The 223,116-nt window shown below is 70.7% G+C and carries 231 protein-coding genes, 2 tRNA genes and 3 pseudogenes (1 of these 236 only partly in view); 148 read left to right on the top strand and 88 right to left on the bottom strand.

Annotated features, from left to right (window positions below):
- Together moaC and AC07EG_RS03920 are read left to right on the top strand one after the other, a co-directional pair.
- Positions 1-224, top strand: partial view of a cyclic pyranopterin monophosphate synthase MoaC gene (gene moaC / locus AC07EG_RS03925; RefSeq protein WP_478251486.1) — the 3' portion only. It extends 262 nt beyond the left edge of the window; 224 of the gene's 486 nt are visible here — the last part of the coding sequence; its start codon lies off the left edge, out of view; the stop codon is at positions 222-224.
- A complete protein-coding gene (locus AC07EG_RS03920) occupies positions 221-1,138 on the top strand; it encodes a molybdenum cofactor biosynthesis protein MoaE (RefSeq protein ID WP_478251485.1) in 918 nt (305 codons plus the stop codon). The genes moaC and AC07EG_RS03920 overlap by 4 nt, the downstream gene beginning before the upstream one ends.
- 207 nt (positions 1,139-1,345) lie before the next feature.
- Here the strand turns inward: AC07EG_RS03920 and AC07EG_RS03915 are convergent, their stop codons facing one another.
- The 4 genes from AC07EG_RS03915 to moaA form a co-directional block, all read right to left on the bottom strand.
- Complete coding sequence (locus tag AC07EG_RS03915; protein ID WP_478251484.1) at positions 1,346-2,002, bottom strand: transglycosylase family protein; 657 nt, start codon at positions 2,000-2,002, stop codon at positions 1,346-1,348.
- Between the two features lie 374 nt (positions 2,003-2,376).
- On the bottom strand, positions 2,377-3,216 hold the full coding sequence (locus AC07EG_RS03910) for a phosphatidylinositol-specific phospholipase C/glycerophosphodiester phosphodiesterase family protein (RefSeq protein WP_478251483.1): 840 nt from the start codon (positions 3,214-3,216) through the stop codon (positions 2,377-2,379).
- A 46-nt stretch (positions 3,217-3,262) separates the two neighbouring features.
- Complete coding sequence (locus AC07EG_RS03905) at positions 3,263-3,523, bottom strand: MoaD/ThiS family protein (RefSeq protein ID WP_478251482.1); 261 nt, start codon at positions 3,521-3,523, stop codon at positions 3,263-3,265.
- Positions 3,523-4,587, bottom strand: coding sequence for a GTP 3',8-cyclase MoaA (gene moaA / locus AC07EG_RS03900; protein WP_478251481.1), 1,065 nt, complete (start codon positions 4,585-4,587; stop codon positions 3,523-3,525). The genes AC07EG_RS03905 and moaA overlap by 1 nt, the downstream gene beginning before the upstream one ends.
- Before the next feature lie 93 nt (positions 4,588-4,680).
- Here moaA and AC07EG_RS03895 point away from each other — a divergent pair, with 93 nt between their 5' ends.
- From AC07EG_RS03895 to AC07EG_RS03875, 5 genes are all read left to right on the top strand, one after another.
- A complete protein-coding gene (locus tag AC07EG_RS03895) occupies positions 4,681-5,079 on the top strand; it encodes a TOBE domain-containing protein (protein WP_478251480.1) in 399 nt (132 codons plus the stop codon).
- 13 nt (positions 5,080-5,092) lie between these two features.
- The gene (locus AC07EG_RS03890; RefSeq protein WP_478251479.1) at positions 5,093-5,890 is read left to right on the top strand and encodes an HAD-IIA family hydrolase; all 798 of its coding nucleotides are present in this window, start codon (positions 5,093-5,095) and stop codon (positions 5,888-5,890) included.
- A 36-nt stretch (positions 5,891-5,926) separates the two neighbouring features.
- Complete coding sequence (locus AC07EG_RS03885; protein WP_478251477.1) at positions 5,927-6,745, top strand: metallophosphoesterase family protein; 819 nt, start codon at positions 5,927-5,929, stop codon at positions 6,743-6,745.
- 239 nt (positions 6,746-6,984) lie between these two features.
- Positions 6,985-7,905, top strand: coding sequence for a TauD/TfdA dioxygenase family protein (locus AC07EG_RS03880; protein WP_478251476.1), 921 nt, complete (start codon positions 6,985-6,987; stop codon positions 7,903-7,905).
- A gap of 94 nt (positions 7,906-7,999) precedes the next feature.
- Positions 8,000-8,560, top strand: a complete 561-nt coding sequence (locus AC07EG_RS03875; protein ID WP_478251475.1) for a snapalysin family zinc-dependent metalloprotease — start codon at positions 8,000-8,002, stop codon at positions 8,558-8,560.
- 26 nt (positions 8,561-8,586) lie between these two features.
- On the opposite strand, the gene AC07EG_RS03870 is transcribed toward AC07EG_RS03875, so the two are convergent.
- Both AC07EG_RS03870 and AC07EG_RS03865 read right to left on the bottom strand, forming a co-directional pair.
- Complete coding sequence (locus AC07EG_RS03870; RefSeq protein ID WP_478251474.1) at positions 8,587-8,961, bottom strand: YccF domain-containing protein; 375 nt, start codon at positions 8,959-8,961, stop codon at positions 8,587-8,589.
- An 18-nt stretch (positions 8,962-8,979) separates the two neighbouring features.
- Entirely contained in the window at positions 8,980-9,741 is a 762-nt protein-coding gene (locus AC07EG_RS03865) for a PhzF family phenazine biosynthesis protein (RefSeq protein ID WP_478251473.1), read from the bottom strand.
- Positions 9,742-9,791: 50 nt separating this feature from the next.
- Here AC07EG_RS03865 and AC07EG_RS03860 point away from each other — a divergent pair, with 50 nt between their 5' ends.
- Positions 9,792-11,435 carry an AMP-binding protein gene (locus AC07EG_RS03860; RefSeq protein WP_478251472.1) on the top strand — a complete coding sequence of 548 codons (1,644 nt, stop codon included), beginning with the start codon at positions 9,792-9,794 and terminating at the stop codon, positions 11,433-11,435.
- A 169-nt stretch (positions 11,436-11,604) separates the two neighbouring features.
- On the opposite strand, the gene AC07EG_RS03855 is transcribed toward AC07EG_RS03860, so the two are convergent.
- Positions 11,605-12,564, bottom strand: a complete 960-nt coding sequence (locus AC07EG_RS03855; protein ID WP_478251471.1) for a R2-like ligand-binding oxidase — start codon at positions 12,562-12,564, stop codon at positions 11,605-11,607.
- A gap of 12 nt (positions 12,565-12,576) precedes the next feature.
- The gene (locus AC07EG_RS03850) at positions 12,577-13,182 is read right to left on the bottom strand and encodes a TetR/AcrR family transcriptional regulator (RefSeq protein WP_478251470.1); all 606 of its coding nucleotides are present in this window, start codon (positions 13,180-13,182) and stop codon (positions 12,577-12,579) included.
- Between the two features lie 82 nt (positions 13,183-13,264).
- Here AC07EG_RS03850 and AC07EG_RS03845 point away from each other — a divergent pair, with 82 nt between their 5' ends.
- A complete protein-coding gene (locus tag AC07EG_RS03845) occupies positions 13,265-13,867 on the top strand; it encodes an HAD family hydrolase (RefSeq protein ID WP_478251469.1) in 603 nt (200 codons plus the stop codon).
- On the opposite strand, the gene AC07EG_RS03840 is transcribed toward AC07EG_RS03845, so the two are convergent.
- Positions 13,864-14,085 (bottom strand): hypothetical protein, encoded by a 222-nt coding sequence (locus AC07EG_RS03840; protein ID WP_478251468.1) that lies wholly within the window; start codon positions 14,083-14,085, stop codon positions 13,864-13,866. The genes AC07EG_RS03845 and AC07EG_RS03840 overlap by 4 nt on opposite strands.
- A gap of 165 nt (positions 14,086-14,250) precedes the next feature.
- On the opposite strand from AC07EG_RS03840, the gene AC07EG_RS03835 reads away from it, so the two are divergent.
- Complete coding sequence (locus tag AC07EG_RS03835; RefSeq protein ID WP_153036764.1) at positions 14,251-14,637, top strand: cold-shock protein; 387 nt, start codon at positions 14,251-14,253, stop codon at positions 14,635-14,637.
- Here AC07EG_RS03835 and AC07EG_RS03830 read toward each other — a convergent pair.
- The 3 genes from AC07EG_RS03830 to AC07EG_RS03820 are packed head-to-tail and all read right to left on the bottom strand — an operon-like array spanning position 14,634 to position 18,087.
- Positions 14,634-15,134, bottom strand: coding sequence for a DUF2771 family protein (locus AC07EG_RS03830; protein WP_478251467.1), 501 nt, complete (start codon positions 15,132-15,134; stop codon positions 14,634-14,636). The two genes, AC07EG_RS03835 and AC07EG_RS03830, sit on opposite strands and share 4 nt — an antisense overlap.
- Before the next feature lie 10 nt (positions 15,135-15,144).
- On the bottom strand, positions 15,145-17,283 hold the full coding sequence (locus AC07EG_RS03825; RefSeq protein ID WP_478251757.1) for an MFS transporter: 2,139 nt from the start codon (positions 17,281-17,283) through the stop codon (positions 15,145-15,147).
- A gap of 42 nt (positions 17,284-17,325) precedes the next feature.
- The gene (locus AC07EG_RS03820; RefSeq protein ID WP_478251466.1) at positions 17,326-18,087 is read right to left on the bottom strand and encodes a glutaminyl-peptide cyclotransferase; all 762 of its coding nucleotides are present in this window, start codon (positions 18,085-18,087) and stop codon (positions 17,326-17,328) included.
- Positions 18,088-18,128: 41 nt separating this feature from the next.
- Here AC07EG_RS03820 and AC07EG_RS03815 point away from each other — a divergent pair, with 41 nt between their 5' ends.
- Both AC07EG_RS03815 and AC07EG_RS03810 read left to right on the top strand, forming a co-directional pair.
- Positions 18,129-18,920, top strand: coding sequence for a DUF3027 domain-containing protein (locus tag AC07EG_RS03815; RefSeq protein ID WP_478251465.1), 792 nt, complete (start codon positions 18,129-18,131; stop codon positions 18,918-18,920).
- Positions 18,904-21,666: a sacsin N-terminal ATP-binding-like domain-containing protein gene (locus AC07EG_RS03810; protein WP_478251464.1), complete on the top strand. Its 2,763-nt coding sequence runs from the start codon at positions 18,904-18,906 to the stop codon at positions 21,664-21,666. Before AC07EG_RS03815 ends, AC07EG_RS03810 begins: the two co-directional genes overlap by 17 nt.
- A 4-nt stretch (positions 21,667-21,670) precedes the next feature.
- Here AC07EG_RS03810 and AC07EG_RS03805 read toward each other — a convergent pair whose 3' ends face one another.
- A complete protein-coding gene (locus tag AC07EG_RS03805) occupies positions 21,671-21,967 on the bottom strand; it encodes an FAD-dependent oxidoreductase (protein WP_478251463.1) in 297 nt (98 codons plus the stop codon).
- An 802-nt stretch (positions 21,968-22,769) separates the two neighbouring features.
- Positions 22,770-22,847: pseudogene (locus tag AC07EG_RS03800) on the bottom strand (hypothetical protein); the annotation flags it as partial.
- 18 nt (positions 22,848-22,865) lie between these two features.
- On the opposite strand from AC07EG_RS03800, the gene AC07EG_RS03795 reads away from it, so the two are divergent.
- Positions 22,866-23,897 (top strand): helix-turn-helix transcriptional regulator, encoded by a 1,032-nt coding sequence (locus AC07EG_RS03795; RefSeq protein WP_478251756.1) that lies wholly within the window; start codon positions 22,866-22,868, stop codon positions 23,895-23,897.
- A 107-nt stretch (positions 23,898-24,004) separates the two neighbouring features.
- On the opposite strand, the gene AC07EG_RS03790 is transcribed toward AC07EG_RS03795, so the two are convergent.
- Positions 24,005-24,292, bottom strand: a complete 288-nt coding sequence (locus AC07EG_RS03790; protein ID WP_478251462.1) for a DUF2530 domain-containing protein — start codon at positions 24,290-24,292, stop codon at positions 24,005-24,007.
- A 50-nt stretch (positions 24,293-24,342) separates the two neighbouring features.
- Between AC07EG_RS03790 and AC07EG_RS03785 the strand changes: the two genes are divergently transcribed.
- The 4 genes from AC07EG_RS03785 to AC07EG_RS03770 are packed head-to-tail and all read left to right on the top strand — an operon-like array spanning position 24,343 to position 28,241.
- A complete protein-coding gene (locus AC07EG_RS03785) occupies positions 24,343-25,836 on the top strand; it encodes an NCS2 family permease (protein ID WP_478251461.1) in 1,494 nt (497 codons plus the stop codon).
- A gap of 37 nt (positions 25,837-25,873) precedes the next feature.
- Positions 25,874-26,305, top strand: coding sequence for a MarR family winged helix-turn-helix transcriptional regulator (locus AC07EG_RS03780; protein ID WP_478251460.1), 432 nt, complete (start codon positions 25,874-25,876; stop codon positions 26,303-26,305).
- Between the two features lie 5 nt (positions 26,306-26,310).
- Positions 26,311-27,663, top strand: coding sequence for an MFS transporter (locus AC07EG_RS03775; protein WP_478251459.1), 1,353 nt, complete (start codon positions 26,311-26,313; stop codon positions 27,661-27,663).
- Between the two features lie 56 nt (positions 27,664-27,719).
- Positions 27,720-28,241, top strand: coding sequence for a hypothetical protein (locus AC07EG_RS03770; protein WP_478251458.1), 522 nt, complete (start codon positions 27,720-27,722; stop codon positions 28,239-28,241).
- Between the two features lie 209 nt (positions 28,242-28,450).
- Here the strand turns inward: AC07EG_RS03770 and AC07EG_RS03765 are convergent, their stop codons facing one another.
- The 5 genes from AC07EG_RS03765 to AC07EG_RS03745 all read right to left on the bottom strand — a co-directional run bounded on the left by AC07EG_RS03765 (position 28,451) and on the right by AC07EG_RS03745 (position 32,962).
- The gene (locus AC07EG_RS03765; protein WP_478251457.1) at positions 28,451-29,200 is read right to left on the bottom strand and encodes an arylamine N-acetyltransferase family protein; all 750 of its coding nucleotides are present in this window, start codon (positions 29,198-29,200) and stop codon (positions 28,451-28,453) included.
- Positions 29,201-29,286: 86 nt separating this feature from the next.
- Entirely contained in the window at positions 29,287-29,910 is a 624-nt protein-coding gene (locus tag AC07EG_RS03760; protein ID WP_478251456.1) for a superoxide dismutase, read from the bottom strand.
- Positions 29,911-30,078: 168 nt separating this feature from the next.
- Positions 30,079-30,750, bottom strand: a complete 672-nt coding sequence (locus AC07EG_RS03755) for a biliverdin-producing heme oxygenase (RefSeq protein ID WP_478251455.1) — start codon at positions 30,748-30,750, stop codon at positions 30,079-30,081.
- A 72-nt stretch (positions 30,751-30,822) separates the two neighbouring features.
- A complete protein-coding gene (locus AC07EG_RS03750; protein WP_478251454.1) occupies positions 30,823-31,425 on the bottom strand; it encodes a TetR/AcrR family transcriptional regulator in 603 nt (200 codons plus the stop codon).
- 40 nt (positions 31,426-31,465) lie between these two features.
- Positions 31,466-32,962 carry a glutamate-cysteine ligase family protein gene (locus tag AC07EG_RS03745; protein WP_478251453.1) on the bottom strand — a complete coding sequence of 499 codons (1,497 nt, stop codon included), beginning with the start codon at positions 32,960-32,962 and terminating at the stop codon, positions 31,466-31,468.
- A 192-nt stretch (positions 32,963-33,154) separates the two neighbouring features.
- On the opposite strand from AC07EG_RS03745, the gene AC07EG_RS03740 reads away from it, so the two are divergent.
- Positions 33,155-33,988, top strand: coding sequence for a TrmH family RNA methyltransferase (locus AC07EG_RS03740; RefSeq protein ID WP_478251452.1), 834 nt, complete (start codon positions 33,155-33,157; stop codon positions 33,986-33,988).
- A 40-nt stretch (positions 33,989-34,028) separates the two neighbouring features.
- Entirely contained in the window at positions 34,029-34,592 is a 564-nt protein-coding gene (locus tag AC07EG_RS03735) for a DUF2537 domain-containing protein (protein ID WP_478251451.1), read from the top strand.
- 50 nt (positions 34,593-34,642) lie between these two features.
- Here AC07EG_RS03735 and AC07EG_RS03730 read toward each other — a convergent pair whose 3' ends face one another.
- Positions 34,643-34,804, bottom strand: coding sequence for a hypothetical protein (locus AC07EG_RS03730; RefSeq protein ID WP_478251450.1), 162 nt, complete (start codon positions 34,802-34,804; stop codon positions 34,643-34,645).
- Positions 34,805-34,806: 2 nt separating this feature from the next.
- Complete coding sequence (gene sepH / locus AC07EG_RS03725; RefSeq protein WP_478251449.1) at positions 34,807-35,694, bottom strand: septation protein SepH; 888 nt, start codon at positions 35,692-35,694, stop codon at positions 34,807-34,809.
- Positions 35,695-35,987: 293 nt separating this feature from the next.
- On the opposite strand from sepH, the gene AC07EG_RS03720 reads away from it, so the two are divergent.
- Genes AC07EG_RS03720 through serC form a run of 3 tightly spaced genes read left to right on the top strand, consistent with a single transcriptional unit; the run spans position 35,988 to position 39,651 of the window.
- Complete coding sequence (locus tag AC07EG_RS03720; RefSeq protein WP_478251448.1) at positions 35,988-37,154, top strand: glycosyltransferase 87 family protein; 1,167 nt, start codon at positions 35,988-35,990, stop codon at positions 37,152-37,154.
- Between the two features lie 4 nt (positions 37,155-37,158).
- Complete coding sequence (locus tag AC07EG_RS03715; protein WP_478251447.1) at positions 37,159-38,511, top strand: serine hydrolase domain-containing protein; 1,353 nt, start codon at positions 37,159-37,161, stop codon at positions 38,509-38,511.
- A 12-nt stretch (positions 38,512-38,523) separates the two neighbouring features.
- Entirely contained in the window at positions 38,524-39,651 is a 1,128-nt protein-coding gene (gene serC / locus AC07EG_RS03710) for a phosphoserine transaminase (protein WP_478251446.1), read from the top strand.
- Between the two features lie 225 nt (positions 39,652-39,876).
- Here the strand turns inward: serC and AC07EG_RS03705 are convergent, their stop codons facing one another.
- From AC07EG_RS03705 to AC07EG_RS03685, 5 genes are all read right to left on the bottom strand, one after another.
- The gene (locus tag AC07EG_RS03705; protein WP_478251445.1) at positions 39,877-40,494 is read right to left on the bottom strand and encodes a response regulator transcription factor; all 618 of its coding nucleotides are present in this window, start codon (positions 40,492-40,494) and stop codon (positions 39,877-39,879) included.
- The gene (locus tag AC07EG_RS03700; RefSeq protein WP_478251444.1) at positions 40,491-41,681 is read right to left on the bottom strand and encodes a sensor histidine kinase; all 1,191 of its coding nucleotides are present in this window, start codon (positions 41,679-41,681) and stop codon (positions 40,491-40,493) included. Before AC07EG_RS03700 ends, AC07EG_RS03705 begins: the two co-directional genes overlap by 4 nt.
- The gene (locus tag AC07EG_RS03695; protein ID WP_478251443.1) at positions 41,642-42,451 is read right to left on the bottom strand and encodes an ABC transporter permease; all 810 of its coding nucleotides are present in this window, start codon (positions 42,449-42,451) and stop codon (positions 41,642-41,644) included. Before AC07EG_RS03695 ends, AC07EG_RS03700 begins: the two co-directional genes overlap by 40 nt.
- Positions 42,448-43,287 carry an ABC transporter ATP-binding protein gene (locus tag AC07EG_RS03690; protein ID WP_478251442.1) on the bottom strand — a complete coding sequence of 280 codons (840 nt, stop codon included), beginning with the start codon at positions 43,285-43,287 and terminating at the stop codon, positions 42,448-42,450. The genes AC07EG_RS03695 and AC07EG_RS03690 overlap by 4 nt, the downstream gene beginning before the upstream one ends.
- 80 nt (positions 43,288-43,367) lie before the next feature.
- On the bottom strand, positions 43,368-43,967 hold the full coding sequence (locus AC07EG_RS03685; protein ID WP_478251441.1) for a TetR/AcrR family transcriptional regulator: 600 nt from the start codon (positions 43,965-43,967) through the stop codon (positions 43,368-43,370).
- A gap of 64 nt (positions 43,968-44,031) precedes the next feature.
- Between AC07EG_RS03685 and AC07EG_RS03680 the strand changes: the two genes are divergently transcribed.
- Genes AC07EG_RS03680 through AC07EG_RS03670 form a run of 3 tightly spaced genes read left to right on the top strand, consistent with a single transcriptional unit; the run spans position 44,032 to position 47,902 of the window.
- The gene (locus AC07EG_RS03680; RefSeq protein ID WP_478251440.1) at positions 44,032-45,516 is read left to right on the top strand and encodes an MFS transporter; all 1,485 of its coding nucleotides are present in this window, start codon (positions 44,032-44,034) and stop codon (positions 45,514-45,516) included.
- A gap of 29 nt (positions 45,517-45,545) precedes the next feature.
- On the top strand, positions 45,546-47,258 hold the full coding sequence (locus tag AC07EG_RS03675) for an SDR family oxidoreductase (RefSeq protein WP_478251439.1): 1,713 nt from the start codon (positions 45,546-45,548) through the stop codon (positions 47,256-47,258).
- Positions 47,259-47,275: 17 nt separating this feature from the next.
- A complete protein-coding gene (locus AC07EG_RS03670) occupies positions 47,276-47,902 on the top strand; it encodes a TetR/AcrR family transcriptional regulator (protein WP_478251438.1) in 627 nt (208 codons plus the stop codon).
- On the opposite strand, the gene AC07EG_RS03665 is transcribed toward AC07EG_RS03670, so the two are convergent.
- Complete coding sequence (locus AC07EG_RS03665; protein WP_478251437.1) at positions 47,863-49,005, bottom strand: citrate synthase 2; 1,143 nt, start codon at positions 49,003-49,005, stop codon at positions 47,863-47,865. The two genes, AC07EG_RS03670 and AC07EG_RS03665, sit on opposite strands and share 40 nt — an antisense overlap.
- Positions 49,006-49,249: 244 nt before the next feature.
- Here AC07EG_RS03665 and AC07EG_RS03660 point away from each other — a divergent pair, with 244 nt between their 5' ends.
- Genes AC07EG_RS03660 through AC07EG_RS03635 form a run of 6 tightly spaced genes read left to right on the top strand, consistent with a single transcriptional unit; the run spans position 49,250 to position 53,631 of the window.
- Positions 49,250-49,552: an urease subunit gamma gene (locus tag AC07EG_RS03660; RefSeq protein ID WP_478251436.1), complete on the top strand. Its 303-nt coding sequence runs from the start codon at positions 49,250-49,252 to the stop codon at positions 49,550-49,552.
- 10 nt (positions 49,553-49,562) lie between these two features.
- Positions 49,563-49,853 (top strand): urease subunit beta, encoded by a 291-nt coding sequence (locus AC07EG_RS03655; RefSeq protein ID WP_478251435.1) that lies wholly within the window; start codon positions 49,563-49,565, stop codon positions 49,851-49,853.
- 2 nt (positions 49,854-49,855) lie between these two features.
- Positions 49,856-51,568, top strand: a complete 1,713-nt coding sequence (locus tag AC07EG_RS03650; protein ID WP_478251434.1) for an urease subunit alpha — start codon at positions 49,856-49,858, stop codon at positions 51,566-51,568.
- Positions 51,568-52,233 carry an urease accessory protein UreF gene (locus AC07EG_RS03645; RefSeq protein ID WP_478251433.1) on the top strand — a complete coding sequence of 222 codons (666 nt, stop codon included), beginning with the start codon at positions 51,568-51,570 and terminating at the stop codon, positions 52,231-52,233. The genes AC07EG_RS03650 and AC07EG_RS03645 overlap by 1 nt, the downstream gene beginning before the upstream one ends.
- Positions 52,223-52,927, top strand: coding sequence for an urease accessory protein UreG (gene ureG / locus AC07EG_RS03640; protein WP_478251432.1), 705 nt, complete (start codon positions 52,223-52,225; stop codon positions 52,925-52,927). Before AC07EG_RS03645 ends, ureG begins: the two co-directional genes overlap by 11 nt.
- Positions 52,924-53,631, top strand: a complete 708-nt coding sequence (locus tag AC07EG_RS03635; protein ID WP_478251431.1) for an urease accessory protein UreD — start codon at positions 52,924-52,926, stop codon at positions 53,629-53,631. Before ureG ends, AC07EG_RS03635 begins: the two co-directional genes overlap by 4 nt.
- Here AC07EG_RS03635 and AC07EG_RS03630 read toward each other — a convergent pair.
- Positions 53,618-54,235 carry a TetR/AcrR family transcriptional regulator gene (locus AC07EG_RS03630; protein ID WP_478251430.1) on the bottom strand — a complete coding sequence of 206 codons (618 nt, stop codon included), beginning with the start codon at positions 54,233-54,235 and terminating at the stop codon, positions 53,618-53,620. The genes AC07EG_RS03635 and AC07EG_RS03630 overlap by 14 nt on opposite strands.
- A 99-nt stretch (positions 54,236-54,334) precedes the next feature.
- Between AC07EG_RS03630 and AC07EG_RS03625 the strand changes: the two genes are divergently transcribed.
- The 4 genes from AC07EG_RS03625 (at position 54,335) to AC07EG_RS03610 (ending at position 59,234) form a co-directional block, all read left to right on the top strand.
- A complete protein-coding gene (locus tag AC07EG_RS03625) occupies positions 54,335-55,522 on the top strand; it encodes a lipase family protein (protein WP_478251429.1) in 1,188 nt (395 codons plus the stop codon).
- A gap of 244 nt (positions 55,523-55,766) precedes the next feature.
- Positions 55,767-56,447 (top strand): pyridoxamine 5'-phosphate oxidase, encoded by a 681-nt coding sequence (gene pdxH, locus AC07EG_RS03620; protein WP_478251428.1) that lies wholly within the window; start codon positions 55,767-55,769, stop codon positions 56,445-56,447.
- Between the two features lie 109 nt (positions 56,448-56,556).
- Complete coding sequence (locus tag AC07EG_RS03615) at positions 56,557-57,783, top strand: MFS transporter (RefSeq protein ID WP_478251755.1); 1,227 nt, start codon at positions 56,557-56,559, stop codon at positions 57,781-57,783.
- A 59-nt stretch (positions 57,784-57,842) separates the two neighbouring features.
- On the top strand, positions 57,843-59,234 hold the full coding sequence (locus tag AC07EG_RS03610) for an APC family permease (protein WP_478251427.1): 1,392 nt from the start codon (positions 57,843-57,845) through the stop codon (positions 59,232-59,234).
- A 16-nt stretch (positions 59,235-59,250) separates the two neighbouring features.
- Here the strand turns inward: AC07EG_RS03610 and AC07EG_RS03605 are convergent, their stop codons facing one another.
- On the bottom strand, positions 59,251-60,075 hold the full coding sequence (locus AC07EG_RS03605) for an MBL fold metallo-hydrolase (RefSeq protein ID WP_478251425.1): 825 nt from the start codon (positions 60,073-60,075) through the stop codon (positions 59,251-59,253).
- 58 nt (positions 60,076-60,133) lie between these two features.
- On the opposite strand from AC07EG_RS03605, the gene AC07EG_RS03600 reads away from it, so the two are divergent.
- Together AC07EG_RS03600 and AC07EG_RS03595 are read left to right on the top strand one after the other, a co-directional pair.
- On the top strand, positions 60,134-61,036 hold the full coding sequence (locus AC07EG_RS03600) for an aldose 1-epimerase family protein (protein ID WP_478251424.1): 903 nt from the start codon (positions 60,134-60,136) through the stop codon (positions 61,034-61,036).
- Positions 61,037-61,046: 10 nt separating this feature from the next.
- Positions 61,047-62,261, top strand: a complete 1,215-nt coding sequence (locus AC07EG_RS03595) for an amidohydrolase (protein WP_478251423.1) — start codon at positions 61,047-61,049, stop codon at positions 62,259-62,261.
- 142 nt (positions 62,262-62,403) lie between these two features.
- Here AC07EG_RS03595 and AC07EG_RS03590 read toward each other — a convergent pair.
- Both AC07EG_RS03590 and AC07EG_RS03585 read right to left on the bottom strand, forming a co-directional pair.
- Positions 62,404-62,646, bottom strand: a pseudogene (locus AC07EG_RS03590) (Uma2 family endonuclease); the annotation flags it as partial.
- 452 nt (positions 62,647-63,098) lie between these two features.
- A complete protein-coding gene (locus AC07EG_RS03585) occupies positions 63,099-64,247 on the bottom strand; it encodes an acyl-CoA dehydrogenase family protein (RefSeq protein ID WP_478251422.1) in 1,149 nt (382 codons plus the stop codon).
- Between the two features lie 75 nt (positions 64,248-64,322).
- Between AC07EG_RS03585 and AC07EG_RS03580 the strand changes: the two genes are divergently transcribed.
- The 3 genes from AC07EG_RS03580 (at position 64,323) to AC07EG_RS03570 (ending at position 67,399) form a co-directional block, all read left to right on the top strand.
- The gene (locus tag AC07EG_RS03580; RefSeq protein ID WP_478251421.1) at positions 64,323-64,925 is read left to right on the top strand and encodes a TetR/AcrR family transcriptional regulator; all 603 of its coding nucleotides are present in this window, start codon (positions 64,323-64,325) and stop codon (positions 64,923-64,925) included.
- Positions 64,926-64,935: 10 nt separating this feature from the next.
- A complete protein-coding gene (locus tag AC07EG_RS03575) occupies positions 64,936-65,892 on the top strand; it encodes a carbohydrate kinase family protein (protein ID WP_478251419.1) in 957 nt (318 codons plus the stop codon).
- Positions 65,893-66,085: 193 nt separating this feature from the next.
- Positions 66,086-67,399, top strand: a complete 1,314-nt coding sequence (locus AC07EG_RS03570) for a citrate synthase (RefSeq protein ID WP_478251418.1) — start codon at positions 66,086-66,088, stop codon at positions 67,397-67,399.
- Positions 67,400-67,462: 63 nt separating this feature from the next.
- Here the strand turns inward: AC07EG_RS03570 and AC07EG_RS03565 are convergent, their stop codons facing one another.
- From AC07EG_RS03565 to AC07EG_RS03540, 6 genes are all read right to left on the bottom strand, one after another.
- A complete protein-coding gene (locus AC07EG_RS03565) occupies positions 67,463-68,662 on the bottom strand; it encodes an ABC transporter permease (protein ID WP_478251417.1) in 1,200 nt (399 codons plus the stop codon).
- Positions 68,659-69,564 (bottom strand): ABC transporter ATP-binding protein, encoded by a 906-nt coding sequence (locus AC07EG_RS03560; protein WP_478251416.1) that lies wholly within the window; start codon positions 69,562-69,564, stop codon positions 68,659-68,661. Before AC07EG_RS03560 ends, AC07EG_RS03565 begins: the two co-directional genes overlap by 4 nt.
- Positions 69,557-70,105 carry a hypothetical protein gene (locus tag AC07EG_RS03555; RefSeq protein ID WP_478251415.1) on the bottom strand — a complete coding sequence of 183 codons (549 nt, stop codon included), beginning with the start codon at positions 70,103-70,105 and terminating at the stop codon, positions 69,557-69,559. Before AC07EG_RS03555 ends, AC07EG_RS03560 begins: the two co-directional genes overlap by 8 nt.
- Positions 70,102-70,371 (bottom strand): helix-turn-helix transcriptional regulator, encoded by a 270-nt coding sequence (locus AC07EG_RS03550; RefSeq protein WP_478251414.1) that lies wholly within the window; start codon positions 70,369-70,371, stop codon positions 70,102-70,104. The genes AC07EG_RS03555 and AC07EG_RS03550 overlap by 4 nt, the downstream gene beginning before the upstream one ends.
- A 77-nt stretch (positions 70,372-70,448) precedes the next feature.
- A complete protein-coding gene (locus AC07EG_RS03545; protein ID WP_478251413.1) occupies positions 70,449-71,978 on the bottom strand; it encodes a glycerol-3-phosphate dehydrogenase/oxidase in 1,530 nt (509 codons plus the stop codon).
- A complete protein-coding gene (locus AC07EG_RS03540; RefSeq protein WP_478251412.1) occupies positions 71,975-72,619 on the bottom strand; it encodes a TetR/AcrR family transcriptional regulator in 645 nt (214 codons plus the stop codon). The genes AC07EG_RS03545 and AC07EG_RS03540 overlap by 4 nt, the downstream gene beginning before the upstream one ends.
- Before the next feature lie 16 nt (positions 72,620-72,635).
- Between AC07EG_RS03540 and AC07EG_RS03535 the strand changes: the two genes are divergently transcribed.
- A complete protein-coding gene (locus AC07EG_RS03535) occupies positions 72,636-74,258 on the top strand; it encodes an FAD-binding oxidoreductase (protein ID WP_478251411.1) in 1,623 nt (540 codons plus the stop codon).
- Positions 74,259-74,316: 58 nt separating this feature from the next.
- Here the strand turns inward: AC07EG_RS03535 and AC07EG_RS03530 are convergent, their stop codons facing one another.
- The 5 genes from AC07EG_RS03530 to AC07EG_RS03510 form a co-directional block, all read right to left on the bottom strand.
- Positions 74,317-75,174, bottom strand: coding sequence for a DUF2382 domain-containing protein (locus AC07EG_RS03530; RefSeq protein WP_478251410.1), 858 nt, complete (start codon positions 75,172-75,174; stop codon positions 74,317-74,319).
- A 216-nt stretch (positions 75,175-75,390) separates the two neighbouring features.
- The gene (locus AC07EG_RS03525) at positions 75,391-76,485 is read right to left on the bottom strand and encodes an S-(hydroxymethyl)mycothiol dehydrogenase (RefSeq protein WP_478251409.1); all 1,095 of its coding nucleotides are present in this window, start codon (positions 76,483-76,485) and stop codon (positions 75,391-75,393) included.
- A gap of 77 nt (positions 76,486-76,562) precedes the next feature.
- Complete coding sequence (locus AC07EG_RS03520) at positions 76,563-77,816, bottom strand: C39 family peptidase (RefSeq protein ID WP_478251408.1); 1,254 nt, start codon at positions 77,814-77,816, stop codon at positions 76,563-76,565.
- Between the two features lie 105 nt (positions 77,817-77,921).
- Positions 77,922-79,646, bottom strand: coding sequence for a TIGR03767 family metallophosphoesterase (locus tag AC07EG_RS03515; protein ID WP_478251406.1), 1,725 nt, complete (start codon positions 79,644-79,646; stop codon positions 77,922-77,924).
- Between the two features lie 118 nt (positions 79,647-79,764).
- The gene (locus AC07EG_RS03510) at positions 79,765-81,393 is read right to left on the bottom strand and encodes a long-chain fatty acid--CoA ligase (RefSeq protein ID WP_478251405.1); all 1,629 of its coding nucleotides are present in this window, start codon (positions 81,391-81,393) and stop codon (positions 79,765-79,767) included.
- Positions 81,394-81,903: 510 nt separating this feature from the next.
- Here AC07EG_RS03510 and mihF point away from each other — a divergent pair.
- Both mihF and AC07EG_RS03500 read left to right on the top strand, forming a co-directional pair.
- On the top strand, positions 81,904-82,215 hold the full coding sequence (gene mihF / locus AC07EG_RS03505; protein WP_113694660.1) for an integration host factor, actinobacterial type: 312 nt from the start codon (positions 81,904-81,906) through the stop codon (positions 82,213-82,215).
- A 160-nt stretch (positions 82,216-82,375) separates the two neighbouring features.
- Positions 82,376-83,536 (top strand): isochorismate synthase, encoded by a 1,161-nt coding sequence (locus tag AC07EG_RS03500; protein ID WP_478251404.1) that lies wholly within the window; start codon positions 82,376-82,378, stop codon positions 83,534-83,536.
- Between the two features lie 62 nt (positions 83,537-83,598).
- Here AC07EG_RS03500 and AC07EG_RS03495 read toward each other — a convergent pair whose 3' ends face one another.
- Genes AC07EG_RS03495 through AC07EG_RS03485 form a run of 3 tightly spaced genes read right to left on the bottom strand, consistent with a single transcriptional unit; the run spans position 83,599 to position 86,116 of the window.
- A complete protein-coding gene (locus AC07EG_RS03495; protein ID WP_478251403.1) occupies positions 83,599-84,027 on the bottom strand; it encodes a peptidoglycan-binding domain-containing protein in 429 nt (142 codons plus the stop codon).
- Positions 84,028-84,080: 53 nt separating this feature from the next.
- The gene (locus tag AC07EG_RS03490) at positions 84,081-84,767 is read right to left on the bottom strand and encodes a 4'-phosphopantetheinyl transferase family protein (protein WP_478251402.1); all 687 of its coding nucleotides are present in this window, start codon (positions 84,765-84,767) and stop codon (positions 84,081-84,083) included.
- Positions 84,764-86,116, bottom strand: coding sequence for a cation:dicarboxylate symporter family transporter (locus tag AC07EG_RS03485; RefSeq protein ID WP_478251401.1), 1,353 nt, complete (start codon positions 86,114-86,116; stop codon positions 84,764-84,766). Before AC07EG_RS03485 ends, AC07EG_RS03490 begins: the two co-directional genes overlap by 4 nt.
- Positions 86,117-86,241: 125 nt before the next feature.
- Between AC07EG_RS03485 and AC07EG_RS03480 the strand changes: the two genes are divergently transcribed.
- Together AC07EG_RS03480 and AC07EG_RS03475 are read left to right on the top strand one after the other, a co-directional pair.
- Entirely contained in the window at positions 86,242-87,411 is a 1,170-nt protein-coding gene (locus AC07EG_RS03480; RefSeq protein WP_478251400.1) for an acyl-CoA dehydrogenase family protein, read from the top strand.
- Positions 87,408-88,496, top strand: coding sequence for a zinc-binding dehydrogenase (locus AC07EG_RS03475; RefSeq protein WP_478251399.1), 1,089 nt, complete (start codon positions 87,408-87,410; stop codon positions 88,494-88,496). The genes AC07EG_RS03480 and AC07EG_RS03475 overlap by 4 nt, the downstream gene beginning before the upstream one ends.
- Before the next feature lie 7 nt (positions 88,497-88,503).
- Here AC07EG_RS03475 and AC07EG_RS03470 read toward each other — a convergent pair whose 3' ends face one another.
- From AC07EG_RS03470 to AC07EG_RS03455, 4 genes are read right to left on the bottom strand one after another with little or no spacing between them, the layout of a single operon-like run.
- Entirely contained in the window at positions 88,504-88,827 is a 324-nt protein-coding gene (locus AC07EG_RS03470; RefSeq protein ID WP_478251398.1) for a hypothetical protein, read from the bottom strand.
- Positions 88,820-89,509, bottom strand: a complete 690-nt coding sequence (locus AC07EG_RS03465; RefSeq protein WP_478251754.1) for a TetR/AcrR family transcriptional regulator — start codon at positions 89,507-89,509, stop codon at positions 88,820-88,822. Before AC07EG_RS03465 ends, AC07EG_RS03470 begins: the two co-directional genes overlap by 8 nt.
- On the bottom strand, positions 89,506-91,035 hold the full coding sequence (locus AC07EG_RS03460; RefSeq protein WP_478251397.1) for an ATP-dependent acyl-CoA ligase: 1,530 nt from the start codon (positions 91,033-91,035) through the stop codon (positions 89,506-89,508). The genes AC07EG_RS03465 and AC07EG_RS03460 overlap by 4 nt, the downstream gene beginning before the upstream one ends.
- Entirely contained in the window at positions 91,032-91,775 is a 744-nt protein-coding gene (locus tag AC07EG_RS03455; protein ID WP_478251396.1) for an enoyl-CoA hydratase/isomerase family protein, read from the bottom strand. The genes AC07EG_RS03460 and AC07EG_RS03455 overlap by 4 nt, the downstream gene beginning before the upstream one ends.
- Before the next feature lie 46 nt (positions 91,776-91,821).
- Here AC07EG_RS03455 and AC07EG_RS03450 point away from each other — a divergent pair, with 46 nt between their 5' ends.
- The 6 genes from AC07EG_RS03450 to AC07EG_RS03425 all read left to right on the top strand — a co-directional run bounded on the left by AC07EG_RS03450 (position 91,822) and on the right by AC07EG_RS03425 (position 98,180).
- Positions 91,822-93,465 (top strand): amidohydrolase, encoded by a 1,644-nt coding sequence (locus AC07EG_RS03450; protein ID WP_478251395.1) that lies wholly within the window; start codon positions 91,822-91,824, stop codon positions 93,463-93,465.
- Positions 93,465-93,914 (top strand): N-acetyltransferase family protein, encoded by a 450-nt coding sequence (locus AC07EG_RS03445; RefSeq protein WP_478251394.1) that lies wholly within the window; start codon positions 93,465-93,467, stop codon positions 93,912-93,914. The genes AC07EG_RS03450 and AC07EG_RS03445 overlap by 1 nt, the downstream gene beginning before the upstream one ends.
- Before the next feature lie 10 nt (positions 93,915-93,924).
- Positions 93,925-94,614, top strand: coding sequence for a metal-dependent transcriptional regulator (locus AC07EG_RS03440; RefSeq protein WP_478251393.1), 690 nt, complete (start codon positions 93,925-93,927; stop codon positions 94,612-94,614).
- Between the two features lie 110 nt (positions 94,615-94,724).
- Positions 94,725-95,060: a transcriptional regulator gene (locus AC07EG_RS03435; protein ID WP_478251392.1), complete on the top strand. Its 336-nt coding sequence runs from the start codon at positions 94,725-94,727 to the stop codon at positions 95,058-95,060.
- A gap of 169 nt (positions 95,061-95,229) precedes the next feature.
- Positions 95,230-96,285, top strand: a complete 1,056-nt coding sequence (locus AC07EG_RS03430; RefSeq protein ID WP_478251391.1) for a zinc-binding dehydrogenase — start codon at positions 95,230-95,232, stop codon at positions 96,283-96,285.
- A gap of 8 nt (positions 96,286-96,293) precedes the next feature.
- A complete protein-coding gene (locus tag AC07EG_RS03425) occupies positions 96,294-98,180 on the top strand; it encodes an ABC transporter ATP-binding protein (RefSeq protein WP_478251390.1) in 1,887 nt (628 codons plus the stop codon).
- 1,467 nt (positions 98,181-99,647) lie between these two features.
- Here the strand turns inward: AC07EG_RS03425 and AC07EG_RS03420 are convergent.
- Positions 99,648-100,169: a CGNR zinc finger domain-containing protein gene (locus tag AC07EG_RS03420; protein ID WP_478251389.1), complete on the bottom strand. Its 522-nt coding sequence runs from the start codon at positions 100,167-100,169 to the stop codon at positions 99,648-99,650.
- Between the two features lie 83 nt (positions 100,170-100,252).
- Between AC07EG_RS03420 and AC07EG_RS03415 the strand changes: the two genes are divergently transcribed.
- Together AC07EG_RS03415 and AC07EG_RS03410 are read left to right on the top strand one after the other, a co-directional pair.
- Positions 100,253-101,446 (top strand): MFS transporter, encoded by a 1,194-nt coding sequence (locus tag AC07EG_RS03415; protein WP_478251388.1) that lies wholly within the window; start codon positions 100,253-100,255, stop codon positions 101,444-101,446.
- A gap of 70 nt (positions 101,447-101,516) precedes the next feature.
- The gene (locus tag AC07EG_RS03410) at positions 101,517-103,559 is read left to right on the top strand and encodes an MMPL family transporter (protein ID WP_478251387.1); all 2,043 of its coding nucleotides are present in this window, start codon (positions 101,517-101,519) and stop codon (positions 103,557-103,559) included.
- Here the strand turns inward: AC07EG_RS03410 and AC07EG_RS03405 are convergent.
- Together AC07EG_RS03405 and AC07EG_RS03400 are read right to left on the bottom strand one after the other, a co-directional pair.
- Positions 103,534-104,502, bottom strand: a complete 969-nt coding sequence (locus tag AC07EG_RS03405) for a HAMP domain-containing sensor histidine kinase (protein WP_478251386.1) — start codon at positions 104,500-104,502, stop codon at positions 103,534-103,536. The two genes, AC07EG_RS03410 and AC07EG_RS03405, sit on opposite strands and share 26 nt — an antisense overlap.
- On the bottom strand, positions 104,499-105,152 hold the full coding sequence (locus AC07EG_RS03400; protein WP_478251753.1) for a response regulator transcription factor: 654 nt from the start codon (positions 105,150-105,152) through the stop codon (positions 104,499-104,501). The genes AC07EG_RS03405 and AC07EG_RS03400 overlap by 4 nt, the downstream gene beginning before the upstream one ends.
- Before the next feature lie 105 nt (positions 105,153-105,257).
- Here AC07EG_RS03400 and AC07EG_RS03395 point away from each other — a divergent pair, with 105 nt between their 5' ends.
- Complete coding sequence (locus AC07EG_RS03395; RefSeq protein WP_478251385.1) at positions 105,258-105,983, top strand: DUF2786 domain-containing protein; 726 nt, start codon at positions 105,258-105,260, stop codon at positions 105,981-105,983.
- A gap of 9 nt (positions 105,984-105,992) precedes the next feature.
- Here AC07EG_RS03395 and AC07EG_RS03390 read toward each other — a convergent pair whose 3' ends face one another.
- On the bottom strand, positions 105,993-106,754 hold the full coding sequence (locus tag AC07EG_RS03390; RefSeq protein ID WP_478251384.1) for an SDR family NAD(P)-dependent oxidoreductase: 762 nt from the start codon (positions 106,752-106,754) through the stop codon (positions 105,993-105,995).
- The gene (locus AC07EG_RS03385) at positions 106,751-107,563 is read right to left on the bottom strand and encodes an alpha/beta fold hydrolase (protein ID WP_478251383.1); all 813 of its coding nucleotides are present in this window, start codon (positions 107,561-107,563) and stop codon (positions 106,751-106,753) included. Before AC07EG_RS03385 ends, AC07EG_RS03390 begins: the two co-directional genes overlap by 4 nt.
- A gap of 100 nt (positions 107,564-107,663) precedes the next feature.
- Between AC07EG_RS03385 and AC07EG_RS03380 the strand changes: the two genes are divergently transcribed.
- Positions 107,664-109,001: an aminotransferase-like domain-containing protein gene (locus AC07EG_RS03380; protein ID WP_478251382.1), complete on the top strand. Its 1,338-nt coding sequence runs from the start codon at positions 107,664-107,666 to the stop codon at positions 108,999-109,001.
- Positions 109,002-109,038: 37 nt separating this feature from the next.
- On the top strand, positions 109,039-110,016 hold the full coding sequence (locus AC07EG_RS03375; RefSeq protein ID WP_478251381.1) for an ABC transporter substrate-binding protein: 978 nt from the start codon (positions 109,039-109,041) through the stop codon (positions 110,014-110,016).
- On the opposite strand, the gene AC07EG_RS03370 is transcribed toward AC07EG_RS03375, so the two are convergent.
- Positions 109,981-110,508, bottom strand: coding sequence for a DUF4865 family protein (locus AC07EG_RS03370; protein WP_478251380.1), 528 nt, complete (start codon positions 110,506-110,508; stop codon positions 109,981-109,983). The genes AC07EG_RS03375 and AC07EG_RS03370 overlap by 36 nt on opposite strands.
- 8 nt (positions 110,509-110,516) lie before the next feature.
- A complete protein-coding gene (locus tag AC07EG_RS03365; protein WP_478251378.1) occupies positions 110,517-111,074 on the bottom strand; it encodes a TetR/AcrR family transcriptional regulator in 558 nt (185 codons plus the stop codon).
- 112 nt (positions 111,075-111,186) lie between these two features.
- Here AC07EG_RS03365 and AC07EG_RS03360 point away from each other — a divergent pair, with 112 nt between their 5' ends.
- The 4 genes from AC07EG_RS03360 to AC07EG_RS03345 all read left to right on the top strand — a co-directional run bounded on the left by AC07EG_RS03360 (position 111,187) and on the right by AC07EG_RS03345 (position 113,869).
- Positions 111,187-111,783: an isochorismatase family protein gene (locus AC07EG_RS03360; protein WP_478251376.1), complete on the top strand. Its 597-nt coding sequence runs from the start codon at positions 111,187-111,189 to the stop codon at positions 111,781-111,783.
- Positions 111,780-112,685, top strand: a complete 906-nt coding sequence (locus tag AC07EG_RS03355; RefSeq protein ID WP_478251374.1) for a GlxA family transcriptional regulator — start codon at positions 111,780-111,782, stop codon at positions 112,683-112,685. Before AC07EG_RS03360 ends, AC07EG_RS03355 begins: the two co-directional genes overlap by 4 nt.
- A gap of 77 nt (positions 112,686-112,762) precedes the next feature.
- A complete protein-coding gene (locus AC07EG_RS03350) occupies positions 112,763-113,488 on the top strand; it encodes a bleomycin resistance protein (RefSeq protein WP_478251372.1) in 726 nt (241 codons plus the stop codon).
- A 102-nt stretch (positions 113,489-113,590) separates the two neighbouring features.
- Positions 113,591-113,869, top strand: coding sequence for an HPr family phosphocarrier protein (locus AC07EG_RS03345; RefSeq protein ID WP_478251370.1), 279 nt, complete (start codon positions 113,591-113,593; stop codon positions 113,867-113,869).
- Positions 113,870-114,066: 197 nt separating this feature from the next.
- Here AC07EG_RS03345 and AC07EG_RS03340 read toward each other — a convergent pair whose 3' ends face one another.
- Positions 114,067-116,766 carry an AfsR/SARP family transcriptional regulator gene (locus AC07EG_RS03340; protein ID WP_478251368.1) on the bottom strand — a complete coding sequence of 900 codons (2,700 nt, stop codon included), beginning with the start codon at positions 116,764-116,766 and terminating at the stop codon, positions 114,067-114,069.
- A 44-nt stretch (positions 116,767-116,810) separates the two neighbouring features.
- Between AC07EG_RS03340 and AC07EG_RS03335 the strand changes: the two genes are divergently transcribed.
- Entirely contained in the window at positions 116,811-117,692 is an 882-nt protein-coding gene (locus tag AC07EG_RS03335; protein WP_478251366.1) for an NAD(P)-dependent oxidoreductase, read from the top strand.
- Here AC07EG_RS03335 and AC07EG_RS03330 read toward each other — a convergent pair.
- The gene (locus tag AC07EG_RS03330) at positions 117,641-118,543 is read right to left on the bottom strand and encodes an alpha/beta fold hydrolase (RefSeq protein ID WP_478251365.1); all 903 of its coding nucleotides are present in this window, start codon (positions 118,541-118,543) and stop codon (positions 117,641-117,643) included. The genes AC07EG_RS03335 and AC07EG_RS03330 overlap by 52 nt on opposite strands.
- Before the next feature lie 115 nt (positions 118,544-118,658).
- On the opposite strand from AC07EG_RS03330, the gene AC07EG_RS03325 reads away from it, so the two are divergent.
- A complete protein-coding gene (locus AC07EG_RS03325) occupies positions 118,659-119,078 on the top strand; it encodes a YciI family protein (RefSeq protein WP_478251364.1) in 420 nt (139 codons plus the stop codon).
- On the opposite strand, the gene AC07EG_RS03320 is transcribed toward AC07EG_RS03325, so the two are convergent.
- The 3 genes from AC07EG_RS03320 to AC07EG_RS03310 are packed head-to-tail and all read right to left on the bottom strand — an operon-like array spanning position 119,075 to position 122,073.
- Positions 119,075-119,995 carry an NADP-dependent oxidoreductase gene (locus tag AC07EG_RS03320; RefSeq protein ID WP_478251363.1) on the bottom strand — a complete coding sequence of 307 codons (921 nt, stop codon included), beginning with the start codon at positions 119,993-119,995 and terminating at the stop codon, positions 119,075-119,077. The genes AC07EG_RS03325 and AC07EG_RS03320 overlap by 4 nt on opposite strands.
- A gap of 11 nt (positions 119,996-120,006) precedes the next feature.
- Entirely contained in the window at positions 120,007-120,942 is a 936-nt protein-coding gene (locus AC07EG_RS03315; RefSeq protein ID WP_478251752.1) for a zinc-binding dehydrogenase, read from the bottom strand.
- A gap of 42 nt (positions 120,943-120,984) precedes the next feature.
- A complete protein-coding gene (locus AC07EG_RS03310; RefSeq protein ID WP_478251362.1) occupies positions 120,985-122,073 on the bottom strand; it encodes an epoxide hydrolase family protein in 1,089 nt (362 codons plus the stop codon).
- A gap of 91 nt (positions 122,074-122,164) precedes the next feature.
- Here AC07EG_RS03310 and AC07EG_RS03305 point away from each other — a divergent pair, with 91 nt between their 5' ends.
- Positions 122,165-122,794: a TetR/AcrR family transcriptional regulator gene (locus tag AC07EG_RS03305; RefSeq protein WP_478251360.1), complete on the top strand. Its 630-nt coding sequence runs from the start codon at positions 122,165-122,167 to the stop codon at positions 122,792-122,794.
- A 90-nt stretch (positions 122,795-122,884) separates the two neighbouring features.
- A complete protein-coding gene (locus tag AC07EG_RS03300; protein ID WP_478251358.1) occupies positions 122,885-123,484 on the top strand; it encodes an NAD(P)-dependent oxidoreductase in 600 nt (199 codons plus the stop codon).
- Here AC07EG_RS03300 and AC07EG_RS03295 read toward each other — a convergent pair.
- Both AC07EG_RS03295 and AC07EG_RS03290 read right to left on the bottom strand, forming a co-directional pair.
- Complete coding sequence (locus AC07EG_RS03295; RefSeq protein WP_478251356.1) at positions 123,478-124,686, bottom strand: sensor histidine kinase; 1,209 nt, start codon at positions 124,684-124,686, stop codon at positions 123,478-123,480. The two genes, AC07EG_RS03300 and AC07EG_RS03295, sit on opposite strands and share 7 nt — an antisense overlap.
- Positions 124,683-125,339, bottom strand: coding sequence for a response regulator transcription factor (locus AC07EG_RS03290; RefSeq protein ID WP_478251355.1), 657 nt, complete (start codon positions 125,337-125,339; stop codon positions 124,683-124,685). The genes AC07EG_RS03295 and AC07EG_RS03290 overlap by 4 nt, the downstream gene beginning before the upstream one ends.
- Positions 125,340-125,452: 113 nt before the next feature.
- On the opposite strand from AC07EG_RS03290, the gene AC07EG_RS03285 reads away from it, so the two are divergent.
- From AC07EG_RS03285 to AC07EG_RS03270, 4 genes are read left to right on the top strand one after another with little or no spacing between them, the layout of a single operon-like run.
- Positions 125,453-125,953 (top strand): hypothetical protein, encoded by a 501-nt coding sequence (locus AC07EG_RS03285; protein WP_478251354.1) that lies wholly within the window; start codon positions 125,453-125,455, stop codon positions 125,951-125,953.
- On the top strand, positions 125,950-127,011 hold the full coding sequence (locus AC07EG_RS03280; protein ID WP_478251352.1) for an efflux RND transporter periplasmic adaptor subunit: 1,062 nt from the start codon (positions 125,950-125,952) through the stop codon (positions 127,009-127,011). The genes AC07EG_RS03285 and AC07EG_RS03280 overlap by 4 nt, the downstream gene beginning before the upstream one ends.
- A complete protein-coding gene (locus AC07EG_RS03275) occupies positions 127,008-127,667 on the top strand; it encodes an ABC transporter ATP-binding protein (protein WP_478251351.1) in 660 nt (219 codons plus the stop codon). The genes AC07EG_RS03280 and AC07EG_RS03275 overlap by 4 nt, the downstream gene beginning before the upstream one ends.
- Positions 127,667-128,863 (top strand): ABC transporter permease, encoded by a 1,197-nt coding sequence (locus AC07EG_RS03270; protein ID WP_478251350.1) that lies wholly within the window; start codon positions 127,667-127,669, stop codon positions 128,861-128,863. Before AC07EG_RS03275 ends, AC07EG_RS03270 begins: the two co-directional genes overlap by 1 nt.
- A gap of 33 nt (positions 128,864-128,896) precedes the next feature.
- Here AC07EG_RS03270 and AC07EG_RS03265 read toward each other — a convergent pair whose 3' ends face one another.
- Positions 128,897-130,792 (bottom strand): DNA/RNA helicase domain-containing protein, encoded by a 1,896-nt coding sequence (locus AC07EG_RS03265; RefSeq protein WP_478251349.1) that lies wholly within the window; start codon positions 130,790-130,792, stop codon positions 128,897-128,899.
- A 159-nt stretch (positions 130,793-130,951) separates the two neighbouring features.
- On the opposite strand from AC07EG_RS03265, the gene AC07EG_RS03260 reads away from it, so the two are divergent.
- The gene (locus AC07EG_RS03260; protein WP_478251348.1) at positions 130,952-132,838 is read left to right on the top strand and encodes a DNA/RNA helicase domain-containing protein; all 1,887 of its coding nucleotides are present in this window, start codon (positions 130,952-130,954) and stop codon (positions 132,836-132,838) included.
- A gap of 174 nt (positions 132,839-133,012) precedes the next feature.
- On the opposite strand, the gene AC07EG_RS03255 is transcribed toward AC07EG_RS03260, so the two are convergent.
- Complete coding sequence (locus AC07EG_RS03255) at positions 133,013-133,717, bottom strand: hypothetical protein (protein ID WP_478251347.1); 705 nt, start codon at positions 133,715-133,717, stop codon at positions 133,013-133,015.
- Positions 133,718-133,876: 159 nt separating this feature from the next.
- Between AC07EG_RS03255 and AC07EG_RS03250 the strand changes: the two genes are divergently transcribed.
- Positions 133,877-134,683, top strand: coding sequence for a hypothetical protein (locus AC07EG_RS03250; protein WP_478251346.1), 807 nt, complete (start codon positions 133,877-133,879; stop codon positions 134,681-134,683).
- Complete coding sequence (locus AC07EG_RS03245) at positions 134,668-135,321, top strand: DNA-binding response regulator (RefSeq protein ID WP_478251345.1); 654 nt, start codon at positions 134,668-134,670, stop codon at positions 135,319-135,321. Before AC07EG_RS03250 ends, AC07EG_RS03245 begins: the two co-directional genes overlap by 16 nt.
- Before the next feature lie 273 nt (positions 135,322-135,594).
- On the opposite strand, the gene AC07EG_RS03240 is transcribed toward AC07EG_RS03245, so the two are convergent.
- Positions 135,595-136,734: an epoxide hydrolase family protein gene (locus AC07EG_RS03240; protein ID WP_478251344.1), complete on the bottom strand. Its 1,140-nt coding sequence runs from the start codon at positions 136,732-136,734 to the stop codon at positions 135,595-135,597.
- A gap of 68 nt (positions 136,735-136,802) precedes the next feature.
- Here AC07EG_RS03240 and AC07EG_RS03235 point away from each other — a divergent pair, with 68 nt between their 5' ends.
- From AC07EG_RS03235 to AC07EG_RS03210, 6 genes are all read left to right on the top strand, one after another.
- Positions 136,803-137,969: an alpha/beta fold hydrolase gene (locus AC07EG_RS03235; RefSeq protein ID WP_478251751.1), complete on the top strand. Its 1,167-nt coding sequence runs from the start codon at positions 136,803-136,805 to the stop codon at positions 137,967-137,969.
- Positions 137,966-138,709: a DUF6597 domain-containing transcriptional factor gene (locus AC07EG_RS03230; RefSeq protein ID WP_478251343.1), complete on the top strand. Its 744-nt coding sequence runs from the start codon at positions 137,966-137,968 to the stop codon at positions 138,707-138,709. The genes AC07EG_RS03235 and AC07EG_RS03230 overlap by 4 nt, the downstream gene beginning before the upstream one ends.
- 110 nt (positions 138,710-138,819) lie before the next feature.
- A complete protein-coding gene (locus AC07EG_RS03225) occupies positions 138,820-139,410 on the top strand; it encodes a TIR domain-containing protein (protein ID WP_478251342.1) in 591 nt (196 codons plus the stop codon).
- On the top strand, positions 139,407-141,047 hold the full coding sequence (locus AC07EG_RS03220; RefSeq protein ID WP_478251341.1) for a tyrosine-protein kinase family protein: 1,641 nt from the start codon (positions 139,407-139,409) through the stop codon (positions 141,045-141,047). Before AC07EG_RS03225 ends, AC07EG_RS03220 begins: the two co-directional genes overlap by 4 nt.
- Positions 141,048-141,058: 11 nt before the next feature.
- On the top strand, positions 141,059-141,664 hold the full coding sequence (locus tag AC07EG_RS03215; protein ID WP_478251340.1) for a hypothetical protein: 606 nt from the start codon (positions 141,059-141,061) through the stop codon (positions 141,662-141,664).
- On the top strand, positions 141,661-144,732 hold the full coding sequence (locus AC07EG_RS03210; protein WP_478251339.1) for a helicase HerA domain-containing protein: 3,072 nt from the start codon (positions 141,661-141,663) through the stop codon (positions 144,730-144,732). The genes AC07EG_RS03215 and AC07EG_RS03210 overlap by 4 nt, the downstream gene beginning before the upstream one ends.
- A gap of 42 nt (positions 144,733-144,774) precedes the next feature.
- On the opposite strand, the gene AC07EG_RS03205 is transcribed toward AC07EG_RS03210, so the two are convergent.
- Entirely contained in the window at positions 144,775-145,659 is an 885-nt protein-coding gene (locus AC07EG_RS03205) for a hypothetical protein (protein WP_478251338.1), read from the bottom strand.
- Between the two features lie 230 nt (positions 145,660-145,889).
- On the opposite strand from AC07EG_RS03205, the gene AC07EG_RS03200 reads away from it, so the two are divergent.
- Positions 145,890-146,063 (top strand): hypothetical protein, encoded by a 174-nt coding sequence (locus AC07EG_RS03200; RefSeq protein WP_478251337.1) that lies wholly within the window; start codon positions 145,890-145,892, stop codon positions 146,061-146,063.
- 99 nt (positions 146,064-146,162) lie between these two features.
- A complete protein-coding gene (locus AC07EG_RS03195; RefSeq protein WP_478251336.1) occupies positions 146,163-147,359 on the top strand; it encodes a helix-turn-helix domain-containing protein in 1,197 nt (398 codons plus the stop codon).
- Positions 147,360-147,366: 7 nt separating this feature from the next.
- On the opposite strand, the gene AC07EG_RS03190 is transcribed toward AC07EG_RS03195, so the two are convergent.
- Complete coding sequence (locus AC07EG_RS03190) at positions 147,367-150,300, bottom strand: AfsR/SARP family transcriptional regulator (RefSeq protein WP_478251335.1); 2,934 nt, start codon at positions 150,298-150,300, stop codon at positions 147,367-147,369.
- 132 nt (positions 150,301-150,432) lie between these two features.
- Between AC07EG_RS03190 and AC07EG_RS03185 the strand changes: the two genes are divergently transcribed.
- From AC07EG_RS03185 to AC07EG_RS03175, 3 genes are read left to right on the top strand one after another with little or no spacing between them, the layout of a single operon-like run.
- Complete coding sequence (locus AC07EG_RS03185) at positions 150,433-151,032, top strand: vWA domain-containing protein (protein ID WP_478251334.1); 600 nt, start codon at positions 150,433-150,435, stop codon at positions 151,030-151,032.
- Positions 151,033-151,959, top strand: coding sequence for a hypothetical protein (locus AC07EG_RS03180; RefSeq protein WP_478251333.1), 927 nt, complete (start codon positions 151,033-151,035; stop codon positions 151,957-151,959).
- A gap of 46 nt (positions 151,960-152,005) precedes the next feature.
- Positions 152,006-155,485, top strand: coding sequence for a hypothetical protein (locus AC07EG_RS03175; protein ID WP_478251332.1), 3,480 nt, complete (start codon positions 152,006-152,008; stop codon positions 155,483-155,485).
- 20 nt (positions 155,486-155,505) lie between these two features.
- On the opposite strand, the gene AC07EG_RS03170 is transcribed toward AC07EG_RS03175, so the two are convergent.
- Together AC07EG_RS03170 and AC07EG_RS03165 are read right to left on the bottom strand one after the other, a co-directional pair.
- Entirely contained in the window at positions 155,506-155,661 is a 156-nt protein-coding gene (locus tag AC07EG_RS03170; RefSeq protein ID WP_478251331.1) for a hypothetical protein, read from the bottom strand.
- Positions 155,662-156,140: 479 nt separating this feature from the next.
- Positions 156,141-156,602 (bottom strand): DUF6221 family protein, encoded by a 462-nt coding sequence (locus AC07EG_RS03165; protein WP_478251330.1) that lies wholly within the window; start codon positions 156,600-156,602, stop codon positions 156,141-156,143.
- A gap of 127 nt (positions 156,603-156,729) precedes the next feature.
- Here AC07EG_RS03165 and AC07EG_RS03160 point away from each other — a divergent pair, with 127 nt between their 5' ends.
- From AC07EG_RS03160 to AC07EG_RS03150, 3 genes are all read left to right on the top strand, one after another.
- Positions 156,730-157,623 (top strand): hypothetical protein, encoded by an 894-nt coding sequence (locus AC07EG_RS03160; RefSeq protein ID WP_478251329.1) that lies wholly within the window; start codon positions 156,730-156,732, stop codon positions 157,621-157,623.
- A 148-nt stretch (positions 157,624-157,771) separates the two neighbouring features.
- Positions 157,772-158,059, top strand: a complete 288-nt coding sequence (locus AC07EG_RS03155; protein WP_478251328.1) for a hypothetical protein — start codon at positions 157,772-157,774, stop codon at positions 158,057-158,059.
- Between the two features lie 351 nt (positions 158,060-158,410).
- A complete protein-coding gene (locus AC07EG_RS03150; RefSeq protein ID WP_478251327.1) occupies positions 158,411-159,310 on the top strand; it encodes a phosphotransferase enzyme family protein in 900 nt (299 codons plus the stop codon).
- Here AC07EG_RS03150 and AC07EG_RS03145 read toward each other — a convergent pair.
- Complete coding sequence (locus tag AC07EG_RS03145) at positions 159,269-160,690, bottom strand: hypothetical protein (protein ID WP_478251326.1); 1,422 nt, start codon at positions 160,688-160,690, stop codon at positions 159,269-159,271. The genes AC07EG_RS03150 and AC07EG_RS03145 overlap by 42 nt on opposite strands.
- A gap of 176 nt (positions 160,691-160,866) precedes the next feature.
- Between AC07EG_RS03145 and AC07EG_RS03140 the strand changes: the two genes are divergently transcribed.
- A complete protein-coding gene (locus tag AC07EG_RS03140; protein WP_478251324.1) occupies positions 160,867-161,067 on the top strand; it encodes a hypothetical protein in 201 nt (66 codons plus the stop codon).
- Here AC07EG_RS03140 and AC07EG_RS03135 read toward each other — a convergent pair.
- Positions 161,061-161,384, bottom strand: coding sequence for a winged helix-turn-helix domain-containing protein (locus AC07EG_RS03135; protein WP_478251323.1), 324 nt, complete (start codon positions 161,382-161,384; stop codon positions 161,061-161,063). The genes AC07EG_RS03140 and AC07EG_RS03135 overlap by 7 nt on opposite strands.
- 117 nt (positions 161,385-161,501) lie before the next feature.
- On the opposite strand from AC07EG_RS03135, the gene AC07EG_RS03130 reads away from it, so the two are divergent.
- The 36 genes from AC07EG_RS03130 (at position 161,502) to AC07EG_RS02955 (ending at position 185,855) form a co-directional block, all read left to right on the top strand.
- Positions 161,502-161,831: a hypothetical protein gene (locus AC07EG_RS03130; RefSeq protein ID WP_478251322.1), complete on the top strand. Its 330-nt coding sequence runs from the start codon at positions 161,502-161,504 to the stop codon at positions 161,829-161,831.
- A complete protein-coding gene (locus AC07EG_RS03125) occupies positions 161,831-162,031 on the top strand; it encodes a hypothetical protein (protein WP_478251321.1) in 201 nt (66 codons plus the stop codon). Before AC07EG_RS03130 ends, AC07EG_RS03125 begins: the two co-directional genes overlap by 1 nt.
- 98 nt (positions 162,032-162,129) lie before the next feature.
- Positions 162,130-162,837, top strand: a complete 708-nt coding sequence (locus AC07EG_RS03120; RefSeq protein ID WP_478251320.1) for a hypothetical protein — start codon at positions 162,130-162,132, stop codon at positions 162,835-162,837.
- Positions 162,838-162,960: 123 nt separating this feature from the next.
- Entirely contained in the window at positions 162,961-163,761 is an 801-nt protein-coding gene (locus tag AC07EG_RS03115; protein ID WP_478251319.1) for a DUF4097 family beta strand repeat-containing protein, read from the top strand.
- Between the two features lie 17 nt (positions 163,762-163,778).
- The gene (locus AC07EG_RS03110) at positions 163,779-164,711 is read left to right on the top strand and encodes a hypothetical protein (RefSeq protein ID WP_478251318.1); all 933 of its coding nucleotides are present in this window, start codon (positions 163,779-163,781) and stop codon (positions 164,709-164,711) included.
- Positions 164,708-164,908: a hypothetical protein gene (locus AC07EG_RS03105; protein WP_478251317.1), complete on the top strand. Its 201-nt coding sequence runs from the start codon at positions 164,708-164,710 to the stop codon at positions 164,906-164,908. Before AC07EG_RS03110 ends, AC07EG_RS03105 begins: the two co-directional genes overlap by 4 nt.
- 50 nt (positions 164,909-164,958) lie before the next feature.
- Entirely contained in the window at positions 164,959-165,819 is an 861-nt protein-coding gene (locus AC07EG_RS03100) for a hypothetical protein (RefSeq protein WP_478251316.1), read from the top strand.
- A gap of 105 nt (positions 165,820-165,924) precedes the next feature.
- On the top strand, positions 165,925-166,137 hold the full coding sequence (locus AC07EG_RS03095; RefSeq protein ID WP_478251315.1) for a hypothetical protein: 213 nt from the start codon (positions 165,925-165,927) through the stop codon (positions 166,135-166,137).
- 98 nt (positions 166,138-166,235) lie between these two features.
- Positions 166,236-166,730 (top strand): NUDIX domain-containing protein, encoded by a 495-nt coding sequence (locus AC07EG_RS03090; RefSeq protein ID WP_478251314.1) that lies wholly within the window; start codon positions 166,236-166,238, stop codon positions 166,728-166,730.
- Between the two features lie 68 nt (positions 166,731-166,798).
- Positions 166,799-166,990 carry a hypothetical protein gene (locus tag AC07EG_RS03085; protein ID WP_478251313.1) on the top strand — a complete coding sequence of 64 codons (192 nt, stop codon included), beginning with the start codon at positions 166,799-166,801 and terminating at the stop codon, positions 166,988-166,990.
- Positions 166,991-167,012: 22 nt separating this feature from the next.
- The gene (locus AC07EG_RS03080; protein WP_478251312.1) at positions 167,013-167,183 is read left to right on the top strand and encodes a hypothetical protein; all 171 of its coding nucleotides are present in this window, start codon (positions 167,013-167,015) and stop codon (positions 167,181-167,183) included.
- Between the two features lie 34 nt (positions 167,184-167,217).
- Positions 167,218-167,421, top strand: coding sequence for a hypothetical protein (locus AC07EG_RS03075; RefSeq protein ID WP_478251311.1), 204 nt, complete (start codon positions 167,218-167,220; stop codon positions 167,419-167,421).
- Between the two features lie 116 nt (positions 167,422-167,537).
- Positions 167,538-167,951: an SsgA family sporulation/cell division regulator gene (locus AC07EG_RS03070; protein ID WP_478251310.1), complete on the top strand. Its 414-nt coding sequence runs from the start codon at positions 167,538-167,540 to the stop codon at positions 167,949-167,951.
- Positions 167,948-168,157, top strand: coding sequence for a hypothetical protein (locus AC07EG_RS03065; protein WP_478251309.1), 210 nt, complete (start codon positions 167,948-167,950; stop codon positions 168,155-168,157). Before AC07EG_RS03070 ends, AC07EG_RS03065 begins: the two co-directional genes overlap by 4 nt.
- Before the next feature lie 171 nt (positions 168,158-168,328).
- The gene (locus AC07EG_RS03060; protein ID WP_478251308.1) at positions 168,329-168,541 is read left to right on the top strand and encodes a hypothetical protein; all 213 of its coding nucleotides are present in this window, start codon (positions 168,329-168,331) and stop codon (positions 168,539-168,541) included.
- Between the two features lie 51 nt (positions 168,542-168,592).
- The gene (locus AC07EG_RS03055) at positions 168,593-169,021 is read left to right on the top strand and encodes a hypothetical protein (RefSeq protein ID WP_478251307.1); all 429 of its coding nucleotides are present in this window, start codon (positions 168,593-168,595) and stop codon (positions 169,019-169,021) included.
- Positions 169,021-169,260 carry a hypothetical protein gene (locus AC07EG_RS03050; RefSeq protein WP_478251306.1) on the top strand — a complete coding sequence of 80 codons (240 nt, stop codon included), beginning with the start codon at positions 169,021-169,023 and terminating at the stop codon, positions 169,258-169,260. Before AC07EG_RS03055 ends, AC07EG_RS03050 begins: the two co-directional genes overlap by 1 nt.
- Entirely contained in the window at positions 169,247-169,702 is a 456-nt protein-coding gene (locus AC07EG_RS03045; protein WP_478251305.1) for a hypothetical protein, read from the top strand. The genes AC07EG_RS03050 and AC07EG_RS03045 overlap by 14 nt, the downstream gene beginning before the upstream one ends.
- Entirely contained in the window at positions 169,699-169,905 is a 207-nt protein-coding gene (locus tag AC07EG_RS03040) for a hypothetical protein (RefSeq protein ID WP_478251304.1), read from the top strand. Before AC07EG_RS03045 ends, AC07EG_RS03040 begins: the two co-directional genes overlap by 4 nt.
- Positions 169,898-171,223, top strand: a complete 1,326-nt coding sequence (locus AC07EG_RS03035; RefSeq protein WP_478251303.1) for a hypothetical protein — start codon at positions 169,898-169,900, stop codon at positions 171,221-171,223. Before AC07EG_RS03040 ends, AC07EG_RS03035 begins: the two co-directional genes overlap by 8 nt.
- A gap of 6 nt (positions 171,224-171,229) precedes the next feature.
- Positions 171,230-173,548, top strand: coding sequence for a zonular occludens toxin domain-containing protein (locus AC07EG_RS03030; RefSeq protein ID WP_478251302.1), 2,319 nt, complete (start codon positions 171,230-171,232; stop codon positions 173,546-173,548).
- A gap of 301 nt (positions 173,549-173,849) precedes the next feature.
- Positions 173,850-174,086: a hypothetical protein gene (locus tag AC07EG_RS03025; RefSeq protein WP_478251301.1), complete on the top strand. Its 237-nt coding sequence runs from the start codon at positions 173,850-173,852 to the stop codon at positions 174,084-174,086.
- A gap of 88 nt (positions 174,087-174,174) precedes the next feature.
- Positions 174,175-174,690: a hypothetical protein gene (locus AC07EG_RS03020; RefSeq protein ID WP_478251300.1), complete on the top strand. Its 516-nt coding sequence runs from the start codon at positions 174,175-174,177 to the stop codon at positions 174,688-174,690.
- A 403-nt stretch (positions 174,691-175,093) separates the two neighbouring features.
- Entirely contained in the window at positions 175,094-175,846 is a 753-nt protein-coding gene (locus AC07EG_RS03015) for a hypothetical protein (protein ID WP_478251299.1), read from the top strand.
- 87 nt (positions 175,847-175,933) lie between these two features.
- Complete coding sequence (locus tag AC07EG_RS03010; RefSeq protein WP_478251298.1) at positions 175,934-176,116, top strand: hypothetical protein; 183 nt, start codon at positions 175,934-175,936, stop codon at positions 176,114-176,116.
- A gap of 556 nt (positions 176,117-176,672) precedes the next feature.
- Positions 176,673-177,566 carry a bifunctional DNA primase/polymerase gene (locus AC07EG_RS03005; protein ID WP_478251297.1) on the top strand — a complete coding sequence of 298 codons (894 nt, stop codon included), beginning with the start codon at positions 176,673-176,675 and terminating at the stop codon, positions 177,564-177,566.
- Positions 177,563-177,739, top strand: a complete 177-nt coding sequence (locus AC07EG_RS03000; RefSeq protein ID WP_478251296.1) for a hypothetical protein — start codon at positions 177,563-177,565, stop codon at positions 177,737-177,739. Before AC07EG_RS03005 ends, AC07EG_RS03000 begins: the two co-directional genes overlap by 4 nt.
- 39 nt (positions 177,740-177,778) lie before the next feature.
- Entirely contained in the window at positions 177,779-178,135 is a 357-nt protein-coding gene (locus AC07EG_RS02995; RefSeq protein ID WP_478251750.1) for a DUF5319 family protein, read from the top strand.
- Between the two features lie 95 nt (positions 178,136-178,230).
- A complete protein-coding gene (locus AC07EG_RS02990; RefSeq protein ID WP_478251295.1) occupies positions 178,231-179,223 on the top strand; it encodes a DUF5131 family protein in 993 nt (330 codons plus the stop codon).
- Positions 179,224-179,327: 104 nt separating this feature from the next.
- Complete coding sequence (locus AC07EG_RS02985; RefSeq protein WP_478251294.1) at positions 179,328-179,861, top strand: AAA family ATPase; 534 nt, start codon at positions 179,328-179,330, stop codon at positions 179,859-179,861.
- 29 nt (positions 179,862-179,890) lie between these two features.
- Positions 179,891-180,187, top strand: a complete 297-nt coding sequence (locus AC07EG_RS02980) for a hypothetical protein (protein ID WP_478251293.1) — start codon at positions 179,891-179,893, stop codon at positions 180,185-180,187.
- Complete coding sequence (locus AC07EG_RS02975) at positions 180,187-181,782, top strand: DNA cytosine methyltransferase (RefSeq protein ID WP_478251292.1); 1,596 nt, start codon at positions 180,187-180,189, stop codon at positions 181,780-181,782. The genes AC07EG_RS02980 and AC07EG_RS02975 overlap by 1 nt, the downstream gene beginning before the upstream one ends.
- 21 nt (positions 181,783-181,803) lie before the next feature.
- Positions 181,804-182,100 (top strand): WhiB family transcriptional regulator, encoded by a 297-nt coding sequence (locus AC07EG_RS02970; RefSeq protein WP_478251291.1) that lies wholly within the window; start codon positions 181,804-181,806, stop codon positions 182,098-182,100.
- A gap of 79 nt (positions 182,101-182,179) precedes the next feature.
- A complete protein-coding gene (locus tag AC07EG_RS02965) occupies positions 182,180-183,820 on the top strand; it encodes a hypothetical protein (protein ID WP_478251290.1) in 1,641 nt (546 codons plus the stop codon).
- A 416-nt stretch (positions 183,821-184,236) separates the two neighbouring features.
- Entirely contained in the window at positions 184,237-184,434 is a 198-nt protein-coding gene (locus AC07EG_RS02960; RefSeq protein WP_478251289.1) for a helix-turn-helix transcriptional regulator, read from the top strand.
- The gene (locus tag AC07EG_RS02955; RefSeq protein ID WP_478251288.1) at positions 184,434-185,855 is read left to right on the top strand and encodes a tyrosine-type recombinase/integrase; all 1,422 of its coding nucleotides are present in this window, start codon (positions 184,434-184,436) and stop codon (positions 185,853-185,855) included. Before AC07EG_RS02960 ends, AC07EG_RS02955 begins: the two co-directional genes overlap by 1 nt.
- 133 nt (positions 185,856-185,988) lie before the next feature.
- On the opposite strand, the gene AC07EG_RS02950 is transcribed toward AC07EG_RS02955, so the two are convergent.
- A tRNA-Arg gene (locus AC07EG_RS02950) sits at positions 185,989-186,061 on the bottom strand.
- 217 nt (positions 186,062-186,278) lie between these two features.
- Between AC07EG_RS02950 and AC07EG_RS02945 the strand changes: the two genes are divergently transcribed.
- From AC07EG_RS02945 to AC07EG_RS02895, 11 genes are all read left to right on the top strand, one after another.
- The gene (locus tag AC07EG_RS02945; RefSeq protein WP_113694589.1) at positions 186,279-186,929 is read left to right on the top strand and encodes a response regulator; all 651 of its coding nucleotides are present in this window, start codon (positions 186,279-186,281) and stop codon (positions 186,927-186,929) included.
- Positions 186,930-186,952: 23 nt separating this feature from the next.
- On the top strand, positions 186,953-187,555 hold the full coding sequence (locus AC07EG_RS02940) for a trimeric intracellular cation channel family protein (RefSeq protein ID WP_478251749.1): 603 nt from the start codon (positions 186,953-186,955) through the stop codon (positions 187,553-187,555).
- 51 nt (positions 187,556-187,606) lie between these two features.
- A complete protein-coding gene (locus AC07EG_RS02935) occupies positions 187,607-188,299 on the top strand; it encodes a response regulator transcription factor (RefSeq protein WP_478251287.1) in 693 nt (230 codons plus the stop codon).
- A 59-nt stretch (positions 188,300-188,358) separates the two neighbouring features.
- A complete protein-coding gene (locus AC07EG_RS02930; protein WP_478251748.1) occupies positions 188,359-189,723 on the top strand; it encodes a sensor histidine kinase in 1,365 nt (454 codons plus the stop codon).
- An 80-nt stretch (positions 189,724-189,803) separates the two neighbouring features.
- Positions 189,804-190,592, top strand: coding sequence for a DeoR/GlpR family DNA-binding transcription regulator (locus tag AC07EG_RS02925; RefSeq protein ID WP_478251286.1), 789 nt, complete (start codon positions 189,804-189,806; stop codon positions 190,590-190,592).
- On the top strand, positions 190,589-191,674 hold the full coding sequence (gene galT / locus AC07EG_RS02920) for a galactose-1-phosphate uridylyltransferase (RefSeq protein ID WP_478251285.1): 1,086 nt from the start codon (positions 190,589-190,591) through the stop codon (positions 191,672-191,674). The genes AC07EG_RS02925 and galT overlap by 4 nt, the downstream gene beginning before the upstream one ends.
- Before the next feature lie 66 nt (positions 191,675-191,740).
- Positions 191,741-193,036: a S1C family serine protease gene (locus AC07EG_RS02915; RefSeq protein WP_478251284.1), complete on the top strand. Its 1,296-nt coding sequence runs from the start codon at positions 191,741-191,743 to the stop codon at positions 193,034-193,036.
- A 293-nt stretch (positions 193,037-193,329) separates the two neighbouring features.
- Positions 193,330-194,037 carry a response regulator transcription factor gene (locus tag AC07EG_RS02910; protein ID WP_478251283.1) on the top strand — a complete coding sequence of 236 codons (708 nt, stop codon included), beginning with the start codon at positions 193,330-193,332 and terminating at the stop codon, positions 194,035-194,037.
- Positions 194,034-195,074 carry a sensor histidine kinase gene (locus tag AC07EG_RS02905; RefSeq protein WP_478251282.1) on the top strand — a complete coding sequence of 347 codons (1,041 nt, stop codon included), beginning with the start codon at positions 194,034-194,036 and terminating at the stop codon, positions 195,072-195,074. The genes AC07EG_RS02910 and AC07EG_RS02905 overlap by 4 nt, the downstream gene beginning before the upstream one ends.
- 292 nt (positions 195,075-195,366) lie before the next feature.
- Positions 195,367-195,867, top strand: a complete 501-nt coding sequence (locus tag AC07EG_RS02900; RefSeq protein WP_478251281.1) for a MogA/MoaB family molybdenum cofactor biosynthesis protein — start codon at positions 195,367-195,369, stop codon at positions 195,865-195,867.
- Positions 195,867-196,031 (top strand): hypothetical protein, encoded by a 165-nt coding sequence (locus AC07EG_RS02895; protein WP_478251280.1) that lies wholly within the window; start codon positions 195,867-195,869, stop codon positions 196,029-196,031. Before AC07EG_RS02900 ends, AC07EG_RS02895 begins: the two co-directional genes overlap by 1 nt.
- Positions 196,032-196,090: 59 nt before the next feature.
- On the opposite strand, the gene mscL is transcribed toward AC07EG_RS02895, so the two are convergent.
- A complete protein-coding gene (gene mscL, locus AC07EG_RS02890; protein WP_478251279.1) occupies positions 196,091-196,519 on the bottom strand; it encodes a large-conductance mechanosensitive channel protein MscL in 429 nt (142 codons plus the stop codon).
- Positions 196,513-196,848, bottom strand: a complete 336-nt coding sequence (locus AC07EG_RS02885; protein WP_478251747.1) for a helix-turn-helix domain-containing protein — start codon at positions 196,846-196,848, stop codon at positions 196,513-196,515. The genes mscL and AC07EG_RS02885 overlap by 7 nt, the downstream gene beginning before the upstream one ends.
- 250 nt (positions 196,849-197,098) lie before the next feature.
- On the opposite strand from AC07EG_RS02885, the pseudogene AC07EG_RS02880 reads away from it, so the two are divergent.
- Positions 197,099-198,054: pseudogene (locus AC07EG_RS02880) on the top strand (IS481 family transposase).
- A 221-nt stretch (positions 198,055-198,275) separates the two neighbouring features.
- Here the strand turns inward: AC07EG_RS02880 and AC07EG_RS02875 are convergent.
- Positions 198,276-198,896, bottom strand: coding sequence for an SAF domain-containing protein (locus tag AC07EG_RS02875; RefSeq protein ID WP_478251278.1), 621 nt, complete (start codon positions 198,894-198,896; stop codon positions 198,276-198,278).
- 138 nt (positions 198,897-199,034) lie between these two features.
- A complete protein-coding gene (locus tag AC07EG_RS02870; protein ID WP_478251277.1) occupies positions 199,035-199,382 on the bottom strand; it encodes an FmdB family zinc ribbon protein in 348 nt (115 codons plus the stop codon).
- 126 nt (positions 199,383-199,508) lie between these two features.
- On the opposite strand from AC07EG_RS02870, the gene AC07EG_RS02865 reads away from it, so the two are divergent.
- Positions 199,509-199,889 carry a VOC family protein gene (locus AC07EG_RS02865; protein ID WP_478251276.1) on the top strand — a complete coding sequence of 127 codons (381 nt, stop codon included), beginning with the start codon at positions 199,509-199,511 and terminating at the stop codon, positions 199,887-199,889.
- Here AC07EG_RS02865 and AC07EG_RS02860 read toward each other — a convergent pair.
- Entirely contained in the window at positions 199,864-200,475 is a 612-nt protein-coding gene (locus AC07EG_RS02860; protein ID WP_478251275.1) for a 5-formyltetrahydrofolate cyclo-ligase, read from the bottom strand. The genes AC07EG_RS02865 and AC07EG_RS02860 overlap by 26 nt on opposite strands.
- Before the next feature lie 24 nt (positions 200,476-200,499).
- Between AC07EG_RS02860 and AC07EG_RS02855 the strand changes: the two genes are divergently transcribed.
- The 5 genes from AC07EG_RS02855 to AC07EG_RS02835 all read left to right on the top strand — a co-directional run bounded on the left by AC07EG_RS02855 (position 200,500) and on the right by AC07EG_RS02835 (position 204,461).
- Positions 200,500-201,405, top strand: coding sequence for a UTP--glucose-1-phosphate uridylyltransferase (locus AC07EG_RS02855; RefSeq protein ID WP_478251274.1), 906 nt, complete (start codon positions 200,500-200,502; stop codon positions 201,403-201,405).
- The gene (gene glp, locus AC07EG_RS02850; RefSeq protein ID WP_478251273.1) at positions 201,402-202,709 is read left to right on the top strand and encodes a molybdotransferase-like divisome protein Glp; all 1,308 of its coding nucleotides are present in this window, start codon (positions 201,402-201,404) and stop codon (positions 202,707-202,709) included. The genes AC07EG_RS02855 and glp overlap by 4 nt, the downstream gene beginning before the upstream one ends.
- Positions 202,710-202,713: 4 nt before the next feature.
- Positions 202,714-203,370: a GNAT family N-acetyltransferase gene (locus AC07EG_RS02845; RefSeq protein WP_478251272.1), complete on the top strand. Its 657-nt coding sequence runs from the start codon at positions 202,714-202,716 to the stop codon at positions 203,368-203,370.
- A gap of 150 nt (positions 203,371-203,520) precedes the next feature.
- Entirely contained in the window at positions 203,521-204,336 is an 816-nt protein-coding gene (sepX, locus tag AC07EG_RS02840) for a divisome protein SepX/GlpR (protein WP_478251271.1), read from the top strand.
- 52 nt (positions 204,337-204,388) lie between these two features.
- Positions 204,389-204,461 (top strand) — tRNA-Ala (locus tag AC07EG_RS02835).
- Between the two features lie 117 nt (positions 204,462-204,578).
- Here AC07EG_RS02835 and AC07EG_RS02830 read toward each other — a convergent pair.
- The 5 genes from AC07EG_RS02830 to AC07EG_RS02810 form a co-directional block, all read right to left on the bottom strand.
- The gene (locus AC07EG_RS02830) at positions 204,579-205,949 is read right to left on the bottom strand and encodes a restriction system modified-DNA reader domain-containing protein (protein ID WP_478251270.1); all 1,371 of its coding nucleotides are present in this window, start codon (positions 205,947-205,949) and stop codon (positions 204,579-204,581) included.
- Between the two features lie 6 nt (positions 205,950-205,955).
- A complete protein-coding gene (locus AC07EG_RS02825) occupies positions 205,956-206,615 on the bottom strand; it encodes a hypothetical protein (RefSeq protein WP_478251269.1) in 660 nt (219 codons plus the stop codon).
- On the bottom strand, positions 206,612-207,553 hold the full coding sequence (locus AC07EG_RS02820) for a ParA family protein (RefSeq protein WP_478251268.1): 942 nt from the start codon (positions 207,551-207,553) through the stop codon (positions 206,612-206,614). Before AC07EG_RS02820 ends, AC07EG_RS02825 begins: the two co-directional genes overlap by 4 nt.
- A 253-nt stretch (positions 207,554-207,806) precedes the next feature.
- A complete protein-coding gene (locus AC07EG_RS02815; RefSeq protein ID WP_478251267.1) occupies positions 207,807-208,598 on the bottom strand; it encodes a nuclear transport factor 2 family protein in 792 nt (263 codons plus the stop codon).
- A 29-nt stretch (positions 208,599-208,627) separates the two neighbouring features.
- The gene (locus AC07EG_RS02810; protein WP_478251266.1) at positions 208,628-209,245 is read right to left on the bottom strand and encodes an NAD(P)-dependent oxidoreductase; all 618 of its coding nucleotides are present in this window, start codon (positions 209,243-209,245) and stop codon (positions 208,628-208,630) included.
- Between the two features lie 87 nt (positions 209,246-209,332).
- Here AC07EG_RS02810 and AC07EG_RS02805 point away from each other — a divergent pair, with 87 nt between their 5' ends.
- The 5 genes from AC07EG_RS02805 to AC07EG_RS02785 all read left to right on the top strand — a co-directional run bounded on the left by AC07EG_RS02805 (position 209,333) and on the right by AC07EG_RS02785 (position 214,386).
- Entirely contained in the window at positions 209,333-209,938 is a 606-nt protein-coding gene (locus AC07EG_RS02805; RefSeq protein WP_478251265.1) for a TetR/AcrR family transcriptional regulator, read from the top strand.
- 24 nt (positions 209,939-209,962) lie between these two features.
- Positions 209,963-210,502 (top strand): dihydrofolate reductase family protein, encoded by a 540-nt coding sequence (locus AC07EG_RS02800; RefSeq protein ID WP_478251264.1) that lies wholly within the window; start codon positions 209,963-209,965, stop codon positions 210,500-210,502.
- A gap of 4 nt (positions 210,503-210,506) precedes the next feature.
- Positions 210,507-211,568 (top strand): sensor histidine kinase, encoded by a 1,062-nt coding sequence (locus AC07EG_RS02795; protein ID WP_478251262.1) that lies wholly within the window; start codon positions 210,507-210,509, stop codon positions 211,566-211,568.
- A complete protein-coding gene (locus AC07EG_RS02790; RefSeq protein WP_478251261.1) occupies positions 211,565-212,233 on the top strand; it encodes a response regulator in 669 nt (222 codons plus the stop codon). Before AC07EG_RS02795 ends, AC07EG_RS02790 begins: the two co-directional genes overlap by 4 nt.
- 95 nt (positions 212,234-212,328) lie before the next feature.
- Positions 212,329-214,386 (top strand): MMPL family transporter, encoded by a 2,058-nt coding sequence (locus tag AC07EG_RS02785; protein WP_478251260.1) that lies wholly within the window; start codon positions 212,329-212,331, stop codon positions 214,384-214,386.
- On the opposite strand, the gene AC07EG_RS02780 is transcribed toward AC07EG_RS02785, so the two are convergent.
- On the bottom strand, positions 214,359-214,931 hold the full coding sequence (locus AC07EG_RS02780; RefSeq protein WP_478251259.1) for a TetR/AcrR family transcriptional regulator: 573 nt from the start codon (positions 214,929-214,931) through the stop codon (positions 214,359-214,361). The two genes, AC07EG_RS02785 and AC07EG_RS02780, sit on opposite strands and share 28 nt — an antisense overlap.
- Positions 214,898-215,710, bottom strand: coding sequence for an SGNH/GDSL hydrolase family protein (locus tag AC07EG_RS02775; protein WP_478251257.1), 813 nt, complete (start codon positions 215,708-215,710; stop codon positions 214,898-214,900). Before AC07EG_RS02775 ends, AC07EG_RS02780 begins: the two co-directional genes overlap by 34 nt.
- Before the next feature lie 115 nt (positions 215,711-215,825).
- Here AC07EG_RS02775 and AC07EG_RS02770 point away from each other — a divergent pair, with 115 nt between their 5' ends.
- Together AC07EG_RS02770 and AC07EG_RS02765 are read left to right on the top strand one after the other, a co-directional pair.
- Positions 215,826-216,521: an MOSC domain-containing protein gene (locus AC07EG_RS02770; protein ID WP_478251256.1), complete on the top strand. Its 696-nt coding sequence runs from the start codon at positions 215,826-215,828 to the stop codon at positions 216,519-216,521.
- Positions 216,511-217,101 carry a TetR/AcrR family transcriptional regulator gene (locus AC07EG_RS02765; protein ID WP_478251255.1) on the top strand — a complete coding sequence of 197 codons (591 nt, stop codon included), beginning with the start codon at positions 216,511-216,513 and terminating at the stop codon, positions 217,099-217,101. The genes AC07EG_RS02770 and AC07EG_RS02765 overlap by 11 nt, the downstream gene beginning before the upstream one ends.
- Position 217,102: 1 nt before the next feature.
- Here the strand turns inward: AC07EG_RS02765 and AC07EG_RS02760 are convergent, their stop codons facing one another.
- Both AC07EG_RS02760 and AC07EG_RS02755 read right to left on the bottom strand, forming a co-directional pair.
- Complete coding sequence (locus AC07EG_RS02760; RefSeq protein ID WP_478251254.1) at positions 217,103-218,719, bottom strand: beta-N-acetylhexosaminidase; 1,617 nt, start codon at positions 218,717-218,719, stop codon at positions 217,103-217,105.
- Between the two features lie 131 nt (positions 218,720-218,850).
- Positions 218,851-220,725 carry a propionyl-CoA synthetase gene (locus tag AC07EG_RS02755; RefSeq protein WP_478251253.1) on the bottom strand — a complete coding sequence of 625 codons (1,875 nt, stop codon included), beginning with the start codon at positions 220,723-220,725 and terminating at the stop codon, positions 218,851-218,853.
- Between the two features lie 232 nt (positions 220,726-220,957).
- On the opposite strand from AC07EG_RS02755, the gene AC07EG_RS02750 reads away from it, so the two are divergent.
- The gene (locus tag AC07EG_RS02750) at positions 220,958-222,709 is read left to right on the top strand and encodes a serine/threonine-protein kinase (RefSeq protein ID WP_478251252.1); all 1,752 of its coding nucleotides are present in this window, start codon (positions 220,958-220,960) and stop codon (positions 222,707-222,709) included.
- The last annotated feature ends 407 nt before the right edge of the window (positions 222,710-223,116 follow it).

The raw sequence follows: 223,116 nt of genomic DNA, 5'->3' as shown, positions 1-223,116 counted from the left end.
TCACCCTCGGCGAGGCGGAGATCCGGATCCTGGCCACGGTGCGGACCAAGGACCGCACCGGCGTGGAGATGGAGGCGCTGACCGCGGTGGCGGTGGCCGGGCTGACCCTGCACGACATGATCAAGGCGGTGGACCCGGCCGCGTCGCTGGACGAGGTGCGGCTGGACCGCAAGGAGGGCGGCAAGACCGGCCGCTGGGAGCGACCGGCGGGAGGCACGGCGTGAAGCGCTCGGCGAGGGTGATCGTGGCGTCCAACCGGGCGGCCACCGGCGTGTACCCGGACCGGACCGGCCCGGTGATCGCCGACTGGCTGGCCCAGCGCGAGTACGAGGTGCCGGACCCGATCGTGGTCGAAGACGGCGAGCCGGTGGCGCGGGCGCTGCGGGCCTGCCTGGCCGAGGGCGTGCACGTGGTGATCACCACCGGCGGCACCGGCATCTCGCCGACCGACCGCACCCCGGAGGCGACCGCGCCCCTGCTGGACTACCAGCTGCCGGGCGTGGCGGACGCGGTGCGGGCCGCCGGGCTGCCCGAGGTGCCGACGGCGGTGTTGTCGCGGGGTCTCGCCGGAGTCGCCGGGCGGACGCTGGTGGTGAACCTGCCGGGGTCGCGTGGCGGGGTCCAGGACGGGCTGGGCGTGCTGGACGGCGTGCTGGACCACGCCGTGGAGCAGCTGCACGGCGGTGACCACGGGGCGGCGGCCGGGGGCACCGGGGCGCGGATCGCGCTGGCCGCCGTGACGGACGCGCCCATCTCGGTCGAGGAGCACGCCGCACTGGTCGCCGACGAGGCCGCTGGGGCCGTGGTGACCTTCTCCGGGGTGGTCCGGGACCACGACGGCGGGAAGGGCGTCCAGGGCCTGGTGTACGAGGGGCACCCGAGCGCCGGGGACGTGCTGGCGCGGGTCGTCTCGGAGCTGGCGGCCCGGTTCGAGGGGGTGCGGGCGGTGGCGGTGAGCCACCGGATCGGCGCGCTGGCCATCGGTGACGTCGCACTGGCCTGCGCGGTGGCCGCGGACCACCGGCGGGAAGCGTTCCTGGCCTGTTCGGACCTGGTGGACGAGGTGAAGGCGCGATTGCCGGTGTGGAAGCACCAGACCTTCACCGACGGCACCGACGAATGGGTCAACTCACCGTGATTCCCCCAACTTCGCCGGATGGGTGCATACCGCCGGGGTGATAACCCGCGCGGTGAATGATCCGGCGTGGTAAGGGGCGCTTTCACACTGTTGTTGCCTTGTTGCGGTACGTGTTGAACGAGAAAAGGGTCCCACCGCCCAGGGGATTGGCGGTGGGACCCTTTTCGCTCGTCACAGCGTTATTCGGCCGTGATCGCGCACGCGGTCCTACTTGGTGGCGATCTTCTGGCCGACCACGATGAAGTCGGCGTCCGGCACGAACTCCTTGTTCAGCTCCTGCAGCTTCGCGTAGCCACCCTCGACGCCGTGCGCCTTGGCGATCTTCGACAGGGTGTCGCCCGCCACCACGGTGTAGTCACCGTTCGGGTTGGACTTCGCCACGCCGGTGGTCACCGGGGCCGACTTCGGGGCCGACTGCGAGGCCGGGGCGGACTTCGGGGCGGCCTTCTTCGCCGGGGCGCTCTTCTTGGCCGCGCCACCGGTGTTGGTGCCCTTGTAGCTGGCGGACGAGCCGCCCTTCTTGCCGCAGGTCGGCCAGGCGTTGATGCCCTGACCAGCCTTGACGCGCTCGGCGACGGCGATCTGCTCCTCGCGGGAGGCGTTGTGGGCGCTGCCCTTGCCGCCGTAGGCCTTCCAGGTGCTCGGCGAGAACTGCAGGCCGCCGGAGTAGCCGTTGCCGGTGTTGATGGACCAGTTGCCGCCGCTCTCGCACTGGGCGATCGCGTCCCAGTTGGTGCCGCCTTCGGCCTGCGCGGGGGTCGCGGCGATGGCGAGGGGAGCGCCGACCGCCATGCCGGCGATCGCGACGCGGGCGATGTGCTTGGTGGCGGCGGACATCTTGCGGTGTTTGCCTCGGTAAGCCATTGGTTACTACTCACTTCCCGCGCCTGCTGAACTCGGGGGGTTCTCGTCGTCCCTGTCCGGAAGTTTTCTTTCGCTCGGGGTATGGGCCGGGATTCCGCCGGACAGGGTTCGGCGCGTCGGAATCCCGGTGTTGCTCTGGTCGGTCGGGGCCAACCGAAAAGCGACGGTACGTAACCTTTGGCGTGATCGGAAATTATTCGGGGTGTGACCTACGTCACTGTAACGGTGGGCAACCTCGAACGATTCCGGTGTTTTCCCAGCTCAACTGGCCGTTATCGGGCCGTTTCCTTCTCGAGATCATTCACTGATCGTGAGGCTTGGGTCACGTGAAATCGCCGGAGTAGGCCGTTGGTGAAAGAACCGCTAAGGGTGGTTTAGCGCCCGGATTCGCGGAGGAAGGCCGCCAGGCCGGTCAGGTCGTCGGTGTTGATGTGGTCCACCCCCGCGGCCACCAGTTCGGCCCACAGGGCTTCGCGGGCCGCGCCCGGTGCATCGGGTGTGGCCCAGAACCGTACCCGTTGCCCGGCAGCGTGTGCGATCGACACCACCTCACGCAGGCGGGCGCGCTCGGCGGCGGGGAACTCGCCGACGCCGGTCCAGCTGAACAGCTTGGTCCAGTTGTCCGAGACCAACGGCGTCAGGCGGGCGTCGGAACCGGGCCCCAGATCGTCCGTGGCGGCGATGCGGCCGTCGTAGAAGGCCAGGCGGTGCTCCTGCGCCGAGAGGACCGCTCGCGGCCGATTGCCGGACAGCACGACCTCGACGGCCTTGTCGCGCACCCAGCCGTCCCGGTAGTCGGTGAAGAGGAAGGCGTAGCGCGGGGAGGCCAGCACCCCGGACAGCGCCGCGTAGGTGTCCTCGGCACCGCTCTTGATGTCCACCAGCAGCTGGAACGGCGTCCGCCGGGGGTAGACGTGCCCGGCATTGCGCAGCACCCGCTCACGCAGCGGCTCCAGGTAGAGCGCCTCCAGCGTGCGCTCCGGCGTGACGTCCTCCGGGTCGTGCGCCACCAGCAGCTGCCCGCCGACCAGGTGGATGTCCGCCTCGACGCTGGTGAACCCCTGGTCCAGGGCGTCGTGCAGCGGCCGCGCGTGCTCGTAGTCGTTGTGCGCGTGCGCCCGGGGCAGCGGCCGCACCCACGACGAGGCGGACGCGGGCGTGGTGAGCCCGGCCACGGCGAAGGCGGACAGCACGAGCAGCAGGAGGCGGCGCATGCGCGTCAGCCTCGGTGAACCCGGCGTCCGGCGGGTGACACCGGGGTTAACCGCCGGCGAAAGGCGGCAGGACGTCCAGCTCGGCGCCGTCCGGCAGGCGGTGCGAGGTGTCCCGCACCGCGACGCCGTCCAGCAGGAAGCTGGCCACGTCGAGCACCTTGGGCAGCCGCTCGGGGTGCCGCAGGCGCAACTGCTCGACCGCCTCGGCCACCGAAGCACCGGACGGCAGCGTGAGCACCTCGCTGTCCACCCCGGTGGCGGCGCGCGCGGAGGCGAAGAACCGCACTTGGACCGTGGTCACCCGCATCAACCGCCGATCGCGCTCATCGGCCGGATCGGCTGCGCGAACCCGGCCTCGTTGATCTCGTGCCCGGCCAGCTTGCCCCACATGGTGTCCCGCCAGGCACCCGCGATCTCCTCGTCGGGGGCACCCGCGCGCAGCAGGGCCCGCAGGTCGGTTTCGTCGTTGCTGAACAGGCAGGAGCGGACGGCACCGTCGGCGGTCAGCCGGGTGCGCTCGCAGGCCGAGCAGAACGGCCGGGTCACCGAGGCGATCACGCCGACGTCACCGGGGCCGCCGTCGACCAGCCAGCGCTCGGCCGGTGCCCCGCCGCGGGGCGCCTCGCTCGGGGTCAGGGTGAACTCGGCGCCGAGCAGGCCGAGGATGTCCGCGGCGGTGATCATGCCGCCGCGGTCCCAGCCGTGCTGCGCGTCCAGCGGCATCTGCTCGATGAACCGCAGGTGGTAGCCGTTGTCCAGGCAGTACCGCAGCAGCGGCACGGCCTCGTGGTCGTTGACCCCGCGCATCAGCACCGCGTTGACCTTGACCGGCGACAGCCCGGCGTCGCGGGCGGCGGCCAGGCCGTCGAGCACGTGGCGCAGCCGGTCGCGGCGGGTCAGCCGGGCGAAGGTCTCGCGATCGATGGTGTCCAGTGACACGTTGATCCGGTCCAGCCCGGCCTCGACCAGGCCCGCGGCCCGTTTCGCCAGGCCGATGCCGTTGGTGGTCATCGACAGCCGCGGTGCCGGCCGCAGCGCCGAGACCGCCGCGATGATCCGTTCGAGCCCCTGGCGCAGCAGCGGTTCACCGCCGGTGAGCCGGATGTCGGTGACCCCCAGCCGCTCGACCGCGATCCGCAGCAGCCGCAGCAGCTCGTCGTCGGTGAGCACCTGGTCGCCGGGGAGCCAGTCCAGGCCCTCCGCCGGCATGCAGTAGGTGCAGCGCAGGTTGCACCGGTCGGTCAGGGAGACCCGCAGGTCGGTGGCCACCCGGCCGAAGCTGTCGAGCAGGCCGGGGTGGTCCGGCCGGGGCTCGGCGGGGTGCTGCCGCTTCCCGGACACCCGGGGAATGCCAAGATCTACCGCCGTCACCCTGCCCAGCGTAGTGGCGATCCGGACGAACAGCGGTCGAGCGCGGCACGAGGATCATGGCGTTCCCGCACCTGCGGAGCTAGCCTGCGAGCCATGCCGCAGTTTCGGTTGGCCGAGGTAGCGCGACTGCTCGGCGTCAGCGACGACACCGTGCGCCGCTGGGTCCGGGCGGGCCAGTTGACCGCCGTCGACGACAGCAGCGGGCGCAAGGTGGTCGACGGCGCCGAACTGGCCGCGTTCGCCAAGGCGCAGGCGGACCAGCCGCCGGACCCGTCGCGGGTGGGCCGGTCCGCGCGCAACCGGTTCGTCGGGCTGGTCACCGAGGTGGTCCAGGACCGGGTGATGGCCCAGGTGGAGATCCAGTGCGGCCCGCACCGGGTGGTCTCGCTGATGAGCAGCGAAGCCGTCACCGAAATGGGGCTGAAACCGGGCTCGCTCGCGGTCGCGGTGGTGAAGGCCACGCAGGTGATCGTGGAGACCCCCGGCGGCTAATAGGGTGACGGCCATGAGCGAAGAACCGCGCTGGAGCTATCTCAGCGACATGGACGGGGTGCTGGTCCGCGAGGAGCACCTGGTGCCAGGGGCCGACGAGTTCCTCGCCGAGTTGCGCGCCGGCGGCATCGGCTTCCTGGTGCTGACGAACAACTCCATCTACACCCCGCGCGACCTGCGGGCCCGGCTCGCCCGCACCGGGCTGGACGTGCCGGAGGAGTCGATCTGGACCTCCGCGCTGGCCACCGCCGAGTTCCTCAACCGCCAGCGCCCGAACGGCTCCGCCTTCGTGATCGGCGAGGCCGGGCTGACCACCGCGCTGCACGAGGTCGGCTACGTGCTCACCGACCGCGACCCCGACTACGTGGTGCTCGGCGAGACCCGCACCTACAGCTTCACCGCGATCACCAAGGCGATCCGGCTGATCGAGGCCGGGGCCAAGTTCATCGCCACCAACCCGGACGCCACCGGCCCCAGCCTGGAGGGCTCGATGCCGGCCACCGGCTCGGTGGCCGCGCTGATCGAGAAGGCCACCGGCCGCCAGCCGTACTTCGTCGGCAAGCCGAACCCGCTGATGATGCGCTCGGCGCTGCGGGCGATCGGCGCGCACTCCGAGCACACGCTGATGATCGGCGACCGGATGGACACCGACGTGCACGCCGGCATCGAAGCCGGGCTGGAGACCATCCTGGTGCTCACCGGCATCTCCACCAGGGAGACCGCCGAGCTGTACCCGTACCGGCCGACCAGGGTGCTGGACTCGGTGGCGGACCTGGTCGGGCGGACGAAGGATCCGTTCGCGCAGGGGTGACGAAGGTCTCCGATCAGCAGGCCTTATCTTCGTGGGATGAACGATGCCGGTGCGGCGGGCTTGCCGACCTATGTGGTGGGCGACGTACACGGGCATCGGGACGGGCTGGCCGAGGCCCTGGTCGCGAAGGACCTGCTCGACTCCGGTGGCGACTGGGCGGGCGGCAAGAGCCGCGTGTGGTTCCTCGGTGACTTCGTCGACCGCGGGCCGGACGGCGTCGGCGTGATCGAGCTGGTCATGCGGTTGCAGGAGCAGGCAGCCGAGGCCGGTGGCGAGGTGTGCAGCCTGCTCGGCAACCACGAGATCCTGCTGCTGGGCAGGCACCGCTTCGGCGACACCGAGGTGCCGTCCGACTTCGGCCCCCGCAGCTTCGGCCGCAGCTGGGAGATCAACGGCGGGCAGCAGGCCGACCAGGAGAAGCTGACCGACGAGCACATCGACTGGCTGGTCCGGCGGCCGCTGCTGGCGCACGCGGAGAACTACCTGCTGATGCACTCGGACACGCTCGAGTACCTCGAATGGGGCGCCGACGTGGAGGAGATCAACCGGAACGTCGGCGAGGTGCTGGCCGGCGACGACATCTCCGAGTGGTGGGAGGTGTGGCGCCGGATGACCACGCGCTACGCCTTCCGCGGGCCGAACGGGCCGGAGATCGCGCAGCTGCTGCTGGAGCGGCTCGGCGGTGAGCGGATCGTGCACGGCCACAGCGTGATCGCCGACCAGCTCGGCATCCACCCGGCGCAGATCGAAGCGCCCTACCTCTACGCGGGCGGCAAGGTGCTCGGCGTCGACGGCGGGCTGTTCGTCGGCGGGCCGTGCCTGATCGTCCAGCTGCCCTGGGAACCCGAGGACTGAGCCGGGGTCCAGCGCCTGGGACATCTTGACCTTCGTCTCGTCCCGGCGCCATAGTTCCGGGTATGTCCGATGCCCTGGGTCACCGTCGTGTTGTCCCGCGGCCTAGGCGGTCTCCTCACCGCCTGGTCGGTACCGGCGCCTGCGCACTGCTCGTGCGCCGCGGCCGCTACGGCTCTCCGCCGCAGTAACGCGCTCTTCCCGCGTTGGTACCGATCCCTTTCGAACAGTGAGGAAACGAAGTGTCCGTAGAACTGCCGATTCGTGCTGCCCTGCGCCCGGCCCGCGTTCCCGCCGACGGCATCCTCGAAGGCCCGCGGGTGCTGAACCGGGTGGAATCCCGGCCGTACGAGAAGTTCTCGCTCACCCCGCTCGGCCCGGTGATCGGGGCCGAGATCGACGGCGTCGACCTCGGCGCGCCGCTGACCGCCGAGCTGTACGCGGAGCTCAACCGCGCGCTGCTGGAGTGGAAGGTGCTGTTCTTCCGCGACCAGGACATCACCTCCGAGCAGCAGCGGGCGTTCGCGCGCAACTGGGGTCCACTCGAGACGAACCCGTTCATCCCGACCGGCGACAGCGAGCAGGTGACCCGGTTCGCCCGCAGCGCGGCCACGCCCGGGTTCGAGAACATCTGGCACACCGACGTGACCTTCCGCCCGGAACCGGCGCTCGGCTCGGTGCTGCGGCTGATCGAGGTGCCGCCGTCCGGCGGGGACACCATGTGGGCCGACATGGCCGCGGCCTACGACAACCTGCCCGAAGCGGTGCGGACGCGGATCGACGGGCTGACCGCGGTGCACGACTTCATCCCCGGCTTCGAGCGGTTCTCCGACCGGGAGTTCCTCGCGTCGAAGCAGGAGGAGTTCCCGCCGGTGGAGCACCCGGTGGTGCGCACGCACCCGGAGTCCGGGCGCCGCATGCTGTTCGTGAACCAGGCGTTCACCACGCACATCGTCGGGCTGGAGCGCGAGGAGAGCGACCGGCTGCTGCGGTTGCTGTTCCAGCAGGCGCACGTGCCGGAGTTCCAGGTGCGGTTCCGCTGGCGGCCGAACTCGGTGGCGTTCTGGGACAACCGCGCCACCCAGCACTACGCGGTGAACGACTACTTCCCGCACGCCAGGGTCGCCGAGCGGGTGGCCATCGCCGGTGACCGCCCGTTCTGAGTCCAATACTGTTAAAACCTCACCCTTGAGGGTTTCCGGCCGGAGCGGTTCGCTGCAAGGACGGAAGAACCCGTATCCAGGTGAGGAGTTCCAGGTGTCGACGAGGAAAACCTTCAGATCGGTACTGGCCGCACTCGCGCTGCTGTTCCCGCTGGTGCTCTCGCAGCTCGCGACGAGCGTGCCCGCCGCGGCGGCCGAAGCCCAGGTGCACGTCGTGTACTACAACGCCAGCGGAGCGGCGGAGTTCCAGGGCGCGGTGGACGCGGGCGCCGCGGTGTGGAACAACAGCGTGCGGAACGTGCGGCTGCAGAAGGGATCGCCTGCCGCGCTGGTCATCGTCGCCGACAACGGGTGGCCGCGCGCGCAGACGACCTCGCTCGGCCGCGGCAAGATCTGGTTCGGGCGCCAGGCGGTGAACCAGGGTTACGACGTGACCCGGATCGCCGCGCACGAGATCGGCCACATCCTCGGCCTGCCGGACCGGCGGACCGGGCTGTGCCAGGACCTGATGTCGGGTTCGAGCGCGCCGGTGTCGTGCACCAACCCGAACCCGAACGCGAGGGAACGGGCCGAGGTGGAGGCCAACTTCGGTGGCCTGCGTGCACCCGCGTCCTTCCGGGGCACCTACGACGAAACCCCGGTCGCCGCGTTCTGAGCCCGATCGGCCGGTGCCGTGGCAGCTCACGGCACCGGCACGATCTCCTTGCCCAGCGGCACCAGTGAGACCGGGATGAGCTTGAAGTTCGCCACGCCCAGCGGGATGCCGACGATCGTCACGCACAGCGCCAGCCCGGTGAGCAGGTGCCCGATGGCCAGCCACCACCCGGCCACCACGATCCAGATGATGTTGCCCAGCAGCGAGGGCGCCCCGGCACCGCGGCGGTCGGCCAGCGTCCGGCCGAACGGCCACAGCGCGTAGTTCGCCATCCGGAACGAGGCCAGGCCGAACGGGATGGTGATCACCAGCACGCAGCAGATCACCCCGGCGACGGCGTAGCCAACCGCCATCCAGAACCCGCAGAGCACCAGCCAGACCACGTTCAGGATCATCCGCATACCGCCATTGTGCGCAGATCAGGCGTGGAGTTCACCCGAGAAGATCGTCACCGCCTGACCGGCCAGGGTGACGCGGTCGCCGTCCAGCGCCACCCGCACGACCCCGCCGCGGGGTGAAGCCTGCTCGCCGACCAGCTTCGCCCGGCCGAGGCGGTCCGCCCAGTACGGCGCCAGCGTGCAGTGCGCGGAACCGGTCACCGGGTCCTCCGGCACGCCCTTCGCCGGCGCGAAGAACCGGCTGACGAAGTCGACGCCGTCCCGGTCACCGGGTGCGGTGACGGTCAGCCCGCGCACGTCCATCGCCGCGATCGCCGCGAGGTCCGGTTCCAGCTCGCGCACCTGCGCGGCGTTCTCGGCGACCACCAGCAGGTCGAACGCGCCCCTGGCCACGTGCTCGACGGTCACGCCCGGCAGGGCGGGCCGCGGATCGGTGTCCACCGGTTCAGCGGGGTCGGCGGGGAAGTCCATCCGCACCCAGCCGTCGGCCGCGGTGCAGCGCAGTTCGCCGCTCTTGGTGCGGAACACCTGGTCGCCGCCGAGCACGTGGGCGGTGGCGAGGGTGGCGTGCCCGCAGAGCGCCACCTCGGCCACCGGGGTGAACCAGCGCAACGGCTTGGCGCCTTCGCCGGTGGTGACCACGAAGGCCGTTTCGGAGTGCTTGAGTTCCGCGGCCACCGACTGCATCCAGGTTTCGTCGGCGGGGGAGTCCAGCAGGACCACGCCCGCCGGGTTGCCGGCGAAGGCCCGGTCGGTGAACGAGTCCACGAGGTACATGCGCATGCTCCGATTTAAGCTGGGCTCGGCGTCACCGTCGACCAGCAGGAGGCACCATGCCCGCCGTCCCGAGTTACTCCTCCGGAACCTCCGCCGTCCCCCTGCTCGGTGACACCATCGGCGACAACCTGGCCCGCACGGTGGCCGCCTTCGGCGAGCGCGACGCGCTGGTCGAGCGGCTGACCGGCAGGCGGTGGACCTACGCCGAACTGGCCGCCGACGTCGACGCGCTGGCCACCGGCCTGGACGCGCTGGGCATCGCCAAGGGCGACCGGGTCGGCATCTGGTCGCCGAACCGGGCCGAGTGGACGCTGCTGCAGTACGCCACCGCGAAGCTCGGCGCGATCCTGGTCAACATCAACCCGGCCTACCGCTCCCACGAGCTGGAGTTCGTGCTGAACCAGGCCGGGGTGCGGTTGCTGGTGGCCGCCGAGTCGTTCAAGACGTCGGACTACGCGAGCATGATCGAGCAGGTCCGGCCGCGGTGCGCCGGGCTGGAGCACGTGGTGCTGCTCGGTACCGGCGCCTGGGATTCCTTGCTGGGCAACGAAGTGGACCGGGGCAGGCTGGAGCGGCTCGGCGCGGCGCTGAGCGCGGACGACCCGATCAACATCCAGTACACCTCGGGCACCACCGGTTTCCCCAAGGGCGCGACGCTCAGCCACCACAACATCCTGAACAACGGCTTCTTCGTCGGCGAGCTGTGCGGGTACACCGAGGCCGACCGCATCTGCATCCCGGTGCCGTTCTACCACTGCTTCGGCATGGTCATGGGCAACCTCGCGGCGACGACGCACGGTGCGTGCATGGTGATCCCGTCGCCGTCCTTCGAGCCGAAGGCCGCGCTGGAGGCGGTGCAGGCCGAGGCGTGCACCTCGCTGTACGGGGTGCCGACGATGTTCATCGCGGAACTGTCCGAACCGGACTTCGAGTCCTACGACCTGAGCAGCCTGCGCACCGGCATCATGGCCGGTTCGCCGTGCCCGGTCGAGGTGATGAAACAGGTGATCGAGCGGATGGGCATGGCGGAGGTGTCGATCTGCTACGGCATGACCGAGACGTCGCCGGTGTCCACGCAGACGCGGGCGGACGATTCGGTGGAGCGCCGGGTGTCCACCGTCGGCCGGGTGGGGCCGCACCTGGAGGTGAAGGTGGTCGACCCGGAGACCGGGCTGACGGTGCCGCGCGGGGAGCCGGGCGAGCTGTGCACGCGCGGGTACTCGGTGATGCTCGGCTACTGGGACCAGCCGGACAAGACCGCCGAGGTGATCGACGCCGCGCGGTGGATGCACACCGGCGACCTCGCCGTGATGGACGACGACGGTTACGTCAACATCACCGGGCGGATCAAGGACATGGTGATCCGGGGCGGGGAGAACGTTTACCCGCGGGAGATCGAAGAGTTCCTGTACACGCACCCGGACATCCTCGACGCACAGGTCATCGGCGTCCCGGACGAACGGTACGGCGAGGAACTGATGGCCTGGGTGCGCCTGCGGGAGGGCGCCGCCACGCTGACCGCCGAGTCGCTGCGGGAATTCTGCACCGGCAAGCTGGCGCACTACAAGATCCCGCGATACGTCCACGTGGTCGACGATTTCCCGATGACGGTGACCGGAAAGGTGAGGAAGGTCGAAATGCGGGAACAGGCGGTCACCCTGCTGGGCCTGGAGGCGGCTGCTTCGTCACGGCACGCCTGAGCCTTCGAAGCCAACAGGAAGCCGGGAGCCCGACGCAGCCCACCAACCACCCAGCCCCACCCCATCCCGGTCGCCAATTGTGACTGCGGTGGGGAAGGGGGAGTGTGGCTGGTGGCCGGCTTTGGTTCCCCGGCTTCCCCGTTGGCTGCCCACCTCGCCCGGCGGGGCATTACGTGGCCATCACCTCTGCGAAAGCCTTCGCGTCCTCCTCGCCGAAGGTCTCTTCCAGTACCTCCGGCGTGTAATCGAGGTCGATCTGCTCGACCGGCGTGCCCCGCGCCGATTCGATCGCGCCCAGTCGGCGTTGTGCCCGGTCGGCGGCATAGGAAATGAATTCCTGCGGATCGTTGTCGAACGGGCGCGGTTCCTCGAACTGTTCGTTCACCCACTGGATCATGCCCAGCGCGTGCGGCAGCAGCTCACCCATCCGCTGCTGCACCACCTCCCAGAGCGAATCGTCCGCCGCGACGTGCCGTCGGCAGGTGAAGGTGCCCCAGGCCATGTGGCGGCGTTCGTCGTCGCCGATGCGGCGGACGAGTTCCTGCATGCCGGGCAGGATGTTGCGCGTGGTGCACACCTTCTGCCACGCGTAGTACCCGGTCAGCGCCAGGCTGCCCTCGACCACGTGGTTGTAGGTGACGCTCGCGCGCACCTGGTTCACCGGGCTGGGGTCCTCGGCGAGCACCCCGAGCGACTGCGGCAGCTCCTCGTAGAACAACTTCCGGTAGTGCGGGTTCTCGGCCACGTACGGGTGCAGGTCCTCGGTCAGCCCGACCGCGTCCATCCACCGGCGGAACACCTCGGTGTGCTTGGCCTCCTCGAAGCAGAACTGGCTCAGGTACATCTCGTCGCCGAAGCGGCCGGTGGCGGCCATCGCCTTCATGAACGGCTGGATGTCCTCGGTCACCGCCTCCTCACCGGCGATGAACTGGGCGCACAGGTAGGTCGCCGAGCGGCGCTCGTCGTCGGTCAGCGTCTGCCAGTCGGCACCGTCCTGGCTGAAGTCGATCTCCGCCGGGTTCCAGAACCTGGCGTTGCCCTTGACGAACAGGCGCAGCGGGAACGAGTCCCAGTTGAGCCCGCCCCGGCGCAGGGAGCTGAAACCGCTGCGCATCTCGGTGGTGGTCATGATCCCAACCTCTCACTCCGTTGTGGACGAGGAGTACTTCGCGATCGCCGGGGCGATCACCGCGCACACCTGGTCCGCCGCCTCGGCGGGGGAGTGCGTCGGCAGCACGAGGTGGCTCAGGTTGAGCCGGACCACGGTCTCGGCGAGCAGTTCGGCGTGGTCCTCGCCGAGGCCGGGGGCGCGCAGCCGGTACTGCTCGACCGCGGCGTCGGCGGCGGCGCGCAGCACGGGTTCGGCGCGGGTGGTCAGCAGCGGCAGCAGGTCCTCCGCCGGCCCGGTGCCGAGCGCGGCGGCGACCAGCGGGTTCTCCCGCGCGTGCTCGATGGTGAACACCGTCGCCGCGTGCACCCCGGCGAGCAGGTCCGGGGCGGCCTCGAACCGCTGCTGGATGCCGTCGAGGAACTCCGCGGTGGTGCGCAGGGCGACCGCCTCGGCGAGCGCGGCCTTGCTGCCGAACTCGTTGTACAGCGTCTGCCTGCTCACCCCGACGCGCGTGGCCACGTCGACCATGCGCAACGCGGTGTAGCCCTTCTCGCCCAGCAGCTCGGTCGCCGCCACGAGCAGTTCCTCCCGCAGGGAAGCCTTGGCGCGCTGGGTGTAGGACGTGACCTCGGACACACCGCCAGCTTGACACAGCGAGCCGATATGTCAAGACGCTTGACGTCGTCTCATCGGTTGTCAATTCCGCTACCGTGCAGGCGTGGGGATCACCGTGGGGTTCGACCTCGACATGACCTTGATCGACCCGCGGCCCGGCATGGTCGCGGCGCTCGACGCGCTGGCCGAAGAATCCGGCCTGCCGCTGGACGGCGAGCAGTTCGCCGCCAACCTCGGCCCGCCGCTGGACGCCGTGCTGCGCGGGTTCGAAGCCCCCGAGGAACGCATCCCCGGCCTGGTCGACCGCTTCCGCGAGATCTACCCGGAGCTCGTCGTGCCGAGCACCGTGGCGCTGCCCGGCGCGCACGCCGCGCTCGAAGCCGTGCACCGCGCGGGCGGGCGCACGGTGGTGGTCACCGGCAAGTTCGGGCCGAACGCGGCCCGCCACATCAAGGCGCTCGGCTTCCCCGTCGACGTGCTGGTCGGCGAGCTGTGGTCGACCGGGAAGGCCGCCGCGCTCATCGAGCACGGCGCCGGGATCTACGTCGGCGACCACCTCGGGGACGTCAACGGCGCGCTGGCCGCCGGAGCCGTGCCGGTCGGCGTGGCCACCGGGCCGTGCAGCCGGGCCGAGCTGCTCGACGCGGGTGCGGAAGTGGTGTTCGACAGCCTGGCCGAGTTCCCGGCCTGGTTCGCGGCGCGCTAGCCCTTGGCCGCCTTGCGGTGCTCGCGGATCAGCGCCCACAGCCCGAGCCCCAGCCCCAGCGGGGTGAGCACCCCGGCGACGACGCTCAGCCAGACCGGCAGGTCCTGCAGGCCGGCCGCGAACAGCACGAACACGGCGAGCACCGCGAGCATGCCGACGGCGAACAGGCCGATCCCGGCACGCATCAGCAACGGCTTGTTCCTGGGCACGGTCTCCATGCGCTCCAGATTAGAGCGCGACCGAGCGTGTCCGGTATGTGCTTCGCTTCACCGAGCGGTGGGGGATACGCTTGTAGGCACGCGCGTCTGGGTACGCCCCTGGCGCGCGTTCGTCGTGCATGGCTGTGCGACGGGTACACGTGAGTGAAGGATCGGGTGAGGGCAGTGCCGACCGGCAAGGTCAAGTGGTACGACGCGGAGAAGGGTTTCGGTTTCGTCACCCAGGATGGCGGCGCGGACGTCTACATCCGGAAAGCCGCGCTACCGCAGGGCGTAGCGGCGCTCAAGGCCGGCCAGCGACTGGAGTTCGGGGTGGCCGACGGCCGCCGGGGCCCGCAGGCGCTGTCCGTCCGGCTGCTCGACCCGCCGCCCTCGGTGGCCGAGGCCCGGCGCCGTCCCGCGGAGGAGCTGCACGGCCTGATCGAGGACATGATCAAGCTGCTCGAGCTCAAGGTGCAGCCCGACCTGCGGCGCAACCGGTACCCGGACCGCAAGCACACCAAGCAGATCGCCGAGATCATGCGTGCGGTGGCGCGGGACCTGGACCCCTAGACCGCGGGCTCGATCTGCAGCGTCCAGATGCCGCGGATGACGAGCTGGGGATTGCCCTGCTCGTCCTCGATGGCGGCTCCGGTGTCGTCGATCGCGGTGGCCGCGCTGATCTGCTGGATCTCCACCACCACCAGCTGGTCGGCGGGGCCCGCCGCGGCGGTGTAGGCGTGCTGCTTGCCGGGGGAGAAGAACTCCTGCTTCACCGGCTGCAGCGCGCCCGACGCGTCCTGGTACTGGACGTTGACCAGCCACGGGGTGTCCACGATCTCCCGCGGCAGCGAGATCTGCACCGGCTTGCCGGGGCGCACCTTCAGCCGCGCCTCGGCGCCGTCGTTCTGCTCGCAGGCGGAGACCCGCTCGTCGCAGTGGATGAACGGGCCGGTCCGCACGGTGTTCCCGTCGGCGAAGAAGGTGACCTCGGGCGGGGACACCGGGGAGCAGCCGGACAGCGCGAACGCACCACCGGCGAGAACGGCCAGGACACCGAGACGACGCATACCCGGGACTCTACGAGCCCGCCGCGTCCCCGCTGCGGACCCCCCGCGGCGGGGTGCTGGTGGCGTCCGGCCGGAGTGGACGGTCGCCGCCGAGGCCGGGGATGAGCGAGCTGCCGCGGTGCACGAGCATCGTCTGCACCACGCCGACGGCCAGCAGCACGGAGATCACCAGGAAGCCGATCCAGTAGCTCGGCGGCAGCAGCAGGCCGACCGCGCCGCCGAAGCACCAGGCCAGCTGGAGCACGGTTTCCGAGCGCCCGAACGCCGACGCCCGCGACTCCTCGGGCAGGTCGGCCTGGATCACCGCGTCGAGGCTGATCTTCGCCAGCGCGCTGGCCGTGGCGCCGACCAGGCCGACGATCGCCGCGGTGGCCAGCCCGGCCAGGATCGCGGCGAGCACGGTCGAGGCCAGCGTCGCGGCGGCGCAGCCGAGCACCACCTGGTCCGGTTTGCCGAAGGTCATCCGCGAGCCCAGCGCGTTGCCGATGAACCCGCCGACCCCGGCGGCCCCGCCGATCACGCCGAGCAGCAGCAGCTGCATGAACGGGCTCTGCCCGCTGCCCTCGGTCTGCGCCTTCACCGCGAACGCGGCGAACAGGAACAGGAAGCCGGTGACCAGCCGGATCGAGCCGTTGGCCCACAGCGAGACCACGATCTGGCGGCCCATCGGCTGGCGTTTCTTCTTCTGCGGGTGCACCGCCAGCGAGGCAGGCACCTCACCCTCGGTGACCTCGACCCAGGACGGGATGCGCATCGCCTGCACCGCGCCCACCACGCAGATCACCGCGGTGAACCACAACGCGCCCGAGGAGTCGAAGATGCCGTTGATCCCGGCCGCGACCGCACCGAAGACACCACCGGCCACCAGGCCGAACACGGTCAGCCGGGCGTTGGTCTTGGACAGCGTGATCTCCGGCGGCAGCACCCGTGGTGTCACCGACGACTTCAGCACCATGAACGACTTCGAGAGCACCATCTTGCCCAGCGCCGCCGGGTAGAGGCCCCAGTCGTCGAAGTGCAGCGCCATGAACACGCACATCAGCGCCTGACCGGCCGAGGTGGCGCACATGGCCAGCCTGCGCCCGCGCTGGATGCGGTCCAGCGCCGGCCCGATCACCGGGGCGACCAGCGCGAACGGCGCGATGGTGATGAGCAGGTACAGCGCCACCTTGCCCTTGCTCTCCCCGCTGCTGGCGGCGAAGAACAGGGTGTTCGCCAGCGCGATGGCCATCGCCGCGTCGCTGGCGTAGTTGAGCATGGTGGCGTAGGTCAGCGAGGTCAGCCCGGACTTGTCGGCGCCGTCGGCCTTGGCCGCGCGCTGGAAGGCGTCCACCGCCTGCCCGGTCAGCTGGCGGCTGCGCAACGCGGCGACGCGGGTGACGGTCAGCTTCTTCGGCAGCCGGGGCAGGCTGCGGCCCTTCGGGGTTTCGGCGGGGGCTTCGAAGCCGTGTGCGGCCTCGGTGTGCTCGGACTCCTCGAAGGACCGGCGCTGCTGCTCGTTCGCGTAGCCGCCGGTGTCGTAGCGCTCGTGCTCGCCGGAGTGGCCGCGCGGGCGGTTGACCGGCGGGAGGTTCGGCCGGGTGCCGGGCCGCGGTGGTGTCGGTGGTGGTGGTGCCTGGCGTTCGCGCTCGCGCTCGCGGCGGACCGGCTGGGTGAGGAAGTGGTCCGGGTTGGGCGCGTAGGACTGGTTGGGCTGGTGGGACCCGATCGGGATCGCGCCGGTGGGCGCGTCGCCGGCCGTCGGCCCCCGGCGCGACGGGTGGTCGGCGGGCGGCACCCGGTGCTGGGGGTAGCTCTGCTCGGCAGGCGGCACCCGGTCACCCGGATGTCCGCGCTCCGCGGGCCTCCGGTCGGCTGGGTAGCCGCGCTCGGCCGGGGGTACGCGGTGCGCGGGGTAGCTCTGCTCGGCCGGGGGTACGCGGTTCGCCGGGTAGCTCTGCTCGGCGGGTGGCACCCGGCGTGGCGGGGGCTCGTGCCGGGCGGGGTGCTCCGGCTCGGCGGCGGGCATGACGCGTGTCGCCGGCCGCTCCCGGCGGGGCGGCGGCGGTGGCGGGTCGTGCCGGGTGCTACCGGGTTCCGGGGTCCACTTGCGCTTGCCCTTCTTCCCGGCGCGACCCTTTCCCGACCGCGACGACGAACCGAAACGCATCACACCTGCAATCTTGCCTGACCACCTGAGCTGTTCGCCGGGTCAAGGCGTGGTGGGGACGAACTTCACCCGGAACATCTTCGGCCACAGCTTGCCGGTGAGCAGGAACTCGTCCGTGCCCGGCACGGCGGCGATGCCGTTGAGCACGTCGGCGGACCCCTCCTCCTGCTCGCTGAGCAGCCCGGAGGCGTCGACGTGCCCGGTGATCGCCCCGTCCCGGCCGATCCGGAGGATCTCGTCGGTGTGCCACACGTTCGCGTACACCGAGTCGCCCGCGCACTCCAGTTCGTTGAGCTTATCCCGCTGGACGCGCACGGAACCCGTTTCCGCGAAGGTCGCCGGATCGCGGAAGGTCAGCTCGTCGCTGCCGTCGCTGGTCACCAGCCGCCCGGAGTCCTGCTGGCAGATGCCCCAGCCCTCACCCTCGTACGGCACGCGCCGCCGTTCGGTCAGCGTCGCCTTGTCGTATTCGATGGCGATGCCGTTCTGCCAGGTGAGCTGCCAGACGGAGTCCGCGGTGACGGTGACGCCCTCGCCGAACAGCGGCGACGGCAGCGGGATCTCGGTGGTCGGCGCCTGCCCGAGCGGCCCGACGCGCAACGCGGACTTGCCGACCAGGCCGGTGCCCTCGTACAGCGTGCCGCCGTCGAGTTCGAGGCCCTGGGTGAAGGCGCCGGGATCGTGCGCCAGCGTCTCGAGCACCTGCACCCGGAGCTGCTCGACGGCCGGCTCCCCGGTGCTGTTCGCGGCACAACCGGTCAGCCCGACGACGAGGGCGAGCGCCAATGCGGTGGGAGTACGCACCTGCCCAGCTTCCCACGAAGGCGTGCGGCATCATGGACACCATGACGCTCTTGCTGACCTTCGACGACGGATCCGTGCGGGAGTCCCTGGTCGGAGCCGTCGAGCTGGCTCGCGCGGCCGCCGAGCGGGATGGTGGGGCCGAGCAGGTGGGGGCGCACGCCGGCGTCGAACGTGAGGACGCCGTGTCCGTCACCCACCTGTTCGAGGCCGAGGTGCCCGGTTACCGCGGCTGGCGCTGGTCGGTCACGGTGGCCACCGCGGGTGCGGGCGAGCCGGTGACGGTGAGCGAGGTCGTGCTGCGCCCGGGTCCGGAGGCGCTGACCGCGCCGTCGTGGATCCCGTGGGAGCGCCGCGTCCGCGCCGGCGACCTCGGCGTCGGGGACCTCTTCCCGGCCGACGAGAACGATCCCCGGCTGGCACCGGGTTACCTGGCTTCCGACGACCCGGCGGTGGAGGAGGTGGCCACCGAGGTCGGCCTCGGCCGCGTGCACGTGCTCTCGCGCTACGGCCGCGAGGACGCCGCCACCCGCTGGCACGGCGGTGAGTTCGGCCCCCGCTCGGACATGGCGCGCAGCGCGCCCGCCTCCTGCGGCACCTGCGGTTTCTTCCTGCCGCTGGCCGGTTCGCTGCGAGCCGGGTTCGGTGCCTGCGCCAACGACATCTCCCCGGCCGACGGCCACGTGGTCGACGTGGAGTACGGCTGCGGGGCGCACTCGGAGGTCCGGGTGGAGGTGACCTCGTCGGTGCCGGTGGCCGAGCTGGTCTACGACGATTCCGTGCTGGACACGGCTCCGGCGGAAGAAGAGAATCCTCCGAGTGACAAGTCCGAGTGACCCCTTCGGCACCGAGAGCATTCGCACCCCCGTACTGACCGCCTGGCGAGATTCGCCGACGAGGTTCACCGAGGACACCAACACCGAGCGCGACCTGCGCGTCGGCGGTTACCGCGACCGGTTGTTCGTCGAGCTGGCGCAGAACGCCGCCGACGCGGCCAAGCTGGGCGGGCGGCCCGGCACGCTGCGGGTGTCCATTGTGGATGGCGAACTGCGGGTGGCCAACACCGGTGCGCCGCTGGACGCGCCCGGTGTGGCTTCGCTGGCCTCGCTGCGGGCGTCGGCGAAGGGCGAGGGGCTGATCGGGCGGTTCGGCGTCGGTTTCGCCGCCGTGCTGACCGTGACCGACGAACCGCGGGTGGTGTCGGCCACCGGCGGGGTGCGGTTCTCCGCGGCCAGGACGCGGGCCGAGGCCGGGCGGGACGGTGAGGTGCCGGTGCTGCGGCTGCCGTGGCCGACCGAAGCCACCGAACCGCCGCTGCCGCCGGGGTTCGACACCGAGGTGCGGCTACCGCTTCGGTCCGATGTGGACGGCCCGGCGCTGCTGGCGGAACTGGACTCCGCCGCCGAGGACCTGCTGCTGGCCATGCCGTGGCTGAACCGGGTGGAGCTCGACGGCCGGGTGTGGCTGCGGTCCGAGGTGGCCGGGGCGCTGGTGATCACCGCGCCCGACGGCAAGACCCGGCGCTGGCTGACCCACGGTTCGCTGGACATCGACTGCGTCTGGGCGGTGCAGGTGCTCGCCTCGGGCGAGCCGATCCCGCTGGAGTCGAGCGTGCTGCACGCGCCGACGCCCACCGACGAGCGGCTGTCGCTGCCCGCGCGGCTGATCGCGGCGATCCCGATCGAACCGTCGCGGCGCCGGGTGCTGCCCGGTCCCGGCGTGCGGCCCGCGCTGGAGGCCGCGGCCGCCGCGTACCCGGGGCTGGTGCGGAAGCTGCACGCGGAGTACCGGCCCGCGCTGGTGCCCGCCGCCACCTTCCCGCTGTCCGAAGTGGACACCACGCTGCGGGAGCTGATCACCGCGCGGCTGCGCGAGGACGCCTGGCTCCCGGCGGCCGACGGCGACGACCTGACCGGCGGCCGGGCCAGGGTGCTCTCCGCCGAATCGCCGAAGCTGGTGGAGCTGCTGGCCGAAGCCGTGCCGGGGCTGATCACCCTGTCCGGGCCGCGGGTGCAGCGCGCGCTCGCGCCGGTCGGCGTGGAGCCGATCAGCATCGCGCAGGTCATCGAGCAGATCACCGGCATCTCGCGGGAGCCGTCGTGGTGGCGTTCGGTGTACGACCAGCTGCTGCCGCTGCTGGAGGCGCATTCGGTGGCCGCAGGCGAACTCGGTGGCCTGCCGGTGCCGCTGGTCGACGGCCGCACGCTGCCCGGCCCGCGTGGCTCGCTGCTCTTCGGCGCCGCCGACGACCTGCTGGAACTGCTCGCCGAAGCCGGGATCGGCGGCCTGCGGCTGGTGCACCCCGACGCCGCGCACCCGCTGCTGGAACGGCTGGGCGCCAAGCAGGCCGAGGCGCGTGACCTGCTGGAGTCGCCCGCGCTGCGGGAAGCCGTCGAGCGGGGTGCCGAGGGCACGGACGTGGTGCCGCTGGCCGGGGCCGTGCTGCGGCTGGCCTACGAGGCGCCGGTCGACTGGCTGGGTTCGCTGGTGCTGCCCGCCGAGCACGGCTGGCGCCGCGCCGACGAACTGGTGCTGCCGAGTTCGCCGTTGCTGAAGATCTTCGACCCCGAAGCGATCGGCGAGGACGGCGCGCTCGACGTGCTCGACGCCGACTTCGCCGAGGACTGGCCCGCCGACGTGCTCGCCGGTGCGGGTGTGCTGGACACCTTCGTCCTGCAGGACGATGAGGACGAACCGGAGGTCCGCGACCTCGACCTGGTCGCCGACGACCGCTGGCCCGACGCGCTGCGCCTGCTCGCCGCCCGGCCGAACACCTGGCGCGTGCTGTCGGACCCGCGGAGCCGGACCGCGCGCTGGCTCGCCGTGCACGCCGAACTCGCCGGGCGCGCGCCAGCCGAGTGGCGCATGCCGGACGCGGGCACGCTGGCCGGGCTGTACGACCCGGTGCCGGACGTGGGCCTGCCCGACGAGGTGCTGATCGCCGCCGGGGTGCGCACCACGCTGTCGATCACCGACGCCGACGACGCCGCCGAACTGATGGACCGGCTCGCGGACGACGCGCGCGAAGTTTCGCCGGGCCTGGCGGCGCGGGCGCACACCGTGCTCGCGGACGCCGAGTTCACCGACGATTACGTGCCTTCGCGCGTGCGGGCCCTGGACGGTTCGGTGTGCGACGCCGAAGACGCCGTGGTGCTGGACGTGCCGTGGCCGCTGGGCGTGCTGCCCGCGTCGCGGGTGGTCGCCGCGCTCCCGGGCCCGGACCGGGCGGCCCGGCTGGCCGACCTGCTCGACCTGCCGCTCGCCGGGGATCGGGTCGCCTCCGTGCGCGTGGACAGCGAGGGCGAGCTGATCCCGTGGCGCGAGCTGGCCGCCGTGGTGGTGGTCGCCGATCTGCTCGGGCTGGAGCTGCCCGACGGTGGGGTGCACATGCACGAGGAACTGACCGTCGACTTCGACGGTGAGCCGGTCGCGGTGCCCTGGTGGTCCGACGGCGCCCTGCACGCCGCCGACACCTCGGAGGGCTTGGCGCGAGCCCTCGCCTGGGCGATGAACCGCTGGGACGACCGGCACACCATCACCGCCTTCCTGGACGAACCGACGGCGGAGAGCCTGCACGCCTGAGCGGTCAGGCGGCCAGGATCCGGCCGACGGTTCGCATGCCCAGCGTCAGCGCTTCGCTGCCGCGTTGCCGCATACCCGCCTCGAACCGGGCCACCGCCTCGGTGAGCGTGCTCGTCCCGCCGGCGACGGCGCCGAGCCGGTCGAGCAGGTCGGCGGCGTCGCGGATGGCCACCCCGGCTCCCTGCCCCGCGGTCGGCGGGGTGGCGTGCACGGCGTCGCCGAGTGCGGTGAGGGGACCGGCGGGCCACGGCGCGAGGTCGGCGGCGCTGGTCGAGGCGGCGTGGAAGCGGAACGCGGCCACGGTCTCCGGTGCGGCCCGGCCGACGACCTCCAGCGTGCTCGGCCCAGTCCCGCTCGCGGAAGCGGTCGAGCAGCGCGCCGAGCAACCGTTCCCCGCGCAGCTCCCGCAGCGCCCGGGTTTCCGCTGACTCGGCCAGCATGGCACCCCAGATGTAGGTGGGCCCGGTGGTCACCGACAGCCGCAGTTCGGGGGCGTCCAGCGCGGCGTTGCCGACGGGGTCGAGGAATCCCACGTAGAGCGCACTGGACCGCGGGCCGATGGTGAAGCTCGAACGCGGCCCCAGCCGCTCCCGCTCCCCGGGGCTGAGCTCGGACCGGCGGGTGCGGCCGGAGAACCCGATCAGGCCCGCCGGGTGGTTGGTCGGGCCGCCCGCCAGCCGCGGGGCGATCACCGAATGGGTGCCGTCCGCGCCGACCACGAGCTCGGCCGTGGTGGACGTGCCGTCGGCGAACTCCACCCGGGCCGCGCCGTCGTGGTGACCGGCGCCGGTCACGGTCCGTCCCAGGTGCAGGTCGTCGCCGACGGCTTCGGCCAGCAGCGTGCGCAGGGTGATGCGGTCGACGTCGATGCTGGCGCTGCCGCGCAGGTCCGGCCCGTGCCCGAGCAGCAGGCCGCGGTGGTCCCAGAACGCGTCACGCCGGCGCAGCCGCAGCGCCGACCCCGACGCCAGCAGGCGGCGCACGGTCTCCGGTGGCACCAGGGTGCGCAGCGCCGCCTGAGCCCGTTCGTCCAGCGTGATGTGGTACCCGCCGGTGGCGGTCACCTCGGTGTCGCGGTCGTACACCGCGACCTCGTACCCCCGGTGACGCAGCCCCGCGCCCAGCGCGAGCCCGCCGATCCCGCCGCCGACCACCACGACCCGTCCGTTCTCTTCTCGCATGGGCCGACCCTGGCACCGGTGGTGGCCATCGAACGGCCACCACTCGTCGATGATGGGGGAGTGGCGAGCACCTCACACCGGGCACTGCGGTTGTTGTCCCTGCTGGAGTCGCGACGGCAGTGGCCGCTGCGCGAACTCGCCGACCGGCTCGGCGTCAGCGCGCGCACCGCCCGCCGCGACGTCGAGACCCTGCGCGACCTCGGTTACCGGATCACCACCGTGCACGGGCCCGACGGTGGTTACCGCCTCGGTGCGGGGCACACCCTGCCCCCGCTGCTGTTCGACCACGACCAGGCCCTCGCGGTCGCCGTGGCGTTGCAGACCGCGCCCAGCACCACGTTCGGCCTCGACCACGACGCCGCCCGTGCGCTGTCCACCCTGCACCAGGTCATGCCCGCCGAACTGCGTGCCGCGATGGAAGCCCTGCGCCTGACGCGGTTGCGCAACTACTGGGAATTCCCCGCGCCGCCCATCGACCCGGCCGCGCTCACCGCCGTCGGCACCGCGGCCCGGCACCGGCGGGTCCTCCTCGCCGAGACGCTGCGCCCCGACGGCACCCGCCCCCACCCCGGCGACGAGGACTTCCGGCCCGCCCGCCGGCTCGAGCCCCACCACCTGGTCGTGTGGGCGGGCCGGTGGTACCTGGCCGCCCACCACCCCGACGACGGGGAATGGCGGGTGCACCGCGTCGACCGGCTGCACCCGCGCCCGACCACCCAGCGCTTCCCACTCCGGGAACTCCCCGGCGGGGATCTGGCGCAGTTCGTGATGAGCAGCCACGACCGCGGCGACACCCCGGCACCCTGGCCGTGCACCGGGAGCGCCCGGCTCGGCCTGCCCGCCGGGGTCGTGGCCCGCTGGGCACCGGGCGGCTCGGTCGTCGAACACCTCGACGCCGAGCACAGCAGGCTCACGCTCGGTGCCTGGTCCTGGGCGGGGGTCGCGGGCATCCTCGCCACCTTCGACGCCGCCCTCAGCGACCTGGAACCACCCGAACTCGTCGAGGCTTGCGCACGCCTCGCGCAGCGGTTGACCGGTCCGGGCGGTTGACCGCCTCACTCACCGAGCACGGGCGCCGGCCGCTGGATCACCCACGCCGCGACTCGCTGTCCGTCGCGGTCACGCCGGGCAGCAGGACTTGCCAGGCACGCAGCGGCTCAACCGGCGCGCTGGGCGGCTTTCGAGCCCCGCCGGTAGGCGGAGCGTTGCCAGGTCATGATGCCGAGGCCGACGAAACCGAGGCCGACGCCGGCCACGCAGGTCCACAGCCACACGTCCGAGCCGCTGCCGTTCACCAGTTTGAACACCAGCAGCACGAGGAAGGCCAGCGCCCACAGGCCCGTCCCGGCGACCACCACCGGCCAGAGCGCGGTCCAGCGCTCCGGTAGCTCCGGAGTGTGCTGAAACCCGCTCTTCACCACTCCGGAATTGATCGCGTCGGCCACGTCAGGCAGGGTACCCGGCGTCAGCACCACGGCGGAGGCAGGGAAACCGGATGAAAGACAGCACTGGCGCGGAGCGCTCCGTTGAGGGAGGCGGCGGGCGACGGGCGGGCAGGCTCGACAGCTTCTTCAAGATCAGTGAACGCGGGTCCACGACCGGGCGGGAGATCCGCGGTGGTGTGGTCACCTTCGTCACGATGGCCTACATCGTGGTGCTCAACCCGCTGATCCTCGGCAGCTTCTCCGCCGACGACGCGGGCGCGCACAAGGACGCCTTCGGCAACATCCTGCCGGTCGGCCAGGTCGCCGCGGTCACCGCACTGGTGGCCGGGGTGATGACCATCCTCTTCGGACTGGTGGCGAACTACCCGTTCGCCATCGCCACCGGGCTCGGGGTGAACTCGCTGGTCGCGGTCACCATCGCACCGCAGATGAGCTGGCAGGCGGCGATGGGCCTGGTGGTGGTCAACGGCCTGGTGGTGCTGCTGCTGGTGGTCACCGGTGTGCGCACGATGGTGTTCAACGCCGTGCCGGCCCCGCTCAAGGCCGCCATCGCGGTCGGCATCGGCCTGTTCATCTGCCTGATCGGCCTGGTCGACGCCGGGTTCGTGCGCCGGGTGCCGGACGAGGCGAAGACCACGGTGCCGGTCGGCCTCGGCATCGACGGCTCGATCGCCTCCTGGCCGACCGCGGTCTTCGTCTTCGGCCTGGTGTTCACCGGCATCCTGGTGGCCAGGAACGTGCGTGGCGCCATCCTGATCGGGGTGCTGACCGCCACCGTCGTCTCCATCGCGCTGGAGGCGATCGTCGACGCCGGGCCGTCGGCGGGCACCAATCCGCGTGGCTGGAACCTCGGTTACCCGGGCCTGCCGGACAACGTGCTCGGCGTGCCGGACCTCTCCCTGGTCGGCGAGTTCGACTTCGGCGCCTGGGTGCAGATCCCGGCGATCTCCGCCGCGCTGCTGGTGTTCACCCTGGTGCTGACCGACTTCTTCGACACCATCGGCACGATGACCGGCCTGGGCAAGGAAGCCGGGCTGATCGACAAGGACGGGCAGCTGCCGAACGTCGGCAAGGCGCTGTTCGTCGACAGCGCCGCGGCCATCGCCGGTGGCGCGGCCTCGTCCAGTTCCAACACCGTCTTCGTGGAGTCGGCCTCCGGCATCGCCGAGGGCGCGCGGACCGGGCTGGCGAACGTGGTCACCGGCCTGCTGTTCCTGGTCGCCATGTTCCTCACCCCGCTGTACGAGGTGGTGCCGGTGGAGGCCGCCGCGCCCGCGCTGGTGATCGTCGGCGCGCTGATGATCCGGCAGGTCACCGAGATCGACTTCGGCGACTTCTCCATCGCGCTGCCCGCGTTCCTGACCATCGTGGTGATGCCGTTCACCTACTCGATCGCCAACGGCATCGGCGCCGGTTTCGTCAGCTACGTGCTCATCCAGGCCGCCACCGGCCGGGCCCGCCGGGTGCACCCGCTGATGTGGGTGGTCGCGGTGGCCTTCGTGGTCTACTTCGCGCTCGGGCCGATCCGGGCCGCCCTGGGCTGACCACGGTCGGCTTGCGATCGTGAGGTATGCTAACTATATGCCCGACAGTGCGCAGGACCGCTCGCTCGCGAGCAGGCTGCGGCTGTCCGTCGTCCGGTTGAACCGGCGGCTGCGGGCACAGAGCGCGTCCGAGACGATCTCGCTCACCCAGATCTCGGCGCTGTCCACGCTGCACAAGTGCGGGGCGCTGACCCCCGGGCAGTTGGCGGCCAAGGAGGGCGTGCAGCCCCCGTCGATGACCAGGGTGATCGCGGCGCTGGAGGAGCTGGGGTACGTCGAACGGCGGCCGCACCCCACCGATGGCAGGCAGGCCATCGTGGAGTTGTCGGAGACCGGGCTGGCCTACATCCGGCAGACCATCTCCGCGCGGGAAGCCTGGCTGGACGCGCAGTTGGCCGAACTGAGCGGCGAGGAGCGCGCGGTGCTCTCCGAAGCCGCCGAGATCATCGACAGGATGGCGGGGAACTAACAGCGGTGCCGAGGAACCTGGGTAGCGAAGCCGAGTCCACTCCCACGACGACAGCTACCCGGGAAGCGGTTCCCCTTCCCGCGCCCCCGCCGAAGCGGGCGGGCACGTTCAGCTCGCTGAAGGTCCGCAACTACCGGCTGTTCTTCACCGGCCAGGTGATCTCCAACATCGGCACCTGGATGCAGCGCATCGCCCAGGACTGGCTGGTGTTCACCCTCAGCGGCAACAACCCGGTCGCCCTCGGCATCGCGGTCGGCCTGCAGTTCGTGCCGATCCTGTTCCTCTCGCTGTGGGCCGGGGTGCTCGCCGACCGCGCCGACAAGCGCAAGCTGCTGATCGGCGTGCAGGCCGTGGCCGGCACGCAGGCGCTGGTGCTCGGCATCCTGGACGTCACCGGTGTGGTCGAGATGTGGCACGTGTTCGTGCTGTGCTTCGTGCTCGGCTGCGTGGCCGCGATCGAGGTGCCGACCAGGCAGTCGTTCGTGGCCGAGATGGTCGGGCGCGAGCAGGTGGCCAACGCGGTCGCGCTGAACTCCACGATCTTCAACATGGCGCGCATCGTCGGGCCCGCCATCGCCGGTTTTGTCATCGTCTGGGTCGGCACCGGCTGGCTGTTCCTGGCGAACGCGGTGAGCACGCTGGCCGTGCTCGCCGGCCTGCTGCTGATGAACCCGGACAAGCTGTTCCGCGGCCCCCGCGTGGAGCGCGCCAAGGGGCAGTTGCGCGAGGGCCTGCGTTACGTGCGGCGGCGGTCCGACCTGATGACGGTGATGGTGCTGGTCTTCTTCGTCAGCACCTTCGGCATCACCTTCTTCACCTCGCTGGCGATCGTGGCCGCGAACGTGTTCGGCACCGAGGCCGACGGGTACGGCCTGCTGTCCACGCTGCTGGCCGTCGGCACCTTCACCGGGGCGCTGATGTCGGCGCGCCGGGGATCACGCGGGCGCCCGCGTGTGCGGGTGCTGCTGCTCTCCGCGCTGGCGCTCGGCCTGCTGGAGGTCGCCACCGGGTACATGCCCACCTACCTCGCCTTCGGCATCGCGCTGATCCCGCTCGGGTACGCCACCATCACCTTCCTGAACACGGCGAACGCGCTGGTGCAGACCGCGGTCAGCCCGCAGATGCGGGGCCGGGTGATGGGGTTGTACGTGCTGGTGCTGGTCGGCGGCAACCCGATCGGCGCGCCGATGACCGGCTGGCTGGCCGAGGCGTTCGGCGGGCGGTCGCCGTTCGTCATCGGGGGCGCGGTGTCGGCGCTGGCCGCGGTGGTCTGCGCGGTGATCCTGATCCGCCGGGGCGGGGTCAGCCTGCCCCGGCGCCGGTTCCCCGGACTGCGGGTGCTGGACCGGCGCGCTTAGCGAACGCGTAGCGCCGGGCTGTTTGCTCCTCCCGACCCCCAGGACCAGGAGGAAACATGCAGCTCAGCAAGTTCGGCCGGGCGGTGGTCTTCGCCGCCGCGCTGGCCTTCGCGACCACCGGCACGGTGACGGCTTCGGCCGAGCAGGTGCCCGCCGACCTGTACAGCGAGATCACCGCGGCCGACATCGCCGACCCGACCGCCCTGCTCGGCCCGGAAGCCGACGGCGGCTTCGAGGCGGCCCAGACCGCCAACGGCGCGATCAACTGGTTCAAGAACCGCGAGGGCAGCACCGCCTACCAGGGCTACTGCGAGCGCGCGGTGCGCCTGGCCTGGAACCGCAGCACGCACCACGCGAGCGCGATCGCGCACTGGCGCTCCTCCGACGGCGTCCGGCGCACCACCGGCACCCCGCCGCGCGGCGCCTTCGTCTTCTGGAACATCTCGCAGTACGGACACGTGGGCTTGGCCGACGGCAGCGGTGGAGTCTGGGCCACCAGCGTCAACGGCAAGATCGGCCACGCCCGCCAGGGCTACTTCGCCAACTACCTCGGCTGGAAGCCGGGCAACTCGAACTAGGGGGTGCTCGGGAGGTGTCCTGCGTGGCGGTGCGGGTAGCGGTGCGGGCTGGCGGCCCACGGCAAGCGGCTCCGCCACTTGGAACCGACCCTTGCGCCGACGAATCAGGTTAGGCTAACCTCATGCACGTCCGCTTCGTGGTGGGAGCGGCAGTCAGTTCGGGAACGAGCGAGGCCCTGTGACCGGGAACCCCGGGAGCAGGGCCTCGTTCACGCCCGGGGTACCCGGTCCAGCTCGACGCCGAACCGGGTCCGGTACTCGGCCAGGATCGCGGTGTCGTCCTCCAGTGTCTCCTCGGTGCGCACCCCGTCGAGGGTGCGGATCAGCCGATCACCGGAAAGGGTGAACCGGCCGGCGTCCGTGCGCAGGGAGCAGTTCGGCTGCCGGGTGAACGCCGACTCCGGCGAAGTGGTGGTCCAGTAGCAGCTCGGCCCCAGGTCGGCGAGCCGCAGCGGCAGCGGGTCGGCGCGGTAGACGGGGGTGCCGTCGTGCCGGACGTCGAACTGCCCGGTCGGCAACGCGGTCACCGAGAACACCCCGTCGTCGTCGTGCTGCTCGCCGGGTTCGCACAGGCGCAGCGGCTCTCTGGCGAACCGCCCGAAACCGACGTCCACCAGCCACGGCTCGGCCAGGTCCACCCGCAGCGCCAGATGCGCCAGCTTCGGGTACAGGTCGCCGTCCGCGGTGAAGGTGGCCGCGCCGAGCAGGGTCACCTCGAAGCCGAGGTCCCGCAGGAGCAGGGCGAAGGCGCCGTTCAGCTCGTAGCAGATGCCGCCGCGGTGGCGGTGCACGATCTTGTCCACAACGGACTCTTCGGTCAGCGTGATCGGCACGCCGAGGTGGATGTCGAGGTTCTCGAACGGCACGGTGGCCAGGTGCGCGCGCTGCAGCAGGCGCAGGCCGGCCAGGTCGGCGGCGGGGCGCTCGGTCAGGCCGATCCGTCTCAGGTAGGCGTCCATGCGCCCAGCCTGCCCGCTCCGGCCCGGGGCGGGTCAACAAGAACGGGGCCCTCCGGTGGAGAGCCCCGTTGTCGTCGAGCGGTCGCTCAGGAGAGCAGCAGGCCGTTGCCGCCGGCCACGGCGTTGTCGAACCGCTTGCTGATCTCGGCCCAGTTGAACACGTTCCACAGCGCCTTGACGTAGTCCGGCTTCACGTTCTTGTAGTCCAGGTAGAACGCGTGCTCCCAGACGTCGACCAGCAGGATCGGCGTGGTCGGCAGGATCAGGTTGTTGTGGTGGTCCCGCAGCTGCTGGGTGATCAGCGTCTTGCCGATCGGGTCCCAGGAGAGCGCGCCCCAGCCGTTGCCCTGGATGGTGGTGGACACGGCGGTGAACTGCGCCTTGAACTTGTCGAACGAGCCGAACGCCTCGTCGATCGCGGCGGCCAGCTCGCCGGTCGGCTTGTCGCCGCCTTCCGGCGACAGGATCTTCCACCAGACCACGTGGTTGGCGTGGCCCGCCAGGTTGAAGGCCAGCGTGGTCTCGAGCCCGACGATGGAGCCGAAGTCGTCGGCTTCACGGGCGGCCGCGAGCTTGTCCAGCGTGTCGTTCGCGCCCTTGACGTAGGTCGCGTGGTGCTTGCTGTGGTGCAGCTCGTTGATCTCGCCGGAGATGTGCGGGGCGAGGGCGCCGTAGTCGTAGTCGAGGTCGGGAAGTTCGTAGCGGGCCATCGGCCCTCCTTCTGTGTTCGACGCAGGTGTCTTGCGCTGTCAAACCTAGTGCCATTCACCAGGTCGGGGCGAGCTGGGGCCGTCCGCTGGGACAACGCCGCTCCGGTGGCAGCGCCTTTCGCCGACCACCGTCCTACCTCCAGCTAGGTGGAGGTCAACGCACTGTGATCAGGCTGACTCCAGACCGGTCGATTCGGCCAGGTCGGCGAGCACGGCGATGTTGAGTTCGAAGGCCAGCAGCGTCTCGTCGATGATCCGCCGCCGCTCGTCGACGCCCCACGGCGCCGCGTCGAGCAGGGCGCGGTAGCGCTTGCGGAAGGCGCTCGGGCTGCCCGCGCGCTCGAAGTCGTAGAACAGCGCGCCGGGGCCGGTGACGTCGTAGGTCTTCTTCAGCAGCGCGCGCACCACCTGGCCACCGGCGAGGTCGCCGAGGTAACGCGTGTAGTGGTGGGCCACGTACCCGCCGGGCCAGTCGGTCATCCGGCCGAGCCGGGTGACGTAGGTCTCGGTGGCCGGGACCGGTTCGATCCGGTTGGCCCAGTCGTCGCCGATCAGGAAGGCCAGGTCGGCTTCGAGCGCGGGCAGCCGCCGCAGCTCGTCGATGACGAAGTCGCCGCCCACCGGGTCGCCCACCATGGCGTCGGTGACCCGCTCCAGCGCGCGGTAGATGAAGTAGTACTGGGCCGCGAGCAGGCCGTAGCCCGCCAGGCTCAGCGACCCGCTGAGCAGCGCGTCCATGTAGCTGGAGTGGTGCGCGCGCTCGTGCACGGCCTTGGTCGAGTGGCGGAGGGATTCGGAGAACGGGCGCAGGGCCAGCTCCTCGGTCACCGGTGCAGCCATCGGACACGCCCTCCTGACGATCTGACAACCTGTCAGAAAGAGCCTAGACGATGTTGGTCGGTAAGGCGACCCTTACTTGCTGGTTTTGACCCCCACCGCGCGCAGGATGAACCGCACCGCCCCGGCGATCGCGGCGTCCAGCTGCTCGGGCGGCACGTCGATGACCTGGCGGCTGGCCAGCGCGGAGGTGATCATCGGGATGAGCAGGTCCGGGTCCTCCTCCGGCAGCCTGCCCGCCGCCATGCCGTCGGTGAGGATGGTGCGCAGCCGGTCGGTGATCGGGTCGGCGTGCGCGGCGATGCGGCGGTAGGAGGCCGGGCCGAGCGTGGTGGCCAGCGCGCTGCCGGGCGGCAGGTGGTACTCGGCCAGCGCACGCAGCTGCAGCCGGACGAACACGGCCAGCTGGTCCACCGGGTCACCGGCCGCGTCCACCGCGGCCGCCAGGCGCCGCACGTACTGCGCCGCCTCCTCCTCGACGAAGGCGACCAGCAGGCTTTCCTTGTCCGGGAAGTGGTTGTACATCGCGGTGCGGCCCAGTTCGGCCTCGGCGGCCACCCCGGCCAGCGTGATGGCGTCGAAGCCGCGCTCGTAGAGCTGGTTGCGCAGGGCGGTGAACACCCGCGCGCGCACCTGCTCGCGGTGGGCGGTCAGCGAGCCACCGATGATCTTGGGCATCCGCACCTCCCTGGTGCGGATCAGTTTATCGCGACGGCGGCTAGTCCACGGGCCACGTGTGCACCGGTTCCTCGGTCTGCGCCAGGTCGAGGTAGCGGGCCAGCATGCCGGCCAGCGCGGTCTCCCGGTCGGCGCCGCGCGCCTGGGCCCGCTGCACCTGCTCGCGCTGCCAGGTGGCGCCGGTCCGGCGGGTCAGGCAGCGCTGCTCGATGATGCCGAGGTAGCGCTCTCTGGCCACATCGGACACTTCGGACTGCCGCAGCCCGTCGTGCGCGAGCGGGAGCAGCACGCGCAGCACCAGTTCGTCCGGCGGGATCCAGCCGATGCCCGGCCAGTACAGCTGCGCGTCGAAGCCGCTGCGGGCGCCCGCGTACAGGTTCTCCTCGGCGGCCTGGAAGGACATCTGCGTCCAGATCGGGCGTTCGGCCTCGGCCAGTGCGCGCTGGGCGCCGTAGAAGAACGCCGCGTTGGCCATCGTGTCGAGCACCGTCGGCCCGGCGGGCAGCACCCGGTTCTCCACCCGCAGGTGGGGTTTTCCGTCGACCACGTCGTAGACCGGCCGGTTCCAGCGCCACACCGTGCCGTTGTGCAGCCGCAACTCGGTCAGCTTCGGCGCCTGTCCGGACTCCAGCGCCTCCATCGGGTCCTCGGCGTCGGTTTCCGGCAGCAGCCCGGGGAAGTAGCGGACGTTCTCCTCGAACAGGTCGAAGATCGAGTTGATCCAGCGCTCGCCGAACCAGACCCGCGGCCGCACGCCCTGGTTCTTCAGCTCCTCCGGCCGCGTGTCGGTGGCCTGCAGGAACAACGGGATGCGGGTCTCGTGCCAGAGCGCCTTGCCCAGCAGGAACGGCGAGTTCGCGCCGAGCGCCACCTGCACCCCGGCCAGGCACTGCGCGGCGTTCCAGTGCGGGGCGAACTCCTCCGGCGCCACCTGCAGGTGCAGCTGGACCGAGGTGCACGCGGCCTCGGGCAGGATCGATTCGGCGTAGCTGCGCAGGCGTTCGGCCTGCTGTCCGGGCAACGCCGAACCCTCCATCGCCAGCACGATCTGCTCCCCGCGGGCGGCGAAGATCTGATCGTTCAGCAGGGAGTACCTGGCGCTCGGGGTGAGCCACTTCTCGTCGAAGTGGTCGTGCGTCAGCGTCGGCAGGATGCCGATCGGCGCCAGGTGCGACTCCTTCTCGCGGGCCTTCGCCGCGGCCCGGCCGAGGTAGGAGCGCAGCTCGTCTTCCAGTTCCAGCGCGGAATCCCCGGCCAGCAGGCGCGGCGGCACGTTCAGCTCGATGTTGTGCTGCCCGAGTTCGGTGGTGAACGACGGGTCGTCCAGCGCCTCCAGCACCGCGGCGTTCGTCATCGCCGGCCGCATCTTCCCGTCCACCAGGTTCAGCTCGACCTCGAGGCCGATGTGCTTGCGGGGAAAGGAAAAGCTCCCGTCCGAGAGCATTCGCGCGAGCGTGTCCAAGCAACGCTGGACCTTGCGCCGGTAGCGCCCGCGATCACGCGGATTGAACGGGTCCGCTGACACGTCCTTGCCCATGCCCATCCCTGTTCTTTCCGGCCGAGGCCGCCCGAGTGCGTGTGAATGCCAGGCCCGGCGGCAACCGTTGCACAGCTCCTACAGATGAGCTAGGCCCAAACTGGTGCTGTGAGTTACCTTTCCTTAACTATCCGCGATAATCATCCGTTTGCACTAGACCACGAGCTGTCGTTCGGCCCACCGGGTCGTCCGATGACCGGATGGCAGACTCGGCGGGTGGCCCACACCATTCACCTTCATGACCCGGCAGATCCCCGATTGGACGATTTCCGAAACCTCTCCACCGCGGATCGGCGCCCGGATCGGCCCGGCGGCAGGGGTTTTGTGATCGCCGAAGGCACCGTCGTGGTGCGCCGGCTGCTGGCTTCGGCGTACCCGGTGCGGGCGTTGCTCGGTGTTCAGCGCCGAATCGAGGAGTTGACCGCGGATCTGGCGCCGGTGGACGCGCCGGTGTACATCACACCCGCGCAGACGATGGCCGACGTGGTGGGTTTCCACCTCAACCGCGGGGTGCTCGCGGTCGCCGACCGGGCACCGCAGCCGGACGCGCGGGAACTCGTCGCGGCGGCGCGGACCCTGGCCGTGCTCGAAGGCGTCGGCGACCACGAGAACCTGGGCTCGCTGTTCCGCAACGCCGCCGCGCTCGGCATCGACGGGGTGCTGCTCGGGCCGGGCTGCGCGGATCCGCTGTACCGCCGCAGCGTCCGGGTGTCGATGGGCAACGTGCTGCGGGTGCCGTTCGCGCGGCTGGAACCGTGGCCGGACGGGCTCGGCCTGCTGCGCGCGCACGGGTTCCGCGTCGCCGCGCTGACCCCGCGGCCGGATGCGGTGGACCTGCGTGAGCTGCGGGCTTCGGCGGGTGAGCGGGTGGCGGTGCTGGTCGGCTCCGAGGGGCCGGGGCTGACCGCGGCCGCGCTGGCCGCGGCGGACCTGGCGGTGCGGATCCCGATGGCGGGCGGCGTCGACTCGCTCAACGTGGCCACCGCCGCCGCCGTCGCGTTCTACGAACTCGGTGGCGCTCGGTAGGTTTGGGCCAGGGGCTGGACGGAGATCGGGAGGCTGGCGGGTGGAGTTGCGGGTCCTTGGCGAACGCGCGGTGCTGGGCGAGGAGGTCGATCCGCACCACGTGGCGATCGGCGCCGACCTCGCCGACGCGCTGCACGAGTGGGCCAGGGTCGCCGCCGCCGTCCGCCGCTCGACCGCCGACCGGGAGGCCGCGGCGGTGGTCTCGCAGCGCGGGCGGCAACTGGCCGGGCGGGTGGCGGAGGTGATGGGCACCCCGGTCTACTACATCGACCCGGTGACCGACGCCGGTTCGGTGATAACTCCTCCGGAAGCGCCGGTCCGGAAACCGCCCCGGCCACCGGAGCCGACACCCTGGGCGACGGGGTTGACGGTGGCGGCTTTTGTGGCGGTCGTGGTTTTTGTCGCGATGCTCGCGCTGGCGCGGACACTGGCGGCGGAAACCAGTGGGTTGCTGGCTTTTGCCGCGGCGGTGCTGGTCACCGCGGGGTTGGCGCCGTCGTTGTGGTTGGGGCGGAAGCTGCCGATCCTGCGGTGGGTCGTGCTGGGGGCGGCTGGGGGGCTGGCGTTTTCGTGGATCGGGGTGGTGGCGGTGGTTCTTGGGTGAAGTGCTTGGGGAGCACCACCCCGAAGTTTCGTTGTGACGGCGGCTGGGAATCAGCGGTCGTTTTCGCCCTGGTCGTTGGTGGCCCGATCGTCTTCTTCTTCGTCTTCTCGGTCCTCTTCTGGGGTCACCAGATCTCGGATGCCGCCGGTGTAGCCGCCGCCGACGGGGCCGTCGGCGGCGGGGTCCAGTGGGGCGTCTTCGGGATCGGTCAACGCTAGCCGCGCGAGGAGCGCACGCCCAGCAGGACGTCTTCCCAGGCGGGCACGGCCGGGCGCGCCTTCTTGCCCTTGGCCGGGCGCGGGGTGGCTGGGGCGGATCTGGCGGCCTCCACCTGCTCCTCGACCCCGGGCAGCGCCAGCCCACCGTCGCCCGCGACGGCCTCTTCGACGACCGGTGGTTCGGCTGCGGTCTCCTCCTCGGAGGTGGCCGCGACGGGCTCCCGCTCCTCCTCCACGGCCGCGGGCGCGGCCGGAGCGGGGGCCGGGGGCTTGCCGAGGGCGTCCACCGCGCGCAGCGAGCGGTAGGCGTTCGGGTCCATCAGCGCCTGGGCGTTCTCGTCCAGCGCGGTGACGGTGCCGCCGTGCGCACCCGGTGCGAAGCACCAGTGCGCCCGGTTGTCCGAGCGGCCGGTCTGCCAGTTCAGGCCGACCACCCACTTGCCGTCCTCGCCCTTCCACGAGTCCCAGCTGGCGCCGGTGTAGTCCTGGCCGAACACGCCGAACGCGTACGACACCACCTCACCGAGGGTCTGCACGTCCGGGCCGTCCTCGCGCACCGGGTGCGCCGCCTGCGCCATCTCCGCCGTGCGCGAGCGCTCCAGCAGCACCGGGTAGGCGAACCGCTCCACCCGCGCCACCGGGATGCCCCCGCTGTTGGCTACCTGTTCGACGGATTCCCCGGCCCGGATCCTGGCCTGGATCTCGCGTGGACGCATCTGGCTCTCCAGCTCGATTTCGATCTGCCCCAGTCGCGTGATGTCACCGCGGGCAGCCGCCCGCAGGCGCTCGTCGGCGGGCAGCAGGAAGCGCTCACCGCGGGCCGTGTCTTCGCACACGATGGACCGGCCGTCCTCGTGCAGCCCGACCACCCTCAGCGCTCGCACCTTCCTCGCCTCCTCGCCGCTCTCCACTCCGTCAAACCGTGGCCGAAATCCGCCAGTCCTGTCCAGCACGAGGAACACTCGTGTGGGTGTCCAGGCTACTTCGGCGCGTCGGCTTGACGCGGTAGGCGCGCCGATGCTCAACCCATCCGTTCGACTTCTTCCGCTGATCTTGCCGAAGTCCGGCCGCCTTCGCTCGCCGACACGCGGAGTGATCGCTCATCTCGACTCCGGTAACCAGACCCCGGCCACCAGCCGGGGGCCCGAGCGGGCGGCGGCTCGTGTTGGATGTCCGGGTGACGCGCAGGATCGAAGCCGGGCACCCGAGCCGCCGCACGCTGGCCGCGCTGGTGGCCGTCGAACTGGTGCTGCTGGCCGTGGTGCTGGTGTGGAAGCGGCTGGACGGGCTCGACCTGGACGTCTACCGGATCGGCGCGGAGGCCTTCTTCACCAGCGGTGATCCGTACGGCCCGCTGCCGCCCACCCGCAACGGCACCTGGCTGCCGTTCACCTACCCGCCGTTCGCCGCCATCGCCTTCGCGCCGCTGCTGGTGGTCCCGCTGGACGTGGCGCTGGTGGCGCTCACCGTGGTCGGGGTGCTCGCGCTCGGCGTGGTGATCGCCTTCTCGCTCGCCGAGTACCAGCCGAAGCTGCTCGCCGCCGGCGCCGCCGCGCTGGCCGTGCAGGCGGTCGCGCTGCTCAGCGAGCCGGTGCGCGCCACGCTCGGCTTCGGCCAGGTCAACCTGGTGCTGATGCTGCTGGTCGCGGTCGACCTGCTGGCCACCCGCCGGTCACGGGGGGTGCTGCTCGGCGTGGCCGCGGCGGTCAAGCTGACCCCGGCCGCGTTCGTGCTGGTGTTCCTGCTGGAGAGGGACTTCAGGGCGACCGCGCGGGCGGCGGTGGCGTTCGCCGGGTGCGCGCTGGCCGCCTGGCTGGTCTCGCCGTCGGCCTCGGTGCACTACTGGACGGAACTGGTGTTCGCCGGGGAGCGGATCGGGGACCCGGGGTACATCGGCAACCAGTCGCTGCGCGGCGTGGTCGCGCGCTTCGGCTTCGGCGCGGGCACGCAGACGGTGGTCTGGGCGGTCGCGGTGGTCGTGGTGCTGGCGCTGACCGCGCTGGTGGTGCGGCGGGCCCTGGCCGGTGGTCGACGGGTGCTCGCGATGTCGGCGTGCGCGCTGGGTGCGCTGCTGGTGTCGCCGGTGTCCTGGACGCACCACTGGGTGTGGAGCGGCCCGATCGTCGGCCTGCTGGTGCTGCTGGCGGTGCGGGACGCCGACCGCGTGCGCCGGGCGGTGCTGCTGGCGGTGGCCGCGCTGTCGGTGTACGTGTTCGTGGACAGTCCTTTGTGGAATCACCGGGACGTGTGGCCGCTGCGGGAGAGCTACGTGCTGGTCGGCGCGCTGCTGCTGGCCGCGGTCGCGCACGTGGCTCGAAGTTGTCGGACCGCGCGGGCAGAATGACGGCATGCTGCCAACCACCGAGTTCGCCCTCCTGCGCCGCATCGCCACGGAGCAGGCCGTCAATCGCGCGCCCTCCCTGGTCGCGGCCGTCGTCCGCGACGGCGAGATCGCCTGGTCGGGGGCGCGGGGCGCGGTCGGTGACCAGGCGCCGGACGAGGACACCCAGTACCGCCTCGGCTCGATCACCAAGTCGATCGTGGCCACCGAGGTGCTGCGCCTGCGGGACGAGGGCAAGCTCGACCTGACCGACGCGCTGGACAAGCACGTGCCGGGCACCGCGCTCGGCGGCCAGACCATCGCGCAGCTGCTCTCGCACACCGGCGGCGTCACCGCCGAATCACCCGGTTCGTGGTGGGAGCGCAGCCCGGGTGCCGATTTCGCCGCGCTCGACGCCAGCCTCGGCGCCGAGCAGATCAAGCTGCGCCCCGGCGCCCGGTTCCACTACTCCAACGTCGGGTACGGCCTGCTCGGCGAGCTGATCGCCCGGTTGCGCGGCACCAGCTGGCTGGACGCCCTGCGCACCGGCATCCTCACCCCGCTCGGCATGACCAGGACCACCCCCCACCCCGAGGGCAAGCACGCCGAGGGCTGGGCCGTGCACCCGTTCGCCGACGTGCTGCTGCCCGAGCCGTCGCCGGACGCCGGGGCGATGGCGCCCGCCGGTCAGCTCTGGTCCACCGTGCGCGACCTGGCCACCTGGACGGCGTTCGTCGGCGGGCGCACCGGTGAGGTGCTGCGGCCGGAGACCGTCGCCGAGATGCGGGAGATGGCCACCGTCGACGACGGTGACGCCTGGAGCTCCGGCTACGGCCTCGGGTTCCAGGTGCTGCGGCACAACGGGCGGCGGCTGGCCGGGCACACCGGTTCCATGCCGGGCTTCCTGGCCGTCGCGTTGATCGACCCGGCCACCCAGACGGGTGCGCTGGCGCTGGCGAACTCGACGGCGGGCCTGTCGATCATGTCGGTGGCGCTGGACCTGATCGCCATCGCCGACGAGTACGAGCCGAAGCTGCCCGCCGAGTGGCGCCCGTCCGAGGTGGCGCCCGAGCTGCTGGCGCTGACCGGGCTCTGGCACTGGGGGCCGAGCCCGTACCACCTGCGCGTGCTGCCCGGTGGCTGGCTGGACCTGAGCCCGGCGAACGGGGCCGGTCGCGCGTCGCGGTTCCGCCCGCAGCCGGACGGCACCTGGGTCGGCCTCGACGGGTACTACGCCGGTGAGACGCTGCGGGTGGGGAAGGGGGACGACGGCACCGTCACCCACCTCGACGTCAACACCTTCGTGTTCACCCGTACCCCGTACGACGCGGCGGCTCCGGTGCCCGGCGGGGTGGACCCGCGTGGCTGGCGGATCGAGTGAGAGACTGCGCACATGACCGACGTCGCAGCGTTGACCATTCCGGAAGACCTCAAGCCCGCTGACGGCCGCTTCGGTTGCGGACCGTCCAAGGTGCGCACCGAGCAGCTGGCCAACCTGGCCTCCGCCGGGGCGGCGCTGATGGGCACCTCCCACCGCCAGAAGCCGGTCAAGTCACTGGTCGGCCGGGTGCGCGCGGGGCTGGGCGAGCTGTTCTCGCTGCCCGAGGGCTACGAGGTGGTGCTGGGCAACGGCGGTACCACGGCGTTCTGGGACGCGGCCGCCTTCGGCCTGGTCCGCGAGCGCGCGTTGCACTTCACCTACGGCGAGTTCTCCTCGAAGTTCGCCACGGTGACCAAGGGCGCGCCGTTCCTGGCCGACCCGATCGTGGTCAAGTCCGACCCGGGCACCGCGCCGGAGATCGCCTACCAGGCCGGGGCGGACCTGGTCGGCTGGGCGCACAACGAGACCTCGACCGGCGTCGCCGTGCCGGTGCGCCGCCCGGAGGGCAGCGACGGCGCCCTGATCGCGGTCGACGCCACCTCGGGTGCCGGTGGGCTGCCGGTCAAGGCCGAGGACTTCGACGTCTACTACTTCGCCCCGCAGAAGTCCTTCGCCTCCGACGGCGGCCTCTGGCTCGCCCTGATGTCGCCGGCCGCGATCGAGCGGGTCGGCGAAATCGGCGGCTCGGACCGGTGGGTGCCGGAGTTCCTGTCGCTGCCCACGGCGCTGGACAACTCGCGCAAGGACCAGACGTACAACACCCCGGCGGTGGCCACGCTGTTCCTGCTGGCCGACCAGATCGAGTGGATGCTGGGCAACGGCGGTCTGGAGTGGACCACGTCGCGCACTGCGGAGTCGTCCACCCGGCTGTACCAGTGGGCGGAGAAGACCTCGTACACCACCCCGTTCGTGACCGACCCGGCGCTGCGCTCGCAGGTCGTCGGCACCGTCGACTTCACCGACGAGGTGGACGCCTCCGCGGTGGCGAAGGTCCTGCGGGCCAACGGCATCGTCGACGTCGAGCCGTACCGGAAACTGGGGCGGAACCAGCTGCGCGTCGGGATGTTCCCGGCCATCGACCCGGACGACATCACGAAGCTCACGCAAGCCATCGAATGGACCGTCGACCGCCTCGCGTGATTCGCCGGAGGCTCACGGGGGTGGCTTTCGTGCCACACCCGTGAGCCCTTCGTCGCTCTCGGCGCCCAGCGAAACCGGCTGCCACCCTCGGCCCCCGGAGGCGACCCGGGCTACCCGACCCAGGGAACCACCCACATCCCCCGCCCCACCCCGATCCGCAGCCAAAACCCGGTCTTCGCCGTAGTCACACTAGAAAAGCGGGGTGGCCCCGACCACAACCCGCCATCACAGCAACCCCATCCCCATCGCCGTGGTCACCGCCGCCGTTCGATCCGAGACATCCAGCTTCCCGAACACCCGCAGCAAGTGCGTCTTCACCGTGGCCTCGCTGATGTGCAGCAACCGCCCGATCTCCGAGTTCGTGTGCCCCCGCCCGACCAACCGCAGGACCTCGACCTCCCGCGGCGAAAGGCCAGGAGAAGACGGCGTCCGCACCTGCTTGACCAGCCGCCCCGCCACCGACGGCGCCAGCACCGTCTCACCCCGCGCAGCCGCCCGGATCGCCCCCGCCAGCTCCGCCCGCGAAGCGTCCTTCAGCAGGTAACCCGCGGCCCCCGCCTCCACCGCACGCAGGATGTCGGCGTCCGTCTCGTACGTGGTCAGCACGACCACCCGCCGGGACGGGTCGGCGCGCAGGATCTGCCGCGTCGCCCCGACGCCGTCGAGGCCCGGCATGCGCAGGTCCATCAGGATCACGTCCGGCGCCTTGACCCGGTTCAGCGCCACCGCCTCGTCGCCCGAACCCGCCTCCCCGACCACCGTCAGGTCCGGCTCGTTGTCGAGCATGCCGCGCAACCCCTCCCGCACCACGGGATGGTCGTCGACCAGCAGGATCCGGATCACGCGGGCACCTCCACCACCAACTCGGTTCCCCCGGATTCTCCGCTGTGGACGGTAAGGCAGCCGCCGACCTCGCGGGCCCGCGCCCGCATCCCGGCCAGGCCGTAGCCGACATTCGCCGCGTCGAAGCCGACGCCGTCGTCCTGCACCACCAACCGCACCGATCCGTCCACAACGGACAGAGCCACCGAAACGTTGGTGGCGTGCGCGTGCCGCCGCGTGTTGTGCAGTGCCTCCTGGGTGGCCCGCAGCAACACGACTTCCGCCGCGGTCGGCAGTTTCGGCAACGCACCGTCGACCCGGCACGAGACCACGAGCGAGGTCTCGGCCGCCAACCGCTCCGCCTGCCGTCGCACGGCATCGGCCAGCGAACCCGCGGCGAGCGCGGACGGCGTCAGGGCCGCCACCATGGAACGCGCTTCGTCGAGGTTCTCGCGCGCCGTCCGCGCGGTCAGCTCCAGGTGCCGCCGCGCCGCCGCCGGATCGGTGTCCAGTTCGGACTCGATGGCCTGCACCAGCGCCACGATACTGGTGAACCCCTGCGCGAGCGTGTCGTGGATCTCCCTGGCCAGCCGCTCGCGTTCGGCGGCCGTCCCCGCTTCGTGCGACAGCCGCGCGACCTCGGACCGGCTCGCCGCGAGCCGTTCGATCAGGATCGCCTGGTCCTCCTTCTGCTGCGCGATGCGGTGGATGAACAACCCCAGCATCAACGCCAGCGCGCAGAAGATCACCCCGGCCGGGATCGTGGTGGCCAGCTGCTCGGTGAAGTCGCCTTCGTAGCTCAGCGACAGCATGCCCGGCACAAAACTCACCAGCACCACCACCGGCACCGAGGCACGCAGCGGCAGCAGCCAGAACACCTGCGAGATGACCGACGGCGTGATCCAGGCGGCGGTCGGCACCAGCAGCAGCGCGCCGAAGAAGCAGCCCAGCACCCCGGTCACGGCGACGGCGCCGATCCCCACCGCGACCTCACCCGCCGACCGGGCCAGGTACCGGTGGCCGAACCACCAGTACCAGCCGAACCCGGCCAGCAGCAGCGCCGAGGCACCGATCCGCTCCGGCACCGGCTGCTCGTCCTGCAGGTGCACCGCGATCAGCGTGGCCACCAGCGCGAACAGGTAGAACAGCTCCCAGTACCGCAGCAGCTTCAGTTCGACCGGTTGCTCCAGCGGAAGGTCAGCAGGCACAGCACCAGCCCCGCCGCGCACCACGCGCCCAGCACCCCCGCCGTCAGGCCCAGTTCCCATTTCCCCGCCAATTCGTACGCCGCCAGTTCGTCCGGCAGGAACACCGAGCGTAAGCCCTGGCAGATCCACTTCACCGGGAACAACGACGACACCGCCGTCATCGCGGACGGCAGCTCCGAGATCATCACGAACACCCCGGAGGTGAACTGCAGCCCGAGGAAGACGATCTGGCTGGCCGCCGACGCCCCGTTCACGCCCTTGGCCACCGCGCTGACCGCGATGCCGAGCATGCCGCAGCCGATCACGCCGAGGGTGAACACCCAGAACAGGGTGAACCAGTCCACCGGGTCCGACGGCAACCGCACGTCGAACAGCACCGTGCCGACCACCAGCATCACGATCACCTCGGCCAGGCTCGCCACCGCGACCAGGATCAGCTTGCCGATGAAGTAGCTGGTCGCGGGCATCGGGGTGCCGCGGAGGCGCTTCAGCGTGCCGTCCTCGCGGTCCAGCGCGACGCCGGTGCCCATGGTGACGAACGAGGTGGAGATGATCCCGGCGCCGACCATGCTGGCCGCGAAGACCTGGCTGGAGGTGATCGACGTGCCCGGCAGCGTCTCGCCGAAGATCGAGCCGAGCAGGACCAGCAGGAACGCGGGCAGCGAGAAGGTGAAGACGACGAATTCCCGCTGCCGGAAGAACTGCCGCAGTTCGGCGGCTCCCCTGGCCAGCCCGATCGACAGCGTGCTCGGCAGCGCGACCGCGGTCATGACCGCGGCCCGATCAGCTCGAGGTAGGTGTCCTCCAGGCTGGGCCGCGTCACGGTCAGCCCCGCCAGCTCCCCACCCCCAGCGGAGAGCCGGCGGACCAGCGCGGTCGGCGTCGCCGTGCGGCGTTCCTGCGGGCCGCTGCCGTCCTCCCAGCGCACGGTCGCTTCGGCGCCGGCCCGCCCGCCCAGCGTCGCCGGGGTGCCTTCGGCGACGATCCGCCCGCGCGCGATCACCGCGACGCGGTCCGCCAGCGCCTCGGCTTCGTCGAGGTAGTGGGTGGTGAGCAGGATCGTCGTGCCGTCGAGCGCGAGCAGCCGGATCAGCTCCCAGAACTGCCTGCGGGCCTCCGGGTCGAAGCCGGTGGTCGGTTCGTCGAGGAAGAGCAGTTCGGGGCGGCCGATGATGCCGAGCGCCACGTCCAGCCGCCGCCGCTGCCCGCCGGAGAGCGACTTGACCCGGGTGCCCGCCTTCTCGGTCAGCCCGACCTGCTTGATCACCTCGTCGGCGTCCCGCGGCCGCGGGTAGTAGCGCGCGAAGTGCCGCACCGACTCGGCGACGGTCAGCTCGGCCGCGTCGGTCGCGGTCTGCAGCACCACGCCGAGCCGCGCCCGCCAGGTCCGGTCACCGCGTGCCGGGTCGACGCCGAGCACGCTGACCTCGCCCGCCGTCCGGCGGCGGTGCCCCTCCAGGATCTCCACCGTGGTCGTCTTGCCCGCCCCGTTCGGCCCGAGCAGCGCGAAGACCTCGCCCTGCTCGATGTCCAGGTCGAGGCCGTCGACGGCCGTGTGGCCCGGGTACTCCTTGCGCAATCCGCGCACTTGAACCGCAACTCCCATGGCGTTCAGCCTGGTCGACGGCGGGCGCGGGCGGGACGACCGGCGGGTGGAACGCGGTTGTCCGCCGATCGGTGGACAGCTCAGCGCGGGGCGAGCAGTTCCCGCAGGGCCAGGTCGAGCGAGGCGAGCAGGCCGGTGTGCACGTCGCCACCGGGTTCGGCGTGCAGCATGCGGCTGGCCAGGCCCTCGGTCAGCGCGATCACCAGCTCGGCCAGGCGCACCGCGGGCAGGTCGGTGCGGAACTCGCCGTTCTGCTGCCCGTGCTGGATGAACCGGGTGGTCACGTCCGTGGTCCACGCGTAGTCCGCACGCAGCTTGGCCACCCACTCGGGCCGGGTGGCCGCCTGCGCGGTGAACGCCAGCACCACCAGCAGCTCCGAGCGGCTCTGCGCGTCCAGCGGCAGCGCGGCGAGGGCGTACCGCCGCAGCACGTCCAGGATCGGGCCGGTGGTGTCGACTTCGCGCCAGCGTTCGACCAGCACCAGCCCGGTCAGGTCGAAGGCTTCCCGCAGCATTTCTTCCTTGGTGGCGAAGTACTTCTGCACCGCGCCGGCGGAGATCCCGGCTTCGGCGGCGACCGCGCGGATGCTCACCGCCTCGATGCCTTCGCGCGCGACGAGGGTGAGCAGCGCGGCGGCGATCTCACGCTTGCGCTCGGCTCGGTCGACCACCTTGGGCACGGTGCCACCGTACCTTGACGGCAGGTTTAGGATACAGTCGTATTCTCAAACCAGGGGGGATGGGATGACCGCCGCGGCGAAACGCGACCGGCTGGCCGCCGGGCTCACCAGGGGGCCGGCCGAGGTGCTGGACTTCTTCCTGCCGCTGTGGGCGGGCAGTCACCTGGCCGCGTCGGCGGCCGAGGTGGGGGCGTTGACCGCGCTGGAGACGCTGGTGTCGTTCGCCGTGCGGCCGGTGGCCGGCGCGCTCGCCGACCGGTTCGACCGCGGTCGGCTGGCCGCGCTCGGCGCTGTCCTGTATGGACTGTCCTTTGTGGTGTACGCGGTGACGCCGGTGCTTTCGTGCGCCTACGGGGCGGCGGTGCTCGGTGGCGCGGGCGGGGCGCTGTTCTGGGTGGCGCTCCGCGCCCGGGTCGGGGCACGGATCGGCGAGGACGACGGTGCGTTCAGCAAGCTGTTCGCCGCCGAAGGCACCGGGACGTGGATCGCCTTCGTGGTGGCGATCCCGCTCGTCGCGCGCATCGACTACCGCGGGGTCTTCGCGCTCGGTGCCGCGGCCTGCCTGATCGCCGCGGTGGTGCTGGGGTCGACGTCGTCCAACCGCACGCCGCTGCCGGACGACGCGCCCAAGTTCCGGCAACTGGGCGGGCGGATGTGGCCGATGCTCGGCATCGTGGTGGTCACCGCGCTGGCCGAAGCCGGGGTGGCGTTGCTGCTGCTCATGCACCTGCAACGCGGTCACCAGCTGGAACTGGGTGAGATCGCCGCGGTGTTCCTGCCCGGGTTCATCGTCTACAGCGTGCTGCCCGACCACCTGCACCGCGTGGTGCGCCGGGTCGGGCGCCGGAAGGTGCTGTCGCTGGCGATGGTGAGCAGCGCGTTGTTCGCGGCGGCGCTGTCGTTCGCGCCGAACCCGCCGGTGCTGGCCGTGCTGTGGGTGCTGTCGGCGGTCGCGTTCGCCGCGGCGGTGCCGGTGGAGCAGGCCATCGTCGCCGAGGCGGCGGGGGTGAGCCTGGGTCGCGGCATGGGCATCTACGAGGGCGCCACCCTGCTCGGCGCGACGATCGGCGCGTTCACCGCCGGCCTGCTCTACTCCGCCGGGGACGGCTGGTGGGTGGCCTGCCTTGGCGCGGCGGGGCTGCTGCTGCTCACCTCGGTTCTGGTGCCGAAGGCGGTGGCCAGGATCGGTGTCACCGACCGGCCGGTGGAAGTGGTGACCACTCCGCGGCCGGAAGCCGAGCCGAAGCCGCCATCCCGGCCTGAACCCCGGCCCGCACCCGATCCAGCGCCGGAAGACGCGGAGAAGCGGCGCAAGGGGGGTGGCTGGCGCAACTGGGCCATCCACGCGGCCGTCTTCGCCGTGGCGCAGGCCGGCCTGGCGATCGCCGGGTACAGCTGGCCACTGGCGGCTCTGGGCAGCACCGACCCGGACTTCATCCTGAACGACAGCGGTCACTGGCTGCTCGACGCCGGCCGGATCTGGTGCCTGGTCTTCCTGGTGGACACGGTCTGGACCGGCTGGGCCCTCCTCCGGAAGAGGGATGGCTGACTTGCTGACAATCTGTCTAACATGACGAGATGTCTCACAGGTGGGTGACGGCCGGCGACGGCGTGCGGCTTTCGGTGCGGGAATCCGGGCCCGCGGACGCGCCGGTGGTGCTGGCGGTGCACGGCTATCCGGACAACAGCTCGCTGTGGGACGAAGTCGCCACCGAGCTGCGGGGGCTCTACCGCGTGGTGGTCTACGACGTCCGGGGCGCCGGGGAGTCGGACAAGCCGAAGGCCCGGGCCGCCTACCGGCTCGACCAGCTCGCCGCCGACCTCGCGGCGGTCGCCGACGCCGTCAGCCCCGACGCGCCGGTGCACCTGCTCGCCCACGACTGGGGCTCGATCCAGGCGTGGCACGCGGTGACCGGCGACTGGGCCCCGGGCCGGATCGCCTCGTTCACCTCGATCTCCGGTCCCAGCCTGGACCACGCCGGCGCCTGGTTCCGCGCGCAGCTGACCCGGCCGACGCCGAAGCGCCTGCGCAACGCCCTCCACCAGCTGCTGCATTCGCAGTACATCACCGCGTTCCAGCTCCCGCTGCTGCCGGAGTTGTGGTGGCGCACGGGTTTGATGCGCCGACTGATCGCCAAGCTGGAGCCCGCCGAAAAGGCCCCCGAGGTCTCCGACGGCATCCACGGCCTCGAGCTGTACCGCGCGAACATCCTGTCCCGCCTCGGGCGCCCGGCACCGCGGAAGGCGAGCGTGCCGGTGCAGGTGCTCGCGCCCACCGGTGACGGCTTCGTCAGCACCCCGATGCAGACCGAGATCGAGCGCTGGGTGCCGGACCTGCGGGTCCGCCGGATCACCGGTTCGCACTGGGTGGTCCGGTCGAAACCGGGCCTGATCGCCCGCGCGGCCACCGAACTGGTCGAGCACGTCGAAGGCGCGCCGGAGCCGCGGGCGCTCGCGCGGGCGAGGGTGACCGCCGAACCACGCGGCCGCTTCGCGCACCAGCTCGTGGTGGTGACCGGGGCGGGCAGCGGGATCGGCCGGGCCACCGCGCAGGCGTTCGCCGGTGCGGGTGCCGACGTGGTGGTCACCGACATCAACGCGCGAGCCGCCGAGGAGACCGCGAGGCTGGTGCGCGGGCACCACTACACAGTGGACTCTTCGGACGGCGAAGCGGTGCGGGCGTTCGCGGAGGCGGTGCGCGCCGAGCACGGGGTACCGGACGTGGTGGTGAACAACGCGGGCATCGGCGTGTCCGGCCCGTTCCTCGACACCGGCGTGGACGACTGGGAACGCGTGCTCGACGTGAACCTCTGGGGTGTGATCCACGGCTGCCGCGTGTTCGCCGAGCAGCTGGTGGACCGCGGCGAGGGCGGGCACATCGTGAACCTCGCGTCGATGGCGGCGTACGTGCCGTCGAAGATCCTGCCCGCCTACTCGACCTCGAAGGCCGCGGTGCTGATGCTCAGCGAGTGCCTGCGGGCGGAGCTGGCGGCGGAGAACATCGCGGTGACCGCGATCTGCCCCGGCGTGGTGCACACCGGCATCACCGAACGCACCCGGTTCGTCGGGGTGGACGAAGTGGAGCAGCGGCGGCGGCAGCGCCGCAGCACCAGCCTGTACGCCAAGCGGAGCTTCGGCCCGGAGAAGGTGGCACGCGATATCCTGCGCGCCGTGGAGCAGAACACGGCGGTCGCGCCGTCCACCCCGGAGGCGAAGGCGGCACTGGTGCTGTCCAGGCTGACGCCGGGCGTGCTGCGGGCGGCCGCGAGACTGGACCTCACGCCGAAGTGACCCGCAAACCCCGGCGCATGTCGCGTGAAGCGCGGCGGGTGGACCTGATCACCGCGGCGCTGGACCTGTTCAGCACCAATCCGCCGGAACAGGTCTCGGTGGACGACATCGCGGCGCGGGCGGAGGTGTCCCGGCCGCTGTTCTACCGCTACTTCTCCAGCGTGCGCGAACTCCAGGTGGCCGCGTTGCGCACGGTCACCGACGGCCTGATCGACCGGCTGGTGACCGGGGCGGAAGGCGCGCCGCTGGACCGGTTGCGCGCCGTGGTGCGCGGGTTGATCGCGGTGGCGGAGGAGTACCGCGCGGGTTACCTCGCCTTGCTGCGCAGCGGATCCGTGATCGCCACCTCGGAAACCGAGGCGCTGGTCGACCAGGTGCGCAACCGCGCCGTCGAACTCATCCTCACCGAGGCGGGGGTGGCCGAGCCGTCACCGATGCTGCTGGTCACCCTGCGCTGCTGGACGGCGGTGGTGGAGAACGCGTTGCTCAGCCTGCTGCAGCGGGGCGCACCGGCCCGCGACGAGCTGGACACCTGGCTGGTGGACCAGCTCGTCGCGATGCTGGCGGTGACCGCGGTGCACGATCCCTCCGCGGCCGCGATGAGCTACCTGACCGAGTCCCAGCCCTCGACCTCTTCCGGCTGACGCGGGCCGGGGCCGACGTACTCGGCCGACGGGCGCACCAGGCGGCCGGTCTTCTTCTGCTCCAGGATGTGCGCCGCCCAGCCGGCGGTGCGGGCGGAGCTGAACATCGCGGGCATCATGTGCAGCGGGACCTGGGCGAAGTCCAGGATGACCGCGGCCCAGAACTCGACGTTCGTCTCGATCGCGCGGTCGGGACGGCGCTCACGCAGCTCGGCCAGCGCGGCCTGCTCCAGCGCGGCGGCCACCTCGTAGCGCTCGGCACCCAGCTCGCGGCAGGTCCGGCGGAGCACCCGGGCCCGCGGGTCCTCGGCGCGGTAGACCCGGTGGCCGAAGCCCATCAGGCGCTCCTTGCGGTCGAGGATGCCCTTGACCACGGCCCGCGCGTCACCGGTGCGCTCGGCCTCGGCGATCATCGGCAGCACGCGCGCGGGCGCGCCACCGTGCAGCGGCCCGGACATCGCGCCGATCGCGCCCGACAGCGCCGCCGCCACGTCCGCGCCGGTCGACGCGATCACGCGGGCGGTGAAGGTGGAGGCGTTCAGGCCGTGCTCGGCCGCCGAGACCCAGTACGCGTCCACGGCCTTGACGTGCGCGGGATCCGGCTCGCCGCGCCAGCGGACCATGAACCGCTCGGTGATCGTCGACGCCTCGTCGACCCGCGCCTGCGGCACGGCGGGCTGCCCGGTCCCGCGTGCCGACTGGGCGACGTAGGACAGCGCCATCACCGACGCGCGGGCCAGCTGGTCACGGGCCTCTTCGTCGCTGATGTCGAGCAGCGGCTGGTAACCCCAGATCGGCGCCAGCATGGCCAGCGCGGCCTGCACGTCGACGCGGACGTCGCCGGTGTGCACCGGGATCGGGAAGGCTTCGGCGGGCGGCAGGCCCTGGCCGAACCGGCCGTCGACGAGCAGGCCCCAGACGTCACCGAAGCTGACCTTGCCTGCCAGGTCCTCGATGTCGACCCCGCGGTAGCGCAGCGCGCCGCCGTCCCGGTCGGGTTCGGCGATCTCGGTGCGGAAGGCGATCACGCCCTCCAGCCCCGGGCGGAAGCCGTCGTCCGCCACGGGTGCGGGTGGTGCTGGTGATACCGGCGCTGTCGTCACGTTGACGGAACCTTTCGATGCGCGTTCCCCGAATGATTTGGCGTGCGTGGCGCGGCAGGGGACGGCACTTGCGCCCCATCGCGCGATGGACAAACCATCCTCCTGTAACCGGCCGGGAGCAATCGAAAGAAGTCGTGGTTTCGGTCACGATTACGAGAACGATTCAGAAGATCGGGTGTCCTGGACGTAAATCCTGTGTTTCGGGAACCGGTCCGGCGGGGTGCGCGGTGGTAGACCTCTGGGCATGCACCTCTCGCCGCAGGAGCGCGACAAGTTGCTGGTCCACGTGGCCGCGGACGTGGCCCGGCGGCGGCTGGCGCGCGGGGTGAAGCTGAACCACCCCGAAGCCGTCGCGTTGATCACCGACCACGTGCTCGAAGGCGCTCGGGACGGCCGCACGGTCAGCGAACTGGTGGCCAGCGGGCGGACCGTGCTCGGCCGGGAGCAGGTGCAGCCCGGCATTCCGGAAATGGTCGATTCGGTGCAGGTCGAGGCGACCTTCCCGGACGGCACCAAGCTCGTCACCGTGCACGATCCGATCGTCTGAAGGAGCGCGCGTGCGGCCAGGAGAGATCATCACCGGCGACGAGCCGGTCGAGCTGAACCCCGGGCGGGACCGCGTGGTGCTGCGGGTGCGCAACACCGGCGACCGCCCGGTGCAGGTCGGCTCGCACTACCACTTCGCCCAGGTCAACCCGGCGCTCGAGGTCGACCGCGAACGGGCCGCCGGTCGGCGGCTGGACATCCCGGCCGGTACGTCCGTGCGCTTCGAACCGGGCGTGGAACGCGAGGTCGTGCTGGTGCCGATCGCCGGGCGCGGGGTGGTCCCCGGACTGCGGGGGGACTGACCGTGGCCCGGATCGACCGCGAGCGGTACGCCGAACTGTTCGGCCCGACCACCGGCGACCGGATCCGGCTGGCCGACACCGACCTGCTGGTCGAGGTCACCGAGGACCGGAGCATGGGGCCGGCCTCCGGTGACGAGGTGCTCTTCGGCGGCGGCAAGGTGATCCGCGAGTCGATGGGCCAGGGCCTGGCGACCCGCGCGGAGGGCGCACCCGACCTGGTGATCACCGGGGCGGTGGTGCTGGACCACTGGGGCGTGGTCAAGGCCGACGTCGGCGTGCGCGACGGCCGGATCGTCGGCATCGGCAAGGCGGGCAACCCCGACACGATGGACGGGGTCGATCCCGCGCTGGTGCTCGGCCCGGCCACGGAAGTGCTGGCGGGCAACGGGAAGATCCTCACCGCCGGTGGCATCGACTGCCACGTGCACTTCATCTGCCCGCAGCTGGTGGACACCGCGCTGGCCGCCGGGCTGACCACGCTGGTCGGCGGCGGCACCGGCCCGGCGGAGGGCAGCAAGGCCACCACGGTCACGCCCGGGGCCTGGAACCTCGGCCGGATGCTGCGGGCGATGGACCAGCTGCCGGTCAACGTCCTGTTGCTGGGCAAGGGGAACACCGTGCGCGCCGAGGCGTTGCGCGAGCAGCTCGTGGCCGGTGCGGGCGGGTTCAAGCTGCACGAGGACTGGGGCAGCACGCCCGCCGCGATCGACGCCTGCCTCACCGTGGCGGGCGAATCCGGGGTGCAGGTGGCCATCCACACCGACACGCTGAACGAGGCCGGGTTCCTGGAGTCCACTGTGGACGCCATTGGCGGGCGGCCGATCAACGCCTACCACACCGAGGGCGCCGGTGGCGGGCACGCGCCGGACATCATCCGGGTGGCCGGGCTGCCGAACATCCTGCCGTCGTCGACCAACCCGACCCGCCCGCACACCGCCAACACCCTCGACGAGCACCTCGACATGCTGGTGGTCTGCCACCACCTCAACCCGTCGGTGCCCGAGGACCTCGCCTTCGCCGAAAGCCGCATCCGGCCGACCACCATCGCCGCCGAGGACGTGCTCCACGACCTCGGCGCCATCTCGATGATGAGTTCGGATTCGCAGGCGATGGGCCGGATCGGCGAGGTGGTCATCCGCACCTGGCAGACCGCGCACGTGATGAAGCGCCGCCGGGGTGCGCTGCCCGGCGACGGCGCGGCGGACAACCTGCGGGCTCGTCGTTATGTCGCCAAGTACACGATCAACCCGGCGATCGCGCACGGCATGGACGCCGAGATCGGTTCGGTGGCGGTCGGGAAGCTGGCCGACCTGGTGCTGTGGGAACCGAAGTTCTTCGGGGTGCGGCCGCACGTGGTGCTCAAGGGCGGGTTCGCGGCGTGGGCGGCGATGGGTGACGCCAACGCGTCCATCCCGACCCCGCAACCGGTGCTGGCCCGGCCGATGTTCGGGGCTTCACCGGCGGTGGCCGCGGAGACCAGCCTGACCTTCGTGGCGCCGGAGGCGGTCGAGGCCGGGATCGGGGCCCAGTTGGCCGCCCGGGTGGTGCCGGTGGCGAACACGCGGAACCGCGGCAAGGCCGACATGGTGCTCAACGACGCGCTGCCGGACATCCGGGTGGACCCGGACAGCTTCGCGGTGCACGTGGACGGGGAACTGGTCGAACCGCAGCCGGTCGGCGAACTGCCGATGGCCCAACGGTATTTCCTGTTCTGATGAACGCAGCGGCGTTGCTCGTGGCGGACTCCCGGTTCCCCGGGGGCGGGCACGTGCACTCCGGTGGCCTGGAGGAAACCGTGGTGCGCAAACTGGTCCGGACCGAACGCGACCTGCCCGCCTTCCTCGGTGGACGGTTGCGGACGGCGGGTGTGCTGGCGGCTTCGTTCGCCGCCGCGGCCACCCGGCAGCCGGACTGGGCACTGCTGGACGCCGAACTCGACGCCCGCACCCCCTCCGCGGCGCAACGGGAATCCTCACGCGCGCAGGGCCGGGGGACCGTGCGCGCGGGCAAGGTCGCCTGGCCGTCGCCGGTGCTCGACGAACTGCTGCGCGTCACCCCGCGCCCGCACCACCCGATCGCGGTCGGCGCGCTCACCGGCATCGCCGGGGGCGGTCCGGAGGACGCCGCGCTGGCGGTGGCCTACCTGGCGGTCAGCGGCCCGGCGAGCGCGGCCGTGCGGCTGCTCGGGCTGGACCCGTTCGTGGTGAACGCCGTGGTGGCCCGGCTGTCCGGGGAACTGCACGCGGTCGCCGCCGCGGCCGCCGCCGTCGCGGGGGCGCACCCCGCCGAACTCCCGGCGCCGGGCGCACCGGCGCTGGACCTGCTCGCCGAAGCGCACGCGCGCGGACACCAGGAAGAGGTGCGTCTCTTTGCCAGCTGACGGACACGGACACGGTCACGTGCACCCGGTCAACTTCGATCCCACCGCCACCGAACCGGACCAGTTCCCGGCCGAGTCGATGGACGGGCGGCCGTACCGGATCGGCATCGGCGGCCCGGTCGGCAGCGGCAAGACCGCGCTGGTGGCCGCGTTGTGCCGGGCGCTGGGCGGCGAGCTGGACCTGGCCGTGGTGACCAACGACATCTACACCACCGAAGACGCCGACTTCCTGCGCCGGGCGGGCGTGCTCGACCCCGAGCGGATCGAGGCGGTGCAGACCGGCGCCTGCCCGCACACCGCGATCCGCGACGACATCACCGCGAACCTGGACGCCGCCGAACGGCTGGAGGAACGGTTCCCCGGCCTCGACCTGATCATCATCGAGAGCGGTGGTGACAACCTGACCGCGGTGTTCAGCCGCGGCCTGGCCGACAGCCAGGTGTTCGTGGTCGACGTCGCCGGCGGTGACAAGGTGCCGCGCAAGGGTGGTCCCGGCGTGACCACCGCCGACCTGCTGGTGATCAACAAGATCGACCTCGCCCCCCTGGTCGGCGCCGACATGGCGGTGATGACCTCGGACGCGCACCGGATGCGCGGTGAGCTGCCGGTGATCACGCAGTCCCTCGTGGACACCCCGGACGCACCGGCGGTGGCCGGCTGGGTGCGGTCGCTGCTGCCGGTCAGCGCGGGGTGAAGGCCACCGCGCGGCTGGTCGCCGAGCTGGACCCCGCCGGGCGCACGGTGTTGCGGGAGCTGCGGTCGATGGCCCCGCTCACCCTGTTCCCGCGACGGCGGTTCACCAGGGACGCCTTGGTGCACCTGGTCAATTCGGCGACCTCGCCGCTCGGTGGCGACGAACTCCGGCTGTGCGTGCGGGTCGGCGCGGGTGCGCGGCTGACGTTGTCCGGGTTGGCCGCGACGCTCGCACTCCCCGGACCGCACGGGGAGGCGAGTTCGTCGGTGGTCGAGGTGGTGGTCGAGGCGGGCGGGTGGTTCGAGTACCTGCCCGAACCGACCGTGGTCACCGGCCGGGCGCGGCACACCACCGAGCTGCGGGTTTCGCTGGCTGGTGACGCGGTGTTCCGGGCCCGCGAAGTGCTGGTGCTCGGGCGTGAGGGCGAGGCGCCGGGGCGGTTGCGCACCACGCAGCACGTGGTGCGCGACGGGCGCCCGGTGCTGCGGCAGACGCTGGACGCCGGTGACCCCGCACTGGGGGCGAGCCTGGCCTTCCTGGCTGGTCACCGGGTGCTGGCGACGGAGATCCGCTGCTCCGGCGAGGTGGTGCCCGCCGGGGGTGGCCAGTGGTGGTCGGTCAGTCCGCTGGCCGGCGGGGGTGCGCTGGTCACGGCGCTCGCCGACAGCACCGTGGAGGCCGAGCGAATGCTCAGCTGCGGGTGATCGCGGCGAGCATGAGGTCCTTCAGCTCGGCGGAGACGTCCGCCACCGGGAGCGGGGGTTCGTGGGCCTGCCACTCGCGGAGCAGGCCGGTGGCCGCGCCGACGAGCGCGATCGAGGTGAGCCGGTAGTCGCGGACCGGCGCGAGGCCGTGCTGTGCGGCGCGCTCGGCTTCGGCGGCGATGAACTCGGCCCAGCGCCTGACCCAGTCCTGGTGCTGGCGTTCGAGTTCGGGGCTGACGCCGACCGCCTCGACGTAGTTGAGCCGCGGGAGGCGGGGATCGGCGGTCACCGTGGCGACGAAGACGTCCAGCGCGGCGGTGATCCGGGTGACGGCGTCCAGCTCACCGAGTTCGTCGAGCTTCGCGCCGACGCGCTCGTAGGCGGCTTCGTTGATGCGGGCGTGCAGGGTCAGCAGCACCTGCTCCTTGCTGCTGAACTCCTCGTAGAAGTTGCGGGTGGACACGCCGGCCTCGGCGCAGAGGCGGGCGATCTTGGTCTGGGCGTAACCGTCGGCGGTGAACCGCTCCAGCGCGGCGGCGAGCAGCTTCTCCCGGCGCTCGGCGCGGCGCTGCTCGGGCGCGATGCCGCCATAGGTGCGAACCACCCGACCTCCAACCGGTGAATTTCGGTAACGCCGATTGCCAAATGATACCGGGCCGCCTACATTGCGAAAATCCTGATTTTCGGAATTCCGGGAGCGACGATGCGCCGAGCCCTGGCCGTCCTGTCCGTTGTGCTGGTCGCGTTGACCGGTGCCCTGCCCGCGCAGGCGGCCGGTCCGCCGCTGCCCTCGGAAGACCCCTTCTACACACCGCCCGACCAGCTCACCGGCGAGCCGGGTGAGGTGCTGCGGCGGCGGTCCGTCGAGGTGAAGGTCGGCCCGTTCCCGGCGCCGGTGAAGGCGTGGCAGCTGCTGTACCGGTCGACCTCGGCGACGGGTGAGGCGAACGCGGTGTCCGGCACGCTGCTGCTGCCGCCGACCCCGTGGCGGGGCGGGCCGCGCCCGTTGCTCACCTACGCCGTCGGCACGCACGGGATCGGGGACGCCTGCGCGCCTTCGTACCGGTTGCGGACCGGCACGGAGAACGAGGTCGCGCTGCTCGGGCAGGCGCTGGGCAAGGGCTGGGCGGTCGTGCTGACCGACTACGAGGGCCTCGGCACGCCGGGCACGCACACCTACGCCACCGGGCAGTCCGAAGGCCGCGCGATGCTCGACGCGGCGCGGGCCGCCTTGACCGTCGGTGAGGCGGGGCTTTCACCGGACGCGCCGGTCGGCGTGCTCGGTTACTCGCAGGGCGGACAGGCGGCGGCTTTCGCCGGGGAGTTGCAGCCGGCGTACGCGCCGGAGTTGAACGTGGTCGGCGTCGCGGCGGGCGGGGTGCCCGCGGATATGACGGCTGTCGCGCGGTTCAACGACGGTGGCGCCGCTTTCGGGCTCGTGCTGGGTGCGGCTTTGGGGCTTTCCACGGCTTATCCGGACGTGCCGTTCTCGTCGATGTTGAACGAGCGCGGGCGGGAGGCGGTCGAGCGGATCGAGGACGCCTGCACGCTGGAGTTGGGCGCGGCCGCGCCGTTCGCCCGGTTGCGCGACTTCGTGACGGTGCCGGATCCGCTGGGCGACCCGCGCTGGCAGGCGCGGCTGGGGGAGAACCGGGCGGGGGACGGGGTGCCGTCGGCGCCGGTTTTCCTGTACCACGGGACGCTGGACGAGCTGATCCCGTTCGAGGTGGGGCGGGGGTTGCTGTCGCGGTACTGCGCGCGGGGGGCGGCGGTGCGGTGGCAGGCGCTGCCGTTGCTGGAGCACATCGGGGGCGTCGCGGTGGGCGGTCCGATGGCGATCGAGTGGCTGGGGGAGCGGGTGGCGGGAAATCCCGTTCAGTCGAGTTGTTAGGGGCGGGCGGGGAGGGGTGGTTGCGTTGGGTGCCGCCCGCTCGGCCGTGGAGCTGGAAGCCGGGCTTGAAAGCGGGGTGGGTGGGTAGTCCCCGGTGGACGTTTGGCCGTAGGTGAGCGCTGAGTTACCGGCGGGGGAAATCGAGGTGGCGCGAGTCACCGTTCTGTGGGTTTCGCCACCGCAGCGCAAGCCCTACCGTCGGGTGCATCGATGACGGCCCCACAGGGCACGGAGGTTGCGGAACATGCCGGAGCTTGACAACGCGAACGGGGTGGCCGACGTAGCCATTCGGCTGCCCGGCATGCGGGTGGCCTACGAAGGCGAGTCGCTGGACGAAGAGAGCCTTGCGTCGACCTGGACCGAGCAGTTGCAGTCCTGGCTGGACCAGGCGATCTCGGCGGGGGTGCCGGAGGCCAACGCGATGGTGCTGGCCACCGCCGACGGGGACGGCAGGCCCTCCTCCCGCACGGTGCTCTGCAAGGGTCTGGACCAGCGCGGGGTGGTGTTCTACACGAACTACACCTCGAACAAGAGCCACGACCTCACCGTCACGCGCTACGCCTCGGCGACCTTCCCCTGGTACCCGCTGCACCGCCAGGTGCACGTCCGCGGTGAGGTGGAGAAGGTCGACATCACCGAGACCGCCGAGTACTGGGCCTCCCGCCCGCGCGGGTCGCAGCTGGGTGCCTGGGCCTCCCCGCAGTCGCGGGTGGTGGACGGCAGGCGCGCGCTGGACAACGCGCTGCACGCGATCGAGCGCCGCTTCGCCGATGTGGAGGAGGTGCCGTTCCCGCCGCACTGGGGCGGGTGGCGCATCCGGCCGGACGTGGTCGAGTTCTGGCAGGGCCGGCGCGACCGCCTGCACGACCGGCTCCGCTACGTCCGCACCGACGACGGCTGGAAGGTCGAGCGCGTCGCGCCGTAGTGAAAATCACGTGAAGGCAACAGGTTAGCCCCGCTAAGCTTTTTGGGTGAGCACTGACGCGGGGGCCAAGGGGACGAAGGGCGCCCGCGGGGTGCTCGGTTCCATCGTGATGGACACGCGTCCGTTGCGGATCCCGGCCTTCCGCCGCCTCTGGCTGACCACCGTGGTCACCGCGATCGGCAGTCAGCTGACCGCCGTCGCGGTGCCCAAGCAGGTGTTCGACCTGACCGGTTCGTCCGGTTACGTGGGGCTGACCGGCGCGGTGGCGCTGGTCCCGCTGCTGGTGTTCGGGCTGTGGGGCGGCGCGATCGCGGACACCGTCGACCGCCGCAAGCTGCTGATGGTGACCAACACCGGGATCGCGGTGAGCGCCGCGCTGCTCTGGGCGCAGGCGTTCTTCGCGGTCGACTCGGTGTGGGTCGTGCTCGCGCTGCTCGGGGTGAACCAGGCGTTCTTCGCGATCAACATGCCGACCCGCAACGCCGTGGTGTCCCGGCTGGTGCCCGGGGAACTGCTGCCGTCGGCGATCGCGTTGCAGAGCACGATGAGCCAGTTCGGCGCGGTGTTCGGGCCGCTGGCCGCCGGGGCGCTGCTGCCGGTCGTCGGTCTGTCCACTCTGTACTTGGTGGACACCGTCGCGCTGGCGCTGACGTTGTGGGCGGTCTGGAAGCTGCCCGCGATGCTGCCGTTGTCCGGCAAGGTGCGCCGCGCCGGGCTGCGTGACGTGCTCGACGGTTTCCGCTACATGGCAACGCAGAAGGTGCTGCTCGCCTCTTTTGTGGTCGACGTGATCGCGATGGTGGCCGGTATGCCGCGGGCGTTGTTCCCGGAGATGGCCGAGCGCACCTTCGGCGACCCGGCGGGTGGTGGCCTCGCGCTCGGCTGGCTCTACACCGCGATCCCGCTCGGCGCGATGCTGATCGGGCTGATGTCCGGCTGGCTGACCAGGATCAGCAGGCACGGCGTGGCCGTGGTGGTGGCGATCGCCGCCTGGGGGCTGTGCGTGTTCGGCTTCGGCCTGGCCGATTCGCTCTGGCTGGCCATCGTCTTCCTGGCACTGGCCGGTGCCGCCGACATGGTCAGCGCGATCTTCCGGATGGCCATCCTGCAGGCCGCCGCCACCGACGAAATGCGCGGGCGGATGCAGGGCGCGCTGACCGTGGTGGTGGCGGGCGGGCCGCGCATCGCCGACCTGGCCCACGGCTGGGCCGCGGCCGGGGTCGGCACGGCCGTGGCGACCAGCGGTGGCGGACTTCTGGTGATCGCCCTACTCCTGGTCGCGGTACTGCTCCTGCCCGCTTTCTGGCGGTACCGGGCGCCCGTCGCCAAGACGTGACGAAGAACTGATCAATCCGGACTGTCGGTCACCGAAGTGATGCGGCACACTCTTGCCGCATGGCGGAAACGACGACTACCGAGCCCGAGCAGACCGGTCCGGCCGGTCAGCCGAGCCTCAAGCGGGTGATGGGCTCCAAGCTGCTGCTGTTCTTCGTGGTCGGGGACATCATCGGAACCGGCGTCTACGCGCTCACCGGGCAGGTGGCCGGCCGGGTCGGCGGGGCGCTGTGGCTGCCGTTCCTGCTCGCGTTCGTGGTCGCCTTCATGACCGCGTTCAGCTACCTGGAACTGGTGGGCAAGTACCCGCAGGCGGCCGGGGCGGCGCTCTACACGCACAAGGCGTTCAAGATCCGGTTCCTCACCTTCATGGTGGCCTTCGCGGTGATGTGCTCGGGCATCACCTCGGCCTCGTCGGCGGCGAAGGCGTTCGGGGACACCTACCTCGCCGAGTTCATCACCGCGCCGATGCCGCTGGTGGCCATCCTGTTCGTGGTCGGCCTCGCGGTGATCAACTTCCGGGGCGTCGCCGAATCGGTGAAGACCAACGTGGTGCTGACCTGCATCGAGATCGGCGGCCTGCTGATCATCATCGGGGTCGGGGTGTGGGCGGTGCTCAACGGCAACGGTGACGCCTCCCGGCTGACCCAGTTCGACACCGAGAACCAGACCATGCTGGTGGCCATCACCTCCGCCACCTCGCTGGCGTTCTTCGCGATGGTCGGCTTCGAGGACTCGGTGAACATGGCCGAGGAGTGCAAGGACCCGATCCGGATCTTCCCGAAGGCGATGCTGTGGGGCATGGTCATCGCCGCCACCATCTACATCCTGGTTTCGGTGACCTCCTCGCTGCTGGTCCCGGCGGACGACCTGGAGGCGGCCAAGAGCAGCGCGCTGCTGAAGGTGCTCGACGTCGGCGCCCCCGGCTTCCCGCGCGAGGTCTTCTCCGCGATCGGCCTGTTCGCGGTGATCAACTCGGCGCTGATCAACATGCTGATGGCCAGCCGACTGCTCTACGGCATGGCGAACCAGCGGATCATCCCCAAGGCGCTGGGCACGGTGCACCCGTTCCGCCGCAGCCCGTGGGTGGCCATCGTGTTCACCAGCCTGATCGCCATCGGCCTGGTGTCCTTTGTGGACATCGGCGTGCTCGGCGGGACCACGGCGTTGCTGCTGCTGGTGGTCTTCGCCATCGTCAACGTCTCGGTGCTGGTGCTGCGCAAGGAGAAGGCGGGGCACCAGCACTTCCGGGCGCCGACGGTGGTCCCGGTGCTGGCCGCGATCTTCTGCGTGTACCTGGTGACCCCGCTGTCCGGGCGACCGGCCAGGGACTACACGGTGGCCGCCATCCTGCTCGCGGTCGGCCTGGTGCTGTGGCTGATCAACTGGCTGGTCATGCGGGCCACCCACGCGGAAGCCGACCGGCAGCCGGTCGAACCGCCGGTCGGCTGAGGGCCGTCGAACCGCGTCAGGCCCGTTGCGCCTGACGCAGTTCGATCGGGTCGTGCGCGGAGAACACGGTCACCTCGTCGCGGTGGTCCATCGCCAGTTCCCGCAACCGGCCCAGGTTCTCCAGGCGGGCGCGCCGGTCGGTCTGGGTGAGGTTCTGGAACGCGGTCAGCACCGGCGGGCAGTGCGGCCGCGCCGGGTTGAGCTGGCCGTGGAAGAAGTAGGCGTCACCCGCGTGCAGCAGCCAGCCGTCGCCGGTGTCCACCGCGGCGCCCGCGTGGCCCGCGGTGTGCCCGGCCAGCGGCACGAGCAGCACCTCCGGCGGCAGCCCGGCGAGTTCGCGCACCGCGGTGAAGCCGAACCAGTCCTCGCCCGGTTCGGCGTAGGTGCGCCACTTCGGGCCGTGCTCGAACTGCACCTGCCGGTACCGCAGCCGCTCGGCGGCGTCGGCCGGGGCGGTCAGCGCCCGGTGCTCGCGCTCGTAGACGTGCACGGTGGCGTGCGGGAAGTCCGCCAGCCCGCCCGCGTGGTCGAGGTCGAGGTGGGTGAGCACGATGTGGCGCACGTCGCCGGGGGCGTAGCCCAGTTCGGTGACCTGGTGCGCCGCCGAGTCCTCGCGCCGCGGCCGGGCACCGAGCAGGCGGCGCGTCGGCCCCAGCCAGGAGCCCGGCTGCGCCAGCGCCCGCAGGCCGAAACCGGTGTCGACGAGCACCAGCCCGTCGCCGGTCTCGATGAGCAGGCAGTGGCAGACCAGCCGGCCGCGGTGGGCCACGCCGCCGTGGCCGTCGACCAGCCTGCCGCCGGCCGGCCGGAACGTCCCGCAGTTCAAGTGGTGCACCTTCACGCCGACCAAGTTCGCGTACCCGGGCCCGGATGTCCAGCGGCCGGTAGATTGGTGCGCCATGGCCAATCCCACAGGAGCACAGTTCGAGATCACCCGCGGCGGGGCCCGCGCGGTGGTCACCGAGATCGGCGCCGGGCTGCGCGCCTTCGAAGTCGGCGGGGTGCCGTTCCTGGAAACCTTCGGCGAGGACGAGCCGCCGCCGAAGGGGGCCGGGCAGGTGCTGCTCCCCTGGCCCAACCGCACCAAGGCCGCGCAATGGGTGTACCAGGGCGAGAAGCAGGAGCTCGAGGTCACCGAAGCCAAGCGCGGCAACGCCATCCACGGGCTGACCCGCCGCGAGGAGTGGGAGCTGCTGGAGCACGCCGAATCGTCGATCACCATGGCCGTCGACGTGCCGGTGCAGGCGGGCTGGCCGGTGCCGCTGCGCGCGACGATCACCTACGAGGTGGCACCGCGCGAGCTGACCGTGACCCACGAGATCCGCAACGAGGGCGAGTCCGCCATCGGCGTCGGCCTCGGCACGCACCCGTACTTCCGCATCGGCGACACCCCGACCGACGACCTCACGCTCACCCTGCCCGCCACCCGCGTCCGGCCGTACGACGCCGACGCGCAGCTGCCGTACCAGGACGAGCAGGACGTCGAAGGCACCGAGTACGACTTCCGCGATGGGGTGATCCTCGGCGGGGTGGACCTCGACACCGCGTTCGGCGGCCTGACCACCGAAGCCGACGGCAACCACCACTTCCGGCTGTCGTACCAGGACAAGCAGCTGGACGTCTGGGCGGGCCCGGACTTCAAGTGGGTGCAGGTGTTCACCCCGGCCGAGCTGGTCGGCCGCGGCCGCGGCGTCGCCATCGAGCCGATGACCTGCCCGGCGGACGCGCTGAACTCCGGCACCGACCTGATCGAGCTGGCCGCTGGCGAGTCGTGGAGCGGGAGCTGGGGGATCAGGGTTTAGCGTGTCGACCATGGTGAGCGCGATTGTTGGTGGCTACGTGGTTCCGGTCGACGGCGAGCCGATCGACGGGGGCACCGTCCTGATGGACGGCGGCAAGATCACCGCCGTCGGTACCGAAGCCGATGTGGACGTGCCCGAGGACGCCGAGCTGGTCGACGCCTCCGGGTGCTGGGTGCTGCCCGGTTTCCTCGACGCGCACGCGCACCTCGGCGTGCACGAGGAGGGCGAGGGCTGGTCGGGCAACGACGTCAACGAGATGACCGACCCGAACGGCGCCCGGTTCCGCGCGATCGACGGCATCGACCCGACCGAGACCGGTTTCGACGACGCGCTGGCGGGCGGGGTGACCAGCGCGGTGATCAAGCCGGGTTCGGGCAACCCGATCGGCGGGCAGACCGTCGGCGTGAAGACCTGGGGCCGGACCGCGCTCGACATGGTCTTCGCCGAGCACGTCAGCGTGAAGAGCGCGCTGGGGGAGAACCCGAAGCGCGTCTACGGCGACAAGGGGCAGACGCCGTCGACCCGGCTCGGCGTGGCCGCGGTGCTGCGCGAGGCGTTCACGAAGGCGCGGGACTACGCCGCCCAGCGGGAGCACGCGCGGAGCGAGGGCAAGCCGTTCGACACGGACCTGACCAAGGAGGTGCTGGCGAAGGTCCTCGACGGCGAGCTGTACTGGGACCAGCACGTGCACCGGGCCGACGACATGGTGACCGCGATCCGGCTGGCCGACGAGTTCGGCTACAAGCTGGTGATCAACCACGGCACCGAGGGGCACCTGATCGCCGACCTGCTGGCCGAACGCGGGGTGCCGGTGATCCTGGGGCCGCTGTTCACCACCCGGAGCAAGGTCGAGCTGCGGCACCGGTCGCTGCGCTCGGCGGGCATCATGGCGCGGGCCGGGGTGAAGCTGGCGATCACCACCGACCACCCGGTGATCCCGATCAACTTCCTGGTCTACCAGGCGGCGCTGGCGGTGAAGGACGGGCTGGACCCGGAGACCGCGCTGCGCTCGCTGACCGTCAACCCGGCGGAGATGCTGGGCCTGGACGACCGGGTCGGTTCGCTGAAGCCGGGCCTGGACGCCGACGTGGTCATCTGGTCGGGTGACCCGCTGGACGTGATGAACCGGGCGATGCGCGTGTTCGTCCGGGGGCGTCAGGTCTACCACTTCGACGAGGCCACCGGCGAAGGCGTGGTCGCGCCGCGGCGCTACCGGGAGAGCTGACCGAGGTCGATCTCCAGCGGGAAGGGTTCCGGCAGGCTGGTCCTGCCGGAAACTCCGGCGCGTTCCGGTACCCGGAACCGGGCACGAGGTGGCAGGCGGTGAGCGACACCGGCCCGGTCAGGTTGACGATCCAGTAGGGCGGGATCCCGGCGTCGGCGTACTCACCGTGCTTGACCACGTTGTCCATGCGGTGCGAACTCGGCGACACGATCTCGACGACGAGCAGATCGGGCCGCCGGGAGAACCCGGGCTGGTCCGGCTCCGCCAGTTCCAGATCGATGTCGATGCCCGGTAGCAGATCCAAGTGTTCGGGCAGCTGCTCAGCCAGTTGCCTCGCCAGGCGAAACAAGGCGAAAGCATGATTCGGGCGGGGACTTGGCGACATCAACAGACGGCCTTCCTGAAGCTCCGGGTAGCCGGACTCGGTTTCTCCGAGCGCGGCGTGCTCCGCAACCGTCAGCAGATGGTCCACCTCAAGCGCCTGCGGCACGGGCCCCGGCAGAGCTGTCATGGCATCTCCTCACGTTCTGACTCCAGGTCATCAGTGGCATATGCCACTTGTCCCCATGGGCGTCCGCTGCCGGTCAGGCTGGCCCCGTCCTTCGTGGTTCGGCGAGGCGTGAATGGGCTGCCGCGTGCTCGCCGGTATCCCTTGCGGTTGCCGACGGTGCAGCTCGACGAGTTCGACAAGAACGAGTTCGACGGGACGGGTGCAGCCCCGGCTCGGCCACCTTCACCGAGGAGGCGGGGGACTTCGGCTGGATGAACGACCGGGCGAACTCGTTCAAGATCAGCTGATCGGGCGGGGGCGGTCGTGACGGCCGCCCCCTCGGCAACTCACGCCTTCCGCAGCTCCCGGGCGATCACCACGCGCTGGATCTGGTTGGTGCCCTCGAAGATCTGCGGCACCTTCGCCTCACGCATGTACCGCTCCACCGGGAAGTCCCGCGTGTACCCGGCACCGCCGAGCACCTGGACGGCGTCCGTGGTCACCTTCATCGCGGCGTCCGTGGCGACCAGCTTCGCGATCGACGCCTGCCGCTGGAACGGCAGGCCCCGGTCCCGGCGGCGGGCCGCGTCCAGGTACATCGCACGCGAAGACTCCACCGCGGCGGCCATGTCGGCCAGCAGGAACTCCACGCCCTGGAACTCGATGATCGACCGCCCGAACTGGGTGCGCCCCTTGGCGTAGGCCACCGCCTCGTCCAGCGCCGCCTGCGCCAGGCCGACCGCGCACGCGGCGATGCCCAGCCGCCCCGAGCTGAGCGAGGCCAGGGCGATCTTCAGCCCGTGGCCCTCCTGGCCGATCAGCCGGTCGGTGTCCACGCGGGCGTCCTCGAACCGCATCTGCGCGGTGGTCGACCCGGTGAGCCCCATCTTCCGCTCCGGGGCCGACGCCGACAGGCCGGGCGTGGCGCCGTCGACCAGCAGGCAGGAGATGCCGCCGCTGCCCGGGTCGTCCGAGGTGCGCACCATCGTGGTGTAGAAGTCCGCCTCGCCACCGTGCGTGATCCACGACTTCGTGCCGTTGACCACGTACGCCGAACCGTCGAGCCGGGCGCGGGTGGACAGCGCCGCCGCGTCCGAACCGGCGTGCGCCTCCGACAGCGCGTACGCCCCGAGCAGGCCGCCTTCCAGCATTTCCGGCAGCCAGCGGTCGCGCTGGGCGTCGGTGCCGTGGTGGGCCAGGGCGAAGCAGGACATGGTGTGCACCGACAGCCCGACGCCCACCGACATCCACGCGCTCGCGATCTCCTCCAGCACCTGCAGGTAGACCTCGTACGGCACCTCGCCGCCACCCCAGCGCTCGGAGTACGGCAGGCCCAGCAGGCCCGACTTGCCCAGCAGGGAGAACTGCTCCCGCGGGAACCGGGCGGCCTCCTCGTACTCGCCGGCCAGCGGGGCCAGCTCGTCGCGCGCGATTTCCCTGGCGAGGCCGACGAGGTCCTCGGCTTCGGTGGTCGGCAGCAGGCGCTCCGCTGGCATTACTGTCCTCCACGATGAGCGACATAGAGAGTACTGAAAACAGTACTGACGGACACCTCAGAGTACTGTACGCCCATGGCTGATGTCGATGCCCGAGCCCGGGCACCCCGTAGGCAGCCCACCGCGCGGCAGCGGGCCCTGCTCGCTGACCTGGAGGAACTCTTCCTGGCCGAGGGCTTCGCCGAGTTCACCCTGGACGACCTGGCCACCCGCATGCACTGCTCGAAGTCGACGCTGTACGCGCTGGCGCCGAGCAAGGAGCAGCTCGCGGTGAAGGTCGTCGGCCGCTTCTTCCGGGGCGCGGCCGAGCGGATCGAGGCCAGCATCGCCGGCCTCGACGACGCCAGGCAGTTGATCGGCGTCTACCTCGACGGCGCCGCCGAGCACCTCAAGCGGGCCTCCGCGGCGTTCATGCGCGACATCGCCGAGTTCCCACCGGCGCGGGCGGCCTACGAACTGAACAGCCGGGCGGCGGCCGAGCGCATCCGCGGCTTCATCAACAAGGGTGTCCGGGACGGCGTTTTCCGGACCGTCCAGGCCAATCTGATCGCGGAGATGGCCGGGTTGATCATCGAGGGCATCCAGACCGGGGTGATCGCCTCGCGGGTGGAGGTCTCCGACGCCGAGGCGTTCACCGCGCTCGCCGAACTACTACTCGGCGGGTTGGCCGCGGGGTAGCATCCTCCGCGTGATCGTTGTCGGTGGTGAAGCACTGGTCGACCTGGTGCCCGGAGAGTCCACTCTGGACGGTGGCCTCCGGCCGCTGCTGCCCCGCCTCGGCGGTGGCCCGTACAACGCGGCGCTCGCCGCGGCGCGCCTCGGCGCGCCGTCGGCGTTCCTGTCCCGGATCTCCACCGACCGGTTCGGCGAGGCGCTGCTCGCCAGGCTGCACGCCTCCCAAGTGGACACCGCGCTGGTGCAGCGCGGGGACGAGCCGACCACGCTGGCCGTGGTGGCGCTCGACGAGACCGGCTCGGCGCACTACACCTTCTACACCGAGGGCACCGCGGACCGGCTGGTCACCGATCCCGGCCCGCTGCCGGAGCCGGCCAGGGTGCTTTCGCTCGGCACCCTCGGCATGGTGCTCGAACCCGGGGTGTCGGCGTACGAATCCTTGCTGCACCGGGAATCCGAACGCGGGCTGCTGACCGCGCTGGACCCGAACATCCGGGCCGCCCTGATCGGGGACCCGGCCGCCTACCGCGCCCGGTTCGCCTCCTGGCTGCCGCACGTCCGGCTGCTGAAACTTTCGGTGGAGGACGCCAGGTGGCTCGCCGACGGCGCCGACGCGGTGAGCGCCGCGCGGTCGTGGCTCGACGCGGGCGCCGGTGCGGTGGTGCTCACCGATGGGGCGGCCGGCCTCGCCGCGTACACCCGGGAAGGCGAGCGGGCCCGCGTCCCGTCGGCACCCGCCCGATTGGTCGATACCATTGGCGCCGGCGACACGGTGCAGGGGGCGCTGCTGGCCTGGTTCGCCAAGCGGGACGTGCGCGAGCCCGCCGAGCTGGACCCCGCCGCCTGGGCCGAGGCGCTCACCCACGCCGCCCGCGCGGCGGCCGTCACCGTCTCCCGCAGCGGCGCCGAACCGCCCACCGAGGCCGAGCTGGACACGTTCGGACAACGCGAACACTCACCGGGCGTGTGAATCTCGTCGCAAACCGTTCGTCACGGATAACACAGTGGCTGCGCGAGGGGCCCCCTCTCGACTAGCGTAGAGGAGAATTCATACCCCAGCGGGGCGGTGTGCAGCGAGGCCAACGGCCGCCTCGCGCGTGACATGAGGCAACTGTGCGACCTGCAGGCGCCGCCGGCCCGTGCGAACAGTGAGAGGGACTTTCATGTCGGACGCTACGTCCGCGCCGAGCGGCTCCCAGACCGTTTCGCTGCGGCTGCCGAACGGCGAGCACGAGCTGAAAGTGGTTCACGCTGTCGAGGGCGCCCCCGGTATCGAACTGGGCAAGTTGCTGGCTTCCACCGGGTACATCACGCTCGACCCCGGTTTCGTGAACACCGGCGCCGCCTCCTCGTCCATCACCTACATCGACGGTGACGCCGGAATCCTGCGCTATCGCGGTTATCCGATCGAGCAGCTCGCCCAGCACTCCAACTTCATCGAGGTCTCCTACCTGCTGATCTACGGTGAGCTGCCCACCCCGGCGCAGCTGGAGCAGTTCACCTCGAAGGTGAACCGGCACACCCTGCTGCACGAGGACCTCAAGCGCTTCTTCGACGGCTTCCCGCGCGACGCGCACCCGATGCCGGTGCTCTCCAGCGCGGTGTCCGCACTGTCCACCTTCTACCAGGACTCGCTGAACCCGTTCGACGAGCCGAACGTGGAGCTGTCCACCATCCGCCTGCTGGCGAAGGTGCCGACGCTGGCCGCCTACGCCTACAAGAAGTCGATCGGGCAGCCGTTCCTCTACCCGGACAACTCCTACGGCCTGGTGGAGAACTTCCTGCGGATGACCTTCGGGCTGCCCGCCGAGCCGTACGAGGTCGACCCCGAGGTCGCCAAGGCGCTCGACCTGCTGTTCATCCTGCACGCCGACCACGAGCAGAACTGCTCCACCTCGACCGTGCGGCTGGTCGGCTCGTCCGAGGCCAACCTGTTCGCCAGCATCTCGGCGGGCATCATGGCGCTGTTCGGCCCGCTGCACGGTGGTGCCAACAGCGCGGTGCTGGACATGCTCGAGGGCATCAAGGCCGACGGCGGCGACGTGGCGCAGTTCGTCAACCGCGTGAAGAACAAGGAAAAGGGTGTCCGCCTGATGGGCTTCGGGCACCGGGTCTACAAGAACTACGACCCGCGCGCGAAGATCATCAAGACCACCGCGGACTCCATCCTCGGCAAGCTCGGCGTCAACGACGAGCTGCTCGACATCGCGAAGAAGCTGGAAGAGACCGCGCTCTCGGACGACTACTTCATCGAGCGCAAGCTCTACCCGAACGTCGACTTCTACACCGGACTGATCTACCGGGCGCTCGGCTTCCCGACGCAGTACTTCACCGTGCTGTTCGCCCTCGGCCGCCTGCCCGGCTGGATCGCGCACTGGCGCGAGATGATCAACGACCCGGCCACCAAGATCGGCCGCCCGCGGCAGATCTACACCGGCGAGAAGGAGCGGGACTACACCCCGATCGCCGATCGCTGATCGTTGTGACGGTGCCCCTGGCCGGACTCCTCCGGTCAGGGGCACCGTTGTCTACTGTGGACTTCAGCCCTTCAGCGCGTCGGCCAGTTTGACCCGGCTGCCGGTGCGCAGCACCGCGTTGCGGTAGATCTTGCCGCCCAGCCAGGTGAACAACGCCACCGCGGCGAGGGTGAGCACCAGCGCCAGCGCCACCTCCCAGCCGCTGACCACCCCGGCCGCGATGCGGCCCGGCATCAGCACCGGCGAGAGCAGCGGCACCAGCGAGAGCGCCGCGGCCAGGCCGCCGTCCGGGTTCTGGATGAGCACGTTGAAGCCGACCAGGAAGCCGATCAGCAGCACCATGGTCACCGGCATCATCGTCGACTGCATGTCCTCCTGACGCGAAACCAGCGCCCCGGCCCCGGCGAAGATGGTGGCGTAGAGGAAGAAGCCGAGCAGGTACCAGACCAGGCCCCAGACGATCGTGCTCGCCGCCACCCCGGAGAGCGTGATCACCCCGGAGATCGTGGTCATCGCCAGCGCCGCCCCGGCCAGGATCAGCAACTGCACCAGGCCGACCAGGCCGAGCCCGAGCACCTTGCCCAGCAGCAGCTGCCACGGCCGCACGGTGGACAGCAGGATCTCCACCACCCGGCTGGCCTTCTCCTCCACCACGCCCTGCGCGACCAGCGAGCCGTAGGTGGTGATGCTCATGTACAGCAGCACCACCATGGCCAGGCCGATGGCCAGCCGCTGCGCGCGGTCGGGATCGGGTTGCTCGAGCTGGGTCACCTTCACCGTGGTCGCCTGCACGGTGGCCAGCACCTGCTCGGGATCGGCACCGGCCTGCGCCAGTTCCCCGCCGAGCACCTCGTTCCGCGCGATCTGGTTGAGGATGGCGCCCAGCTGCGGGTCCAGCTCGGTCTTCACCAGCACCTGCAGGTCGGCGCGGCTGCCGGAGAGCACGGCGTCGAGGTCGCCGGCCTCGACCTGCTTGCGGCCTTCGTCGACGTTGGGGATGGTGACCGTCTCGATCTCCTCGCCGAGCGCCGTCGCCTGCTGCTTCAGGGTGTCCGCGATGCTGGCGGTCTGCCCGGTCAGCCCCACGGTCTTCTCGTCGGCGCCGCTGAACAGCGACGCCTGCAACAGCACGTACCCGCCGAGGAAGGCCAGGATCAGCACCGTGCCGATGATGAACGACTTGGTGCGCAGCCGGGTGTTCAGCTCGCGCTGGGCGACCAGCCGCACGGCGGTGAAGCCGCCGGCCGGGCGGGTGGGGTTCATCGGGCCTTCTCCTCGGTGACGACGTTGCGGAACAGTTCGGTCAGCGACGGCTGGCGGCGGCTGAACTCGGTGACCGGGCCGGTGGCCAGCGCGGCGGCCAGCACCGCCTGGTCGTCGGCTCCCGGTTCGAGTTCCAGTTCGGTGGTGGTGCCCTCGCTCAGCACGCGGGCTCCGGGCACCGCCGCCGCCCAGCCGGGGGTGGCCCGCGGCGCGGTGACCCGCAGGCGCCCCGCGGCGCCGGCGGTCAGCTCACCGACCGCGCCGGTGGCCACCATGCGGCCGCCGCGGATGATGCCGACGCGGTCGCACAGCCGCTCGACCAGGTCGAGCTGGTGGCTGGAGAACACCACCGGCACCCCGGCCGCGGCCTTCTCGCGCAGCACCTCGCTCATCACGTCCACGGCGAGCGGGTCGAGGCCGGAGAACGGCTCGTCCAGCACCAGCACCGCCGGGTCGTGCACCAGCGCGGCGGCCAGCTGCACGCGCTGCTGGTTGCCGAGGCTGAGCTTTTCCACCTCTTCACCGCGGCGCTGCTTGAGGCCGAGCCGGTTGATCCAGTGCTCGGCGCTGGTGTGGGCCTCGTCGGTGCTCATGCCGTGCAGGCGGGCCAGGTAGACCAGCTGGTCGAGCACCTTCATCTTCGGGTACAGGCCGCGTTCCTCCGGCATGTAGCCGATCCGCGTGCGGGTCTGGTGGTCGACCGGGGTGCCGCCGAAGCGAACCTGCCCGCGGTCGGCGGCCAGCACGCCGAGCACGATGCGCATGGTGGTGGTCTTGCCGGCGCCGTTGCTGCCGACGAAGCCGAACAGCTCACCGCGCACGTCGAAGCTGACCTGGTCGAGGGCGACCAGGTCGCCGAATCGCTTGGAGACCCCGTCGATCTCCAGTCGCTGCTCAGGCATCGGTTTCCTCTTCTGCGAAGTCCTCGGGGTCGTCGTCGGGCAGGGACCAGCCGAGGACGAGGGTGGGTACGGAAGCACCGAGCACGGTCAGCGCGGCGAGCATCATCGCGCCGCGGTAGGCCGCGTTCTCGGTGCCGGCGATCACCATCAGGTAGGTGAAGGTCAGCAGGATCACGACGAACATGGCCTGGTAACCGGCGTGGTTGATGCGCTGGCGCCAGGCGCGCTCACGTTCGTCGAGCAGGGCGGAGAAGGCGGTGCTCATCCGGCCGGTGAGCACGCGCAGCAGGGTGAACCCGGCCATCCACACCGCGAACCCGCCGAACCACAGCCCGGCGAAGAGCCACCAGCTCTGCCGCTGCACCAACGCCGCCGCGGCGACGATGAGCAGGTCGCCGAGCAGCACCACCAGGGTGATCCGGCGGCGGTGCGCCCTGGTCCGCCACTTCGGCAGCATGCGCGCGCGTTCGCGTTCGCGGCGGTCCTGGTGCTCCAGCCGCTTGTCCCACGACGCGCTGAACCGTTCGCGAAGTGAGCTCATGGGTTCCCCTTCGAATAGACCTGTGTGGACAGCGGCGTGAACGGCTGCCGGTTGAACACCGCCTCGACCGGGAGGCCGAACACGTCGCAGATCCGGAACGCCAGGTCGAGGCTGGGGTAGTGGTCCCCGCGCTCCAGCGCCCCGATCGTCTGGGGATTGACCTCCACCGCCTCCGCCAGCTGCGCCCGGCTCATCCCACGCTCCGCCCGCAACACCTGCAGCCGATTGTGGATGGGCAGCTCCTTGCCACGTCTTACCGGGCTCATGGAACGTACTGTTGCAAAAACCCAACGACGAGTCAAATTCACCCAACGAACCGCGTCGGCCGGGCGGCGGCGAACTCCTAGCGGGGGAGACCCTGGAGGGAGCGGGCCACCAGGTCGGTGATCCGGGGGTGGGCGGCGGTGGCGTCGGCGGGGACGAGGGCGAGGCGGGTGCGGCGTTCCAGGACGTCTTCGACGTCGAGGGCGCCTTCGTGCCGGATGGCCCAGACGATTTCCGCGCCGGTGATCGGGCTGCCTTCGAAGATCGGGGCGGCCAGGTCGGGGTCCAGCGCGCCGATCGCGGCGATCCGCGGGGCCTCGGTGCCGTACTTCGCCACCAGCCGCCGCGGTGCCTCCACTGTGGACAGACGAGACCGCGGAGCGGCGCCGACCAGGGGGAGCCGGTGCGTGGTGGACGGGCCGCACGGCAACCCCGCCGCGTCAACGGCATCGGCGGCCATGCGGCGGTAGGTGGTCAGCTTGCCGCCGACCACGGTGAGCACCCCGTCCGGCGACCGCAGCACGGCGTGCTTGCGCGAGAGGTCCGCGCTCCGCCCGCCACCCGAGATCAGCGGCCGGAGACCGGCGAACCGGCCGATCACGTCGTCCTGGGTCAGCCGCCGGTCCAGTGCCGACGAAGCCACCTCCAGCAGGAAGTCCACATCGGACTCCGGAACGACGGGAACCGCGGGCACCGGCCCGGAGACCGGTTCATCGGTCAGTCCCAGGTAGACATTTCCGTCGGGCTGCGGCAGCAGGAAGACGAAGCGGCTGGTCTCCCCGGGCACGCCGATCACCACCGAACTGACGCTGGTGCCGGTCGCCTCGCCGCGCAGGATCAGGTGCGAGCCCCGCGACGGCCGCAGCTGGACCGACTCGACCAGCTCGCCCGCCCACACGCCGGTCGCGTTGATCACCTGCCGCGCCCGGACCTCCAGCGCCTGCCCGCTCGGCTCGTCCGTCGCCCGCACCCGGTCGGCCAGCAGCTGGTGCGCCCGCACCTTGGTCAGGATGCGGGCGCCGTGCGAAGCCGCGGTGCGCGCCAGTGCGACCACCAGCCGGGCGTCATCGGTGAGAGCACCGTCGAACGACAACAGCGCACCGCGCAAACCGTTGCGCCGCAAACCCGGAGCCAGGGCGAGCGCTTCGTGGCGGGTGATCGTGCGCGGGCGCGGCAGCACCCGGCCCGGGGTGCGGGTGACGCGCCGCAGCGCGTCCCCGGCGTGCAGCCCGGCCGCGATCACGCCCTGCTGCGCCCGCGAAGTGGTGGGGTGCAACGGGAAGAGCTGCGGCAGCGTCCTGGTCAGGTGGGGCGCGGTGACGGTCATCAGGATGCCGCGTTCGACCGCGCTTTCGTGCGCCAGCGCGAAATCGCCCTTGGCCAGGTAGCGCAGTCCACCGTGGACCAGCTTGCTGGACCAGCGCGATGTGCCGAAGGCCAGGTCGTTCGCTTCGAGCAGCACCACGGACAACCCGCGCGCGGCGGCGTCCAGCGCGATGCCCGCCCCGGTCACCCCGCCGCCGACCACCGCCAGGTCGACCTGCTCGCCGTCGGCCACCTGCGCCAGTTCGGTGGCTCGCCGGGCGGCGTTGAGGGAGGCCGGGTTCACGGGCGCAACGCCGCGTCGAGCAGGTGCCGGAACTCGGCGAGCAGCGCCTCTTCGTCCACATCGGTGGTGGCGGGCCGCAGCGAGAGCACGAACGACTGCACCACCAGCAGGATCGCGCGCACCTGCGCGGCGGTTTCGCCGCGGCGGATGGTGCCGTCGGCCCAGCCCGCCGCGAGTTGGGCGCTGATCACCTGCTCGGCCAGGCGCTGCGTGCCGCCGAGGCGTTCGACGATGTAGGGCAGCAGCAGTTCGGCGTCGACGTCGAGCACGGTGCGCATGAGCGGGTCGCCCACCAGGGCGCGCACCGCTTCGACGGCGCTCTCCACCAGCCTGCCGCGTGCGGTCTCCGCGGCGGCACCCCGGGTGCTCGCGCCCTGCAGCAAGGCGCCGAACTCACGGGTCATCAGCGCCGCGAGCACGCTGCGGACGTCGGGGAACCGGCGGTACAGCGTCATCCGGCTCACCTTGGCGGTGCGGGCGATCTCGGCGAGCGTGGCGCGGCGCACGCCGACCGCGAGCACGCACTCGCGGGCCGCGTCGAGCAGCACGTCGTCGGAAACCCGGGTGGCGGCCTGCCGGTTGCGGGTGTCGGCCAGAGCCGAAGCGCCGCGAGCTGCGGTTATGTTACGTTCGACAGGCATATGTCACACTATACCGGTGAGTGCACAAGTTGACCACCGCCTGCGGGTTGCCTGGACGCCCGAAGGCGCGGACGCGGCCCACCTCCCGCCGAAGGCCCTGCGCTGGCTCACCGAGCGTATCGGGAAACCCGGTGCCCCGGCACCGGTCGTGCCCGCTTCCGCCCTGCCGGTACCGGAATCTTCGCTGGCAGCGGACGCGAAGGCGGCCCTGATCGAGGTGGTCGGTATTCCGCACGTGCAAACGGAGCGTGCGGAACGACTGGGCCGCGCGGGCGGTTTGTCCTATTTGGACCTGCTGGCCCGGCGGCACCCCGGCGGGCTGCCGGTGCCGGACGCGGTGGTGCTGCCCGCCGACCCCGGCGAGGTGCAGCGCGTGCTCGACGTGTGCGTGCGGTTCGACGTCGCGGTGGTGCCGTTCGGCGGCGGCACGTCGGTGGTCGGCGGGGTGCGGGCGGCGCGCGGGGACAAGTCCGCGGTGATCGCGCTCGACCTGCTGCGCCTGGACCGGCTGGTCTCCGTCGACCCGGTGTCCCGGATCGCCGTGCTGCAGGCCGGGGTGCGCGGGCCGCGGGCCGAAGAACTGCTGGCGGAGCACGGGTTCACCCTCGGTCACCTGCCGCAGTCCCACGAGCGGGCCACCATCGGCGGGTTCGCCGCGACGCGGTCCGCCGGGCAGGCGTCCAGCGGGTACGGCCGGTTCGAGGACATGGTCACCGGCGTGCGGCTGGCCACCCCGAGCGGGCAGTGGCGGCTCGGCGTCGCGCCGGCCTCGGCGGCCGGGCCGGACCTGCGGCAGCTCGCCGTGGGCAGCGAAGGGGTGCTCGGCGTGCTGACCGAGGTCGGGGTGCGGGTGCGGCCGGTGGCGGAGGTCCGCCGCTACCAGGGCTTCGTGCTGGACGGCTGGGTGACGGCGGCCGAGCTGGTGCGGCGGCTGGCCCAGGCGGGTGCGCTGGCCGACGTGACCCGGTTGTCCGATGAGGACGAGACCGAGGTCCAGCTGTCGCTGAGCGGGGGCTGGAAGACCGCCGCCGTGCGGAAGTACCTGCGGGCACGCGGTGTTTCCGCGCCGTGCCTGCTCGTCCTCGGCTGGGAAGCGCAGTCCACCAGGGAACTCGCCCTGCGCCGGGCGGAGACGGTGAAGCTGGTGCGGGCGGCCGGTGGCGTTTCGCTCGGCCGGGCCGCGGGGGAGTCGTGGCGCCGGGGCCGGTTCAACGGGCCCCGCCAGCGGGACGCCCTGCTCGACCTCGGCGTCTGCGTGGAAACCCTGGAAACCGCCGCGCACTGGTCCTCGCTGGACCGGCTGCGGGACGCCGTCCGGTCGGCGTTGCGGGAATCGTTCGCTTCACCGGTGGTGATGTGCCACATTTCGCACGCCTACGAAACGGGTGCTTCGCTGTATTTCACCGTGCTCGCCGCGCGTTCCGACGAGGACCCGGAAGGGCAGTGGCGGCGCGCGAAAAAAGCGGCTTCCGAAGCGATCGCCGGCTTGGGCACCATTTCGCACCACCACGCGGTCGGGGTGGACCACGCGCCCTACCTGGCGGCCGAGATCGGAGAAATCGGCCGGTCGGTGCTCGCCGCCGCGAAATCCGCGGTGGACCCGACCGGCATCATGAACCCGGGCAAGCTGATCGGCTGAGTTGGACGGTCGCGGGTGCGCGGGGTTGTCGAACACCCGCGCACCCGCGACCGTTGGCTCAGCGGTCCCCGCGACCCTTGGTTTCGTCCTCGATCTCGATCTGCTCCTTGCGCAGTTCACCGGAGACCGTCTCCGTGTCGGTCACCCTCTCGGTGTCCATCCGGACCCGTTCCACCGGCACGGCTTCCTTGTCCACCACGGGGCGTTCGGCGTGCAGCACCACGTCCTGCTCGGCCTCGCCGATCTCGGTACCGCGCCGGGCTTCGGCGTCGGTGATCGGCTCGCGCTCGATCCGGACCTCTTCGTGGCTCACCGGCACCGAGACCTGCTGGTCCTCGGTGACCACGTACTTGCGCAGCCGCACGTGGCCGGTCTCGACCCGTTCGGTGCCGACGTTGAACCGCTCCTCGGAGCGGACCATCTCCTCGCCGCCGCGGTGCCTCCCGGTGGTCCGCTGCTCGTCGGCCAGGCCGGTGCCACCGGACATCCCGGTTTTCCCGGTCTTCCCGGTCATGCCGGTCTTCCCGGCGGTACCGGCGGCCTGCTCCGGGCGCATCCCGCTGCGCTCCCGGTCGGCGCGGTCCTCGCCGGCGCGGTCGCGCTGCATCGGCAGGCCGTAGTAGCGGTACAGCTCCCCGCTCTCCTCCGGGGACAGGTGGCCGTCGGCGTCGATCTGCGGGGCCTCGGTGACCTGTTCCTTGTCCACCTGGACGTGCAGGCCGTCGGATTCCAGATCCGCGCCCTGGAGCGGGACGAAGCTCTCGCGGTGGCCGAACAACCCGGTCCGCACGGTGACCCACTCCGGCTGACGGGTCTCGTCGGAGAGGTAGACCGTGCCCACCTTGCCGATCTTGCTTCCGGCTTGGTCGACCACGGGTGAGTCGATCAGGTCCTGCGGGCGCATCGTACCGGTCATGGCTACCGCATCCTTTCGCTTCCGGTGTTTCCAGCGGGTCTGTGATCACGATCATCCCGCCGTTGTGCCAATGCAACCGGCCGACACAAACGAGTGAAGTGCGCCGGGGAAACCACACCGGTGCGATTCACGAAATGGGGGCGAAAAGCCATTCCGGGGTTTGGCCGCGAAAAACCCCGGCCGGCCGCGGGGCCGACCGGGGTTCCGGGTGCTGCTTCAGAAAGTCACGACGCTGCGCAGCACGTCACCGGAGTGCATCCGCGCGAACGCCTGCTCCACCCCGTCCAGCGGGATCCGCTCGGTGACGAACCGGTCCAGCGGCAGCCTGCCCTGCAGGTAGAGGTCCACCAGCACGGGGAAGTCCCGCGACGGCAGGCAGTCGCCGTACCAGGAGGACTTCAGCGAACCGCCGCGCGAGAAGAAGTCGATCAGCGGCATCTCCAGCTTCATCTCCGGCGTGGGCACGCCCACCAGCACCACGGTGCCTGCCAGGTCGCGGGCGTAGAACGCCTCGCGCCAGGTCTCCGGGCGGCCGACCGCGTCGATCACCACGTCCGCGCCGAAGCTCCCGGTGAGTTCCCGGATCGCCTCGACCACCTCGTCCTCGCTCTTGCCCGCGGCGTTGAAGGTGTGCGTGGCCCCGAAGTCCTTCGCCCAGGTCAGCTTGCGCTCGTCGGTGTCCACGGCGATGATCCGGTCCGCCCCGGCCAGCCGGGACCCGGCCACCGCCGCGGCGCCGACACCACCGCAGCCGATCACCGCGACCGAGTCACCGCGGCCCACCGACCCGGTGTTGATCGCCGCGCCGATGCCCGCCATCACCCCGCAGCCGAGCAGCCCGGCCACCGCGGGCTCGGCCTCGCGGCTGACCTTCGTGCACTGTCCACTGTGCACCAGCGTCTTCTCCAGGAAGGCCCCGATGCCCAGTGCCGGGCTCAGCGCCGTGCCGTCGGCCAGGGTCATCGGCTGACCGGCGTTGTGGGTGGAGAAGCAGTACCACGGCCGCCCGCGCTTGCAGGCGCGGCAGGTGCCGCAGACCGCGCGCCAGTTCAGGATGACGAAGTCACCCGGTTCCAGGTCGGTGACCCCGGCACCGACCTGCTCGACCACCCCGGCGGCCTCGTGGCCGAGCAGGAACGGGAACTCGTCGTTGATCCCGCCCTCGCGGTAGTGCAGGTCGGTGTGGCAGACCCCGCAGGCCTGCACCGAGACCACCGCCTCGCCCGGCCCCGGGTCGGGCACGAGCACGGTCTCCAGCGAGACCGGCTCGCCCTTCGCCCGCGAGACCACGCCCTGTACTTCGTATGGCATCCGCGACCACCTTCCGCGTCGGGTCAATCACCCGCACTCTGCCACGCGGTGTGCGGTAATCGCGACAGCCGAATGAATTACGGGGTGATCAGGTAGACGATGCCGCCCGGCCCCGAGGCGACACCGCCCGAAGCGGTGTGCCGCTTGGTGCGCTGCCAGATCTTCTCGAACTGGTCGCGTTTGTACACGTTGCGCACGGTGTCGTTGCTGTTCGTGGCCGGGTCGTTGACGATCACGTCACCCCCGGCGGTGAAGCCGACCACCACGAAGATGTGCCCGGCGGTGCCGTAGCCCGCCCCGTCCAGCTCCTCGGCCAGGAACGACTGCGAGGTGATCACCGGGATGCCCTTGGCGATGTAGGTCTCCAGCTCGTTCAGCGAGTGCAGCCGGGTGATGTGGCCCTTGAGCCCGAGCGAAGCCGCGTAGGCGGTGTTGAACGGCCAGTTGCCGGTGCCCTCGTACGAGTAGTCGTAGGTCTGGCGGGCGCCGTGCGCCACGGTCGGGTCGACGTAGTCCGCGGGCAGCCACGCCAGGTCCTGCGCGCTCGGCCGCTTGCCCCAGAACTCGGTGACCATCGCGGTCGAGGTCGGGCTGCACCAGTTCTGCCCGCCGCCGCCGTACTCCGGGTAGTTGCCCTTGTGCAGGTTCTGCGCGTGCCGCGGCACCGGCAGCTCGATCCCGGTGGCCACGCCCGGCCGGGTCGGCGCCACCTCGAACCGGTCGGGCACGTTGGAGGTCATCGCGCCCAGCGAGCGGAGTTCCGGGGTGGCCGTGCTGCCCGCCTCCCGGTACAGCGTGGCGCGCAGCCGGTAGGACCTCAGCGCCACGCCGTCGTTGGCCACCAGGGTGTCCACGCTGACCGAGGCGTGCGCGTCCGACTGGCCGTCCACCGTGGTCCGGTGGATGTCCTGGTCACCGGAGGCCCACTGGCCGAGGACGTACCAGGCGGTCTGCTCCCCGGTGGCGGTGGTCGCCCCGACCTCGACCTGCAGCCAGGTCTTCGCCGGGGTGAGCGCGTTCCACGAGGCGATCAGCTCGGTGGCGTCGAAGCCCGGCCGGTAGTCCGGCGAGGTCCAGCGGGCGTACTCGTAGCTGCGCGTGGTGCCCAGCGCCGGCTCGGTGCGCTCGATCGTGCCGATCGGGCGCGACAGCCGCAGCCCCTTCGGGCCGAGCGCCACGCCCTCCAGCTGACCGGCGCGGAAGTCCCTGGTCGAGGCCCATTCGTGGTAGTCGATGGCCTCGTCGTGCGCCGGCGGGGCGGCGCTCGCCTGCGTGGCGGTCGCGGCCAGCAGCCCGACCGAGAGCATCGACAACAGCAGACGTCCGCGCATGGTCCACCCTCCAGTACCGGCTTGCGGGGCGTCAGAGATTTTCACCGGTCGGCACACTGGTGTAAACCACTCGCGGGCGGCAGCTTCATAACACCGGCCACCGGCTCAGGCCAGCGGGTTGACCACCAGCAGCTCGGTGTTGCGGTCCGCCGGTCGCCCCAGCCGGACCGGGTCGGCGTGGATGTCGTTGTAGGCCAGCTCGCGGTACAGCGACGCAAGCGCTTGCGCGGAGGTGTCGCCGTGGTCCGCGGCGTACGGGGCGTCGGCCTCGACCAGCGTGGTGAACAGCGAAAGCGTGCCGTCGCCGTTGTCGGCCACCTCGATGATCCGCGCCTGTTGCGGGAAGTCGATGTGCGAGGCGGTGTTGATCTCCCAGAAGCTCTGGGCCGGGGTCTTCCCGGGGTGCGCGACGATGCCGTTGAGGTGGGTGTGGCCGTTGACCCAGGCGAGCACGTTGGGGAAGCGGTTGAGCAGGCCGACGAGGGTGCGGCCGTCGAGCCGCGGCTCCAGCGGGTGCCGCGAGTCGGGCAGGAGGTTGCCCATCGTGTCGCTGGTGTGGTGGCTGAACAGCACGAACAGCTCGTCGGTGACCTGCTGGGTGACCTTCCGGCCCCAGAAGTCGAAGTAGGTCGAGCTGTGGCGCTGGAGCGTCTTCTCCACCCACAGGAACTGGCGGAGGCCGATCGACCCGTCGGCGAGCCCGGCCAGCGTGGTGGTGTCCAGGCTGATCCCGGTGAGGCCCGGCGCGATGCGGAAGGTGTAGTAGACGTCGCGGCCGTCGGCGTTGTCGTCGGTGAAGCCGTGGCCGTGCGGGCCGGGGCCGGTGTTGGCGGCGTCGAGGTGGGCCCGCACGAACTCGGCGGTGGAGAAGGTGCGGCGGCGCTCGTCCGGGGTGACCTCGCGGATGGTGCCGGAACCGCCGAACAGCTGCGTGACCGGGACGCCACCCCGGTCGAGGGAGGCGGCGAGCTGCTTCGCCTCGCTCTCGTCCTTGCCGATCACCTTGTACCGGCCGGTGTACCAGTGGTCGATGCCGGGGAGGTTCGACGGCAGGGTGCCGACCGGGGTGTTGTCGTGGTTGCCGAAGGTGCACAGCCACGGGACGTCCAGGCCGGGGGAGTCGTACTGCGCGATGGCCGCGTCGAGCAGGCCGGGCAGCTGCGGGAAGCCCTTCCGGGTGTACGCGTCGTCCAGCGGCTCGCCCGGGTTCCAGAACAGCGGCGCCCCGGAGTCCTGCACGCCCTCGTAGCGGTCCGGGTCACCGGTGTTGGGCGTGACCGTGCCGCCGTTGAGCGTGTCGAGGAACCACGCCAGCTCGATCTGCTCGTGGTTGTCGGTGTTGTCGCCGGTGGTCATCACGAAGTCGAAGCGGCGGCCGGTGAACGGGCCGCCGGGCAGGCCGTTGACCCGGCGCAGCAGCGCGGTGGTGGCCGCCGGGCCCAGCGCTTCCTGCGGCCGGTGCGCCGAGCCGGTGAACGGGTGCAGGTACTCGAACCGGGCCGGGCTCTGCACGTCGGTGATGTGCAGGTCGGTGCACTGCACGAACGAGGCCAGGGCGGTGCGCCGGTCGTCGCGGCCGGGCTTCGCCGCGGTGAGGTCCTCGCGCACCACCAGCGGCCAGCCGGGGCCCGCGGTGAGCCTGCTGTACGCCGGCCCGGGGGTGACCGGGGTGGCGACGGCCTCCAGCGTGGTGCCCGCGGTGCTCACCGCCCTGGTGGCGGCGTGGCTCATCGCGCGGTCGAAGGCGGTGGCGATCGGGGTGCTCAGCAGCAGCCCGGCGCCGGTGGCACCCGCCGCCGCGACGAAACCGCGCCTGCTCAGTCCGGCCATCTGTACTCCCCAGGGCTCCGGTGGTCACGTGCACGCTGGCGCACGACGGTAACCACCGGATGAACCCCGGGGAAGACAAACGCGAATATTTGTCACGTTTGGCGTAGTCCGTTCGTCGCTACAACTGCGAGACGTCCAGCCTGCCCTCGGTGTGGAAGGCCCGCAGGCGCTTCTTGTCGAACTTGCCGACGCTGGTCTTGGGCACCTCCTCGATGAAGGTCCAGTTCTCCGGCAGCTGCCACTTGGCCACCTTCCCGGCGAGGAAGTCGCGCAGCTCCTCCGCGGTGACCGCCTGGCCCTCGCGCAGCACCACGGCCACCAGCGGCCGTTCGTCCCACTTCTCGTCCGGCACGCCGATCACCGCGGCCTCGGCCACCGCCGGGTGCGCCATCACCGCGTTCTCCAGGTCCACCGAGGAGATCCACTCGCCGCCGGACTTGATCACGTCCTTGGCGCGGTCGGTCAGGGTGAGGAAGCCGTCCGGGGTGATCCGGCCGACGTCGCCGGTGCGCAACCAGCCGTCGTGGAACTTCTCCGGGTCGACCCCGGCGCCGCCGTGGTAGGCCGCCGCGATCCACGGTCCCCGCACCTCCAGTTCGCCGACGGCCTCGTCGTCCCACGGCAGTTCCTCGCCGTTGTCGCCGATCAGGCGGGCCTGCACGGAGGCGGGGAAGCGGCCCTGGGTGTAGCGGTAGCGCCAGCGCTCGTCGCCGGTGGCGGACTCCGGCGGGCGCGCCACGCTGCCCAGCGGCGAGGTCTCGGTCATGCCCCAGGCGTGCAGGATCGGCACGCCGTAGCGCTCCTCGAAGGCGTGCATCAGCGACGGCGGCGCGGCGGACCCGCCGACCACCACCTCGCGCAGGTGCGAGATGTCCTGCGGGTGGTGGTCCAGGTGCTGCAGCAGGCCCTGCCAGATGGTCGGCACGGCGGCGGCGAAGGTCGGCTGCTCGGTGGCGAGCAACTGGGCGATCGGCTCCGGCTGCAGGAAGCGGTCCGGCATCACCAGCGTGGCCCCGACCATCAGCGCGGCGTACGGCAGGCCCCACGACATCGCGTGGAACATCGGCACGATGGCCAGCGCGGAGTCGGACTGGGCCAGCCGCATCGAGTCCGACATGCAGACCTGCATGGAGTGCAGCCAGATCGAGCGGTGGGAGTAGACCACGCCCTTCGGGTCACCGGTGGTGCCCGAGGTGTAGCACATCGCGGCGGCGGAGCGTTCGTCCACTTCCGGCCAGTCGAACTCGCTCGACTGCTCGGCGAGCAGGCCGGCGTACGAGTGCACCTGGACGCCCTCGGGTGCTTCGAGCGTCGAAGGGTCACCGTTGGCGACGAGCACGTGGCGCACGGTCGTCATCTGCGGCAGCTGCTTGGCGAACAGCGGCACCAGCGTGCCGTCCACGATGACCACGTGGTCCTCGGCGTGGTTGGCCACGAACACCAGCTGCTCGGGGAACAGGCGGATGTTGAGCGTGTGCAGCACCGCGCCCATGGCGGGCACGGCCAGGTAGGCCGCCAGGTGCTCGGCGTTGTTCCACATGAAGGTGCCGACGCGCTGGTCACCGGTGACGCCGAGGCCGCGGAGCGCGTTCGCCAGGCGCGCGGCGTGCGCCCCGAGTTCCCCGTAGGTCTCCCGGCGGGACTCTGTACCGGTCCAGGTGCGGACCTCACTGGCGGCGTGCACGGTGCTGCCGTGGCGCAGCAATTTGCCGAGCGAAAGTTGCCCATCCTGCATCGTGCTCAACATCGACGTCTCCCGATCGGTGCTCCGGTGGACCAAAGTCGTGCCGACTCTAATCCGGCGGGGGCCGATCGGGCAGTGTTCTCGGCCCGTCCGGCACCGGGTGTGGCCGAGTTGTGAGCAGTCCTTCGGACGGGTGACGCCGACCCCGGTCCCCGGTGCGCGCAGTTGTCCGCGGAATTACCGGCATTTCTTTGCTGCCAACAAAATTGACTGTTCCGAATAGCCGGTCACCGGTTCCGGTGTTGATCACCCAAGGGGTGTGGCGGCGGGGTGAATCGCTCCCAACCGGACAGTGGCCGGAAGCGTTTCCGCAGGCCGGGGCGGGGGATGTGGGGTTGCCCGTACCGGCGAGGACGGGTACTAAGTGCGTGTCGGTTGCACAAGGGTGGGCCTCGTGGCGTTTACTGGGCCGGTGGTACGAGGTGGCCTGGCCAGCGCACGCCGTGAGCCTGCGTCGAGACTTTCGGCCACCGCCGCGACAAGCGGACACCTGAGAAGGAAAGGACTAATACGTTGGCTCTGCCCACGTTGACGCCGGAGCAGCGTGCCGAAGCCCTCGCCAAGGCGGCCGAGGCGCGCAAGGCCCGCTCCGAGCTGCTTGCTTCGATCAAGTCCGGCAAGGAGAGCATCGACAAGGTGCTGCTCCGCGCCAAGGAGGACAAGACCATTGGCAAGACCAAGGTCACGCAGCTGCTGAAGGCCGTGCCCGGGCTGGGTGCGGTGAAGGTCGCCGCGCTGCTCGAGCAGGCGAAGATTCCGGAGGACCGGCGCGCCGCCGGGCTGGGTGACGTCCAGCGCCAGGCGCTGATCGACGCGCTGAAGTAGTTCGCGCAGCTCACCAGGCGTGCGGGGCCGGTGACGGGGTTCGTCACCGGCTCTCGCGCACGGTGCTCTTGCTCACTTCCGGCGCACCGCCGACGGACAAACCGCGGCGGCGCGCGGAGACTTGGGGTGGACGCGGGATCCGCCGAGAGGGAGTGAGCCGATGACGGCGACGGCGCACGAAGGTGCACGGGTGGCCGACCTGCTGGACGGGTACACCGCCGGCGACTTCTTCTTCGGCACCGAGCGCCGCACCCTGCTGGGTTCCCGAGTGGACGGTGCGCTGTCCGAAGCGGACCCGGTGGTGCTCGCCGACCGGGTGGCCGAGGCGCTGACCGATCCCGCCATCCCGCTCGCCGCGGGCATCCTGCCGTTCGACACCGGCCCCGGAGCCACTTCGCCGGGGCACGTGCTGCTGCCCGCGGAAGTCCGGACCGGGGCTCCGGCGCACCCGCGTGCGGCTTCCCTGCCGCCCAGCGGAATTGCCGCCCCGTTGTCGCTGCGCCCGGTGCCCGAGCCCGCCGCGCACGTGGCGGCCGTGGCCCGCGCGGTTTCGCTGCTGCGGGACGAACGCCTGCGCAAGGTGGTGCTGGCGCGGGTGCTGGACCTCGACTTCGCCGAGCCGATCCGGCCGGAAGCCCTGCTGCGCAACCTCGTGCGGGGCAACCCGGGTGGGTTCACCTTCGCCACCCCGCTGCCCGGCGGCCGCAACTTTGTCGGTGCGACACCGGAACTGCTCCTGTCCCGGCACGGCGACCGGGTGGTCTCCCACCCGCACGCCGGATCCGCGCCGCGTGCGGCCGACCCGCGCATCGACGCGGAGAACGCCCGCCACCTGGCGGAGTCCGCAAAGGACCGTCGCGAACACGCCGTGGTGGTCGAGGACCTGGTGGAGGTGCTGCGGCCGTTCTGCACGCAGTTGCGCGTGGCGCCGACGGAAGTCGTTGGCACACCGACGATGTGGCACCTCGGCACCACGGTCACCGGCAAGCTCACCGACCCGTCCACCACCGCGCTGCGGCTGGCGGCGGCCCTGCACCCGACCCCGGCCGTCTGCGGCACGCCCACCGCCGCCGCCCGGCGCGTGGTGGGGGAACTGGAGCCGTTCGACCGCGGTTACTACGCGGGTGCGGTCGGCTGGGTGGACGCGGCGGGCGACGGTGAATGGGCGGTGGCCATCCGGAGCGCCGAAGTCGCGGAGCGGTCGCTGCGCCTGTACGCCGGCGGCGGCATCGTCGCCGATTCGGACCCGGAAGCCGAACTCGCCGAAACCACGGCGAAGTTCGCGACCGTGTTGCGTGCCATGGGCCTGCCTCAGCCCTGACCGGCCGAGCGGGCGGCAGGTGGGTCCCGGTGCAGCCGGGAACCCACCTTCCGGCCCGGGCTTCAATGGCCCTTGGCGCACTTCCCGTTCGGCTTGCCGTTCGCGTGGTACGCGGGCCACCCCAGCACCACCCGCGTCTTCGGGCCGTAGATGCCGTCGTCGGCCACGCCGAGCTGGTCCTGGGCGTAGGTCAGCGCCTTCTCGGTCATGCTGCCGAAATCACCGTCCAGCACGATGTTGGCTTCGAAGTTGCAGTGCTTCAGCGCCTGCTGGAGCGTCTGCACCGCACTGCCCGAGGTGCCGCGGAACAGTTCGCAGTTCCGGCTGCCCGTGCCGGTGTGGTACGGCTGCCGGATGAAGGTGCCGTTGCCGAGTTCGACCTTCTTGGTCCCGTTGCACGTGCCCACCGAGGCCGGTGCGGCCGAGGCGAACGCGGGGGTCAGGGCGAAGCCCGTGGCCAGCAGGGCGGCCGTGGCGAGGATCCGTCGCATGGTGCTCCTTTCGATCGGAGCACCATGCTCGCCACGGCGCTTTCGCCACGCTTTCAGGCGGGCCAGACCGACTCGGTCACCTTGATCTCGTCGGTGGTCAGGATGGCCACCGCGGCGCGGTAACCCGGGCCGGGGTGCAGGTCGGCCATCTGCGTGCCCTCCGGTGACAACGCGGCGTCGCCGGAGTGGACCAGGCGGGCCGGTTCGCCGAACGGGGACAGCGTCAGCGCCTGCAACGGGATCTTCAGGCCGCGCCCGGTGGCCTTCATCAGCGCTTCCTTGCGCGTCCAGTAGGTGAAGAAGGCTTCGGTGCGTTCGGGCCCGGACAGGCCGGTCAGCGCCGCGCGCTCGTCGTCGTTCAACGCGTACTCGATCAGCGAGTCGTCCGCGCGCCGGGTGGCGGTCTCCACGTCCAGGCCCAGTGGCGCGTCCGCGATGGCCAGGCCGATCCAGTCGCCCGAGTGCGAGATGGAGAACCGGAAGTCCGCACCGGGCACCCGGGGCGGGCCGTGCGGCTTGCCGCAGTCCTCGCAGGTCGCGTCCAGCTCGATCGAGCCCGGCGCCCGGCCCAGCCGCTCACCGGAGACCGTTTTCGCCAGCACGCGCCCGGTCAGGAAGCGCAGTTTGTCCTCGTCCTTGCGGTACGCCCGGTACCGGTCGACCTCTTCGGGAGCCAGCAGGGCCAGCCGGTCCGCGGTGGCGGGCAGCGGGGCCGCCCACCAGACCGTGCAGTCGATCACGAACTCTCCTTGGTCGTCGCGGGTGCTCTGTCTTCCCCGTCCCCACCATGTTCGTCGAGCAGCGTCGCTTCGTCGAACGGCTGCCGCCCGGTGAGCACCTCGTGCACCTGCTCCCGGTCGATCTGGTTGGTCCAGGTGCCGATCAGCACGGTGGCCACCGCGTTGCCGGCGAAGTTGGTCAGCGCCCGCGCCTCGGACATGAACCGGTCGATGCCGACGATGAAACCGACCCCGTCGACCAGCTCCGGCCGGTGCGAGGACAGGCCGCCGGCCAGCGTGGCCAGCCCGGCGCCGGTCACCCCGGCGGCGCCCTTGGACGCGATGATCATGAACACCAGCAGCGAGATCTGCTCGCCGACCGACAGCGGCGCGTTCAGCGCTTCGGCGATGAACAGCGAGGCCATGGTCAGGTAGATCGCGGTGCCGTCGAGGTTGAACGAGTACCCCGTCGGCACGGTGATGCCGACGACCGGCTTGCTCACCCCGAGGTGCTCCATCTTCGCGATCAGTCGCGGCAGCGCCGACTCCGACGACGAGGTGGACAGGATCAGCAGGAACTCCCGGCCGAGGTAGCGCAGCAGGCTGAACAGGTTGACCCTGGCGAACAGCCAGGTCAGCGCCGCGAGCACGACGAAGACGAACAGCGCGCAGGTCAGGTAGAAGCCGACCATGATGACGGCGAGGCTGCGCAGGGCCGCCCAGCCGGTCTCGCCGACCACCGCGGCGATCGCGCCGAACGCGCCGACCGGTGCCGCCCACATGATCATCGCCAGGATGCGGAACACCAGCCGCTGGATGTGCTCGATGCCGCGGCGGATCGGCTCGCCCTTCGCGCCCAGCTTCTGCACGGCGAACCCGGCGAGCAGCGCGACCAGCAGGGTCTGCAGCACCTCGCCCTCGGTGAACGCCGAGACCAGGGTGGTCGGGATGATGCCGACCAGGAACTCGGTGGTCGACTCGCTCTCCTTGACCTGGCTCTGGCCCGACTTCGCGACCGACTCGGTCAGGTCCAGCCCGTCGCCGGGGTGCAGGATGTTGCCCACCACCAGGCCGATCACCAGCGCCACGGTGGACATCACCAGGAAGTAGCCGATGGCCAGCCCGCCGACCTTGCCGACGCTCGCCGCCTTGGCCACCGAGCCGACGCCGAGCACGATGGTGCAGAAGATGATCGGCGAGATCATCATCTTGATCAGGTTGACGAACGCGGTGCCGAGCGGTTTCAGCTCCTTGCCCAGCTCCGGGGCCAGCAGGCCGACCGCGATCCCGAGCCCCACCGCGAAGATCACCGCGAGGTAGAGGTAGTGCGTGCGGTCGCGGCGCCGCGCCCGCGCCGGTTCGGTCGTCATTGGCTCTCCTCACGCGAACCCGGTGATCAGTTTTCCGGGCGAAACCTACGGCAACACCTGGTCTTCGTACAGTCGAGTGCTACCGTCGACTAAGCAAGCGCTTAGTTATCTGCGGAGGCTGGCCGATGGACTTCACCCTCAGTGTCGAAGAACGCGAAGTGCGTGACTGGGTGCGCACTTTCGTCCAGCGGGAGCTGGTCCCGCGGGAGCAGGAGGTGCTGCGGCGCGAACGCGCCGGGCAGCCGGGCCTGACCGGCGACGAACTCACCGAACTGCAGCTCAAGGCCAAGGAATCCGGGTTCTGGGGGGTGCAGACGCCGGAGGACTACGGCGGCATGGGGCTGTCCGCGGTGATGACCGCGCTGCTGGAGGCCGAACTGGGGCGCACCTTCGTGCAGTTCCGCTTCGGCGGTGCCGCGGACAACATCCTGTTCCACGCCAACGAGGAGCAGAAGCAGTGCTACCTGCTGCCGACCATCTCCGGGGAGCGGAAGTCCTGCTTCGCCATCACCGAACCGGGGGCGGGCTCGGACGCCAAGGCGATCCGCACCTCGGCCCGCAAGGACGGCTCCGACTGGGTGATCAACGGCGAGAAGACCTTCATCACCGGCGGCAACGAAGCCGACTTCACCATGGTCTTCGCGATCACCGACCCGGAGAAGGGCGCCGACGGCGGCGTCACCTGCTTCCTGGTCGACCGCGACATGGGCTGGCGCTCGGAGTACATCGACACGATGGGCGAGTGGGGGCCGGCCGCGCTGGTCTTCGAGGACGTCCGGGTGCCGGAGAGCCAGATCCTCGGTGAGCTGGGCGGCGGCTTCAAGCTGGCCATGCAGTGGATCGGCCGCGGCCGCTACCTGCTGCCCGCCCGCGCCATCGGTTCCTGCGAGCGGCTGCTCACCATGGCCATCGAGCACGCGAACACCCGCGAGACCTTCGGCGCGCCGATCGCCGAGCGGCAGGCCATCCAGTGGATGATCGCCGACTCCGGGGTCGAGCTGGAGGCGCTGCGCTGGCTGGTGCTGCACGCCGCGTGGCAGGTGGACCAGGGCCTCGACTCGCGGCACGCGCAGTCCATCGCGAAGCTCTACGGCGGCGTGAAGGCCAACGAGATCGTCGACCGCGTGCTGCAGATCCACGGCGGCATGGGGTACACCCGCGAGCTGCCGATCGAGCGCTGGTACCGCGAGCTGCGGCTGCTGCGCATCTACGAGGGCACCGACGAGATCCAGCGGCGCACCATCGCCCGCAACCTGCTCAAGGGGCACGTCAAGGTGGGCGGGGTGCTCGGGTGAGGACCAACGCGGTGGTGGTGCGCGCGGCGGGCGAACCGGCGCGCGTGGAGGAGATCACCCTCCGCGAGCCCGGTCCCGGCGAGGTGCTGGTGCGGGTGGCGGCGGCCAGCGTGTGCCATTCGGACCTGTCGGTGGCCAACGAAACGCTGGTGCACAACAAGCCCGTGGTGCTCGGGCACGAGACCTCCGGGCTGGTCGCGAAAACCGGGCCGGACGTCGACGGTTTCGCCGAGGGCGACCCGGTGCTGCTGCTGTGGAACCCGCCGTGCGGCGAGTGCTGGTACTGCGGGCAGGGCGAGCCGTACCTGTGCGAGAACATCGAACGGCACTGGGCCGGTTCGCACGGCGTGGACGCCGGCGGCGACCCGGTGCACCCGTGCCTCGGCGTCGGCGGTTTCGCCGAGTACACCGTGGTTCCGGCGACGGCCTGCCGCCGCCTGCCCGCGGACATCCCGCTCGACCTGGCCGCGTTGCTCGGCTGCGCGGTGACCACCGGGGTGGGTGCGGTGCTGTCCACCGCGAGCGTCCAAAGTGGTCAGTCGGTGGTGGTGGTCGGCCTCGGCGGGGTCGGCCTGGCCGCGGTGCAGGGCGCGCGCATCGCCGGGGCGGCGCCGATCATCGCGGTGGACCGGGTGCCGGAGAAGCTGGCGCTGGCCGCTTCGATGGGCGCCACCGAGACGCTGCTCGCCGGGCCGGAGGTGCGCAAGCGGGTCAAGGCGCTGACCGGGGGTCGTGGCGCGGACCACGTGTTCGACTGCGTGGGGCTGGCCGCGACCATCAAGGACGGCTGGAAGACCGCCCGGCGCGGGGGCAAGCTCACCGTGGTCGGCATCGGCGGCCGGACCGAGGTGGTCCAGTTCAGCTCACTGGAGCTCTACCACTTCGCACGCAGCATCCTGACCTGCGTGAACGGCTCGTTCGACCCGGATCGGCAGCTGCCGGAGTACATCGAGCACGTGCGCGCGGGGCGGCTCGACCTCCCGGCGCTGGTCAGCCGGGAGGTCGGCCTGGACGGCGTGCCTGCGGCCCTCGGCGAGCTGGCCGAAGGCCGGCTGGCACGCGTCCTGGTGAAACCTGGGTCCTGAACTCGGTCTAGCTGGACTGGGCGCGGACGGCGATGGGAACGCCGGCCAGATCCTCCTCGTTGCAGAGGAGCTTGAGGTCGTAGTACGGCCGGCCTTCCCGCTCGTCGTAGTCCAGGTGCAGGGCCAGCACGTCGATGGGCTCACCGAGCCATTCCTGCGCCTGGCGGAGCCAGGTCGCGCAGCGTTCCAGCGCCGCGGGCAGATCGTCGTCACGGAATTCGACCGGACGATACGGTACGTCCTGTACCTGATCACGGGGGTTCTCCGGGGTCGGCAGACCGGGAGCGAGACCGGATTCGTCCAGTTCGAGTTGGATCGTGTGCTCAGTCACCCTTCGAGCGTCCCCCAGTAATGCCGTTCGAGCAAGGCGCCGCGTGCGGATTTGGCGTGTTCCACACGTCCGCGACCACCGCTCGGCAATATCGGAGATCCGGCTCGGGGTCCTTTCCGGTGCTCTCCAGCGCCCGCATCGCCAGCCGGGCGTACTCGGCGGCCAGCGCCTCCAGGGTCAGCGGGCCGTGTGGCGAGTACCACCGTGAGACGCCGTTGCACATCTCCAGCAGCGCCAGCCGGGTGACCGACGGCTCCTCGGCGGTGAACACCCCGGCGTCGACGCCGTCGGCGATCGCGGTGGCCCACAACCGCTCGTAGGCGTCCCGCAGGCGCACCACGGGTGCCTGCGCGGCGGGGGAGAGCGCCCGCAGTTCGTTGTCCACCACCCGCGTCTCGTCGGGCTGCAGCGCGTGGCTGAGCACGTGCAGCACCACCAGCCTGCCGAGGCGTTCCCGTGGATCCGCAACGCCTTCGGTGGCCCTGGCTGCCCCGTCGAGCAGCCTTTCCAGGCATTCGCGCATCAGCCCGGCGAGCAGTTCCTCCTTGGTGCCCATGTAGTGGTAGAGGCTGGCCGAGGACAACCCCGCCGCCTGCGCCAGATCGCGGATGCCGGTACCGTGGAAACCCTTCTCCGCGAACAACCGCACGGCGGCCTCGCGCACCCGGTCGCCGGTGGTCACGGCAGCCACCGCGACTCCGCCCGGTCGTACGCGCCCGCCCGCGGGTCCTGTTTGCGCAGCTCACCCTTGGCCACCCGTTCGGACGGGGTGAGCGGCAGCGCGTCGGCGTAGACCCAGAACCGCGGCACCTTGAAGTACGCCAGCTTCTCCCCGCAGAAGCTCGCCAGCTCCTCCGGGTCGACCGCGTGCTCGCCGCTGAGCACGACGTAGGCCTTGATCTCCTCGCCGCGCAGCTCGTCCGGGACGGCGATGACCGCGGCCAGCCGGACCGCCGGGTGCAGCAGCAGCGCGCGTTCCACCTCGTCGGCGGAGATGTTCTCGCCGCTGCGCCGGATCATGTCCTTGGTCCGGCCGACGTAGAACACGCGTCCTCCGCGGTCCATCCGCGCCAGGTCGCCGGTGTGGAACCAGCCACCGCGGAACGCGTGCGCGGTCGCCTCCGGATCCTCGTGGTAGCCCCGCATCAACCCGATGCCGCGGATCAGCAGCTCCCCGGTTTCCCCGCGCGGCAACGGCTTGCCGTGCTCGTCGGCGATCACCACCTCACGGGCGGTGTTCGGGCGGCCGATGCAGCCGGTGCCGACCAGTTCGTCGTGGTCGGCCGCGGAAACCCGGATGTCGCTGCCGGTCTCGGTCATGCCGAACGCCTCGTACCACGGCACGCCCCAGCGCGCTTCCAGTTCGGCGTGCAGCTCGCGCGGGATGGCGGAGGCGAAAACCGCCCGCACGTGGTGTTCGCGGTCCTCCGGCGATTCCGGCTGCTGCAGCAGCAGCGTGGGCATCAGGCCGAGGCAGTAGAACCAGGTGACCCGGTGCTCGCGCACCTTCGCCCAGAAGGTGGACGGGTGGAACCGGTCGAGCACCACCAGCTTCGCCCCGGACGCCAGCCCCAGTGCGACGTTCCACTGTGGATCGATGTAGTGGAACGGCTGCGCGGTCAGCAGCACGTCACCGGAGTAGACCTCGGGGTCGTGCAGCACCAGCGACTTCGCCAGCGTGGTCCAGTAGCGGTGCGGCAGCACGCAGCCCTTCGGCGCGCCGGTGGTGCCGGAGGTGTACTGGACGTTGGCCGCCTGCTCACCGGTGGCTTCGAACTGCCACGCGGGCCCGGTTCCACGCAGTTCGCCGGGGGTGAGCACGGTGCCTTCGGGGGCGATCGTGGTGAGCAGGGCCACGAACTCGTCCGCGGCCACCACCAGCTTCGCCCCGGAGTGGGTGAGCACGTGCTTGCCGTCGAGTTCGCGGTAGTTCGTGTTGATCGGCACCAGGCTCGCGCCGAGCTTGGCCAGCGCCAGCCAGAGCAACGGGAACTCCGGCTGGTTGCGCAGCATCACCGCGACGCGGTCACCGCGCTCGACGCCGCGTTCGGCCAGTGCGACGGCGAAGCCGGTGCTGCGCCGGTCGACGTCGGCGAAGGTGAGCCGGTCGCCGGTGGCGTCGAAGTGCCAGGCTTCCTGGTCCGGCCACTGCTCGACGGCCCGGGCGAGCAGGGCGACGAGGTCGTCGACTTCGGTGAGGGCGGTCACGTGCGGTTCCGGAACTCGTCGGCCGACCTGGCGAAGTCGGGGGAGGTCTCGGTGATCAGCGCGTGGGCCACTTCGAGTTCCAGCGCGGCCTCCAGCGCCGAGTCGATGCCGTGGTCGACGGCGCGCTTGGCCAGCGTGGCCGCGGCCGCGGGCCGGCCGGCCAGCCGCTCCGCCCACTCCCGTGCGGTTTCGTGCAGGTCGTCGGCGCCGGTCAGCTTGTTCACCAGTCCCATGCCCTCGGCCGCCGGTGCCTCGATCTGCTCGCCGAACAGCAGCAGTTCCCTGGCCTTGAGCGGCCCGACGAGCAGCGGCAGCAGCCGGGAAGCCGCCCCCGTCACGCTGAGGCCGAGACCGACCTCGGGAAAGGCGAACACGGCGTCCGGTGCGGCGAGGATCAGGTCGCAGCCGAGCGCGAACTCGGCCCCGGCACCCACCGCGTACCCGTGCACCGCGGCGATCACCGGCTGCGGCAGGTTGCGCAGCCGCCGGGTGACCTCCTGCAACCGCTCGATCCGGTGCCTCGAATCACCCGTCCGAACCGGTTCCTTCAGGTCGTGACCGGCGCAGAAGGCCCGGCCGCGCCCGGCGAGCACCACGGCCCGCGCCCCGGACCCCGCCACCGCGTCGAGCGCGCCCAGCAGGTCTTCGACGAGTTCGGCGGAAACGGCGTTGAGCCGGTCGGGCCGGTTCAGCCAGACCTCGGCGACGCCCTTTTCGACAGTGAGTTCCACGGTGCCCATGGTGCTCAGCCTAGACGTCCGATCGATCGATCGATAGGGTCAGTTCATGCTGGTGGACGCGGTGTACGAGAACGCGAGGGTGTGGACGGGCGACGGGCGCACCGATGCCTTCGCGGTGCTCCACGGCCGGGTGGTGGCCCTCGGTGACGACGCCCGCGAGCTGTCGGCCCGCCGCCGGGTCGACCTGGCGGGCGCGTTCGTCGTGCCCGGTTTCCACGACGCGCACAACCACATGGCCTGGTTCGGCATGGGCCTGGACGACGTGCCGCTGGGTGCCTGCCGCAGCGTCGGCGAGGTCTACGACGCCATCGCCGCGCGGGCCCGCGAACTGCCACCGGGCGGCTGGATCGTCGGCAGCGGGTACGACCAGAACAAGCTCGACGGCGGCCACCCCACCCGGCACGGCCTGGACCGCGCGGCCCCGGAGCACCTGGTCCGGCTGAAGCACACCTCCGGGCACATGACCGTGGTCAACTCCCGCGTGCTGGACCAGCTGGACCTGGCGCAGAAGCCCGTTGGCGGAGACGTGGTCACCGACGAGCACGGCTCCCCGACCGGGCTGCTGCGGGAGCAGGCCCAGCTGCTGCTGCGCCCGCTGACCTACCCGACACCGCTGGAGACCGTGGTCCGCGGCCTCGGCCGGGCGTCCGAGCGGTTCCTGGCCGAGGGCGTCACCAGCGTGCAGGAGGCGGGGGTCGGCGGCGGGCTGGTCGGGGAGACACCCGCCGAGGTCGCCGCCTACCAGCTCGCCCGTGACCGGGGCCTGCTCGGCGTGCGGGCGACGGTGATGGTGGCCTCGACCGTGCTGCACGACCTCGAGGACGGCACAGGCGTGGGTTTCGGCATCGACCTCGGCATCCGCAGCGGGTTCGGCGACGAATGGCTGCGGATCGGGCCGATGAAGCTGTTCGCCGACGGCTCCCTGATCGGGCGGACCGCGGCGATGCACGACGAGTTCGCCAACGACCCCGGCAACCGCGGGTACTTCCAGGTCCCCGAGGACGAACTGGCCGAGACGATCCTGCGGGCCCACCGCGCGGGCTGGCAGATCGCCACGCACGCGATCGGCGACCGCGCGGTGACCACCGTGCTGGACGCCTACGAAGCCGCGCTGGCCGCGCACCCGCGCACCGACCACCGGCACCGCATCGAGCACTGCGGTGTGCTGCGGCCGCACGAGGTGGCGAAGCTCGCCGGCCTGGGGTTGATCCCGTCCCCGCAGGGCCGGTTCGTCAACGAGATCGGCGACGGCATGCGCGCGGCGCTCGGGCCGGAGCGCGAAGGCTGGTGCTACCGGCTGCGCAGCGTGCTCGACGCGGGGTGCGTGCTCCCGGCCAGCTCGGACCGGCCGGTGGTGGACGGCGCGCCGCTGCTCGGCCTCAACGACATGGTCCGGCGCGAGACCGCGGGGGGCCACGTGCTCGGCCCGCGGGAACGCCTGACCCCGGAACAGGCCCTGCGTGCTTACACGCACGGGTCGGCCTACGCCGCGTTCCGGGAACACGACCTGGGCACGCTCACGCCCGGCAAGCTGGCCGACTTCGTGGTGTTGTCGGCCGACCCGACGGTGGCCGAGAGCCTGCCGGAAGCCGGGGTGCTCGCGACCGCGGTCGGTGGCGAAATCGTTCACGAGCAGTTCGGTGGGGGTCCGGGGGTCGTCCCCCGAGCAGACGACACAGAGGAGGGTTGATGCCGGTTCGCGACGCCGTCGCCGGTGACATCGAGGAGATCTGCGCGCTGATCGAGGAGCACGCGGTCTACGAGGGCAAGGACGACCTGAAGCTGGACCGGGCCGAGCTGGGCGGGTTCCTGTTCGGGCCGTCGCCGAAGGCGTGGGTGCTGATCGCCTCACCGCCGGAGTCGGCCGAGGTGGCCGGCTTCGCCTTCTGCTCGTGGAACTTCTCCACCTGGGAGGCGAGGCCGGGGATCTGGCTGGACGACCTGTTCGTCCGGCCGGCGCACCGCCGCCACGGCCTCGGCCGCGAACTGCTCCAGGAACTGGCCCGGCGCACCCCCGGCCGGGTCGAGTGGGACATGCAGGCCGGGAACACCAAGGCCGAGGCGTTCTACCGCGGGCTCGGCGCGGAACCGGTGCCCGGCTGGATCCGGTACCGCTGGCGGCCTGGGCGGAACCCGTAGGCTGGGGGGCATGTCTGACAGCACCAATCGGCGGTCGTCGTCCATCGAGGACTACGTCCGGGCGATCTACGGGCTGGTGGAACGCGGCGAGGCGGTGTCGAACAACTCGCTGGCCGGACGGCTGGAGGTGAGCCCGTCCTCGGTGTCGGGCATGGTCACCAAGCTGGCGCAGCACGGCCTGGTCACGCACGTGCCGTACCGGGGCATCGAGCTGACCGCCGAGGGCAAGCTGCTGGCCCGCGCGGTGCTGCGGCGGCACCGGCTGATCGAGACCTACCTGGTCTCCGAGCTGGGCTACACCTGGGACGAGGTGCACGCCGAGGCCGACGCGCTGGAGCACTCGGTGTCCGACCGGCTGGTCGACCGCATCGCGGTGAAGCTGGGCAACCCGGTGCGCGATCCGCACGGCGACCCGATCCCCGCCGCCGACGGCAGCATCGAGGAACTGCAGACGGCGATCCTGGACGAACTGCAGCCGGGGGTGGTCGGCGAGATCGTGCGGGTCTGGGACACCGACCCCGATCTGCTGCGTTACCTCACCGAGCACGCGATCGGCCTCGGTGAGCGCATCGAGGTGGTGGAGCGCCAGCCGTTCGGCGGCCCGATCGTGGTCAAGGTCGGCTCGCCGCCGGACGCCGCCACGCACGCGCTCGGCAAGGAGATCGCGCAGGCGCTCAGCGTGGCTGTCCGGTCCATTTAGGACACTCTGGACCTCCTCGGGGCCGAGATTGTTGCGCTTCGGGCGCGAAGCTACCGATCAAGCCGTTCCCGGGCATACGCTGCTGGGCCGGTACCAGGAGCGGAGTCGCCATGATGCGCACCGAAAGCCCAGAGGTCCGGGCACTGCTGGAGACCGGCCCGTTCGCGCCGGCGCTGCGGGCCGCCATCCGGGCGCGCGGGCTCGGCCTGGAACGCATCCGGTACCGGCTGCTCGACCGGGGGGTGCCGGTCAGCCTGGCCACGCTGAGCTACTGGCAGTCGGGCCGCTGCCGCCCCGAACGCCCCGGTTCACTGGCCGCGCTGGCCGCGCTGGAGGACGTGGTCGAGGTGCCGCCCGGCTCGCTCAGCCGCCTGCTCGGCCCGCCCCGGCGGCGGCCCCCGGCCGGGCTTGCCGGACCACGCCAGCCCCGATCGCGACCGCGGTGACCAGCAGGGTCAGCCCCACGACCAGCAGCGACAACACCGGGAAACCGAGGTCGCCGGGTGCTCAGCGCGTGGTCCAGCCCGCTCGTGCTGCCCCCTGGTTCCCCGGCGACGCCGGGGGCAGAGTTTGATCTCGTCACCGGTTCGGGTCGACTCAGGGACGGGGAGTGGGATGCGCGCGGTGGTTTTCGAGCGGTACGGGGTGCGCCCGGTGGTGCGGGAGGTGCCCGATCCGGTGCCGTCGGCGGACGGGGTGGTGATCGCCGTCGAGGCGACCGGCGTGTGCCGCAGCGACTGGCACTCCCTCCAGGGCCACGACACCAGCGTGACGCTGCCGCACGTGGCCGGGCACGAACTGGCCGGGCGGATCGCCTCGCTGGGCTCCGGCGTGCGCGGCTGGGCGGCGGGTGACCGGGTGACCGTGCCGTTCGTCTGCGCCTGCGGGACCTGCGCGCAGTGCCTGGCCGGGCACGGGCACATCTGCGACCGGCAGTTCCAGCCGGGGGCCACGCACTGGGGTTCGTTCGCGGAGTTCGTCGCGATCGACCGGGCCGAGGTGAACCTGGTGCGGTTGCCGGACGAACTCGGGCCGGTCGCCGCCGCGGCGCTCGGCTGCCGGTTCGCCACGGCGTTCCGCGCGGTGCTGCGGCAGGGGGAGGTCCGGGCGGGGCAGTGGGTCGCGGTGCACGGGTGCGGTGGGGCGGGGCTCTCGGCGGTGATGCTGGCGGTGGCGGCCGGGGCGCGGGTGGTCGCGGTGGACCCCTCGCCCGCCGCGTTGTCGCTGGCGGTCGAGCTGGGTGCCGAGGCGACCGTTCCCGGTGGGGACACGGCCGCGGCGGTCAAGGAGGTCACCGGTGGCGGGGCGCACCTGTCGCTGGACTGCGTCGGGCTGCCGGGGGTGTGCGCCGCTTCGATCTCCTCGTTGCGGAAGCGGGGGGTCCACGTGCAGGTCGGCTTGATGCCACCGGAGCAGGGGGTGCCGCCGATCGCCATGCACGAGGTGATCGCCGGGGAGTTGCGCATCGTCGGCACGCACGGGCTGCAGGCGCACGAGTACCCGGAGATGCTGTCGCTGGTGACTTCCGCTGGGCTGAAGCTGGAGCGGTTGATCGGCCGCCGGATTGCCCTGGACGAAGTACCGGACGTGCTGGTGGCGATGGACGAACCGGTCGCCGCGCACCACGGGGTCACCGTCGTCGATCGGTTTTTGTCGGTCCCCCCTGGATGATTGCCCGGGTGGGCGAACGGCTGATCGGCACCGACGAGATCGACGAGCCGGAATGGGCGGCCGTCGATCGGCGCGTGGCCGCCTCGAGCACCTGGGCGACGGTCCGGGCGATGCCGCGTGCCGCCGCCATGGTGCTGCGGCTGGCGTGGCGGACCTCGCCGCGGCTGACCGTGCTGCTCGGCGTGCTGCAGGTGCTCTCCGGGTGCGTGACCGCGTTCGGCCTGCTGGCCACGGCGGACGTGTTCACCCGGTTGCTGGAGTCGGGGCCGACGCCGGACCGGGTGCTGGCCTCGCTGCCCGCGATCGCCGTGCTGGTGGCGTCGTACGCGTTGCGGGCGCTGCTGGAGTCGGCGGTCGGGGCGGTGCAGGGGGAGCTGAAGCCGCGGGTGGAGCGGCTGGCCGAGGACGAGGTGACCGTCGCCGTGGTGACGGTCGACCTGATCGCCTTCGAGGACGCGGACTTCCGCGAGCTGGCGCGGCAGGGCGGGCAGTACGGGGTGCGGGCGGTGGCGCAGAGCGTCACCCGGTTGTCGGACCTGTGCTCGTCGTTGATCGCGATGCTGGCCGCGGTGGTCACGGCGGGGCTGCTGCACCCGTGGCTGGCGCCGGTGCTGCTGGTGGCCGCGGCGGCGGACGGCTGGGCCTCGATGCGGGTGGCGAAGCTGAACTACCGGACCTTCCTGCACCTGGTCGGGCGGCAGCGTCGCAAGTGGATAGTCGACGACGTGCTCACCGGCCGGGACGCCGCACTGGAGCGGCACGCGCTGACCCTGCAGTCGCCGCTGCTGGCCGAGCACCGCGCGCTGTGCGACGAGCTGACCGCGTCGGACGTGCGGCTGGAGCGGCAGACCACGCTGATCCGGTTGCTGGGGCGGGTGCTGGCCGGGTTCGGCACCGGGCTGGCGTACGTGGTGCTGGGGTGGTTGCTCTACACCGGGGCGATGGAGCTGGCGCTGGCGGGCACGGCGGTGGTGGCGATGCGCACGGCGTCGACTTCGCTGTCGAACACGATCTACGCGGTGAACACGCTGTTCGAGGAGTCGTTCTACGTCGATTTCCACCGGGAGCTGAAGGAGCAGTCGAAGGCACGGGCGCGGCGGCCGTCCGGGGTGGCGGCACCGCGGAACCCGGCGGTGATCCGGTTGGAGGAGGTGGTTTTCACCTATCCGGGGCAGGAGAAACCGGCGCTGGACGGGATTTCGCTGACGCTGCGGCGTGGTGAGGTGGTCGCGCTGGTGGGGTCGAACGGGAGCGGGAAGACCACGCTGGGCAAGGTGCTGACCGGGTTGTACCTGCCGACCAGCGGCCGGGTGCTGTGGGACGGGGTCGATGTCGCTTCGGTGGCCGCCGAGTCGCTGCACGAGCAGATCGCGGTCATCTCGCAGGAACCGACCCGGTGGCCGATGACCGCGCGGAACAGCATCCGCATCGGGCGGCTGCCCAGTGCGCTGGATGGTCCACAATGGACGCAAGCCTTGGTCGAATCCGGCGCCGACGAGGTCATGGCGGAGTTGCCGAAGGGGGAGCAGACCGTCATCTCGCGGTACTTCAAGGACGGGCAGGAGCTTTCGGGCGGACAGGCGCAACGCTTCGCCGTCGCCCGGGGCATCTTCCGGAACGGCGCCATCCTCGTCGCCGACGAACCCACCGCCGCACTGGACGCGCGTGCCGAAGCTCGCGTTTTCGCCGGTCTGCGGCACGCCAGCAGCACCCACGACGGCACCCGCCGGACCACCGTCCTGGTCACCCACCGCCTCGCGAACATCCGCCACGCCGACCGGATCCTGGTAATGGACAACGGCCGCATAACCCAGGACGGCACCCATGAGACCCTGATCCGGGTAGCGGGCCTGTACCGGGACTTCTACAATTTGCAGGCTTCCGCTTATACGTGACCCGAGATCCCCGGTGCAGGCGAACCCCGCATCCGACAGCGCGCCGGTGCACTCGAGTTGCCCGTTCAGCCAGCCGAACTGCACCGGTGGCCCCGGGGTGGCTCGTTGGCGCGGCTGAACTGCTCGCTCGCGTGCCCCGGTTCCACGTTTGGGCGACCGAACCGCACGCTCATGCATCGAACGCGCCTCGGTGGGCCCGAATTGTTCGTTGCCGTGGCTGAACTACTCGCTCGTGTGCCCGGAGCCTTCGTTCGTGTGGCCGGATGCGTAGTTCGAGAACACCGTGGTCGCTAACGACCCGCCCAACGCGCCAGCAGAGTCACCGCTCTCGTGGTGCATGGACACGTGCCTTGGCTCGATTTTCGCAGGTCCGCGTATTGTACCGGCGGCTTCGCCGAATGCGGCCCTTCCATTGCTGCGGCCTGCTCAACGCGGCCGGGGGAGTCATCGCTCTCGTGGTGCATGGGTACGTGTCTTGGCTCGATTTCCGCGAACGCGCATGCTGCACTGTCGGATTCGTCGGATGCGCCTGCCCATTGCTACGGCCTGCTCGATGCGGCCGGGGAGTCACCGTTCCTGCGGTGCGTGGGCGCGTGTCTTGGTTCGGTTTCCGCAGGCCCGTGTACTGCACCGTCAACCCCGCCGAATGCGGTCTGTTCGCTGCGGTCCGTTCAATGTGGCCTGCTCGATGCGGCTGGAGGGGTCATCGCTTTCTTGGTGCATGGGTACGTGTCTTGGCTCGTTCTTCGCGAACGCGCATGCTGCTCCGTCAAACCCCGCCGAAGGTGGCTCGTCTACTGCGATGCGCTCGATGCGGCTGGAGGGGTCACCGCTCTCGCGGTGCATGGGCGCGTACCTTGGCTCGCTCTCCGCAGGCCCGTGTACTGCACCGTCAACCCCGCCGAATGCGGTCTGTTCGCTGCGGTCCGTTCAATGTGGCCTGCTCGATGCGGCTGGTGGAGTCATCGTTCCCGTGGTGCATGGGCGCGTGTCTTGGCTCGATTTCCGCGAACGCGCATGCTGCACTGTCGAATCCGTCGAATACGGCCCTTCCATTGCTACGGCCTGCTCGATGCGGCCGGGGGAGTCATCGTTCCTGCGGTGCGTGGGCGCGTGTCTTGGCTCGCTCTCCGCAGACCCGCGTACTGCACCGTCAACCCCGCCGAACGCGGTCTGTTCGCTGCGGTCCGTTCAATGTGGCCTGCTCGATGCGGCTGGAGGGGTCATCGCTTTCTTGGTGCATGGGCACGTGCCTTGGCTCGTTCTCCGCGAACGCGCATGCTGCACCGTCAAACCCCGCCGAAGGTGGCTCGTCTACTGCGATGCGCTCGATGCGGCTGGAGGGGTCATCGCTCTCGCGGTGCATAGGCGCGTGTCTTGGCTCGCTCTCCGCAGACCCGCGTACTGCCCCCTCAACCCCGCCGAACGCGGCCCGCTCTCTGCGACCCGCTCAACGCGCCAGCAGAGTCACCGTTCCCGCGATGCGTAAGCACGCGCCTTCGCCCGGTTCCCGCACACCCGCATACTGCACCACCGGCGCGCGCCCCGCGGAGAAGAATCCCAGAAAGCCCAGTAACACCCATCACCGGGACAAAGCCGCAGCCGAACCCAATCACCGGTCGCCTGTGCCCGCGCATAACCGATAGCCAGCAGGGTCAACCCCCGCATCACCGGGGCCGTCGAACGGGGTTCCCAGGCAACCCCGGCAGTAGCCACAAAAGGCAGCCGAGCGAAGCACCGCGCGTCCACCGGATCGGCGGGAGCGTGGTTCGCCAGCGCCAGCGTGCGCAACGCCCGCCGCAGGTCCAGGGCCAGCCGGAACTCGGCAGCCGACACCGCACCCTGCTCGACCAGACCGTGCGCGGCCAGCCAGGCACCCAGCCCGGCGGCATCCGCCAGCTCGTCCGTCCCCTCCTCGACGTCCACCGAGTTGACGAAAGCCAGCACCGGCTCCAGGTACTCCGGCAGCGCCAGTGGCGCCCCCGCCATCGAACCACCTCCCGCTTGACAACCTCACTCTAACCCATTCAAGCTCATAACCGGTTATGAGACATCACAGGTTAGGAGATCCGGTGACCACCCAGGCTTCGACGCACCTGCGCAACGAGTGGTCGTTGCTGGTCTTCACCGCCACCACCAACCTCGCCGACGCGGTCACCAAGGTCGCGCTGCCCCTGCTCGCCGCCTCCCTCACCCGCTCACCGACGCTGGTCGCGGGCGTCGCCGCGATGCTGTCCCTGCCGTGGCTGGTCACCGCGCTGCACATCGGCGTGCTGGTCGACCGGCTCAACCGCCGCAGCCTGATGCTCGCCGCCGAGCTCGCGCGGCTCGCCTCGATCGGGGTCGCGTTCGCCGCCCACCTGACCGGCACGCTCACGCTGCCGCTCGTCTTCGGCGTGGCAGGCGTGCTCGGGGTCGCCGAGGTGGTGGCGCTGACCGCGGGCGCGTCGATCATCCCGGCCGCCGTCGCGCCCATCCGGCGGCACCGGGCCACCGCCCACATCACCGCGGTCGAATACCTCTGCAACGGTTTCCTCGGCGCCCCCGTCGGCGGGTTCCTCGTCGCCGCGGGTGCCGGGCTCGCGCTCGGCGTGACCGGGCTCGTCTACGCCGCGGGTGCCCTGCTGCTGCTCGCCCTCGTCGGCAACTTCGAAGCCGTCAAAACCGAGCGCCGTTCCGTGCACACCGAGATCCGCGACGGCCTCACCTTCCTCTGGCAGCAACGGGTCCTGCGCACGATGGCGCTGCTCGTCGCGGTGATGGCCGGGGCGTGGCACGCGTGGCTGGCGATCCTGCCGCTGTACGCCGTCGCCCCCGGGCCGCTCGGCCTCGACGCCCGCGGTTACGGCCTGCTGCTCACCTGCCTCGGCGCGGGCGGTGTGCTCGGCGCGCTCCTGGTCACCCCGGTCAACCGGCTGATCGGCCGCCGCTGGGCGATGTTCAGCGACCTGGTCGGCTCGTTCGTGCTGGTCGCCGTGCCCGCGGTGTGGCCGAGCGGGTGGGCGGTCGGCGCCGCCGCGTTCGCCGCCGGGGTCGGCGGCACGATGTGGACGGTCAACGCGCGCGTGCTCGCCCAGGAACTCGTCCCGGACCACCTGCTCGGCCGGTTCAACGCGGCGTACCGGCTGGTCAGCTGGGGCGCCGCCCCGGTCGCCGCGGCACTGGCCGGACTGCTCACCGAACTCGCCGGGTTCCCGGTGGCCTTCGGCGCCTTCGCGGTGCTCGGCCTGGCGACGGTCGTGCCGTTCTTCCGCGTGTTCCGGTAGGGCGCACCCCACCGGGCGAGCGGCGGCCTGCTCCAGTGCCTTGCCCGCGGTGGCGCGAAATCCTCGACCCGTGAACGTCCGCATCGCGCGCTGGAGCGCGACCCACCCCTGGCAGGCGATCGCGGGCTGGCTCGCCTTCGTCGCGATCGCCTTCGCGGCGGGCACCCTCACCGGCACGAACCAGGCGCGGGGCGAGGACTTCTGGATCGGGGAGGCCGGGCGGGCGGAGCAGCTGGCCGCCGAAGCCGGGATCTCCCGGCCACCGGTGGAGCACGTGCTGATCACCCCGGCCGCCGCGCCGGTGGCCGCCGAGGTGGTCCAGCGGGTGCGTGGGCTGGACGGCGTCGCCGGCGTCGGTGAACCGGAACTCTCCCCGGACGGCCGCAGCCTGCTCGTGGTGATCACCATGGCCGGTGACGACCGGCAGGCGGGCGACCACGTCGAACCGGTCATCGAGCAGACCGGCGCGGTGGCCGCCGCGCACCCGGGGGTCCGGCTCGTGCAGACCGGCGACGCCTCGGCGGAACGCGGGTTGAGCGCCCAACTCGGCCGGGGCGTGCTGGTCACCAAGGCCATCACGCTGCCGGTGACGCTGCTGATCCTGTTCCTGGTGTTCGGTTCCCTGCTGGCGGCGGGCATCCCGCTGCTGCTCGCGCTCACCGCGATCTTCGGCTCGCTCGGCCTGTACGGCCTGGCGTCGGCGTTCTTCCCGGACGCGGGCGGCGCGGTGACCAGCGTCCTGCTGATGATGGGCATGGCCGTCGGCGTCGACTACTCGCTGTTCGCGCTGAAACGGGTGCGCGAGGAACGCGATCGCAGCCGCGGCGAGCTGAGCCACGCGGCGGCGGTGGAGATCGCGGCGGCGACCTCGGGACGGGCGATCGTGGTCTCCGGGCTGGCGGTCATCGTTTCGCTGGCCGGGTTGTACCTCGCCACCGACGTCATCTTCTCCTCGATCGCGACCGGCACGATCATCGTGGTCGCGGTGGCCGTGCTCAGCGCGGTCACCGTGCTCCCGGCGCTGCTGGCGAAGCTCGGCCCCCGCATCGAAGGCAAGCGGGCGAAGCCGCCGAGGCTGTGGCACCGCCTGCTGCGCCCGGCCGTCGAGCACCCGGTGCCGACGCTGCTGGCCGGCGTGCTGCTGGTCGGTGCGCTCGCCATCCCCGGCCTGAACATGAAGCTGGGCGTCGAAGGCATCAACAGCTTCCCGCGCTCGGTCCCGGAGATCGCCGCGCACGACGAACTCGTGGCGGCCTTCCCCGACCGCGGTGCCGCGCACATGGTCGTCCTCCAGGGGGACGGCGCCGCGCAGGCGGCCGCCGCGCTGGCCACCCCGGACGCCCGCCTGGTGTCCTCCGCGGACGGCAGGACGCACCGGCTGGAGCTGCCCATCCCGTATTCGGCGGGCACCCCCGAAGCCGACGCCTCGCTGGCGCAGCTGCGTGCCCAGCCGGTGCCGCCCGGGGTGTCCATCGCGATCTCCGGGGAACCCGCCCGCGGGGTGGACTACTCGGCGCACCAGGCGGACCGGCTGCCGTGGGTGATCGGCTTCGTGCTGCTGGCCACCTTCGTGATGATGGCGCTGGCCTTCCGCTCGCTGGTGATCGGCGCGCTCGGGCTGGTGCTGAACCTGGTGTCGGTGCTGGCTGCCTGGGGTGCGCTGGTGGTCGTCTTCCAGGGCACCTGGGCCGAGGACCTGCTCGGGTTCACCTCGACCGGCTTCATCGGCTCCCGGACCCCGCTGATGCTCTTCGCCATCCTCTTCGGACTCTCGATGGACTACCAGATCTTCGTGGTGAGCCGGATCCGCGAGGCCGTCGCCCGCGGCCTGCCGCCGAGGGAGGCGGTGGTCGACGGCATCACCGGTTCGGCGCGGGTGGTGACCAGCGCGGCGCTGGTGATGATCTCGGTTTTCGCCGGCTTCGTGTTCATCGACCGGATCGAGATGAAGCAGATCGGTCTCGGGCTGGCGCTGGCGGTGCTGCTGGACGCGGTGGTGGTGCGGATCCTGCTGCTGCCCGCCGCGTTGTCGCTGCTGGGGCGGTTCGCCTGGTGGCCGGGCCGGCTCCCGGCCCCCGCCCCGGCGCTCAGCGTCCCGGCAGCTGCAGCCTGATCCGGCAGCCGGTGTCGCCGACCACGGCGATCCGGCCGCCGTGCAGTTCGGCCACCCACCTGGCGATGGCCAGCCCCAGCCCGGTGCCGCCGTTCCCGGCGCGCTCCCCGCGGGTGAACCGCTCGAACACCCGCTCGCGGTCGGCGGGCGCGATGCCCGGCCCGTCGTCGGCCACCTCGATGGCGAGCCCGGTACCGGCCGCGGTCGCGTGCACCCGGACCTCGCCGTTCGCCGGGCCGTGGCGGACGGCGTTGTCCAGCAGGTTCGCCACCACCTGGTGCAGGCGCTCCCGATCGGCGAACGCGCGGGCGCCGGGCGGGCTCACTTCGACGGTGAAGCGCACGTCGGCCCGGGTTTCGGCGACGGCCTCGCGCAGCAGCGGTTCGATCTCGAACGATTCGCGGTGCAGCGGCTGGACCCCGGCGTCGATCCTGGACAGGTCCAGCAGCTCGGTGACCAGCCTGCCGAGCCGTTCGGTCTGCCCGAGCGCGGTCTTCAGCGCGTCCTCACCGGTCACGCCGTCGACGGCGTTCTCCAGCACGGCCCGCAACGCGGTGATCGGCGTGCGCAGTTCGTGCGAGACGTTCGCGATCATCTCGCGCCGCTGCTGGTCGGCGGCGCCGAGATCGGCGGCCATCCGGTTGAACGCCAGCGCCAGCTCACCCACTTCGTCCCGCGAGGTGGCGCGGACGCGGCGCGAGTAGTCACCGCCCGCCATCGCGCGGGCGGCGGCGGTCATCTGCCGCAGCGGTTTGGTCATGCCGTGCGCCAGCAGCTGGGTGGTGACCAGCGCGATGACCAGTGCGGTGAGCGCGGTCCGCGGGGGCAGCCAGCCGATCTGGTAGCGGAAGAAGACCAGCGCGGCCCCGGTCGCGCCCATCACCAGCAGGCCCAGCTTCAGCTTGATGGAGCGGACCGGGTCGAGCGGCCGGGGCAGGCTCATCGGGCCCCCAGTGCGTAGCCGACGCCGTGCACGGTCCGGATCAGATCGGCGCCGAGCTTGCGGCGCAACGCTTTCACGTGGCTGTCCACCGTGCGCGGTGGTCCTTCCCAGCCCCACACCTGCGCGACGAGTTCCGCACGGGAGACCACGGCGTCCGGCCGGCGCGCGAGATTGGCGAGCAGTTCGAACTCGGTCGGGGTCAGGTGCGGCTCGCTGCCCGCGCGCCGCACCCGGCGGCGGACCGGGTCGATCTCCAGGTCACCGACGACGATCCGATCGGGTTCGGCCGGTGCGGCGCGTCCGGCGCGCCGGAGCAGCGCGTGCACGCGGGCGGCCAGTTCGCGGATGGAGAACGGTTTGGTCAGGTAGTCGTCGGCGCCGACGGCCAGGCCGACCAGCAGGTCGTTCTCGTCGGCGCGGGCGGTGAGCATCAGCACCGGCACCGGGCGGTGGGCCTGGATGCGGCGGCAGACCTCCAGCCCGTCGTAGCCGGGGAGCATCAGGTCGAGCACCACCAGGTCGGGTGCACCGGCTTCGGCGGCGGCGACCCCGGCCGGACCGTCGTGCGCGAGGAGCACTTCGAAGCCCTCGGCGCGCAACCGGGCGGCGACCGACTCGGCGATGGTCCGCTCGTCTTCCACGATCAGCACTCGTCGCATGCGTAGACTCTAGAGCGGCACGTAAATTATCCCGTCCCGCACACCTGAGCGAAACACCGATTCGATTTTGTCGGGCCGAAGTGCGAACATGCGTTCGTGTCAGAACACCTACTCACGCGAGTCCGCAAGCTGCTCGCGAAAGCCGAGGACCCGGCGGTCACCGAGGCGGAGGCCGAGGCCTACAACACCAAGGCCGCCCAGCTCATCGCCCGCTACGGGATCGATCGCGCGGTGCTGGCCGCCGCCGGTCGGCACACCGACACCATCACCAGTGTCAAGATCCCGCTGTGCAACCCGTACAGCAAGGACAAGGCGCACCTGCTGAGCTGCGTGGCCGATCCGCTGCGGTGCCGGGTGGTGCTGCTGTGCCGGGGGCAGACCGTGGAAGCGGTCACCGTGTTCGGCTTCCGGTCCGATCTGGACCGGGTGGAGCTGCTGTTCACCAGCCTGTTGCTGCAGGCGACCACCCAGCTGGGCCGGGTGCGGGCGGCGGGGCGGGGGCAGACCGTGGCCGCCTACCGCCGCACCTGGCTGGCCGGGTTCGCCTCCGCGGTGCGCCTGCGGCTCAAGGCCGCGGAGTCGCGGGCGGTCGCCAAGCACGACGCGGCAGGCGGGCGGTCCGCCGAACTCGTGGTGCTGGACCGGAAGAAGCTGGTCAACGACGCCTACGACGCCCAGTACGGGCGCCTGCGCAAGGCTTCGCCGCGGAGCCTCTCCGGCACGGGTTACACCGACGGCCACTTCGCCGGTCGCCGGGCGAACCTCGGCACCACCAACCTCAACGGCGGTGGTGCCGCGCTACCCGCCCGCAGCGCCTCCTGAGGCGCTGCGTCAGGAGCGGTGGACCTGGAAGGGGGAGAAGCTCTGCGCCACCGGCATCAGTTCGAGCACGTTCACGTTGACGTGCGCGGGTTGTGCGGTCACCCAGTGCACCGATTCGGCGATGTCCTCGGCGGTGAGCGGCTGCATGCCCGAGTACACCTGGTCCGCCCGGTCCTGGTCGCCTTCGAAGCGGACCACGGAGAACTCCGTGCCCCCCACCATGCCGGGTTCCACCGAGGTGACCCGCACGCCGGTGCCGTGCAGGTCGCTGCGCAGATTCAGGGTGAACTGGTGCACGAAGGCCTTCGTGGCGCCGTAGACGTTGCCGCCGGGGTACGGGTAGGTGCCGGCGACCGAGCCGAGGTTGACCACGTGCCCGCGGCCCCGCTCGACCATGCCGGGCAGGGCGGCGCGGGTGCAGTGCACCAGACCGGCGCAGTTGGTGTCGATCATCTGCTGCCAGTCGTCCGGATCGGCCTGGTGCGCCGGGTTCAGGCCCTTGGCCAGCCCGGCGTTGTTCACCAGCACGTCCACCTCGGCGAAGGCGGCGGGCAGACCGGCGAACGCGGCGGCCACCGCGTCGCGGTCACGCACGTCCAGTTCCAGCGGGTGCACCGAGTCGCCGAGTTCGGCGGCGAGTTCGGCCAGCTTGTCCGCGCGACGGGCGGTGACCACGACCTTGTCGCCGGCGGCGGCGAACCGCCGGGCGATCGCGGCGCCGAACCCGGCGCTGGCCCCGGTGACGAAGACGGTTTTCTGTCGCGTGCTCACGAGCCGAACCGTACCCGGGCGCCCGCGACCGACGAGAGGAACGCCTCGAGCGCGGTGTCGAACTCGTGCTGCCGTTCCAGGTTCGGCAGGTGCGCGGCCCCTTCGATGACCACCAGCGTCGAGCCGCTGATGCGCCGGTGCATCAGTTCCGCTTCGGCGACCGGCGTGTATTCGTCCTCCGCGCCGACCACGATCAGCGTGGGCACCGCGACCGCGCCGAGCGACTCCACGTAGTCCAGCCGTTCCGCCCGCCCGCGCAACGCCGCCGCCGCGCCTTCGGCCGGTGCCCCGCGCATCATCCGGAGCACGTGCGCACCGGCCACGTCGTGGTTGTGCGGCGCGACCATCTTCGACAGCACCTCGTCGGCGTACGGGCCAAGACCTTCCCGCAGCAGCCGGTCGGCGGTTTCGTTGCGGAAGCGTTTGCCCGCCTCCGTTTCGCCCACCGGTGAGGTGTCGGCCAGCAGCAGGCCGCGCACCCGCTCGGGGAACAGCCGGTGGAACTCCATCACGATCTGCCCGCCCATGGACAGCCCGCCGAGCACGATCCGGCCCACGCCGAGCCGGTCGAGCAACTCGGCCAGATCACGCGCGAAGGTCTCCAACGGAGTTTTGCCCGGTACCACCGTGGTTTCGCCGTAACCCCGCAGATCGGGGACGATCACCCGGTGGCCGGCGCCCGCGAACCGGTCGACCTGCGGCTGCCACATGGACCGGTCGAACGGGTGCCCGTGCACCAGGACCAACGGTTCGCCAGTGCCTTCGTCGGTGTACGCCACCGAAATTGCACCGAGATCAATTCTGGGCATGTTCCCTGCTCTCTCCGGTGATGGTTGACATCCTCAGCCTAATCAGGAGTACATTCGGCAGGCAATCAAAACAATTACCTCGGTGCAATGGGGACAATGCATGGATGACTACCGGCTGATCGCCGACCGCCTCGCCGCCGACATCGCCGACGGCAGGCTGCGCCCCGGCGACCGCCTGCCCCCGCAACGCCGGTTCGCCCGGCAGCACGGCATCGCCGCGTCGACCGCGACCCGCGTGTACGGCGAACTGGTCCGGCGCGGGCTGGCGGTCGGCGAAGTCGGCCGCGGCACGTTCATCCGCGCGGCCGGCCCGCCCGCCGACCCCGCACTCGCCGACCCGGCCACCGCGCCGATCGACCTCGAACTCAACTTCCCGTTGCTGCCCGAACAGGCGGAGCTGCTGTCGAAGAGCCTGAGCGGCCTCCTCCGGCCCGACGCGCTCGGGGCCGCGCTCCTGCCGACCACTCCCGCGGGCACGGCGGCCGTCCGCGAGGCGTCGGCGCGGGCGTTGAGCCGCGGTGGCTGGACGCCCGAACCGGAGCGGATCCTCTTCGCCGGCAACGGCAGGCAGGCCATCGCCGCCGCGTTCAGCGCGCTGGCCGGGATCGGCGAGCGCATCGCCGTCGAGGCACTCACCTATCCGGTGGTCAAGGCGATCGCCGCCCGGCTCGGCATCACGCTGGTGCCGATCGAGATGGACAACGACGGCATGGTGCCCGAAGCCCTGCGTGCCGCCCACCGGACCAGCCCCTTGCGGGCGGTGTACGTGCAGCCCGCGGTGCAGAACCCGCTCGGCACCACCATGCCCGCCGAGCGGCGGCGGGCGCTGGCCGCGGTGCTGGCCGAACTGGACCTGCCCGCGATCGAGGACGGCATCAACGGCTTCCTCCGCGCCGACCTGCCGCCGCTGCTCAGCCTCGCGCCGGAACGGGTGCTGCTGGTGGACAGCCTGTCGAAGCGGCTCGCACCCGGGATGAGCCTCGGGTTCGCGGTGCCGCCCAGCCGGTGCGCCGACCGGGTCGCCGCCGCGTTGCGGTCGGGTGGCTGGACCGCGCAGCGGTTCGCCATCGAGGCCGCGACCCGCTGCCTGGCCGACGGCACGCTCGCCGAGATCGAGGCGGCGAAGCGCCGGGACGCGCTGGCCCGGCAGGAGTTGCGGGCGGGGCGCCTGGCGGAGTTCACCGTCCGCGCCGAGCCGCGGTCGTTCCACTGCTGGTGGGAGCTGCCGGAGCAGTGGCGAGCCGAAACCTTCGTCGGTGCGGCCGCCCGCCGGGGCATCGCGGTGAGCCCGGCCGCGGCCTTCACCATCGGCGCCGGTCACGCGCCCAGCGCCGTGCGCCTGGCGTTGAGCGGCCCGTCGCACCAGCAACTCCGCGCCGCCCTGGACCAGCTCGCCGCCCTGGCGCGCGGCACCGCCGAGGACACCGGAACGGAATGACCCTTGTCGACTTGGTAAGGCAAGGTTAGCCTTACTTGTGCTCAGAAGATCGTTCGCGCTGGTGGCCCTGGTCGTGTTGACGCTCGCGGGGTGCTCCACCGAGCCGGAACCCGCGTCCGAGGGGGCCGCGGCGTTCTCGGTCACGATCGAGCACGCGTTCGGCGAGACCACCTTCACCAGGAAGCCGGCGCGCGTGGTGGCGCTCGGCTACAACGACCTCGCGGTGGCCACCGCGCTCGGCCTCGACGTGGTCGGCGCGGTGAAGGGGTACGACCCGGGGGTGCCGCAGGCGCCGTACCTGACCCGGCAGCTCGGCCCGGACGTGCTGGCGCTCGACATGAACGGCATCAGCTTCGAGAAGGTCGCCGCGTACCGGCCGGACGTCATCCTCGCCGTTTCGATGGTCCAGCTCGACGCGTCCGCCTACCAGAAGCTCAGCCGGATCGCGCCGACGCTGGCGTTCGAGACCGAGCTGTACGGCGGTTCGATGCAGGAGGACGCGTTGCGCATCGGCCGGGCCGTCGGCGACGAGGCGGGTGCGCAACGGCTGGTCGACGCGGCCGCCGCCGAGATCGACCGCCTCCAGGCCGAGCTGCCGGGACTGGCGGGCAAGTCGTACCTGTTCGGGCAGGCCCGCGGTGAGGTGCTGCCGCTGGTCGTCGGCAAGGACAACCAGTCGACCAGGTTCATGAACTCGCTCGGGCTCAAGGTCCCCGACGCCTTCGCCAACGCGTCCACCAGCGCCGACCTGGCGCCCGGCACCATCGGGCTGTCCTACGAACAGGCCGAGCAGCTCGACAGCGCGGACGCGTTGTTCATGACCTACCCGACCCCGGTGGACAAGCAGACCTTCGAGGGGAACTCCCTGGTGCGACGGCTGAAGGTGATCACCGAAGGTCGTTACCAGGGGGTCGGCTCGGACGCCGCGCAGTTGCTGCAGGCGCCGAACGTCGCCGGGGTGCGGTGGCTGCTGGACGAGCTACGCCCCACGCTGACCCGGATCGGACAGGTGTAGCACCCGGTAGCGGATGCCGTCGCCGGCCGCGTCGCCGTCGTAGAGGGTGAACCGGGTCAGTTCCCAGCGGCGCAGGTCGACGGCGAGCACGCTGGCGTACACCGATCCGTGCCGGGGGAGCCGGGCGCGGGCCACCGCGTCCGCCGGGGCTTCGCCATCCACAATGGACTCCGTGTGGCGGACGGCGGTGGTCGCCGCGCGCGCCGGCCCGCGGACCACGTCGATGCCGAGCCAGTGCGCCACCGGTGGCCTGCCGAAGTCGTCGCAGAGGCGGCGGAAGCCGTCGCCCCACAGGAACCGGTTCATCGCCTCGTCCGATTCCCACCAGTAGAACGGCGCGTACTGGTTGACCCCGTGCAGCTCACGTTCGCGCACGCAGTACGCCTTGAACCCGAGGCCGTCGAAATCGTCCAGCGCACTGCCCCGGGTGGCCACGCGGTGCCGGATGATGCCCATGTCGTAGTCGGCGGGCAGGGTGATTTCGTACTGCATCGCCTGCATCAGGACCGCCGGACGAGCAGGTTGAGCACACCTTCGACGGCGCGTTCGAAGCCCTCCGCCGAACCGGACGCCCGCGCCAGCACGTAACCGCCCTGCAGCGTGGCGACCACGGTGGCGGCGGTGTCGGCCGGGTCCAGCCCGGTGAACTCGCCGTCGGCCTGGCCCTCGGTGATCACCTCGGCCAGCCGGTGGCGCAGCCAGTCGAAGGTTTCCTCGACGGGACGGCGCAGTTCGGGGTCGCCGATGACCTCGGGGTCCTGGGTGAGCCGCCCGATCGGGCAGCCGCGCAGGACCTGCCGTTCGCGGTGCAGGTAGGCGGTGATGCGCTCGGACGCCTTGCCCGGCCCGGAAAGCTCGGCGTCGGCCTGGGCGCGCAGGGCCGCGGCCGTGCGCTCCACCGCGGCGAGCGCGAGTTCGGGCTTGCCGGTGAAGTGGTGGTACATGCTGCCCTGCCCGGCACCGGCGTGCTGCTGGATGGCCTTCGGGCTGGTGCCGACGTACCCGCGTTCCCAGAGCAGCTCGCGCGTGCTCTCGATCAACCTGTCACGCGTGTCCATGGGCTAATCGTACATACCAGTAGGTACAGACACCAGCTGGTGACCGGATCGGTCCGCATCCGGGCTGGATCCGGTCTGGTGCGCAGCCGGTGGGCCGGGTCAGGCTGGGGGCATGAACAGAGCCCTCTTGGTGATCGACGTCCAGGAATCGTTCCGGCAGCGGGACAACTGGCGGCACGTGTCGAACCCGGCCGTCGTCGACCGGGTGAACCGGCTGGTGACCGCCGCCCGCGCCGGCGGTGACCTGGTGGTCTGGGTGCTGCACGAAGAACCCGGCTCGGGCGGGGTGTTCGACCCGGCCAGCGGGTTCGTCCGGCTGATCGACGGCCTCGACCCGGAGTCCGGCGAGCCGGTGGTGCACAAGACCGCGCACAACGCCTTCACCACCACGAACCTGCAGCAGACGCTCACCGCGCACGGCGTGCGCGAGGTGGTGGTCTGCGGCATCCGCACCGAGCAGTGCTGTGAAACCACCGCCCGCGTCGCGTCCGACCTCGGCTACCAGGTCGTCTTCGTCACCGAGGCGACCGCGACCACGCCGCTGCCGCACTGGGACGCACCCGCCGGCCGCGGTGCCGACGAGGTGCTCGCCGACCCGCGCACGCTCCGGACCGACGAGATCATCGCCCGGACCGAGTACGCGCTGGCCGGCCGGTTCGCCACCATCAAGACCGTGGACGAGGTGGCCGGTACGCTGACCGGATCGTGACCACCGTCGCCTTCCTGCTGGTGCCGCAGCTGCACCTGCTCGACCTCGCCGGGCCGGCCCAGGTGTTCTCCACCGCCGGCGACCTCGGGCTGGGCTACCGGCTGCGCTACCTCGCCGAGCGACCGGAAGTGCCGACCGCACAAGGGGTTCCGCTGGGTGCCGAGGTGGACTGGCCGGAGCTGACCGGGGACGACATCCTGCTCGTCCCCGGCTGGCGCGGGCCGGAACTGCGGCACAACGGCCCGATCGCGGCCGGGACGCTGGCGTGGATCCGCGCGCACCACGCCGCCGGTGGGCTGGTGGCCAGCGTGTGCGCGGGCGCCGACGCGCTCGGCCGCGCCGGCTTGCTCGACGGCCGCCGCTGCACCACCCACCACGCGCTGCAGGACGAGCTGGCCCGCCGGTACCCGCTGGCCACGGTGGTCCGTGACGTGCTCTTCGTGACCGACGACCGGGTGGTCACCTCGGCCGGGATCGCCAGCGGCATCGACCTCTCCCTGCACCTGGTCGCGGTGCGCCACGGCCCGGGCGCCGCCGCGCGGATCGCCCGCGAGATGGTCGTCTACGCCCGCCGCAACGGGGAGGAACCGCAGGCCAGCGCCATGCTGCGGCACCGCGACCACCTCAACGACGCGGTGCACCACCTCCAGGACCTGATCGACGAGCGGTTCACCGAACGGCTGCCGCTGGCCGACCTCGCGCGGTCGGCGGGGTGCAGCGAGCGCACGGTGACCCGCCTGTTCAGCCGGGTCACCGGATTGACCCCGTTGCGCTACCAGCAGGTGCTGCGGGTCGAACGCGCCGAACACCTGATCGCGCAGGGCGCCGCCGTCGAGCACGCGGCCAGGGCGGTCGGTTTCGAGGACGCGCGGATGTTGCGCCGCCTGCGTTCGCGGGTCTGAGTACTCCAACTTGAGTACGTGCCGTGCTAGCCTGACCCGGCTGCTCAAATTTGAGTGAATCCCGGAAGGTGGCCCCCGTGGAGAAGACCATTCCGCTGCTGCCCTGCGTGTCCATCGGCGAGACGATCGACTTCTACCGCTCGCTCGGTTTCACCGTCACCTACCAGCAGAAGGCGCCGAACGTGTACGCCGTGGTCGAGTTCGAGACCTTCGAGCTGCACTTCTACGTGATGAAAGGCTTGGTGCCCGAGGAAAACTTCAGTACTTGCTACGTGCTCACCGACCGGGTGGACGCGCTGTACGAGCGGTTCACCGGTGGCCTGCGGGCGGCGCTGGGCAAGGTGCCCGCGCGGGGCGTGCCGCGGATCAACCCGCTGAAGGACCTGCGTTCGGGCAGTCGCCAGTTCACCGTGATCGACCCGGCGGGCAACTACGTGCGCATCGGCCAGCCGCTGACCGAGCCGGGCAACGGGCTCGCCGAAGGGCCGGTCGAGGGCCCGAAACTGGGGCGGGCGCTGGAAACCGCCACCATGCTGGCCGATTCGCGTGACGATCCGGTGGCCGCCGCGCGGGTGCTCGACCGGGCGCTGGCGGTCGACGAGGAAGTGCCCGCGGTGCTGCGGTTCCGCGCGTTGGTGCTGCGAGCCGATCTGGCGGTGCGGCTGGGGGAGGACGACGCGGCCCGTACCCTGCTGTCCGAAGTGGACGACCTCGGTCTGCTGGGTGACCCCGGATTGGCTGACGAGTCGCAGCGCGTGGCGGATCTTCGCGAGCAGCTCCCCGATCGCGTGAAGCAGACGTGAACCAACCACAACGCAGACGATCCCAACGCCAAACGCTTGATAACCCACATCGACGCGGTTACGCTGAGGTGGCACCTGGTCCCTGAACGAAAGGACGGAAGCGTGCTCAGCACACGAGTCACCATCGGTTCCTCGGTCGGCCTGCACGCGCGACCGGCTCGCCTGCTCGCCGAGGCCGCCGGCAAGCAGTCCGCCTCCGTCCGGATCGGCCGTTCCGAAGACGCGCTGGTCGACGCCGCGAGCATTCTCGCGGTGATGTCGCTCGGCGTCGGTGGTGGTGAGGACGTGGTGCTGGTCGTCGAGGGCGAAGGTGCCGAAGAGACGTTGCGCGAGTTGTCCGAACTGCTGGCCCAGGACCTCGACGCCGCGGTGCCCGCCTAGCCGAAACCCTAGTCCTGCTGCGGCACCCTGGGTCGGGTGAAGGTAGCGGAAGTAGTACTGGCAGGCGGTTCGGAACTGTTCACCGCGGACGGTCGCCCACTCGACCTCGACGATCTGGACGAGCCCGGCCGGCCCCCCGAACCGGCACGAGCGGCGGGACACGCCGAGTGACCCCCAGCGCTCGGCGTGTTCCCGCGTCACCCCAGCCGGTGACGGATCCGCTGGACGTCACCGCGTTCGGCCGGGGGTAGCGGGGCGCCGACGGAGGCGCGTCGTGCTTCGGCGTCGGTGAGCAGCCGGCTTGCTTCGGCGTGGTTCCCGGCCAGTGAATGCGCTCCGGCCAGCCCTTCGAGCGCCAGGGCGATGGCACGGGGATCGCCGGTCTTCTCCGCGGCTTGCCGTGCTTTTTGTTGCAGTGAAAGCGCGGATGTCACATCTCCCCGCAGTTCCGCGGTGAAACCCAACTCCGCGAACACCAAGGCCGGTCCCGGATCGAAGCTCGCCTCCCGGTGCCAGGCGAGCACCGAGCGCAGCAGCGCCTCGGCCTGGTCCAGCTCACCGGTGCGCCGGGCGATCAGGGCCAATCCGAGTTCGGCGTGCACCTCTCCCGACCGGTAACCGACGTCCGCCGCCTGCTGCCTGGCGCGCCGGTGCAGCGTTCGTGCTTCGTCGAATTCCCCGGCCAGCAGCGCGATCCGGCCAAGGCCGGTCAGCCGGTCGGCGGCGTCCGCGGGCAGGCCGAGTTCTTCGGCCAGGCGGAAACCGTCCCGGTGCAGCCGCGTGGCTTCGGGGTAGTCGCCGGAGATTTCGGCCAGTGAAGCCAGGGCGTAGACGGACTGCAGCTGCCCCCAGCGGTCATCGAGCCGCCGGAACAACCGGACGCTTTCCCCGGCGTCCCGTGCCGCGGTGGCCAGGTCGCCGCGGGTGAGCGCCTGCGCGGCTCGCGTGCTCAGCGCCACCGCGGTTTCCCAGTCGTCGCTTGCGTTCCGCAGCGCGCGCTCGATCAGCCCTTCGCTGCGCGCAAGGTCTTCCCCACCGCGGAACAACGCCAGGCCGAGCAGCAGCGGGTCCGCCTCGGAGACGTGCCGCCGCACTTCGGCGAACCGCCCGCGCATCACCCGGTACCACCCCAGCTCGCCGGTCAGCCCGGCCTGCCGCAGGTTCGGGTACTCCACGTCCAGCCGTGCGAGCCAGGCCGCCTGCTCGGGACCGCGAAGCTCGGCCCGCTCGACGAGGCGGGTGTAGTACTGCCGGTGTCGCTCGTGGACGGTCTCCAGCTCGCCCTGCTCGGCGCAGTAGGCGATCACCGACTCCAGCATCCGGAAACGGCCGTCCCGCACGAAGACCAGTGATCGGTCGACCAGGTCGTCGAGCAGTCCGGCGACGCCATCCACCCCGCAGACCGCTTCCGCGGCTTCCAGCGTGCAACCCCCGGTGTGCACGGAAAGCCGCCGGAGCACCGTTCGCTCCGGTTCGCTCAGCGGTTCCCAGCTCCAGTCGAGCATCGCCCGCAGCGTGCGGTGACGTGGTGGGGCATCGCGCTTTCCCTTGTCCAGCAGGCGGAACCGGTCGTCGAGGCGCGCCAGCAGTTCGGTGACGCCGAGCGTGCGGACCCGGGCGGCGGCCAGTTCCAGCGCCAGCGGCAGGCCGTCCAGCCTGCGGCAGATCGTGCGCACCGCGGCCAGCTCACCGGTGGTGAAGCCGAGCGCGGCGGCCCGGGACAGGAACAGCTCCACCGCGTCCGCCTCCGGCAGCGGGCGCACCTCGTGGACCACCTCGCCGGTGATCCCGACGGGGGACTGGCTGGTGACGAGCACGCGCAGGCCGGGCGCGGTCTTCAGCAGGTGCGACGCCAACGCGGCGACCTCGTCCAGCGCCCGGTCGCAGTTGTCCAGCACCAGCAGGAGCCGCCGGTTCCGCAGTGCCTCGGCGAGGGGTTCGTCCCGCAGCCCGAGTGCGGTGGCCACCGCGTCCTCCAGCGGCTCCGCGGTGGGCTCGACCAGCCACGCGCCGGCCGAACCGGCGGCCACCGCCAGCGCCAGCCGGGTCTTGCCGACCCCGCCGGGACCGGTCAGCGTGACCAGCCGGTGTTCCGCGAGCAACGCCGCGACCTCGGCCACCGCCTCCGCCCGGCCGAGCAGGGGGGTCAGCGGTGACGGCAGATTGGTCTCCCGCCGCGGCGGCCCAGCGCGTTGTTCCAGGATGGCCTGGTGCAGTTCGACCAGTTCGGGGCCGGGATCGACGCCCAGCTCGTCGGCGAGCCGAGCCCGGAACTCCCGGTAACCGGCGAGCGCGTCGGACTGCCGCCCGGACCGGTAGAGCGCCAGCAGGTACGCACCCCGCAGCCGTTCCCGCAGCGGGTGCTCGGCGACGAGTTCACCCAGCTCACCGGCGAGCAGGTCGTGCTCACCCAGTTCCAGCCGGGCCTCGGCCAGCAGTTCGACGGCGACCAGCCGCTGTTCGGTCAACCGGTCGATCGCGGTCTGGGCGAACTCCTCGAACCCGGAGTACGCCGGACCGCGCCACAACGCGAGCGCCTCGGTGAGCAGTCCGGCGCGCACCCGCGGATCGGCGGCGGCGTGCGCGCGTTCGGTGAGCGCGGTGAACTCGTCGGCGTCCACGGCCCCGGCGTGCAGGCGGTACCCGGGTGCCTCGGCGACCACCAGTTCACGGCCGAGCGCCTGGCGCAGGCGTGAAACCTTGGTCTGCAACGCCGCCAGCGGATTCGCCGGTGGCCGGGCACCCCAGAGCTCGTCGACCAGCCGGTCGGCCGACACCGCCCGCCCGCGGTGCACCAGCAGCGCCGCGAGCAGGGCACGCACCTTCAGCTCGGGCACCCCGACCGGCTCCCCGGCCGCCGTCCGCACCTCGAGCGGTCCCAGCACCCCGAATCGCACGGGGCCACGGTAACCGACAGCGGACCGACCACGTTCCGAAAGCGGTGCCCGGCAGGTTGGCGGACATGACCAAGAAGAACGTGACCGTGCTGGGCCTCGGCAAGATGGGCGAGCCGATCGCCCGCACCCTGCTCACCGCGGGACACCGCACCACCGTGTGGAACCGCAGCGCGGCCAAGGCGGACGCCCTCGTCGAGCAGGGTGCCGAGCGCGCCGGAACCGTCGCCGAAGCGGTCGCCGCGGGCGACCTGATCATCACCAGCCTGCTGGACCCGGCCGCGGTGCGGGAGGTGCTGGCGACCGCGGAGCTGACCGGCCGCACGCTGGTCAACGTCACCACCGGCGGTCCGGACGACGCCCGTGACCTGGCCGCGTGGGCGGGCGAACGCGGGGCGGCCTATCTCGACGGCGCGATGATGGCCGTGCCGCAGACGCTCGGCAGCCCGGACGCGCTGCTGCTCTACAGCGGTTCCGGCACGGCCTTCGCCGCGGCCGAGGAGGTGCTCGAACTGCTCGGCACCACGAAGTACCTCGGCGAGGACCCGGCGCTGGCCGAGTTCCACGACCTCGCGTTGCTGAGCGCCGGTTACTCGACGCTCACCGGCTTCCTGCACGCGGCCGCCCTGCTCCGCACGGTCGGGGTGGGGCCGGGTGAGCTGCTGCCGCTGGTCACCCACTGGCTCGGCGGCATGATCGCGTTCCTGCCCGAACTCGCCGGGGAGATCGAGTCCGGCGAGTACTCGGCCGGGGTGTCCAGCGTCGACCTGAACCGGGCGGCCCTGCGGCACATCGTCGACGTCAGCCGGGCCAACGGGATCGATCCCGCGCTCCAGCTGCCCATCCAGGAACTGCTGGAGCGCCGGGCCGCCGCCGGTCACGGCGGGGACAGCTTCTCCAGCCTGGTGGAGGTGCTCGCCGAGGTGTGAGCGGTGACGGCCTCGGTCAACGGCTGGTGGATCGCCGGGGCGAGGTAGTGGCCCATGCCCGGAATGGTCACCAGCCGGGCGCCGGGGATCGACTCGGCGAGGTGACGGGCGTGCGGTGGCGGGTGGATCGGATCGAGCGGGGCTTCGACGACCAGGGTGGGCGTGGTGACGCCCGGCAGGTCGGCGGCCCGCGTGGTCCAGTCCTGCCGGATCGAGCCGTGCGGGTGGTCTTCGACCGGTTCCGGCACCACCGCGTGCGCACGGGCGGCGGCCAGCCGCTGCCGCAGCTCGGCTTCGTCGAACGGCAGCTGGTCACCGGAAAGCCGGTGGTAGAAGTCGATTTCGGAGATGCTGCCGGGAGCGAACGCCATTTCGACGAACCAGCGCTTCGGCGTGGGCAGGCCGTCGGGGGTGGGTTCGCCGGTCAGCGCGCGTTCCCAGTTGCCGAAGAAGTCCACGTCCAGCGCGCAACTGCCGAGCAGGGTGAGCGCGGCCAGCCGGTCGCGGTGGTCCAGGGCCAGCAGCTGGCCGATCGCCGAACCCATGCCGAAGCCGAGCACGTGTGCCCGCTCCACCTCCCAGGCGTCGAGCACCGCGACCGCGTCACGGGCCAGGTCGTCGAAGTCGTACGGGTTGACCGCGAACTCCCGGTGCGTGGACCGGCCGGTGTCGCGGTAGTCGTGGCGGAGCACCAGGTGCCCGGCTTCGGCGAGCCGGTGCACCAGGCCGTCCGGCCAGTCCATCGAGGACTGGCAGTCGCCGGCGTTCAGCAGCAGCGCCGGGGCGCCGGGCTCGCCGATCGCCTGCGTCCACAGTTCGACGTCGCCGGATCGAGTGATTCGTTCGCGCATGGCCCGAAGCTACGCAGCGGAAAACCGCGCTCGCACATAACTATTTGCGTTCGGGAAGGCAGGAACGGTGGCGTGCGGTGGAGGCTGGGGCGGTCACCTTCGAGGGAGAGAGAACATGAGATTCATGGTGCTGCTGAAGTCCGACGAAGTGAACGACGCCGGTCGCGCACCCACCGAAGCCGAAATGACCGCGATGGCGAAGTTCAACGAGGAACTGGTCGGCGCCGGGGTGCTGCTCACCGGTGAGGGGCTGGCGCCCAGCTCGCAGGGGGCCAGGGTCAAGCTCAGCAAGGACGGCGCCACCGTCACCGACGGCCCGTTCACCGAGGCCAAGGAGCTGATCGCCGGGTTCTGGATCCTCGACGTGCCGTCGCTGGAGGAGGCGATCGGCTGGGTGAAGCGCATCCCCGGCCCCGAGCAGGAGGTGGAGATCCGCCGGGTGCTCGAGGCCGAGGACTTCGGTGAGGCGTTCACCCCGGAACTGCGGGAGAAGGAAGCCGAGCTGCGCGCGAAGGCGGCCGAACAGCAGCGCTAGACGCTGAACACGATCTTTCCCAGCACATGGCCGTCTTCGCTGCGGCGGTGCGCGTCGGCGGCCTGTGCCAGGGAAAAGGTCTCGGCGATCGGCAGGCGCAGTTTCCCGGCGTGCAGCAGCGGCAGCACCTCGGCGAACACCTCCGCGGCCGGCACGGTGTCCGCGCCACCGCCGGTGAAGTGCACGCCGTGGTCGGCGGCGCTGCCATCGGCGATGGTCACCACCTTGGCCGCGTCACCGGTCAGCACCACGGATTCCTCCAGCACCCCGCGGCCGGAGCCGTCGAGCACCGCGTCGACGCCGTCCGGCGCGGCTTCGCGCACGCGGTCGGCCCAGCCGTCGCCGTAGGCCACCGGGCGCACGCCCAGTTCACGCAGGAACTCGTGCCGCGCCGCGCTGGCCGTGCCGACCACGGCCAGGCCGCGGGCGATCGCCAGCTGCGCGGCGACCAGGCCGACCGCCCCGGCCACCGCGTGCACCAGCAACGTCTGTCCTGATCGGACACCCAGGTAACGCAGCGCGCGCACCGACGTCTCCGCGGCGACCGGCAGCGCGGCGGCCTGCTCGAAATCGAGCCAGCCGGGTTTGTGCACCAGGTCGGCCGCGCGGGCGAGGGCGTGCGTGGCGAGCGCCCCGGAGCCGACGGGGCCGAACACCTCGTCGCCGGGCGCCACGGTGTCCACGTCCGGGCCGACCGCCTCGACCACCCCGGCCAGTTCGACGCCGGTACCCCGCGGAGCGGTCAGTGCCCGGCCGGGGGTGAACGCGCCGCTGCGGATCTTCCAGTCGATCGGGTTCATCCCGGCGGCCCGCACCGCGAGCCGGACCTCACCCGGACCCGGATCGGGCAGATCGATTTCTTCGAGCCGGAGCACTTCGGGTCCGCCGTGTTCGGCGTACCGGATCGCCTGAGCCATCTTCGTCCTTTTCACACGAGCAACAGGGTCTTGCCGAGCACTGCTCTGCTTTCCATGGTGGCGTGCGCGTCGGCGGCGCGCGCGAGCGGGAACGTCCGCCCGACAACCGGTTTCACCCGGCCCCCGGCTGCTTCGGCCAGGATCCGGGCGACCAGCCCGCGCATTTCCGCGGGACTGAACTGCACCTGTTCGATACCGGTCACCTCGATCCCGTGGCGATCGGCTTCGTCGATCCGGGCGAACTCACCACTCGGCACACCGTAGGCGAAGAAGCGGCGGGTGACCGCGTGGAAGGCGGCGCGGCCGATCTCCCCGCCGACCCCGTCGAAGACCACGTCCACTTCGAGGCCCTCCGCCCAGTTCCCGGTGGTGTAGTCGACGAGGGTGGGGGCGCCGAGTTCCCCGGCCAGCTTCAGCTTCTCGGCGCCCCCGGCAGCGGCGACCACGTGCGCCCCGGCGGCCTTGGCCAACTGCACCAGGAGGGTGCCGAGGCCACCGGCCGCCGCGGTGATCAGCACGTGGGTGCCCGGCTGCAGCTTCGCCGCGTCGATCAGGCTCAACGCCGCCGGTCCGGTCTGGAGCAGCGCGGCGGCCGTCCGCACATCGACGCCGCCGGGGATCTCCACCAGGTTGGCCGCCGGGACGAGCGCCTGTTCGGCGTAACCGCCGCCGTCGATCCCGGCGACCACCTCCTTGCCCACCCAGTCGCCGTCCACCCCGTCCCCGGCCGACAGCACCCGCCCGGCCACCCCCGTGCCCGGCACGTACGGCGGGGTCAACCCGAAGTACTCGGCGCCCCAGCCGCCGCGGAGCTGCGCTTCCAGGAACAGCACGTCCGCGACGGCCACGCCGACCACCACCTGCCCCGGCCCCGCGACGGGTGCCGGGACCCGGTCCACCCGCAGCACTTCGGGCCCCCCGAACCCGCTGACCCGGACCGCTCTCATCGTTGTCACGGCTCCAGCCTTCAACCTCCAGTTAGGTGGAGGTCAATCGATTGCGGCGTAGAAGTTCCGGATGTCCTCGGCGAGCACCTCCGGCGCTTCGTGCGCGGCGTAGTGGCCACCGGTGTCGTAGGAGTTCCAGCTGGTGATCCGCTGGTGGTCGCGCTCGGCGAAGCGGCGGATGGACTGGAAGTCACCCCGGAACATGGCCAGTCCGATCGGCGTCGTGGTCGGTTCGGCGGGCTCCGCGGCGGGCTCCTGGACGTGCGCGTCCTCGTAGTAGAACCGGATCGCCGAGCCGGAGGTGCCGGTCAGCCAGTGGATGGCCACGTTGCCCACGACGAACGCCGGGTCGAGGGTCTCGTCGAACAGCTGCGCGTTCCAGGCGAGCAGGCCGACCGGCGAGTCCGCGAGCGCGAAGGCCAGCGTCTGCGGCTGCTGGCTGTGCAGCTGGTTGAAGGCGAAGTGGTTGTCGTAGAACCACTGCAGGTGCTTGAGCGCGGCCTGGTCGGCTTCGCTCAGGTCCGCCATCTCGGCCGGGTCACCCGATGGGAACGAGAAGATCTGCGTGACGTGCACGCCGATCACGTGCTCGGGATCGATGCGGGCGATTTCCGGCGAGATCATCGAGCCGGCGTCGTTGCCGACCGCGCCGTAGCGCTGGTACCCGAGGCGGCGCATCAGCTCGGCCCAGGCGCGGGCGGTGCGGTGGCGGTTCCAGCCGGTGCTGCGGGTGGGGCCGGAGAAGCCGAAGCCGGGCAGGGACGGGATGACCAGGTGGAACGCCGGGGTCAGCAGCTCGATGAGGTCGAGGAACTCCAGCACGGTGCCGGGCCAGCCGTGGCTGAGGACCAGCGGCGTCGCGTCCTCGCGGGGTGAGCGGACGTGCAGGAAGTGGATGTCCTCGCCGTCGATCTCGGTGACGAACTGCGGGTACGCGTTGAGCCGGGCCTCCAGCTGACGCCAGTCGAACTCCTCGCGCCAGTAGCGCACGAGTTCGCGGATCCGCTCGACCGGCATGCCGTACGCGCTGCCGGTGCCGGGGAGTTCGTTCGGCAGGATCGCCTGGTCGAGGCGGGTGGCCAGGGTGTCGAGCGCGGTCTGCGGGATTTCGACGCGGAAGGGGCGGATCATGGCGGGCTCCTCGGCTATCGGAACGGAATGCTTTGTTCTGTCACGAGGTTAGCAGAGCGGAAAGATCTGTTCCAGTGTTAATCTGGGTGGCATGTCAACCACGCAGAGCAGCGGGCTGTCGGGTCGCCGTCAGCAGGCCGCGCAGAACGACGGCATCATCCTCGACGCCGCCCGCGAGGTGTTCCTGGCCGATCCGAAGGCACCGGTGTCCGCGGTGGCGAAGCGGGCCGGGGTCGGCATCAGCGCGCTGTACCGGCGGTACCCCGGGAAGGAGGACCTGCTGCGGCACCTGTGCCACGAGGGGCTGCGGCGGTACAACGCCGAAGCGGAGGCGGCGCTGCAGGAGCCGGACGCCGGGCGCGCGTTCACCGGTTTTGTCGAGCGCGTGGTCGACGCGGACGTGCACTCGCTGACCGTGCACCTGGCGGGCACCTTCACCCCGACCGCCGAAATGGGCGCCGACGCCATGCGGTCGAACGAACTGGCGGCGACGCTGGTCGACCGGGCGAAGGAGGCCGGCGCGCTGCGCCAGGACGTGGTGGCGCAGGACATCGGGCTCACCCTGGAAGCCTGCGCCGCCATCCGGGTCGACGACCCGGACCGGACCCGCCAGCTGCGGCGCCGGGTGCTGGCCATGCTGCTGCGCACCCTGACCACCGGCGGCGACCCGTTACCGGGCCCGGCCCCTCGGCCGGGTGAGCTGAGCGGCCGCTGGAAGTGACCGGGAATCCCCTAGAGGTGCGCGCGTGCCGCCTTGATCGGGATTAGCGTGGGCAGAGCTCGCCCGACCGACCTCGGAGGAGACAGAACGATGGCCAGGATTGTGGTGTTCGGCGCGACCGGGTACGCCGGCGGCAAGATCGCCGCCGAGGCGGCGGGGCGTGGCCACCAGGTGGTGCGCGTGGCCCGCGGGGAACGCGACGGTGTCACCTCCGGCTCCATCCACGACGAGGCGTTCCTGCTCGACGTGACCAAGGGCGCCGACGTCGTGGTCGTGGCGGTGCCGGCGGCTCCGGCGGACGGCAAGGGCCTGGCCGACGCCGTGCCGGCGCTCGCCAAGACCGGGGCGCGCATCGGCGTGGTCGGCGGCGCGGGCAGCCTGCGGGTGTCGCCCGGCGGGCCGCAGCTGGTGGACACGCCCGCGTTCCCGGCCTTCGCCAAGGGTGAGGCGCAGGCGCACGTCGGCGTGCTGGAGGCGTTGCGCGCGCTGCCGGACGACGTCGACTGGTTCTACGTCAGCCCGGCGCCCGCCTTCGGCTCGTTCAACCCCGGCGAGAAGCTCGGCCGCTACCGCGTGGGTGGCGACCAGATCATCGGCGACAGCATCAGCGGCGACGACTACGCCCTCGCCTTCGTCGACGAAATCGACAAGCCCGCCCACCAGCGGCAGCGCTTCTCCGTCGCTTACTGAGGAAGCAGCACCGAAACCACCAGACCACCGCCGTCCCGGGGGCGCGCGGCGACCTCGCCGCCGTGTGCCTTGGCCACCGAGCGCACGATCGACAGGCCGAGCCCGGCCCCCTTCGCGGTGGCCAGGCGGTCGGTGGCCAGGCGGCGGAACGGCTCGAACAACGCGGGCAGCTCGTACTGCGGCACCACCGTACCGGTGTTGCTCACCTCGACCTCGGCGCGCCCGTCCGCCCGGGTGCGGCTGACCACGTGCACCCAGCCACCGGTGTTGTGCCGGATGCCGTTCTCCACCAGGTTCTGCACCAGCCGTTCCAGGAACACCGCGTCGCCGGTGGTCATCGCCTCACCGGCCTCGGCGCGCACCTCGATGCCCGCCCGCGAAGCCTCCGCCGCGGTCTGCGCCACCACGTGCGTCACCACGTCGGCCAGGTCCACCGGACGGCGGTCCAGGATCTCGTTCTCCGATCCGGCGAGCAGCAGCAGTCCGTCGATCAGCCGTTCGTGCCGCGTGTTGATCTCCAGCAGCGTCTCGCCGAGCTGCTTGACGTCGGGTGACGCGGTTTTCCGGTGCATCGCGACCTCGACCAGCGACCGGCTCACCGTCAGCGGCGTGCGCAGTTCGTGCGACGCGTTGGCGACGAAGCGGCGCTGGCCGTCGAACGACCGGTCCAGCCGCTCGACCATCGTGTTGAACGCCCCGGCCAGGTCCTTGACCTCGTCGTCCGGCCCGCGCAACGCGATGCGCTCGTGCAGGTTCCGGTCCGCGGCCGGCGCGGTGGCGATCCGGCGCGCGGTGCTGGTGACCTGGTGCAGCGGCACCAGCACCCGGCCGGCCACCAGCCAGCCGAAGCCCGCCGCCAGGCCCCCGACCACCAGCAGCGCGATACCGCCCTGGGTGAACAGCGAAGTGGTGGCCGCGTCGTGCAGCTGCTCCTGCTGCTCCTTCATCCACTGCTCGGCACCCGCGCCGGTGAGCAGGTCGCCGTTGCCGGTCAGCACCACCAGGTGCTGCTTGCGGGTCAGGCCGGTGTCGGGCACCTGCTGGGTCTTGGCGAGCACCTTCGGCCCGGCCCCGGACAGCTGCTGGTCGAACAACGCGTAGGTGACCCCGAGCAGCACGATCCCGGCCAGCAGGAACAGCCCGCCGTAGATCAGCGTGAGCCGCGTGCGCAGGGTGACCCGGCGGGGCCGCAGGCCGGTCACGGGATCCGGTATCCCACACCGGTCACCGTCTCCACCACCGAGGGCTCACCGAGCTTGCGCCGCAGTTTCAGGATGGTCAGCCGGACCACGCCGGTGAACGGGTCGACGTGCTCGTCCCACGCCTTCTCCAGCAGGAACTCGGCGGAGACCACGCCGCCGTCGGCACGCAGCAGTTCGGCCAGCACCGCGAACTCCTTTTTGGACAGCGGGACGTAGTGGCCGTCCCGGAAGACCTGGTGGCGCGCCGGGTCCAGGGTGATGCCCGCCCTGGTCAGCACCGGCGGGGCGGCCGGCCGGGCGCGCCTGCCCAGCGAGTGCACGCGGGCGGCCAGTTCGGGGAAGGCGAACGGCTTGGTCAGGTAGTCGTCGGCGCCGATCGACAGGCCGCCGACCCGGTCGGTGACCTCGGCGGACGCGGTCAGCATCAGCACCCTGGCGGTGGCCCCGGAGCCGACCAGTTCGCGGCACACGTCGTCGCCGTGCACCACCGGGAGGTCGCGGTCGAGCACCACGACGTCGTAGGCGTGCACGTGGAGGCGTTCCAGCGCGGCCCCGCCGTCGTGGGCGACGTCGACCGCGTGCGCCTCGTCCCGCAGCCACTCCGCGATCGCGCCGGCGAGCAGCGGTTCGTCCTCGACCACCAGCACCCTCATCCGCGAATGATCCCCGATGACGGTGTTTCGTCGCCGTTAGCGAGCGCGGAAACCCCCCGGAAACGGCCGTTCGGCTTCCATCGGTGCCCACCATCCGACCCACAGGAGGACCGATGCGACGGCTCACCCTCGGCGCGCTGACCGCGCTGACCCTGCTGCTCACCGCGTGCGGCACCGACGACGGCGGGGACCAGGTGGCTTCGGCGGGACAGCCGGCCACCGCGGCCCCCGCCAGCGCCGCCCCGGACGCGGGCGACCTCGGCGTCAAGTTCGCGCAGTGCATGCGCGAGAACGGCGTGGACATGCCCGACCCCGAGCCCGGCAAGGGCATCCAGCTCAAGATCGACGGCAAGACACCGAAGGAAGTGGTGGACAAGGCGCAGGAGGCCTGCCGCCAGTACAGCCCCCAGGCCAACGGCAAGAACAACCCGCAGGTGCAGGAGAACGCCCGCAAGTTCGCCGAGTGCATGCGGGCCAACGGCGTCGAGGCCTTCGCCGACCCGGACCCGGACCAGGGCGGGATCCGGATCGACAAGAAGCTGGCCGAGGACCCCGACTTCGAGAAGGCGCAGGAAGCCTGCAAGGAGCTCATGTCGCTGCCGGAGCGCAAGTGAACCGGCGGGGGATCGCGGTCGGGGCGGCCGTGGTGCTGGTGGCCGGCGCGGCCACCGCCGGCCTGCTGGTGTTCACCCAGACCCGGAGCCAGGCGGGCGACGACGGTCCGAGCGAACTGCCGCCCAGCACGGCGCAGGTGGCCAGGCAGACGCTCAAGGATGCCCGCGAGGCGGACGGCGAACTCGGGTACGGTCCCACGACCACGGTCAGCAACCGGCTGCCCGGCACGCTCACCTTCGTCCCGGACGGCGACGCCAGGGTCGCCCGCGGCCAGCCACTGTACAGAGTGGACGACAAGCCGGTGATCCTGCTGTACGGCTCGATGCCCGCCTACCGGAACCTGGCCGACGGGGTGGAGGGCCCGGATGTCCGGCAACTGGAGGAAAACCTGCGGGACCTCGGGTACACCGGCTTCACCGTGGACGACGAGTACACCTCGGCCACGGCGACGGCGGTGGCCGACTGGCAGGAGGACCTGGGGCTCGAAGAGACCGGTGTGGTCGAACTCGGCCGCGTGGTGTTCGCCGGGGGTGAGGTGCGGGTGGACAGCGTCGAAGCCAAGGCGGGCGAACCGGCCAGCCCGGGGCAGAAGGTGCTGACCTGCACCGGCGTGGCGAAGGCGATCACCGTCGAACTGGAGCCCGCCGACCAGCGCCTGGCCGAGGAGGGCGCCGAGGTGCGGATCGAACTGCCGGACGGCAAGGAGCTCACCGGCCGGGTGGACGAGGTGTCCACGGTGATCCAGCCGGGCGAGGGGCAGAACGAGCAGCCGACCACCAAGGTCGAGGTGATCGTCGGCTTCGACGACCAGCAGGCCGCGGAGCCGTACGCGCTGGCGTCGGTGGGGGTGACGTTCACCGCGGAGGAACGGGAGAACGTGCTCACCGTGCCGGTGGCCGCGCTGCTGGCGCTGGCCGAGGGCGGCTTCGGCGTGGAGGTCGTCGAGGGCACGGCGACCAGGTACGTGCCGGTGGACACCGGGTTGTTCGCCGACGGCAAGGTGGAGATCACCGGCGACGGCATCACCGAGGGCACGGTGGTGGGGGTGCCGAAGTGATTTCGCTGACCGAGGTGAGCAAGACCTATCCCGGCGGGGTGACCGCGCTCGACGGTGTGTCGCTGCGGGTGGAGCGGGGGGAACTGGTCGCCATCGTCGGGCCGTCCGGCTCGGGGAAGTCGACCATGCTGAACCTGCTGGGCACCCTGGACCGGCCGACGTCGGGGGACGTGCACATCGACGGCTACGAGGTGGCGAAGCTGTCCGACGCCAAGCTGTCCGTGCTGCGAGCGCGCCGGATCGGGTTCGTGTTCCAGCAGTTCCACCTGGCCGCCGGGGTGTCGGCGCTGGACAACGTCGCCGACGGCCTGCTCTACACCGGGATGCGGGCGGGGGAGCGGCGGCGGCGCGCGTGTGCCGCGCTGGAGCGGGTCGGCCTGGCGCACCGGATGGACCACCGGCCGCACGAGCTGTCCGGCGGGGAGCGGCAGCGGGTGGCGGTGGCCAGGGCGGTGGCCGGGGACCCGCCGCTGCTGCTCGCCGACGAGCCGACCGGCGCGCTGGACACGGCGTCCGGGGAGGGCGTGATGCGGCTGCTGCGGGAGCTGAACGCGGCGGGCACCACGGTGGTGATCATCACGCACGACCGCGACATCGCCGCTTCGCTGCCGCGGCAGGTGCGGATGCGGGACGGTCGGCTGGCGGGGGTGAGCTGATGGCCGACGTGCTGGCACCGGCGCGGATGTGGCCGCGTGACGTGCTGAAGGTGGGGGCGGTCGGCCTGCGGACGCGGCCGATGCGGGCGTTCCTCTCGGCGCTGGGCATCGCCATCGGCATCGCCGCGATGGTCGCCGTGGTGGGGATTTCCTCGTCGTCGCGGGCGGAACTGGACCGCACCTTGGACGCGCTGGGCACGAACCTGCTCACCGTGGCCCCCGGCACGACGATGATGGGTGAGCAGGCGCAACTGCCGATGGCGTCGGAGTCGATGGCGGCGCGGATCTCCCCGGTCGAGTCGCTTTCGGCGATCGGGCGGATCGAGGACGCGAAGGTGTACCGGTCCGACAAGATCCCGGAAACGCAGACGAACGGGCTTTCGGCTTATGCCGCCCGGAGCGGCCTGCTGGCCACGGTCGCGGGGCAGGTGCGGAGCGGGGTCTGGCTGAACGACGCGACCGGCTCGTACCAGGCCACCGTGCTGGGTGCGGTGGCGGCCGAGCGCCTCGGCATCGGCCGTCCGGGCGCGCAGGTGCTCATCGGCGGCGAGTGGTTCACCGTGATCGGCATCCTGGAACCGGCGGCGCTGGCCCCGGAACTGGACGCGGCGGCACTGGTGGGCTGGCCGGCCGCGACCGCCACGCTGTCCTTCGACGGCCACCCGACGACCATCTACACGCGGTCGCAGGAGGCCCAGGTGGAAGCGGTGCGCTCGGTGCTCGGCGCCACGGCGAACCCGGAAGCGCCGAACGAGGTGGAGGTGTCGCGCCCGTCGGACGCGCTGGCCGCCAAGCAGGCCGCCACCGAGGCGTTCACCGGCCTGCTGCTGGGCCTGGGCGCGGTGGCCCTGCTGGTGGGTGGCGTCGGCGTCGCGAACACCATGGTGATCTCGGTACTGGAGCGCCGCGCGGAGATCGGCCTGCGCCGCTCGCTGGGCGCCACCCGGGGCCGCATCCGGAGCCAGTTCCTGGCGGAGTCGCTCCTGCTCTCCCTGCTGGGCGGCGTCGGCGGCGCCCTGCTCGGCGCCGCGGTCTCCGTCGGCTACGCCTTCTCCCGGGACTGGCCGGCCGTCATCCCGGCGTGGTCCCTCGGCGGTGGCATCGCCGCCACCCTGCTGATCGGCGCCGTGGCCGGGCTGTACCCAGCCATCCGCGCTTCCCGGCTGTCGCCGACCGAAGCCCTGGCCACGCCCTGAGAGCTAGGCGGGTCCGTTGGCGAACGGGCCCGCCTAGCGGGTCATTTCCGTCAGGAACTCCTGGGTTTCCGGGTCCGTGGAGTGGATCGCGGTGCCGCGCATGCCACGGGTGAGCAGGACCTTGTAGGTGTTCTTGGTCAACGCCGCGAAGCGCAGGTCGTCCGCGCGCTTCACCTCGGCATCCTTCGACTCCGAGCGGTACGGGACCCACCTCCCGTCGCGACGGACGAGGTCCGGGCCGAAGATGACGCCCGACCAGTCGTACTCGAAACCCTGCGCGGTGTAGATGCAGCCGACCTGGCCGAAGCCCTCGGGGTCGGTGGCCCAGAAGTCGGAGGCCGGCACGCCGGGCACCGGCTTCGAGTCCGCCTTCGCGTTCCACGGCCTCGCCCAGTCCGCGCCGATCCTGACGTCGTCGACCAGGTACCGCCCGTCCGGCCCGTCTGCGGGGTCGCTCCACGGCCAGCAGTAACCCGCCGTGATCCGCGCGACCCCACCGTGCTGGTCCTGCTGGCGCAACACCCAGGATTCCAGGGCCCGCGGTGACTCCGCGCTGGTCAGCGTGATGCCCTCGTCCAGCGGGCCGGCCAGCTTGCTCCAGGCGATCGGCGGCTCGGGGACCAGGCCGAGCAGCCTGGCCACCCAGGAGTCGTAGGAAACCGAACCACCGCAACGCAACTGGTCGTGCAGGTGCACCACCTCGACCCGGCAGCCGAGGGCCTCCGCGGCGGCGGTGATCTCGGTGAGCGAGCCCATCTCACCCGGTCGCACGATCTGGTGCTCGTCGAGCAGGAACACCGGCACGGTCGCGATGTTGATCAGTTCGTTGACCTGCCGGTCGGCGCGCTCCCGTTGCTCCTTCTTCGTCCACCGCGTGGTGCCCTTCTCGCGGATGCGGTGGGCTTCGTCGCAGATCAGCACGTCCAGCGCCCGGGGTTCGGCGCCGACGTAGGAGTTGAAGTACTTGAACAGGCTCCTGACCCTCGGCTGCCGGTGAGCCGCCACCTTCCGCATCGTCTGGGTGAAGGCCTTCGAACCGGTCGCGTGGTTCACGCTGAGGCCACGCCGGCTGAGCGCCCCGACCAGGCTGAGCGCGATCACGCTCTTGCCCGAGCCCGGGCCGCCCACGACGACGACCACGGTCCGGGTCTGGGCGGCGCGGGACCGTTCGACGGCCTGCATCACCAGCTCGTAGGCGACGCGTTGCTCGTCCAGCAGGACGAACTGCTCGCGGTCCTGGATCTCCCCGGCGGCCAGTTCCAGCAGCGGTTTGGTCGGTCGGTGCGCGAAGCCGAGGAACTCGTCTCCCGCGGCCAGGTTCGCGGGCCGTTCGGCGGCCGGGTCCAGCACGGCGAGCAGGTGGGCGGTGAGTTCCGCCTTGTCGTCCATGGTGAAGAGGCGGCCGTACTCGCTGGTCGCGTACTGCGTCAGGGTCGCCACGTCCGCGCGGCGGGCGTTGTGCAGGTAGGCGACGCCGTGCACCGCCCGCGGCCGGTCGACGAGGGCGGGGGTGTGGTCGACGAAGTACTGGCAGTACCCGCGGACCTGCGCGGCGGGGTGCAGGTGCCTGCCCGGCAGCCCCTGGACGTTCAGCAACTCGGCGAGGACGACCTCGGCTCTCGACCACTGCTTGAGTTCGAGGAACACGAAACTGCTGTCCCCGGTGCGCGGGTGGGTACCGGCGAGGACCACGTCGATCCGCTGCCTGCTGTGGGGGAGTTGGTGCTCCAGCAGGACTTCGAGGTCACCGAGACCGGCGTCGACCAGGTCCCGCAGGACGATCGGCAGGCTCTTCGCCCAGGAGTTCAACTCGCTGGTACCGGCGCGGTGCTCGAGCCGGTAGCCGAACTGTTCGCCGAGCCGCGCGTGGAGGTGACCGCTGTCGGCTTCAACCAGCAGATCCGCTGCCCTACCCCGTACGAGTGCCACTCGATCCCCCACCGTCGTCGTGCGACCAGGTTAGTGGATCAGTAGAACGCCCAGTGCGGGCACAGGCGTCCTCTGCTCACCCGATCGCGTCAATTCGCTACTCTTCGACACGGGAGTGGGGAATTCCTCGTCATCTGCGTGCTGGAGAGGGGCCATCACGTGAGACCGATCGGTGGAACCGCGCACGAGTTGCGCCGGGGTACCGCGGAAGACCGGTTGGTCAGGGAACTGGCCAAGTGGACCGGCATCAGGTATTCGCTCGAAAACAAAGGAGAACCCGGCGCTTGGCGACGCAGCCTGCCGCCATTTTTCGACCTGTTGTGCGACGCCGGTCTCGGGCACATCCAGGTCCTGCTGGAATACCCGCTCCCGTATTGCCCGAGGCGGATCGACGCGGTGCTGTGCGGGGTTCACCCGGATGACGGCGAGCCGTCCTACGCGCTGGTGGAGTTGAAGCAGTGGACGCGAGTCGCCGTGGTGGGGCGGGGAAGGGTCAAAGTGCCCTGGGTGGAGCAACCCCTGTTGCACCCGGCCGAGCAGGTCCGCCGCTATTGTCGCTACCTGCTGGACTACACGCCTTCGCTGGCGAGGCGGCCCAGTAGGATGAAGGGACTGGCGTACCTGCACAACGCCATCCGGCCGGAGGACTGGGACCTCGACGAGGAGGAGCCCGACGACTTCGGGCAGCTGTACACCGCTGACCTCGCCGGCGACCTGGTGGCCGACCTGGTGTCGCTGTTCAGCGACGATCCGGCGACCGCCGAGGGCTCGGCGCGCGCCGCCGGGGAGTTCACCGGGGCCCGGCACCTACCCGGGCGCACCCTGCTGAAGACCGCCGCGGCGATCTTCGCGCAACGCGAGGACTTCGTGCTCCTGGACGAGCAGCAGGTCGCCTTCGAATCGGTCCGGGAAGCGGTCAAGTCCGCCCGCGAAGGCGATGGGGCGGCGAAGAAGGTGATCGTGGTCCAGGGCGGACCGGGATCCGGGAAGAGCGCGATCGCGATCTCGCTGTTCAACGCCTTGGCGGGCGAACGCGGAAAGGTCATGCACGCGACGGGTTCGAAGGCGTTCACCGAGAACCTCCGCGTGCGGGTCGCGGACGGGGACGGTCGTACGGGGACGATGTTCACCTACTTCAACCAGTTCCAGAGCAGTCGGCGGGACGAGTTGGACGTGCTCATCTGCGACGAGGCGCAACGGCTCCGGCACAACGACGTGCCCGAGGCGAAGTGGCTCAAGCACCCGCCGCAGGTCGGCCAGTTGATCAGGGCCGCGAAGGTGCCGGTGTTCCTGCTGGACGAGGACCAACGGGTGCGGCCGAACGAGGTCGGCAACGTCAGGACCATCCGAGAGGCCGCGCACCGGCTCGGCTGCCAGGTGGTCGAGATCGAATTGGCGGGCCAGTTCCGGTGTGGTGGTTCGGCCTACTACGACCAGTGGGTGCTCCGGCTGCTCGGCCTGACCCCCGGTGGACCGGTCAGGTGGAGCGACTTCGCCGCGGAGACCGACGAGTACGTGGTCGACTGCGTGCGCTCCCCGCACGCGCTGGAGCAGTGGCTGAAGAACCAGATGAGCAGTTCCTCGGGGACCGCGCGCATGGCGGCGGGGTTCTGCTGGGATTGGAGCAATCCGATCCGCGTGGACGGGGAGTGGAGACTGGTCGACGACGTCCAGATCGGTGGGTGGCGGCGGCCGTGGAACGTGAATCAGGCGTCCGAGGTGCCGGGCTTCCCCTCGGCGTCGCTGTGGGCCTCCGATCCGGCCGGTTTCAGCCAGGTCGGGTGCGTCTACACGGCCCAGGGATTCGAATACGACTGGGCCGGTGTCATCTTCGGGGAAGACCTGGTGATCCGAGACGGTGCTTGGCGCGCTCAACAGGAGAAAACCCGGGATCCCGCATTGAGCGGGAAGAAGGTGGACGCGGAACGCTTCGACGTGCTGGTCCGGAACGCCTACAAGGTGCTGATGACCCGTGGGATGGACGGGGTCTGCCTGTACTCCGTGGACGAGGAGACGAACGCGTTCTTCCACGAGTACGCCCGGTAGGACTCGGGTCCCTGCCCGGTGACGCCGCTGCCTGGCCCCCTCGGCCAGGCAGCGGCGTCTTCGACTCAGCGGACTGCTTGCGCGTGCCCGCTAGCATGTGCGCGGGGTAACGCGCTCGGTGGCGGGCTCGCAGTCCGAAGGTAGTGCGGGGTGTGGAGGAGCGGTGTCGGTCGATCACCCCACATCGGGGCCCGCCGAGCGTGAGGTGGAGCGCGTCGGGCGTCGGTATGCCGTGGTGGTGCGGACGGCTGTGCTGCTCTCGGTGGCTTGCCTGACGTTGTGCACCGTGCCGCTGGAACGGTCGGTGCCCGTCGTGGTGGGGCTCGGGTTGTGGAGCGCGTTCTTCTGGGGGCGTGCGTCACGGGTGCTGGCGTTGGACACCGCCGTGATCGCCGGGGTGTGCCCGGGGGCGTGCTGGATCGATCCGGCGGTGCTGCTGCACGACGGCAGCAGCTGGGTCCTGGTCGCGGTGTCCATCACCGCGGTCTGCCACCAGTGGCTTTGCGCTCCGCTGCCGGGCTGGGTGTCCACCGGGGTGCTGATCGCGGCGTACCTGGCCGGTGTGGCGATCGCCGACCCCGGTGGGTGGACCGCCTCGGCGCAACTCGGCTTGTGGACGCTGGCCGAAGCCGGGCTGTCGCGCGGCTTGCGGAAGCTGGTGCGCTCGGCGGGCCGTGAGGTGGACCGCGGCACGGCGGCGGAGGAACGCGTGCGCCGCCGAGCGGAGATCGCCGCCGCCCGTCGTGCCGACGAACGCGAGCACCTCGCCACCATGCACGACACCGCCGCCGCGACGCTGCTGGCGGTCGGCACCGGCATGGTCACCGGCCGCGAGCCGTGGCTGGCCGAGCGGGCCGCACGCGATCTCGAAGTGCTCACCGGCCGTGTCGGACTGCCGAAGGGTCAGGTCGACCTGGCCGAACTGCTCGACGAGGTGGTCCGGCACAGCCCGGTCGACGCGGAACTCCGGGCCGGCGCACCGGTCCGGCTCCCGGCTGCACCCGCCGTCGCGTTGGGCCGGGCCGCCGGTGGCGCTGGGTGGCGCTCGCCGTGGTGTTCGCCGCGTCGGTGGCCGCGGTGTTCGGTGTGCCGCCGGAGCTGGTGGTCACCGAGGCGGAGTGGTCCTTCGGCACGATCGGCTGGTTCTGCCTGCTGCTGCTCGCCGACCACAGCTTCCGGTCGGTGCTGGTGGCGCTGGCCGCGCACCAGGCGTTCAGCTTCGGGCAGCTCTTCGCGGCCGGGCAGACCGAGCGGCTGACGCTGACCAGCCTGACCACGGTGTCCGTGCTGGTGCTCGGCTACCAGCTCACCGTGGCCGCGTCGACGGCCGCGCTGAGCCGGCTGGCCCGGCTCGCGCAGCGGACCGCGGCGCGGGAGGAACGCACGCGCACCGCGGAGGCGGTCGCGAACCAGCTGCACCGCGACCGGCAGGCCCGGTTCGCGGACCTGGCGACGAGCACCGTGCCGCTGCTGGCCCGGCTGGCGGCCGGAACCCCGGTGCTCGACCGCGCGTCCTACGCGGTGGAGGCGGCCCGGATGCGCCGCCTGTTCGCCGAAACCGACGAGGTCGACGATCCGCTGCTGCACGAGCTGCGTGCCTGTGCGGAGGTGGCCGAACGCAAGGGGGTCACGGTGTTCCTGGGCACCTTGGGCGACCGGCCCGACCTGCCCGTCCCGGTCCGGCGTGCGCTGACCGAGCCGGTGGTGGCCTGCCTCGCCGCCACCGTCGCCGAAGCGAGGGTGACCGTGCCGGGTGGGCCGCTCACCTCGGCGGAGCAGGTCACCGTCACGCACCGCGAATCCGGCGGCAAGCACTGGGTGGAGGCCGTGTGGACGGCGAACTGATCACCGCCGTGGTCATCGACGACCACCCCGCCATCATCAGCGGCGTCGAAGCCTGGTGCGCCGCCGCCGAGCCGCCGGTGCGGGTGGTCGACTCGGGCCCCACGGTCTCCGTGGCCTGGCTCGACCCCGGCGACCAAGCCGACGTGATCGTGCTGGACCTCCAGCTCACCGCCCCGGCCCCGGCCTACGGCGACCTGCGCCGACTGGTCGACGCCGGCCGCCAAGTGGTCGTCTACACCATGCGGGACGACAAGGACACCGCGCTGACCTGCCTGGACATCGGCGCGTCGAGCTACCTCACCAAGGCCGAGGGCCCGGCCCACCTGGTCGCCGCCATCCACGCCGCCGCGAGGCAGCTGCCCTACACACCGCCGTCCATGGCCAGGGCCATCGGCGTGGACACCCGGCCGGACCGGCCGCGCCTCAGCGCCAGGGAGATCGACGTGCTGGTGAACTGGTTCGCCTGCGAGTCGAAGGACATGGTCGCCGAGAAACTGGGCCTGTCGGTGCGGACGGTCAACTCCTACATCGACCGCGTGCGGATCAAGTACGCCAACGCGGGCCGTGCCGCCCCGACGAAGGCGGGGTTGGTGGCTCGCGCCATTCAGGATGGTTTGGTCCGTCTCGAGGATTTGTAGGTTCGCTGCAAATCGGGCACGTCGGGCGGCCTTCGGCTCCGACGAGGGCCGGGTTGGTGGCTCGCGCTGTTCAAGATGCTTTGGTCCACCTCGAGGTTTGCAGGTGGATCGGGATAGCCTGGCCCACTTCGTGAGTGGTCGTTTCGCGGGGGCGCTGCCGGTGCGATGGTCCGGCTTCGGCATCGACCGCGTGCGATTTGAGTACGCCGGTGCGGACCATGCGCCTCGAGCAGGCGTCGATCGTCGTGGGTTGGGCGTTGCGGCTCTCGCTGTTCAGTTGTGGAGGGTGTGGAAGAAGGCACGCACCTCCTTCACGAACAACTCCGGCTGCTCCAGCGCGGCGAAGTGCCCGCCTCGCGCCGGCTCGTTCCAGTAGACGATGTTCGGGTAGCGTTTGGCGGCCCAGCGGCGGGATGGGCGCGGGGTTTCCCGCGGGAAGAGCGAGCAGCCGGTGGGGACGTCGATCACCTCCGTGGTGGGCTCGGTGAACCAGCTCTGCACCTGCCGGATGCTCTCCCAGTACAGCCGCGCCGAGGAGGCACCGGTGCCGGGCAGCCAGTAGACCATCACGGCGTCCAGGATCTCGTCCTTGGTGAGCACGCTTTCCAGGTCACCACCGCAGTCGGTCCAGGAGCGCAGCTTTTCCACGATCCACGCGCACAACCCGACCGGTGAATCGACCAGGGCGTAGCCGATGGTCTGCGGTTTGGTGGACTGCTCGACGGAGTACCCGTCCTCCCATTCGCTCGCGTGCCGCAGCGCGTCGAGCGACTGCTGCTCGGCTTCGGTCAGGTCGTCGAAGGTCGACGGATCGGGCGCGGCGAGCGGCGGCACGAGGTGGATGCCGAGCAGCCGCTCCGGCGCCTCCAGCGCCATGCACGTGGTGATGCTCGTACCCCAGTCGCTGCCCTGGGCGCCGAAGCGTTCGTAACCCAGCTCGTCCATCAGCCGCAGCCACGCCCCGGCGATGCGTTCGATGCCCCACCCGGTCTCCGACGGCTTGTCGCTGAAGCCGAACCCCGGGATCGACGGGCACACCACGTGGAACGCGTCGGCGGGATCCGGTGGCTCGGTCAGCGGCTCGATCACCTTCAGGAACTCCAGGACGGACCCCGGCCAGCCGCTGGTCAGCAGCAGCGGCGTGGCCTCGGGGTGGGGTGAGCGCACGTGCAGGAAGTGGATGCCCAGCCCGTCGATCTCGGTCCTGAACTGCGGCAGCGCGTTGAGCCTCGCCTCCACGCGCCGCCAGTCGTAATCGGTGGCCCAGTACTCGCACAGCTCGCGCAGGTACGCCAGCGGCACGCCCTGGGACCAGTCGTCGACCGTCTCGGCCTCCGGCCAGCGTGTGCGCAGGAGGCGTTCGCGGAGGTCTAGGAGCTCCGCTTCGGGGATGTCGAGTCGGTATTCGATCACGGTGGGGACGATAAGCGGGTGCCCCGACAGTTTCCACGCGGTAGCGTCCGGCTGTGTTCGTCGATCACGTGTTTTCGTTGCCACTGAGCCATGAAAATCCCGGCGGGGAGCAGATCGAGGTGTACGCCCGCGAGGTGCGGACGGACCCGGAGCTGCCCTGGCTGCTCTACCTCAACGGCGGTCCGGGCTTCCCGGCGCCCCGGGTGCACGGCGGCGAGGGCTGGCTGCGGCGGGCGCTCGCGGACTACCGCGTGCTGCTGCTCGACCAGCGCGGCACCGGCCGCTCCACCCCGCTCAACCGGCACACGCTGCCGCGCCTCGGCCCCCACCTGCGGCACTTCCGCGCGGACTCCATCGTGCGCGACGCCGAGCTGATCAGGCGGTCCCTGCTGGGTGACGAACCGTGGTCCGTGCTGGGCCAGAGCTTCGGCGGCCACTGCACGGTGACGTACCTGTCCCTGGCGCCGGAGGGCCTGCGGGAGGCCCTGGTCACCGGCGGCCTGCCCGGCATCGAGGCCGACGCCGACGCGGTCTACCGGCAGCTGTACCCGGTCGTGGCCGCCAAGACCGAGGCGCACTACGCGCGGTTCCCCGGCGACGCCGACCAGGTCAGGCGGGTACTGGCGCACCTGGAGGGCGGCGGCGTGCGCCTGCCGGGCGGCCGGGAGCTGACCGCGGACGCCTTCCGCCTGCTCGGCAACCTGCTCGGCGCTGGCACCGGGAGCCGTCAGCTGCACTACCTGCTGGAGGACCCGTTCACCGCCGGCCGGCTGTCCGACGCCTTCCTGCTGCAGGTCGAGCGGGAGCTGTCCTGGGCGAGCACCGCGCCGATCTACTCGCTGCTGCACGAGGCGACGTATGCGCAGAACGGCGTGACGAACTGGTCGGGCGAGCGCATCCGCGCCGAGTTCCCGGACCTCGACTTCCTCGGCGAGATGATCTACCCGTGGATGTTCGAGAACGATCCGCTGCTCAGGCCGTTCGAGGCGCTGGCACACGAGCTGGCGGCGCACCACTGGCCACCGCTGTACGACCTGGACCGGCTGCGGGCGAACGAAGTCCCCGTCGCCGCCGCCATCTACGACGAGGACATGTACATCGCACGGGACCTGTCCCTGTCCACCGCTTCGTCGATCCGCGGCCTGCGTCCGTGGCTGACCGCCGACTACGGCCACGACGGCCTGCGGGTGAGCAACGGACTGGTGCTGGATCACCTGCTTAAACTGCTCCGGTGAGGGATGAGCGGGAGCTGGGGAGCGCCTGGACGAAGTTCCAGCAGCACGCGTTCCCACGCCCGTCGCCGCCGGTGGCGCGGTATGTGGACCGCTACTGGGTGGTTTCGTGGGACTACGAGGAGCCGTACCGGCAGCTGATCGTGCCGTATCCGAACGTGCACCTGGTGTTCAACCGCAGTGGCGGGGCGTATGTGACCGGCGTCTCATCGGGACACCAGATCCGGGTGCTCCAAGGCTCGGACGGGGTCTTCGGTGTGGCGTTCCGGCCTGGGTGCTTCCGCCCGTTCCTCGGCCGCTCGGTGTCCACCCTGACGGACAGCACGGTCGACGTCGCCGAGGTGTTCCGCGGGCCGATCCCGGATCCGCTGACCGTGGAGGGCGTCGAGCGTTTCCTGCTGGATCACTGGCCCCCGCCGGATCCGCGGGCCGATGCTGCCGCCGAGGCCGTGAGCCTGGTCATCGCCAAGCCGGAGATCACCACGGTCGGGGTGCTGGCTTCGGCGCTGGGGACGAACGTGCGTGCGCTGCAACGGTTGTTCGCCGAGTACGTGGGCATCGGGCCGAAGTGGGTGATCCGGCGCTACCGGCTGCACGAGGTGACCGAGCGGCTGGCAGCCGGCTCCGTGGTCGACTGGGCGGCGCTGGCCGCCGAGCTCGGGTATGCCGATCAGGCCCACTTCACCCGCGACTTCAAGTCGATGTTCGGCGAGTCGCCGACTCATTACGCCGAGCGCTACTGAGCCCCTCGCCGACGGCGTGTCCTGTCCGTGTCCAGTTGGCTGGCCACTTGTCGCGATAATTGCCGTTTTTTGGCAATTCTGCTCCGCCGGTCGATGATTATCATCAATGCGTGTCCGGCTACAAGTTCGATTTGTTCATCAGCTACGCCCGTCGCGGCAGTGTGCAGAAATGGTTGCTCAACCACTTCCACGAGAAACTGCGTGAATGCCTGGCCAACGAGTTCGGCACGCTCAAGATCTACGTGGACCGCGGGATGCCGCGGGCCGTGCACTGGCCGTCGAACCTGCAACACGCCCTGCGGCACAGCAAGATCATGATCCAGCTGCTCACCCCGCCCTACTTCCATTCGGACTGGTGCCTGGCGGAGTGGCGCAGCATGCAGGCGCGGGAGGAACTGCTCGGGCTGGCCGGGGCGGAGTGCTCACAGGGATTGATCTACCCGATCCTGTTCGGGGATTCGGAGAACTTCCCGGACGAGGCCAGAGAACGGTCCTGGATGGATTTCAAGGACGTCGCCTATCCGGATCTGTCGTACCAGCAGAGCCCCGAATACCACAACCTGCACCGGAAGGTCACCGCGCTGGCGAGTGATCTGGGGCAGCTCGTGCCCCAGGTGCCCGAGTGGCGGCCGGATTTCCCCATCATCGAAAAACCGGATCCCGTGCTCAGGCCGACCCCACCCCTGCCGAGGTTCGAATGACCGGGACAGTGATCACGTTCTATTCCTACAAGGGCGGTGTCGGCCGCAGTTTCACCCTGGCGAACGTCGCCGTGCTGCTGGCGCGCTGGGGTCACCGGGTGCTCACCGTCGACTGGGACCTGGAGGCCCCGGGGCTGCAACACTACTTCGCGAAGGTGCTGTCCGAGGAGCCGGAGCGCGGGGTCGTCGATCTCGCGTACGCCTTCCTGGAGGGGCAGCCGGATGCGCGCGTGGACCCGGTCGGGGTCGACGTCGAGGGCGGCACGCTCGACCTGCTCGCCGCCGGCCGGGTGGAACGGGGCAAGCTGGACGGCTCGTACTCGCCGCGCATGCAGGCGCTGAACTGGGAGGACCTGTACCGGCGGGGGTTCGCCGACTTCCTCGAACGGCGTCGCGCGGAATGGACCGACCAGTACGACTTCGTGCTGATCGACAGCCGGACCGGGGTTTCCGACATCGCCGGCATCTGCACCGCGCAGCTGCCGGATCGGCTGGTCGTCGTGTTCACCGCCAACGACCAGAACCTGAACGACGTGGTGGACGTGGCGCGGCGCGCGGACAACGCCCGTGACCGGCTGCCGTACGACCGGCCGCGGCACTCCGTGCTCCCGGTCCTGTCCCGGCTGGACAACCGCGTCGAGTACGAACGGGCGGAGGTGTGGCAGCGCAAGTGCGCCGAGGTCGTCGGTCCGCTGTTCCGGAACTGGCTGGTCAAGACCGTGCCGGAGGACCTGATGCTGCGGCACCTCACCGTGCCGTACGTGTCGTACTGGAGCTTCGGCGAGCACCTGCCCGTGCTGGAGGAACAGGTCCCGAAGGCGGACCAGGTCTCGTTCGCACTGGAGACGGTGGCCGCGGTGATCGCGCGGGGGTTCGACCGCACCGACGTACTGGCGGACAACCGGGACGCCTACGTGGCGGCTGCCCGCGAGCGCGACCGGGAGTTCGACCTCGACCTGCTGGTGTCCAGCCCGCGGCGGTCGATGCGCACGGCGACGGAGCTGGTCGAGGAACTGCGCCTGCTCGGGCTGCGCGCCGCCTGGTCCTTTTCGGGAGATCCCGATTTCCTCGACGAGGTGCCGCAACCGGCCGAGCACCTGTGCCTGGTGGTGGACGGTGAGCCGAGTCGCTGGCAGACCACCGAGGCGGAGAGCTTCCTGCGGCACACCCTCGGACCGGGTGGCAAGGCGCGGCAGTTGTTCTGCGTCCTGGCGCGCGGCACCGACCGGGAGAGCCTGCCGGGTTTCCTGCGCAGCCTGCAGCACCTCGACTTCCTGCCGGGGGTGCGGCCGGTGAAGGTGGCACGGGAACTGCACGCCCTCGTCACCGCCGTCCCGGTCACCGATGCGGGACCGGACCGGGAAGCACTGGAGAGCGCCGCCGCGGCGCTGCGGGGCCTGCCGCCCGCGATGCCCTATTCCGGACGGTTCGCGGTGATCCGGGAAACCGTGCGCGGCATGGCGACCGCACTCGACGACGGTGACCTGGAGCTGCTGCTGGACCGGTCGACGGACCTGGCACTGCTCGGGAAGGTCCGCGGGAACGGCACCGGGATCGCCGTGCCGCCGGACCTGCTCGCCGAGGCAGCCGACCTGCTCTCCCGGATCGATCGACGGATAAACGCGTTCACCGACTGAAAGGCGGCGAGATGCCGGAGAAGTACACCGAAAGCGCCAGAGCAGCGCTCACCGTGCTGATGCTGGCCAACCGGGCGATGCTCAACACGGAGCTGGCGAAGGAACACAAGATCAGACTCGGCCTCGCCGAACGCCGGAAGCTCATCAAGGCCGGGCTGCTCGAGACCGACGAGAGTGTCCGGCCGTACGTGCACGAGATAACCGACGAGGGCATCAAGTGGTGCGTGAACAACCTCGTCGAAGGCGAGCCGCCGTCGAGGTCGGGGCCGCAGGTGCGGCTGGTGTTCGAAGTGATGCGGCGGGTGGTCGGTTACCTCCAGCAACGCGGCCTGCTCACCGAGGCGCTGCGCACCGGCGACCTGGAGTCGCTGATCCGCGGGGCGTACCACGCACTGGCGACCGCGCCGCAGGACTGGATCCGCCTGGCCCGCATCCGCCCCAGGCTCAACGGTGCGGAGAAGTCCGAAGTGGACCAGGTACTGCTGGAGATGATGAAGACCGGGACCGTCCACCTCGCCCCGGACTCCAACCGCGCTGCGCTGACCGACGCCGACCACGCGGCTGCCGTCCGGATCGGTGGCGAGGACAAGCACATCATCGCGATCGAGGGATCATGACCGAGCACCTGCGCGAGGCGCTGGCCGTCCTCCGCTTCAACTCCGCCGAAACCCCGGACGACGTCTGGCGAACTTCACCCTCCCACGTGGACGGTCTGCACCGTGCGGCCGAGCAGCGCATCAAGGCCAGTATCGAGGACGCCAGGGCCAGCACCGGCCCGAGCCCGGTGGGACTGGTGCTGCAGGGGGAGAAGGGCGTCGGGAAGACCCACCTGTTGGGCTCGGTGCGCCGCATGGTGCAGCGCAAGGGCGGCTACTTCTTCCTGGCCGAACTCACCACGGGTGAGGCGTTCTGGGACGACCTGGCCGAGGCGATGCGCAGTGAGCTGCACCGGCCCAACGACGAGGGTGAACGGCAGCTCGTCGTGCTGATGCGGCAGTTGTGCCGGGGAGCCGCCGTGCCCGAGGAGGTCGGCAAGGCGATGGTGGGGGAGGCACCGCTGACACCCGATGACCTGCGCCTCCTGCTCAACGGCCTGCGCAAGGTGGACAACCGGATCGCCGTGGAGTGCGGTGACACGATCCGGGCGCTGGCGCTGTACGGGTCCGACCACGCGGAAATCGGCCTGGAGTACCTCCAGGGGCTGGAGGGGACGCAGGAGGATCGACGGCACTGGAGCATGCAGCACCGGTCCAAGCCGTCGCAGGTGCTCGTCCGCGACATCTCCCGCATCCTCGCGCTGACCGGGCCGTGCGTGATCGGCGTCGACCAGCTGGACACCCTGGTCCACCACCGGGGGCAGAGCGCCATCGACAGCAAGGTGGCCAACGCCGGGCTGAGCAAGGACATCGCGCTCATCTCGCAGGGGCTGATGCAGCTGCGCCAAGCCACGCAGCGAACGCTGACCATCGTGGCGTGCCTGCCCAACACCTGGATGCAGCTGAACAAGATCGCCACCGACACCGTGGCCGACCGCTTCACCACCACGCCGATCCTGGGTTCGGTCACCGACGGGGAACTGGCGCGGAAGCTGGTGGAGAAGTGGCTCGGGGTGATCTACCAGAGCAACGGCATCTCACCACCGCACCCGACCTGGCCCGTGGCCCCGGAGGCGTTCGGCAAGGCCTGGGTTCCGCACACCCCGCGGCAGCTGCTCAAGCGCATCCACGCGCACGCCGAGGCGTGCCTGTACGGGGAAATCCGGGAGCTGGGTTCCTTCGACGAAGAGGTCGAGATGCCGCCCGTTCCGGTTGGGCCGGACTCGGAAGCCGACTTCGCGGAACTCGACGCCCAGTTCGGCCGCCTGCGGGACAAGGCCGACATCGTGTCCACGGAACTCACCAGGGAGAACGAGGACGAACTGGCGCCGCTGCTGTTCCTGGCCGGGTTGAAGTCGTGGATCACCGAGGTCGGCAACGACGACCTGCGCTGGCACCCCGAACCGCTGGCGGACGACAAGCGGCTGCACGCGGGCCTCCGGCGGATCCTGAACGACGCACTGGACACCCAGGAGCAGTGGGCGTTCCGGCTGATCACCGAAGGCCACGGCATCACCGTGTTGCGCAGGATGCGCGGTGCGTGCGAAGCGGCGGGTATCCGCTCCGGGGTGCGAGATCGGCACCTCGTGCTGATCCGCCGGGGTACTCGGGGCTGGACCGGGCCGACGACGAGGAAGGAGTTCACCGAACTGACCCAGCAGGGCGTCCTGCGCCTCGACATGTCGGACGACGACCTGCGGACGTTCAGCGCGCTCAAGGAGATGCTGTCCAATCCCACGCACCGCCTGCTCACCTGGCTGGCGGTGCGGAAACCCGCGAGCACCACCACCTTCCTGCGGCACATCCTGCCCGGCTCGCCGCAGGCCAAGACCGGGCACCAGGAGACGAGGCCCCCGCCGGTGGAGCAGCGGCCGGGCCAGCTCGTGCTCGGCATGGACGGGGAGATCCGCATCGAGCTGGAGTCGTTGCGCAAGCACGCCATCGTGTTCGCCGGGTCCGGTAGCGGGAAGACCGTGCTGCTGCGCAGGATCGTCGAGGAGTGCGCCCTCAGCGGCGTGTCGGCGATCGTGCTGGATCCGAACAACGACCTGGCTCGGCTCGGTGACGCGTGGCCCGAACCGCCTGCGGACTGGCGGCCGGGTGACGAGCAGAAGGCCGCCGAGTACCTGGAAGGCACCGAGGTGGTCGTGTGGACCCCCGGCCGGACGAATGGCCGGCCGCTCAGCTTCCACCCGCTGCCCGACTTCGCCGAGGTGCGCCAGGACGCCGACGAGTTCGCCGCCTCGGTCGAGGCGGCGGTGGCCCGGCTGGTGCCCCACGCCAAGGTCGCCAGCGATTCGAAGGCCGCGGTCCGCGGCCGGGCGGTGTTGCGCGAGGCGCTCGCCCACTACGCCAAAACGGGCAGGCGCGACCTGACGCAGTTCATCGAGGTGCTCGCCGAACTGCCGGAAGGGGTGAGCAAGCTCAACACCGCCGCCGCGACGGCCGCCGACCTGGCCGAAACGCTGCGGGCCGCGACGGTCAACGACCCGTTGCTCGGCGGTCCGGCCGCAGCGACGGACCCGGCGTCGCTGCTCACCCCGGCCGCCGGGAAACGCGCCCGGATCTCGGTGATCAGCTTCGTCGGGCTGCCGTCCGAGGAGCAGCGGCAGGCCTTCGTCAGCCAGCTCCAGTGGGAGGTGTTCGCCTGGATCAAGCGCCACCCGGCGAGCGACCGGCCGCTCGGGGGCCTGTTCGTGATGGACGAAGCGCAGACCATCGCCCCGTCCGGGACCTGGACGGCCAGCACGCAGAGCACCATCCTGCTCGCCTCGCAGGCGCGCAAGTACGGGCTCGGCCTGCTGCTCGCCACCCAGGCGCCCAAGGGGGTGCACAACCAGGTCGTCGGCAACGCCACCACCCAGTTCTTCGGCAGGCTGAACAGCCCCGCGCAGATCGCCGCGGCGACCGAGATGGCCAGGGCGAAGAACAGTTCCGTCGGCAACATCTCGCGGTTGGAGCGCGGGCAGTTCTACGCCACCGGGGAGGACTTCGGCTTCCGCCGGATGCGCGTGCCGCTGTGCCTGAGCCACCACCCGCCCAGCCCGCTGCGCCTGGAAGAGGTGCTCGACCGGGCCCGCACACGGTGACGCGCCCCTCACCCGGCGAGGTGAGGGGCGCGTTGCCCGTGCTCAGCCCGCGGTGGCCGTCACCACCGTGTTGATCCGCTGCCAGAGCGCGGCGAACAGGTCCTCCCGGCGGTAGGTGCGGGGTTCCCCGGTGCCGCGGCCCAGCACCGAGAAGTCGTGCAGTTCGAGCAGCGCCGTGCCGGTCTCGGTGCTGTAGACCGGCCGGGCCCAGCCGTTGCTGCACGCGCTGCCGGCGTCGTGCCTGCCGACCACGAAGTTCACCGTCTCGTCCCCGCCGATGCCGCCGCGCTGGATGTCCAGTGCGTACACGGTGTCACCCGCGTGCTCGACGCGGACGGCGATCCGGGCGTCGCCGCGGTGCACCGTGCCGACGAACCCGCCACGGCTCAGCCCCGGCATCGCCGCGGTGAGCTGCTCGCCCAGGTAGCGCAGGACCGCGTCCTGCTCGGCGTAGCGGCTGAAGGTGGCGGGCACGGCGGGTGCCGGGGTGGTTTCCCTGGTCGCGGCGACCACTTCGCCGACCCGCGCCCGGCCCGCCCCGGCCGCTTCCGCCGCCTCCACCCGCGCCACCAGCGCCTCGGTGAGCCGGTCGTTCAGGCGCAGGTAGGTCACGTGCGGGTGCAGCAGCTCCGCGGGCACGGTGAAGTCGCCGACCAGTACCGGCAGCACGTGCTCGTCCCCGGTCTTCACCGCGCGCAGCATCGCCGTGGTGAAGTCGTCGACGGTGGAGACGAAGGGGAGGAAGAACCGCACCCGCGCGTCCGGCAGGTCGCCGCCTTCCTTGTGCGCCCACCACTCGTGGGTCTGGTCGGGTCCGTGCAGCACGGTCAGCCCGCGCTGGCGGCACGCCTCGACCACCTCCTCGACCGAGGAGCGCGTCTCCTCGGTGAACGACACGGCGACGTCGTAGCTGGTTGCCTCGCTCAATTCCGAACCTCCCTGTTCGCTGGTGCGTACGCGCGGCAGCATCCGGGACGGGTGTCGACCAGAAGTGGACCAGCGGTGGATGCCCCGGGTGTTTCCCGTTGACCACCTCGCCGGGAAACGGCCAATGCCTTGTTGGCCGGTGGGCCGCTGATGAATCCTCGATGTGGGTGCCGGAATCGACGGAAATGGCATCCGGAATTCAATTCACCCATTCCACAGGAGGATTTGTCATGTCCAAATACGTGTCCGCGTCCCTGGCCGCGGTGGCCTCGCTGACCGCCGCGTTCTGCCTTCTGGTGGCCGGTGCCGGCAGCGGTTTCGCGACTTCGTCGGACGAGCCGCCGTCCCCGCCGCCGACCACCACGCCCGGCCCCGGTCCCGACGGCAACCCGTGGCACGACTGAAATGCGTACCCGGCCGTTCGCGGTATTCCGCGGGCGGCCGGGTGATTGCGCGGGAACTGGGGAAGTGCTGTACTCGAGGTCAGTCGGACAGGAGGCGTGGTGGCCGGATCATTTGGTGAATTGCTGCGGGAACACCGCGTCGCCGCCGGTTTGTCGATGGGGCAGCTGGCCAAGCGCGTCCACTACAGCAAGGGCTACCTGAGCAAGCTCGAGAACGGGCTCAAGCCGCCGCACGAAACCCTCGCCCGGCTCTGCGACAGCGTGCTGGACGCGGGCGGGGCGCTGGTCGCGGCGGCCCGCGCGGCCCGTGACCACGCCGTTTCGCTCGACCGCCGCCAGGTGCTGGTCGCCGGCACGGTGCTCGGCGTGACCACGCTGGCCGGCGGCCCGCGGCCGGTGCTGGACGAACGGGTGGTGGCCGGTATCCGGACCTCGTTCGAGCACCTGCGGGAACTCGGCAGGCAGACGAGCCCGGTGGTGGTGCTCGAACCGCTGACCGCCCAGGTGCGCACGGTCTCCGCGCTGGCCAGGGAGAACCCCGAGCCGACCCGATCGCACCTGCTGCTGCTCGCCGCGCGGATCGCCGAGTACACCGGGTGGATGAGCCAGGAGGCCGGGGACGAGCAGCGCGCGTTGTCGTGGACCCGCCGCGCCGCCGAACTGGCGACCGCGGGCGGGGATCGCGAGATCGCCGGCTACGCGTTCGTCCGGGAAGCCGGGCTCGCGCTGTACCGGCAGGACTCGATCAACACGATCGCCCTCGCGCAACGGGCGCAGCAGAGCGCGCGGACGGGCTCGCGCACCCTCGCGCTGGCCGCCCGCCGGGAGGCGCAGGGGCACGCCCTGGCGGGCAACCGGTCCGAGTACCAGCGCGCCATGGACCGGGCCACCGAACTCCTCGGTTCGTCCGCAACGGACACACAGCCGTATCCGGTGCTCGGTTCGACCGCCCCCGATCCGGTGGAACTGGCACACGGGTGGTCGCTGTGCGACCTGGGGCGCCCCACCGAGGCGGCCGCGGTGCTGGACCGGGAGCTGCTCCGGCTGCCGTCGGAGTCCCGCCGCACCCGGGCCCGCTTCGGGGTCCGCAGGTCGCTGGCGCACGCGCTGGCGGGCGAGCTCGACCAGAGCTGCCTCACCCTGGCCGGCACGCTCGAGGACGTGGCGCAGGTCGACTCCGCCACCGTGCGGGTGGACCTGCGCGAACTGGCCAGGAACGTGGGCCGGTGGCACAACCACGGCGCGGTCCGGGAGATCTACCCCGAACTGCGGCGCCTGCTGCACCAGCCGGGCTGAACACCGCTCACCGCGAACCACCGCAATCGCACGACAGGGCCTCGCGTTCGGCACGCACCTCGTCCGCGTCCGGCACTTCGAGCGCGGTGAACCCGGCCTCCGCCGCCTCCCAGTGCGGCACGGCTTCGGCGTGCCTGCCCAGCGCGTGCAGGGCCTGCGCGACACCGCGGTCGGCGTGGGCCCGGTGGGTGTGGTTCCCGGTGCCGGTCGCCAGGTCCAGCGCGGCGCGGTGCAGCCGCAGCGCTTCGGCCGGGTCACCGCCGTCCTGCGCGGTCGCGGCGCGGTCGCGGTAGAGCTGGGTGCGCAGGTCGGCGTCGAACACCTCGGCCGCCACCGCGGTGGCCCGTTCCTGGTAGCGGGCGGCCTCCGCGAGCCGTCCGGCCAGCCGGTGCACGTTGCCGATGTTGGTCAGGGCGTAGGCCACCACGCAGTTGTCGCCCACCTCGCCGGCCAGCTGGTGCGCTTCCCGGTGATCGGCCAGCGCCTCACCCAGTGACCCGAGTTTCTGCCGGACCGAGCCGAGGTTGTTCAGCACGTGCGCCAGGCCCTGCACGTGGCCGATCTCGCGCAGGATGGGTACCGCGGCGCGGTGCTGGCGCAGCGCGACGTCCAGTTTCCCGTGCAGTTCGTTGAGGTAGCCGAGGTTGCTCAACGCGTGCGCTTGACCGCGCAGGTCGCCGACTTCCTCGTACTTCTCCAGCGCCGCCTCGAAGTGGGTGATCGCTTCGGCGTGCCTGCCCAGTTCCATGGTGGGGATGGCGATCGCGCACAACGTGGTGGCCTCACCGCGGGCGTCGCCCACCCGCGCCCACCGGGGCAGCGCCTGCCGGGCCAGGTCCAGCGCTTCGGTCAGCTCACCGCGCCGGTTGTGCGCGGTGGCCAGCCGGAGCAGCACGTGTGCCTGCCCGTAGGCGTTGTGCGGATCGGCGGACACGATCTCCCTGGCGAGTTCCAGCGTCTCCAGCCAGTCCTCGAACTGGCTGGTGGTGTGGAAGTAACGCCAGATCAGCACGGCCAGCCGCCAGGCGTGCTCCGGCAGGCCGTGCGCGGCGGCGTGGCGGATGGCGGCCACCAGGTTCTCCCGCTCGGCGGCGATCCAGGCGACCGCGGTGTCCGCGCCGTCGAACGTCCGCGCCACCGGGCAGCTGCGGTCCACCTTGGGCAGGCGGGGGCGTTCGAACGGGTACGCCACGCCCACCGCGTCCGCCAGGGAGACGAGGTAGAAGTCGAGCAGCCGGACCACGGCGTCCGCGGCCTCGGCGGGCGTGGCCGGGGGTGGTTCCGCCGCGGCGAACTCCTTGAGCGGGTCCAGCATCTGGTAGCGCTCCGGCGCCAGTTCCTCCAGCAGGCACACCTCGTGCAGGTCGTCGAGCGCCACCCTGGCCTGGGGCAGCGGCCGATCCGCGAGCGCCGCCGCGCCCGCCACCGTGATGTGCGGTCCGGGTGCGTGCCCGAGCAGGCGGAACAGGGTGCGCTGGCGGTCGCCGAGCTGCTGGTAGGACACCCGGACCGCGGCGGCGCCCGCCACGTCGTCGGTGTCCGCGTGCCACGGCCCGCTCTCCTCCAGCAGGCGGAGCAGGTGCGCCAGCGGCCACCGGTCGTGCCTGCGGAACAACGCGGCCACCACCCGGATCGGCATCGGCAGGTGACCGCACCGCTTGACCACCGCGGCCACCTCGGCGGTCTGGCCGCGGACGCGGAGCGGGCCCGCCAGCGTGCGGAACAACGCGACCGCGTCCTCCGGCGGCAGCGGGCTGAGCCGCACCTGCTCCCCGGTGTCCGGTTCACCCACCCGCCTGCTGGTCACCACGGCGAAGCAGCCCGGCGCCTCCGGCAACAGGGCACGCACCTGCTCCGCCGAAGCGGCGTTGTCCAGCACGATCAGCGTCCGGGTGCCGTACAACTCCGTCTGGTACAGCGTGGCCTTCCGGCCGGCCGACGCGGGGATCTGCTCCGCGGGCACACCGAGTTCGAGCAGCAGCTGGGTGAGCGCTTCGCTGACGCTCACCGCCGGCACGTTCGGGGTGAAACCGTTGAGCCGCACCAGGATCTGCCCGTCCGGGAACCGGTTCCGCAGCCGGTGCGCCGCTTCGACGGCCAGCCCCGTCTTGCCCACCCCCGGCGCGCCGCTCACCCACACCGCGTGGCGCCCTTCGGCGGCGGCGACCCGGATCTCGTCGAGTTCGGCGGTGCGGCCGGTGAACCCGCCGGGCCGGGACGCCAGTGAGCTGGCGGGCTCGCCGCGTTCCGCGCGCGCGGCGATGTTGCGCAGCACCGGTCCCGGTTCCATCCCGAGTTCCGCGAGGGCTTCGCTGGTGCTCTGGAAGACCCGGATGGCCTCCACCCGGTCGCCGTTCGCGAGCAGCGCGCGCATCAGCAACTCGGCGTGCTTCTGCCGGTCCGGTTCCTTCCGCACCAAGCGGCGGAGGCGGTCACGGGCGGACCGGTGGTCACCGGCGGCCAGCTCCAGACCGGCGAGGTCGCCAACGGCGTCGTAGTAGCTGTCGTGGGGCGAGATCACCTCGGTGCCGCCCACCCGGTCGATGTCGATGTCCTCCAGGAACGGGCCGCGCCACAGGTCGACGGCCGCACGCAGCAGGTCGATCGCCCGCCGGGGATCGTCCGTCTTCCGCGCCTCCGCGCACAGCCGGTCGAAGCGGCTGGTGTCGAGCTGTTCCGGCGAGATCCGCAGCAGGTAGCCGGTCGCCGTGGTCTCGATCGCCACGTCGCCGGCGTCGCCGAACGCCTTGCGCAACTTGTTGATGTACCCGCGCACGAGCGACCGGCGCTCGGGATTGCCCTCCCACACGATCTCGGTCAGCCGCTCCGCGGTCACCGGCCGGTTCGCGTGCAGCAGGAGCACCACGAGGATGAAGCGTTGCTGCTGGTCACCCAGCGGTACGGGGGCGTTGTCGTGCCACGCCTCCAGGGGACCCAGCATTCGAAATTCCACTCCGCCTCCCGGTTCGCGAGCCTGATCTCAGTGATTACGTCGCGCAAGCGTCCATCCGTGTGTCGTCCGATCCGCGTTCTTTCGACTTCTGGTCAACACGGGCCGGGCAGGTTCGGGCGCATGGTGTTGTCCTGTTATGTGGTCTGCGACCTTTCCTGCTCGATGACCGACCACCTCGACGAGCTGAACGCCGGCCTGCGGGAGTTCCGCGGCGCGCTGCACGCCGACCGGGCCGTCGCCGCCGGGGTCCGCGTCTGCGTGATCGGCTTCGCGGCGGTGCCGTTCGTGGTGCAGCCGCTGCGCCCGGCCCGCGAACTGGCCGAGCTGACCGGGCTGACGCCCGACGGCGGCAGCGATTTCGGCGCGGTGTTCACCCTCCTGCGGAACACGGTCGACCGCCGTGCGCTGGTCTTCTTCATCTCCGACGGCCGGGCGACCGATGCGGACTGGCCCGCCGCCTTCGCCGCGCTCACCGACCCCGGGCGCGGCGCGGTCCCGGAGGTGGTCGCCTTCGGCGTCGGCGCGGCGGACCCGGTGACGCTGGGCCGGATCGGCACGTCACGGGTGTTCTTCGGCCGCGACGGGACCCGCCTGGGGGCCGCCCTGACCGCGTCGGTGGTACGGGCGGTGCGGTCGGGCAATCCACGACATGTCCACTCCTGGTCCACTCGGCCGTCGCACGCTGCCGGTGAACCGGAGAAGGCAGGGGAGGCGAGCTGAATGGACGAGCACGGGGAGCTGGTGCGGGAACTGAAGTCGCTCCGCAAGGGGCGCGGGGTGCACGTCGGCCGGATCGGGGAGCGGATCGGGCCGAACCTGCGCGTGGTGTGTGGGATCACCGGGGACGACGGCCCGGTGACCATCCGGGGCAAGGTCGTTTCCCGGCTGGTCGAGCTGGCCGAGCACCTGCCGGAGGACCTGCGCCTGGCGACCGTGGCGGCGTTCGCCCTGACCACCGAGGTGCGGATGCCGCTCTACCAGGACCGGGTCGGCTGGGCGGCGACCCGGATCAACCGCGACTCGCGCACCGTGCGCCGCCGGGTCGACGAGGCCATCGACCAGCTGGCCGAGCTGGTGGTCACCGTTCCCCGCGCCGCGGCCGGTGCCTGGCACGTCGCGGAACTGCACGTGGCGGTGACGCTGGACCGCCCGCACCCCGAGGTGCTGGAGCAGTACCGCCTCTTCGCCGACCAGGACGGCCTGCACGAGCTGGACTTCGCGTCCCCGCTCGCCACCGCCCGCCGCCGTGCGGAGATCGACGTGCTCTACGGCGGCACGCTGCGGGACCACGCCACCCTGGTGCTGCCGGAGCCGTTGCCGCGGGGGCGGTCCCACGACTTCGCGGTGCGGTTCCGGTTGCCGCGGTTGCAGTCGTACGTGGTGCAGGCGCGGCAACGCCCCTGCGACCTGTTCGACCTGCGCCTGCGGTTCGGCCGGGACTGGACACCCCCGCACGTCTGGACCCTGCGCGACGTGCGTGAGGACGCGGGCGCTCCGCAGGGCCACCGGCACCCGGTGGACCGCGCCGGAGAGGTCCACCTGCGCTTCCGGCGGCTCCTGCCGGGCCTGACCTACGGCGCCCGCTGGGACGCCGACCGCGCCGTGCGTTCCCGTTCCTGCTCCTGCGGCGTGCCGAATGCTTCGTGAAACCGTTGACCACCAAGAGGAAACGGGAAACCCATGGCTCACCCCGATGAGCCGGGGCAATCTCGGCGGCGTGTTGTTCATCAGTTTCCGCGTCGGTGACGGGGAAGACAAGGCCGCCTGGCTGGACGCGGAGTTCGGCGCGGTGTTCGGCCGGGACCGGGTGTTCCGGTCGAGCCGGTCCATCGACCTCGGGCACGACCACCGGCCGATCATGTGGGGTGCGGTGGAGAACTGCTCCGCGATGCTCGTGGTGATCGGGGAGCGGTGGCTGTCCGAATCCGCGCTGTTCGAGCCCGGGGACGTGGTCCGGGAGGAGATCGCCACGGCGCTCGCCGCGGGCAAGCCGGTCATCCCGGTCCTCGACCTCCCCGGCCGCCTGCCGCGGGCGGACGAGCTGCCCCCGGACCTGGCCGAGCTGGCCAACTGCCAGTACGTCCGGCTGAGCTACCGCGACCCCCACGCGTTCCCCGGGCTGACCGAGCGGCTGCTCAAGGCCGCGCCCGACCTCGGCATCGGGGTGCTGCCGGGGATCGCGGACCTGGCGTCCTGGAACCGCGAGCGCACTTCGCTGACCGAGCCGGAATTGCCGCACGACCTCGTCCTGCTCGGCCGGGCGGCCGAGGTCGAACGGGTGCGGGCGTGGCTGGGTGAACCACCGGGGAACCTGGTCGTCCAGGGCCAGACCACCGAGGAGGTCGCCGCGTTCGCGGCCGCCGTCCTCGACGAGCGCTCCCGTGCGGTCCTGGTGACTTCCGAGGCGGGGTGGCAGCACGCGGCCAACCTCCCGCCGTCGTTCCCCGCGGTGGTGGTCAGCGACAGCATTCCCGTGGCGCAGGGCCAGCAGGCCCGGCACGTGCTCATCGCCCGTGACGGCTTCGAACACCGTCACGGCGATTTGGTGCTGCCACGGGTACCCCGGGACGAGGCCCGTGACGCCTTCCGCGCCGCCGGAGTACCGCTGCACCGAGCCGACGAGTACGCGGGTCTCGCCCGGCGCAGCCTTCGCGCGTTGACCCGGCGGCTGAGCCCGAACGCCCCTCGTCCGCCGTGGACGCAGGCCATCGCCATACCCTTGGTGCTCGTCAGCCGGTGGGCCACGGGGAACACCGCCGACCACGACGCCATCGCGCGGATCACCGGTCAGGACTACGCCGTTGTGGCGCGCTTCCTGTCGGCCAACGCGGTTTCCGGGGATCCGCTGGTCCACCGGAGCGGGTCCCGCTGGCAGCTCGCTGACCCGTTCGACGCGTGGTCCCAGCTGGGGGCCCAGGTCAGCGCCTCGGACATCAGCCGGTTCAGCGCGGTCGCGCTGGAGGTGCTGAGCGAGGTCGGCGGCACCCGCGGGTGGTCCGGCGAACTGCGGCGGGGACTCGCCCACGGACTCGCCCGCTTCGGTGACGCCGGGGTGGCGCCGATCGCCGGTGAGGCAGCCGAAATCTATGCGGCACGCGTGGTGCGTCAGCTGCTGGCGAAGGCGAACGAGGACCGGACCGGTTCGCTCTGGCGGTCCCTCAGCGACGTCCTCCCGTTGCTCGCCGAGGCGTGCCCGCGCATTTTCCTCGAAGCCGTCCGCATGGGCCTCCGCGGCGAGGATCCCCTGCTCCGCGTCGTGTTCGAGGACGAGTACGGGTACACCGGTCTGCTCTGGGCGCTGGAGACGATCACGTGGGCGCCGGAGCACTGCGCTGCCGCGATCCTCCTGATCGCTCGGCTGGCCGAAGTCGACCCCGGTGGCAGGCTGAGCAACCGGCCGGCGCGGTCGCTGGTGAACCTGCTCACCCACCGGCCGGGGAGCCCGATCGCGCTGGACCGCCGTCCGAGCCTCGTCAACCAGGTGCGGCGCCGGCACGCGGAGGTGGGGTGGCAGCTGCTGATGGATCTCACCGACCCGCGCCCGTTTTCCCCGTACTCGGCGCGGCCGCGGGTGCGGCGCTGGAGCGAGCCGGAGTCGCCGGACAACGCCGAGACCTACCGGGAGGAACTCTCCCGCGCGGTGCTGGCCGACCTGACCGCGGTGCCCGGCCGCTGGGCGGCCTTCCTGCCGCGCCTGGCCTGGCTCGCTCCGGACACCTTGGACCGTTTCCTGGACGCCCTCGAAACCGCCGACCTGGACGAAACCCTGCCGCTTTGGGAACAGGGCACGAAGTTGCTGAACCGGGGCGGGCCGCGAAACCCGACGCAGGACCGTTTGTCGTCCATCCTCGACCGCATCGAGCCGACGCTCGACCCGACCAGGCACTCCTGGGCCTTCGGCCGGCATCCGGACCTGCCCGGCGTCGACTCCACCGACCTGCGGGCGCACCAGGCCGCGCTCGAAGCACTGCACCAGGAGATCGTGTCCGCGGAGTTGCCCCGTCACGGTGTCGAAGGCTTGGTTCGCCTGGCGAAGGCGAGTGAACGGGGAGACCTGGTCGGCACGGCGCTCGCGCAGGTCGCCGGGGACACCGTGCGGGACGAGGTGTTCACCTTGCTCGGTGAGCCCATCGCGGCAGGCTGGACCCGTTGGCGTGCCCGGGAAGGTGGCCGGGAATGGGCTGTTGACGCGCTGGCCGTGCTCCCCGGCGATCCGGCCGCACGGGCGGCGTTCCTCCTCGCGTTGCCCGTGGCGTGGGCGTTCGAGTGGCTTGCCGTGGAAGAACCGGAGGTGTGCGAGCGCTTCTGGCTGCTGACACCGGCTTTCCCGTTCCCGGCCGAGGGGCCAGCGGATTACTTGACGAAGGTACTCGCCCAGGATCGACCGGAAGCGGTCATCAAGGCGATGTCCCTGTCGCTGCACGGGAAAACCGGCTCCTGGCGACCGCCGGTCGAACTCGTCGAGGCGGCTTTCCACCGGCTTCTGAGTTCACCACGTCAAATCAGCGATCACCCCGTGCATTCGATCGACACCCTGGTGACCCACCTGAGCACTGCGGGGCAGAGCCTGCGCGGGGTGGCGAGGTGGGAAATCGACCTCGCGGGTTTGTTCCACGAGCGGCGGCCTCAGGCCCTCCTGGAGTTGATCGCCACCGACCCGGCGAACTTCGTCGAACTGCACCAGTTCCGCTTCCTGCCGAACGGAAAGCTGAATCCCAAAGCCAGGCACTTCTTCGGGACCGGAGAACGCTTGCGTTGCATACCGGGGCAGTCAGGCGACGACGTGGACCGCGAACGGCTGTGCCGCTGGGTGGAGCAGACCCGCCTGCTCCTGGACGAGGCCGGTCTGCGGCGCAGTGGTGACCGAGCCATCGGCGCCCTGATTTCGGACGGACCGGCAGGACAGGACGGAGCATGGCCCACCGAGGCGGTCCGGGACGTCCTCGAACTGGACGACGCCGACGAACTCCGAGGCGGATTCCTCATCGGCCTCTTCAACAACATCGGCGTCACGACCCGAGGCGCGTACGACGGCGGGCAGCAGGAAGCCTCCGCGGCGAAGTGCCTGGCCTGGGCGGACGACGTGGAACCCAACTGGCCGCACACCGCCCAAGTCCTCCGCGACCACGGTGACCGCCTGAAGACATGGGCCAAAGATGACTACGACGAGTGATTCTCTGGGGCATGCGTGGATCAATCACGCGGTTTCCGGGTCGTGATGGTGTGCAGTGCGTGGACCAGTTCGCGGCCCGGACTGATGGTGCTGCTGCCCCTGGCTCCCGCCGCCACCTTGACCACGGTCAGGCGCAGCAGCTTCTTGGCGGCGCGCACGATCAGCACCACACCCATCCTGCCCACCGGACGCATCGGCGATCACGCCGCATCAGCCCGGCACGGAAACAGCCGACCAATCGCTACCGGTCGAACCGCTGGAGTGCCCCCGGCAGGATTCGAACCTGCGACACCCGCTTTAGGAGAACGTAGCTGCGGCGACGTGACGTAGGGCGCTGACCAGGCAAAATCTTCCAGCTAGGAAGCCCGAGCAGGCCGGTTCGGGGCGTCTTCGGGGTGGCATGGCACGAATCGTGGTCGTCACGTGAGACTGGCCGGCGGCTTCTGGGTCCCGCCATCTGCTGGGGCGGTTGGCAGCTGACCGCGGCCGCCGAGCGGATCGGATGCTTCGAGCGCGGCGCGGCAGGGGCGGCAGAGGACGCCGTGGTCAGGGTCGACGGTCGGTTCATCGCCGCACTTGAAGCACAACCTCGGCCCGCTGCTCATGCTACGTATCGTAGGCCGCCTACCGCGGGCCATCGAACACGTGTTCCCCACTACGTGGGCTCCGTCACCCCGTCCTGCGTTCGGCTGGTGTCCCACTCTGGTCGCCAGCCCGGCCGGTAGCGGTACTGCTGTGCCAGTGCGAGCATGAGGGCGAGGCCGTCCGGCTGAGAGAAGTCACGCGGGTTGGTTCGCTGTTGCGGCAGGCGAAGGAGTGCCTTGTAGATGACGCGCTGACCGCGAACCCGTTCGAGGGTCACCGCAGGGTCCGTGGCTTGCACATACTCAGCATCTTGTGCGCCGGGGCCGTAGATCGTGGGGTTGCCGGGGAACGCCGCGATCGCGTTGTCGGCGGCATCGACCAGGGTGATCCAGGACTTCTCGGGATCACGCTCCCGAGCGATCCGCCACGGACCAGCGCTGGCGTAGCGCGCCCGGCCCTCGTCGACGCCGAAATTCTGGCCGACGAACGCGCATAGAGCCCGGTAGTCATCATGGTTCATGGTGCCGATCATGTCTCACTCCGGCGGGTGATGTGCGGCCTGTAGAGACTGTCACCTGTTTGTGGCGGATGTCGCGACTGCGCCGAGGTTGTTACTGCTCTTGCGTCGACGAACCTTGGTGCAATTACTATGCTGCTGCATGAGCATCGACATGGGCGATTTCCCGACTTGGGTGTCTGCAGTATCCACCTTGGGTGCTTTGATCGCGGCAACCACGGCTGCTATGTACACGGGCAGGACAGCTCGGGCAACTCAAAGGCAGGTTGAGGTTGTTAAAGACCAACTTGAAGTAGTGAAGGAAGACTCCTTGCATGCTCAGGCGTCGGCGAAGGCTGCGGAGAAACGTGAGCGCGAAGCGGCCGCTGCTGCAGAAGGTCGGTTTCTTCGCACTCAGTTGGATACCAGGGCGCCTGTCGTCTACGTTCGCGCCACGCAAGGCTGCAAGTTAAACGGATGGGTTGGCGCCCCTCAGGGCGAAATACTTGCTCGCCCTGCCATTACTGCGGTGCCAATTGAAGTGGCCTCTGAAGTCAACGCGCTCACTTCTCGTGCGCATAAGGTTGATCAAGAGTTGATTCTTGGGGAAGAACGCTATATATTCGGCCTCGCCGTCACCTTGCGTATAGTCAATTGCTCAAGCATTCCGGCGGTAGTTGACGTGTTCCCCAGCGTCGGAAGCTTTCTTGGATATCCCGAGGGGAGTGTTACGAAAGTTCTTCCGCCAAATGAGGAACGAAGTCTGGTTTGGAGTCGAAAGTTGTCATCTTGGCTCTTGGGCACGGAAGAAGACATCCATCGTCCGGAGAATACTTTTCTTAATATCGAATATTGGGTCAGGGATCTGGGCATGAATATTCGCGACACGTACAAAATGTGTTTGGACCTCCGGTACTTCGGGAGAGACGGCTCTAGGTTGATTGTGCGCGGGCAGCCGTCGTATCCATGGACGGAACAGTTTGGCTATCAAGATGGCCACAGGAGGTATGAACGTTTAGAGGGCAATCAAGAAGACAGTGGTTCGGCAGGCGGCTGAGTGGTCGGTTCTCCCTGGCCGCATCACCAATCTCGCGGTTGGCTGGTGTCTCACTCTACGTACCGCCCCGGCCGGTTCCGGTCTCGGTGTGTGATCCATGCCCTTGATCGTGCCTCACTGACCCGGTGAGCGCAGTATCATCGGTCACGTGGCGGATGAAGACTTGCAGCGACGTGTCGAGCGGTTGGAACGGCTCGTGACGGAGTTGAGCGAGCGGTCCGTGGATAGCGCGGCGGCACGCGTGCTCGCGGCCGGCGCGGATCGCGACGTCGCCGAGGTCCGCGCCGAGCTGCGTGCCCACACTGGCACCCTCAACGCGCTTCGCGAGGATCAGGTCGACCTGCGGGAGGAGATGCGCAGGGGCTTCGCCACCGTGAACACCTCGCTCGGTCGGATCATCGAACTACTTGACCGAGACGGGCAAGACCAGCCCTGATCTGCGCAATGGGCGAGTGCGCGTTCGGCGAGGGGGCTTCGTTGGCCTGGCGGGCAGCAAATGACCAAATTCTGACAAGTTTCCGGCATGTTCGTTCCCCCTCCAAACAGTAACGTTGGTGACCATGCTTCTCGTCCAGGATGCTTCCGTTCTTGCAGTCCAACTCGTCGGCCCGTTGGGGCGACGTTGGCAGTATGTGCAGGCGCATAGGGCCCGGTAGCCGTCGTGGTTCATGCGCCTGCACATGTCCTGCCACGACGGTTGCCGCTCGTTGAGCCCGAGGTCCACAAGGCGCCAGTCGGCGCCTTGTGGACTGTAGCCTGTAGACGTCTTTGAATGGGAGCAGACTCCGTGACCGTGACCAGTAATGCACTCACCGCCGATTCAGCCCGCGCCGCTCTCAAGAGTGCGTGTCGTGCGGCGGATCTTCGCTGTAGCGATGCCACGTTGCTTCGGATGGGCGAGAATGCGATCTACCATCTTCCGTCGGAAAGTCTGGTGGTGCGTGTCGGACGGTCGAAGCTGGCCAGTGAGAAGGAGGTTCGGGTCGCCAAGTGGCTGGCTGATTCCGCATTTCCCGCCCTTCGTCTAGCGGATCATCCTCAGCCTCTCGCTGCCAATAATCTATATGTCACCTATTGGGAATACGTCGATCAGGGGGATCGAGAGCCGAGTTCGGTTGATTTGGCGATAATACTGCGTAGGCTCCATGGATTATCTGTTCCGATGGGGCTAAGTCTTCCTGATTTCGAGCCGATGCCCAAGGTCGACGATCGTCTTAATTCGATTCCGGTCAACGCCGTCTCGAAGGAAAATGTGGAATTCCTGCGGCGTCGCCACCTGGAGCTTCGGGATAGTTTTGAGCACCTGAAATTTGTTCTCCCGGCCGGGCCTATACATGGTGATGCGCATAATGGTAACCTGATGACTCGCCGCGATGGGTCGGTATGTCTTATTGACTTCGAGGACTTCGCATGGGGTCCGCGGGAGTGGGATGTCGCGGTGACCGCTGTTCGATACCAAGCATTCGGTTGGCTCGGTCGGCGCGAGTATGAGTCGTATGTGCAGGAGTACGGTTTTGATCCGCTGGCCTGGGAAGGGTATCCGGTCGTACGCGCAACCCGAGAGCTGAATATGACTACTTGGCTTATGCAGCAACTAGGGCAGTCTGCTCGCATCGACGACGAAGTCGCAGAGAGAATCAACAGCCTACAAGAAGATGAGTTTCCCCGCCGGTGGCGAGTGTTCTGACGGGAACTTTTCTCTGCAGTATTCGCTGAACGCGACGACTGTGCTCTCTTTGGATTTGCCCGATAGGCGAGCGTGGAAGTCTTTCAGGTAGGATATGACCCGGAAGGACTTCAATTCGGCTGCTGTGTCAACCACTCCGCGTGCCACGGCTAACGCTTCGTCCAGGTCGTTCGCCTGTAGGTGAGCAGTGGCAAGAACCGTTCGGCAGAACGAGAGACTGCGAACGTAAATGTTCTCCGACGACGCAATCGATGCCGCCGCGTGCTCGGCAGCACGGATAGGGTCACCGAGGTCTCGGAAGCAGTGAGCGAACTCGGCATGGAGTTCGGCTCGGTCGAAATATTTGATCCACTCGGGGTCATTGTCTGGTTGGCTGCGGCAGAGCCAACTCTCAGCCGAAGAAAGTGCGGCTGCGGTTTCTGCCTGGTTTCCCTGTGAGGCTAACGCGCGAGCCTCCATGGCGTGAAAAAGCGCCATAGTCGTGGCGGTTGCGTGGCCAGCAGCCCCGTGGGCGGCGGCGCGGGCAAGGTGTACGGCCCTCTCGTAGTCGCCGAGGAAGTTGGCCTGATGGCTCATACCTGCGAGGATGCGTCCACACAGTGCCCTATCGCCGCCAGCTCGTGCCAGGCGAAACGCCTGATAAAGGTACCGCTGGGCAAGGGCGTGGTGGCCAATATCGTACGCAGTCCAGCCAGCTAAGCGAGTGAGCGCAGCGACCGCCCGGAAGTACTCCCGCCCGAGTGTCGAATTGGGGGAGACGTGCGGAATCAACGGCAATACGTCAGTTTCGAGAAAACGTGCAACCAACGGCTTCGGCCGTCCCCCTCCGTAGCGATAATCGAAATTCGCGAACATCGTCGTCGCGTCGCGAACCGCCAACACATCCATCTCGTGGATCGGACGTGGATTCACCGGCTGCGATAATTCGGCGTCACTGCCGAACATCCACTTGGCGAGCAATCCGTCCCAAGCTTGCGGGACGACTCGTAGTTGCCGTACGACATCGTCCTGACGAAGCTCATAGTTGGCGAGCTGGGTAAGTGCGACAGCCGAGGCCGCGATGCTCTCAGGGTACTCAAGCGTGCCGTCGGTGCCGAGATCTTCGGTTCTTACGCTGCCGTAACCCACCTGCTCTAGCGTGACGGGCCGTCCGAGAGCGTGGGACAACACCCTGACAAGCACCTGGCAGGTGCGTGGTTGGGGTTGCTTCGTTTCCCCGCTCAGCCACTTGTCGACGTTCGTATGGCTTGGGGATACCGGCTCGCCGTTGTCGAGCTTGCTGAGGTCTCGCATCCGCTTCGCGAGGCCCTTATTGCTGATCCCAGCTTCCTGCATCACCGCAGCTAGATGGCGGTTGGGCGTCTTCTTCCGAGCACTCACAAGATCCTCCCGCCATCAGTAAAACACGCTCGACGGCCATGGGGGCACACGTTCGTGAAGCCGTGTGCCCCCTTCGTGCGTCATGTGCCTGTCGTTGTGCACTGCTGCGCGGCGTCGAGATCCGCTGAACTGGAGTCATCGCGACGAGCGCGATACGACACGGATCGGAGATCGACATGGCGAAGAACCCGTTCAACATCAAGAGCGGCGGCAGCGTCCTCAAGAAGGTGGTCGTTGCCTTGCTGGTACTCGCGATACTGGCCTTGGTGGTCAACCACCCGCAGGATGCGGCCAGCATGGTGAACACGGCCACGGATACGGGGGGAGGCATCATCGACAGCGTGGCGCAGTTCTTCCGTGGAATTGGGGGTCACTGACGCTCTTCGAGCCGGTCCACGCGTTCCCGGAGTGCGGCAACTTCCTGGGCAAGCTGCTCGAAGGTGATTGGCTCCGGCTCGCTGAATGGGTTCGCCGCGACGTAGGTCGCAACTGGCGGACGAGTCACTACCACCCCTCGTTCTCGTAGTAGGCGAAGCGCGCTGGTGAGCGTTCCGCCGGCAACGCCGTAGATCGTCTTCAACTCCCGCTGCGCCGGAAGTCGGGAGCCGGGAGCGTATTTCCCGCTCCGGATATCGTCGGTAATCCGCTTGGCTACCTGCTCAAACGGCGCTAGTCCCGCATCCTCAGCTGCCATGGCAGAAGCTTATCTGCCGTGTCCCACCTTGTACCAGTTCACTCGATCAGCCTATTCCCCAGTGTCTCAGTTTGTCCTAACTTGTACTGAGACATAGCAGCGAAAGGAACTTCCACGATGAGGTCCGCACACATCACCCGCCGCCAGGCCGAGGGCGCGTTCAGCGTTCTGGACGCCGACGTGAGTGGTTTGCAGGAGTACGTCGCCACCTGCCACGACCTGGACGAGCACAACATCGACCTGCTGCTCCAGGACGTCGACCAGGAGTTGGCCGCCGAGGCGCAGCCCGAGTCGACGCCGCCGCGGTGCGCCGGGATTGACGGCCGCGGGCCGAGCCGGTCGCGTCGTCGTGCCGACCGCGTGGTGTTGCAGGTGCTGAACACCCGGATCGATTTGTCCGGGCTGGCCGATGAGCTGACGGACGAGTTCGACGGCGAGGTCGCGTGATGACCACCGTGGTGCGCGCGTTCGAGCAGCTGCATTTGGACCGGCCGGGCGCGGACGCATCGCCGGTAGTGGTGGCTGCTTGGTACGAGGCGAAGGCCGCGCTGTTCTCGCAGTTCACCAAGGTGGAGTGCCCGGACGCTGACCACATCGCCGCCGCGGCGCAAGCCCGTGCCGAACGTCTTCGCCGCACCACCGCCTGATCTTTTCTCCGCCTGATCACCAGGCACCAGCACATTTCTTCGCAGATTTCCGCATTCGTTCCAGGGCACCGCCATGCCTGCTGCACGGAAGGACGATCATGACCCGCACTCCGACCACCGCGATCGCCGACCGGTTCCGCGCCCTGGCCGACACCCTCACCCGCAACGCCACCGTCTTGTCCGGCGCGGACCTGCCGGAGCCCGTCGTGTCGACCCGGGTCACGGTGTATCGGGATGTCGCGGCGCAACTGCGGCTGCTGGCCGCTGCCGAGCTGGAGCAGGCCGAGGGCAACCCGCTGGTGAGGGCGCTGCGGGAGGGTGACGTCGTGGTGGCGGTGGCTCGCCGCTGCGAGCAGCTGGCCGGCCTGCTGGCCGCCAACGCCCGCACCCTGACCACCAGCACGACCGATGCGGAGATGCTGCGACGGGCCGCGGTCTACCGCGACGTGGCTACCCAGGTCCGTCTGTGGGCGGCTCCTGAGGTGGACCGGGCCGAGATCCGGGTTCGGCGCTCCCTGCGTCCGGTCCAGCTGGGACAGCACGGGCGGATCGCACAGCTGGCCTCGGAGTTCTACCTCGACGCGTCCACGGGTCGCCCGGTGATCCGTGCGGCGTTCATGGCACCGCTGGTGGACGCGATCGCGAAGCGGCACCGCGCTGGCTGGTCGGTGGCCCGGCTGACGCTGTGGCTGGGCACGGTCCTGACCGACCCGCAGACCGGCGAGGTCTACCTGGCCTCGCGAGCCTTCGTCGCCTACGTCACCGGCCTGCTGACCGGCGCCCGTGTCGCCGGTCGCGCCGCCTGATCTCGCTTCCCCGGTTCTGACCAGCACGTCCTGCCCTGCGCCGCCCTGCGGTGGCCAGGCCCCTATCTACCCAGGAAAGGCACCCTGATGACCAGGACTCTCACTCACACCAGCACCGGTCCGGTGCGATTCGAGTTGGACACCGACATCGCCGAGGTCACCATCGCGGTCGACCAGGGCTGCGAGACGGCGTGCGTGCGGCTGGAAGCCGTCAACCCCGGCGATGCCGAGGCAGCGCGGCTAATCGAGAACGCCACCAGCGGCAGCGACGGCGAGCTGTTCAGTGTCCGGCTGCCCCGCGCCGGTGGTGGCGGTGACTCGCTGGTGGTGCGGCGCGGCCCCGGCTCGGTGCGCATCACCGGGGGCGTGGTGACCAGCTCGGTGGTCGGGATGGTGGTCTCCGGCGACGGCAACATCGTCTCCGGCGGCGACCTGAGCATCGTCAACGGCCAGATCATCGGCGGCACCGGCACCACGATCGTGGTCGGCGGCGGTGGTGGTGTGCGGGCGCTGGTGACCCTGCCCCCGGGCTCGGCGGCGAAGGTCTGCACCCGCTCCGGCCCGGTGCGCGCCACCGGCACGCTGACTCGCTTCGAGGTCGTCACCGTGTCCGGTGATGTGGACGTCGAGCACGCCGAGGTCGCCGTGCTGCGTACCAACTCCGGCGACGTGCGGCTGCGCCACAGCCACGAAGTGTCCGTCCGCACGATCTCCGGAGACGTGCAGATCTCGCGCCTGGCCGGTCCGGCGCTGCTGCAGGCCACCTCCGGTGACATCGACGTGCACGCGGTCGGCCCGTCGGGTGTGCGCGCCACCTCGGTCTCCGGCGACATCGAGGTCACCCACGAGCCGGGCGTCACCGTCCACACCGACCTGAGCAGCGTCTCCGGTCGCGCCCGTACCCGCCACTCTCGCCGCGTCTGAAAGGTGGTGACATTGACATGTCGAGCACGATCACTCGCGAGCACTTCCCGACGCCGGATTTGGCGTTGCGCAGCGACGACCCGGCCACGATCGAGCGGGTCCAGGGCTTCGCCCAAGAGCAGATGCGCGGCGCCTGCCTGGTGCACAGCTGCCTCAAGCGGGAGCTGACCCCGCTGAAGAGCCCGCGGCATCGGGCGTGGGTGCTGCGCGAGGCGTTCGAGGTGGCCATCCAGTGGCGCATCAAGCTGGCCCGGCGAGCCACCACCCGGCTCGGGCAGGGCCTGCCGCTGGACACCGCCCGGTTCGCGGTCCTGATCACCGACGCCACCGCCAACCTCGACCGGCTTGGGGATCTGGGCCGGATGCGGATCGGTGCGCAGTGGGACCCGGCGACCCAGACCTACACCGGTGGCCGGCCGACCCCGGCCAGCCGCATACTCGCCCGCTACGAGCAGCTGGCGCGGGCGCGGATGGACCGCGAGGTCGGCGACGCCGAGATGCTGGACAACCAGGTGCTGCTGCCGAACGGGCAGGCGGTGACCGGCAACCGGCTGGTACGCGGTGCCGCGGCCCGGGAACTGGGCCGGGAGCTGGCGGCCCGGGTCGCCGCGCGGGGCCGGGACGCCTCGCGGATGGAAATTGGCGGTGACCCGCTCTACGCGGTGACCGCCCCCCAAGCCGACCGCCACCGCATGTTTCTGACCGCGCTGGACCTGCTCGGCGGTGCCGAGCACGGCGACCTCGACGCGCTGCGGCAGGCCGAGTACCTGCTGTTCCAGTCGCCGAGGATGAAGAAGGGCAGCGACGCCACGGTGCGGGTGTTCCTGGTCGCGGTCAGCGCGTGCCTGCTCGACACCCCGCGGGCGCTGGCGCAGGACGCCGACTTGCGCGCCATGGTGCTCGGCCAGCGCGCCGCCACCACGGCACCGGACGGGCAGGCCGGGCGATGACCCCGTCCGAGCAGCAGCTCACGCTGCTGAGCACACAGCTGTCCGAGTTGCATGCCGAAGCCGAGGCCGACCGCGCCCGGTGCCCGCTGCTCGCCGATTTCCACCGCGGGCAAGCCGCGGCTTACCGCATCGCGCTGCACGCCTTGCACTGCTACAGCGGCGGTCGCTACGGCGCCAAGCACTTCACCGGCCGCTGAGCAGATCCAGGTCCGCCGCCTGTAGCCCGCACGAAAGGAGGGAGAGCATCGTGCGGCTGAATCTGGATTTCACGGGCCAGATGCCGGTCCACATTCCGAAAGGTACCGCGCTGGGCAGCACCGATCTGACGCTGACCGCCGGGCAGATCGGCGAGGCCGAGCGGGAGTTCCTGGGCTTTTGCAACTGCCATTGGCTGGCCGCGGCGATGAGCTGCATGACCGGCTGGGACGTGCTCGGGGTGAAGCTGGCCACAGGGCAGGGCTGGGAACCCGTGCACAGCGCGGTGGTCACCCCGACCGGCGAGGTACTCGACATCTTCGGCAGCGCCCCGGACTGCGACGAGTTCGCCCGCCGCTACCGCGACGCCTTCGGCCGTGAGGTGCGGCTGGATCGGATGGGGCCGGGCGAGATGTTCGACGACCACATCGACACCAGCGACCCCAGCATGATCGGTGACCCCGCGTGGTGGACCTGCAGCGAAACCGGGGCGGCGGTCTACCAGCACTATGCCCGGCTGGTCCTCACCCGCGCCGGCTACGCCGTTCCCGAGCACTGCCAGCCCGCCAGCGCGCCCGGCACCACACCCACCACCGCCTTCAGCGGTGGTGTCCCCGACCATTCCCCTGCACAGGAAGGACTTCCCGCGATGTCGGCAGTCGAGCAGATCCGAGACGTGCTGCACGCCGTGGACGGCAAGAGCGAGACGGTCCTGGCGCTGCTGGCCCAGGCAGCCCAGGAGACCAGCGAAATTCAGGCGCAGCTGGCTCAGACGGTCGGCGGCAGCACCCAGCAGGCCGTGAACACCGCCCAAGGCGCCTACGCCCAGATCGGTGAAGCACTGGTCCAGCTCACCGGGATGGTCTCCGGGGCCCGCACCGCACTCAGTGAATACGCCCACACCCAGCTGTAGGGCCTCGCGAGAGCACCACCGGCCTGCACTCGTGCCGCCGGTTCACCGTGACGCGGTACGCGCCACAACACGAACCGCGCATTCCGTGAGCAGAGAGGAGCCAGCGTGCTGGACCACGAGATGGACTTGTTGATCGTCCGATCCGCGCGCCGCACCGGGGTACGACCGCGTCGGGCGTCGCCGCTGGTGCGGATGATCACGCGGCTGATCGGCGCGGGGGACTCCACCGCCGACATCGCCGCCTACATGAACGCCTGGGTCGGCGCCCGCCACCCGATGGCCTCGCCCGCCTTCATCGACTGGGTGCGTGCCCAGTGAATGAACCACGAGCTGCACGAGGCGGCGCTTACCGCCCGGGTCGCCGGGCAGCTGTGAACCCCAGCCATGACCAACGTCTGGAAAGGACAGTGAAACCCATGAGCACGTCATCGATCGACGCCCTGGACGACCGGGGGGAGAAGGAATCCAACGTCACCGCCGATGTGGTGGCCTTCGCCCACGACGAGCACGGCGTGCTGCAGGTGCTGCTGGTCCAGCGCCGCTGGAACCCGTTCGCCGGGCGCTGGGCGCTGCCGGGCGGGTTCGTCGAGCCGGGCGAGGACCTGGACACCGCAGCGGCCCGCGAACTGGCCGAGGAAACCGGGGTGACCGACCTCGGGCTGACCCAGATCGGCGCCTACGGCACCCCGGGCCGCGACCCCCGCGGCTGGGTGGTCACCATCGCCTACACCGCGCTGCTGTCGCACCCGGTGCCCCCGCGGGCCGGGAGCGACGCCCGCCTCGCCCGCTGGTTCCCGGTGCGCGACCTGCTCGCCCAGCCCGACGAGCTGGCGTTCGACCACCACCAGATCCTCACCGACGCGCTGTTGGAGTGGGGCGGGCTGTCCCAGCACGGGGGACTGCTCGGGTGAGCACCGAGCCGGCGACCGCCTACCTGCCCGCCGCACCTCCACTGATCCGCTGACCAGGAAGGAAAACGATGCTGAAAGTGCACGCCCTGAAGAAGGGCCGGGCGGTCTGGCAGTACAACCCGAAGACCGCCACCGACGAAAGAGCGGTCATCAACGACATGGTGCCGGTGGCCGGTGGCCGGTTGCGCGTGACCCTCACCCCGGAAGGCCAGCGTCCCCGCACGCTCACGCTGCTGCCCGAGGACTACCTGCGCTGGTGACCAGACCGGAAAGGGGACAGGCATGGCTTCACCGCCGCCGAACGCGGCACAGATCAGGGCACTGCTGGCCAAGGCCGGAGTGCAGCAGCGCAACGGCAAGGACGCCGAGATGACCTGGAAGGAGATCGCCGCCGAGGTCCGCAAGGCCGGACAACACGACCTCGCCGACCTGCTCGAACAACGCGGGCGCTGACCCGCACACCACCCACGAGAAAGGACCGATCCCCATGGCCACCAGGAAACGCGCCCGCGACCTCCAGCGCGGCGACGTGGTGCTGCACAACGACGGCACCCCGCGCGGCACCATCAAGACCGTCAAGGTCACCAAGGACGGCTACGGCGTGCACGACGTCAAGGTCACCTTCACCGACGGCAGCCGCGGCGAGTGGCTCGACGGCCCCGACGTCCGCAGCGGCGTGCCCGTCCAGTAGCACCCGTTTCTTCGCCCCGGTCCGGCAGGCCAGACCTGCCAGTCACTTCCTGCCGGACCGGGTTCCCACATTCCTCACGCGCTCACCAGGTGAGCGCGCTCCGGAAGGAGGACCTCATGCTACGCAACGACGCGGTGTGGGTGAACACCACCGCGACCCCGTACCACAGCGCTACACCGATCCCGCTCAACATCCGGTTCGTCACCGACCGGCCGTTCACGGTGCGGTTCGAGTTCGCCAACCCCGGCGGCTGGGTCGCCTGGGAGTTCGCCCGCTCGCTGCTGCTGGACGGGCTCACCGGCTCGGCCGGCGAGGGCGACGTGCGGTTCTGGTCCGAGCCCGGCGACCCGGGCACGGTCGCGCTGCGTTTGCGCAACGAGGCCGAGCACCTGGTGCTGCGGCTGCCGCGCGCGGACCTCGAACGCGCCGCCGACGCGATGGAACAGCTGGTGCCCGAAGGCCGCGAAGCCGAGTTCGTCGACTGGGACACCGCGCTGGCCTCCCTGGCCACCGGCGGTGATCCCTGGTGAGCCGCGCGGTCGTGGACCTCTCGGCGCTCGTGCGCCCCGGTGACCGGGTGTTCGTCGCGCTGCTGGGCCCGGACGGCACCCCGACCGGCACCGGGCACGCCACCACCGTGCGCCCGGATGGCAGCTACACCAGCCAGGCGCAGGTGGCCGCCGGGCGGGCCCGGGTCGAGACCATCAACCGCCCCGGCCGCGGCCCGCTCCGCTGAGCCGCCAGCCCCGCACCTGAACGCCACCCGCACAGCTTTCCGGCCGGTACGCCGACCCTGACCGCCGCCGCTCAGCGCGCGGCGCTCGACATCACCTCGCGCTCGGCGGCTCCTGCCGCCCGAAGCGCGCACACCACCTCACTTTCCTCTCGCAGAGAAGGGTTCTTCGTCATGGGCAAGTTCATCAAGGGCGTGAAGGCCGCGGCCAAGGCGTTCGACGCCTCGGCCGAATGGGCCGCCAACCGCGGCGCTCCCAAGACCGTCTACGCCCACAGCCACAAGCCCACCACCCCCGGCCGCTGCGGGTGCTGCGGGCGCCGGATTCCCAAGAGCGACAAGCACTGCAACCGGCCCGAGTGCTTCAAGTACTTCCTCGCCGGTTGATCGCCGACTGCCCGCCGCCGCTGACCCGCTGCCCGGAAAGGACTCCAGTCCATGAACCACCCGAACCAGCCCCACAGGCTGTCCGATGAGGAACTGCACACCGCTCTGCGGCTGTGCGCGGGCGGCACCGCCGAACGCGCCGCGATCGATCTGCTGGCCGCACACGAGATCTGGCTGCACCGCGCCGAGTTCGCCCGCCACATCGACGTCGACACCGACCCCGAGATCACCGGCGACGCCCCGGCGGTCGCCACGATCGACTGGGACACCGCGATCCAGCAGGTCGACCGGATGCCCGGCACCGGGTCCGACCTCGCGGTGCTGCGCATCGCGCTGAGCCTGGCCGGCGGGCTGCCGATCGACCTCGGCGACGCGGTACTCGGCCTGGACCGCAGCAACGCCCTGCGGGTGTCCACCGCGATCCTCACCGCGGCCGGTCACTCCCGGGCGCGGCGGCGCCACCGCGGCGGTGAGTCGTGATGTCCACATTCGACGTGCTCCGCCGCTACGGCACCGCCGCGCTGCTGCGCTTCGCCGGTGCGGTCGCGCTGTTCCTGCTGCTGCACCTGATCCGCATCCCGCTCGTGCTCGCCGCGCAGGTGCTGGCCGGGGTGATGTCGCGGGTGGACAGCTACGCGGTACGCCAGGCCAGCACCCCCACAGGCCCGATCAACCACTACTTCACCCCGCAGGAAGGAGGCCGCGATGTCGGCACCTGAGCACCACCCCGACCACGACACCAAGGCCGACCCGCTCGGCGAGGCCGATGAGGCCGACGACCAGGTGATCCGGTTCGAGGCCCGCCAGCAGTTGGTGCTCGGCGCGGCGAACCGGCCCCGTACCCGCACCGAGCGCGGGGTGTCGTGGGCGGTGTGGCACTTCGGCGAGATCACCGCGACCGGCAGCCCGCTGCTGCTGGGCGCGCTCGCCGACGGCCGCATCGCGCTGCTGTCGCTGCCGATCGCCGCAGCCTGGGCCGGGCGCGAGGTCTACCAGCGCCACCGAGCCCAGCCCGCCGGTCACGCCGCGGCGTCCCGGACGCGCCCCCACGCCCCGGGCGACACCGGTGGCATGCCCGGACCTGACCAGGACACGGCGACCACCGCGGCCGGAGACGACGCCGCTCCCGGGCGACCTGAGCACAAGGAGGGCAGCGCGTGAGGAAGCGAGAACGGCGCCGCGCCGCCGCGCACCAGGATCGGCGGCACCGCGAGGCTGCCGAGCGCGCCGTCCGAACCCGGATCACCGCAGAGCGTGTCGCGCTCGGGCGGGCGCGGTGGCATCACCGACGAATCCGGCTGGCCGGTGCGGTGCGCCGCGCCCAGGCGCTGATGCAGAGGAAGGGAGGGAACCAGGATGGCTGACTACTTCGACCGCAAACGGCTCGACGCCGCGGCCAAGGCCCAGCGCAAGCGTGAGGATGAGGCCGCCGCGCTGGCCAACCAGCTCAAGGCCGAGGCAGCCCGCGCCGAACTGGAGCGCCAGAACGCCGCGGCCAAGCGGGAACAGGACCGCGAGGACTTCCTGGCCCGATCCCAGGTCAAGGAGAGCAAAGCCGACCGCCGGTCACAGAAGCTGCGCCGTGGTGCGCGGGCGGTGCGCGGCTGGCTGGCCGAGCACTTCGTGGCGCTGCTGATCTACGGGCTGGCCGCGGCGTCGGCGGCCATGGCGATCCCGTCCATGGCCGCGTTCGGCATCAAGGTCTACGGCCACCCGGGCGGGGCGCTGCTGTTCGTGCTCTCCGAGCTGGGCATGTGGGCCTTCGCCGTCGGCATCACCCGCACCCGCCGCCTCAAGCCCGGGGCGCCGGTGTGGGCGTTCCACGCCGGGATGTGGGCCTTCGCCGTGGTCGCGTTCGTCCTGAACTTCGTCCACGGCATCGCCACCGAACCGGCCCCGGTCCCGGGCGGTGAACCGGTCCCGGGCAGCGCGCTCGACGGGCTGGTCATGGGCGTGGCGTCGGTGGCCGGACTGGTCGCGCACCAACTGCTCATCGCCGCGCCCCGCCGGACCCGCGCCGAGCGGGCCGCCGACCGCATCGCGGCGCGCTCGCTGACCCGCATCAGCCGGGCCCAACGCGCGGCGCTGCGAGCGGCGGTGGCCGAGATCGACGCGGACGGCAGCGCCCGGCTGGTCTACCGGCCCGGCCGCTACCAGGTCCGCCGGTTCCGGCGCGGCCTGGACGACGCCGCGGTGCCGGGGCTGCCGGTCGAGCCGGTGCCGCCGGTGGCCGACTCCCTGGCCGAGGAAGTCGCCGCGTTCCTGGCCACCCAGCCGGACCCGGCCAGCCGGGGCAGCGACACCACCGGCGGCCGGGGCCACAACCGGGGCGAGGACGGCGAGGAACCCGGCGGAGACCGGACCCCGGCCGCCCCCGGCCCCAACCCGGTCTCCGGGGGCGGGGCAGCCACCCCCGATACCGGGTCTGACCAGCATCAGCCGACCCCGGCCAAGCGGCGACCCAGCCGGGCCACGAAGGCCCGGACCCCGCGCCGCCAGCAGCGCACCGACGCCGACCTGCGCGCCGAGTTCGCCGAGGCGATCGCCACCGGCGCGGCCGACAAGAAGAGCCCGACCGGGCGCATCGATCCGAACTCGGCTCAGTCGATCGCCCGGACCCTGCGCTGCGGGGACCACAAAGCGCGCGCCCTGCGCCGCGAGTACCAGAGCAAGGAGGACTAGACCGCCATGAGCGAGACCACCGCCGACCCCGGCAACACCGACGACAGCGACCGGCTGGCCCAGGTACACCACCTGCCCGCCCGCCCCGACACCACCGCTGCCGCCGACCCCGCGCCGGGGTCGGCGGTGACCCCGGCCGAACCCGCCCTCGACGGCGAAGTCGTCTCCGAAGCCGAGTTCCGCCGCCGCTTCCGCGACAGCGCCTCCTACCAACGGGAAAAGCAGAAAGCCCTGGAGCGCTACCGCGGCTACCGGGCCGATGTGGTGTGGGTGGGCCGCACCAGCAAGAAGGGCGCGCAGACCAGTGCCCGAATCCTCAAGACCGGTGGCACGCCGGTGGTGCGGTTCGTGCGCCGTCACGGCACGTTCGTGATCAAGGGCGCTGAGGCCGAACGGCAACGCCGCAAGGCCGAGAACGGGCAGCGCGACGCCCGCGCCGCCCGCGCCCAAGCCCTGCGCGACGGGGACTTCGCGCAGGTCAGCCAGCTCAACGAGCAGATCCAGCAGCAGCGGCACGTGCGGGTGGACACCCTGACCAAGTGGGCCGAACTGGTCTGGATGATCACCCGCAAGGTGGCGTTGGCGCTGGTCATCGCCCTGGGGGTGGCGCTGGTCGTGGGCGTGCTCAACGGGTTCGGGCGCTGGATGGGCGAGTGGGGGATCGGCGAAACCCTCGACACCATCGGCGCCATCATCGCGACCACCGCTGAAATCGTCGCGTTCAGCGTCACCCACTGGTGGGCCTTCGCCGCCGGCGCCGGGGTGGTGTGGCTCTCGCGGCGCTGGCGCGATGGCACCAAGCTCGGTGAGCAGGTACTGCCCGAGGTGCTGCGCCGCGACGCCAAGCGCACCGCCTACCTCGAACTGAACGAGAACACGCTGGTCAAAGCCCTGGCGAACATCGGGCACGCCAAGCTCGGGGCGCAGATCAAGGACGGCTGGCCCAACCGGGACACCGACCAGGCGTGGGTGCAGTTCCCGATCATGGCCGAGGGCGGCAAGGGCTACACCGCCAAGCTGCGGCTGCCCATGTCCGCCTCGGTGGCCGAGGTCAACCAGAAGAAGGAGCTGCTCGCGCACAACCTGGGCTGCCGCCCGCAGGAGCTGTTCCTCGACACCGACCCCGACGACCCCACCGTGCTGGACCTGTTCCGGCTCGAACCTGGGGTGCTGCGTGAGCCGGTGCCGCCGTCTCCGCTGCTCAACGAGGGTGTGACCTGCGATTTCTTCGCCGGTTTCCCGGTGGGGATGAGCCCGCGCGGCAACGAGGTCACCACCACGGTGTTCGAGCGCAACTTCGTGTTCTCCGGGGCGATGGGCTCGGGCAAAACCACCTTCGTGCTCAGCTTGCTCGCCGCGGCGGCCCTGGACCCGCTGGTCGACATCGACGTGTTCGTCTTCGCCGAGAACAACGACTTCGATCCGCTGGAACCGGTGCTGTCCACCTTCGTCAAGGGCGACTCCAAGGACAACGTGCAGGGCTGCCTCGACCACATCAGCAACCTGCACGCCGACCTCGCCAATCGGGGAAAACTGCTGGTCAAACACAACGTGAAGGAGGTCAACCGGGAGGTCGCGGCCAAGGAACCCGGCCTGCGGCCCCGGCTCGTGGTCATCGACGAGTGCCAGAGCTTTTTCCGCCAAGGCACCCCGGAAGAACGCAAGGAAGTCGTCGACCAGGTGGTGCGGTTCTACTCCGCCGCCCGCAAGTACGGGGTGGTGCTGGTCTTCGCCACCCCGAACCCCTCGGACGCCTCCCTGCCGCGTGACCTGGTCGCGGTGACCAGCAACAAAGCCTGTGGCGCGATCGGGGACAAGCTGCGCAACAACGTCGTGCTGGGGGAGAAAGCCCATGAAAACGGCATCTCCGCCCTCGGGCTCAAGCCCAAGACCCGCGACAAGCTCAACGACGCCGGAACCCTGATTACCGTCGGTTTCATGGACACCGCCGGTGCCGTGCGCAGCTACTACTACAGCAGCGAGCAACTGAGCCAGATCGGCGAACGCGGCGCCGAACTGCGGGGTGGCACGCTCACCCCGAACACGCTGGAACCGCAGGTCAGGAACCTGATCGAGGACCTGAACACCGTCATGACCGGGCACGAACCGGTAAACGCCGGCGACCTGGTCGGCGCCCTGCGCAACCTCGCCCCCGGCTACAAGCCGTACAAGGAGCTGAGCAAGCCCAAACTGGTCGCCGAACTGGACCGGCTGGGCATCAAACCACCCTCGACCGGCAACCTGTACCCCGTCGATCCGGTCACGGTGCGTCAACTCCACGCTGGGCAAGCTGCCCAGCTCGACCGAGGCACCGACACGGACTGAGTTACGGGCACCAGCGCCCGCGCAACCTCCCGATTCTGGGGGGTGCGCGGGCGTTTCCGGCCCCTGAGCTGGTCCGTAACTTCGTAACTTTCCGCTGATCAAACAGGGTTACAGGACATTTTCAGGACAAGTTACATCCGTAACTCGGTTCCCGGGTCGTAACTCCGGCGGTAACTCGCCCGTACCGAGCCGCTGAACCTGCCCGGGCCAGTTCCCTGCACTCATCGACAGCTACTGAAAGTGACATTCGGCGGTGGGTGTTGCCTGCGCACCGCCCTGAATCGAGGAGGAGACCACCGCGATGCCCCATCAGCACGATGCCGCCGCAATCGCCGCGTGCCTGCGTCAGACCGACACCGTGGAGGAAGGCGCCGCGTACCTGAGCGCGCTGCGCCTGCCCCGGCAGGACCTGCTCGCCGTCGCCACCGCGCTGCATCTCACGCGCGTGGACCGCCTGAGTATGAAGGGCTTGACCGAACGGGTGCTCAAGCAGGCGATCAGCGACCGGCGCAAGTTCGCAGGGCTGCGCAAGTGGTAGCGCCCTGGCGCTAAGCAAATCCCGTAGATCCGGCTCCGCATCGCGGTGGCCGGTGCTTCGTCCTGCCCGCACTCGAAAGGACCCGCCGATGGCCCGCCGTCCGGTGGCCGCGCTGGCGTTGTTCGCCGCGCTGCAAGCCACCTTCTCCGACATCCATCCGTTCTGCGACCAGATAGTGCAGCACTCCGGCGACGCGATCGACAAGGCCAAGCCTGGCCCGGCTGGGCGCCGGGCCTGCTCCCGGCACGTGGCCACCTACACCGCCGGGCAACTGCTGGCCGCCACCGCCGTGACCCGCGCCCTCGGCTACCGCGTGCCCACCGGCGGGCTGCTGGCCGGCGCCGGGGTCAACGCCGCCACCCACTACCTGATCGACCGCCGCGCACCGCTGATCAGGTTCCTGCGCAGCAATCTGATCGGCAAAGGCGGCTATCTCGACCACGCCACCGTCCAGCGCCGGGTGGCGCCCGACGGAACACCGGTCGTGGACACCGCTGGGCCCGGCACCGCGCTCATGGAATGCGACCAGGCCGTCCACCGTGCGATCTCCGTGGCTGCCTCGCTGCTGACCACCTGGCTCGCGCTGCGTGCCACCAAGCGCTGACCACCTCGCCGGGCCCAGCGGACCGGGTGCCGCCTGCGCCCGCTGCCGACCCGCCGGTGCCACCGGCCCGCGACCCGCGCCGGTCGCGGGCACCCCACGCGCACACACGCCATCGCCGTACCTCCGCTTCGTTCCGGGCTGCCCGCGCCACGCGGGCCGCTCACCCCCAAACCGCGGTGAACCCGCCGCCCTGTCGCGACACCACCCGAAAGGACGACCCACCGCCATGTCCCGCGAGCCCGCCGCACCAGCCAGCGCCTCTCTGCGGGGCCGCTACGGGCGCGGCCTGTGGCGCTGCCGCCGCTGCCGCACCCGCAACACCCCCGACCGCACCACCTGCGAGGGCTGCCCCTGCCGCCGCCCCCGCCACTGAAAGCCCCAAGCCCAGGAAGGAATCCCGACGATGCTCACTGCCTCACGGTCCGCTTCCAGCCCACCCGCCAGCGCCGCCGCGCTCACCTCGGCGACGGTCCACTACACCCGCCGCGACCGGCACACCGTGCTCGGCGAGGCCACGACCCCCGGGCTGATCGTGGCCCCCGACATCGCCGACGGCGCGTTCACTGGCGCGTGGGTCGTGGTGCACAGCCGGTCCGGGCGAATGCTGCCCGTGACCGAGCCCTGCGGGCTGGCCCACGCCCGCCAGTACGCCACCGCGCTGGCCGCGCTGGACACCGACTGGACCCGCGACGAAGAGCAGGTGCGTGGCGACGAGGAGCTGCGGGCCGCGCTGCGGTCGCTGCTGTGGACCCTCGACCTCGCCGTGTCCGGTGGCCGGCCGCTGTGGTGGGCACGCTGGTCGCTGCACCAGTGCGCCCCGCTGTGGACGGTCACCCACGAGAACGGCGTTGCCTGGTGCGGCGGCTTCTCCTGGCTGACCCGGTTCCTCGACGGGCGCGGCGACCTCGGCGACTTCACCGTCACCTACGACCCGGCCCCCACCTGGCAGCTGCGCTGCGCCGCCCCGGGCTGCGCCGCGGTGGTCGTCCACGACGAGGACGACGAACCCGGTGGCACCGCCCGCACCACCTGCCGCCGCGAGCTGATCCGGCTCGCGCACGAACAGTGCTGGCATCGGCACGAGCCCGGGCGCTGGACCTGCCCCGCCTGCACGCTCACGCACCAGCCGATCACCCCCGCCGAACTGGCCTGGTGAACCCTTTCCGGTAACCCGGACCGCGCTTCCCCTCGGCCCCGGCGAACCCGTCGCCGGGGCCTTGTCACATCCACAGGAAGGAACACCATGGCCGCCGAAATCCGCCAGAAGACCGAAACCATCCGCACCCGCTGCTTCGAATGCAACTCGGTCGCCCACCTGACGTTCACCGCCAAGGGCAGGGTCGGACAGCCCGTGCGAGCCACCGCCAGCGGTGTGTGCGAGGACGGCCACACCGTCACCAAGCACCGCGACATCCGCATCGACTAGGTCCCACCACCGTTTCCACGCGATGCCCGGTGAGCGCCGGGCACGGAGCGCTCCTCCACGGAACTCCCGCACCCGCTACGACCTTCCAGGCCCCGGCGAACTCACTCGCCGGGGCCTTCTCACACCCGCAGAAAGGACCGGCCCGCCATGGCCGACACCCGCGGAGTGGCCATGCCCGCTCAGGTCGCCTGCTTCATCTGCAACGCACCCACCATGGCCGAAACCTGTTGCTTGGACTGCTGGCACGCCGATGAGGGCGCTGGCGCCCACTGCGGCACCTGCGACTGCTGCCGCCGCCACGGCAAGTAGCCCGGCTGCTGATCACCCCTGACCTCCGCGACGCCCGCCGACGGCTGACCAGAAAGGACAGAGCAATGACCAACAACGACGACGTGGACCCGTGGCCTGCCGGGGCCGATAACTCCGTGGACGAGAAGACCGCCAGCGCGGATCAGGATCTCAGCTGGCGGCACCTGTCCAACTGAGCAACCACCGACCTCCGCGACGCCCCGGCGAACTGATCGCCGGGGCGTCGCCTTCTTCCGAGGAGTTCTTCGTGCACACCGTCGATACCGACCTGACCGCGCTGGGCCGCAGCCTGCGCGAGTGGGCGCTGTATCTGGCCGGGCGCGACTGGGCGGTGTTCCCGCTGCGCCCCGGCACCAAGCGCGAGCCCGCCATCAGGGACTGGGAAAACCGGGCCAGCAGCGACACCGCCCGCGTGGGCCGCGCCTGGGACCGCGGCGAGTTCAACATCGGGCTGGCCACCGGCCCGTCCGGACTGGTCGTGATCGACCTCGACCTGCCCAAGCACGGCGACACCGACCCCGACGGCACCACCGCGCTGGCCGCCCTAGCCACCGAACGCGGCGGCCCACTGCCCGAGACCTGGACCGTGCACACCCCCTCCGGGGGACGGCACCTGTACTACCGCTGCCCACCCGGGGTGCGGCTGCGCAACACCGGCGGCACCCTCGCCTCCTGCGTCGACACCCGCGCGTGGGGCGGATACGTGGTGACACCCGGCTCGGTCACCGACCAAGGCGCCTACACCCTGCACGACGACCGCGACCCGGTCGAGCTGCCCGCCTGGCTGGTGCAGGCATGCGCCGAACGGCTCACCACCACCACGGGCGGGCCGCTGACCATCCGCACCGGCCACACCTGCGCCTACGGCGCCGCCGCGCTGCGCGGGGAATGCGACCGCATCCGTGCCGCCGCACCCGGCCAGCACAACCCGACGCTGGCCAGCGCCGCCTACACCATCGGGCGCAAGGTCGGCGCCGGACTGCTCGACGCCGCCACCGCACGCGCCGACCTGATCGCCGCCGGGAACACCCTCATCGGCACCGAGCACTGGCCACCCCACACCGGCGAAGTCGCCCGCGTCGTCGACGCCGGACTCACCGCCGGCGCCCGCAACCCCGTCGCCCGCAAGGAGACCGCATGAGCGACACCTCCAGCACCGACCTGCCGCCCACGATGCCGGAGGGGCGAGAACCGCTGCTCTGCATCGACGCCGACTGTCCCGGCTGCGGCTGGCCCGAACGCTGGTTCTCCCCGTGCCGCTGGCTCTTCGGCTGCCCGAAGTGCACCCACGTCTCGACCGAACGTGGCGCCTGACCAACCCGCTCGTCTTGAAAGGACACCCACCTGGTGACCATGCCTCCAGACCCCTTCGCCGACGATCAGCACGACTTCACCGGACTATTCCCCGAACTCAGCGACATCCAGGTGACCGAGCCGCTGACCGTCCAGGAACGCCGCGCGCTGGTGGCCGACCGGAAACAGCTCACCGAGTACCAGTCCCTGCTTGCCCCCCGGGGTGTGCGGGGCATCGCCGTGGGCTGCGGCGAATGCGACCAGCCGCATTACCACGACTGGCAGTTGCTGCTGGGCAACATCGAGCAGTTGCTCCACCAGGGCAGCGTCCGCCCGCACGAACCGGCCTGTCACCCCGACCCAGCCTGCTACGTCAGCTGGGACTACTGCCGCGGTTTCGCCGACGCCCTCGCCTGACCCTCCGTTCTCGCCCGATCCGGCCCCGCCGGTGACGCCCGCCGCCCTCGGCCGTCACCGGCGGGGCCTTCCACTGTCCGGAGAGGACATGCACGATGAGTGATCACAGCGCAATCGAGTGGACCGACGCCACCTGGAACCCCGTCACCGGCTGCACCAAAGTCAGCGCCGGGTGCGAGAACTGCTACGCCGAGACCTTCGCCGAACGATTCCGCGGCGTGCCAGGCCATCACTTCGAAAACGGCTTCGACGTTCAGCTTAGGCCGGACAAGCTGACGCTCCCGACACGGTGGCGCAAGCCGCGACGTGTGTTCGTCAACAGCATGTCCGACTTGTTCCACAAGGACGTGCCCGACGAGTACATCGCCAAAGTGTTCGCCGTGATGGCCATGACCCCGCAGCACACCTACCAGCTGCTGACCAAGCGGCATGCTCGCATGCGGTCCCTGCTGGCCAGCGTGGATTTCCGGCACCGGGTGGCCGCAGTGGGCCGCGCCCAGCTCATCGGCTGCCAGCAGGACTGGCTCGCCGCCGGCGCCCTGCTCGGCGGCCAGCCCCTGCCCAACGTCTGGTTCGGTGTCTCGGCCGAGGACCAGGCCACCGCGAACCTGCGGATCCCGGCCCTGCTGGAGACCCCGGCCGCGGTCCGGTTCGTCTCCGCCGAGCCCCTGCTCGGGCCGGTCGAGCTGACCGCCCTGCAGCGGCGGCCCGGCGGTCCGCTGATCGACGCGCTGGCCGGTGAGGTGCGTGACCACGACGGCACCGTCTACGCCGCCGCGCCCGGCTGCCTGGACTGGGTGATCGCCGGAGGCGAATCCGGGCACGGTGCCCGCCCGATGGACCCGCAGTGGGTCCGCTCACTGCGCGACCAGTGCCAGGCCGCCGGGCGGGCATTCCTGTTCAAGCAGTGGGGAGCCTGGGCTCCCGCCGACCGAGGCATCGGCCGGTTCCGCCCACCAGAGTGCCTGATCGGTAAGCCGCTGGACGACATGGGGCATCGGCAGATCATGCGCCGCACCGCCAAACACGCCGCGGGCCGAACCCTCGACGGCCACACCCACACCGCCTTCCCCCACCCGCACGCCTGAACCACGTCCCACCGATCCGGCTCCGCCGGTGACGCCCGCCGCCCTCGGCCGTCACCGGCGGGGCTTTCCACTGTCCTGCCCACAACCCGGAGGGACCGCTGTTGATGCAGAACACCCTGGGAACCCTGATCGCCACGATCGGCCCGCCCGGTGCCGGGAAAACCACTCTGCGCCGCCAGCACGCCCCGCGCGGCGCGGTCGTGGTCTCGCTCGACGACCTACGTGCCCAGCTGTCGCCGTGCGGCTGCTCGGGTGACCTCTCGGTCCAGCCGGCCGCGCACCGGCTCGGCATGTCCATCACCGACCAGGTGCTGTCCTTCGGCGGCACCGTGTGGTGGGACGTCACCTGCTTCTCCCTGCGGTTCCGGGCGCGGCTGCTCACCCTGGCCGCCGCACACCGCGCCCGCACCGTCGGCCTGGTGCTCCTGCCCCCGCTGCTGACCGTGCTCGCCCGCAACGGCGGGCGTGACCCGCGGGTGTGCGCGGTCTGCGGCACCGCCCGCCGGGTGCCGGATCACCGGGTGTGGGCCTTCCACAACGACATCACCGCCGCGCTGCCCGGCCTGCACCGCGAGGGCTGGCACGAACTGCACTACCTCGAACTTCCGCCCTACCTGCACACCCACCCGAACCCGTGACACCCCAACGACAAGGAAGGGCCTCTTTCGTGGCTGCCATCGTTCACCGCTGTGCCTGCGGGCACCTCGACGCCTTCCACATGGTCCACCCCCAGACCCACACCCGCAGGTGCTCCATGTCCGGGTGCGCCTGCACTGGCGTTGAGCCCGGAGCGGGCGCGCCCGAGATCATCCCCACCTGGTCGCCGTCGGGCTCGGCGACCGGGCCGACCAAGCTGGACCCGCGCCTGATCGAGCCCGGGACCATCGACGCGCCCGGACTGGGCACGTTCTGCGCCTGCGACGCCTGCAAGGCGCTCTACGCGGGCGAGGGGAGCCCCGCCTGATGTTCACGTGCAACGACTGGTTCTGCGGCTTCGGCGGCAGCTCCCAGGGGCTGACCGCGGTGCCCGGGGTGGAGCTGCTGCTCGCTGCGAACCACAGCGAGCTGGCGGTGCGCGTGCACCAGATGAACTTCCCCGGCACCCGGCACTACCGCGGCGACATCCCCAAGGCCGAGGTCAAGCGGATGCCGCGCGCGGACCTGTTCTGGGCCAGCCCGGCCTGTCCGCCGTGGACCGACGCGCGCGGGAAGAAGCGCGACTTCGACAAGTCCACCCAGGCCACGCTGTTCGACCTCGACACCGGCGAGGTCGTTACCACCGACCCGGAGGTGGAGCGGGCGCGGGCGCTGATGGAAGAGGTCCCGCGCTACCTGCGGGCGATGAACCGCAAGGGCCGCCCGGTGCTGGGCGGGGTGGTGGAGAACGTGGTGCAAGTCCGCAAGTGGGCCGAGTTCTCCCGCTGGCGCCTGGAGATCGAGCTGCTGGGTTACCGGACCCGGGTGATCGCGCTGAACGCCATGCACGTCACCGGTCCGGTGCTCGGCCGGGTCGCCCAGTCGCGCAACCGGTTCTTCCTGGCCTACTGGCTGGCCACCGCGCCCGCGCCGGACTGGGATAAGTGGTTGCGGCCGAAGGCGTACTGCACGGCCTGCGACGCGGTGATCGACGCGGTGCAGAGCTGGAAACAGCCCGGGGTGGACATGGGCGTCTACGGCCTCCGCCACGGCCAGTACGTCTACCGCTGCCCGCACCGGGCGTGCCGCAACGCGATCGTCGAACCCGAGGTGCTCCCGGCGGCGACGGTGATCGACTGGTCGCTGCCACCGGGGCAGCGCATCGCCGAACGCGTCGACGCCCAGGGCCGCCCGGACCCGCTCAAGCCGGCCACCCTGGCCCGCATCGAAGCCGGGCTGGCCCGCTACGGCGGGGCGATGCTGGTCCCGGCCGGAGGCACCCGCCGACGGCACGCCAGCCCGCTGGACACGCCGATGCCCACCCGCACCACCCGCGAATCCGACGGGCTGGTGTGCCCGCCGCTGGTGGTCCCGGTGGCCAAACGCGCCGGAGTCGACACCGCCAAGCCGGTGCAGGCGCCGCTGGCCACGCAGACCTGCCGCCGCGAGCACGCCGTCGTAATCCCGCCCGAGATTCCGCCGTTCATCTCCCTGATGCGCGGCGGCGGCTCGAAAACCACCGCCTACCCCGTCGACGAGGCACCGCTGCCCGCGGTGTCGGCGCAGGGCAACCACCACGGCCTGGTCGGCCCGCCGGCCGAGGCCGGGGCGCTGCTGCTCGCCTACTACAGCAACGGCACCGCCCGCCCGGTCAGCGAACCGGTCGGCACCCTGACCACCCGCGACCGCTACGCCCTGATCCGCCCCACCGCGGCCCAGGTCGCCGGGCAGTGCACCTTCCGGATGCTCGAACCCCACGAAGTCGGCGCCGGAATGGGCTTCCGCCCCGGCTACCAGGTCACCGGCACCAAACGCGAGCGCGTGCACGGCTACGGCAACGCCGTACCCCCAGCCATGGCCGAAGTCCTGTTCTCCGCCCTGACCGAAGCGCTCTCCGGCGAAGCGCTCGAACCCGCCGCCTGAGCACGGAAAGGAGGCATTGCGATGCCGCGTCACCTCACCACCCACACCCCGTTGCTGGCCGCGCAGCTGGGCCTGGCCGACGACAGCGACACCGCATGGATGGCCCACGGGCTGTGCGCCCAGACCGACCCGGACGCCTTCCACCCCGACCGGGGCGTCAGCACTGCAGCCGCGAAACGCACCTGCCACGGCTGCCCGGTGCGAACGCGCTGCCTGGAACACGCGCTGACCCAGAACGAGCGCCTCGGCGTGTGGGGCGGGCTCACCGCCGCCGAGCGCCACCGGCTGAAGAAGAACCGCGCGAACCCCGCGGCCTGAACGACCCCGGCACCACCGCGGGCCCGCTGCTCATCCGGCAGCGGGCCCGCGGTGGTGTTCTGCGTGATTGGAGCACGACATGAGCAGCACCGCCGAGGACCAGTCCACCGCCTCGCGCCTGTGGTCGGTCGGCGACGGCGGGCGGTCGCGGCTGAAGATGCGCCCCGGGCCGGACGCGATCCGGACCCTGACCGGCGCGCTCGACGCCGGGATCATTCCCGACACCTACGTCACCAACGGCGAGCTGGTGGTTGTGGAGGAGGTCTCCGGCGCGACGAACCCGACCGCCGGGGACGAGGACGTGGCGCTGCCGCTGACCGCGTCGGTGCTGCGGTCGCCGCGGCTGGCCGGACTGCTGGCCGAGCATGCCGACATCGTCAAACCCAAGATCGACGACAAGGGAAACATGAGCTACGTCGAGTACAGCCCGCCGGCCACCGTGCTGACCCCGGTCCTGGCCCGCAAATCCTGGCGTGGGCGACCGGTGCTGCACCGCATCATCTCCACCCCGGTGCTGCGCCCGGACGGCACGCTGCTGCAAACCCCCGGCTACGACCCCGCCACCGGCTTCTACCTGGCCGCCAACAGCCACCTGGCGCCGATCCCGGACAAGCCCACCGCTGAGCAGGTACGGGAAGCGCGCGAGTTCCTGCTGGAGCGGTTCCTGCGGGACTTCCCATGGCGGGACCCTCACGCTGACCGCGCCAACTACTTGGCCTTGCTGGCCACGCCGCTCATCCGGCCGTTCACCCGCGCGCTGAGCCCGTTCGGGATGATCGAGGCGTCCATGCCCAGTTCGGGCAAGACGATCCTGACCGGGTGCGTGGGGCTGCTGGTCGGGCAGCGGGTGCTGACCTGGACCGACAGCGAGGAGGAACTGCGCAAGACGATCACCAGCGTGTTCGCCGACGAGGTCGGCGTGGTCGTGTTCGACAACCTCACCGAAGGCGAAACCGTGCGCTCGGCCGTGCTGGCCCGGCTGATGACCGACCGCACCTGGACCGACCGCATGCTCGGCAGCAACAACGCGGCCACCTTCGCCAACGACCGGCTCTGGCTGGCCACCGGCAACAACCTGCACACCGGCGGCGACATGGCCTCCCGCACCGTCTGGGTCCGTCTCGACCCGAACTGCCCGCGCCCGGAAGCCCGCACCGGGTTCACCATCCCCAACCTCGACACCTGGATCCTCGACCCCGCCAACCGCGCCACCGTGCTGCGCCACGTACTCACCCTCGTGCTCGACTGGACCGCGAAAGGAGCCCCTACCAGCGCCTCAGTGCCGCCGATGCGGCAGTTCACCCGCTGGGCGCAATACCTCGGCGGACTACTCGAACACCACGGCATCACCGGTTTCCTCACCAACGCCGAGACCACACGCGAACTGGACGACGACGCCGGCGAGTGGCGCGGCTTCCTGCTCCGCTGGCACGAGCTGTTTGGCGACAAGCAGCTGTCAGCCCACCAGGTGCGGCTGCTGGCCAATCCCGAATCCGGCGACCAGTGGAACGGCACCTTCCCCACCGACAAGCGCGGCAACCCCGTGTCGAACAAGTCCCTGGGCAAGCTGCTCAGCGGCCAGGTCGACCGCTGGCGCGGTGACATCGTGTTACGACGCGACAAGGACACTGACACCAACGCCAGCATCTACTGGGTCGAGCGCAAGACCGACGACGACGAAACCCCCGGATCAAACCCGGTAAATCCGGAAACCCGGTAACCGATATATCGTAACGCTCTGACCAGTGCAAACAACCACCCGAGCTTCCCGGATTTAGCCGGAACCGTAAACCCGGGCCAAACCCGGTAAACCCGGAACCCGCCGGGTTTGGCCCCGTCCCGGATTTAGCCGGATTTAGCGATCCAGCCAAACCCGGGAGCAAAACCCCAGCTCAGACCATACGCAAGGCACCCTGCCGGGTTTACCGGGTTTCACCCCCGTACCCGCGTTCTTTTCCCGACGACCATCGCTTCGGGGATGCCAGCACATCCCCGCACCTTGACTACTCCCCGTCACCTTGCGCAGCCCCGTCAGTCGGGCAACGGGCGAGTACGGGGGTGCACCCACTCCAGGAAGGCGGCCCCAGGCAACTCATGCCTCGCCAGCCGACACCCCACTGCAAAGGGCCTCATCGCATGGCTACCCGTGAAGACGAACTGTTGACAGTAGACGAAGTTATCGACGAACTGAAAGTCAAGCGCCGTACCTTCTACGAGTGGCGGAAGAAGGGTACTGGACCGCGTTGCTACAAGCTGCCGAACAACGAACTGCGGATCTACCGCGCAGATCTCGATGAATGGTTCGCGCGACGGCTAGAGAAGGGGGCTGCCTAGTGGAGCACGAGACGTCACTCGACGTCCAAATCTGGGCAATCGAGAAATACGTCGGCAAGACCAAGAGCACCTATTGGGTGGTGTGGTTTGTCGCCAAGCGACGTTTCAAGGAGAAGTTTACTGCCAGTGCGCTGGCTGAGTCGTTCCGGTCGCAGCTGGTCACCGCCGCAAGTAAGGGAACACGGTTTCGGATCGCCGACGGCCGTCCCGTGTCGATGGCGAAGCAACGTCAGGTAGAGGCCAGCTGGTACGCCTTCGCCTGCAGCTACGTCGATCGCAAGTGGCCTGACGCGGCGGCGACCTACCGCCGCACCATTGCCGAGGCCATGACGGCGGCAACGCCGGTGATGCTCCGGGAGGGCCGCGGTCGTCCGGATGCCCAGCTGATCCGTTCAGTGCTGATGACCTGGGTGTTCAACCCAGTCGCTCGTGCCCGTGAAGACAAGCCTGCCGAGGTGCGCGAGGTCATCGAGTGGATTGAGCGCAATTCGCTGCCGGTTAGCGCGGTAATGCAATCTGAAGTAGCGCAGGCTTTGCTTCGCGCGGTGACAACACGTTTGGACGGCAAGCCGGGTGCGAAGTCGGTATCTCGCCAGCGTCGGATGCTGTTGAACAACGCCCTCGATGGGGCTGTGCCGAACATCCTGCCGAGCAATCCAGTGAAGGAGATCAAGTGGGTCGCACCGAAACCTGTGCGGTCCCTCGACCGTCGCCGGGTGCCCAACCCAATCCAGGCCCGCACCCTGCTCGGGCAGGTCCGCGCGTGCGGCGAAAGCGGCCGGCGGTTGTACGCCTGCCTCGCGACGGTGTACTTCGCTGGCTTGCGCCCCGAGGAGGCTGTGAACCTGAACAGGGACCTCTGTACCCTGCCGAGTCCGACGGTCGACAAGGAGACCGGCGAGCTGAGGTGCGGCTGGGGGGAGCTGTATGTCGAGGAGGCTACGCCGCACGCGGGTGCACAGTGGACGGACACGGGCGAGCCACGGGATCGGCGCCAGCTCAAGCACCGTGAAGTAGGGGAGGGGCGCTTCGTACCTGCCCCGCCAGAACTGACTGCGATCCTCCTCGGCCATGTCGAGGAGTTCGGAGTAGCCGAGGACGGAAGCTTCTTCCGTGGCGTCCGTGGCGGCCCGATCCCGCTCGTCACCTGGCAGCGCGTGTGGACAGCGGCTCGGGCCACGACGTTCGCTGGTCCAGCGGTGAAGTCGCCGCTCGCCCGGCGCCCGTACGACCTCCGTCACGCGTGCGTGTCAACGTGGCTGGCTGCGGGCGTCGATCCCAAGCAGGTCGCCGAGTGGGCCGGGCACTCTGTGGATGTGCTGTTGCGGATCTATGCCTGGGTGGTTGACGGGCGGCGGCAGGAAGCGCTGCAGAAGATCGAGGATGCACTGGGAGGTGGGCGGAAGGCGATCCCGGGGTGAGCCGGTTTCGGGGCGTCTTCGGGGCGAATGGCTGCACATGCGTGCATCTGGCCGCATCTGGCCGCACAACGCAAGATCGCCCATTGCCAGCGTATTGGCTGGTCAATGGGCGATCTGCGGTGGTCGTCGAGGGTGCCCCCGGCAGGATTCGAACCTGCGACACCCGCTTTAGGAGAGCGGTGCTCTATCCCCTGAGCTACGAGGGCGGGGACGTGCGCCCCCAGCCTACCGGGCCCCGCCACCCACCCGCAGGCCAGGGGAAAGATCAGGGATTGATCACGACGCGTCATAGCCCGGCCCGCCGACCCTCACCGTATTGCCGGGTGGTCACCAGTGGCTCGCGTCGAAACCGACGCTACCCCTAGGTAGCCTTCGGCGATGGGAAGCGGGGACCCCGCGTCCCCCGGCAGCCGGAGGCGTCCGTTGATCAAGGTGATGTTTGCCGACGACGAGGAACTGGTCCGCTCGGGCCTGCGCGCGATGCTGTCCGGGGCACCGGACATCGAGATCGTCGGGGAGGCCAGCGACGGCAGATCGGCGGTGGAGACCGCGCGCCGCTTCCACCCCGACGTGGTGCTCCTCGACATCAAGATGCGCGCCGCCGACGACGGGATCCGGGCGCTGCGCGCCATCCAGGCCTTCCCCGAACCACCCACCGTGGCCATGCTGACCACCTTCGACATCGACGAGTACGTCAGCCTCGCGCTGCGGCTCGGGGCCAACGGGTTCCTGCTCAAGGACATCGACCCGGCCGCCCTGCTGCGCGCCATCCGCGACCTCGCCCGCGGCGGCGCGGTGCTCGACCCCGGCGTCGCCGCGCGGATGGTCAACGCCCACCGCGACGAGCAGCGCGCCGCGCAACCCGCGCGCAAGCTGCTGGCCTCGCTGTCCGAACGGGAACGCGAGGTCGTCGGGCTGATCGGCCAGGGCCTGTCCAACGCCGAGATCGGGGGCAGGCTGCACCTGTCCGAGGCCACCGTCAAGGGCTACGTCAGCGCCGTGCTGTCCAAGATCGGCGCCGCCAACCGGGTGCAGGCGGCCCTGCTCGCCTACCGCGGCGGGCTGATCGACTAGCGGCCGTGCTCATCGCGCTGGAGATGATCGGGCTGGTCGCCTTCGCCGGCTCCGGGGCGCTCGCCGCGGTCTGGGCGCGGCTCGACCTCTTCGGCGTGGTCGTGGTCGGCCTGACCACCGCGCTCGGCGGCGGGATCATCCGCGACGTGCTGCTCGGCATCACCCCGCCGACCACCCTGCGCACCTGGCCCTACCTGGCCGTGCCCGCCGCCACCGCGCTCCTGGTCTTCCTGTTCCACCCCCAGGTCGCGCGCCTGCGCCGGGCCGTGCTGCTCGCCGACGCGCTCGGCCTCGGCGTGTTCGCCACCGCGGGCACCTCGACCGCGCTGCACGCCGGCGCACCGGTCTACACCGCCTGCCTCATCGGCATGACCACCGGTATCGGCGGCGGTGCGCTGCGTGACCTCCTGCTGCGCGAGATCCCGCTCGTGCTGCGCAAGGAGATCTACGCGGTGGCGGCGCTGGCCGGGTGCGTGCTGGTCGGCGTGGGTTACCTGCTGCGGCTGCCCACCGGCGTGGTCACCACGACGGCGGCCGCGGTGGTGATCACCATCCGGGTGCTGGCGCTGTGGCGGCGCTGGAACGCCCCGGTCGCCAGGGGCACCCCACCGGGTTCATTCACCTGATTCTCCGCGTGCTCTTAGGACTGTCTCAGACCCGCGAGTAAGACTGTGCCCATGCGCATTCTCGTTGTCGACGACGACCGGGCGGTCCGCGAGTCGCTTCGCCGCTCCCTGGAGTTCAACGGCTACCAGGTCGAACTGGCCAGCGACGGTGCGATGGCGCTCGAGTCGATCATCGCCAACCGGCCCGACGCGATGGTGCTCGACGTGATGATGCCCCGCCTCGACGGCCTCGAGGTGGCCCGCCGCCTGCGCAGCACCGGCGACGACCTGCCGATCCTGGTGCTCACCGCCCGTGACACGGTCTCCGACCGGGTGTCCGGGCTGGACGCCGGTGCCGACGACTACCTGCCCAAGCCGTTCGCCCTGGAGGAACTGCTCGCCCGCCTGCGGGCCCTGCTCCGCCGCGCCAGTCCGGACGCGCAGCCCGGCCAGAACACCGAGGCGCTCTCGTTCGCCGACCTCACCCTCGACCCCGGCACCCGCGAGGTCCGCCGCGGCGACCGCGAAATCAGCCTGACGCGCACCGAGTTCGCGCTGATGGAGCTGTTCCTCTCCTACCCGAAGCACGTGCTCACCCGCGGCCGCATCCTCGAGGAGGTCTGGGGTTACGACTTCCCGACCTCGGGCAACGCCCTCGAGGTCTACGTCGGCTACCTGCGGCGCAAGACCGAGGCCGGTGGTGAGCCCCGGCTCATCCACACCGTTCGCGGCGTCGGGTACGTGCTCCGCGAGACCCCACCGTGAGCACGATCAACATCGTCAAGGTCGGCGAGGACCCCACCCCCGAAGCCGGTCGCCGCCGGATGTCGCTCGGCTTCCGCGTCACCATGCTCGCCGCGGTCTGCGTGGCCGGTGCGGTCGCGCTGGCCTCGTTCGGCGCCTACTTCACCGTGCGCGACAACCTCTACAGCCAGATCGACGAGAGCCTGAACACCCGCGCCAGCACCGTGCTCAACGACCGCGACGTGGTGCGCACCGGCGGCGCCGAGATCCCCAGCTACATCTTCAAGCTCGCCGACGTGCAGTTCGACGTCATCTACTCGAACGGCGAGAGCGCGCTGCGGGACCAGATCACCCAGCGTCCCCCGATCGGGCAGCTGGAACGCCAGGTCGCCGCCCGGACCAGCGGGCCGTCCATCCGCACCGACGGCCGGACCGACTCCCGCGTGCTGGCCGTGCCGTACGAGGTCACCAGCGGCACCCCGCTCGCGTTGATCATCGCCCAGCCGCTCGAAGGCACCAAGCGCACGCTGAACGAGCTGTCCGTGGTGCTCCTGCTGATCGGCGGCGCGGGCATCATCGTCGCCGCGCTGGCCGGGACCGTGGTGGCCCGCGGTGGGCTGCGGCCGGTCGAACGGCTCACCCAGGCCACCGAACGGGTGGCGAAAACGGGTGATCTCACGCCGATCCCGGTCAGCGGCGACGACGAGCTGGCCCGATTGACGCACAGCTTCAACACCATGCTCGGCACGGTCGCCGAATCGCAGGAACGCCAGCGCCAGCTGGTCGCCGACGCCGGGCACGAGCTGCGCACCCCGCTGACCTCGTTGCGCACGAACCTGGAGCTGCTGCTCGCGGCCAACCGGGCGGGCGCGCCGAAGCTGTCCGACACCGACCGCGCCGACATCGAAGCCGACATCGGCGCCCAGCTCGACGAGCTGACCCAGCTGATCGGCGACCTGGTCGAACTGGCGCGCGCCGACGAACCGCGCACGCAGTTCGAACGGGTGGAGCTGGTCGAGGTGGTCGAGCGCGCACTGGACCGGGCCCGGCGGCGGGCCGGCGAGATCGAGTTCGACGTGGACCTGCGGCCGTGGGTGCTCAGCGGGGATTCCAGCGCACTCGAACGGGCGGTGCTGAACCTGCTGGACAACGCGGTGAAGTTCTCGCCGCCGGACGGGCACGTGCGGGTGCGGCTGTACCCGCTCGGCGACGGCACCGCGGTGGTCGAGGTGGCCGACTCCGGTCCCGGCATCGCCGAAGAGGACCTCCCGAAGGTGTTCGACCGCTTCTACCGCTCGTCCGAAGCCCGCACGCTCCCCGGCTCCGGCCTGGGGCTGGCCATCGTCAAGCAGGCCGCCGAACGGCACGGCGGCACGGTGTACGCGGGCCAGGCCCCCGGCGGTGGCGCGCTGCTGACCATCCGGCTCCCCGGCGTCCCCGGCTGACAAAATCCTGGCGATCGCGATCGGTGTTTGATCGTGTAGGATTTTGTGTAGTTGATGGGGTTCGGGATGGAGTCGACGGAGTGCTGGCGCGGCAGCGACAGGCGGTGATCCTCGAAGAGGCGCGGCGGACCGGTGCGGTCCGGGTCAGCGACCTCGTCGGCAGGCTGGGCGTGTCCGACATGACGGTACGCCGGGACCTCGACGTGCTCGCCAGCCGCGGGCTCATCGAGAAGGTCTACGGCGGCGCGACCTCGGTGATCGGCAAGAGCACCGACGAGCCGGGTTTCGAGGCGAAGTCCGTGCGCCAGCGCGCGCAGAAGGAAGCCATCGCCGCGAGCGCCGCGGGCCTGGTCAAACCGGGTACCGCGATCGGCATCTCGGCGGGCACCACCACCTGGACGCTGGCCAGGGCGCTGGACGCGGTGCCCGGCCTGACCATCGTGACCAACTCGATCCAGGTCGCCGACGTGCTGCGCGGGTCCAGCCAGCCCGACCGCACCGTGGTGCTCACCGGCGGGGTGCGGACCCCGTCGGACGCGCTGGTCGGCCCGGTCGCCGTGAACAGCCTGCGCACGCTGCACCTCGACGTGGTGTTCCTCGGCGTGCACGGCATGGCCGACGGCCCCGGGTTCACCACGCCGAACCTGACCGAGAGCGAGACCGACCGCGCGCTGGTCGAGGCGGGCAGGCGGCTGGTGGTGCTCGCGGACCACACCAAGTGGGAGACCGTCGGCATCTCCACCATCGCCGACCTCGACGAAGCCGACGTGGTGGTCAGCGACGACGGCCTGTCCGAACGCGCCAGGGAAATCCTCAGTGAGAAAGCTGGAGAGTTGATCATCGCGAATGTGCCGGGGGACGACGAGTGAAGCGCACGTCGCACAAGCTCGCGGACGGCCGGGAGATCATCTACTTCGACGCCGACGAGCACGCCCCGCCGCGAGACGCCGTGGACACCAGGGACCTGCCGCCGGTCGCGGCCGCCTCGGAGATCCGGCTGGACCCGCTCACCGGTGAGTGGGTGGCGATGGCGGCGCACCGCCAGACGCGCACCTACAAGCCGCCCGCCGACCTCTGCCCGCTGTGCCCGACCAAACCGGGCAAGCCGAGCGAGATCCCCGAATCCGACTACGAGGTGGCGGTTTTCGAAAACCGCTTCCCCTCCTTCGCGCAGGGCGTCTCCGGGGTGGAATCCACTCTGGACGGAATGCCGATGGTGCCGGTGGCACCCGGGCGCGGCCGCTGCGAGGTGGTCTGCTTCACCAGCGACCACGACCGCTCGTTCGGGCAGCTGAGCCCGCGTCAGGTGCGGACCGTGGTGGAGGCGTGGGCCGACCGCACCAGCGAGTTGTCCGCTTTGGACGGTGTGCGGCAGGTCTTCCCGTTCGAGAACCGCGGTGAGGAGATCGGCGTCACCCTGCACCACCCACACGGGCAGATCTACGCCTATCCGTTCGTGACGCCGAAGACCGCCCGGATGCTGGAGGTGGCGCGGGCGTACCGGGCCGAGCACGGCAGCCACGTGCTCGGTGACGTGCTGGCCGCCGAGCAGGCTTCGGGCGAGCGCGTGGTCGCCCGCGGCGAGCACTGGACGGCGTTCGTGCCGCCCGCCGCGCGCTGGCCGGTGCAGGTGCAGGTGGTGCCGCACCGCCAGGTCCCGGACATCCCGGCGCTGACCGACACCGAACGCGACGACTTCGCGAACGTCTACTTGGAAGTCCTCCGACGGTGTGACGCGCTCTACGACCGGCCGCTGCCGTACGTGGCCGGCTGGCACCAGGCCCCGGTCGGCACGGGCCGCGAGGACTGGTGGCTGCACCTGGAGCTGTTCTCCGTGCTGCGGAGCAGGGACAAGTTGAAGTACCTTGCGGGTTCCGAGTCCGGGATGGCGGTCTGGGTCAACGACACCACCCCGGAGCAGATCGCGGAGAGGCTGCGCGCCGCGCTCTGAGCCGTTCTGGTCCAACCCACAGCTTCGGCTCAGGTGCCTCTCAGGACCGGAGCGTTAGGTGGAGGCATGACCGAGAACGACCCGCACGGCCAGCGGCCGGAACCTCAGGACAAGCCGGATGACTCCGCTGGGACCGAGTACACCGCGCCGAACCCGTGGTCGGCGCCGAGCGCGCACTCGGAGCACCAGCACAACCCGTACGCGACCCCCGGCCAGCAGTACTACCAGCCGTACCAGCCGGGCACGGCCGTCTACCCGACCCCGCCGCCGCAGCAGCGCGGCCAGCGCGGCGCCGGCAAGCTCGTCGCCGGAGTGGCCGCGCTGGCGCTGCTGGTCGGCGGCGGTGCCGGTGCGGTCGGCGGTTACCTGGCCTCGGACGGCGCCAACCAGTCGGCCAGCTCGCTCGAAGCCCCGCAACCGGCCAGGCAGACCGGCAACGCGCCGGCCGGTTCGGTGGAAGCGGTGGCCCAGAAGGTCTCGCCGAGCGTGGTGCAGCTGCAGGTGGTCGGCCGGGGCGGGCAGGCGAACGGCGGTTCCGGGTTCGTCATCGACGGCAACGGCTACATCCTGACCAACAACCACGTGGTGGAGAACGCCGCCAACGGCGGCGGGCAGATCCAGGCGGTGTTCCAGGACGGGCGCAAGGCCCCGGCCACCGTGGTCGGCCGGGACCCCAGTTCCGACGTCGCGGTGGTGAAGGCCGAGGGTGTCAGCGGGCTGACGCCGGTCGAGCTGGGCCGCTCGGACGACCTGAAGGTCGGCCAGGGCGTGGTGGCCATCGGCTCGCCGTTCGAGCTGTCCGGCACGGTGACCTCGGGCATCGTCAGCGCGCTGCACCGGCCGGTGCGAGCGGGTGGCGAGCAGGGCAGCCAGTCCACCGTGATGGACGCGGTGCAGACCGACGCGGCGATCAACCCGGGCAACTCGGGTGGTCCGCTGGCCAACATGTCGGGGCAGATCATCGGCATCAACTCGGCCATCTACAGCCCGCCGAGCAGCGGCCAGTCGCAGGGCGGCAACGTCGGCATCGGCTTCGCCATCCCGATCGACCAGGCGCGCCGCACCGCCGACGAGATCATCAAGACCGGGCAGGCGACCCAGACCTTCATCGGCGCGACGGTGACCGACGCGCAGGGGGGCGGCGCCTCGATCCGCGAGGTCTCCCCGGGCAGCCCCGCCGAGCAGGCCGGGCTGAAGGCGGGCGACGTGGTGACCAAGATCGACGACCGGCTGGTGGACACCTCGGACGCGCTGGTCGCGGCCATCCGCACGAAGACGCCCGGCGAGAAGGTCAAGCTGACGCTGGCCTCGAACAACGTCATCGAGGTGACGCTGGGCGGCCAGCCGGTGCCGACCAACTAGACGCTCGGTCGCCTTGGCGACCGAGACCAACTCCGCGAGTGACCGGGACGCCCCCTCCTGGTCACTCGCGGTTTTTCTGCGCCGTGACGATCCCCGGACGCCCGGCGGTGGACACCACGACGCCGGTGACCAGCCGGGGTGACCGCAGCCGGTGGCCGCGTTCGCGGACCTTTCCGGGCTTTCGAAGGCCGAGACCGGGCGGATCTGGCTACCGTTCGCGGTGTGGTGGCCGCCCAGGCGGTGACCGCGCTCGTGGTGAACCATCTGGTCTTCACGTACTGGTAGGAGCAGGCATGACGCAGGAGAGCGGGCGCGTGCTCGTCGTCGACGACGACGAAACCGTGCGCGACGTGGTGCGCCGGTACCTGGAGGTCGCCGGGTTCACCGTGGAGGTCGCCGGCACCGGCGAGGAGGGCCTGCGGTCGTTCGGCGAGCGGCCGCCCGACCTGGTGGTGCTCGACGTGATGATGCCGGGCATCAGCGGGCTGGAGGTGTGCCGCCGGCTGCGGCGGACCAGCCAGGTGCCGGTGGTGCTGCTGACCGCGCTCGGCGAGGAGGAAAACCGGATCGCCGGGCTCGAACTCGGCGCCGACGACTACGTGACCAAGCCGTTCAGCCCCCGCGAACTGACGCTGCGGGTGGGGTCGGTGCTGCGGCGGGCCCGGTTGCCCAGCCGTCCCGCCGCCCCGGCCGAGGAGCTGCGCGACGGCGACCTAGTGCTCCGGACCAGTGCGCGGGACGCCACGCTCGGCGGCGTCGAACTCCCGCTGACCGCACGGGAATTCGACCTGCTGGCGTTCTTCCTGGCCCATCCCGGCACCGCGTACTCACGCGCCGACCTGCTGGAGCAGGTGTGGGGCTGGGACTTCGGCGACCAGTCCACGGTGACCGTCCACGTGCGACGGTTGCGGGAGAAGATCGAGCCGCAGCCCGCGAAACCCGTGCGCGTGGCCACGGTTTGGGGCGTCGGATACCGCTACGACCCGGTGTCCTCGCGATGATCGAGCCGGACGAATCCTTCGGTGCCATGCTCACGCACGCGTGGCACATCCTGCCGTTCGCGTTGCTGTTCGCGCTGCCGGTGACCGTGGTGGGCGGGCTGCTGCTGTTCCGGCTGCGCCGCGGTTCGCTGGCCAGCACGCTGACCGTGCTGGTGCTGATCCCGCTGGTCGCCACGCTGACCGGGGTGCTGGGCGTCAGCGGTTTCATGTTCAACTCGACGCTGACCACGATGCTGCTGGTGTGCCTGCTGGTGGCGGTGGTCACCGTGCCGTGCGCGATCCTGTTCGGCCGGGCGATCGCGCGGCGCAGCGTCTGGGAGCGGGAGGCGCGCGAGCGGGAGCGGGCGGCGGAGGCGTCCCGGCGGGAGCTGGTCGCGTGGATCAGCCACGACCTGCGCAGCCCGCTGGCCGGGATCCGCGCGATGGCCGAGGCGCTGGCGGACGGGGTGGTGTCCGAACCCGCCGAGGTCGCCGGGTACGCGCAGCGCATCAGCGGGGAGAGCACCCGGCTCTCGGGCATGGTCGACGACCTGTTCGAGCTGTCCAGGATCACCGCGGGCGCGTTGCGGCTGACCATGTCGGCGGTGCCGCTGCAGGACGTCGTCAGCGACACCCTCGCCGCGCAAACCCCGGTGGCGCGGCGGAAACGGGTGCGTGTCGAGGCACGTGCGCAGGCGTCGCCGGTGGTCAGCGGCAGTGACCCGGAGCTGGCGCGGATCGTGCGGAACCTGGTGTCGAACGCGATCCGGCACACCCCGCCGGACGGCACGGTCGCGGTGCAGATCGGCGTGGACGGCACGGAGGCGCTGATCGCCGTGGACGACGGGTGCGGCGGCATTCCGGAGGACGAGATCGGCCGGGTCTTCGACGTCGCGTTCCGCGGCACGCGGGCCCGCACCCCGGACCCCGACGGTGCGGGCGGCGGCCTCGGTCTGGCGATCGCGAAGGGGCTGGTCGAGGCGCACCGGGGCCGGATCCTGGTGCGCAACCACGGTCCGGGGTGCCGGTTCGAGGTGCACCTGCCGCTGGCGGTCTAGACGCTGCCTCGCCGCGCGTCACTCGCCGAAGGCGGCCACCCCTTCGGCGAGTCCGAAGGCGCCTGGGTGTGCAGGGCGCGCGTGGGCGTCAGGTTGTCGAGGAGCACGGGTTCGTCATCCCGCTTCGCTAAGCCGGAACGCTGCGTCCGCGACACCTCCGCCACACCCCTGACCTGCGGAACCTGCTTTTGCCCGCAAAAGCGGGTTCGGGCATTCGGGACGTTCGGGGCGGTGCTGGGACTCACCATGCGCGCGGTGATCGCCGGGCGCCGGTTCGCGCTACGGTGGGCACATGGAACGCAGTGCACAACGGCTGGGCCGTGCCCTTGTGGTGATCGTGGACGACCGTGCCGCCCACGGCGAGGTCGAGGACACCGCCGGTCCGCTGGTCACCGAGTTGCTGGAAGAGGCCGGGTTCATCGTCGACGGCACCGTGGTGGTGCACGCGGACACCGTGGCCATCCGGAACGCGCTGAACACCGCGGTGATCGGCGGGGCCGACCTGGTGATCACCGTCGGCGGCACCGGCGTGTCCCCGCGCGACGTCACGCCCGACGCCACGGCCGGTGTGCTGGACCGCCCGATCCCCGGGATCGGCGAGGCCCTGCGGTCCTCCGGCCTGGCCGCCGGTGCGGTCGACGCCGGCATCTCGCGTGGGCTGGTCGGTGTTTCCGGCAGCACGCTGGTGGTCAACCTGGCCGGCTCGCGCGCCGCGGTGCGGGACGGCATGGCCACGCTCTCGGCACTGGTGCCCTACGTGATCGACGAACTGTCCGGCCTGAACGAGGCCTGATGTCCGAACCCCCCGCCGAGCGCGATCGCCGACGCCGGTTCGAAGAGATCTTCGGCGACGTGCTGCCGGAGACCACCGCCGACGAACGCGACCCCGAGCCCACCGGCGGCGGCGACCAGGACAGCTGGTACCACGAAAACCGCCCGCCCCACCACGATCGCTGATCCCATCGCCTGCTCCGCGACCCTCGCGGAGCAGGCGATTTTCGTTTCAGCTGGCTGGCTCAGCTGCGATCTTGGCCACGGTCGCTGGCGCTGTCGCGCTGCTGCTGGCGCAGCAGGTCGCGGATCTCCTTCAGCAGTTCGACGTCAGTCGGCTCAGCGGGCCCGGTCTCCTTGCCGCGCTTGCGGCGTTCCTGCACCTTCTGCAGCGGCAACACGAACAGGAAGTACACCACCGCGGCGACGATCAGGAAGTTGATCCCCGCGTTGATCACGCCGCCGAAGTCCAGGAACGTGCCCTGGTTGCTGGAGAAGATGTAGAAGCCGAGCCCCTGCGCCGCGTCCGACCCGCCGATGGCGTTGATCAACGGCTTGATCAGCCCATTGGTGAAGGCAGTGACGATCGCGGTGAACGCCGTGCCGATGACCACCGCAACAGCCAGCTCGACGACGTTGCCGCGCATCAAGAAGTCCTTGAAGCCCTTCAGCACGGGTTCTTTCCTTTCCGGTGGGAACGAATCGCCACCGGAGCGTAGTGCCAACCGCCCCACCCGGCGCGCCAACAACAGCCGCCGACGCGTTCCGGCGCAGCCCGTTGAACCGCCCGGCGCCCCCACTCCATTGGGTCGAGCGCCGCGAACCCCCGCTCGTTGAACGCGTGGATCACATCACGCACCCAATCGGCGTCGATCTGCATCAACGACGTGATGTCCGGGACCGCCTGCCCTTGTGCGGACATCAGCACCACGATCACCCGGCGTAACCGCACCGGGTCCTTCGCGGTCCGCCCGATCCGGGCGAGCTTGCGGCCCTGCTCCATCGACAACGGCCGGAGGAACACCGCCGACGACGCCCCACGACCACCTCCCGCTCAACAGGGAAGACCAGCGTGGACTGCCAGCCCACCGGACCGATTGCCGAGTCAACGTTCTGAGATGCAGCACGCTGTGATGTCCGGGGAGGTTGTCGCGAGTTGAGGAGATGAGCGACGGCATGTCGTGCTGAGAGGTGAAGCCTCCGGTTGTGAAGTGGAGCTGTCTAGGAACCACGTCACCTGTCCGGAGACCTTCGTGTCCCACCCCAACGCCACCCTGACCCCGCGCACCCGGCTGCGACTCGCTCGGTTGATCGTCGAGCAGGGCTGGACCTGCGTCGAGGCAGCGGAGATGTTCATGGTCGCCGCGAAGACCGCCCGCAAGTGGGCACAGCGCTACCAGGACGAGGGCGAAGCCGGGATGACCGATCGCAGCAGCCGACCGCGCCGCAGCCCGGCCCGCACTCCCGAGCAGTTGGTGCGGGCGATCGTGCGGTGACGGCACCGGCTGGGGCCGGTCCAGATCGCCGGCCGGCTCGGCTTGCCCGCCTCCACAGTGCACGCGGTGCTGGTGCGCTGCCGGATCAATCGCCTCTGCCGGATCGACCGGGCCACCGGCGAACCCTTGCGCCGCTACGAGCACCACCATCCCGGGTCGCTGATCCACGTCGATGTCACCAAGTTCGGCAACATCCCCCGACGGCGGCGGCCACCGCTACGCCGGCCGGCAAGGCGAGATCAACAAACGCGCCACCCCGGGCCTGTCCCGCGGCACCGCCACCGCACACCGTCATCGACGACCACTCCCGCATCGCCTACGCCGAAATCCACACCAGCGAAACCGCCGCCACCGCCACCGACGTGCTGCGCCGCGCCGCAGCCTGGTTCACCGGCCTCGGCGTCACCGTCGAACGCGTACTCTCCGACAACGGCTCGGCCTACCGCTCCCGCCTGGCGCGACACCTGCACCGAGCTGGGGTCATCCCGACACGCACCCGGTCCTACCGGCCACAGACCAACGGCAAGATCGAACACTTCCACCGCACTCCGGCCGAGGGCTGGGCCTACGCCCGCTTCTACCCATCGGAGACGGTCCGGCGGGCAGCGCTACCACGCTGGCTGCACTTCCACAATCACCACCGGCCCTACAACCCAACCGGCGGCGAGCCACCAGCTACCCGGCTGACCAACCTCCCCGGGCATCACAACTAGCGAAGGTTGGGCCCCCGTTGTGAGGAGGCACCTGCGAAGGCGGCCTTCTCCGCGCACAGCTCCAGTTGCGTCCAAGTCGGCGGCGAGCGGGGCAAAGCAAGCAGGGGCAGGACGGGCAGGGGCAAGACGAGCAGGGCGGCGAACTTCGGTCGACGAGACCAGGCGAAAGCCTCGCAAGGGCATCGGCCTGACATGGACGGATTCGGGCGGGTGCGGATCGGCTAGCGCAGGGTGACGGTTACCGGGGTGTCCAGGGCGGCTGAGGCCAGTGGGGTGGCGGCCTCAGCCGGCACGGCGATCAGGACCAGTGGGCCTTTCGGGCGGGACTTGGCGTCGGCGGAGGAGGCGACGACCGTGATCACGGTCACGGCGGAGGCCAGTTGATGGTGGTGGAGGCCGTCGGCGGCGACGACGTCCACTCGGGTGCCCGGGTGCAGGAGGTCGGCGACCCCCGGATCGGCCAGGCGGATGGGCACGGTGGACGTGCCGGGCGGTCCGTGTGCGGGGGACACCAAGCGGACGTCGGTGAGGGGCTCACCCGCACGCGCCGCGCCGGCCAGCAGGCGGCCGCCGGTGTCGTCGGGCACGCTCAGCGCACCCGACGGCCGCAGCTCGCCGGGGATGTGGATGATTCTGGTGTCAGCGGGTGAAAGCAGGGTGCCAGGGCTCAGGTCGCGCGCCGCGACGAGCGTGGGTTCGCCGCCGGGGCCGGTGGGGGCCAGGAGCGGTACCAGTGCTACGGCGATGGCGGCCAGTGCCAGCAGGGCGGCCAGTGATTTGCGCGTGTGGCGGCCGTTGACCAGTGCGTTCAGCCGGGCGGCCAGGTCTTCGAAGAGTTGCACGATTCCCCCCCAGATTGTCGGTGGGGGATCGGGCTTGGTGATCCCCCGCGCCTTCGACGTTAGGGCGCGGGGGAGGGGTGAGCCAGGAGGAGACAGGCAACTGTGGACAAGTGAGGTGCCTGTGGACAACTCGGTGGATCAGGAAGCAGCGGCGGTCGCCGTCGTGGAAGATGAAGAGGACGACGAAGACGACGCCGCGGAGGAGGTGGTCGACGAAGAACCAGACGAATCGCTCTTGCCCGAGTCGCTCTTGGCCGAGGTTTCAGCCGGCTTCGAGGACTTGCTCGAAGCCGAGGACGACTTCGAGTCGGAGCGCGAGTCGTTGCGGTAGAAACCGCTACCCTTGAAGATCACGCCGACCGCACCGTAGAGCTTGCGCAGCGGGCCGGTGCACCGCGGGCACTCGGTCAGGCTGTCGTCGGAAAACGACTGGACCGCCTCGAAACGGTGGTCGCATTCCTTGCAGGCGTACTGGTACGTGGGCACAGCTGCTCCTTCGGACATTGGCACTCGGGGCTCAAGAGTGCTAACCCAATTGTGCTTCAGATCATTCCCCCGATGCAAACCAGTGTTCGTCACACCCCGCTGAGCTGGTCGAAGTAGCCTTCCGCCATGGCATGCCGGATCAGTGAACTGGTGCTCGACGCCCGGGATCCCGCCCGTCTCGCCGCCTTCTGGTGCGAGGTGCTCGGGTACGTCGAGCTGGGACGCGAAGGGGACGACATCGAGATCGGGCCGCCGGACACCGGGTTCGGCGGGCCGCAGCCGACGCTGGTGCTCAACGCCACGACCGAGCTGAAGCCGGGCAAGCTGCCGCTGCACATCGACCTCAGCCCGACGGACCAGGACCAGGAAGCCGAACTGGAGCGGCTGCTCGCGGCCGGAGCCACGCACGCCGACTGCGGGCAGACCGGTGAGGAGAGCTGGTACGTGCTCGCCGATCCGGAGGGCAACGAGTTCTGCCTGCTCAGGAAGCAGATCCCCCAGGTGTGAGCGGAAGCCGGACGAGGCCGCGGCCGGGCAGCAGGACGCCGCTCATGACGGCGTCGTGCGACTCGGCGGGTAGCCGGGGCACCAGTTCGTCGTCGCGCACGACGGCCACCAGGTCGGCGTGCGTGATGGCGCCGAGGGAACGGTCGTAGAAGCCCGCCCCGCGGCCGAGCCGGACGCCCTGGTGGTCGACCGCGAGCGCGGGCACCAGCACCAGCTCGGCCTGCTGGACGGCCGCTTCGCCGAGCCGGTCGCCGGTGGGCTCCAGCACGCCGCGGAACCGGCCGGGGGCCAGCGACGACGGACCGGTGTACTCGGCCCAGTCCAGTGGTCCCGGTGTGGTCGGGACCACGGGCAGCAGCACCCGCGAACCCGCGGTCCGGAGCACGTCCAGCAGAGCCAGTGAGCCGGGCTCCGTGCCGAACGGCACATAACCGCAGATCGTCTCCACCCTGGGCAGTTCGGCGACGAAGCGGGCCAGCGCGCCCGCCTCGCTCACCCGGCGCGCGATCGGCACCGCCGACCTCGCCTCGGTCAGTCGTTTGCGCCACTCGGCCTTGCTCAGGTGCTCATTGCCCGCAGCTCGCACCTGCTCAGGTTAGGCTTTGCGCCCATGACGGGCGCCGAAATTCCGCAGACGTTCCGAACCGCCATCGTGCCTGCCGCCGGGCTGGGCACCCGATTCCTGCCGACCACCAAGGCCGTGCCGAAGGAGCTGCTGCCGGTGGTCAACCGGCCGGGCATCGAGCTGGTCGCCGAAGAGGCCGCCGAAGCCGGTGCCCAGCGCCTGGTGATCGTCACCTCACCGGGCAAAGAGTCGGTGGTGGAATACTTCCGCGCCGCCCCCGAACTCGAGGAAACCCTCTCCGCCAAGGGCAAGACCGACCTGCTGGACAAGATCCGCCGCGCCCCCGCCCTGCTCGAAGTCGACGTCGCCATCCAGAAGCAGGCGCTGGGCCTCGGCCACGCGGTGGCACAGGCCGAGCCGAACCTGACCGAAGAGGACGAAGCGGTCGCCGTGCTGCTGCCGGACGACCTCGTGCTGCCCACCGGCGTGCTCAGCCGCATGGCCGCGGTGCGGGCGAAGGAGGGCGGCAGCGTGCTGTGCGCCTTCGACATCCCGCGCGAGCAGATCTCCCCCTATGGGGTGTTCGACGTGACCGACACGGAGGACCCCGATGTGAAGCGCGTGCACGGCATGGTGGAGAAGCCGAAGCCGGAGGACGCCCCGTCCACCTACGCGGCCGCCGGCCGATATCTGCTGGACAAGGCCATTTTCGACGCGCTGCGCCGCATCACCCCCGGCTCCGGCGGCGAACTCCAGCTGACCGACGCGGTGGCCCTGCTGATCGAAGAGGGGCACCCGGTTCATGTGGTGGTCCACCGCGGTGGCAGGCACGATCTCGGCAACCCCGGCGGCTTCCTGCGGGCGGCCGTCGACTTCGCGCTCGACGACCCCGAGTACGGGCCGTCGCTGCGCACCTGGCTGACCGAACGAATCGAGAACGCGAGCCGATGACCGCCCCTGACGCGCCTGACGTCCCCGACGCGCCGACCCCTGCCGCACCCGCGGAGGGCGTCGCGGAGGAACTCGCCGAGTTCCGTTCCGTGGACGCCCAGCTCGCCCTCGCGCTGGAGGCCGCGGTGCGCCCGCGCCCGGTGCGCGTGGCGATCTCGGAGGCGCAGGGGCTGTTGTGCGCCGAGGAGGTGGTCGCCGAGCACGCGCTGCCCGGCTTCGACCAGGCGGCCGTCGACGGGTACGCGGTGCGCAGCGTGGACGTGCGCACGGCCGGGCAGGAACCGGTGCAGCTGCCGGTGGTCGGGGAGATCCCGGCCGGCTCGCGGCAGCCGCGCCGGTTGCAGCCCGGCCAGGCCGTGCGCGTGGCCACCGGCGCACCGCTGCCCACGCTCGCCGACGCGGTGGTGCCGACCGCCTACACCGACGGGCACCACGCCAAGGTGACCGTGCACAAGCCGGTGCCGTCGGCCGGTTACGTCCGGCGGACCGGCGAGGACGTGCAGATCGGCGACGTCGCGGTCCGCCAGGGCGACACCATCGGCTCGGCCCAGGTCGGCCTGCTCGCTGCGGTCGGCAAGGCGAAGGTGCTGGTGTACCCGCGGCCGCGGGTGTCCATTGTGTCCGTGGGCGACGAACTGGTGGACATCGATCGCACGCCGTCGGTCGGGCAGGTCTACGACGTGAACTCCTACGCGCTGGCGGCCGCGGCCCGCGACGCCGGCGCGGAGGTCAGCCGCGTCGGGATCGTGGCGAACGATCCGAAGCGGTTGCGCGAGGTGGTCGAAGGCAGGCTGCTGATGTCCGAGGTGGTCGTGGTGGCCGGTGGCGCCGGCGGCAGTTCGGGGGACGAGGTGCACGCGGCGCTGTCCGAGCTGGGCCGCATCGACCTGACGCGGGTCGCCATGCACCCGGGTTCGGTGCAGGGCTTCGGCAGGCTCGGCCCGGACGCGGTGCCGACCTTCCTGGTCCCCGGCAACCCGATGAGCGCGCTGGTGGTGTTCGAGGTGCTGGTGCGCCCGCTGATCCGCGCGGCACGCGGCACGCGGAACCCGCACCGCCGCATGGTCGGCGCGCGGTTGCTGTCGCCGATCACCTCGACCAAGGGTCGGAAGGGTTTCCTGCGCGGCCAGCTGCTGCGCGACGAGGCGAACGGGGAGTACCTGGTGCAGCCGCTCGGCACGTCCGGTGCGCACCTGCTGGCTTCGCTGGCGGAGGCGAACTGCCTGATCAACATCGACGAAGACCTCACCGAAGTGGCCGCCGGCGAAGAGGTGAAGGTGACCTTCCTGGCGCAGCGCGGCTGACGGGGTGTCGCAGCTCTACGGCGTCGAAGGCCGGCATCCCGGGTGGCCGGCGAAGCTCGGCCCGCTCCGCGTGCGCGCCGGCGTGGTCGCGGTGCGGCCGGTGCGGTTGCGCGACGGCGGTGACTGGAGCCGGGCGCGGTTGCGGGACCGCGAGCACCTGGAGGAGTGGGAGCCGAGCGGCACCGGGACCTGGGCGGAGCGGAACTCGGTCTGGTCGTGGCCACCGCAGTGGTCGGCGCTGCGCTCGCTGGCGCGGCGCGGGCAGTGCCTGCCGTTCACGATCACCGTGGACGGCCGGTTCGCCGGTCAGATCACCATCGGGAATGTGATCAGGGCCTCCCTGCGGTCCGCGTGGGTCGGGTACTGGGTGTCCACTTCAGCCGTCCGGGGCGGGGTCGCGACGGCGGCCGTGGCGCTGGTGGTCGACCACGCCTTCCGGGCCGGCGGGATGCACCGCATCGAAGCCACCGTGCGGCCGGAGAACACCGCGAGCATCCGGGTGCTGACCAAGGCGGGGTTCCGGCAGGAGGGCCTGCTCCAGCGCTACCTCGACGTGGCGGGGGACTGGCGGGACCACCTGCTCTTCGGCCTGACCGCGGAGGAAACCGGGCCGGGGCTCACCGCCCGGCTGATCGCGGCCGGGCTCGCCGACCACGAGTGAGCCCCGCGGGCGCCCGATACCACATCAACGTCATTTCTCCTAACGCGGTGACACCATCCGGAATAAGAACCGGCGAGCCTTCCGGAGATCTGTTACTCCTGTGACTAACGTGACGAACGAAGGAGTTCACGTCGGGGGAGGTGACGGGAGATGCCAAGCTCGTTGATCATCGTCGCGCTGGCCGCGGCATGGCTCGTCGTCCTCGTTCCCATGATCGCGCGCAAGCGCCAGGAGATCGCGCGCACCGCCGACTCCGCGTTGGCCGCCAGGGTCGTGCGGAGCGGGAGCACACGCCACGAGGGGCGAGAGGAGTTCGCGATGTCCGATTCCGGAAAACGCGACGATGACGCCGACGACGAGTACGACGAGGTCGAAGCCGATCTCGACGACGAGGTGGACGACCTCGACGAGCTCGACGACGTGGAGTCCGCCCCGGAGGGACGGGACCTGCCGCCGTTGCCGCAGCCGCGCGAGAGCGGCCGCCAGTACCGGCCGGGTCGCGGGGGCTACGACCCGGAGGCCGCGGAGATCGCGGCGAGGGCGAAGTACGCCTACCGGCAGCGCGTGGTGGTCGTCCTGCTCGTGCTCGCCGTGGTCACCGCCGGGCTGGCCGCGTTCCTGACGCCACTGGTGTGGTGGGGGCACGGCGCGGTCGACCTGGTGCTCGTCGGGTACCTCGCGTACCTGCGACGGCAGGTCCGGATCGAAAACGAGATCCGGCAGCGGCGCCTGTCGCGGCTGAACGCCGGCACCCGCGTCACCCGGCGCCCGGTGCCCGAGGAGAGCCAGGCCGAGGAACCGGTGGCCCCGCGGCCGCCGCGCCGGGAGATCCCGGCGCGCAAGCCGTCACCCACCTCGCGCCTGCGGCGGCACGCCGTCGTCGTCGACCCGGAGGACGAGGACCCGGCCTTCCACGAACTCGACGACCCAGGTCAGCGGTCCTTCCGCCGGGCCTCCGGCGAATAGGACCCCCCGGCTCGAGCGGTCGGCAGCCACTGTTATGCTGAGCAAGCTTTCAGGGGCTGTAGCGCAGTTGGTAGCGCGTCTCGTTCGCATCGAGAAGGTCAGGGGTTCGATTCCCCTCAGCTCCACAGCAGGTCAAAGGCCCTTCCCGGGATCACTGGGAAGGGCCTTTTGCGTTCCGTCATCACCTCGGGGCAACTCCCGGATTCGATCGAGGCGCCATCTAGAACCACCACGCGAGGTGCTCAGGTCGGTGTTCGGTAGCGGTGCAGCAGACTGTTGAACCGCTGCAGTTGGTCGACGGCGTCTTCGGCGACCGGGTCGGGGTGGAAGTGCATGACCTTGTTGCGGATGTGCCGGATCTCCCTCAAACGCGCGATGAAACTGGCTCGGTCCAGCGGCCAGCCCAGCTTTGCCCAGACGTCCCGGTTTTCCAGCACGCGTTCGTAGTCACCGATGGCGAGTTGGTCGAAGCTGCCGATCTTCCGGTGGCAGAGCGCCTCGACGGTGGGCAGGTCCACCGTGCGGCTCACCACCCACCTCAGCGTCTGATCCAGTTCACCCACCTGGAAGAACGGCATGGCCATCGCGCCGAAGCGGCGTGCCACGTCCGCGGCGGTGACGATGCCCTTGATCTCCTTGCTTTCGTTCCACACGAAAACGAAATCACGTTGTTGCAGTGTGGGCAGCACATCGAACAGATTGCGGTCATACGCGACGACTTCCACGTGCCGGACGATGGCGTCGGCGAAGCCCGCATCCGATCTGCGGTGCATCGCCTGGGCGATCGAGCGCCAGGTCACGGCACCGCGCAGGTTCCGCTCACCGCTCAGCACAGCCAGCTGTGAGTAGTCGTTCAGGTGCATTATGGTGATCGCCTCTTCGAAGCAGCTGTCGGGCGCGACAGCGCCGACTCCACGGAGCGGGGTCAGGTTTCCCACGGTGAGGCGCACGTTGAGATCCTCGTCGCCGTCGTCTTCCGTGTCCGGCGACTCATCGGACTCCGCGGGCGGTGTGGTCAGCAGGACCTCCGTCTCCAGGGTCACCGCTCGGAAGCTCGGCGAGGTGACCAAGCCGTGGTTGGCCAGATCGGCCTCGATCCGGCTGATCTGGTCGCCACCGCGATCCGTAGCTCCCCAGTTCTCCAGCAGGTCGCGAACCGAGAAGCGCTCGGGACTCCCCCCATCGGCCCGCGCGCGTGCTTGCCGCAGCCACTCGTGGATGCGCTGGCGTGCGGTGTCCTCATTGCGCTGGTTGGCCACCGCTGCCACGGTGGTGATCTCCTGGTCGAGCAACTCCTGGCGCACGGCGTCCAGCAGACGGTCCTGATCGACCACCCGCCACGCCCGCCAGCCGTCGACCGCCCGCATCCCGGCCGCGACCACGGCCGCTCGAGAGGGCGAGCGGAACTCCTTCCCATCGGACTCGAGGCGAATCCGGCCTTCATCGGTCACCGTGGCGTGGAAGGTCGCACCGATGCGACTGCGCTCGAACTTGAGCTTCGCCCCCGCCTGGAGCAGCCCGGCCTCCATCAGGTCGCGAATCGTCACGCGGCGACCGCCGATCAAGTACATCGAGCGGCTGCCGTTCTGCTGGTTCGCGGTCCGTTCGCCCACCGCTGCTCACCACTTCCGCAGGCCGGCGAACTTGCGCCGGTCCCCGATGGCCTGTTTGAGCACCCTCTTTTCGAGCTCTTTTCGACTCAAGCGATCAACTCGCGTCAAGTTCAACTCGGTGGCGATGGCGAGCAGGTCCTCCCGAGTCAGGTTTTGTGCACGAAGGTAGGTTGCGCCCTGGTCTTCGGTCTCGGTTTTGCGCAGGTGCGAGGCGATCGCCACCACCTCGGCGCTCGGTTCCGCTGGTTTGGCCGGTAGCTGGTCTTTCCGTGCTCTCGTGGTGTTGCCGGTCGACTCGGGTGGTTCGGCTGTCGAGGTGTGACCGTGGTCTGCCAAAAGGTTGATGAGGCCGCTCCGAGTCAATTTGCTGTAGCCGGTGAGGTCGAGCAGCTTGGCTACTTTGCGCAGTCCGGGTATCTTCAGTTCAGCCTCGGTCAAGTAAATTCGCCTTTCTTGCGGTGAGGTCAACTCTGAAAGGCGTTGTGCTGCTTGAAAAGGGTCGCTGGAGGGAAGGATTCGGGCGTTGTCGCTCGGTTTTTCAACAGTACCCACCACGGCCAGTTGTGCTGTTCCGTTGGCGATCGACTGAAGGGTGGCCTCATCCTGTTCATCCAGAAATGCGTACAGCCGGGCCTGCAGTGCCACGAATCTCTTCAGGTCGTTCATCGCTGGCCGCCTGGAGACAACTCGAGTGCGTCCAGTACTTCGTCGGCCAGTTGCTCGAACTCCTGTACGACTTCATCTTTGTGAGTAGCACGCAGCATGACGGGTACGCCGCTTTCGCCGGAGTCCCCGAAGTGGCGAGGGCTGTTGCGGATCGTGGCCTCCAGCACGGGTACCTGGGAATTTTCACGGACCGCGTCGATGTAAGGCGCTTGGGCGAGGGTGACCTGTTGCGAGTAGATCTGCACCATGGTGAAAACCACTCCCAGAAACTCGGGATTGATAGTTTGGTGTTCTCCGCTGCGCTTGTGGTTGACGAAATCGTTGAACTGTTGTACCAAGCTCTCGCAGTTGCCTGCCAGGTAGTCCAAGCCGAGCGTGGACAGGTAGTCCGCCTTGGCGGGGACGAGAATTCGGTCACTGGCCACGATGGCTGTCTTGGTGACCAAGCCGAAGTTCGGGGCGCAGTCGATCAGCACCAGATCGTATTGCGCGAAGTGGCTCTCGCCGAGCGCCCGCCGGAGGCAGCCGTGCAGGTCCAGAAACCTCCGCTTCGATCCGTCGAGCGTGGTGGTCCCGCCCAGTTGGGCGGCGAGTTCGAGGTCGATGTCGATCAGGCCGAGGTGGGAGGAAAGCAGGTCGAGCCGCCCGCCGGTGTTCTCCAGTGCTTCGTTGACCCGCTCCGGTGTGACGACGAGATCGGCCAGTGGGCTGTCCCGGCCCGGCATTTCGCCGCCATACCAGGTTCTGATCGTCAGGTGGTCCGCGAGTCGATCATGCCAGTCGTCGATCGAGTAGAAGGAGAAGGTCAGGTTCGTCTGTGGATCGAGGTCGATGAGCAGCACGCGGAGACCGCGGCTTGCGGCGACCGCGCCGAGATTCGCGGTGAGGGTGGTCTTGCCCACCCCACCTTTGTAGTTCATGACCGCGACAACCCGCATGTGCGTCTCCCCGGTGGTCTCGTGTCCGGCGCCGGTGAACCTGATCGGTTCTGCTCGCTGATGAGGCACCGAAGACCTTCGCAGATTTCTCGTGCGGGAGGCAACCGGCGAGTCCGAAGGTCAACACGAACGTGCTCTGGGGATGGGCCATTCGTCGTACTCAAGACGTTGAATCGGGCACCGCCCGGAGTCGGAACAGATCAACTGTCAATTTTCCTCGGAAAAGAGGTCACGGGCGGTGCCTGATTTGCAACTATTCCGTCAGATTTGTCGTGGACTCGCCGGTGGTGGGGTCAAACGGGTACGAGACGTGCTGGTGGATCATTTGCCACCGGCCGCCGCGCCGCTGGAAGATTCGGGTGCCTCGCGAGTGGGATTCGGCGGGGGTGCCGTCGGGGAGGTCGGCGGTCATGTGGTTCAGGCCCCAGGTGACGGCCAGGTCATCCCTGGCGAGGACGGTGAGGGCGGGCACGGTCCAGGTGACCGAACCCGTGCTGCGGTCCAGGCCCGTTCGGCACACCTCCCGCACAGCCGCGGCGCCGACGTATTGCAGGGGCGCCTCGTGTTCGTAGGAAACGACGTCGTCGGCGATGTGGGCCATGATGCCGTCGATGTCCTTGCGGGCGGTGGCGTCGAACCAGGCGGTGTGAATGGCGCGGACCTGGTCCTCCCCGTCCGACGCAAAGGGGAACGAATGGTGTTCGTGGGCGATGTGCCATTGGCCCGCGACCTTGCGCAGCCCGAAGGTCAGGCGCAGGCGCTGGTCACCGATTTCCGGGGGCAGGCCACAACGCAGCAGGGCGAACGCGTAAGCCACGTCCGAACCGGCGGTGACCTCCAGCGATTCGATTTCGAACACCGCCCCGTTCGCCTGCCATTCGAAGAAGGCGGGCCAGGTGTCGCGGTAGGCGGTGAGGCCGTGGGCGTTGGCGGGTACGTCGAACATCACCACGTCGTCGGTGTGCGAGGCCAGCACACCGGGCAGGTCGCCCTGGTGCGCGGCGGTGGCCCACTGCTCGATGAGGGTGCGGATTTCTTCGCTCATGCACCTGTAACCCGGCGAGCGGGCCGAACTCATCGCGCGACGGTCAGCACCTTTCCGCGGGTGGCCGGGTCCGGGACCGCTTCGAGGATGGCGTGGGCCAGGTTCGCGCGGGAGATGCGGAAGCCGCGGCGCAGGCCCTGGTCGACGGCGGTGCGGTAGGCGCTGCGTGGACCTTCGGTGAGCCGGGGCGGGCGGATGATCGTCCAGTCCAGCGGACTGGCGCGCACCAGCTCCTCCATGCGGGTCAGGTCGGCGAACGGGTGACGCAGGATCCGCTGCACGATCGGCTTGACCAGCACCCGGGTCAGCGGGTCGTCGCCCTCCTTCGAAATGCCCGCGGCGCTGACGACGACCAGGCGCCGGGTGCCGGCGGCGGTCATGGCGCGGATGACGCTGGCGGCGCCGTCGGCGCAGATGGTGGTGGGGCCGCGGCCGTTCCGCGTGCCCAGCGCCGAAACCACGGCATCCGCGCCGGCCACCGCCGGTTCGATGGCGGCGGGGTCGAGGACGTCGGCTTCCACCACGGTCACGCCGGACACCTTCGACGGAGCCCTGACCACGGCGGTGACCTGGTGCCCGGCGGCGCGCGCCTGCGTCAGCACGTGCTTGCCGGTGGCCCCGCTGGCCCCGAAAACGGTGATCTTCATGGCGGTTCCGTCCCTCGGTAGGTTGGTGAGTGTTCACTAACCACTATAGTGGGTGAGCACTTACTTACGTCAAACCTGGAGGCACCCGTGAGCACGCGTGACCGGATCCTCGACGCGGCCGCGCAGGTGATGCGTTCCCACGGGCTCGCGAAGGCGACCACCAAGGAGATCGCGAAGGCGGCCGGGTTCTCCGAAGCCGCGCTGTACAAGCACTTCCGCGACAAGACCGACATGTTCCTCGCGGTGCTGGAGGAGCGGATGCCGAGCGGGCTGGCCAAACTGATGGGCAGCCTGCCGGAACGCGTCGGCGCCGACCCGGTGGAGCGCGTGCTGGTCGAGTTCGCCCACGCGGCGATCGCCTTCTACGGGCAGACCTTCCCGATCGCGGCGTCGCTGTTCTCCGACCCCCACCTGCTCACCGCGCACCGCGAGGTGGTGCACGACCGCGGCAAGGGTCCGCGGCACGTCGGCGACCTGCTCACCGCCTACCTCGAAGCCGAGCAGCGCGGCGGCCGGATCAGCGCCGAGGCCGATCCGCGCGCCGCCGCCGACCTGCTGCTCGGCGCCTGCCTGCAACACGGGTTCCTGAGCAACTTCGACCAGCGGCACGACGACGAGGCCACCCGGCGGCGGCTGGCCGAGACCTGGGTGCGCACCCTGCTCGACGGTATTGGCCTTCTCGAGCGCGCGTAGAGCCCCGTCGGTGACCCTGCCTGCATGCGAAAGATTGTTGCGAGCCTCTTCATCTCGCTGGACGGGGTGGTCGAGGCACCGGAAACCTGGCAGGGACCGTTCTTCGACGACCGGATGGGGGAGGTCACCGGCGCGCGGTTCACCGAGGCCGGTGCGCTCCTGCTCGGCCGCAAGACCTACGAGATCTTCGCCTCCCACTGGCCGAACGAGACCGAGGACGCGCTGGCGGGCGTGCTGAACAGCGTGCCGAAGCTGGTCCTGTCCACCACGCTGACCTCGGTCGACTGGACGCCGTCGACCCTGCTCAACGAGGACGCCGCGGCGAAGCTGGCCGAGGAGAAGACCCGCGACGGCGGTGACATCCTGGTCTCCGGCAGCGTCAGCGTGGTCCGCTGGCTGCTCGCCGAGGGCCTGCTCGACGAGCTGGAGCTGCTGGTCCACCCGACCGTGCTGGGCAAGGGCGAGCGCCTGTTCGACGACACCCAGGTCAACTTCGAGGTGGCCGAGTCCGAGCAGTTCCCCGGTGGTGCGGTCCGCATCGTCTACCGCCCGGTGGTTCGATGACCGGGTGAACCGGTGGTGGCCGAAGGGCCCGGCGGGCGACGTGGTGCTGGCCGGGCTCGTGCTGGTGGTCGTGCTGACCTACACGCTCGCGCGGAACGGGTCGGTGGAACCGCTCGGCGTGGTGCTGATCGTGCTCAGCTGCGCGGTGCTGGCGCTGCGGCGGCGCTACCCGGTGCCGGTCGCGGTGGCCACCGTGCTCGGCGTCGGGCTGTACTACCCGCTGATCGGCGCGGGCAGTCCCGTGCTGCTCACGCTGATGCTGGCGTTGTACACGCTTTCGGCCGAGGGGCACCTCCGTGCCGCGGCGGTGGTTGCCGGGATCACCGTGGTGGCGACGCTGGGCGGGGAACTGGCGAGCCCCCACCGGCACGTCGGCGACGTCGCGATGTTCATGCTGCTCGGCTGGATCGTCGCCATGCTCGCGCTCGGCCGGGTCAAGCGGCAGGTCGAGCTGGGCCGTGAGGAGGAGGCGCGGCGCCGGGCCACCGAGGAACGCCTGCGCATCGCCCGCGAACTGCACGACGCGCTCGGGCACCACCTCTCGCTGATCACCGTGCAGGCCGGGGCCGCGCTGCACGCCGGGAACGCCGAGCAGTCGACCGGGGCGCTGACCGCGATCAAGCAGGCGGGCCAGGAGGCGTTGCGTGAACTGCGTGCCACGCTGGACGTGCTCCGGACCCCCGTGGCCACCGCACCCGGGCTCGACCGCCTCGACGAGCTGTTCGCCCACGCCGAAGCGATGGGCTTGACCGTGACCGCCGAACTGGCCGAACCCCGGCCGGTGCCGCCGGAGACCGGGCTGGCCGCCTACCGCATCGTGCAGGAAGCGCTGACGAACGCGATCCGGCACTCCGGCGCGAGTACCGTCGTGGTGCGGGTCCGGTACGGCGAACACGAGGTGCGCGTGGAGATCGAGGACAACGGGTCCGGCGGGCCGATCACCCCCGGCCACGGCATCCGCGGCATGCGTGAACGGGCGCGGGCCGCCGGCGGGGAGCTGGCCCTGCCCGACCGCGGCACCGGGCTGGCCGTGCACGCCCGGCTGCCGATCGGCGGACGGCGGTGATCCGGGTCCTGCTGGCCGACGACCAGACCCTGGTCCGCGCCGGCTTCAAGTCCATTTTGGACGGCGAAGCCGGCATCACCGTGGTCGGCGAGGCGGCCGACGGTGAGGCGGTGCTGGGCCTGGCCGCCGAACTGCGCCCGGACGTGGTGCTGATGGACATCCGGATGCCGCGGCTGGACGGGCTGGCGGCCACCCGCCGCCTGCTCGCCCGCGACCGGGACGGGCCGAAGGTGATCATCCTGACCACCTTCGACCTCGACGAATACGTCTACGGCGCGTTGCGCGCGGGGGCCAGCGGATTCCTGGTCAAGGACACCGAGCCGACCGAACTGATCCACGGCGTGCGGGTGGTCGCGCGCGGGGACGCGCTGCTGGCGCCGTCGGTCACCCGCCGCCTGATCGCGGAGTTCGCTTGCCGGGTGACCCGGCCGGAACCGAGCCCGCGGCTGAACTCGCTGACCGAACGCGAGCGCGAGGTGATGACCCTGGTCGCGGCCGGGCTGTCGAACGACGAGATCGCCCGCCGGCTGGTGCTCAGCCCGGCCACCGCCAAGACCCACGTCAGCCGCATCATGACCAAAGTGGACGCCCGCGACCGCGCGCAGCTGGTGGTGCTCGCCTACGAGGCGGCCATGGTGACCCCCCGGTGGACGCAACCCGGGTAGTACGGGATCGCCCGTAGGGAACAACTCCCGGGGTACCGCGGATCGGCCCGTTGGCATGACGACGCGACCGGGGTCGCTGCCGTTACCTGGTCGCCGTGAAAACAACGGAACGGAGCCGGTTCGAACGGCTCGCGGAATGGTCGCAGCGGCACCGCGCGCCGGCCATCGTGCTGTGGATCGTGGTGCTCGCCGCGATCACCTTCGCCTCGCAGGCCGTCGGCAGCGCCTACGAGGACGACCACGCGCTGCCGGGCACGGAATCGCAGGAGTTGCAGGACCGCTTCGGCGGTGCGGTGGGCGAATCCGCGCAGATCGTGGTGCGCCACGACAACGGTGTCCCGGCCGGCCGGGTGGAGCGGATGCTCGCGCAATTGCCTTACCCGGCCAGCCCGCTGCAGTTCTCCGAGGACGGCCACATCGCCTACGCGACCGTGCCGTTGCCCGAGGGCATCGCGGTCGAGGACACCCGACGCCTCATCGACGCGGCGAAGGCGGCCGAAGGGGACGGATTGACCGTCGCGCTGGGTGGTGACGCGGTCCGGGCGGCGGTCGAAGGCGGTGGCGGACCAGCCGAAGGCGCGGGATTGCTGGCCTCACTGGTGATCCTGGTGTTCATGTTCGGCTCGTTCCTGGCCGCGAGCCTGCCGGTGCTCACCGCGGTTTTTGCGGTCGGCGGTTCGCTCGGCGTGATCGTGCTGGCGTCCCACGTGTTCACGCTGCCCGGTTACGTGCCGTACCTGATGGTGCTGGTCGGCCTCGGGGTCGGCATCGACTACGCGCTGCTGATCTTTTCCCGGTACCGCACGGAAATCCTCGACGGCACGGATCGGGACGAGGCCACCAGGAGGGCGCTGGACACCGCGGGCCGGTCGGTGTTGTTCGCCGGGCTGACGGTGATCATCGCGCTGGCCGGGTTGCTGGTGCTGGGCCTGGGTTCGCTGCGCGGGGTGGCGCTGGCGGTGGCGATGACCGTGCTGCTCACCATGGTCGCGGCGGTCACCCTGCTGCCCGCTCTGCTCACCGTGTTCGGCGGCCGGATCGAACGGGCGGTCAGCAAGCGCGGCAAGGCGCACGGCGACCGGTGGCGGCGGTGGGGTGCGCTGGTGCAGCGCCGCCCGTGGGCGCCGCTGCTGCTCGCGGTGGCCGCGCTCGGGGTGCTGTCGCTGCCCGCGCTGGGCATGCGGCTCGGGTTCGCCGACGCCGGCACCGAGTCGCCGGAGCAGACCACGCGCCAGGCGTACGACCTGCTCGCCGAGGGCTTCGGGCCGGGTTTCAACGGGCCGCTGGTGGTGGTGTCCGACGGCGGTGACCCGGCCGCGCTCGGGCAGGTGCTGGCGACCACGCCGGGGGTGGCGGGCACCACGACGCCGCCGTCGGCCGGGCCGGTGGCCACCACGCTGGTCTTCCCGGCGAGCGGTCCGCAGGACGAGGCGACGCACGAGCTGGTCACGCGGCTGCGTGGGGAGGTGCTGCCGTCGCTGGAGGCGCGGACCGGCGGGAACTACCTCCTCGGCGGGGCCACCGCGGCCGCGGACGACTTCGCCACCGCGGTCGCCGAGCGGCTGCCGCTGTTCATCGGCGTGGTGGTCGGGCTGTCGGCGTTGCTGCTGCTGGTGGTGTTCCGGTCGATCCTGGTGCCGCTGAAGGCGGCCGTGCTGAACCTGCTGGGCATCGGGGCTTCGCTCGGCGTGATGACCCTGGTGTTCGGCGAAGGCTGGTTCGGCGCGCAGCCGGGGCCGATCGAGGCGTTCGTGCCGGTGATGATCTTCGCCATCGTGTTCGGGCTGTCCATGGACTACGAGGTGTTCCTGGTCTCGCGCATGCACGAGGAGTGGCGGCGCACGGGTGACGCGGCCCGCGCGGTGCGGGAGGGGCTGGCGAACACCGGCGGGGTGATCACCGCGGCGGCCGGGATCATGATCGTGGTGTTCGGCGCCTTCGTGCTCAGCTCGGACCGCATGCTCCAGCAGTTCGGCCTCGGCCTGGCGGTGGCGGTGCTGCTGGACGCGGTGGTGATCCGCTGCCTGGTCGTGCCCGCGGTGATGCGGTTGCTCGGCACGCGGGCCTGGTGGCTGCCGTCCTGGCTGGACCGGCGACTGCCGCGGGTGGCGCTGGAACGCTCCGATCAGGCCCCGGTGAGCACGCCGACGTAGGCGTCGAGGGTGACCGCCAGCGGCACGTCGATCGACGGCGCGAAGCTGGCCTCGGCGAGCCCGCCCCACAACCACAGTTCGGCCAGTCCGTGCAGGGCGGCCCACAGCGAGGCGGCGGCGGGCCTCGGGTCGGCGGCCGAGGCCGAAGCGGCGCCGACCAGTTCGGCGAAGAAGTCGAAGACGGCGCTGCTGGCGCGGGCGAGTTCGGGATCGGCGGTGTCGAGCAGGTCGTGCCGGAACATCAGCTCGAACATCGCCGGGTTGTCCAGTGCGAAGCCGACGTACGCGCGGCACGCGGCGACCAGCCGGTCCCGTGGCGGTCCGGTGGGCAGGCCCTCGCGCCGGGTGTACAGCTCGCCGAACCCGGTGGCGGCCACGGCGGAGAGCAGCTCGGCGCGGCCGGTGAAGTGCCGCAGCGGGGCGCCGTGCGAAACGCCGGTGTGCTTGGCGATCCCGCGCAGCGTGACCGCCTCCACCCCCTCGGCGGCCAGCAGGGCGACCGCGCTCGCGATCAGGCGTTGCCGGGGAGCGGGGCGGCGATCCATGCCCGGATTTCCTCGGCGGAGACGGGCCGGAGTTCGGGGCGCTTGGGCCGGAAGCCGTCACCGGGGGAGCGGCCGATCAGCCGGTTGCGGACCCGGGTGACGGCGACCGGGCGCACCACGTGCCACACCCATTCCGCGTGCGCGCGGGTGGTCGGCCGGGCCGGGTCGCCGGGGAGGTCGGCCAGCCAGCTCGGCTCGAACGGCACCGCGAGCGCGTTGAGCAGGTGCGCCGCCAGCCGCCGGTGCCCGAGGTCGGACAGGTGCAGGCGGTCGCGGCCGAAGTACCGCAGGTCGTCGGCGGCGCGGTCCGGCCAGAGGTCGACGAGCAGCGTGCCGTGGTCCGCGGCGGCCTGGCGGATGGCTTCGTTGAGTGACTCGATCCGGGGTCGCAAGCGATTGCCGAACGGCATCCGGTGCGAAATGTCGCTCAGCGTGAACAACACGACCTTCGGCGCGAGTTCGGTGACCCGGCGGACCGCGGTGTCCACCCGGCGGCCGAGTTCGGCCGGGCCCGCGCCGGTGAGCACGTCGTTGGCACCGCCGAACAACGCCACCAGGTCGGGTTCGAGCGCGGGCAGCGCGGGTACCTGCTCGGCGGTGATCTGGTCCAGCCGGCGGCCGCGCACGCCGAGGTTGGCGTAGCGGAACCGGGGCTCGTCCATGGCCAGCCGGGCGGCGACGAGGTCGGCCCAGCCGCGGTAGGGCCCGCCCGCGGGATGCGGGTCGTCGAGCCCCTCCGTGCAGCTGTCACCGAGCGCGACAAAGCGTTCGTAGCCCATTCATCTCTCCGTCACCGTGCGTTCAACCGGGTCCCATTTTGTAGCAAATCGATGTAGACGCTGTCTACTTGGAAACCGCTGCCTTCGCACGAACGGTCGTGCTAATTTCCTGGCCATGACCGAACTGCTGATCAACGGGGTTTTCATCGGGCGGCCCAGGGTGCTGGGCCACCAGCGCGGCGAGCCCGTGCTCAGCGGCATCACCAAAACCCGGACCGCCGAGGCGCACCTCGAACTCGCCGAGGTCAACCTCGCCGGTGACGGGCAGGCCGACCTCGGCGTGCACGGCGGCCCGGACAAGGCCGTCTACGCCTATCCGGCCGAGCACTACCGCGGCTGGGACGCCGACGGCTTCGGCATGGAGGCGGGGTCGGTCGGCGAGAACCTGTCGCTGCTCGGCGCCGTCGAGGACACCATCCGCATCGGTGACCGGTTCACCTGGGGTGACGCGCTGGTGGAGGTGTCCCAGCCCCGCACGCCGTGCTTCAAGCTGGGTATGCGCGCCGGGCGCAAGGACATCATCGCGGCGATGATCGACTCCGGGCGCAGCGGCTGGTACCTGCGGGTGCGGCGGACCGGCACGGTGCCCACCTCCGGTGCGCTCACCCTGGTCGACCGCGACGAAGCGAATCCGACGATCAGCGAGCTGTACCTGATCCTCTACGCCAACCCGGCCAACCTCGACGCCGACCAGCGGGCGGGCTACCTCGACCTGGCGCACCGGGCGATCAAGACGCCGGCGCTCGCGGAGCAGTTCCGCCAGGGCCTGCTGCACAAGCTGAGCCGCGTGGGGGCGCGGGATGCCGGTTGACGGCCGAGTCCTGCGCGGGGACGCGACCCGGCGGGCCGTGCTCCGGCGCGCCGTCGACATCGCGTCCGTGGAGGGGCTCGACGGGCTGTCCATCGGCAGGCTCGCCGCCGAACTGGAGTTGAGCAAGAGCGGGGTGTTCGCCTGCTTCGGTTCCAAGGAAGAACTGCAACTCGCCACCATCGACGCGGCGGACGCGATCTTCACCGCGCACGTGGTCGACCGGGTGCCCGCTTCGCTGAGTGGTCTGGACCGGTTCAGCGAGTTGTGCGAGCGCTGGCTGGACTACTCGGCGGCGCGGATCTTCCCCGGCGGCTGCTTCTTCTTCCACGCCACCGCCGAATACGACGCCCGGGACGGGCGGGTGCACGACGCGCTGGTCGCCAGGAGCCGGAACTGGACCAGGCTGCTGGTCGACGCGCTCGACGGCCTGGACAGCCTCGACACCGACGCGGAACAGGTCGTCTTCGAGATCGAAGCCCTGGCGCGCAACGCGAACGCGGCTTCGGTGCTGCACGGGGACAAGGACGCATACCGGCGGGCGCGGATCGGAATCCGCGCCCGCCTGGCTCAACTGCGCTGAACTACTTCCAGTCGATCTGCGGGGACCGGTAGAAGTTGATGTCCTGGGCGCTCAGCCGCGGACCCTGCTTCGCCAGCCGGTCGCGGTAGTTCTCCCAGTTGTGCTTGGCCTGCGGCGACCAGCCGAGTTCGGCGATCGCGGTGAGCCGCGGGAACGCCATGAACTCGATGTCCTCGATGTTCCGCAGGGTCTCCGACCACAGCGGGGCTTCCACACCCAGCACGGAGGACTCCGGCACGTTCGGGACGATGGTGCCCGGGTTCCACTCGTAGGCGGTCTGCACCTCGATGTAACCGGCCCACTTCAGGCCCAGCTTGGTGTTCTCGTCGTACTTCATGTCCAGGTACGCCTTGTTGGCAGGCGAAACCAGGACCTTGCTGCCCCGCTTGACGGCCTCGGCCACCGCGGCGTCGCCGTCCGGCGTGCTCCACCAGTACTGCGGGGTGGTGGTGGCCGGCGAGTTGGCCTTGGCGATCTCGTGCCAGCCGAACGGCTTCTTGCCGTACTTGGCCGTCATCGGGATGACGCGCTCCATGAACTTCTTGAAGTCCTCGTCCGTGGTCGCGTGCGCCTCGTCCCCGCCGATGTGCAGGTACGGGCCGGGGGTCATGGCCGCCAGTTCGCGGATGACGTCCTCGACGAACTTGTAGGTCAGCTCGTCGTCGATGCACAGCGAGGAGTAGCCGACCTCGATGTCCGTGCGCGGCGGCGGGGCGATCCCGTCGCAGTTCAGCTCGGCGTAGGTGGACTGCGCGGCGTTGGTGTGCCCCGGCATGTCGATCTCGGGCACGATGGTGATCTGCCGCTCGGCCGCGTACTTGTTCAGCGCCGCGTAGTCGGCCTTGGTCAGGTAGCCCGCGCCGACGCCGTCCACGCCGGTGCCCGGGCCGCCGCCGACCGTGGTCAGCTTCGGCCAGCTGTCGATCTGGATGCGCCAGCCCTGGTCGTCGGTCAGGTGCAGGTGCAGGTAGTTGATCTTGTACTGAGCCACGTGGTCGATGTAGGTGCGGATCTCGTCCGGCGTGTGGAAGTGCCGGGCCAGGTCCAGGAACGCACCGCGGTAGCCGAAGCGCGGGTAGTCCACGATTCGCCCGCCGGCCACCGACCAGGCGGTGCGCTGCGGGGTGTCGGCCTCGATCCGCGGGCCGAACAGCTGGCGCAGCGACTGCACGCCGTTGAACAGCCCGGCCGCGGAGTTGGCCCGGATGGTCACCCCGGCGAGGCCGGAGTCGAGCTGGTAGCCCTGGTCACCGATGCGCTGGTCGGCACCGCCGATGAGCAGCGAGATGCCGGGGAACCAGGACGGACCGGAGCTGACCTTGAGCGGGTAACCGGTGGCCGGCCGCAGCAGTCCGGCCAGGTACTCGCCGACCTGCTTGGCCTCCTTCGAACCCGGCTGGGTCCGGATCTGGCTGAGCGGGGTCAGCCAGAACTTCGTGTGCCCGTTGGGCTTGACTTCGACCGGCGCGGGCAACACGTCGGCCAGCTGGGTTCCGCCCGAATTCGACTGGGCCGACACCTCCTCGGGAGCCGCGGCGGCGGCTCCCGGAGCGGCCACCGCCGACACGGCCAGCGCGGCCGCACCGAGCAAGGCGGACAAGGACAAACGCTTCCTCACGGAGCACCTCCGGCAGGGAGACTAAGAGTGCATAAAGGTATAGACCAATAAATCGAACAGCACAACGGCCGTTGGTGGGGTTGAGGAATTTTCACTTCGTCCGGCGAGCGGGGAAATGCGTAACCGGATGATCACTCGCTGCGCAGGACGGAACGCAGTGCGTCAAGCACCGCCGGGTCCTCGATCGTCGAGGGCACCGGCTCGTCGCGGCCGTCGGCGATGCCCCGCATGGTCTTGCGGAGGATCTTGCCGGACCGGGTCTTCGGCAGCGCGTCCACAACCGACACGTCGCGGAAGGCGGCCACCGGGCCGATGTCGCGGCGCACCGCGGCGACGAGTTCCTCGCGCAGCAACGCTTCGTCGATGTCCACACCGGACTTGAGCACGACGAAGCCCCTGGGCAGCTGACCCTTCAGCGAATCGCGCACGCCGATGACCGCGCATTCGGCCACCGCCGGGTGCGCGGCGAGCACGGCCTCCATCGAACCCGTCGACAGGCGGTGCCCGGCCACGTTGATGACGTCGTCGGTGCGGCCCATCACGAACAGATAGCCGTCTTCGTCGAGATATCCGGAATCGCCGGTGAGGTAATGGCCTTCGTAACGCGAGAGGTAAGCCTCGACATACCGGTCGTCGTCCCCCCAGAGCGTCGGCAGGGTGCCCGGCGGCAACGGGAGCCTGATCGCGATGGCGCCTTCGCGGCCGGCCGGCAGGTCGTTGCCCTCCTGGTCCAGGATGCGCACGTCGTACCCGGGCACCGGCACGGTCGACGAGCCCGGCTTCACCGGCAGGGGTTCGAGCCCGCGGGGGTTCGCCGAGATCGGCCAGCCGGTCTCGGTCTGCCACCAGTGGTCGATCACCGGGGTACCCAGTTTTTCTTTCGCCCAGTGGTAGGTCTCGGGGTCGAGGCGTTCCCCCGCGAGGAACAGCGTCCGGAAGCCCGCCAGGTCGTACTTCGCCAGTTCCGCCGCGTCCGGGTCGACCTTCTTGATCGCGCGCAACGCGGTCGGCGCGGTGAACAACGCCTTCACCCGGTGCTCGGCGATGACCCGCCAGAACGCGCCCGCGTCCGGGGTGCCGACGGGCTTTCCCTCGTACAACAGCGTGGTGGCGCCGATCAGCAGCGGCGCGTAGACGATGTAGGAGTGCCCGACCACCCAGCCCACGTCGGAGGCGGTCCACCAGACGTCGCCGGGGTGGATGTCGTAGATCGCGCCCATCGACCAGGCCAGCGCCACCGCGTGCCCGCCGGTGTCGCGCACGACGCCCTTCGGCTTGCCGGTGGTGCCCGAGGTGTAGAGCACGTACAGCGGGTCGGTCGCAGCGACCGGCACCGGATCGACCGGTGACGCGTCCTCGACCAGCTCGTCCCAGTCGACGTCGCGCTCGCCGAGCTCGGCGCGGGCGGCGTCGCGCTGCAACACCACGACGTGGTCGGGCTGGTGCTCGGTGCCGCGCAGCGCCTCCTCGATGATCGGCTTGTACTCGACCACCCGGGTGGGCTCGATGCCGCAGGACGCGGCCACGATGACCTTCGGCTTGGCGTCCTCGACCCTGGCCGCCAGCTCCTTGGGCGCGAAGCCGCCGAAGACCACCGAGTGCACCGCGCCGAGCCGCGCGCAGGCCAGCATCGTGACCACCGCCTCGGGCACCATCGGCAGGTAGACGATCACCCGGTCACCGCGTTCGACGCCCAGCCCACGCAGGGCGCCGGCGAAGCGGGCGACGGCCGCGTGCAGCTCGCGGTAGGTGTAGGTCCGCTGGGTCCCGGTGACGGGGGAGTCGTAGATGAGGGCGGCCTGGTCCCCGCGGTCGGCGAGGTGCCGGTCGAGCGCGTTGTGGGAGGTGTTCAGCTCGCCGTCCGGGAACCAGCGGTGGAGCGGGGCGGCGGAGTCGTCCAGCGCGCGGGTGGGCTTCCTGGTCCAGTCGATCGCCTCGGCCGCCTCCAGCCAGAAACCCTCGGGATCGGTCATGCTCCGCTGGTAGGTTTCGGCGTACTGGGCCATCGGGGACCTCCTCGTTCTCGATCCGGCGAGACCATCTTGTACCCGGGCCGGACGCGGGCGAAGGGAATGCGGTTGACCTGCGAGAACGCCCGGTCGGCCGGTAGGCTGACCCGCTCACCGCAGGCACCCGTGTCCGTGGCGTGATGAACCTGGCGGGTGACAGCGGCGTCCAACGACCGACCCGACATACTGGAGTCGGGTAGCACGGCAACAACAAGGAGCGGAGCGGGGAGTGGATTCATTCGCGAGCTCGTTGCTGTCGTTCGCATACGAGGTGTTCGGGCCTGGTTTCTGCCCGGGTGGCGCGGTGTGGGCGACCAGCATGGCGGGCGCGCTGATCGCGTTGTTCCCGGTGGCGGGCGCGGTGATCGTCGCGTTGATCCGGAAGTTCACCGGTAACCGGTACGACCCGACGATGATGGCCGTGTTCGGCCTGGTCGCCGGGTTCTTCACGCTGATCATGCCGTGGTTGCTGTTCATCGGGGTGTCGAGCAACTTCAGCGCGGTGCGGGCCGGCGAGTCGGCCGACCTGTCCGCCGGGCTGATGGAGGAGCTGGGCAACAACCGCTGCGAGTTCATCGGCAAGCAGAGCGACTACCTCGGCGGCGGCCAGAACGTCTACGAGGCGCTGTTCTACCCGTCCGGCGGGCTGGCCTACGGCTACTACCTGGGTGCGCTGATCGGGCTGCCCGCGCTGACCCTGCTGTTCATCATGCTGCTGGCGCGCACGGCGCTGCGCCGCGGGCCGAAGTGGCCGTCGCGGTTCTTCTGGATCCCGTTCGTGCTGATGTTCTTCTTCAGCATCGGGACCTCCGCGAACACCGCGGTGCACCTGTGGCTCGGCTTCCTGCCGGTGATCGTGCTGGGGATCATGCCGGTGGCGCTGGTCGGGCCGCCCGCCTGGTCGACGCTGCAGCGGTCGGAACGGCCGCCGGAGCGGCGTCCGGTGGAGCCGCCGCGGCAGCCGCCGCCACCGTACGTGCCGCCGCCGTCGCAGAAGCAGCAGCTGCCCCCGCCGGCGCCGCCGAAGGAGTACCCGAAGACCGCGCTGGCGCAGGCACCCGAGCCGCAGCCGTCACAGCCGTCACCGAGCCCCGGTTTGGCGAACACCCCGGGGCCGATGCCCGTTCCGCCCGGTTCGAGCAGCCAGGGCAGCGGGCGGTACCGGCGGGTGCGGCGGCTCGGGCACGGCGGGTTCGGCACCGTGTGGGAGGCCGTGGACAACCAGCTCGGCCGCACCATCGCGCTGAAGATCGCGCACGCACCGGACCGGGACACCGTGGAGCGGATGCAGCGCGAGGCGCGGGCGCTGGCCGTGGTGAACCACCCGAACTGCGTGAAGGTCTACGACCTGGTCGAGGAGCCGGACGGGCTCGCGCTGGTGATGGAGTACCTGGAGGGGCAGCCGCTGGGTGCCGCCGTGGACACCGGCGGCCCGCTGGACGACGTCGCCGCGGGACGGCTGTGGGCGACCATGGCCGGCGCGCTGTCGGCGGCGCACGAGAAGGGTGTGCTGCACCGGGACGTGAAACCGTCGAACGTCATCCTCGACCCGGCGGGCATCGCGCACCTGATCGACTTCGGCATCGCGCGCAGCAAGGGCGACTCGGCGCTGACCGCGACCGGCATGATGATCGGGACGCCGGACTTCACCGCCCCGGAGACGGCCGCGGGCGCCCCGGCTTCGCCCGCCTCGGACGCCTGGCAGCTGGCAGCGACGGTCAGTTACGCGTTGTCGGGCCAGCCGCCGCGGGGCACGCGGGAAACCCCGATGGCGGCGCTGATGGCCGCGGCGCGGGCGGAACCGGCGAACAAGCTGCCTTCGCGGAGCGTGCACTCGCGGTTGCTGATCGCCTCGCTGGACCCGGAACCCCGCCGCCGCCCGACGCTGGCTTCGGTGCGGAAGGAAGTCGAGGGGTGGCTGTCGCGGGCGGGGAAGTCGCCGGATGGGCCGGTTACGCGGGTGGTGCCGCGGGCTCGTTAGCAGGTTTCTCATACGCCCCGGTTTTTCATTGTGACTACGGCGAAGACCCCGATGTCAAGGCGGGAAAGATGCCTTGACATCGGGGTCTTCGCCGTGTTTTTGGCGGTGGACCGGGGCGGGGTGGGGGTCTGGGCGATGGCTCCGGTGGCTGGCCCCGGCCGGCGGTTGGGTTCGCCGGGGGGTTTCTTGTGCTTGGTCTGGGTGGGTGTGTGGGTTGGCTGCTTGAGGTGGGGTTTTGGTGAGTGGCTCGGCTGGTGGTCGGGTTCGCCGGGGGTTTCTTGTGCTTGGTCTCTGTGGGTGTGTGGGTTGGTTGCTTGAGGTGGGGTTTTGGTGAGTGGCCCGGCTGGTGGTCGGGTTCGCCGGGGGTTTCTTGTGCTTGGTCTCTGTGGGTGTGTGGGTTGGTTGCT

Source organism: Amycolatopsis sp. NPDC045836 (assembly GCF_056431745.1).
Note: the sequence above shows the minus strand (reverse complement) of the source record. Positions and strands in the feature narration are given on the sequence as shown.

Coding starts and splice junctions, on each gene's coding strand:
- AC07EG_RS03385 (WP_478251383.1), bottom strand. CDS start 107,563: ATGCCCAGAATTGATCTCGGTGCAATTTCGGTGGCGTACACCGACGAA.
- AC07EG_RS02910 (WP_478251283.1), top strand. CDS start 193,330: ATGACGCAGGAGAGCGGGCGCGTGCTCGTCGTCGACGACGACGAAACC.
- AC07EG_RS03675 (WP_478251439.1), top strand. CDS start 45,546: ATGTCTCACAGGTGGGTGACGGCCGGCGACGGCGTGCGGCTTTCGGTG.
- AC07EG_RS02800 (WP_478251264.1), top strand. CDS start 209,963: ATGCGAAAGATTGTTGCGAGCCTCTTCATCTCGCTGGACGGGGTGGTC.
- AC07EG_RS03085 (WP_478251313.1), top strand. CDS start 166,799: ATGCTGAAAGTGCACGCCCTGAAGAAGGGCCGGGCGGTCTGGCAGTAC.
- AC07EG_RS02915 (WP_478251284.1), top strand. CDS start 191,741: ATGACCGAGAACGACCCGCACGGCCAGCGGCCGGAACCTCAGGACAAG.
- serC (WP_478251446.1), top strand. CDS start 38,524: ATGACCGACGTCGCAGCGTTGACCATTCCGGAAGACCTCAAGCCCGCT.
- AC07EG_RS03825 (WP_478251757.1), bottom strand. CDS start 17,283: ATGCGTTTCGGTTCGTCGTCGCGGTCGGGAAAGGGTCGCGCCGGGAAG.
- pdxH (WP_478251428.1), top strand. CDS start 55,767: ATGCCGGAGCTTGACAACGCGAACGGGGTGGCCGACGTAGCCATTCGG.
- AC07EG_RS03785 (WP_478251461.1), top strand. CDS start 24,343: ATGAAAGACAGCACTGGCGCGGAGCGCTCCGTTGAGGGAGGCGGCGGG.
- AC07EG_RS03215 (WP_478251340.1), top strand. CDS start 141,059: ATGCCGGAGAAGTACACCGAAAGCGCCAGAGCAGCGCTCACCGTGCTG.
- AC07EG_RS02900 (WP_478251281.1), top strand. CDS start 195,367: ATGGAACGCAGTGCACAACGGCTGGGCCGTGCCCTTGTGGTGATCGTG.
- AC07EG_RS03025 (WP_478251301.1), top strand. CDS start 173,850: ATGCCCCATCAGCACGATGCCGCCGCAATCGCCGCGTGCCTGCGTCAG.
- AC07EG_RS03530 (WP_478251410.1), bottom strand. CDS start 75,174: ATGACCGGTACGATGCGCCCGCAGGACCTGATCGACTCACCCGTGGTC.
- AC07EG_RS03780 (WP_478251460.1), top strand. CDS start 25,874: ATGCCCGACAGTGCGCAGGACCGCTCGCTCGCGAGCAGGCTGCGGCTG.
- AC07EG_RS03070 (WP_478251310.1), top strand. CDS start 167,538: ATGCTACGCAACGACGCGGTGTGGGTGAACACCACCGCGACCCCGTAC.
- AC07EG_RS03585 (WP_478251422.1), bottom strand. CDS start 64,247: ATGCCAGCGGAGCGCCTGCTGCCGACCACCGAAGCCGAGGACCTCGTC.
- AC07EG_RS03860 (WP_478251472.1), top strand. CDS start 9,792: ATGCCCGCCGTCCCGAGTTACTCCTCCGGAACCTCCGCCGTCCCCCTG.
- AC07EG_RS03540 (WP_478251412.1), bottom strand. CDS start 72,619: ATGCCTGTCGAACGTAACATAACCGCAGCTCGCGGCGCTTCGGCTCTG.
- AC07EG_RS03755 (WP_478251455.1), bottom strand. CDS start 30,750: ATGGCTGCACCGGTGACCGAGGAGCTGGCCCTGCGCCCGTTCTCCGAA.
- AC07EG_RS03130 (WP_478251322.1), top strand. CDS start 161,502: ATGAGGTCCGCACACATCACCCGCCGCCAGGCCGAGGGCGCGTTCAGC.
- AC07EG_RS02975 (WP_478251292.1), top strand. CDS start 180,187: ATGTTCACGTGCAACGACTGGTTCTGCGGCTTCGGCGGCAGCTCCCAG.
- AC07EG_RS03310 (WP_478251362.1), bottom strand. CDS start 122,073: ATGATCCGCCCCTTCCGCGTCGAAATCCCGCAGACCGCGCTCGACACC.
- AC07EG_RS03610 (WP_478251427.1), top strand. CDS start 57,843: ATGGCGGAAACGACGACTACCGAGCCCGAGCAGACCGGTCCGGCCGGT.
- AC07EG_RS03185 (WP_478251334.1), top strand. CDS start 150,433: ATGGTGTTGTCCTGTTATGTGGTCTGCGACCTTTCCTGCTCGATGACC.
- AC07EG_RS03830 (WP_478251467.1), bottom strand. CDS start 15,134: ATGCGTCGTCTCGGTGTCCTGGCCGTTCTCGCCGGTGGTGCGTTCGCG.
- AC07EG_RS03910 (WP_478251483.1), bottom strand. CDS start 3,216: ATGCGCCGCCTCCTGCTGCTCGTGCTGTCCGCCTTCGCCGTGGCCGGG.
- AC07EG_RS03315 (WP_478251752.1), bottom strand. CDS start 120,942: ATGAGAGCGGTCCGGGTCAGCGGGTTCGGGGGGCCCGAAGTGCTGCGG.
- AC07EG_RS03550 (WP_478251414.1), bottom strand. CDS start 70,371: ATGAGCCCGGTAAGACGTGGCAAGGAGCTGCCCATCCACAATCGGCTG.
- AC07EG_RS03285 (WP_478251354.1), top strand. CDS start 125,453: ATGCGACGGCTCACCCTCGGCGCGCTGACCGCGCTGACCCTGCTGCTC.
- AC07EG_RS02825 (WP_478251269.1), bottom strand. CDS start 206,615: ATGAACGACCTGAAGAGATTCGTGGCACTGCAGGCCCGGCTGTACGCA.
- AC07EG_RS03090 (WP_478251314.1), top strand. CDS start 166,236: ATGAGCACGTCATCGATCGACGCCCTGGACGACCGGGGGGAGAAGGAA.
- AC07EG_RS03405 (WP_478251386.1), bottom strand. CDS start 104,502: ATGAGCCTGCCCCGGCCGCTCGACCCGGTCCGCTCCATCAAGCTGAAG.
- AC07EG_RS03560 (WP_478251416.1), bottom strand. CDS start 69,564: ATGCCTGAGCAGCGACTGGAGATCGACGGGGTCTCCAAGCGATTCGGC.
- AC07EG_RS03075 (WP_478251311.1), top strand. CDS start 167,218: ATGGCCACCAGGAAACGCGCCCGCGACCTCCAGCGCGGCGACGTGGTG.
- AC07EG_RS02775 (WP_478251257.1), bottom strand. CDS start 215,710: ATGGGCTACGAACGCTTTGTCGCGCTCGGTGACAGCTGCACGGAGGGG.
- AC07EG_RS02780 (WP_478251259.1), bottom strand. CDS start 214,931: ATGGATCGCCGCCCCGCTCCCCGGCAACGCCTGATCGCGAGCGCGGTC.
- AC07EG_RS03740 (WP_478251452.1), top strand. CDS start 33,155: ATGACCGGATGGCAGACTCGGCGGGTGGCCCACACCATTCACCTTCAT.
- AC07EG_RS03220 (WP_478251341.1), top strand. CDS start 139,407: ATGACCGGGACAGTGATCACGTTCTATTCCTACAAGGGCGGTGTCGGC.
- AC07EG_RS03165 (WP_478251330.1), bottom strand. CDS start 156,602: ATGATCGGCACCATGAACCATGATGACTACCGGGCTCTATGCGCGTTC.
- AC07EG_RS03055 (WP_478251307.1), top strand. CDS start 168,593: ATGAACCACCCGAACCAGCCCCACAGGCTGTCCGATGAGGAACTGCAC.
- AC07EG_RS03010 (WP_478251298.1), top strand. CDS start 175,934: ATGGCCGCCGAAATCCGCCAGAAGACCGAAACCATCCGCACCCGCTGC.
- AC07EG_RS03380 (WP_478251382.1), top strand. CDS start 107,664: ATGGATGACTACCGGCTGATCGCCGACCGCCTCGCCGCCGACATCGCC.
- AC07EG_RS03915 (WP_478251484.1), bottom strand. CDS start 2,002: ATGGCTTACCGAGGCAAACACCGCAAGATGTCCGCCGCCACCAAGCAC.
- AC07EG_RS03160 (WP_478251329.1), top strand. CDS start 156,730: ATGAGCATCGACATGGGCGATTTCCCGACTTGGGTGTCTGCAGTATCC.
- AC07EG_RS02855 (WP_478251274.1), top strand. CDS start 200,500: ATGACGGGCGCCGAAATTCCGCAGACGTTCCGAACCGCCATCGTGCCT.
- AC07EG_RS03750 (WP_478251454.1), bottom strand. CDS start 31,425: ATGCCCAAGATCATCGGTGGCTCGCTGACCGCCCACCGCGAGCAGGTG.
- AC07EG_RS03445 (WP_478251394.1), top strand. CDS start 93,465: ATGCCGGTTCGCGACGCCGTCGCCGGTGACATCGAGGAGATCTGCGCG.
- AC07EG_RS03870 (WP_478251474.1), bottom strand. CDS start 8,961: ATGCGGATGATCCTGAACGTGGTCTGGCTGGTGCTCTGCGGGTTCTGG.
- AC07EG_RS03180 (WP_478251333.1), top strand. CDS start 151,033: ATGGACGAGCACGGGGAGCTGGTGCGGGAACTGAAGTCGCTCCGCAAG.
- AC07EG_RS02940 (WP_478251749.1), top strand. CDS start 186,953: ATGATCGGGCTGGTCGCCTTCGCCGGCTCCGGGGCGCTCGCCGCGGTC.
- AC07EG_RS03510 (WP_478251405.1), bottom strand. CDS start 81,393: ATGTTGAGCACGATGCAGGATGGGCAACTTTCGCTCGGCAAATTGCTG.
- AC07EG_RS03305 (WP_478251360.1), top strand. CDS start 122,165: ATGTCAACCACGCAGAGCAGCGGGCTGTCGGGTCGCCGTCAGCAGGCC.
- AC07EG_RS03885 (WP_478251477.1), top strand. CDS start 5,927: ATGAACGATGCCGGTGCGGCGGGCTTGCCGACCTATGTGGTGGGCGAC.
- AC07EG_RS03320 (WP_478251363.1), bottom strand. CDS start 119,995: ATGGCTCAGGCGATCCGGTACGCCGAACACGGCGGACCCGAAGTGCTC.
- AC07EG_RS03745 (WP_478251453.1), bottom strand. CDS start 32,962: ATGGGCAAGGACGTGTCAGCGGACCCGTTCAATCCGCGTGATCGCGGG.
- AC07EG_RS03480 (WP_478251400.1), top strand. CDS start 86,242: ATGGACTTCACCCTCAGTGTCGAAGAACGCGAAGTGCGTGACTGGGTG.
- AC07EG_RS03015 (WP_478251299.1), top strand. CDS start 175,094: ATGCTCACTGCCTCACGGTCCGCTTCCAGCCCACCCGCCAGCGCCGCC.
- AC07EG_RS03485 (WP_478251401.1), bottom strand. CDS start 86,116: ATGACGACCGAACCGGCGCGGGCGCGGCGCCGCGACCGCACGCACTAC.
- AC07EG_RS02970 (WP_478251291.1), top strand. CDS start 181,804: ATGCCGCGTCACCTCACCACCCACACCCCGTTGCTGGCCGCGCAGCTG.
- AC07EG_RS03580 (WP_478251421.1), top strand. CDS start 64,323: ATGGCTGATGTCGATGCCCGAGCCCGGGCACCCCGTAGGCAGCCCACC.
- AC07EG_RS03615 (WP_478251755.1), top strand. CDS start 56,557: ATGGACACGCGTCCGTTGCGGATCCCGGCCTTCCGCCGCCTCTGGCTG.
- AC07EG_RS03300 (WP_478251358.1), top strand. CDS start 122,885: ATGGCCAGGATTGTGGTGTTCGGCGCGACCGGGTACGCCGGCGGCAAG.
- AC07EG_RS03365 (WP_478251378.1), bottom strand. CDS start 111,074: ATGGACACGCGTGACAGGTTGATCGAGAGCACGCGCGAGCTGCTCTGG.
- AC07EG_RS03890 (WP_478251479.1), top strand. CDS start 5,093: ATGAGCGAAGAACCGCGCTGGAGCTATCTCAGCGACATGGACGGGGTG.
- AC07EG_RS02960 (WP_478251289.1), top strand. CDS start 184,237: ATGGCTACCCGTGAAGACGAACTGTTGACAGTAGACGAAGTTATCGAC.
- AC07EG_RS03440 (WP_478251393.1), top strand. CDS start 93,925: ATGTCTGACAGCACCAATCGGCGGTCGTCGTCCATCGAGGACTACGTC.
- AC07EG_RS02930 (WP_478251748.1), top strand. CDS start 188,359: ATGTCGCTCGGCTTCCGCGTCACCATGCTCGCCGCGGTCTGCGTGGCC.
- AC07EG_RS02935 (WP_478251287.1), top strand. CDS start 187,607: ATGCGCATTCTCGTTGTCGACGACGACCGGGCGGTCCGCGAGTCGCTT.
- AC07EG_RS02770 (WP_478251256.1), top strand. CDS start 215,826: ATGACCGAACTGCTGATCAACGGGGTTTTCATCGGGCGGCCCAGGGTG.
- AC07EG_RS03495 (WP_478251403.1), bottom strand. CDS start 84,027: ATGCGACGGATCCTCGCCACGGCCGCCCTGCTGGCCACGGGCTTCGCC.
- AC07EG_RS03905 (WP_478251482.1), bottom strand. CDS start 3,523: ATGCGGGTGACCACGGTCCAAGTGCGGTTCTTCGCCTCCGCGCGCGCC.
- AC07EG_RS03625 (WP_478251429.1), top strand. CDS start 54,335: ATGCGCCGAGCCCTGGCCGTCCTGTCCGTTGTGCTGGTCGCGTTGACC.
- AC07EG_RS03515 (WP_478251406.1), bottom strand. CDS start 79,646: ATGGCCGGACTGAGCAGGCGCGGTTTCGTCGCGGCGGCGGGTGCCACC.
- AC07EG_RS02965 (WP_478251290.1), top strand. CDS start 182,180: ATGAGCAGCACCGCCGAGGACCAGTCCACCGCCTCGCGCCTGTGGTCG.
- AC07EG_RS02885 (WP_478251747.1), bottom strand. CDS start 196,848: ATGGAGCAGGGCCGCAAGCTCGCCCGGATCGGGCGGACCGCGAAGGAC.
- AC07EG_RS03520 (WP_478251408.1), bottom strand. CDS start 77,816: ATGCGCGGACGTCTGCTGTTGTCGATGCTCTCGGTCGGGCTGCTGGCC.
- AC07EG_RS03690 (WP_478251442.1), bottom strand. CDS start 43,287: ATGGGAGTTGCGGTTCAAGTGCGCGGATTGCGCAAGGAGTACCCGGGC.
- AC07EG_RS03455 (WP_478251396.1), bottom strand. CDS start 91,775: ATGGGCACCGTGGAACTCACTGTCGAAAAGGGCGTCGCCGAGGTCTGG.
- AC07EG_RS03670 (WP_478251438.1), top strand. CDS start 47,276: ATGTCGCGTGAAGCGCGGCGGGTGGACCTGATCACCGCGGCGCTGGAC.
- AC07EG_RS02765 (WP_478251255.1), top strand. CDS start 216,511: ATGCCGGTTGACGGCCGAGTCCTGCGCGGGGACGCGACCCGGCGGGCC.
- AC07EG_RS02990 (WP_478251295.1), top strand. CDS start 178,231: ATGAGTGATCACAGCGCAATCGAGTGGACCGACGCCACCTGGAACCCC.
- AC07EG_RS03325 (WP_478251364.1), top strand. CDS start 118,659: ATGAGATTCATGGTGCTGCTGAAGTCCGACGAAGTGAACGACGCCGGT.
- AC07EG_RS02810 (WP_478251266.1), bottom strand. CDS start 209,245: ATGAAGATCACCGTTTTCGGGGCCAGCGGGGCCACCGGCAAGCACGTG.
- AC07EG_RS03360 (WP_478251376.1), top strand. CDS start 111,187: ATGAACAGAGCCCTCTTGGTGATCGACGTCCAGGAATCGTTCCGGCAG.
- AC07EG_RS03555 (WP_478251415.1), bottom strand. CDS start 70,105: ATGAGCTCACTTCGCGAACGGTTCAGCGCGTCGTGGGACAAGCGGCTG.
- AC07EG_RS03435 (WP_478251392.1), top strand. CDS start 94,725: ATGATGCGCACCGAAAGCCCAGAGGTCCGGGCACTGCTGGAGACCGGC.
- AC07EG_RS03200 (WP_478251337.1), top strand. CDS start 145,890: ATGTCCAAATACGTGTCCGCGTCCCTGGCCGCGGTGGCCTCGCTGACC.
- AC07EG_RS03060 (WP_478251308.1), top strand. CDS start 168,329: ATGGGCAAGTTCATCAAGGGCGTGAAGGCCGCGGCCAAGGCGTTCGAC.
- AC07EG_RS03105 (WP_478251317.1), top strand. CDS start 164,708: ATGACCCCGTCCGAGCAGCAGCTCACGCTGCTGAGCACACAGCTGTCC.
- AC07EG_RS03270 (WP_478251350.1), top strand. CDS start 127,667: ATGGCCGACGTGCTGGCACCGGCGCGGATGTGGCCGCGTGACGTGCTG.
- AC07EG_RS03290 (WP_478251355.1), bottom strand. CDS start 125,339: ATGAGGGTGCTGGTGGTCGAGGACGAACCGCTGCTCGCCGGCGCGATC.
- AC07EG_RS02865 (WP_478251276.1), top strand. CDS start 199,509: ATGGCATGCCGGATCAGTGAACTGGTGCTCGACGCCCGGGATCCCGCC.
- AC07EG_RS03175 (WP_478251332.1), top strand. CDS start 152,006: ATGAGCCGGGGCAATCTCGGCGGCGTGTTGTTCATCAGTTTCCGCGTC.
- sepX (WP_478251271.1), top strand. CDS start 203,521: ATGCCAAGCTCGTTGATCATCGTCGCGCTGGCCGCGGCATGGCTCGTC.
- AC07EG_RS03135 (WP_478251323.1), bottom strand. CDS start 161,384: ATGGCAGCTGAGGATGCGGGACTAGCGCCGTTTGAGCAGGTAGCCAAG.
- AC07EG_RS03595 (WP_478251423.1), top strand. CDS start 61,047: ATGGTGAGCGCGATTGTTGGTGGCTACGTGGTTCCGGTCGACGGCGAG.
- AC07EG_RS03080 (WP_478251312.1), top strand. CDS start 167,013: ATGGCTTCACCGCCGCCGAACGCGGCACAGATCAGGGCACTGCTGGCC.
- AC07EG_RS03020 (WP_478251300.1), top strand. CDS start 174,175: ATGGCCCGCCGTCCGGTGGCCGCGCTGGCGTTGTTCGCCGCGCTGCAA.
- AC07EG_RS03140 (WP_478251324.1), top strand. CDS start 160,867: ATGGCGAAGAACCCGTTCAACATCAAGAGCGGCGGCAGCGTCCTCAAG.
- AC07EG_RS03170 (WP_478251331.1), bottom strand. CDS start 155,661: ATGGGTGTGGTGCTGATCGTGCGCGCCGCCAAGAAGCTGCTGCGCCTG.
- AC07EG_RS02985 (WP_478251294.1), top strand. CDS start 179,328: ATGCAGAACACCCTGGGAACCCTGATCGCCACGATCGGCCCGCCCGGT.
- AC07EG_RS03035 (WP_478251303.1), top strand. CDS start 169,898: ATGGCTGACTACTTCGACCGCAAACGGCTCGACGCCGCGGCCAAGGCC.
- AC07EG_RS03600 (WP_478251424.1), top strand. CDS start 60,134: ATGGCCAATCCCACAGGAGCACAGTTCGAGATCACCCGCGGCGGGGCC.
- AC07EG_RS03895 (WP_478251480.1), top strand. CDS start 4,681: ATGCCGCAGTTTCGGTTGGCCGAGGTAGCGCGACTGCTCGGCGTCAGC.
- AC07EG_RS03420 (WP_478251389.1), bottom strand. CDS start 100,169: ATGGCGGGGGCGCCACTGGCGCTGCCGGAGTACCTGGAGCCGGTGCTG.
- AC07EG_RS03855 (WP_478251471.1), bottom strand. CDS start 12,564: ATGACCACCACCGAGATGCGCAGCGGTTTCAGCTCCCTGCGCCGGGGC.
- AC07EG_RS03865 (WP_478251473.1), bottom strand. CDS start 9,741: ATGCGCATGTACCTCGTGGACTCGTTCACCGACCGGGCCTTCGCCGGC.
- AC07EG_RS03660 (WP_478251436.1), top strand. CDS start 49,250: ATGCACCTCTCGCCGCAGGAGCGCGACAAGTTGCTGGTCCACGTGGCC.
- AC07EG_RS03715 (WP_478251447.1), top strand. CDS start 37,159: ATGCTGCCAACCACCGAGTTCGCCCTCCTGCGCCGCATCGCCACGGAG.
- AC07EG_RS02995 (WP_478251750.1), top strand. CDS start 177,779: ATGCCTCCAGACCCCTTCGCCGACGATCAGCACGACTTCACCGGACTA.
- AC07EG_RS03430 (WP_478251391.1), top strand. CDS start 95,230: ATGCGCGCGGTGGTTTTCGAGCGGTACGGGGTGCGCCCGGTGGTGCGG.
- AC07EG_RS03565 (WP_478251417.1), bottom strand. CDS start 68,662: ATGAACCCCACCCGCCCGGCCGGCGGCTTCACCGCCGTGCGGCTGGTC.
- AC07EG_RS03000 (WP_478251296.1), top strand. CDS start 177,563: ATGAGCGACACCTCCAGCACCGACCTGCCGCCCACGATGCCGGAGGGG.
- AC07EG_RS03525 (WP_478251409.1), bottom strand. CDS start 76,485: ATGCCATACGAAGTACAGGGCGTGGTCTCGCGGGCGAAGGGCGAGCCG.
- AC07EG_RS02905 (WP_478251282.1), top strand. CDS start 194,034: ATGATCGAGCCGGACGAATCCTTCGGTGCCATGCTCACGCACGCGTGG.
- AC07EG_RS03045 (WP_478251305.1), top strand. CDS start 169,247: ATGTCGGCACCTGAGCACCACCCCGACCACGACACCAAGGCCGACCCG.
- AC07EG_RS03815 (WP_478251465.1), top strand. CDS start 18,129: ATGACGCTCTTGCTGACCTTCGACGACGGATCCGTGCGGGAGTCCCTG.
- AC07EG_RS03370 (WP_478251380.1), bottom strand. CDS start 110,508: ATGCAGTACGAAATCACCCTGCCCGCCGACTACGACATGGGCATCATC.
- AC07EG_RS03765 (WP_478251457.1), bottom strand. CDS start 29,200: ATGGACGCCTACCTGAGACGGATCGGCCTGACCGAGCGCCCCGCCGCC.
- AC07EG_RS02820 (WP_478251268.1), bottom strand. CDS start 207,553: ATGCGGGTTGTCGCGGTCATGAACTACAAAGGTGGGGTGGGCAAGACC.
- AC07EG_RS03120 (WP_478251320.1), top strand. CDS start 162,130: ATGACCCGCACTCCGACCACCGCGATCGCCGACCGGTTCCGCGCCCTG.
- AC07EG_RS02755 (WP_478251253.1), bottom strand. CDS start 220,725: ATGGCCCAGTACGCCGAAACCTACCAGCGGAGCATGACCGATCCCGAG.
- AC07EG_RS03770 (WP_478251458.1), top strand. CDS start 27,720: ATGCAGCTCAGCAAGTTCGGCCGGGCGGTGGTCTTCGCCGCCGCGCTG.
- AC07EG_RS02815 (WP_478251267.1), bottom strand. CDS start 208,598: ATGAGCGAAGAAATCCGCACCCTCATCGAGCAGTGGGCCACCGCCGCG.
- AC07EG_RS03570 (WP_478251418.1), top strand. CDS start 66,086: ATGTCGGACGCTACGTCCGCGCCGAGCGGCTCCCAGACCGTTTCGCTG.
- AC07EG_RS03030 (WP_478251302.1), top strand. CDS start 171,230: ATGAGCGAGACCACCGCCGACCCCGGCAACACCGACGACAGCGACCGG.
- AC07EG_RS03695 (WP_478251443.1), bottom strand. CDS start 42,451: ATGACCGCGGTCGCGCTGCCGAGCACGCTGTCGATCGGGCTGGCCAGG.
- AC07EG_RS03760 (WP_478251456.1), bottom strand. CDS start 29,910: ATGGCCCGCTACGAACTTCCCGACCTCGACTACGACTACGGCGCCCTC.
- AC07EG_RS03680 (WP_478251440.1), top strand. CDS start 44,032: ATGACCGCCGCGGCGAAACGCGACCGGCTGGCCGCCGGGCTCACCAGG.
- AC07EG_RS03500 (WP_478251404.1), top strand. CDS start 82,376: ATGACGGCGACGGCGCACGAAGGTGCACGGGTGGCCGACCTGCTGGAC.
- AC07EG_RS02895 (WP_478251280.1), top strand. CDS start 195,867: ATGTCCGAACCCCCCGCCGAGCGCGATCGCCGACGCCGGTTCGAAGAG.
- AC07EG_RS03330 (WP_478251365.1), bottom strand. CDS start 118,543: ATGCGCGAACGAATCACTCGATCCGGCGACGTCGAACTGTGGACGCAG.
- AC07EG_RS03050 (WP_478251306.1), top strand. CDS start 169,021: ATGTCCACATTCGACGTGCTCCGCCGCTACGGCACCGCCGCGCTGCTG.
- AC07EG_RS03190 (WP_478251335.1), bottom strand. CDS start 150,300: ATGCTGGGTCCCCTGGAGGCGTGGCACGACAACGCCCCCGTACCGCTG.
- AC07EG_RS03645 (WP_478251433.1), top strand. CDS start 51,568: ATGAACGCAGCGGCGTTGCTCGTGGCGGACTCCCGGTTCCCCGGGGGC.
- AC07EG_RS03210 (WP_478251339.1), top strand. CDS start 141,661: ATGACCGAGCACCTGCGCGAGGCGCTGGCCGTCCTCCGCTTCAACTCC.
- AC07EG_RS03840 (WP_478251468.1), bottom strand. CDS start 14,085: ATGGAGACCGTGCCCAGGAACAAGCCGTTGCTGATGCGTGCCGGGATC.
- AC07EG_RS03110 (WP_478251318.1), top strand. CDS start 163,779: ATGTCGAGCACGATCACTCGCGAGCACTTCCCGACGCCGGATTTGGCG.
- glp (WP_478251273.1), top strand. CDS start 201,402: ATGACCGCCCCTGACGCGCCTGACGTCCCCGACGCGCCGACCCCTGCC.
- AC07EG_RS03450 (WP_478251395.1), top strand. CDS start 91,822: ATGCTGGTGGACGCGGTGTACGAGAACGCGAGGGTGTGGACGGGCGAC.
- AC07EG_RS03125 (WP_478251321.1), top strand. CDS start 161,831: ATGACCACCGTGGTGCGCGCGTTCGAGCAGCTGCATTTGGACCGGCCG.